Consider the following 227,788-nt stretch of genomic DNA (forward strand, 5'->3'; position numbering starts at 1 on the left):
CGATCATGCAGCCGCCAAGCGCCCTGACTGCCGATGGTGCCCCCGGCCCGATCAAATCGATGCAGCGGCTCGCTGCCATGTAACAGCCTTTGCGGATTGAGGACGGTGAGGGTGATGCTGACGGGGAGAACATGTGTACTCATGCACGTACCGTGATGCGGATGGGGGGAGGTGTGGGGGCTTTGCGGTCAGCAATGAAGCTGGTCCAGCCCAGGTGGGTACCATGCTCGGCTCTGAGGCTGAAGGGCGGTGCTTCCTCGGCGCGCATGCGCAACTGCAGGTCATACGCCCCGACATCGCGTAGCAAAAAATCCACCAGCCGGGCCAGGCGGTGGTAGTTGTCGCCGCTGGGGAGAAATGCGCGGAACTGCTGCTGATCCAGGCCCGCGATCACAATGGTGAATTTGCTGCTGCGTGACTGGGCGCTGCCGCCCACCAGGAAGTTGTCGTTGAGCGCGCAGTTGCGCGTGCCCAGCCCGTTGCGTTGCGACTGCGGAATCAACACGGTGCGTTTCTCGAACTCGCGGATGCTGACTTGTTGCAGGTCGAAACAGTGCGCGATCATCCCTGCCACCATGCCGGGTGAGCGGCTGCGGCTGGCGATCATGCCGACAAAGCTCAGCAACCGGCTCCAGGGCAGCGGGGTGGCGCCACGCAGCGCTGCATCTTCCAGGCCGATCATGGCGAAGATGTAACGGGAGAAACCGTCTGTCGCGCCCGGCTGGAAGCGCCGGTAGTAGCGGTACTTGCGCCAGCCCTGGTGCAGCAGGGTATGCAGGCGATGGTTGAAGAAGTCGAGGAATGCTGGGCGCAGACCAATGCCCTGTGCGTGCTCGTAAGCAATATCGTCAAGGTAGTAGCTGGGCAGGGGGGAATCGGTGCCATGCAGACCGAGAAACGTCGCCTGGACCCGGTAGCGGTCATCGCCTATGCGATCTGCACGCAGCACGTCGGCGACAGGGAACGCGAGACGTGGCGTTACGTTCAATCGCAATCGCCGGCGCGTTTCGCGAGAGGGCGGTCGCTGCTCCAGATCATCGCCGTGCAGTTGATGCAGCAGTTCCAGCAGCTGGAAGTACGAGTACTGATGGGCCTCATTCAACACAATGTCCGCCGCAGGACGAACGTGCTGTTTGTCTGATTCATCGTCCACGTGAAGTTCTCAAGTCGTGAGGGTTCAAGAGACTTGCCCCTTGCATGCTAATTTTTTGTAGGAATAGTTACCGCAATAAGCTCACTAGTTAAACAAGGTGCGAGGGCAATTTTTCCTAACTAAAGAAAAACCATGCATTGAGGGAGCGCTCTCGGTCGAGCACAGAAGTGTAAGGAGATGTTTGCTTATTGCCGCTGGATCTCAATTGCGCGGGAGGCGGTATTATGTAATCCGCTTATGCTATTTAGACAACTCACCACGACCATCTTCAGCCATCAGTGAGTGACGCTTGCTCTTGACCGCAAGTGCCAACGCTTGATACATATCCATCCGTGCGAACTGTTCCACCGTACAAGCACCATTGTTCAGGCAAGCATCAGCTCTGATCGGTCGCGTCGGCCCAATGCGGCTTGCCTGATCAGCTCTGGCAACCATCGGCAATGCACTCTGGCGCAACAGGTCCTTGATTTGTAGTGGAGTGAGATCAGGGTTGATGGAAATCATCGCAGCGACCACGCCAGTGACTAGCGCTGCTGCATACGAGGTGCCGCAGCCTACGCCACGCCCGACCCACCCTACGGTTGGTTCAGGGGGATTCGGGCATGCGGCAGCACTGATGTCGATACGAGGGCCAACATTGGAGCTGCGACGAGGCACGGCGAAACGAGGGTCAGCAACATCCACAACCTGGCCACTTCGCTGATGCCCACCGACCACTCCATCGATCACTACATTTGGATGTCCCTGATTTGTACCTCGCACATGCGCGCACCACTGTTGAAAGCCGCCGCTATGGCTACGACTAGAGGGTGCGAGATCATCTATTCGTAACGTGTCGAATGCTTCAGCCCCGCAGGTCATGAGGATCGCCGCCCAGGCCGATACATTCAAAATTCGTTTGTTCATTTCTGCCACTTCCCTACCGCTGTCAGGAAGTGCCCGAAGTACCTTCTTCTGATTCGCTCAGGTCAGCTTCCTCTCTGACCCTGACCCTAAATCGCTTGGCTATGTCTGCCTACTGGCAAAAATGTCAGTTCCGCGCAAGCGGCTCCGCCAACGCGGCCGGTTCTGCGCGGTCGAGAAATATTCCCAGGGGTAGGTCCACCCACGTCCATTGTGCGCACCGTTATTGCTGCCCTGTACCAGATACCGGACTACCTGGGCATGTCGCTGGTCACATCAGCAGGCATTTTGGAAAGCTCGGGTGCGCTCAACAGGTCTACTGCGGACAGCAACGCATCGGGTTCGATGGGGCCTTCCAGGATCAGGGTGTGCTGGGTGTGATTGTCGATCAGGCGCAGGGTTGGTGTGGCGTTCAATCCGTTGTGCAAGGCTGCCGCTTGCTGAGCTGCCACGGTGAGGGCTGCCTGCTCGTCTGCCAGGCAGCGTTGCAGTGAAGGATTGGCCCCAGGGTAGGACGTGCCAGCAGCCAACCCCTGGCCCTTGCCCTGGGTATGCAAGTAGACCCACACCACTGCTCCCCAGAACCCCTCACGGCCTTTGAACTGGCCCACGCACTCAGCCAGCCGCGCTTCGCGACTGGCCGCAGGTTCGGGCTGCGGTAATGGCAGGTTATGCCAAGCCAGGTTGACGTGATCGTTGGTGACGATCCAGCGCTGCAGTTGCGGCAGGTAGACCCGGCAATGCGGGCATTCGAGGTCGGCGTAGAGGGCGATTGTGAAGCGTGCTTCGGGATTGCCATAGATCCCCGGTGGGCTGTCATTCGCAGCGGAGCGCAAGGGTAGCGGTAGCCACCAGCACAGCGCCAGACCCGCGATGGTGAGCCAACCGCAGGTCCATTTCAGGTTGTGTGCCGGTATCCGTTTGCGCATGGTGCCGCTCCTGGCAGTCCCAGGTAAAAGGGCTCGATACCGTGGGCCCGGTCGTCATCCTGGGCCTTGCGGATCGCCCTATCGGGACCGCTGTTGCCGTGTTGCTGCATGACGATATGACGGGTGTTTTTGTCCTCAGGTTCCGTCATTGTCAGGGCCAGTTAGAAACTCGGCAGCCTTTCGCGGGCTCGCCCACACAGATATAGCGTATTCACGCACCGCACGCGCAACCTGTGGGAGCGGGCGAGCCCGCGAAGGGCCGCAACGCGGCCCCAAATTGCTTTATGCCTTCTAAATGTGATCCTTCAATTATTCCCTGCGCTTGAAGACGAGTTCCATGTCATAAGGGGCCACTAATGACATGCACAAGCGTGACGTTTCTGACGGGACGCAACGGCGACCTGTTTGATAGGCGCTAGTGCCCATCCATTGGCAATGGCCATCAGTTTCTCATCAAGATTGTTCGGTGGATCTTCATCATAGTGGCTGGGAATGTATTCCGGGTGATTGTGATGGTGGTAGCTGATGTGGGAGCAGGCGAAAAACCGGACTCAGCTGTCACCCTGAGGCATTGGTGTGCCGTTGTTAAGTCTGGTGAGCAAGTTCTTCGTATTCGCAATGGTCGTGACATTTTGTGCCTGGCGCATCGCGAGCATTCGGCCCCATTGTGCCTGGCGCCTGGGTGGCAGGGTTTGTTGGTTTTACGTCCCGGGTTGCAAGTGCTCAGTGGAAGTGCCTGGGTGCTCCCGTTGTCGCAAATGAGTCTTTTCAAATTGCAGTTTTTTATCGATCAGGGGGGCGTGACTGGGGTGCGGCCTGCTCGAAGCGAGCCCTGGGCCGTGCTGAGCGAAGGTCGTAGCCAGGGAGGGGCGGCACCGGGCCTGGAATCCTGGTATCTCAGCCTTGCGTTGCAGGGTGATGTGGCCTATCGAGCTTTCGCCTGGCATTTGCGCAGTAGTGAGAGTTATCAACTGCTCGGTTTTTTGTTGGAGCAAGGTTCGGGTAGGGAAAAGCTTCAAGACCTTGCGGGTCGTTATGGCGTATCGGTCTCGCACTTCAGAAGGCTTTGCCGTCAAGCGCTGGGTGGTGCAGCCAAGTCCGAGTTGCGAGGGTGGCGTACGGCCCGGGCGCTTCTGAGCATGGCTGAAGGTGCTGCTTCCCTCACGGACGTTGCCTTGGAGTTTGGTTATGCCTCTTCCTCGCATTTTTCCAAAGAGATTCGAGAGCTGGTCGGGGTTGCGCCGAGTAGTTTGATCGATATAACCCGCCTTTCGAGCGAATGAACTCATGATGGTTAAAAGTATGTATCCGCGCGCGGTCATGCTAGCGCTCTGTTGTATGTTGCCGGCGGCTTTATCGGTTGCCTCTGTACATGCAGGAGAGGGCTATGTGGCTCGTCAAGAAGGCCTGCGTACGTTCTTCGATGCACTGTCAGCGTCTTTGGACAAGCCGGTCATTCTCAGCAAGGCAGCTGCTCGCCGCACCATCAGTGGCGATTTTTCGATGGTCGCACCGCAGCAGACTCTGGAGCGTGTTGTTCGGCAAATGGGGCTGATCTGGTACAGCGATGGTCAGACGCTGTACGTCTATGAGGCGGCCGAGGCGAAAAGCGCCGTTATCTCGCTGAATACCATCACTGTCCATAAGCTGGATGCCTTCCTGCGCAGCGCCGGTTTGCGCGATACCCGATACCCTCTGCGGCACGATGGCTTGCGGACCTTTTACGTTTCTGGCCCGCCGATCTATGTCGACTTGGTGGCACAGGCCGCGCAATTCATGGACAGCCAAAGTGCCGGCTTGCAGCTCGGACAGCAGCGCATTGGCGTTATTCATCTGCGCAATACCTTCGTTGCAGATCGCAAGTACGAGTTGCGCGAGCAAAGCATCACGGTACCCGGCATTGCGACGGCTATCGAGACTCTGCTCAAGGGTGAAAGCCGTGCTGCCGACGCCGTGATCCACAAGGACGCTGAAGGGCGTCCGGGCGGCATGCCGAGCTTTCCACTGGAGGGGCTGGGTGCCCCCGAAGCCGCATCTGGCGACAACACATCGCCGCGGATCATCGCTCGCGATCTGGCTGCAGGCAATATTCGCGTAGTGGCCTACCCCGATACCAATAGCCTGTTGGTCAAGGGGCTCCCGGAACAGGTGCATTTTATTGAGAATCTGGTAGCTGCGCTCGATGAACCAAAACGTCATGTCGAACTGTCCCTGTGGATCATCGATCTGCATAAGGACGATCTCAATGAGTTGGGAGTCGACTGGAGGGGTTCGTTCAAGGTCGGCTCGAAGGTGGCGGCATCGCTCAATGGCGGCTCGCTGAGTACACTGGATAGCTCTTCGTTCATGGCTGCCATTTCAGCGCTGGAAACCGACAATCGCGCACGGGTGGTTTCGCGGCCGGTGGTGCTGACTCAAGAAAACGTTCCGGCGATTTTCGACAATAACCGTACGTTTTATGCGCGACTGATCGGTGAGCGCAGTGTTCAACTTGAACACGTCACTTACGGCACCTTGGTCAGCGTCCTGCCACGGATTTCACCCTCCGGAGAAGTCGAGATGGCACTCAACATCGAGGACGGCAGTGTGGTCGAGTCGGCTGCGGGGCAGTCGTCAGGGGCCGACACGCTGCCGACCGTTGGCCGAACGCGTATCAGTACTGTTGCTCGCGTGCCACAGGGCAAAGGCTTGCTGGTCGGAGGCTTCACCCGTGACGAGAGTGGAGAGGTGATCAAGCGTATCCCGTTGCTGGGGCATATTCCTTATCTGGGGAGGGTGTTCAGTTATCGGCAGACCCGTCAAGCCAACACGGTCCGGGTGTTCCTGATTCAACCTAAAGAGCTCGATAGCCCGTTGGAACCAGGCGCTATGCAGATTGGTTCGCAAGTGATCGGCAATGTGGCCCGTGATCCGGCCGACCGCGCGGTGCTTCGCGTGCTGGAGCGCTGATATGGCAACTATTGGCCAAGTGCCGTTGCGCATGCAGATGTCGCGCCCGCTTCAGGGTAGCGAGCCTCAGGCAAAGGTCGCTGAAGCGCCAGACGACGATGCGACCCCGGCCGCCAGCGTCCAGCGATTTGTCGAGGACAGCGATGAGATGGCGGCTGCGCTGCGTTCGCAGTTTCGCCGTAGAGGCGATTTCGGCAGCAAGTTCGAAGGCTTGGCGGAAAGCTTCGAGCGGGTCCTGGATGAAGACGTGATTCCCAAGGCTCGGCAGATCCAGTCGCTGGCCAAGCTTGCCGAGCGTAGCATCGAATGGCTGCTGGCGCAGGCTCGGGCACTGTTCCCCGATGACAGCGATCTGGTGCTGGTACTGCGCGAACTGTTGCGTGAAAAAGTGATGGCTGAAGCGACTCGTCAGCGTCTGGAGACGTTACTGCAACAGGTGCTCGTTCAGTCGCCGCCCAAGCGTTTGAAGGCCGGTATCAATTCGGCCCTCAAAGCCAAGATGTTCAGCAAGGCGCTGGCGTTGCGAGCGGCCTTGCTGCGTGACACCTATCGTGCGTTCCTGGAGTTTGAAGGCGGTCCGGTCGAGTCCTATGAGGACTGGATAGCCATCTACGGCTACCGGCATCGAGGCTCGGTCCTGGAGTTCATCGAGGCTGCGTTACTGACGGACATCGATGCCCACGATCCCAGTTGCTCTCGCGACGAGTTTGGGCAGTTGCTAAGAAAACTGGGTGATCTCAAGCGTCTGCGTTCGGTCGATGTCGTGTTCATCCGGGGGGTGCTCGCAGAGGAGCAAGTTTGCCGGCATAACGCCAGCGAGCCGGACTGGTTGGTCTTCATGCTGGGGCTGTTGCAGTTTTCCGACGAGCTCGACCATTTGCTGTCAGGTCTTTTTGGCGAGCGATTGTTGCTAATCGCGCACCCTGAGCGCGCGCAACTGCTGCAACTGTTGCGACTGTTCTGCCTGGCGTTGCCGCTCGAGCTGTTTGGCGATGACCAGGCTCTAGAGCGGATCGCCGAGCAATTCACGCACCTGGCGGACCTGGTGTTCGCCCATGAAGCCATAGGGCGGCATGCCGCGTTGGTTGCTCGCTGCTCCTCCTAGTTTTCAAGGCCTGTACTTATCATGCTCGATAAATTCTTGCGCAATATCATTTCTCGACCCGAGCTGCTGATCCTGACGCTCATGGTGATGATCATCGCCATGCTGATCATTCCACTGCCGACGCCGCTGGTGGATTTTCTGATCGGTCTGAACATCGTCATTGCGATCCTGGTATTCATGGGCTCGTTCTACATCGAACGGATCCTCAGTTTTTCCACCTTTCCTGCGCTGTTATTGATCACCACATTGTTCCGGCTGGCGTTATCGATCAGTACCAGTCGGCTTATCCTGGTGCAGGCGGATGCGGGCGAGATCATCGCGTCTTTCGGCGAGTTTGTAATTGGCGACAGCCTGGTGGTGGGCTTCGTGATCTTCGCTATCGTCACCATTGTCCAGTTCATCGTCATTACCAAGGGGTCCGAGCGCGTAGCGGAAGTAGCCGCCCGGTTCTCCCTCGATGGCATGCCGGGTAAGCAAATGAGTATCGATGGCGACCTCAAGGCCGGTGTCATCGATGCCAAGGAGGCGCGTGAGCGGCGCAGCACGCTAGAGCGCGAAAGCCAGTTGTATGGATCCTTCGATGGCGCCATGAAGTTCATCAAGGGGGACGCGATCGCCGGGATCATCATCATTTTCGTCAACTTTCTCGGGGGATCGCAATCGGTGTCGGGCAGTTGGGCATGGACATGTCCGAGGCGCTGTCGACCTACACATTGCTGACAATCGGTGACGGCCTGGTGGCGCAGATTCCCGCGCTGCTGATCGCTATCGGAGCGGGTTTCATCGTGACCCGTGTCAACGGAGACGAGGCCAACCTGGGGCGCAACATGATGACCCAACTGCTGGGGCATCCCTTTGTGCTGGGTATTACCGCCGTGCTGGCCGTCGGTGTGGCGATGCTGCCAGGCTTCCCGGCCGCGGTGTTTCTGATCATCGCCAGTGCGTTAGTGGGGTTGCTGTTCTTTCGCCACCGGCAGGAGAAGAAAAACTCGGGTACTGCCTCCGTCACGCCATTGGCGAGTGAAGTGGGAGATGCAGAAAGTGAATTGGGCCTGATCGAGAACGTCGACAACATGGCCACCGAAACCGTCGCCCTGATGCTGCTGGTGCCAAGCGCCCGCGTCGACGAACTGCGCGCGGCTCAATTATGTGAGCGTTTTCGTAGTCAGTTCTTTATCGATTACGGCATACGGATCCCCGAACCCCGATTGCGCGGTGCTGACTCACTGCCGCCGGGGCAAGTCGCGGTGTTGATCAACGAAGTGCGTGCAGACCAGTTCGATATCCACTTCGATCTGCTACGTGTTGTCGATTACAAGCCGGAGCTCGAGCATCTTGGTCTGGACCTGACCACTGGTGTCGACAGCAATATGCAAACCAGCGTGTGGGTGCGCAGCGCCGAGCGCGAAAAACTGCAGAACCTGGGGCATCAGTTGCGTCCGGCTTACGATGAATTCTATCGCTGCCTGGTGACCCTGCTGGCTCGCAATATTTCGGAGTTTTTCGGCGTGCAGGAAAGCAAGGTCCTGCTCGACGAGATGGAAGCGCGCTACCCGGACCTGGTCAAAGAAGTCTATCGCCACGCCTCGGTGCAGAAAGTCGCGGAGCTGCTGCAGCGCCTGGTCGCCGAGCGCATCTCGGTGCGCAACATGAAACTGATTCTTGAAACGCTTGCTCACTGGGCCTTGCGCGAGAAGGACGTGATTGCTTTGGTCGAGCACGTGCGCGGCGGCCTGGCGCGCTACATCAGTAACAAATTTGCCAACGGCAACGACCTGCGAGTGTTGCTGCTCTCGCCGGAGTTCGAGGACGTGGTGCGCAAGGGCATCCGCCAGACCTCTGCCGGCAGCTTCATCAACCTGGAGCCTTCGGCCAGCGAAGACCTTATGGACCGGCTGGCGGTCGGGCTCGATAGCCTGCACATCCCTCAGAAAGACATGGTCATCCTGGCCTCGGTAGATGTGCGGCGCTACATCAAGAAACTGATTGAGGGCCGTTTTCGGGAGCTGGACGTGATTTCGTTTGGTGAGATTTCCGACAGCATTTCAGTACAAGTGATCAAGACCCTTTAGGAGTGTGCTTTGTGCAACAGCCAATGAGTCGGGCATCGCTGGAGCGCCGTGCTGCCCACCCGCTGCGTTTGAATGGTCCATTGCTTGAAGCGGCGCTGCACAATGTGGTTATCGGCGAAGTGTGCGAGGTGCGAAGCGACTGGCGTTACGCTGCGGTGAGCGCTCGAGCGCAAGTGATTGGCTTCAGCCCCGATGCGGTAGTGCTCAGCTTGTTGGGTGATGCGCGAGGGTTGTCCCGTGAGTCGCTGATTGTACCGACGGGTGCGTTGCTCAGCCTGCATTGCAGCGCTGCCATGCTCGGTAGCGTGATCGACCCTCAGGGGCGGATAGTCGAACGCTTGGCCCCCGGCGATGCCTTCGATGGTCGCGACTGTCCGGTGGATGCTGCTCCTCCAGCCTACAACCAGCGTCGTCCGGTGAGCCAGCCGATGGCCACCGGCGTACGGGCGATCGATGGCCTGCTCACGTGCGGCATAGGCCAACGTATCGGCATTTTTGCCGCCGCCGGATCAGGCAAGACTTCTCTGATGAACATGCTGATCGCCCACAGCGAAGCGGATGTATTCGTTATCGGGCTGATCGGTGAGCGGGGCCGGGAGGTCACCGAATTTGTCGAGACGTTGCGTCATTCGGATAAATGCACGCGGTGCGTGGTGGTCTACGCGACCTCGGACTTCTCCTCGATTGACCGCTGCAACGCAGCGTTACAGGCAACGGCAATCGCTGAGTATTTCCGTGATCAAGGCCGGCAGGTGGTGCTGATGCTTGACTCCATGAGCCGTTATGCCCGCGCCCGCCGCGACCTCGCGCTGGCGGCGGGGGAAGCACCCGCGCGGCGCGGTTATCCCGCTTCGGTGTTCGACTCCCTGCCGCGTTTGCTGGAACGTCCGGGCGTGACCGCCAACGGGAGCATTACCGCGTTCTACACCGTATTGATGGAAAGCGACGATGAAACTGACCCCATTGCCGAGGAGATTCGCTCCATCCTCGACGGGCATATCTACCTGAGTCGCAAGTTGGCCGCCAGCGGTCATTTCCCGGCAATCGATGTGCTCCGTAGCGCCAGCCGGGTGGCGCATCAGGTCACCGGACCCGATGTTCAGCATCTGGCGGCCAGTACACGCAAGGTGTTGGCTCGTCTCGAGGCGCTGCAGGTATTGCTCGATCTGGGGGAGTACCGACACGGGGAAAATGCGGCTAACGATCAGGCCATGGCCTGTCGCGAAGCCTTGATGGCGTGGCTTTGTCAGGATTTGAAGGAGGGATGTGCACCTCAGGTCACGCTGGAGAGCCTGCATGGTCTCCTTGGCTGATGTCCGGCGCCTGCAGGCGTTCAGTGATCGTCGGCAGCATGAGTGTGAGCGAGGGCTTGATAAGGCCGTGCGCGCATTGGCTCCACTTGAGCGTGAGTTGCAGCAGATCGAGCAGCAGGCACTTGGGCTCAGTGAGCTCTTGATAAGTCAGCGTCCCCAGAATCAGCGCTTGAGCCATTCGCAGTTGCTGGCGCTGTTGCGGCGTCAGGCTGTCATTCGGCGGCAGATCGGTAACCTGGCCCTGGAACGCATCCGCGTGATGGAGCAGCACCAGGGGGTGGCTCAAGAGGTCGAGCGCTTGCAAGGGCGTCGCAAGACTCTACAGAGGAAGCATTTGAAGTACCGGAGTCTGGAGCAACGTTTGCTGGGCGAGCGTCGTTCACGTCGGTTGCGCGAGGAAGAAAATGACATTGATGAACTGTTGGTGATTTGGAAATGAGCATAGTGAGACCCCCAGCAGCGCAACTCCGTCCGGTAAGGGATCTTTCGGCCAGCGATGAGCCCGGCCATAAAGATCAACCGCGAGTCTCTGACGACCGTTATGCAGTGGACGAATTGCCCCAGGGTGCGCTGATGTTGTTGGCGCAATTGCAACCATTGCGCGAGTTCCCGCTGCAGTTATCGCTGGCAGCGCTGCGCTTGGGGGCGGGCACTGAGTCCAGGTTGGCTAAAGTATCGGTGGATCAGCCGATGCATTTACCCATCAAGCAGCCTTCCGTGCCTTCATCGCCGGCATTGGTTAATGCTCGGTTGGCGCTGGCGGAGCGCTTGCCAATCACTGCGCAGGTGCTTGGTCAGGCGTCCGTTGCCAGTGCGCTCGCCACAGCCGATCAGGCTGCCGTCGATGTGTCGGCCGAGCAGAAAGCGCCATTGTCGTCTGCCCGCTTACCGCTCGCCATGCCGACGCAAGTGCCTGATCAGGCTGCTGCTGCCATTGCGTTGTGGGCATCCGATCAAGCTGTCGCCGATAGGCAGGTCAAACAGCAAACCCCTCAAGCATTTCCGGCGCAACCATTGCCCTTGCTGGAAAAGTCATCGTATTTGAACCAGGTCACGCGTGTGGCGGTGCCTGCCAAAGCGACCGCTGGACTGAACTCAGCGCCTGAAGTCAGCATTGCCAGGGAGGCCAGGAACTACCTTCAGGTGCCCTTCAGCAAAGGTGATGCTGTTGGTCTGATTACGGTCAGCAAGGCAGGGGCCGAACGCCCCGAGCAGTTGCTGCTCAATCCAAGCAGTGCCCTGGTTTTCAGCTGTTTGAGCGACAACCTGGCGCAGGCGCCGGATCCGCGCTGGCGTTTGACTGACCAGGAGGGGGGTGACTTGCGTCACGGTCATGACCAGGAGCGACCGGATGAGGAGGTCGAAGAGCTCAGCCGTCAAGCGCTTCGAGATAGAAGCGGGCGGGGAGAGCATCAAACGTGACATCCACTCTGTCCTTGCGCTGCGTTGCGTTAGTTGAGTCTGAGCGGCGCGAAGCGGTGGCCCGCTGGCAGCAAGAGGGGCACCCTGTGCGGTTGAGCCACCCGTCGCCAGAGACACCTTACATAGCCTTCTGGGCACAAGGTTGCCACGGTATCTGGCAAGGCATGATCGGGGCTCGCGAGTGGGTGCAAGCCGTGGCGCCGCAATGGTCGCAATGGCTGCATCAGGAGGGCGCGGGTCAGGAGATTCTGGAGCTGTTCGCGGCGGTGAGTCGGCCCATCGAAATTGCGCCTGACCTGCTGGACTACCAGCGCCTGTTCGATTTCAGGCTCATTCAGGGAGAGGCGCTGCAAGGGGCTTGTCTGCCCTGTATTGCAACACCCCAGAGCGACTTGTGGGTCATGGAAGGGCCGAGCCAGCGCAAGGAACCGTCGCGCCCACTACAGGCTTGGTTGCAGGCAGTGCCGCAAATTCTACGAATCGTGCTCGGCAACAGCGAACTGGCTCGATTGCCATCTCGGCAACTGGCGAGGGGCGATGTGCTGGTCATCGCCCAGCAAACCCGACAACTCTTTATGGCCGATCGGTGTATCGGCCAGTTCACCTTCGTCAAGCAAGGTCTGCATATGAAACTCTCTCCCCCGGATACCCCATCGCCGAGCGCTCCCTGCGTGCTATCTGAACTGCCGGTCAAACTTGAATTCGTGCTGGGCGAACTCACCCTGAGCATGGCTACGCTCAACGAGTTCATCGAGCGCCAGGTGCTGCCCCTGGAGGCTACGGCCGTGAGCCACGTCGAAGTTCGTGTCGGCGGCAACTGTATCGCAGTAGGTGAGCTGGTCCAGCTTGGCGATCGCTTGGGTGTCGAACTGCGTGAGGTAGGGCGGGGCATCGGTAATGAATGACATTTCAATGATCGGGCTGTTGGCAGTGGCTTCATTGCTGCCATTCCTGATCGCTGCGGGCACCTGCTACATCAAGTTCTCGATTGTCTTCGTTATCGTGCGTAATGCTCTGGGCCTGCAGCAGGTGCCATCGAACATGACCCTCAACGCCGTTGCGCTGTTGCTGGCGATGTTCGTCATGAGTCCCGTGGTGCAGCAGGGCTATGACTATTACAAGGAAAATCGTGTGGAATTCACCCGCATCGATGCGGTGGTCGACTTCCTCGATAACGGTCTGGGCGGCTATCGCGAATATCTGGCCAGGTACACCGACCCGGACCTGGCACAGTTCTTCGAGCGGGCGCAGATTGCCCGCGAGGACCCGAGGGCCGTCGATGGCGAGCTCGATGAAGAGCTGGAGCCCTCGTTGTTCGCGCTGCTGCCTGCCTATGCACTGAGCGAAATCAAAGCTGCCTTCAAGATCGGTTTCTACCTGTATCTGCCTTTCGTCATTGTCGACCTGGTGGTCTCCAGTATCTTGCTTGCCCTGGGCATGATGATGATGAGCCCGGTGATCATCTCCGTGCCCATCAAGCTGGTGCTGTTCGTTGCGCTCGATGGCTGGTCCCTGCTTTCTACCGGACTGGTTGGGCAATACCTGTCCCTGGCTCAATGAGATGCCGCGATGAATGACCTGGTGTTTGCCGGCAACAAAACCTTGTACCTGATATTGATCTTGGTGGCCTGGCCGATCATCGTCGCTACGTTGGTGGGATTGCTGATCGGTCTGTTTCAGACCGTGACCCAGCTTCAGGAGCAAACCTTGCCCTTCGGCTTCAAACTGCTGGCGGTGTCGATCTGTCTGTTTCTGCTTTCTGGCTGGTACGGCGAGACGCTGCTGGGTTTCAGCCGGGAAGTCATGCGTCTGGCGCTGAAGTGAATCTGGATGAACGTAAGCCTTTTTTTTGACCTGCATGGCTGGCTGGCCGGTGCGGTGATTTGCTTCGCTCGCCTGGCACCGGTGTTTTTCATGTTGCCGTTTCTCAACAGCCGCGTGCTCACCGGAGCACCACGAAACGCCGTGATTGTGCTGGTTGGCATGGCGCTCTGGCCTTATACCGCCGGCACGTTGCCCCGCCTGGACTCGCTTGGCTTCTACGGGTTGTTGTTGCGGGAGGCCGGAGTGGGGGTAATTCTCGGCTGCCTGTTGTCTTGGCCGTTCTGGGTGTTGCACGCCATGGGCAACCTGATCGATAACCAGCGCGGCGCGATGCTCAGTAGCACAGTCGATCCGGCCAACGGCGACGACACCTCGGAGCTGGCCAATTTTCTCCAGCTGTTCGCGGCAGTGATCTACCTGGAAGGTGGGGGCATGAGGTTGCTGGTGGAAACCCTGAGCCGCAGCTACCAACTTTGCTCGCCGGTATTCGGGTGCGAACTGCAGATCCAGCCGTTGCTCGGGCTTCTCGATCCGTTGATCAGCAAAACGCTGATTATCAGTGCACCGGTGGTGGCGACCTTGTTGCTGACCGAGGCGCTGCTCGGCCTACTGGCGCGTTTTGCGCCGCAAATGAACGCGTTTTCAGTGTCGCTCACGGTCAAGGGAGCCATCGCGTTACTGGTGTTGATTCAGTATCTGGGTGTTCACCTGCCGGACGAAATACTGCGCATGGCCACCCAGCCGGATCAGCTTGCGCAGTGGTTCGTACTGCCGCAGGCCCACTGAATATGTCCAGCGCCTCGAAAACCGAAAAGCCCACCGCCAAGAAGCGTCGCGACGCGGCGAAAAAGGGCCAGACCTTCAAGGCCAAGGATCTCTCCAGTTCCTGCCTGATGCTGTGCGCGATCATCTATCTGACGAGCAACGGTAGCTTGCTGGAGGTGATGGAGGTTTATCGACGCATCATCGCTTCGGGCTTCGCCGCCGATCAGCAGCGTTATGCTGCCGAGCTAGGGGGGCTGTTGCTCCAGGTCGTGGCCCCGCTGATCGTTGTGTGCTTTCTCGCCAGCGCCTTGCCCACGTTGTTGCAGACAGGCCTGGCCATTGCCAGCGAGGCCCTGAAGCTGAACTTCGGAGCACTCAACCCGGTAAACGGTTTCAAAAAGCTGTTCAGTCTCAGAACACTGAAGGACGCGGTTAAAGCCCTGTTGTATCTGGGTAGTTTCGTGATCGCATTCTGGATGGTCTGGCTGACTCAGCGGCATTTACTGTTTGCGCAACTCTATGCCCAACCGGGTGACCTGTTTCCGATCTGGACTCATTTGTTGCAGGTGCTGGTGCTGGCTTTTCTGGGCTGCATAGTGCTGGTGGTCATGCTCGATGCGCTGTGTGAATACTGGCTGTACATCAAGGATCTGAAAATGGACAAGCAGTCGGTCAAGCGCGAGCACAAGGAGCAGGAAGGCAATCCGGAAATCAAGGGGCGGCGGCGCGAGCTGCATCTGGAGCTGTTATCGGAACAGGTCAAATCCGACATTCGTGGTTCGCGAGTAATTGTCGCCAATCCCACGCACATCGCCGTAGGGATTTACTTTCGGCCAGAAGTCTCAGTAATGCCATTTATCTCACTGATGGAAACCAACCAGCGGGCCTTGGCCGTGCGCAAGTACGCGTCTGAAGTAGGCGTGCCGGTGATCAGTGACATTGCCCTGGCCAGGCGCATCTTCAAGACCCATCAGCGCTACACCTTTATCCAGATGCAGGAAATCGAAAGCGTTCTGCGACTGCTGGTCTGGCTCGAGCAGGTCGAGCAGGCCTGATGGCCTGCCTGCGAAACCGCTTGCAGGTCTGAGCGACTCACGAACACCACGATGAGCGTTTTGTGACGGCGCCCGTTGCCTTCAGCTGGCCCAATAGCCTGGTCAGCACCGCTGAAGAAACATTCAGGAGTAAGTAGTCATGAGCAGTCGAAAACACACGGAGCAGGAAGAGGACCGGATTGCCGAGCAGGTGATGCAGGCCGTCCTTGATGGTGCATCGCTCAAGGACCTGCACGGCGTTAGTACCGAGCAGATGGATAGCCTTTACGCTTTTGCCTATGAGTTCTATGAGCAGGGGCGTCTGGACGATGCGGAAAAATTTTTCCATTTCCTCTGTATCTACGACTTCTATAACGCGCAGTACTGGATGGGTTTGGCGGCGGTGCATCAGCTCAAGCAGAACTATCAGAAAGCGGTTGATCTGTATGCCGTGGCTTTTGCCCAGGGTAAGCATGATTACCGCCCAATGCTCTACACCGGCCAATGCCAGCTTGCGCTAGGAAAGGCCGGCAAGGCCAAGGTGTGTTTTGAGTACGTCATCGAGCGCGTGCAGGAGCCGGGTCTGCGGGAGCGGGCTCAGGCTTACCTGAATGCTTTAAGCAATGTCGACGCTGACCATTCGGAGGAATAGTTGTAATGGATATCAGGGCTTTGTACTCACGCATATCCCCGGAAACGCTGGCCCGTCAGGCCGGCAAGGAACGCTATGCCGACGCGGCGAGTAAAGCGGCCAACACCAAGGCCTATCAGCGCGCTGCCGATACGGCACTGGCCAACCTGCAAGGTGTGAGTTACGCCGCCCAGTCGCAGGGTGGTCATGCTGCGGGGCTGGGTAGGCCGCTTCTGGCTGTGCCAGCGCAAGGTGCCAGGAGCGCGAACAAGGGTTCTGAAGACACGTTCACCTTGCTGATGGCCTCGCTCATCAACTTGCTGGGTGACGTGAGCATGGACTCGCTCAAGTCACGCATGGACATCCTGAGGTCGGCAGCAAAGGCCAGCGCTGAGGGGCATAAGGCGTTGTCAGATCGTTATCTGAGCGCGCTGGCGGAGTTTGAAGCGGCTGTGGCCGCTGCCGGCAGCTCCGAGGAAGCGCTCGCGAAGGCCAAGGCTAACTTCGACAGCGCCCAACGGGCGCTGGCCGATGCTGAGTCGGCTCTGGGGCGAACCGAGCCGGGCACGCCCGAGCATGCCAAAGCGCTGGCCGAGCGCGATCTGGCGCAAGGCAGGCTGACCGGCGCCCAACAACAACTGGGCAAGGCCAATACGGACTATCAGGCCGCAGTCACGGTGGCGGGTGAGGCTGGCAAAAAGGCTGAGGCTCAGGCCAGGTTGGTGGAGAGCTCGGGGCTGGGCGACAAGCCGGTACTCGATGGCGTCAAGAAACAGCTGAACGCCGCTGCGACCATGGTGCTGCTAATGACACGGTATGCAGAATTGATGGGCAAGAGCGCCGAAAACAAGATTGAAGGGGAGCAGGAGCTGTTCCGCAGTATGCAGGCGGCGCGTCAGGCGTTCATGGAGAAGAAGTCTGAAGAGTACCTGGAGCAAGTGCGTAAAGCCGAAGCTGCCAGCAAAGCGATGGGGTGTATCGGCAAGATTCTGGGCGCAGTGCTGACCGTGGTCAGTGTCGTCGGGGCTGCCTTCACGGGCGGAGCCAGTCTGGCGCTGGCAGCTGTTGGTGTGGCATTGATGGGCGCGGACATGCTGGTCAAGCAGTTGACAGGGGTGTCGTTCATGGAGAAGGCCATGAAGCCTCTGATGGATAACATACTCAACCCGATGATTCAGGCCATCGGTAAGGGGATTGCGGATCTTCTGAAGAAGGCCGGCATTGATGGGGCCTCGGCCGAGATGGCCGGGATGATCATGGGCGCGATCGTTGGCGCCGTGGCGATGGTCGCAGTACTGGCGGTTGTCGCGGTCGTTGGCAAAGCCGCTGCGGGGCGGGTCGCCAGTGCGATGGGCAATATGTTCGGCAAATTGGCCAACGAGATGGCGCCACAAATGCTCAAGCAGGCCGCAAGGGCGGTCAGCAATGGTTTTTCCAGTGTCATGACCAAGGCCCGTGCCAGCATAGGTCTCAAGTCGGATGCGGTGTCACTGGATCTCTATGCATCGCGCCTGGCGGCTTCGCTGGCGGTGGTGGAGGCGGGCGGTACCGCCGCCCAGTCCGCGTTGCAAATCAAGTCTGGTATTCACCAGCGTAACGCGTCGCATCACCTGGCCGAATTCGAGTTCGCCAAGGTTATCTCCGAGGCGATGAAAAACTACCTGAACGACATGGTTCAACTCTTCGATCAGTCCATCAAGGCCAAGGATAACGCCATCAAGCAAGCCTTCAGCATCCAGGACAGTATGAATAGCAGCAGCCTGAGCATGGCACGCAACATTTAGTTCAACAGGGTTAGCACTCATGGAATTATCAATTAATAGTCGTTCGCCATCGGTAGTCAGCTCTCAGGCTGCAGAGGTGGCAGGTAAGGTCGTCGATCAAAGGCAGCCGTTGTCGATCAGCAGTATCGGTGGACGGCTCGATGCGCAGGTGTTGATGTCTCGGCACACGCAGGCTGTCGAAGCAATGACGCCCCAACAGTTGAACCAGCTTCTGGATACCTCAGGGTTGAGCGAGCGTGAAAGCCAGGCGATGGTGGGCCTGTTTCTGGCTACTGTCGTCCAGCAGGAGAAAGACGGGGCTGAGGGCGCGGTGAGAGATCCGGTGGCGGACCTGTTGTCATTCGATCCTGCCGCGTGGGAAAAACATATCGGTGTGTTGATTGCGTCGATTGTCGCGGTCAATATTGCCCGCAAATCAAGCGCTGAAATGAGCGGTAAGTTCGTCCAGATGGCCTACGAGGCCGCCATTGCACAAGGCGTTGCAATCATGGCCGGTGGCGAGGCTGCGATGTGGGCTGCGGTCAGTGGTGCTGTCGTTGCCGCCACCATGTCCGCCACAGGTGCCGCGTTGACCTTGCGCGGGCAGAGCCAGAAGCATACTGATATCAAGACCAACCAGATGGATGCGGTGAAGTTGGATGCGCAGGCCCAGCAGATGCGCGTTGACTTGGACCTTGACCCGAGCAAACGGGCAGCACTTGAGTCGAACATTCGTGAGGCGGTTGCCCAGGCTGCGGACGCGCGCATGAAAAGTGCCCTGCAGGCGAAAACCTACGAGCGCAACCTGACTGTTGGCGGTGCCATCAATGCCATGGCGATGACCATCAGCTCCGGGTTGTCTGCCATCCTGCGTCTGCAAGAGTATTCAGAGCGTCAGCGTGAAGTGCTGCACCAGTCCGAGCAGGGTCTGAACAAGGCGGTCAGTGATGTCGCCAACCAGAGTGTCAATGAATATACAGCGCTGCTCAGCAAGATACTCGACGCCATTCAGCAGTTGGTCGACAGCCGTGGCTCTACCATGAACAGCTTCGCCTCTGCGCGCGCCTGACCAGGAGTTGAGCCATGCCTATTATTAGCAGTTCCCACCCCACCCATGCGGCGCGTAATGATCAGCCGACGAATGATCTACGAACAAATGAACAAGTTGGCAGTGATGCGTTCGAGCATCGTCCGCTCCCGTCGACGGCTGAGCGCTTGACACAGTCGCTGGTGTCCCGGTTAGCCGGCCTGAATCCCCACCTCAATGATATAAGTGTTGCAGTGAAGGCATTTCGTCTGCCTCCTGTTGCCGGCCCGGTTGATCCTGCGGCCGGGGAAGAGGCTATGCGTGATTACTTCAACGAACGGCATGCAGAGAGCCTCAAGGCGGAGCAAGCCTTACAAGCGCTGCTCGGAAAAGTGGGCGCCAGTAAGGTTCAAGGGCATTTGCTGGAGGCCGAGTTGCGCAAGTGGGTTTCCCTTGCCCAGCCTGCCAGCCCCAACATCCAACAGTGGCAGGATGAAACGCTCAAGAAACTGAGTGATTTGCCGCACGCGCCAGAAGCTGTGGGCGATGCCTTGAACACGTCCAGTGGCAATGCCGATTTTTTCGAGCAATTGTTGGCAATGATCGGTTTTATCAAGGGTGAATACCTGGCGATCTACGAGGCGCTGCTGACCAAATATTCGGCCTTCTACAAGGAATTCAACGAAACCATCATGGCGAAGATGGGGGACTGGATAAAAGGCAAGTCAGACGGAAAAGAAGTCGAAATAAGTGGAGAATTGCACGATGCGTTAGAAGCATTGCGTCGTAAGTATCAGCAAGCCCCGGATGGCGTCCTCTATCCCATTTCCGATGAAGGATCTGCCACTCAGGAGGAGGCACGAAAGTGGGCCAAGGCCATGGGGCTGCCTGAGTCATGTGTGCAGCCTGACGGCAAGGGTGGCTATCGGGTGATGATGGACTTATCACCGCTGGATGCAATGATTGCAGCAGCCCCCAAGGGTACGGTGACGTGGGACACCGCGAAGTTTCAAGCCTGGCAAACCGGCTTTAACAGCCAGGAAGGTGATTTGAAGAACCAGTTGCAGTTATTCACGACCAAGTACGGTAACGCCAACGCCTACCACGAAAATTTCAACAAGATTCTCTCCTCGCAATTGAGCCAGTATGCAGAAATGCTCAAGGCGATCGCGAGCGGAATTGGCTAACGTCGTCGTTTTGGGAAATGAAGGAAAATCAGTTGCCTTTGAGGTGGTGGGCATGCACGGGCAGTCCGAAATGACGCACATGATCCAGCTTGAAATAGAAGCCATCATTATCGCGATTCTCGCCAATAGGCTCGTGGTCGATGTGGAGGTCGTTACCCTAAACTCCCGTTTGGTGGAGGATCTTGGAGCGGATTCGTTGAATTTTCTGGATATCGCTCTGGATATCAACGACCTCCTGGAGATTGAACTGCCTCCAGAGGGTTTGGCGTGCATTCGTAAGGTGGAGGATCTTTATCGCCTGGTGCATCAGGCAATCGCTCAGGCATCCGTCTGAGCGCTCTTTCTAACGTACGCGCCGGTGACGGCGCGTCGTTCATTTTCTGCCAGATATCCCAAGTAGATTCTGTACGGCCACTACGCAATCAGAAATGGACGGTTCACAGGGGTAATGCGGATTAGTCTCCATTTAGTTGTAGGGAAGTCGCAGATCTCGTGGGAATCCCTTCCCCTATAGTTGATCGCTCAAACCGGAGTGCGGGTTTACGGAGCCGTGGCTTCGGTCTATCCATCGCAGTAGGGAGGGACGAATTGCGTTATGGAACGAGGCACTCATAAGCCGTCAAGCCGGTCGTTTGTTTTTGGCCGATGGAGATTGCAGGGGGATGGACTGCTTTTGCATGACGGTAAAGGACTACATCTTCCACCCAAAGAGTTGCATGTACTTCGGCTGTTGTTGGGGGCGGCGGGCTCGTTGGTTTCCAAGGCCTGGCTGCTGGACCAGGTGTGGTCCAACTGCGACGTGGCCGAAGAGTCACTTACCCGCTGCATTTATGCGCTGCGCAAGTTGCTGGGGCGTGAAAATGACTATATCAAAACGGTTTATGGCAAGGGTTATCGTTTTGCAGGGGTGGTCGTCGAACGCGCGATCATGCCGTCATCACCGTTATCAGTGCCCTCGTTATTGGTCTTGCCGGTGGTGCGGGATGACGGGTGCGGCCTGGAAATGCAGCGCGAAGTGGTCCACCGACTGGCTGCCGCGTTCGGTGAAAGTCTTTGTGTGATGCCGGCGGGGCTGACAGCTAACGCACACGCTTCAGATGATTGCCTGTCGATCGTTGAGCGAATGATGCCTGATTATTATCTGAGTGTTCATTGTATCGCGCCGGCGGGCTGTTGGGCGTTGGCGGTCGAGTTGGTTCGTGGTCGCAATCATGCGCTGCTGTACAGTGAAACGCTGGTGCCCAGCGATGGGCGGGAAGAAGCCTTGCAGCGCCTGGTTTCTCTGGTGGCGCAGCGCCTGCCGGGTTTGCGTCCGACGACATCGCAGTGCGGCTCTTATCCCCTGGCACAGTCCTACCTCAGTGGTTTGCTCGGGTTGCAGGCCTATACGGCAAAGAGCCTGGGGGAGGCGTTGCGCGAGTTTCTCCATTGCCTGCATCTGGATGCCAGTTACGCGCCACCCTGGTGTGGCTTGGCTGATACCTATCTGGCCATGGCCGGTCTTGGGCTGATGGCGCCCGGCGAGGCGTTGGCCCACGCACAGCAGGCTGTGACTGAGGCGCTTGCGCTGGAGTCCGGGAATTCGCTGGCGATCATACGACTTGCGCTGCTGACCAGTTTGCAAGGGGCACCCGAAGCGGCTGAAGCATTGTTTCGTCCCGCGCTTATGGGGGGGGATCGTGCCAGCACTTACTACCACTATGCCTGGCATCAATGGTGTTCGGGGCAGTCGGAGCAAGCGTTGCAGAGTATCGAAGTATCCCTTGCTGAAGCCCCAGGCTCGGTCGCTGCACAGCTGTTGCGGGCCCGCATTGCCCTCGGCCTGGAGCCACGGCGTGGGCTAACTGCAATACGGTCGGCCATTGACGTACTCGGAATCGGACATGAGGGGGTCGATGCCATGTACGCACTGATTCTCGATGTGTGTGGGGATTCTATGGCCGCTCTGGAGGTAGTTGAGCGCGCTGGGTTATCGCAGGGGCACAGAGGAGAGGTGGGGTTGGTAGCCTGTTATGTGCTCGCGGCGTTCGATCCGCTCGAGGCTCGTCGACACTATGAGTGCTGGCGTGCGGCCTCGAACTATCCGCTGGCGTGTCCCGTGCAACTGCCGGTGCTGCGCCGGCTCGAGGGGGATTTTCAGGCCGCACCTCTTTGGTCTGGGAAGAAGCGTAAGGCTTGTCCTAGATTGCTGTCCCAATTGGGTGATCCGCGCTTGCAAGGATCATGTCCCAAAAACTGGTGTAACTCATCATGGCTTTGGCTACCGAGTCTGCCGGTTGGTTGATGACGGCCGACAGCTTGGCGTGGGGATGGCTGGGTCGCGGCCGGTGCGCACCCCGATGTAAATCCAAAACGTGCATCCGCCTCTGGCTGGATTCTGATCGTTTGTATGGCGTTTTCCTCATGGTTTGATCAGGATTGTCTGCCCGTCACTCCCTATCATTGATTGCACGTCTAAGCGTTAGGCGCTTCTCTATAGGCCGGGTGGTTAACAGCATGCAGGACTCCACTGCAACGCAATGCGTCCTGAGGGTTTTCAATGGCCCGTTGCAGGGTTGCGAATTTGATCTGGCGCAGGAGCGTACACTTTTTGTCGTGGGTTCCGAGGCAAAGTTTTGCTCGATCGAGCATCCGCTGAGTGTTCCGGAAGATGCGATCTACATTCCGCTGGAGTGCGGGGGTCGAAACTTCGAAGTCTTACTTGGCGATACTGAGCGCTCGGGGCGTGTCCTGCGTATCTTGGCCGACGAAGGTGTGGTTGAGCGCCTCATTCCATTCCAGTCACTGGAGAATGTAGCGGAGTTGCTAATCGCCGTGCGCCCGTTTGATGAGGCGTGGCGGAGCGAGTTGTTGGTACAAGGGCCGACGGTGCTTGCAGAGCCTGAGCCGGCTCGGGTGCCCAGCACCGTCTCGCGGCGAGTGGCTGTTGGAGCGGTGCTGGCGATAATGGCTGGTTTGGCAATGTTCGGTTGGTACGCTTCGCGCCCCACGCCTGTGTCGAGTGTTGAGGCGCTTATTGCCGGGGGCAACAACAGCATGGTCGTAGTCTATGGGCGCGACCAGGCGATCTACGTCTTCGCCGGCTCCGAGCGCGATGCCGGGTGGGGAAGGCAGGTATTGGTACGCAATGGGTACTCGGCAACGCAGGTGATGACCATCTATGACGAGCGTCGGCGTCTGGAGAGCCTGGTGTCCAGTATCGCGCCGCAACTCGCCTATCACCGTATGGACCTCAGTGATCCGGTTAATCCGCGGTTGTTGATCAGTCGTCAACGCAGCCTGCTGACACCCGATTTGCAGAGCCGTCTGGAGAGTGCTCTGGGCGCAGTTGCGCCCTACGCTCACGAAATAGAGATCGTACAGGCTGACGACGACGAACTCATACACCTGGCCGAACACGGCTTGCAACGCCTGGCCCTGCGCTTTACTCGGCATGCGCAGGCTGACGGCGTGACCTTTACGGTCGAGGGCGCCCTTGAGGACGCGGAGTTGCAAGCCCTGGGTGACTTTGTCGCGGAATTCGGTCGGCAGTGGGGTGAGCGATACGTGCATTTCGCATTCAAGCTCGAAGATGACTGGCTCAAGGGCAAGTCGTTCCGGTATGGCCCGCAGGGCTACATCAAGATGACGCCGTCATCCTGGTACTTCCCTAAATCCCTTTGATAATGACAGGTGATATATGAGTGTTTCAAATCCCATCAAGTTTCCTGATGACTTCCTGGGCCGGCAGGCTCAAGGCTTCGAGGACGGCGCAACCGATCTCAAGACCAAACTCGATGAGGCACTGGCCGCTTTGCATGCCGATGCGTCGGACCCCACGCTATTGGCGGCTTACCAGGCTGCATTCTCTTCCTACAACGTTTTCCGTAACGTTGCGACCAATACGGTAAAGGGCTTCAAGGAGATTGATACGGCGATAGTTTCCGCCGCGCGTTAAGTCTTGTTGTTCCTCTCGGCTGGCAGTTGTTTCGTGCGGCTGCCGGGTACTTTTCTGTGAGTGTTCCTATGTCTGTTTCTTCTTTGGGTTCAGTGAGCCTGAGTTCGCTTCGGATCGTTGAGTTGGCGCACCCCGAGCCTGGCTCGGTGATGTCCCTGGAGGGGCGTTTGATCGAGAGTTTCGCCAGCTCCGCTGTGGGCACCGAGCGTGATCATGCAAGGATCAATGCCATGCTGAAGCGCCCGGATATTACCAACCCGGAAGTCTTGAGCGAATTGCAGCTGCTCACTGCGCAGTACAACATCGATGTCTCTATGCTCAACGTGCTGGTCCGTAAAGCGGTGTCCACGGCCGAAACCTTGTTACGTTCGTCATGAAGTTATATGGCTGTCTGGTGCTGCTGTGTCTGATGCTGGTTGGCTGTCGCCAGCCGAGTTTGCTTGAAGGCCTTGACCAGCAGCAGGTCAATGAAGTGATTTCTGTGCTGCAGCGCAATAACATTACTGCGGCCAAGGTAAATAACGGTAAGACCGGATACTCGGTGCATATCGCGCGAGCGGATTTCGCGGCGGCGGTCGACCTGCTGGCCCTGTATTCACTGCCCTCCAAGCCGCGTGTCGAAATCGCTCAGATGTTTCCTGCCGACTCCCTGGTCGCTTCGCCGCGGGCCGAGAAGGCGCGTTTGTACAGTGCGCTGGAGCAGCGCCTGGAGCAGTCGTTGGCCACCCTGGAGGGTGTGGTTTCGGCGCGGGTACATGTGAGTTACGAGCTGGATGCTGGGGAAAGCGGTCGCAAGGTTGCGCCGATACACCTCTCGGCGTTGGTGATATATGAGCGTGACAGCGAGCCACAGCGACTGGTCAACGATATCAAGCGTTTTCTCAAGAACAGTTTCTCGGGCATGGACTACGAGCACATTTCGGTGGTTCTGTCCAAGCGGGCTTCAGTTCAGCATGCCGCCCCTTTTGTGGAGCCTCGCGCCTCCGGGTTTCCCTGGCTCTATGGCATTTTCGTGTTAGGCATTCTGGCTGCGGTAGCGTACTGGGTCGTGCTGTATCGGAAGCCGAAAGAGATCGAACATGCCCCGCCGAACTGAAGCGCTGCGCGCCATCCTGCAGCAGCCGCTGGACTATCTGCATCCGCAGCGGGGTGTTGTGCCAGCGCTGTTTGGCGAGCCGGCAACCCGGGCGTTGCTCAACCAATCATTACTAAGGAGGTTGGCACTCAGTTGTCCCGATCCGCAGCAGCTCAAGCGCAATCCATGGACTGATTGCTGGATCGCGAATTGGCAGCAGTTGCCCGTAGTCTCCCGCCTCATGGGGGCGCACCTGATGTGGCCGCGGCTGGCTCGCGGGGCGCGGATGCGTGAGCTCAATGCGCCGACAAGGGCTTTCGCCCGTATCGATCTGGGCAATCGGCCAATGGTCGCGGTCAGCGAAGCGGATGGGCTTGAGCAGTCGCTCAGTGCCCTGGGGCTAGCGGCCTTGACAGCTTGGCATCAACACATCCCGGAGGCGCTCATGCAGCGCCTGTTCTTGCAGTTCTCGCCACCCGTTGTCGAGTTTCAGCAAACTTTGCCGCTACTGGCGCCGAATCCATCACTTTTTATCCTGGCGGTACAACATGCTCGCATCCATCAGAACGCTTGAGGATATTCCGTCGACGGATGCCCTCCTGCTAAGGCATGAAGAGCGCACGGCTGCGCGCAATCGCCGGTTGTTGATGCAACAAGCCCGCGAGCGCGCCAAGTCCTGTATGGAAGAAGCGCAACAACAGGCAGACAGTGTCCGCGCGAACGCCTTCCAGGATGGTTATTCCCAGGGGGTGCTACAAGCTGCTGCTGACGTGAGCGGGCTTCTGCTGCGGTCGCGGCTGATGGCGAGCGCGCTGCAAGCTGAACTGGCACAGGCCGCCCGGTCTTTGCTGGGGGATTTGCTGATGGATGAACAACTGCTCGATGCGCTGCTGCAGCGCTGGCAGGATGGCTGGGTAGGTCAAGGCCGAGAGCCGCTGCAGATTATCCTGCCGCTGCGGTGCAAGGCCCAACAGCCGGCGTTGAAAAGCAAGTTGACGGGCTTGGGAATCGAGCGTGTGGATATCCGTTTCCATGCCCAGGAACGTTACCTGTTTCGCCTGGCGGATCAAGTGGTCGAGCTCGATATCGGCGCCACTCAGGAGCGCCTGTCGCCGCGTCTGATCGCCCAACTCAAGCAGTTACCGGAGAGCGTGCGCGAGCTGGATGAAGCGTCCAGGCGCGTTCTCGTCAGTTGGGCTGCCGACCTGAACAAAGGGGGCGATGCCCCTAACCCTGTTTCTGAATCGGAGAACAGTGATGAACATTGACAGCTATTCGCTCGCGGGTCCCGGCCACGCCTTGCCCCGAGGCACAGAGGCGATTGTACCCCTGGACCAGCGCATGGGGCTTCAGGGCGGGGAAACCCGTTCTGATCCGGATCCTGACTTTGCTCAGTTCTACGATGAGTTCATGAAGTGGATAGCCTCCACGACACCCTCGCCGGGCAGCATTCAGGGTTACTTGAAACAATACGCGAATGCCAGTGGCGAGCTGCCCTATAAAACGACGCAGAAGCAAATGGATGCGTTGACGCAGGTGATGGTGCGCATGAAAGAGCAGGGCTTGGAAGAAAGTGATACTCACAAGGAGATAAGAGTTGCGCTGGTATCGGTTTCATCGGCCAATATGTTCGTCAAGGAGTTTATGCAGGAGGTGTTCAAGCCGTCTGAGGACGAAGATAGCCGCGAAAATATCAGTTGGTAATTGTGTGTTCGTGTTTTAAATGGGCGAGAAGCCGTTTAGGGGTTCGCCGTAAAAGTTCCATAAATGCAAAGAACGTCTGACCACCTGATCCGGGCCGCGAGCGCTTCCTTGCCGAGATAGCTCAGATCGTACCCTGGACAGACCTGCTGGAGTTGATCAAGCCTTTCTATCCCAAGGCCGGTGGCGGTAGAAAGCCTTACCCACTCGAGACCATGCTGCGCATTCACCTGCTGCAGAGCACAAGATTGAGTACTGCAAAGCGCAGGCACGCGCCAAGGCTGAGCATCCGCTTAGGGTCATCAACCGCCAGTTTGATCACTTGAACGTACGCTTTCGGGAGCTGATGAAAAACACGGCCCAGTTGGCCACGCTATTTGCCCTGTCGAACCTGTGGATGGCTTGAAACCGACTGATGGGTTTGGGTGAGTTGTGCGCCTAACACGGAAAACCGGGCGCGAAATTTGCTACGCCTGTATTTCTATTGTCGTTCTAGTGTAGTGGCGCGCCATGTTTGGAATGCTGCTTTAATGGGACAAAAGACGCCCAGCCTTTATGCTGGGTTAGTAGAAATAAACTAGGGCTTGGGAAGAGAATGAGCGGAATATGCAAGAGGGAATTACCTGTGGTCCATACCCTATGCTTACACGGGATGTTTAAAGATTTTTCGGTTGTGTAGAAGTGGAGTGACTCGCAAGTCCTTGCTAGCTACCACGCGTGGCTTGGGGTGGGTGGCATGTGTATAACGAACAAAAAACTAAGAGGTTTGTGCGGGGGGGGGATGGTTTTTTATATAAAGTTAATGGTGGGTGGGTGATGTGTGATTTAAATGACGTGTATAGCCCTGTGCGGGTTGAAGTAGAGCGCGAAATCAGTAAGCTGTTGGATGTTCTAAAAGAACAACATCAGTTGAACAATGTTCATTTCGATGATCTCAGTGACGTTGCTCTACGCTTGGAGAGTGGGGATTTTTTTTGTTTGAAGTATGAGTGTGGCGTAGAGAAGCTGGTGCTTTTTTTCAAAATAGACTTGCAGGTTCCTTTTACTGATAAAGAGTTGAGCGAGTTTGCTGAGCTGTCTTGTTATTCCGAAATAAATTTAAATGGTGATCTACTGTCTGTTGAAGATAATGCTCTGGCGTATTACAAAATTATGAGTTCAACAGATATTTGTGGTGGCTTGTTGGAGGTGGTGTTCGTAGCCCTGTTGAAGGGGTATATGAGTTTAAGTTCTTGTCTAGAGCGTCGTTAGAGTTGAATTAAAGTCGGGGGTGATGTCTGTGTATGGTATTAATGGGTCTGCAATTGTTCTGTGTGCGCTCTCCGCTAAAAGCTTCGAGGCGGAAGACAGCGGCGTTCTAAAAAATTCTACCTTGATAACACCAGCTCAAGCCAAAGAGTTGAGTGAGGTGGTGGGTAGGTTGAATTTACATACTTCAAATTTTGGTGAGGAAAAGCATTCATTTTTACAGCCTGCTTCGTTCGCCAGCGTATCGTCGTCTAAAAGTATGTCGGAAATAGTTGGGCGTGGTAAGGTTCGTGTGGAGGCGAACGTTTTTGACCAAGACCCCTATAAAACAACGGCGAATACAAATAGGGCTATTGAAGTGGCCATTGGTAAGAAGTTGGCAACCAGTGATAAACTTAACGCAATAGCCAAGAGTATCAGGTTGAGTACGGGTGCGCCTATGCGGTTCGGAGATTTTACACCTGAACAGCAAGATAAGATTCGGCATGAAAGTAAGAACATTGGTGGTGCAAAGGAGCTAATTGCTGATAAAGACAATTTGGACGCCCACGTGCTAGCGACGCTTATAAAAGCTGAGGATGAGATATATAATGTGCCAGGGATGGAAAGGCGGCAGTGTATGTTTAATCATGTGCGAGCCCCGGATAATCCAATTTTTCCTTGGAATTGGCATCGATTTGATTTGGAAATTTGGAAGGTCAATAATCCCATTCAGTATCCGGCTGATGTAGCCAACTTGATAGCGGATAGATGGAATGAATTGGTTTTTACAAAAATCGATGAACCAGATTATTTCCAAGACGCATTCGGAATTGTTGATCATCGTGACGGGATCCTGCATATTTTACAGGGTATGGAGCCGTCCGCGCGCAAGGCGTTGTTTGAAACTATGAATATTAGTTGGAGTACAGAAGTATTCACTAATGATGAGGCCAATGCCAGAGACAGTAATCCCCTAGGAAGTCAGTTTCGTCAGCATACTACGGGGGGGTTGTCCAATGTGGTCAGATGGTCAGATACTGAGGATAAAAGTGTTAACCAATGGGTGCTTGACGCAATCGCACACGGCAAACCTGTCCTCTCTGGGCCTAGCGGGCATACCCTACGATATTTGAATCACTACGCCATGTGTCGTGAGATGTTGAACTATGACAAGCACACTGATACACGGCAGCTTCCAACACTTGAAGAGGCTCGGCTGGTGATGTTGGGCAATCTACTCCCTCCGAAGAATCATCACTCTTACCATGAGATTATGCTCGCTTCTGTCGGTGTCTTTGATGGTGAACAGGCACTTGGATATAGCAATAAATTAAACTACGATGATCTGAATTCAACCGCCATCGGTAGTGAGGTTTTAACCAGTGTATTAGGGCGTGCCGTCTAGTTAAGGAGGCAGCTGGCGTGATCCGGGATCATGCCAGTCCCCAGCTCATAAAATAGGATTTTTTCTGTCGGTGAAGATTTCAGTCGTTCCTTTGGTCGTCTGAGCTTTCGCTGTCTGTGTCAAGCGAAAAGCAGGTGACTACCGGTGCTCCATAAGACTGAAGTAATTCTTGGTGTAGTATAAAGCTGTCTCTGATTTTAATGCCTTTTCCAGCGCTTCATGCGAGTCGCTACTGTGCAACGCATGCATTGCCAAGTGTTGAACTTCGTTTTTGAATGCCATTCCAATACGGTCGGAACTACGCCATAATGCAAATTTTTTATTGGTTGGGTCAAAGACGCCACCGTTGGTACTGGTGTGTTCAACTTCTTTGCATACGGCGCAGGGAACAAATCTGCCTGCCATGTTTACAATTATGTGTTGTCCCGTTTGTAAGCCTAATTTAGAAATGGCTTGATCGTAAATGATGTCCGCAGACTTGGCCAAGTATTCTTCTATATTCTGTTCTGCATGCATTGTCTCAGTTACACCCTCCGGTAGGTAGGACTTTAATTCCATTTTATGGGGAGGGGGATGAATCATGATATAAGTAGAGGTGCCGGAGCGTTTAATGTCTTCTAAGGCATTGAAAATTGTTAAGAAGCCGGCTTTACATTGTAGTGCGATGGTTGACTTGTTCAAGTTGGTGCCAGGTCGGATTCCTCTGGAGTGCATAATTTCCGTATGAGCCTTACTGATTGTCTTGAATACGGAGTCGAGTGAGGCGAACGTTTCCATCAGTTTTCTATGGTGTCTGGAACGTCTGGCGCTTATCACGTTATCCCAGTCTTCTCTTTGATGGGTTTGAACGCGTTCGCGGGAAGATTGAAATACGTCGCTGTCTGTCAAGGCAATGCGGAGAGCCGCTTCAATCTTGTCTGAATGGAAATTGGATGAGAGATGTAGTAAGTTGCAGAATACACTTGCCTGAACTTCAAGTGGATTGCTGTTTAGCTTTAGGTTCATTGCGGTGTTCACGGCGAGTGATAGTTGTCGCAATGCTTGGCTTAAACGGTCATATCCTTGATATTTTTTGGGGGGAGGTGGGGAAATTTTTTGGCGGATTAGATTGTTTGCCATCGTGTGGTTTATATAGAAGGCTGGACGACTGTCAATGATGTTGTGGTGTTTTAGGTTTTGGCTAATTTCTCCTTTGTTTCCGAATACAAGTAATGTGGTGATGTCATTCAGGTCGGTTTTTTCTTGATCCGACACCCTTGTGGTATTGCCGAATACGCTGATAGAGGTCTTGTTTCTTGTTGTCGCTTCTGTCTGCGAGGGAGAGCATTGAGTGGTAATTGTATTGGGCACGCATTCCAATGGTAGACTCCAATATTGTTGTGTGGATATAGTTGTCTAGTGAGGGCTGTGAGTTTAGGGGCTGTTTGTGGTAGGCCTAGGTTGCTTCGATAGTCAAGTGCTTAGGCACAGTTATCGTTTTTTGAGCGCGTGCGGCCCGTCTGATAAATGTACTGGAATGAGGGCTGATAACTATCATTTTTCGCTCATTGTTAACGTGTCTTGAACTAGGCTCTGTACGAAAAGAGGTTTGCATTCGATATTGGTCGGAATAGCGGCGTAGCCTTTGTCGCCAAGCAGCCATTTACAACGTTTGCACTGGCGGCCACGTTGGCTCGATGGAATGAGCCCAAGCGTTGTATGGCCGGGTTGGAGAGGAGGACTACACGTTGGCATGGTTCCATCGTGTGGAGCCCCCGCTGTGGGAGCGGGGGCGGCCATCCGTTTTACCTCCTAAGAATCCAACGCGGTGGGTGGCACAGGCTGCGCTAAGGGCCGCGGATGAGCCCGCTCCCAGTTTGCCGAGCTATTTCAGAAAGTTCAGGTCCAGTGGGTAATCCAGAATGACCCGGGTCTGGTCCAGGTCATTGGCGATTGCCCCGTAATCGCCGCCCGTGCGCATCGACGCATGCAGCAGCCGCACGGACAGGTTTTTCGCAGGCCCCGACTGCACCACGTATTTCACCCACAAGTCCCGTTCCCATTGCGATCCGTCACGGACCGCCTGGAACCGTGAATAAGCTCCGCCGGCATCGCGGCCATCAATATCGCTACCGCGTATGTAGCGTGCCGTGAAGCTCAGCCCAGGGACGCCAAAGACGGCAGCGTCCAGGTCGTAACGTGCACTCCACGCTCTTTCGTTGGGGCTGTTGAAGTCGCTGCCCTGGGAAGCCGCATCCAGTTCGATGTCGAAACTGTTCCATACATAGTCGAAAGGCTGGTCGCCATCGATGTGGGTATAGGCAACTTCGAACTTGTGCCCGCCCCGTGCGTAGCCCACCCGGGCACTCCAGGCATCGTTGCGTATTTCGCCAAGCAGCGAGGTGCCGGTGTCGCGCGTGCGGTAGTAGTTGGCGCCGGTATTGAATACGCCACCCACCTTCAACGGCACCCGGTATTCGATGGATGCAAATTGCTGGTTCCAGATATTGTCCAGTTCGGACCCGAACAGCTTGACCTTCACGTTGTCGAGGCCGGTGTAGATACCGCCGTAATAACTGACAAAGTCACTGTCGGCCTGGCGGCCACCGTACGCGGTACCCAGCTTGCCGCCGTGATTGGTGGCTGCCCGGTCGCTGCTGGAGGTGAAGCGCCCTGCATTGAGGGCCAGCCCGGCGAAGGTATGATCGGTGACGTTCCAGCCTCGCAGCGTTTGCGGCAGCAGGCGGATATCACCGTATTTGAGTACGGGTGAATCAGGGAACAGGTCGCCATAGGCCAGTTCAGTGCTGCCAACCCGCATCTTTATCGCGCCACCGGCCTTGGCGTACTCATGCTTGGGGTCGCCCTGGTTGTCGCGCGCGACGATGCCGCCATTGCCGACACCGTCGCCAACCCGGCCCTTGCCACCGTCGAGCTTTATTGCGCCCATGTAATGCAAGTCGAGGCCGAACCCTACCCGCCCTTGGGTATAGCCGGAATTGAACTTGGCCAGCGCACCTTGCGCCCATTCCTGGCGATAACTTTGCCGCTCACCGGCCGGGTTGAGGTAGCTGCCGTTGCGGTTGTCGGCGTTCCAGTAGAAGTTTCGCAAGCCTACCGTGGTGGTACTGTCTTCAATGAAACCATGGTCCGATTCCGCCGCGCAGGCAATCGAGCCAAACAGACAGGCACTCGCGCCTGCCATCCCCAAGGTGAAAGTTGTAAGCGACATGAAGACTTCCTTATTGCCAGATTCAAGAACGGCAGCGTGAAGATTTATTGTTATTGCCCCTGCGTCTGCGGCGGGCAGCCGGGGGCCTGATCGCTGACTTGCAGGTGCGGCAAGTTGCGCTCTTTATTGTTGTATTGCTCGGTAGGCCGGGTTGCCCAAGGCAACCCGGAGCACATCGGGTTTTGCCTCAGGCAGTCATGCCGGCAAAGAAGCGCGAGGCATTTTCGTCCAGGGTTGCAATGTCGTAGCCACCTTCCTGGACCACCACGCAAGGCAGGCCCAGCGCCTTGATCCGCTGCCCAAGCAGGCGGAACCCTTCATGGCTGACGTGTACCTTGGACTGCGGGTCGTTTTCGTAGATGTCAAAGCCCAGCGACAGCACCAGTACGTCCGGAGCGAAGGCGCGCAGCGCGGTTGCCGCCTGGTCCATGCAGGCAAAGAAATCCGCTTCGCTGGCGCCGTGTGCCATGGGCAGGTTCAGGTTGAAGCCAGCCCCTGCACCAGCGCCGGTCTCATCATCGAAGCCGGCGACCACCGGGTAGAAGTTGGTCGGGTCGCCATGGATCGACACGTACAACACATCGTCCCGCTCATAGAAGATTTCCTGGATGCCTTGGCCGTGGTGCATGTCGGTGTCGAGCACGGCCACTTTGCCGAACTTGCCACGCAGCACCTGGGCGGCGATTGCGGCGTTGTTCAGGAAGCAGAACCCACCTGCGGCTTCGGCGCGGGCATGATGCCCTGGTGGCCGGCACAGGGCATAAGCAGCCTGGTCGCCTTCGATCACCGCATGTGCCGCGGCCACCGCGCTTTGCGCAGACCAGTAGGCGGCCTGCCAGGTGTGCTCGCCGATCGGGCAGCTGCCATCGGCCAGGTAGCGGGCGGTCTTGCCGAGGATGCCGCGCAAGGGGTTGCCTTCGCGGATATAGATGTTGGACATCACCTCATCGCCCCAGTCTTCCGGCACTTCGTGCCACTGCTGGTAGGCGCTGCCCAGGTAGTCCAGGTACGCCTGGCCATGCACGGCCGCCAGCGGGGCCAGGCCGTGGTCGGCGGGTTCGAACAGCGGGTAGCCGAGCTTTTCGACTACTGCCAGTAGCGGGTCGATGCGTGCCGGCACTTCCTGCGGTTGGCGCATCTGCCCACGCGACAGGTAGGAGCGGGGGTGGTGCAGGCGTTGGGCAGGATGGAAAAACGTTTTCATGGATCACCTCTTGGTAACGCGTGCGGTCAATAACCCAGTTCGGGGTCGACCAGATTGTTCAGTTCCAGCCCGGCACTCAGGCGCGACACGTTGTCGGCCACTTGCCGGGCGATGCACAGGTCGGACGCGGCCGACGCCATGTGCGGTGTCACCCACACGCCGGGCGTGTGCCACAGCGGCGAATCGGCGGGCAATGGCTCCTGTTCGAACACATCGAGCAAGGCGCCGCGCAACTGCCCGCTGGCCAGCGCCTGGCGCAGGTCGTCCGGGTTAAGGTGCTGGCCACGGCCACAGTTGATCAGGGCGCTGCCTTCGGCCATGTGCTGGAAAACGGCATGGTTCAGCAGGCCATGCGTGCTGGTGGTGAGGGGCAGCAGGTTGACCAGCACGTCCAGCCCGGCGAGGAACCCTTGCAGCGAAGCCGCGCCTTCGAAGGTGGTTACGCCATCGATCTGGCGCGGGGTGCGGGCCCAGCCGCGCACGTCATAACCCGCCGCCGCCAGCCGCTGCGCCACCGGTGCGCCAATCGCGCCCAGGCCCATCACACCCACCCGAAAAGCCCCGGCCTTGCGCTGCACCGGGCGCTGCCAGTGCTGGCTGGCATTGCCGGCGATCACCCGGTCGAAGCCCCGGTGAAAGTGCAGCACGCCCCAATGCACGTACTCGCTCATGCCCTGGGTGTGATCAGGGTCGACCACCCGGCACACGGGCAGCGACGCATCGCGTGAGCTGTCCTGGGCGAGGTGATCGATCCCCGAGCCGATCGAGTGCACCAGGCGCAGGTTCGGCAAGCGGCCAAGGCTACCTTCGGGCGGGAACCAGCACACGGCCACTTCGGCATGCCTTGCGCCGGCATCTTCCGGGCGCAACACGTTCAGCTGCGGAGCGTGCTCGGCGAACAGCGCGGCCAGCCAGTCAGTCAGCGCCGGGTTCTGGCAAAGCAATACGAGGCTGGCCATGTCAGCAGCACCACTCGCTGCGCTGCGCGTCGATCAGGCTGAGCGCGGCCTGCCAAGCCATGTCGATGATGCCGTCGATGCCATCGCGCCCGAACTGTGCGGCGGTGTGCCGGCACACTTCCTCACTGGGGATGTTCAACGCTACGCCGGCAGACATCGCCTGTATTTGAGCCTGGCAGGCGCGCTCCAGGAAATAGATCTCGTGGAACGCTGCCGCCACGCTGTTGCCTGCGGCCAGCAGCCCATGGTTGCGCAGGATCATCGCCTTGTGCGTACCAAGGTCGGCGACCAGCCGTTCGCGCTCCTCCAGTGACAGCGCGATGCCTTCGTAGGTGTGATACGCCAGGTTGCCGTAAAACTTCAACGCGTGCTGGGTCAGCGGCAGCAGGCCGTCACGTTGTGCTGCCACCGCCATGCCCGCTGCCGTGTGAGTGTGGATGATGCAGTGCAGGTCCGGGCGCGCCTCGTGGATCGCCGAGTGGATGACGAAGCCGGCCGCATTGACCTTGCCGCCGCTGAAATGGCTGTCGACCACGTTGCCGTCCAGGTCGATCAGCACCAGGTCGCTGGCGCGCATCTTCTCGAACGCCACGCCGTAGCGGTTGATCAGAAAGTGCCGGTCGGGGCCCGGTACACGCAGGGTGATGTGCGTATCGATCAGGTCGGTCATGCGGTAGTAGGCGATCAGGCGGTACAGCGCAGCCAGCTCGCAGCGCGATTGCCATTCGGTTTCTGACATGTTGTAAGGCTTGCTCATCAGGCGATTCCTTGCGAAGTGGAGAGGGCGGCCGGCCTGGCGCTGGCGTTGCGCAGGTGCGAGAGCCCCAGCACGCCGGCCAGCGACATCAAGGCCAGCACGCTGAAGAACAGTGCCAGCGGCACCCATTGCCCGGCGAACTGGCCGGCAACGAAGGTACCCAGCATCGGCGTAAGGCCACCGGTCAGGCCGCTGCCCAGCTGGTAGGCGATCGAAATGCCCGAGTAACGCACCCGGGCCGGGAAGGCTTCGGCCATGTAGCCGGCAATCACGGCATACAGCGCCGAGAGCATGACCACGGCCAGGGCGATGCCAGCGGTCATGTAGATCACATTGCCGGTTTGTACCAGCAGGAACATGGGGTACGGCACCACCATGCACAGCGCAGCTACCCATGTCAGGAAACGCCCTTCGCCCAGGCGCTCGGCGAGCATGGCCGAACAGGGTTGCGAGAGAAACTGCAGGATGGTGACCACGAACAGGCAATCCAGGATGGTGGTCTTGGCGATGCCCTGATACTGGGTAACGTAAGTGATCATGAAAGTGTTGGTGAAGAAGAACCCGCCGGAGCCGATGGTCACCGCCAGGGCTGCAAAGACGATGTTGCGCCAGTGGTTACGCAGCACTTCGCGCACCGGGTTGTCGCTGGTCTGGTCGCTGTCCTTGACCTCGGCAAACTCTGGCGACTCCGGCACGCCGAAGCGGATCAGCAGGCCAACGATCATCAGCAGCCCGCTCATCAGGAACGGAATGCGCCAGCCCCAGCTCATCAGGTCCTCCGTCTCCATTGCCGTGATGAAGCGGAAGGCGATCAGCGCCAGCAGCAGGCCCGCCGGGCTGCCCCACTGGGCGAACGAGGCGAAGAACACCTTGCGGCCCTTGGGCGCATGCTCGCTGGCCATCAGCACCGCGCCGCCCCATTCGCCACCGACTGAAATACCCTGCAGCAGGCGCAGGAAGATCAGGCCGATGGGGGCCCAGATACCGGCCTGTGCGTAGGTCGGCAGCAGGCCGATGCAAGTGGTGGCCACGCCCATCAGCACAATCGTGACCAGCAGCATTTTCTTGCGCCCCAGGCGGTCGCCCAGGTGGCCGAACACCATGCCAGCGAACGGCCGGGCGATAAAGCCCACGGCAAAGCTGCCGAACGCGGCCATGGTGCTGAGCATCGGGTTTTCGCTGGGGAAGAACAGCTGCCCGAGCACCAGGGCTGCGGCGAAGGCGTAGATGTAGAAATCATAGAATTCGATGGTGGTGCCAATAAAGGCAGCCGCCGCGGCACGACGCGGGGTGGGGGTATTGCTCTTCATCTGAGGCTCCTGGGCGTCATTGTTATAGGCAGGAGAAGGAGAGCCCTGCACGGGCAGGACAAAGGCACTCTGGTGGTGCGTTGCTAGATGTTGAGCCAAGTCCTATGCTAGGAAAAGCTTCTAATTTAAATACTCAAGTATAAGATCAACAAATAATGACCCCGACGACAACGACCCTGGCAAGAGACCCCGAAGCCAAGCGTTTCCTCAACGACCGCCTCGACTGGAACCTGTTGCGGACCTTTCTGGTAATCGGCCAGGAGGGCAGCATCAGCCGGGCTGCGGCACGTCTGCACCTGAGCCAGCCGGCCGTCAGCCAGGCGCTGCGGCGTCTGGAGGAGCAACTGGACAGTGCCCTGGTGGTACGTCGCGGGCCACGCATCAACCTGTCAAAGGCGGGGGAGGAAGTGATGCAGATCGCTGCCGAGCTGTATGGCACGGTTTCGCGCCTGGGGCCTGCGCTGGACAGCCCGGCCGAGACAGTGACGGGCAAGATCCGCCTGCTGAGCATCAGCCGCATCCAGTCCCGCGCCTACGATGACTTTCTTGCGCAATTTCACAGTGACTACCCCCAGGTGGAGCTGGAGATCGATGTGCTGCGCAGTTCGGATGTGGCCAGTGGCTTGTTGCAGAAGACCGCCTCGTTCGGCCTGAGCCTGTGCCGCACGCCCCAGCCCCGCCTGGAGCAACGGGTGCTGCTTGAACAGCGCTACGCGTTTTTTTGCGGCAAGCGCCATCGCTTGTTTGGTCGCAAGAACCTTACTGTTGCGGATCTGCAGGGCGAGAACTTCGTGAGCTTCACCAGTGACCAGATGGGCGGCAACCTGTCACCGTTGACAGTGTTTCGCGATCAGCAGGGGTTTACCGGGCGTATTGTGGCATCGTCACCGAGCCTGGATGAGATCCTGCGGCTGGTGGGGGCGGGCTATGGCATCGGCTGCCTGCCGGAGCATATCGTCGCGGCGGATGTACAGGCCAATGAGCTGTGGCGTCTGCCGCCGTGGGAAGGGGTGATCGATGTGAACGTGTATCTGCTGTGGAACCGCGAACAGAAGTTTACCCAAGCCGAGTCGATCTTTCTGGAGCGGTTCCAGCAGATGCTCATGACCACAGACCCGGCGGAGCGCTTTTGACCGGCTTGCCAGTGCGTGATCAGGCCCAGAGACCAAACACTACCAACGCCGCCACGCCAAGCCCGACCGCAATCGAGCACCCACCCAGCGACAGCGCCGCCCGGCCTTGCCGGTACCAGCCGTCATGGCCCAGTTGCCGTGCCGGCGCCAACAGGCTGCGCCAGCGCAGTTCCGTTTCGTGAAACGCGTGCAGGTTTGCCGTATCCGCATCCAGCCAGCGACGAAAGTCGATCCGTTCGCAAGCTGTCACCTGGGGGCTTTGCAAGCGCACATACCATTGCCCGGCCACACTCGACAGTACATCACGACGCGAGCGACCGGCCTGCAGCGCCTGGTCCATGTTCCGCTCGATGCTCGCCAGGGGCAGGTCGAGGCGGGCGGCGATGGTGGCGAAGTCCAGTTGGTCGAGGCGGTTGAGCAGGAATACTTGCTGCACGCGCCGGGGCAGCCGCTTCAGAGCATGCAGCAGGGCGTGGTCGGCATCGTGTTCGGCAACAGGCGTTGGGTGTTCAAGCGGCAGTAGCAGACGGGTCATGAACAGCTCCTTGCTTGAAGGGGGAGGGGTGGGGGGCATCTTCCTTGATGCGAGACCAGCGTAGGCGAAACGAGATTGATTCTCAAGTGCTGATTCCGCAAAGTTTTGTAATGAGCGTTCACGCCCTGAAACACCTTTGCTATCATGCGCGCCATCACGATCTTCATTAGCCTGAAGAGCCAAAAAAAGACCCGGCAAAAAGCCGGGTCAAAAACCGTGATTAGCCTGATGAGGAGATAATCTGAGAGCGACCTAAGCTCCAGGTTATCCAGCAGATCTCGCGATCAGCTGAGTGCAATAATAATCGTTATCATTTGCCAGTCAAATGAATTTTCGCTAATTCGGTAAAAAAGTTTTACCGATGCGCTTCCTTGTCCCGGCAATCGGGGCTTCTGCCGTTCCCGGCCATCACGTTTTCTCCCTTCTTTTGTTACTCAGAAATCCGGATCTGCGGCACGCTTGTGCTCGAGCAGGGCGCGGGCCATGTCCATCATGTGCATCAACGCGTAGGTCAGCTCGCGCTGGCTGCCGTGCTGGTGGCTGGCGGTTTCCTGCGCCGTGGCGGCGGCGCAGCGCAGCAGGGCGATGGCGTGTTCCTGGGCCTGGTCGCCCGTGACGCTGTCGTGCAGGGTCCAGATCTTGTTGTCCAGGGTAGGGCGCTGTGGCTTGGGGTTGAGGTAATAGTCGAGGGCGCGGCGGGCGGCTTCGCTATCGAGATCTGTTTCGTCGTTTTTCGGTGGTTTCATCCTGATACCTGCTAGAGCCAGTAGGGGAAGGGGTCCGACCGATAATAATACCTAGGGTATTTTCATGCCCTTTGATAAATAATACTGAATGTTTATTGAGCGGTTAAAGGCAGTCCGTATCGTGCCAGCGATGAATATGGATAAATGGATTGCCCTCGTCCGTGACCGGATGGAGGAGCTTGGGCTCACTCAAGAGCAGCTTGCCGAGCGCGTTGGCGTGTCTCAAGGCAGCGTAGGGCACTGGGTGAACAAGCGGCGTCAGCCGAAGATAGAGTCGATGAACCGCACGTTCGTCGAGATTGGCATGCCTCACTACAACGTCAGCCTGCAGCTGCGCATTCAGGGGCAGGTTGGCGAGGAGCGTGGCGTTTATCAGATGGATGACGCCGATGACGATCTCGACCTCATGCAATACATCGTGTGTTTCCGCTACCCAGTGTTGGCCTGGAGCGAGCTAGGTGTTGAAGAGCGTGAGGAGCCGGGTGTGTTCGAGCAGACGGACTACCTGGCCCAGGGCAAGGCTTTCTGGCTGACGGTTGAAAATGACGCGATGAGCGCTGTCAGTGGTCGCAGTGTGCCACAGGGCATGCGGATGCTGGTCGACCCGGGTGTGGAGGCTGAGGCTGGGCGGTTGGTCATCGCTCGTCAGCCGGGCAAACCGGCGATTTTCCGCGAGCTGGCCGAGGAAGGTGGGCAGCGTTATTTGAAGGCACTGAACGGCAACTACCCGGCGCTATTATGCGAAGAAGGTTGCGAGATCCTGGGAGTAGTCGTGCGGGTGCATGGGGCCTTCTAGATTGCCGGGGCTGCTGTGCAGCCCATCGCCGGCAAGCCGGGCTCCCACAAGTACGGTGCCGACCTCAAGCATTGCGCTGGCCCTGTGGGAGCGGGTTCACCCGCGAAGAATCCAACGCGGTGTATGGCACCGGCTTTGCCGGTGTTCGCGGCTAAAGCCGCTCCCACAGGTACAGCGTTGCGCTGAAGTTGGCGCATCACTTGTGGGAGCGGGCGCGCCCGCGAATGCCCCAGCCCGGTAAATGGCACCGGTGCATGGGGGCCTTCTGGATTGCCGGGGCTGCTGTGCAGCCCATCGCCGGCAAGCCGGGCTCCCACAAGTACGGTGCCGACCTCAAGCATTGCGCTGGCCCTGTGGGAGCGGGTTCACCCGCGAAGAATCCAACGCGGTGTATGGCACCGGCTTTGCCGGTGTTCGCGGCTAAAGCCGCTCCCACAGGTACAGCGTTGCGCTGAAGTTGGCGCATCACTTGTGGGAGCGGGCGCGCCCGCGAATGCCCCAGCCCGGTAAATGGCACCGGTGCATGGGGGCCTTCTGGATTGCCGGGGCTGCTGTGCAGCCCATCGCCGGCAAGCCGGGCTCCCACAAGTACGGTGCCGACCTCCAGCTTTGCGCTGGCCCTGTGGGAGCGGGTTCACCCGCGAAGAATCCAACGCGGTGTATGGCACCGGCTTTGCCGGTGTTCGCGGCTAAAGCCGCTCCCACAGGTACAGCGTTGCGCTGAAGTTGGCGCATCACTTGTGGGAGCGGGCGCGCCCGCGAATGCCCCAGCCCGGTAAATGGCACCGGTGCATGGGGGCCTTCTGGATTGCCGGGGCTGCTGTGCAGCCCATCGCCGGCAAGCCGGGCTCCCACAAGTACGGTGCCGACCTCAAGCATTGCGCTGGCCCTGTGGGAGCGGGTTCACCCGCGAAGAATCCAACGCGGTGTATGGCACCGGCTTTGCCGGTGTTCGCGGCTAAAGCCGCTCCCACAGGTACAGCGTTGCGCTCAAGTTGGCGCATCACTTGTGGGAGCGGGCGCGCCCGCGAATGCCCCAGCCCGGTAAATGGCACCGGTGCATGAGGGCCTTCTGGATTGCCGGGGCTGCTGTGCAGCCCATCGCCGGCAAGCCGGGCTCCCACAAGTACGGTGCCGACCTCAAGCTTTGCGCTGGCCCTGTGGGAGCGGGTTCACCCGCGAAGAATCCAACGCGGTGTATGGCACCGGCTTTGCCGGTGTTCGCGGGCATGCCCGCTCCCACAGTGATCGCTGAGCAAGGCAGTTGCCCCGCTTTCCTCATTCAGCCAGTTCGACCAACACAGTCCCTTCGCTGACCATATCGCCTTCCTGGCAGAACAACGCCTTCACGGTCCCACCCTGCGGCGCACGAATGCTGTGTTCCATCTTCATGGCCTCAAGCACCACCAGTGCAGTACCGGCTTCAACCACCTGCCCCGGCTCTACCAGCACCCGCACAATGCTGCCGTTCATGGGCGCGCCCAGGCCGCCTTGATGGCCATGGCTGGCCTCGGCTTCGGCAATCGGGTCGAAGGCCTGAATGGCGTGCATCTCGCCATCCCAGTGCAGGTACAGGGTGCCACCGCGGCGGATTGCCAAATGCTGGCGGCGCACACCTGACTGATCGTGCACCAGTTGCTCACCCGCTAGCTGCCAGGTGGACGCAGCGCTGCGCTCCAGGGCAACCGCCTGGTCCTGCCCGGCGCTTACCAGATGCAGGCTGCTGCGTGCCGGCAGGCCCAAGCGCAGGCCGTTGCGTGCACCCCACGGTGAACTGCGGTCGTCATCGCGCTGATGCCCGGGCTGGCCCTGCTGCCAGGCTTCGGCTGCCGCTTCCCAGAAGCCCGCCGGCAGCGCATGGGGCGCCGGTAGCAACACATCCTGGTGGCGCGGAATGAAGCCGGTGTCCAGCTCTGCCGCCGCAAACGCCGGGTGGGCGAGAATGCGGCGCAGGAAGGCAATGTTGGTCTTTACTCCGCCAATGGCGAACTCGTCGAGCATGGCCAGCAAGCGCAGGCGTGCCTGTTCGCGGTTTTCACCCCAGGCAATCAGCTTGCCCAGCATCGGGTCGTAGAACGGCGACACCACGTCGCCTTCGCTGACCCCGCTGTCCACCCGCCGGCCTTCGCCTGGCGCCGACTCACGGTACAGCGCCAGCGTGCCGGTGGCAGGCAAAAACTCGTTGGCCGGGTCTTCGGCATACAGCCGCACTTCGATGGCATGGCCAATCAGCGGCACCTGTTCCTGGGTGATCGGCAGTTGCTCGCCGCAGGCCACGCGAATCTGCCAGGCCACCAGGTCCAGGCCGGTGATGGCCTCGGTGACCGGGTGTTCCACTTGCAGGCGGGTGTTCATCTCCATGAAGAAGAACTCGCCACGGGCATCGAGCAGGAACTCCACGGTGCCGGCACCCACATAGCCGATCGCTTGGGCCGCACGCACCGCCGCTTCGCCCATGGCCCGGCGCAGTTCGGGCGACAGGCCGGGGGCAGGGGCTTCTTCGACCACTTTCTGGTGGCGGCGCTGAATCGAGCAGTCGCGCTCGTTGAGGTACAGGCAGTTGCCGCGCTGGTCGGCAAACACTTGAATTTCGACGTGACGCGGCTTGAGCACATACTTTTCCACCAGCATGCGCGCATCGCCGAACGACGACTGCGCTTCACGCTGGGCCGAGGCCAGGGCGTCGGCCAGCTGGCTTTCTTCCTCGACCACTTTCATGCCCTTGCCGCCGCCGCCAGCGCTGGCCTTGAGCAGCACCGGGTAGCCGATGCGCTCGGCGGCGGCGCGGAAGGTGTCCAGGTCCTGGGCTTCGCCGTGATAGCCCGGCACCAGCGGCACGCCAGCGGCGTCCATCAGCGCCTTGGCCGCCGACTTGCTGCCCATGGCGTCGATGGCGCTGGCCGGTGGGCCGAGGAAGATCAACCCGGCCTGCTCGATCGCACGGGCGAAACCTGCGTTCTCGGACAGAAAACCATAGCCCGGGTGAATAGCCTGGGCACCGCTGGCCTTGGCAGCGGCCAGCAGCTTGTCGACCAGCAGGTAGCTTTCGGCGGCCTTGGTGCCGCCCAGGTCAACGCGGATATCCGCTTCGCGGCTGTGCCGGGCGTCGCGGTCGGTTGCGCTGTGCACGGCGACAGTGGTCAGGCCCATGGCCTTGGCGGTGCGCATTATCCGGCAGGCGATTTCGCCACGGTTGGCGACCAGCAGGGTGGTCAAAGCGGGGCGGCTCATGGGCGCGGTTCCTTCTTGTCTTCGGTTTGCCAGGCGGGGCGGCGTTTTTCCAGGAAGGCGCGCAGGCCCTCCTGGCCTTCGGCGCTGACGCGGATGCGGGCAATGGTGTTCTCGCAGTAGCGCCGCAGCGCCGGGCTGAGTTCGCCGTCGTCCACTTCGCGCAGCAAGTCCTTGGTGGCGCGCAACGCTTGCGGGCTGTTCTGCAGCAGGTTGTTCACCCACGCTTCCACTTGGGCGTCCAGCTCACTGGCCGGGTACACCTCTGCCAGCAGCCCCAGCTCGCGGGCCCGTATGCCGCTGAAACGCTCGGCAGTGAGGGCATAGCGGCGCGCGGCACGTTCGCCAATGGCTTTGACCACAAACGGGCTGATGACCGCCGGGGCCAGACCAATCCGTACTTCCGACAGGCAGAGCTGAGCGTCTTCGGTGCCGATGGCCATGTCGCAGCAGCTGATCAGGCCCAGTGCGCCGCCAAAGGCTGCACCTTGTACCACGGCCAGGGTAGGCGCCTTGAGGCGGTGCAGGGCGTACATCAGTTCGCCCAGTTCGTGGGCGTCATCCAGGTTGGTGTTGAAGTCCAGCTGCGCCGACTGCTGCATCCAGGCCAGGTCGGCACCGGCGCTGAAGTGCCGGCCACGGCCGCGCAGCAGCACAAAGCGCAGGCTGGCGTCTTCGGCCAGGCGGTCGATGGCCACGATCAGCTCGCGGATCATCTGCGCGTTGAAGGCGTTGTTCTTGTCCTCGCGGCTCAGCCACAGGGTGGCGAAGCCGCGTGGGTCGCGGATCACTTCAAGGGTGCTGAAATCGCTCATGGGTCACATCCGGAAAATGCCGAAGCGGCTCTGTTCGATCGGTGCGTTCAGCGCGGCAGACAACGCCAGGCCAAGTACATCGCGGGTTTGTGCCGGGTCGATGACGCCGTCGTCCCACAGGCGGGCGCTGGAATAGTAGGGGTGGCCCTGGTGCTCGTACTGGTCGAGGATCGGTTGCTTGAGCCGGGCCTCGTCCTCGGCGCTGAAGGGCTGGCCGCTGCGCTCGCTTTGCTCGCGCTTGACCTGCGCCAGCACGCCAGCGGCCTGTTCGGCGCCCATCACGCCAATGCGTGCGTTGGGCCACATCCACAAAAAGCGCGGGTCGTAGGCACGGCCGCACATGCCGTAGTTGCCGGCACCAAAGCTGCCACCGATGATCACCGTGAACTTTGGCACCTGGGCGCAGGCCACGGCGGTGACCAGCTTGGCGCCGTGCTTGGCAATGCCGCCTTCTTCGTACTTCTTGCCCACCATGAAGCCGGTGATGTTCTGCAGGAACAGCAGCGGGATACCCCGCTGGCAGGCCAGCTCGATGAAGTGCGCGCCTTTTTGCGCGGCTTCGGCAAAGAGGATGCCGTTGTTGGCCAAGATCGCCACCGGGTAGCCATGCAGGTGGGCGAAGCCGCACACCAGGGTGGTGCCGAACAGGGCCTTGAATTCATCGAACACCGAGCCATCGACCAGCCGCGCAATGACCTCGCGCACGTCGAACGGTTGCTTGGCATCCGCCGGTACCACGCCATACAACTCGTCGGCGGCATACAGTGGCGCCACCGGGGCCAGGCGCTGCAGCTTGCCCAGCTTGTGCCAGTTGAGGTTGGCCACACTGCGCCGGGCGATGGCCAGGGCGTGCTCGTCATTGTCGGCATAATGGTCCGCTACGCCGCTGGTGCGGCAATGCACATCGGCGCCACCCAGGTCTTCGGCGCTGACCACTTCACCTGTGGCGGCTTTTACCAGCGGAGGGCCGGCGAGGAAGATGGTCGCCTGCTGGCGCACCATGATCGCTTCGTCGGCCATGGCCGGTACGTAGGCGCCGCCAGCCGTACACGAGCCCATCACCACGGCAATCTGCGGGATGCCCTGCGCGCTCATGTTGGCCTGGTTGAAAAAGATCCGCCCGAAATGCTCGCGGTCAGGGAACACTTCGTCCTGGCGCGGCAGGTTGGCGCCGCCCGAATCCACCAGGTAGATGCACGGCAGGCGGTTCTGCTGGGCGATGGTTTGCGCACGCAGGTGCTTCTTGACCGTCAGTGGGTAGTACGAACCGCCTTTGACCGTGGCGTCGTTGGCCACGATCATGCATTCCACGCCTTCGACGCGGCCGATGCCGGCGATCACGCCAGCGGCGGGCACGTCTTCGCCGTAGACCTCATGGGCAGCCAGCTGGCCGATTTCGAGGAATGGCGAGCCCGGGTCCAGCAGGCGGTCGATGCGCTCGCGCGGCAGCAGCTTGCCACGCGAGGTGTGCCGTTCCTGGGCTTTGGGCCCGCCGCCCTGGGCCACCTGGGCGAGCAGGCCACGCAGGGCCTGGACCTGTTCGAGCATGGCCGCGCTGTTGCCGGCGAACTCCGCCGAACGCGGGTTGATCTGGGTGTGCAAGGTAGCCATGTGCGCCCGTCCTTTATGCTCAGCGGGTTTCGTTGAACAGCTCGCGGCCAATCAGCATCCGGCGGATTTCGCTGGTGCCGGCACCGATTTCGTACAGCTTGGCATCGCGCAGCAGGCGGCCCGCCGGGAATTCGTTGATGTAGCCGTTGCCACCGAGAATCTGGATCGCCTCCAGGGCCATTTGCGTGGCGCGTTCGGCGGTGTACAGGATGACCCCGGCAGCATCCTTGCGCGTGGTCTCGCCACGGTCGCAGGCCTGGGCCACGGCGTACAGGTAGGCGCGGCTGGCGTTCAGTTGGGTGTACATGTCGGCGATCTTGCCCTGGATCAGCTGGAACTCACCGATGCTCTGGCCGAACTGCTTGCGGTCATGAATGTACGGCACCACCAGGTCCATGCAGCTTTGCATGATGCCGGTCGGGCCACCGGACAGCACCACGCGCTCGTAGTCCAGGCCGCTCATCAGCACGCGCACGCCGCCGTTGAGCTGGCCGAGTATGTTTTCTGCCGGTACTTCCACGTCGTCGAAGAACAGCTCGCAGGTGTTGGACCCGCGCATGCCCAGCTTGTCGAACTTGTTGCTGCGGCTGAAACCTTTCCAGTCACGCTCAACGATGAACGCGGTAATGCCGTGCGCACCCTTGTCCAGGTCGGTCTTGGCGTAGATCACGTAGGTGTTGGCGTCGGGGCCGTTGGTGATCCAGGTCTTGCTACCGTTCAGCACGTAGTGGTCGCCGCGCTGTTCGGCGCGCAGTTTCATCGATACCACGTCGGAGCCGGCGTTGGGCTCGCTCATGGCCAGCGCGCCGATATGCTCGCCGCTGATCAGCTTGGGCAGGTACTTGAGCTTCTGTTCATGGGTGCCGTTGCGGTTGATCTGGTTGACGCACAGGTTGGAGTGCGCGCCATAGGACAGTGCCACCGAGGCCGACCCGCGGCTGATTTCTTCCATCGACACCACGTGGGCCAGGTAGCCCAGGCCGGCGCCGCCGTATTCTTCCGACACTGTGATGCCCAGCAGGCCCATGTCGCCGAACTTGCGCCACATGTCGGCGGGGAACAGGTTGTCGTGGTCGATTTGCGCGGCGCGGGGTGCCAGCTCGGCGGCCACGAACGTGCGCACCTGGTCGCGGAGCATGTCGATGGTTTCGCCCAAGGCGAAGTTCAGGGAGGGGTAATGCATGCTAGGGCACCTTCTTGTTCTTGAAATGGGGTTGCACCGTGGCTCAAGGGCTTTGCGCCGACCCTGTGGGAGCGGGTTTACCCGCGAATGCGTCAGCAGGGTCACCGTCATTGCCTGACTGATCGCATTCGCGGGTGAACCCGCTCCCACAGGGTCGGTGCCGTGCCGATGAACCCGGTATCGTTCATCACCTTTACGTTAACGTAAACCTGCATGGGGTCACTGTCAATCCACTCATCACCTTTACGTAAACGTAAATCTGCGCCAGAGTATTCCCGCTTGCTTCAGTCGTGCCCAGAACAACCACAAGAAGGGACACCCATGAGTCAACCGAGCTATACCCGCGGTCGCCAGGACCAACCCTTGCTGACCCAGACCATCGGCCAGGCCTTCGATGCCACGGTGGCCCGCTGTGCCGATGGCGAGGCGCTGGTGTCGCGCCATCAGGGCCTGCGCTACAGTTGGCGGCAGTTGGCCGAACAGGTCGAAGTGCATGCCCGCGCGCTTATGGCCCTGGGCGTGAACACCGGCGACCGTGTCGGCATCTGGTCGCCCAACTGCGCCCAGTGGTGCATTTTGCAGCTGGCCAGTGCCAAGGTCGGCGCCATCCTGGTCAACATCAACCCGGCCTATCGCGTGGGTGAGCTGGAATACGTGTTGCGCCAGTCCGGCTGCCGCTGGCTGGTGTGTGCCGATGCCTTCAAGACGTCTGACTACCACGCCATGGTCCAGGAACTGGTGCCAGAATTGGCCTGCGCCACGCCGGGTGAACTGGCCAGTGAACGCCTGCCGGACTTGCGCGGCGTGATCAGCCTGGCCGCCAACCCGCCTGCCGGCTTCCTGCCCTGGCACGCATTGGCCGAGCGGGCAGGGCAGACCTCGACCGATGCCTGCACTGCCCGCCAGCAAAGCCTGCAATTCGACCAGCCGGTGAACATCCAGTACACCTCCGGCACCACCGGGGCGCCCAAGGGGGCCACGCTCAGCCACTACAACATTCTCAATAATGGCTTCATGGTCGGCGAGAGCCTGGGCCTGACCGCACATGACCGCATGGTGATCCCGGTGCCGCTGTACCACTGTTTCGGCATGGTCATGGCCAACCTCGGCTGCATCACCCATGGCAGCACCATGATCTACCCCAACGACGCCTTCGACGCCGAGCTCACCCTGCGCGCCGTGGCCGAGGAGCGTGCCAGCATCCTGTACGGCGTGCCGACCATGTTCATTGCAATGCTCGACCACCCGGCCCGCCAAGGTATGGACCTGTCGACCCTGCGCAGCGGCATCATGGCCGGTGCCACCTGCCCGATCGAGGTGATGCGCCGGGTCATCGACCAGATGCACATGGCTGAAGTGCAGATCGCCTACGGCATGACCGAAACCAGCCCGGTATCGCTGCAGACTGGCCCGGACGACGACCTGGAGCTGCGCGTCACCACCGTTGGCCGCACCCAGCCGCAGCTGGAAAACAAACTGGTGGACGCCGACGGCTGCATCGTCGCGCGCGGTCAGATTGGCGAGTTGTGCACCCGCGGCTACAGCGTGATGCTGGGTTACTGGGACAACCCCCAAGCCACGGCAGATGCCATCGACCCGGCCGGGTGGATGCATTCGGGCGACCTGGCGGTGATGGACGAGCACGGCCACGTGCGCATCGTCGGGCGCAACAAGGACATGATCATTCGCGGTGGCGAGAACATTTACCCACGTGAGCTGGAGGAGTTCTTCTATACCCACCCGGCGGTGGCCGATGCGCAGGTGATCGGCATTCCGTGCAGCCGTTACGGCGAAGAGATTGTGGCCTGGATCAAGCTGCACCCAGGGCACAGCGCCACGGTCGAGGAACTGCAGGGCTGGTGCAAGGCACGTATTGCGCACTTCAAGGTGCCGCGGCATATCCGCTTTGTTGACGAATACCCTATGACAGTGACGGGTAAGGTACAGAAGTACCGTATGCGGGAGATCAGTGTGGCGGAGATCTCGGCGGTATCTGCGGGTTGATGTGTTGGGTCAACCGGCCCTTTCGCGGGTAAACCCGCTCCTACAGGGCCCGTGCCGACCTATGATACGGCGCGGTACCTGTGGGAGCGGGCAAGCCCGCGAAAGGGCCGAAATGGTCAACGCTGATTCAACGCCTTGTAGAGTTCGCCGGCAACCTCGGCAATGTTTAGGTAATCACGCCGCAAACGAACGCTATATCGGGCTTCCAGCTGCATCAACGCAAATTCGCATTTGTCGCAGTCCAGGTGTGCCAGCAAGGTACCTGGCCCTGCATCGACCACCCCTGCATCCTGAAGCATGTCGATCACTTGTCGCTCATATTCCTCACGCTGTCGACGGGTTGCGGTATCCACGATGAAGGAGGCTCCTGGCTTGATATCGAGAGCCTCAATCTTCAGCACAACCCATCGGCACCGCTACTGGCAAAAATATCAGGTGGCGTGGTCTACCCTTAAGCCTTTACCGCCTTATTCTTGCGGAATGATTGCTAGGTGCGGAAACATTGTCCATCTCGGGACGAGTTTCTGGGTAATACGTCACCGGGCCAGCGTCCAGATACTTTTCAGCGGTCAGTACCATGTGCATAACAGGACGAGACTCAAGCGCGCCCTTTTTCAGATTGAGACGCTCCGTGAAAGCAATGACGGTTTTTCCCGTAATATTGGCGAATTGTTGAGCAAACGAGATTTCGGGGAAACCGGGGCCGTTAGTGCTAGCACTGGCACCTCCGTAGCAATTGGCCAAAAGAATGGGGCCATCCAGGAATTCGATGTTACGTTGATAGAGACGCTTTGCAAGTTTGTGCGGATTTAGGCCTCCAAGCCGCTGACCGTTTCCATGTCCCCATATCCACGTCATGTTGTTTTTAGTGCTTTTTTCGGTCTGACCGGAAAAGACAATCACGTCACTGAAAGGCGTTGCTGGAGCTTTGCCAAAAGTGACAAAGTTTGAAGTTGCTTCAAGTTTGTGTGGGATGAATTTTCCAATGCCGCGCCCGGACGGATCTTCGAAGTTCACCGGATTTCCCGATACGAACGCATAGGAATTGATTCCTCCAAAATCGAATGGGCTGAATCGGTCAGCACTGTTAAACCTCATCAGCGCGGGGTTGTAGGTACGATGTCCGTTGCCAAGCTGATATGAGGCTGTTCCTGCGTCGTATCGCTCTCCTTTGAAAGCCACCGGCAATTCGTTCTTGGGCGCGGTGTATCCATAGGCAGTAAATTGCAACGGCCCGGTGCGGGCTGGGCCTGAATACCAGGCAGCTGTGCGCTGAGAGTCAATTGCGACTAGCGCTAGGCCCTCCCTATCAAGATCAGCAGTCTTAAAGGCTAATGCGTTTCGCTGGTGTTGCATCACGCTGACTTTACGCAATGCGCTTATCGACGTTACACAAGACCAGCCCTGATAAAAGTACCAGTTCATCACGTTCCCGACCCTTATGAGGAAGGTGGCGGTTCACAGCAGCGGGTTTGGGGCTACATGACGATGGTAGCCCCGGCATACTGACAATGCGACTGACAAAAATATCAGGTCTGTGGTCTACCCTTAAGCCTTCACCGGTGGCTCCTGGCTCGGCGGGTCGCCCACCGTTGGCGGCATGGTTGGCTTGATCGGCAGCTCGTCCGGCTCTTCTTCCGGCACGGGCGGCGGCAAGCTGGGGTCGTCGATGTTGGGATCGGGGGTTTCCGGTGGAATGGGAATGTTCATGGCCTGACCTCGCGTGGGTGGAATGAAGAGGTGCTGCAGGCTCTGACCGCTGGCAGCTGCCGTTCGCTCAATTTTTTTGAACCCCGCGCCTGTACCCGGCTCTGAACCCTTACCGCCACCAGCCTGAGGGAGCAAGGTCGATGTCACGTAACGAGCCCTTTGAAAGTGTGCCCATGGCGAATGATCACCCCGAGCAGGCCATCAGCCTGTCCCAGGCGCTGCTGGCGCCGCGTATCGTGATCGAAGACACCGAACCCGTGCTCGAAGCCGGCACCTTTGCCGCCAAGGCCATAAGCGGCCAGCCGGTGGCGGTCAGCAGCAAGGTCTACAGCGATGGCCACGACCGCCTGGCGGTGATGCTCAACTGGCGCCAGGCGCACAGCCGGCGCTGGCATTGCGTGCCGATGCAATCGGCGGGCAACGACCTGTGGCTGGCCGAGTTCACCCCCACCGAACTTGGCCCGCACCTGTTCAGCATCGAGGCCTGGGTCGACCCGTTCGCCACCTATAGCCATGATTTGGAGAAAAAGTACAACGCCGGTGTCGAGGTGAAACTGGAACTGGAAGAGGGCCGCTTGATGCTGGGCAAAGGCATCGAGCTGTGCAGCGGTGCCGTGCGCGATGAGCTCGAAGCGCTGCAGCAGCGCCTGGCGGAACTGGATACCGACGGGCAGGTGGCACTGTTGCTGGGCCCGGACGTTGCGCACCTGATGAGCGAAGCGGGGCACCGCAGTTACCTGGCCCGCAGCCGCGAGTTCCCCGTCGATGTCGACCGCCCGGCCGCGCAGTTCGCCAGTTGGTACGAGCTGTTCCCGCGCTCGATCACCGACGACCCACAGCGCCACGGCACCTTCAACGATGTGCACCAACGCCTGCCGATGATCCGTGACATGGGCTTCGATGTGCTGTACTTCCCGCCCATCCACCCCATCGGCACGCAGCACCGCAAGGGCCGCAACAACGCCCTCAAGGCCGAGCCCGGCGACCCTGGCAGCCCCTATGCCATCGGCAGTGCCGAAGGCGGCCATGACGCCATCCATCCGCAGCTGGGCACGCGGGAAGACTTCCGTCGGCTGGTTGCCGCCGCCGCCGAGCATGGCCTGGAAATCGCCCTGGATTTCGCTATCCAGTGCTCGCAGGACCACCCTTGGCTCAAAGAGCACCCCGGCTGGTTCAGCTGGCGCCCGGACGGCACCATTCGCTACGCCGAGAACCCGCCGAAAAAGTACCAGGACATTGTCAACGTCGATTTCTACGCCCCGGATGCCGTCCCGTCGCTGTGGCTGGCGCTGCGCGACGTGGTGGTCGGCTGGGTAGAGGAGGGCGTGAAAACCTTCCGCGTCGACAACCCGCACACCAAACCACTGCCGTTCTGGCAATGGCTGATTGCCAATGTGCGCAGCCAGCACCCCGACGTCATCTTCCTTGCCGAAGCGTTCACCCGGCCGGCGATGATGGCGCGTCTGGGCAAGGTTGGCTACGCGCAAAGCTATACCTACTTCACCTGGCGCAACCAGAAGCAGGAACTGCGCGAGTATTTCGAGCAGCTTAACCAGCCGCCGTGGAGCCAGTGCTACCGGCCCAACTTCTTTGTCAACACGCCGGATATCAACCCGTTCTTCCTGCACACTTCCGGTCGTGCCGGGTTCCTCATTCGCGCCGCGCTGGCCACCATGGGCTCCGGCCTGTGGGGCATGTACTCCGGCTTCGAGCTGTGCGAAAGCGCGCCGCTGCCGGGCAAGGAGGAATACCTGGATTCGGAGAAATACCAGATTCGCCCGCGCGATTTCACCCAGCCCGGCAACATCATTGCCGAGATCGCCCAGCTCAACCGCATTCGCCGGCAGAACCGCGCCTTGCAAACGCACCTGGGCGTGGCGTTTTTCAACTGCTGGAACGACAACATCCTGTACTTCGCCAAGCGCACGCCCGAGCGTGACAATTTCATCCTGGTGGCGATCAGCCTGGACCCGCACAACGCCCAGGAGGCGCATTTCGAGCTGCCGCTGTGGGAGCTGGGGCTGGACGACGACGCCGACACTCAAGGCGAAGACTTGATGAACGGCCACCGCTGGACCTGGCATGGCAAGACCCAATGGATGCGTATTGAGCCCTGGCATCAGCCATTCGGAATCTGGCGCATCGAAAAAGCCCGTTAACAAGGCTCAGACTGGGCCCCCTGTAGGAGCGGGTTTACCCGCGAACACCGGCGAAGCCGGTGCCATGCACCGCGGCGTCATCTTCGCGGGTAAACCCGCTCCCACAGGGATCGAGCCAGCTCGGATGTCTGTGCATGCAATTGAAAGGAGTCACCCATGGCCAAGCGTTCACGCCCGGCAGCCTTCATCGATGACCCGCTGTGGTACAAGGACGCCGTCATCTACCAGTTGCACATCAAGTCGTTCTTCGACGCGAACAACGACGGCATCGGTGATTTCGCCGGCCTGATCAGCAAGCTGGACTACATTGCCGAACTGGGCGTCAACACCCTGTGGCTGCTGCCTTTCTACCCTTCGCCACGGCGCGACGACGGCTATGACATTGCCGAATACAAGGCCGTGCACCCCGACTATGGCAGCATGGCCGATGCCCGCCGCTTCATCAGCGAGGCACACAAGCGTGGCTTGCGGGTGATCACCGAACTGGTGATCAACCACACCAGCGATCAGCACCCGTGGTTCCAGCGTGCGCGCCACGCCAAGCGCGGCAGCAAGACGCGCGACTTCTATGTGTGGTCGGACGACGACCAGAAATACGACGGCACGCGGATCATCTTCCTCGACACCGAAAAGTCCAACTGGACCTGGGACCCGGTCGCCGGCCAGTATTTCTGGCACCGCTTCTACTCGCACCAGCCAGACCTCAACTTCGACAATCCGCTGGTGCTCAAGGCGGTGATCGGGGTGATGCGCTTCTGGCTGGATCTGGGTGTCGATGGCCTGCGCCTGGACGCGATCCCTTACCTGATCGAGCGTGACGGCACCAACAACGAGAACCTCGCCGAAACCCACGATGTGCTCAAGGCCATCCGCGCTGAAATCGACGCCAACTACCCCGACCGCATGTTGCTGGCCGAGGCCAACCAGTGGCCCGAAGACACCCGCCCGTACTTCGGCGAAGGTGATGGCGACGAGTGCCACATGGCCTTCCACTTTCCGTTGATGCCGCGCATGTACATGGCCCTGGCCATGGAGGACCGCTTCCCGATCACCGACATCCTGCGCCAGACGCCGGAAATTCCGGCCAACTGCCAATGGGCAATCTTTCTGCGCAACCACGATGAGCTGACCCTGGAAATGGTCACCGACCGCGAGCGCGACTACCTGTGGAACTACTACGCCGAAGACCGCCGTGCGCGCATCAACCTGGGCATTCGGCGGCGCCTGGCACCGCTGCTGCAGCGTGACCGCCGGCGCATAGAGCTGCTGACCAGCCTGCTGCTGTCGATGCCGGGCACGCCAACCCTGTACTACGGTGACGAGCTGGGCATGGGCGACAACATCTATCTGGGCGACCGGGATGGTGTGCGTACTCCCATGCAATGGTCGCCCGACCGCAACGGCGGTTTTTCCCGCGCCGACCCTCAGCGCCTGGTGCTGCCGCCGATCATGGACCCGCTATACGGCTACCAGACCGTCAACGTAGAAGCGCAGAGCCACGACCCGCACTCATTGCTGAACTGGACCCGGCGTATGCTGGCCGTGCGCAAGCAGCAGAAGGCCTTTGGCCGCGGCAGCCTGCGAACCCTTACGCCCAGCAACCGGCGCATCCTCGCGTACATCCGCGAGTACACCGATGCCGATGGCAACACCGAGGTCATCCTGTGCGTGGCCAACGTATCCCGCGCCGCCCAGGCTGCCGAACTGGAATTGTCACAATACGCCGACAAAGTACCGGTGGAGATGCTCGGCGGCAGCGCCTTCCCGCCCATCGGGCAACTGCCGTTCCTGCTGACCCTGCCACCCTATGCCTTTTACTGGTTCCTGCTGGCCTCCCACGACCGCATGCCCAGCTGGCACATCCAGGCCACCGAGGGGTTACCCGAATTGACTACACTGGTATTGCGCAAGCGCATGGAAGAACTGCTGGAAGCACCCGCCCGCGACACCCTGCAAACCACCATCCTGCCGCAGTACCTGCCCAAGCGGCGCTGGTTCGCCGGCAAGGAAGGGCCTATAGACGAGGTGCGCCTGCGCTACGGCGTGCGCTTCGCTACCGCCACCACGCCCGTGCTGCTCAGCGAAATCGAAGTGCTCAGCGGGGGTGTGGCCAACCACTACCAGCTACCGTTTGGCCTGCTGCCCGAAGACCAGATCAACACAGCGCTGCCGCAGCAGCTGGCCTTGTCGCGGGTGCGCCGTGCCCATCAGGTAGGCCTGATTACCGATGCCTTCGTGCTCGAACCGTTTATCCGCGCGGTACTGCACGGCTGCCAGAATGGCCTGCGCCTGCCCTGTGGCAGTGGCGCTGGCGAGCTGCGTTTCGAGTGCACCGGCCTGCTGGCGGCCCTTGGGTTGAACGATGAAAGCGCAGTGCGCTACCTCAGTGCCGAGCAGTCCAACAGCTCGGTGGTGATCGGCGACAGCGTGGTGCTCAAGCTGATCCGCCGGGTCAACCCGGGCATTCATCCAGAACTGGAAATGAGTGCCTACCTGACCGCCGCCGGCTTTGCCAATATTTCGCCATTGCTGGCCTGGGTCAGTCGGGTGGACGAGCAGAATGCCCCCCACCTGCTGATGATCGCCCAGGGCTACCTGAGCAACCAGGGCGATGCCTGGGCCTGGACCCAGAACACCCTGGAGCGGGCCATCCGCGACCAGATGGCGCCGGCTGGCGGCGATGCCGAGGTACACACCGATGCCTTGGAGGAGCTCACCGGCTTTGCCGCCTTGCTCGGCCAACGCCTGGGCGAGATGCACCTGCTGCTGGCCGCGCCGACCGACGATCAGGCCTTCCGCCCACGCCCCAGCGATGCTGACGACAGCCAGCGCTGGGGTACGCAGATCAGCGCCGAACTGAACCACGCCCTTGACCTGCTGGCCCAGCACCGTGACGCCCTCGACCCCGACAGCCAGGCCCTGGTCGACGACCTGCAACAGCAGCGCGATGGCCTGGCCCAGCACATCGCCAACCTGGCGGAGCAGGCCGAGGGTGGCCTGCTGATGCGGGTGCACGGCGACCTGCACCTGGGCCAGGTGCTGGTAGTGCAGGGCGATGCCTACCTGATCGATTTCGAGGGCGAACCATCCCGTCCACTGCAAGAGCGCCGGGCAAAACACAGCCCGTACAAGGATGTCAGCGGCGTGTTGCGCTCCTTCGACTATGCTGCTGCGATGATCCTGCGCAGCGCGTCTGCGGTCGACCTTTCCGGCCCGGCGCAGCAGGCTCGTCAGCGGGTCGCCCGGCAGTACCTGCATCAGTCGCGCCACGCCTTTGTCGAAGCCTATGGCCTGGCCACCGCCGCCATGCCCCATGCCTGGAAAATGGCCGAGGGCGAGCGCGCCGCACTGGAACTGTTCTGCCTGGAAAAAGCCGCCTACGAGATCACATATGAAGCCGAAAACCGTCCGAGCTGGCTGGCCGTGCCTTTGCATGGCTTGCATGGACTGATCAGTACCTGGGGAGAGTCATAGATGAATGCAACCACGCGTGAAAACGGCGGCCTTCGGCAACGGGACCTGGACGCCCTGGCCCGCGCCGAACACGCCGATCCTTTTGCAGTACTTGGCCCCCATGGCGACGGCAAGGGCGGTGTGTTTATCCGCGCCTTTCTGCCCAATGCGCTGAATGCACGGGTGCTGGCGCGCGATGATGGGCGCGTGCTGGCCGAAATGGTGCAAGGTGCAGTGCCGGGGTTGTTCACCGCGCACCTTGATGATGCACAAGCCTATCTGCTGCAAATCGGCTGGGCCGGTGGCGAGCAAGTCACCGAAGACCCTTACAGCTTTGGCCCGCAACTGGGCGACATGGACTTGCACCTGTTCGCCGAAGGCAACCACCGCGACTTGTCCGGGCGCTTCGGGGCCCAGCCGATCCAGGTGGATGGCATCGACGGCGTGTGTTTCTCGGTATGGGCGCCGAATGCCCGGCGGGTATCGGTGGTGGGTGATTTCAACAACTGGGACGGCCGCCGCCACCCCATGCGCCTGCGCCACGGCGCCGGGGTGTGGGAGCTGTTCGTGCCGCGCCTGGGCGTGGGCGAAACCTACAAGTTCGAGGTGCTGGGCAAGGACGGGATACTGCCACTCAAGGCAGACCCGCTGGCCCGCGCTACCGAATTGCCGCCGAGCACCGCGTCCAAGGTGGCCGGTGAGCTCAGCCATGCGTGGCAGGACCACGACTGGATGGCACAGCGGGCCCAGCGCCATGCCTACAATGCGCCCTTGTCGATCTACGAACTGCACCCAGGGTCATGGCGCTGCGAACTGGACGAGGCAGGTGAAGTCGGCCGCTACTACAACTGGCGCGAACTGGCCGAGCGGCTGGTGCCCTATGTGCAGGAGCTGGGCTTTACCCATATCGAATTGCTGCCGATCATGGAGCACCCGTTCGGCGGCTCCTGGGGCTACCAGCCACTGTCGATGTTCGCGCCCACCTCGCGTTACGGCACTGCCGAGGACTTTGCCGCGTTCATCGATGCCTGCCACCAAGGCGGCATTGGCGTGCTGCTGGATTGGGTGCCGGCGCATTTCCCCACTGACGAACACGGCCTGGCGCGTTTCGACGGCACCGCGCTGTACGAATACGACAACCCCCTGGAGGGCTACCACCAGGACTGGAACACGCTGATCTACAACCTTGGCCGCAACGAAGTGCGCGGCTTCATGATGGCCTCGGCGCTGCACTGGCTGAAGCACTTCCACATCGACGGCCTGCGCGTGGATGCGGTGGCCTCGATGCTGTACCGCGACTATTCGCGCAAGGCCGGCGAATGGGTGCCCAACCGCTACGGCGGGCGCGAGAACCTGGAGGCTATCGACTTCATTCGCCACCTCAACGGCGTGGCTGCCGTCGAGGCCCCCGGTGCATTGATCATCGCCGAGGAGTCCACCGCCTGGCCCGGCGTCAGCCAGCCGACCCAGCAGGGCGGCCTGGGCTTTGCCTACAAGTGGAACATGGGCTGGATGCACGACACCCTGCATTACATCCAGAACGACCCGGTGCACCGCACCCACCACCACAACGAGATGAGCTTCGGGCTGATCTACGCCTATTCCGAGCATTTCATCCTGCCCATCTCCCATGACGAAGTGGTGCATGGCAAACACTCGCTGATCGACAAGATGCCCGGCGACCGCTGGCAGAAGTTTGCCAACCTGCGCGCCTACCTCACCTTCATGTGGGCGCACCCTGGCAAGAAGTTGCTGTTCATGGGCTGCGAGTTCGGCCAGTGGCGTGAGTGGGACCATGACAGCGAATTGGACTGGTACCTGTTGCAGTACCCCGAGCACCAAGGCGTGCAGCGCCTGGTGGGCGACCTCAACCGTCTGTACCGCGAAGAGCCGGCGCTGCACGAGCAGGATTGCCAGCCGCAGGGCTTCCAGTGGCTGATTGGCGACGACGCGCAGAACAGCGTGTACGCCTGGCTGCGCTGGAGCAGCAGCGGCGAGCCGGTGCTGGTGGTAGCCAACTTCACCCCGGTACCGCGTGAGGGCTACCGTATTGGCGTGCCGTTTGGCGAGCGCTGGCAAGAGCTGCTGAACAGCGATGCCGAGCTGTACGCTGGGTCCAACGTGGGCAACCTGGGGGCAGTGGCCAGTGAGGCAGTGGCCAGCCATGGGCAGCCATTGTCGCTGGCGCTAAATTTGCCGCCGCTTGGCGTTTTGATAATGAAACCGGCCTGACGTTTTGCCTGCACTGGCCTCTTCGCGGGCATGCCCGCTCCCACAGGGATTGCACAATGTTCAGTCCCTGTGCTGTCGCTGTGGGAGCGGGCGCGCCCGCGAAAGGGCCGGGCCTGCCTACCACCTCATCCGCACCCCAAGGCTGCCAATCAGCCCGTTCAGGTCATTGTCATCCACATCGCTGCTGTAGTCGGCGCTGACAAACAAGGCCACAGAAGGCGTCACCCGCGCCACCAGCCCCAAGCCCAATTCCACCGTGGTGGAGTAACGCGAGCTGGAGATCTTGTCGACCTGGTCCAGCTTCACTTCGTCGGCATTGCTGAAGTCGTACCATACGTTGGTCCGCACATAGGGCTCGATGGGCATGCCGTGCACTTCGTAGCGCCCGGACAATCTGGCACCGACCCGGCCGCTCCAGCTCGGCTGGCTGTCGAAGGCTTGCAGGGTTTCTTCTTGCACCTGGTTGCCGGGGAAGAAGCCCTGGTATTTCTGCTAGTTGTGCTTCTGGGATCGCGAATGAGATCTTGCTTCTCATCATTCCTGATCTCATCTGTAGAGGGGCAGAACCATGTCAGCATGCAGACGTTTTTTTTACCTACAGGGGCGGCTAGCGGTATCAACTGATCCAGTCGGAAACTGGGCAAGTCGTATCTTGCGACATGGGCCCATTGCTTTGTCTTGTCGTACGGAAGGCCCGCAAGAAATCTCGACGAGCTTGTATAAAACTGACGTGCCCGGATCGGTGCTTGGGGATCAACATCTGCACACGATTGCCTATTCTCCGTACGGGCACCGACCCGTGTCTATACAAATACAACTGGGCTTTAACGGCGAACGCAAAGACCCTGTCATCGCGAGCTACTTGCTTGGGAATGGAAAAAGAGTCTACAGCCCAATGCTCATGCGCTTTCTTAGCCCTGACGACTGGAGCCCATTTGCGCAAGGCGGGCTGAATTGCTATGCCTACTGCCAGGGTGACCCCGTCAACAAGTCCGATCCGACAGGCAGGGCACCTTATTGGCGTCCGAAAATCAGCGCCTTGGTTAAGGACCTCAAGAGCGCGGAAAGTTTCATGAACGGCCTGCGCCTGCCAGAGAATGGAGGTTTACGGGTGAAGGGTTTTATCATGAATAGTAAGGGAACTGACGGAACTGCGTTTACACTGAAGCTCGTGGGCGATGACTATGCAGTGAAGACACATCCAGAAGTCGGTGTGCCCACTGACTTGACAGGCTATCGTCATCCTGGAACCAATACGTTCTTCTATGTGGGTAAAACTGGCACGCCTCCAAGGCGGTCAACGCCCTCTACTGGGTCAACAGCATCGTCCTCATTGGCCGCAGTCGCACCTCCATCCCAGATAACTCAGTCTGAGCTAGCGACTCTGTCGTCGGCTGCCGAGTCTCATCGGGATCTTTTGAATTCGGGCTTCCAATATGCAAATTGGACAATGTTCAACGATCCCGACATCTATGTCTACGTTGGATCTATCAGGCAGGACGCGGCGCTGGGTAATGTCTAGACACCTGTGGACACGGCCTGTCGCTTAACATTGCTAAACATGTTCAAACTTCGATTGATGGGCGGGCAAACCAGGTTGTCAGGCGCATGAGCGCGCCTGACAATTTAAGCAGCCGTTTTACCACCGCATCCGCACACCAAGGCTGCCAATCAATCCGTTCAGGTCATTGTCATCCACATCACTGCTGTAATCGGCGCTGACAAACAAGGCCACAGAAGGCGTCACCCGCGCTACCAGCCCCAAGCCCAATTCCACCGTGGTGGAGTAACGCGAGCTGGAGATCTTGTCGACCTGGTCCAGCTTCACTTCGTCGGCATTGCTGAAGTCGTACCATACGTTGGTCCGCACATAGGGCTCGATGGGCATGCCGTGCACTTCGTAGCGCCCGGACAATCTGGCACCGACCCGGCCGCTCCAGCTCGGCTGGCTGTCGAAGGCTTGCAGGGTTTCTTCTTGCACCTGGTTGCCGGGGAAGAACTGCTGGTTGATCAACTGGGCCTGGGGTTCGATCACCCAGTTGCCGCCCAGGCGGATCGGGTAGCCGCCTTCCACCGAGAAGGTCATCGCATGGCCGCTGTCGTCCAGGCGCTGGCCGTTTTCGCCACGGCCCAGTACATCGATCCGCGAACCCATGGCCACGGCATCAAGGTGCCAGCCCTGTTCATGGGTCATGCTCCAGTACACGCCCAGGCTTTCCCCGCTCAGGTTCACCGCATTGCGCTGCTTGTCGCCCAGCAGCGGGCGCATGCCGTTGAAGGTGCTCTGCAGGTTGTTGTGCCCCACGAAAACCCCAGCGCGGTGCACATTGCCCGCTGCAGTTTCACGCACGAACAGGTCCGGGCCGATCACCAGTTGCTGGCTGGGTGCCTCCAGCTGGTCTGGGGGTTGTGCACCATTGCGCGCGGTGGTCGGGAAAAACTGTGCCCACTGGCTGGCGATCATGTCCGGCGCCGCCTGCCCGTGGCGGGCGCTCATCGTTTGCGAAAACGCAGTGAGGGTGCCGATGCTCAAGCCACTGGCGCTCACCGGGTCAAGCGACATCTGCGGCATCGCGGGCTGTTGCAGAAAGCCAGGCGAGGTGGGGTCACCTTGCAGTTCGTACGCGAAAGTTTCCACCGGGGTTGCCAGAAGCAGCGACGTGGAAACCGCGTAGAAAATGCTGTCGAAGCGCAAGGGTTTCGAGGTGCTTTTCATGGCGGATCTCCTTTGTTTTTGTGGGGTACAGCCGAGGACCTGGCCTGTTGTCACGAGCTGTACGGCAAAAACAGTGGGCGACCCAAACCAGCACGCCAGCCTTCGCAAGCGCGCACGAAGGCGCGAGCTAGAGGCTCGGCGCGAGATCTTTACTGCTTGATATTGTTCAGCTAAGGAGAGGACACCGCTTGCGTCAAGAAAGCGTGAAGGAAGTGTTCACGTTGCATGGTGATGCTTAAGCCGTTGTTTTGAAGAGTAAAACAGTGGGGTATAGCGGGGTTCGCTATTTGCCGTGCCACGGCTATGAAGAATGATTGCTAAAGCCGCACTTCCACCGCCAACGGCAGGTGATCTGACAGGTGCGACCAAGGTTTGTGCCCCAGAATCCGCGGCCCGTGGCTTTCGGCATTACGCAGGTAGATGCGGTCCAGGCGCAGCAGCGGCAGGCGGGCAGGGTAGGTGCGGGCGAGGTGGCCATGGTGGCGCTCGAAAGCTTCGTGCAGGTCGCGTCGCAGGCCGAGGGTGCGGTTGCCGCGGCTTTTCCAGTCGTTGAAATCCCCTGCGATGATCACCGGGGCATCGGCAGGCAGGGAGTCGAGCAATTTGCGAAGCAGCAGCAGTTGCTGTTGCCGGTGGCTCTCCAGCAACGACAGGTGCACGCAGACCGCATGAACCGGGCCTTGCCCCGGCACATCCAGAACGCAGTGCAACAGGCCACGGCGCTCGGGGCCGGTGATCGACACGTCAAGGTTGCGGTGCTCGATGATCGGGTATTTGGACAGCAGCGCATTGCCGTGGTGGCCGTCGGGATACACCGCGTTGCGGCCGTAGGCAAAATCGCTCCACATGCTGTCGGCGAGGAATTCGTACTGCGAGGTCTGCGGCCAGCCGGGGTAACGCGCGGCGTGACGGTCGTGGCTGCCGAGCACTTCCTGGAGGAAGACGATATCGGCCTGGGTGCTGCGCACCGCCTCGCGCAGTTCCGGCAGAATGAAGCGCCGGTTGAAGGCGGTGAAGCCCTTGTGGGTGTTCACCGTCAGTACCCGCAGCCGCTTCACGGCCGGGGCCTGGTTGACGCTGGCGAAACCATTACTGCCGGCTTCGTGGCTCACAATTCCTCCTCGATCGCAGGTGCATGTGTGTCGCCTGTTCCGGCCCTATCGCCGGCAAGCCAGCTCCCACAGGTTTGGTGCAGGCCATCAGGCGGTGCGGAGCCTGTGGGAGCTGGCTTGCCGGCGATAGGGCCGATACAGGCCACCGATACACAGTCGGACAGGCGCGGCCACCCCCGGTTCACTCCTCTTCGTGCTGCAACACCATCAGCAGCATCGACCGCCCCTTTACCTCGAACGTGCTGTCGAACTGCAGATGTTGCCCCTTGCGCAACTCTGGCCGGTCGGTATCGATCAGGCAGCTCCAGTAATCACCTTCAGGTACCGCCGGCAACTTGAATGGCACAACATCATGATGGGCATTGACGATCAGCAGCACCGTCGCCTCGGAACCTGGCCGGGCGATGCCGCTGACCTGCGCGCGGCCATCGATCAGCATGCCCAGGCAGCGCCCGTGCGGGTCCTCCCACTGTTCCACGCTCATCTCGTTACCATCCGGTGCCAGCCAGGTCACGTCCTTGACCCCGATCGCCTCATTGTAATCGCCCACCAGAAAGCGCGAGCGGCGCAGCACCGGGTAGGCCAGGCGCAGGCGGGTCAGGCGTTTGACGAAGGCCAGCAGCTCTTTGCCCTCCTGGTCGAGGTCCCAGTTCACCCAGCCGATTTCGCTGTCCTGGCAGTAGGCGTTGTTGTTGCCGTGCTGGGTGCGGCTGAACTCGTCGCCGGCGACGATCATCGGCGTGCCCTGGGCCAGCAGCAGGGTGGCGAAGTAGTTGCGCATCTGGCGCATGCGCAACGCATTGATGTCCGGATCCTCGGTCGGCCCCTCGGCACCGCAGTTCCATGACAGGTTGTTGTCGGTGCCGTCCTGGTTGTTCTCGTCGTTGTCTTCGTTGTGCTTGTGGTTGTACGACACCAGGTCGCGCAGGGTGAAGCCATCGTGGGCGGTGATGAAGTTGACCGAAGAATACGGCCGGCGCCCGCGGTTGTTGAACATGTCGCCCGATGCAGTCAAGCGTGCGGCGAAGTCGGCCAGCTGGCCTTCGTCGCCTTTCCAGAAGGCGCGTGCGGTATCGCGGAAGCGGTCGTTCCATTCGGCCCAGCCGGGGGCGAAGTTGCCCACTTGGTAGCCACCGGGCCCGCAGTCCCAAGGTTCGGCAATCAGCTTGACCTGGCTCAGCATGGGGTCCTGGCGGCAAGCGACGAGGAAGCCGTGGCGCTCGTTGTACCCTTCGTGGTAGCGGCCAAGAATGGTCGCCAGGTCGAAGCGAAAGCCGTCCACGTGCATTTCGCCGGCCCAGTACCGCAGCGAGTCGGTGACCAGCTGCAGCACGCAGGGGTGGCTCAGGTCCAAGGTGTTGCCGGTGCCGGAATCGTTGATGTAGAAACGCTTGTCGTCCGGCATCAAGCGGTAGTACGAGGCGTTGTCGATGCCGCGCATCGACAGGGTCGGGCCACGCTCGTTGCCTTCGGCGGTGTGGTTGTAGACCACGTCGAGGATCACCTCCAGCCCGGCGTCGTGCAGGTGGGCGACCATTTCCTTGAACTCGGCAATCTTGCCGCTGGCCAGGTAGCGCGGGTGCGGGGCGAAAAAGGCGATGCTGTTGTAACCCCAGTAGTTGTTCAGGCCTTTGTCCAGCAGGTGCTGGTCGTTGACGAAGGCGTGAATCGGCAGCAGCTCGATGCTGGAGACGCCCAGCTCCTTGATGTGCTTGAGCAGCTCGTCGTTGGCCAGGCCGGCAAAGGTGCCGCGCAGTTTTTCCGGCACTGCCGGGTGGCGCATGCTGATGCCGCGGGTGTGCGCTTCATAGATGATGGTGCGTTCCCAGGGGACCGACACGCGCTGGTCGCGGCCCCAGGTGAAGGCCGGGTCGATCACCTTGCATTTGGGCACGAAGGGCGCGCTGTCGCGCTCATCGAATGACAGGTCGCCGTCGGGGTGGCCGATGGTGTAGCCGAACAGCGCCTCTGACCACTCCAGGCTGCCGACCAGTTGCTTGGCATAGGGGTCGATCAGCAGTTTGTTGGGGTTGAAGCGGTGACCGTTTTCCGGCTCGTAGGGGCCGTACACGCGGTAGCCGTAGACCAGCCCCGGGTGCGCGTCGGGCAGGTAGCCGTGGTAGATCTCGTCGGTGTATTCGGGCAGCTCTATGCGCTCGAGTTCCTGCTCGCCGGTGGAGTCGAACAGGCACAGCTCGACCTTGGTGGCGTTGGCCGAGAACAAGGCGAAGTTGACCCCAAGGCCATCCCAGGTGGCGCCGAGGGGGAAGGGCATGCCTTCGCGGATGCGCGATGGTGCGACTGAGCGGGTTTTCTTTGGGGTGCGGGGACTCATGACGATCCTCAAATGGCCGTGATGGAAGGGGAATTGTGCTGTCCTGCATTGGCCCCTTCGCGGGTAAACCCGCTCCCACAGGTACTGCACTGCTTTGAGCACTTGTGATGAACCTGTGGGAGCGGGTTTACCCGCGAAGAGGCCGGGACAGGCTTACCCGGCAGTAGGCTTTTTCACCGCCCGAGGCTTTTTCGCCGCAGCGGGTTTAACCCCGGGCAGGGCAGCTACCTTCGGCTCGGCAGGCGCCTTGGGCTCAGCGGCTGCCTTAGGCTTGGCCGGCGCCCGCTTGCGTGGCTCTGCCTTGGGGGCCAAGGCCTCAGCCTCGGCCAGCTTGCGGGCCATATCCCAGTGGCGTTCTTCCTCCCCTACGGGCTTACCTTCAGATTCCCAGATCTGGTAGGCAAATTCGCGAATACGCTTTTCATCGACACTCATCATGACGCTCCTGATGCTCAAGATTGTTGTATCAACACGTTGACCGGAAACTCCGCCAGCACGGTGCTCAACATCAACTCCTTGGAAGAGCTGACCGCCGTGCAGGCGAAAAGTCCCGTCGAGTTGGCAGGCGACAAGGCAAACGGCAGAACCAGCCGGGTGTCGTCCCAGTTCTGTGCCGGGATCAACGGTGTAACAGCACCACCGAGCAGGCCGCTGGCCAGGCGCGGGGCGACGACGACGGCATGCTCGCCTTCACCCAGGCGGGCAAAGGCAATCACCTTGTCTGCATGCCGGCCCTGCACGGTCAGTGGCAGGTAGGCGCCACGGCGGAACAGCTCGGCGTGGGCCTGGCGGCAGTCCAGCACCCGGGCGATCAAGGCCTGCTTGATGCGGCCATCGCGCCAGTGCGCCAGCAGCTCGGCTACCGGCGTGGCGTCGTCCAGGGTGCGACGCCTCAAAGCGTAGTCCACGGGGCGGCGGTTGTCCGGGTCGACCAGGCTGAAGTCCCAGTACTCGTTGCCCTGGTACAGGTCGGGCACACCGGGTGTGGTCATGCGCAGCAGGGTCTGGACCAGGCTGTTGAGGGCGCCGGGGCAGGCCAGCAATTGCGCGGCATCTGCCACGGATTTGCGCAGCTGCTGGTTTTCGCTGTCCAGCAGCAGGCCATTGATGTAGCGGGCACAGGCACCTTCGTAGGCCTCGTTCGGCGCGCTCCAGCTGCTGCGCAACTTGGCTTCGCGCAGCGCCTTCTGCTGCCACTGGCGGATACGCTCGGCGTACTGGCGCAGGGCGTTGTCGTCGTGCAGGTCGAGCGCAAGCGGCCAACTGCCAAGCAGGGTTTGCAGCAGCATCAGCTCGTCGCCGGGGCTAGGTGCCAGGCCATCGTCCAGCTGTGCGCGCAGCGGCTCTGCCAGTTCACGCCAATGTTCCACTCGGCTGGCCAGCCACGGGCCGCGTTCACTGAGCACGGCCAGGCGTGCACGGGTATCTTCGCCGCGCTTGTGATCATGGGTGGCGGTGGCCAGCAGGTTGTCGGGGAAGTCGCGCAGGCGCCGCTGGGCTTCGTTATGGAAGTGCATGGGCGGGGCGCTGAAGTGCTCGGCCTCGAAGCCCACGTCGTTGCGCGACAGCAGCCGGGCACTGCGGTAGAAGGCGGTGTCTTCCACGGCTTTGGCGGCGCTGGGCGCGGTCAGTTGCTGGAAGCGCACGCAGGCGTGGCGCAGTTGCTTGCGGGGGCGGCCCGGTGGCAACTGCCGCCAGGCTTGCCCACCCAGCCATTGTTCAAGGTGGTCCAGTAACGGCCAATCGGCTTCGCCGAGGTCGTGTCGGGCACCGGCCAGCGCCTGCTGGAAAAACCCTTCGTCCTCAGCGGGGCGCCCGCAGGCGTTGAAGTAGGTGCGGTACACCGGGTAATGCGCCACCAGTGCCTGCAACGCCCGGCGTATCGCGCCCAGGGTCAGGTCGCGGGTCATCAGGTCGTTGCGCGCAACCTGCAGCAGCGCCTGGGCTACCGATTCGCAGTCACCGGCCAGGCTGGCATTGAGCACAAGATGCCGCGCCAGGCGCACTTCTTCAGGGAAGTCCGGCCGTTCGGTGACGTTCGCCCAAAGCTCGGTCAGCGGCGTTTCGCCGGCTGGGTCATGCTGCAGCAGCGAGACCTGGTTCATGAATTCGTAGCCGGTCGTGCCGTCGGTAAGCCAGTCGCGGTGCAGGTGCTCGCCTGCGCCGAGGATTTTTTCCACGTAGATCGGGAAATGCTCCACGGCCGCCTGCAAAGGCCGCTGCGCCAACAGGCCATCGACCCGACGGCGCAGCTTGCGGCAGTAACCACGCGGGTCGGCCAGGCCGTCGATATGGTCGATGCGCAGGCCGTCCACCAGGCCGCGTTCGATCAGCTCGAACAGCTTGGCGTGGGTGGCCTCGAACACCACGGCGCGCTCCACCCTCAGGCCACCCAGCTCGTTGATGTCGAAGAAGCGCCGCCAGTTGATGTCGTCGGCAGCGGTGCGCCAACTGGCCAGGCGGTAGGTCTGGCGCTCCAGCAGCAGGTGCAGGCGCTTGAGGCCATTTTCGGCGCGGCTGTCGAATGCCACCAGCGCCGATTCCAGGTCGGCACCTTCGCGCACCAGGCGTGCCAGTTCGGTGTGCAGCGGCAGGGCATCGACCAGCGGGGTGGTCGATTCGGCCAATGCCGTGAAGTGCTCGGCCAGCGTCTTGAGCGCCGGCTCCGGGCTGAGGGCGAGAATCCAGCCATATTCCACCGGGCAAACCGGGAAGCGGTGATCGTAATGGGCGATTTGCAGCGTGCCGTGCTGCTTGTCGAATTCAAGCGGTATCTCGCCATTCTTCAGCGCCACGCCATAGTCGCTGCCAAGAAACGGCAGCAGCAGTTGCCCGGCCAGCAGCGGGTCGCTGGAGTGCCACTGGATGTCGAAGAACTCGGCATACGGGCTGCGCCGGCCCCAGGCCAGCAGGCTTTGCCACCAGGGGTTATCGGCCCCGCCCACGGCCATGTGGTTGGACACGGTGTCGAGAATCAGCCCCATGCCGTGCTGGCGCAGGGCGGCGACCAGCCGCTCCAGTGCCGCCTCGCCGCCCAGTTCGGGGTTGACGCAGGTGGGGTCGACCACATCGTAGCCGTGGCGGGAGCCGGCGCGGGCCTTGAGGATGGGCGAGGCATACAGGTGGCTGATGCCCAGCTGGGCGAAGTACGGCACCAGCGGTACGGCGTGATCGAGGGTGAAGTCACAGTGAAACTGCAGGCGCAGGGTGGCAGTCAGCGGCTTCATCGGTCACGCTCCCAGGCCTGTTCGCGGGCCCGGGCCAGCAGCTCCAGGCGCCGTGCGGCATCTTCGTCATCGAGCAGTTCTGCCACCGGGCGGGTGAAGCGCCGCCTCCAGTTGGGGTGCCCGGCGGTGGTGCCCGGCAGGTTGGGTTGCTCGTCGCAGCCCAGCAGGTCTTCGAGCGGTATCAGCACCAAGGGCGCACGGGTGTGGCCAACGAAGCGGATGGCCGCATCGATCACTGCGTCGTTGTCCTTCAGTTCACCGTAGTTGGTCTCCAAGGTACGGCGCAGGCCGTCGTGTTCTATCTGGCGGCCCTGGCGCCAGTGCAGTTCGGTGGCAGCGTCTATCAGTTGCAAGCGGTGGCTCCAGTCGATGTCGCGGTTTTCCAGCCAGCCGGCGAGCGGCGCCAGGTCGTGGGTGCCGGTGGTGGCCAGGGCGTTGTCCGGCCAGTCCAGAATCGGCTTGAACTGGCCTGGCTGGGTTTGCTCGAACGGCAGCACGCGCATGCCCAGCACGGCCTTCTCGGCCAGTGTTTCGCGCAGGCCGTCGGGCACCGTGCCCAGGTCTTCGCCAAGGATGACCGCCTGGTGGCGCACCGACTCCAGCGCCAGCAGGCGCAACAGGTCGTCCACCGGGTAATTGAGGTAAGCGCCTTCGCTGGGCTTGGCCCCCTGCGGGATCAACCACAGCCGGCGCAGGCCCATCACATGGTCGATGCGCAGGCCGCCGGCATGGGCCAGGTTGGCTCGCAGCATCTCGATGAATGCGCGGTAGCCATTACGCTTGAGGCCCTCGGGCGAGAAGGCGCAAATGCCCCAATCCTGCCCGGCGCGGTTGAGGATGTCGGGCGGCGCACCCACGTTCAGGCCGGCCAGCAGTTCATCCTGGCGGCTCCACGCCTGGCTGCCGGCACCGTCGGCACCCACCGCCAGGTCGGCGATCAGGCCCACTGCCATGCCGTTGCCGCGGGCCGCCTCTTGGGCACGTTGCAGGCCGCGTTCGGTCAGCCATTGGCAAAAGGCGCGGAACTCGACCTTGGCCGGGTAGGCAGTGGCGAACGCCTCCACTTCCGGGTGGTAGGGGTCGTGCCAGGCCTTGGGCCAGTTGCGCCAGTCGGCGCCCAGGCCGCGCTCCACAGCCTGTGCTTGCAACACCTCGAAGCGGCAGTGGTGCTCCAGCGCCTGGCCGCCGGCTGCGCGGAAGCTGTCGAAATCCTTGCGCAGCGGGTGGTCGCCATGGCTGAACCCCTGGTACAGCGCTTCAAGCAGGCGCAGGCGGGCGCTGGCGGCACGTGGCCAGTCGACCAGTGGCCGTTGCTCCAGCTCTTCCAGTTGTTGCTCCAGCCCGCAGGCTTCGATGGCCATGCGCACCTCCCGTTCGCCCAGCAGGGCGGCGGGGCTGGCGTACAGGGTGTTGAGCAGCAGGCGGCTGGAAGGTGAGTAGGGGCTGTAGTGCTCCTGGTCGATGGCCGACAGTGCGTGGATCGGGCTGATGGCCAAGGCATCGGCACCGCGCTCGGCGGCCGAGCGGGCCAACTGCTCCAGCGCCAGGCAGTCGCCGTAGCCGCCGTCGCCTGGGCGGCGCAGGCTGTACAGCTGCACCGCCAGGCCCCAGCAGCGTGGTGGAGGCTGCACGTTGTCTGCAAGGCTGTGGCAGCGTGGCGGGGCCACGGCCACGGTGAAGCGGCGGCTGTCTATTTCCACCTGGTGGTAACCAATGGGCAGGTCACCGGGCAGGCGTGCCTGCTGGTCCAGGGTGAGGGCAAGCGAAGTTTGGTCTTCCAGTGTGCAGTGGGCGACGCTGGCGGCGCTGAAGTAGCGTGCCAGGGCCAGTGGCTGGCCTTGGTCGGCGGTCAGCAATGGCGGCAGGTGTTCGCTGTCTTCGGCGGCTTCCACCGCGCGCAGGCTGGCGGCAATGGCCGTGTCATCGCTGGCCGGGTGGCCAAGGCCTGCGAGCAGGTTGCGCAGCACCTCGTCGCTGACGCGCTGTGGCCGGGCATTGGCGTCGATCCAGTCGCGGCTCAACCCGACGCGGTTTGCCAAGCGGTGCAGGGCGGTTTCGCTCATGGGCGCTCCTGGGCAGGGGGAAGCAGGCTGACCACGCAGCTGTACGCGGCCAGTTGGCTATCAGGGTGTTGGGTGTCGCTGGTGTCGAACAGCCGGGTGGCGGCAGCGGGCAGTTCGACCGCCTGCGCAGTGGGCGCCAGGTTCAGGTCGATGCGCAGGGTATTGCCATTGCCCAGCCGCCAGCGAGCGGTCAGCGCTTTGTCGCCGTGCACCTCGGCGCCCAGTGAGCGGCTACCGGGCAGGTGCGGAATGACGTGGCGGCGGCGCAGCGCCAGCAGTTGTTGATAAAGGCCGTGCCAGCCGGCGATAACCTCCTTGTTTTGCGGGCGTGAAGACTCGAAGGTCTGCTGGGCGTTGGGGTCGGGAATGTGCTCGCGCTGTTCGGGGTCGGCGAACGCGGTGAAGTGGGCGAACTCACCACGGCGGCCTTCGCGCACCGCGTCGGCCAATTCGTCATGGAAGTCGGTAAAGAACAGGAACGGCCGACAACTGCCGTCGTCGTCGCCCATGAACAGCAGCGGAATCATGGGGGCCAGCAGCAGTAGGCCGGTGGCCGCACGCAGGGCTGGCGGCGGGCACAGGCGGGTCAGGCGTTCGCCAAGCGCGCGGTTGCCGACCTGGTCGTGGTTCTGCAAGAACAACACAAAGGCGCTGGGTTCCAGGTGCCCGCTGGGTTCACCGCGGGGCGTGCCGTGGCGGTTTGCCTGGCCCTGGAACACGAAGCCTTCAGAAAGGCAGCGTGCCAGCTGGTCGATGGGGCGTTTTTGGTAGTCGGCGTAGTAGCCTTCGGTTTCGCCGGTCAGCAGCACATGCAGGGCATTGTGGCCGTCGTCGTTCCACTGGGCGTCGAAGCCCTGTTCCAGCAGGCCAGCCTGGTTGTGCTCGTTCTCCAACACCAGCCACACATGCCGGCCCGGCTCTACGGCGGCACGCACCCGCTGGGCCAGCTCGATCAGGAAATCGGGCTGATCGATGGCATGCACGGCATCCAGGCGCAGGCCGTCGCAGCGGTAGTCGCACAGCCACATCAGGGCGTTCTGGATGAAGTACTCGCGCACTTGCGGGCGGCGGAAATCGATGGCCGCGCCCCATGGCGTCTGCCGGTCTTCGCGGAAGAACGGGCTGGCGTACTGGTGCAGGTAATTGCCGTCGGGGCCAAAGTGGTTGTACACCACATCCACTAGCACCATCAGCCCTTGGCCGTGGGCCTGGTCGACCAGTGCGCACAACTGCTCGGGGCTGCCGTAGGTGTTTTGTGGTGCGTAGGGCAGCACGCCGTCGTAGCCCCAGTTGCGCTCGCCTGGGAACTGCCCCAGCGGCATCAGCTCGACGGCACTGATGCCTAGCTCGGCCAGGCGCGGCAGCTGCCGGGCAACCCCGGCGTAGCCATCGAGCAAACCGACATGCAGCTCCTGGATCACCGCTTCGTGCCAGGGCCGGCCTTGCCAAGGGTGTTGCCACTGGTAACCGGCCACATCCACCACCTGGCTTGGCCCCTTTATGCCTTGGGGCTGATAGCGGGAAGCCGGGTCCGCCACCTGGAGTTCACCGTCGATACGGTAATGATAAAGGTCCCCAGCCTTGCACGGGGCAACGCCAGTGAACCAGCCATCCTCATCGGGCAGCAGCGCAACGGGCGGCTGCTGCTCCAGTTCCACGCTCACGCTGCGCGCATCCGGCGCCCAGAGGGCGAAGCGCGCCGACGTGGCGTCCATCAAGTGTGCGCCATGCCTGTGCATCTTCTGACCCTCGCTCAGTAGTGGCTCAGTTGTGCCTGTTTGACCAGGTCCTCGTACAGGCGGGCGTAGGGTTCAACCGCCTGGCACCAGTTGAACGGCTGGGTCATCGACAGGCAGCGCATGGCGTTCAGCAAGTCCTTCTTGCCGTACACATAGAAGGCACGGCTGAGCGCCTCGCGGTAGCTCTCGACCGTCGACTCGTTGAACAGGAAGCCCGTGACGCCGCACTCGATGGTGTCGGCCAGGCCGCCGGTGTTGCGCGCTACCGGCAGCGAGCCGAAGCGTTGCGCGTACATCTGGCTGAGGCCGCAGGGCTCGTAGCGCGACGGCATCAGCAAGAAGTCGCTGCCGGCGAACATGCGCCGGGCGTCGGTTTCGTTGAAGCCGATGCGCACGCCAATGCGCCCGGGGTGGCGCAGCGCAAGCTCGCGCATGGCCTGTTCTTCTTCCGGCTCGCCACGGCCGATGATCGCAATCTGCCCGCCTTGTTCGACGATGTAGTCGGCCACGCCCAAGGTCAGGTCCAGGCCCTTCTGGTACACCAGGCGTGACACCACGGCAAACAACGGGCCTTCGCTGGCTTCCAGGCCGAACAGCTCGCGCACTTCATGGGTGTTGCGCGCCTTGCCTTCCCAGTCGTTGATGCTGAAGTTGTGCTGCAGGTGCTTGTCGGTGGCCGAGTCCCAGCTTTCGTCGATGCCGTTGGGGATGCCGCCGAGCAGGCCTTGCTGGGCTTTGCTGGCGAGAAAACCGTCCAGGCCGCAGCCGAATTCCGGGGTGGTGATTTCCCGGGCATAGGTGGCGCTGACCGTGGTGATATGGCTGGAGTAAGCCAGGCCAGCCTTGAGGAACGACAGCTTGCCGTAGAACTCCATGCCTTCCTGCTGCATGGCGTGGTCGGGAATCGCCAGCTCCGGGCTGCAACCACGGCTGTACACACCCTGGTAAGCCAGGTTGTGGATGGTGAACAGCGTAGGCGTGTTCAGCCCGCGCCAATGCATGTAGGCGGGCGCCAGGCCAGCGGGCCAGTCATGCGCGTGAACCACTTCCGGTTTCCAGTGGATCTTGCCTTCGCCAGCCGCGATTTCGGCAGCCGCCAGGCCCAGGCGGGCGAAGCGGATGTGGTTGTCGGGCCAGTCACGGCCGTTGTTGGCGCCATAGGGGGTGCCGTCGCGCTGGTACAGCTCGGGGCAGATCAGTACATAGATGACCAGGCCGTCGGCCATGTCCATGCGCCCGATCTTGCAGGGCGGCAGGGCCGCGTGGCCGCCCAGTTCGCCCACGATGTGGATCGGGTTGTCGCTTTCCATTACCTGGCGGTAACCAGGGATCAGCACCCGTACATCATGCAAGTGTGCCAGGGCACGGGGCAGGGCGGCGGACACGTCGCCCAGGCCGCCGGTCTTTACCAGGTCTGCAATCTCCGAAGTGACGAAAAGAATCTTGCGCATGTTCGGGTTGTGCTGGCGCTGGGCGCCGGGTGCCTTGCCTGTCGTGGCGAAATCCGGGGTGAGCGGCTCGCGGTTGTCCGGTTTGAATGAATCTACGTGAGGCTCGACAGCGGCACTGATCATACTTCTCTCCGTCCCTATGCTTGGCCGGGTGCTGGCACCCGTGAAGATATTACGTGTTGGTTCTCTCTAATTCGAAACTGCTTAGTGCGTTCCATGCCCCAGGGTCGTGCGCGCAGGCACAGCGCGATCGGCATTCCGGCCGAAGGCGATTGGACTGTTTGGGGTGTGCGGGCTCAGGATCGGGAATAGCCCGATGCGTCTGGCCTGCTTATGTTGATGACCCGCCGGGTTTCCTGAAAGTTCGACTTTTTTGGGTCACTCTTCCACTGAGCAATTGGCGGGCCGAAAACTGAGTGTAGGAGAGAAAGTGATAAAAAGGTGACCCACTGGTCACTATTGTTATGTGCGCAATAGACGCAAACGTTGGCGTTTGTGACCGGATGTGAAATGGTTTGGGCGAAGGTGGTGCGGGGTGTTTGGAGGGTGGGCCAAAATGTGGCTTGCCACCCGCAACGCACCTTTATGGTGCGCAACAAAAATTGAATGGGTGGCTTTATAAGCGGCGAGTGGGAGCCGGGCAGCCCCCACAAAGAGGAAGAAAAACTAGAGGCTTGGAGCCTTGTCGCCAGCGCGCTGTTGCGCCAGCAGCAGGTTCAACTGGGCGACCTGTTGGCGCAGTTGGTCACGTTCGTCCTTCAGTTTACGCAGCTCATCACGGCGCACGGAGACATAGAGGGTCTGGGTTGGGGTTGCAGGCATCAAGGTACCCATGAGCACACCTCGCGGTTTTGGCTGGTGACAAGTCAAAGCGTAGACGCTTCACGCGGGGCGCATTCTGAATTCTTTTGCAGTTCGTGGGAACTTTTTTGTTTATCGTGGTCTTGCCGTTCGTCGCTGAACCCTCGGGCGGCATGCTGGACTAATCTGAAACGCTGGACTGTGTTGTCATCCATTTCGTAAGGGAGCATCGGCTCATGCAATTGGGAATCGTCGGGCTGGGCCGCATGGGCGGCAATATCGCAAGGCGCCTGATGCGCGCCGGCCACCGCACCGTGGTGCACGACCGCAACCGTGAGGCCATTACCGGGCTGGAGGGCGAGGGCGCCCAAGGCGCGCACGACCTCGGTGCGCTGGTACAAAAGCTCAAAGCCCCGCGCGCAGTATGGGTAATGCTGCCGGCAGGTGAGCCCACCGAGCAGACCATCGCGCAGTTGGCCGACCTGCTGGAACCGGGCGATGCGATCATCGACGGCGGCAATACCTTCTACAAGGACGACATGCGCCGCGCTGCCGAGCTGGCAAAACGCGGCCTGCATTACCTGGACGTCGGCACTTCTGGCGGCGTATGGGGCCTGGACCGTGGCTACTGCATGATGATCGGCGGCGAAAAGGACGTGTTCGAGCGCCTGGAGCCACTGTTCAAGGCGCTGGCCCCGGGCGTGGGTGACATCCCGCGTACTCATGGCCGCAGCGGCGAGCACCAGCGCGCCGAGCATGGCTATATACACGCCGGCCCGCCCGGGGCCGGGCACTACGTGAAAATGGTGCATAACGGTATCGAGTACGGCCTGATGCAGGCCTATGCCGAAGGCTTCGACCTGCTGCGCAGCAAAGGCGGCAACGAGCTGCCGCAAGACCAGCGCTTTGACCTGAACGTGGCCGAGATCGCCGAAGTGTGGCGGCGTGGCAGCGTGGTGACCTCATGGCTGCTCGACCTCACCGCCGATGCCTTGGTGGCCGACCCGCAGCTGTCGCAGTTCAGTGGCTCGGTATCTGACAGTGGCGAAGGCCGCTGGACCATCGATGCCGCCGTCGAGCAGGCGGTGCCGGTGCCGGTGCTGTCCAGCGCACTGTTTGCGCGCTTCCGCTCGCGCCAGCAGCAGGGCACGTATGGTGACAAGATCCTTTCGGCCATGCGCCTGGGCTTCGGTGGCCACGTCGAGAAGAAAGGCGAATGACCAAACAGACCATTCCAGCCGCTCCTCCCTGTACCCTGTTCCTGTTTGGCGCCAATGGCGACCTGGTCAAGCGCCTGCTGATGCCGGCGCTGTACAACCTCAGCCGCGACGGTTTGCTGGACCGCAACCTGCGCATTGTCGGCGTCGACCACAACCCGGCCAGCGCCGAGGATTTCGCCGCGCGCCTGCATGCGTTCATGCTCGAGCGTGACAAAGGCGGCGAGGGCGGCGCCAAGTGCCTGGACGAAAAGCTTTGGGCACGCCTGGCCAAGCGCCTGGATTACCAGACGGGCGATTTCCTCGACCCGGCCACTTACCAGGCCCTCGCCAAGCGCATCGACAAAACCAGCCACGGCAATGCCATCTTCTACCTGGCCACCTCGCCGCGCTTCTTCCCCGAGGTGGCGCAGCGCCTGGGGCAGGCCGGCTTGCTCGACGAGTCTGGCGGCGGCTTTCGCCGCGTGGTGGTCGAAAAGCCATTTGGCACCGACCTGGCCAGCGCCGAGGCGCTCAACGCCTGCCTGTTGAAAGTGATGGGCGAACGGCAGATCTACCGCATCGACCATTACCTGGGCAAAGAGACGGTGCAGAACATTCTGGTCAGCCGCTTCTCCAACGGCCTGTTCGAATCGTTCTGGAACAACCACTACATCGACCACGTGCAGATCACCGCTGCGGAAACGGTCGGCGTCGAAACCCGTGGTGCGTTCTACGACAGCACCGGAGCCCTGCGCGACATGGTCCCCAACCACCTGTTCCAGTTGCTGGCAATGGTGGCGATGGAGCCGCCGGCCGCGTTCGGCGCTGACGCGGTGCGCGGCGAAAAGGCCAAGGTGGTCGGTGCTATTCGCCCATGGTCGACAAAAATGGCCCTGAAGAACTCGGTGCGTGGCCAGTACAGTGCCGGCAAGCAGGGGCGCAAGCAGCTGCCCGGCTACCGCCAGGAGGCCAACGTGGCGCCTGACAGCCAGACCGAAACCTACGTGGCGCTGAAGGTGATGATCGACAACTGGCGTTGGGCCGGCGTGCCGTTCTACTTGCGTACCGGCAAGCGCATGAGCGTGCGTGACACCGAAATTGCCATCTGCTTCAAGCCTGCTCCCTATGCGCAGTTCCGCGAGTCAGAGCTGGAGCGGCCCAAGCCCAACTACCTGAAAATCCAGATTCAGCCCAACGAAGGCATGTGGTTCGACCTGCAGGCCAAACGGCCCGGCCCGGAGCTGGTGATGGAGAACGTCGAGATGGGCTTTGCCTACAAGGACTTCTTCAAGATGACCCCGGCGACCGGCTACGAGACGCTGATCTACGACTGCCTGACCGGTGACCAGACCCTGTTCCAGCGGGCTGACAACATCGAGAACGGCTGGCGGGCGGTGCAGCCGTTTCTCGATGCCTGGGCGCAGGCCAGCGAGGTGCATGAGTACCCGGCCGGTGAAGACGGGCCGGAAGCCGGCAATGAATTGCTGACCCGCGACAAGCGCGAGTGGCACCGCTTGGGGTGAGACTTTTGTAAAGCCTGTGCCGGCCTTTTCGCGGCTAAAGCCGCTCCCACAGGAATACCACTTCCCTCAGGCCCGATGTGATACCTGTGGGAGCGGGTTCACCCGCGAAGAGGCCGGCACTGGCGATCACATCAAGGAGACTTAATGCCCGCCCATATCGAAGATTACGCTCTGCTGGGCAACTGCCACAGCGCCGCCCTGGTCAGTCGCGATGGCTCGCTTGACTGGCTGTGCCTGCCCCGTTTCGACGCCCCCGCCGTATTCGCCGCACTGCTGGGCAACGAAGAAAACGGCCGCTGGCGCGTGGCCCCCTGCGACCCGGTCGAGCACAGCAGCCGCCAATACCTGAACGACACCCTCGTGCTGGAAACCACCTGGGTCACTGCCACCGGCCGTGCCCGGGTGCTCGACTTCATGCCACTGGGCGACGTCAATTCGGTGGTGCGGATCGTCGAGGGTCTCAGTGGCGAAACCAATTTTGAGATGGACCTGGTCATGCGCTTCGACTACGGTCGCAGTGTGCCATGGGTGGAACGGCTCGCCCCACTGACCCTCAGCGCCGTTGCCGGCCCTGACCGGCTGATCCTGTGCAGCACCGTCCCCCCGCATGCACTCGACCACCATACCGTCGCGCGCTTTCGTGTTGGCACGGGCGAGCGTCAAATCTTCAGCCTGCGTCACCAACCCTCGCACCTGCCAGTGCAGCCCGACTGCGATATCGACCAGGCTTTTGCCCAAACGGTCGAGCAATGGCAGGCCTTCGCAGCCCGCTGCCCGCAGGTAGGCCCCTATACCCCGCTGGTGCGCCGCTCGTTGCTCACCCTCAAGGCCATGACCTACGCCCCCACCGGCGGCATCGTCGCCGCCGTCACCACCTCGCTGCCCGAGCGTGTGGGGGGGGAGCGTAACTGGGACTACCGCTTCTGCTGGCTGCGCGACGCCACCATGACCCTGCTGGCGTTCATGAACCTCGGCTACTTCGACGAGGCCCAGGCCTGGCGCGAATGGCTGCTGCGCTCGGTAGCCGGCAACCCCGAACAAATGCAGATCATGTATGGCCTGGCGGGCGAGCGCGACCTGCAGGAATACACCTTGCCATGGCTGGCCGGTTACGAGCATTCGCAACCCGTGCGGGTAGGCAATGCCGCGTCGCAGCAGATGCAGCTGGATATCTATGGCGAACTGGCCGATGCCATGTCCCAGGCGATCAAGGGCGGCTTGCCGCGCCACCCGCGCAGCGCCGCCATCTCCCGCCTGATCATGCCTTACGTCGAACGCATCTGGCGCGAGCCGGACGAAGGCATCTGGGAGGTGCGCGGCGGCCGGCAGCAGTTCGTGCATTCCAAGGTCATGGCCTGGGTCGCCTTCGACCGTGCTGCGGGGTTGGCCGACACCACTGAAGAAGGCCGCGAGCGCGGGGACCATTACCGCCAGGTGGCCGACGAAATCCACCGCGAAGTCTGCGAGCAAGGCCTGGACCCCAGCGGCCAGTTTTTCGTCCAGGCCTATGGCTCGACCGAAATGGACGCCAGCCTGTTACAAATTGCCCTGACCGGCTTCCTGCCGGCGGATGACCCACGCTTTTTACGCACGCTGGAGCAGGTCGAACAGCGCCTGCTGAAGAACGGCCTGCTGATGCGCTACGACAGTGACAGCTGCAGCGACGGCCTGACGCCGGGGGAGGGCACCTTCCTGGTGTGTTCGTTCTGGCTGGCAGACGTTTATGTTTTGCTGGGCCGCCAGGCTGAAGCCGAAGCGCTGTACCAGCACCTGACCGGCCTGAGCAACGACCTCGGCCTGCTGGCCGAGCAATACGACCCGGCCGGCCAGCGCATGCTCGGCAACTTCCCCCAGGCGTTCAGCCATATCGGCATCATCAACACCGCACTCAATCTTCATCGCGCACAGTGCCCGGTGCGTGATCGGGCGAGGTGCGGGTAGCGGATGAACGTAGCAACTGCCCTGCTCAATATCTAGAATCGCGTGAGATCCCTGTGGGAGCGGGTTTACCCGCGAAGAATACAACGCGCAGCATGGCACCGGCTTCGCCGGTGTTCGCGGGTGAACCCGCTCCCACATAGTGCGCGTTAGGCTTGGTACGGCGGGTATCAGTACCGCCCGCGTTTGGTTGGCCATTCAGGCTGATTACGATATCTGGCAGGCGCGCCATCGCCATCAGCCTGTAATCACACGGTTGTTTCAGGCCGCCTGATATAAAAGTGTGAAACGAGCGGAGTAGACTAGGCCAAACCCCTTCGGCACGGAGCATACATGGGCATTCGCGGTACTGACCGGCAGATCGACAATATCGAGTTCAATGTCAGCGACATCGCAAGCAGCAAAGCCTTCTATGGCAGCGTGTTCGGCTGGGCATTCACCGACTATGGGCCTGCCTATACCGAGTTCAGTGACGGCCGGCTGACCGGTGGCTTCACCACCGGCGAGCCAGTCCGCCCCGGTGGGCCATTGGTCATCCTGTATGCCGACGACCTCGATGCCACACAGCAGCGGCTCGAGGCGGCAGGGGCGACAATCAGCCGGGCGACCTTTGCCTTCCCTGGCGGGCGGCGCTTCCATTTCATCGACCCGGATGGTTATGAGCTGGCGGTGTGGACGGCGCAAGCCTGATGGCCAACCACAAGATCGAAATCCGCCGACGCAATATCGAGAAAATCTTGCAGGCGGCGGAAAAGGTGTTCGCCGAGAAAGGCTACGGCGCCACGTCCATGGGTGATATCGCCGAGCAGGCCGAATTGCCGCGCTCCAACCTGCATTACTACTTCAGCACCAAGGACGAGCTGTTCCGTGCGGTGCTGCAGGACCTGCTGGATGTGTGGAAGCAGGACGCACTGTGCTTCGAGAACTTCGACGACCCGCGCGTGGTGCTGACCAGCTACATCAGGGCCAAGATGGGCCACTCGCGCTCGCGGCCGCTGGGCTCGAAGATCTGGGCCGAAGAGATGCTGCACGGGGCGCCGGTGCTTGGGGTGAACCTGGATGACAGCCTGGTGCCCTGGGCGAAATTGAAGGAAGCCAAGATCCGCCGTTGGGTGGAGGAGGGGCGTATTCTGCCGGTAGAGCCATCGGCGTTGCTGTACATGATCTGGGCGTCTACCCAGCACTATGCCGACTTTGGTTACCAGGTGCAGTTGCTCAACGGCGGCGAGATGCTGTCGGACATGGCGTTCGAGAGTGCGGTGCAAACGGTGACCAGCGTGATCTTGCGGGGGATCGGGCTGGAGCCTTGAACCGAGGTTCCAGCCTGACGCGGTCCATTGTAGGAGCGGCCTTGTGCCGCGATGGGGCGCGAAGCGGCCCCGGCAATCTCGGCGGCGAAGCTGAAACCCTGGGGCCGCTTCGCGCCCCATCGCGGCACAAGGCCGCTCCTACACCGATCGCGTTGCTGGTTCAGGCAGTGTTCTACCTCAACTGGCCTCGCGGTAGGGGTTACGCGGGTCCTGCGTCCAGTTCAGGTACGGCTTGCCGGTATCCTGCGCCTGCATCTCGATGCAGTCTTCGACCGGGCAGGTGATCTGGCACAGGTTGCAGCCCACGCATTCCTCTTCGATCACGCTGTAGGCATGCGTGCCGTCTGCCTTCAGGGTGCTGGCAATGGCCTGGTGCGAGGTGTCCTCACAGGCGATGTGGCAGCGCCCACAGCCAATGCAGGCCTCCTGATCGATGTGCGCCACCGATTTGTAGTTGATGTCCAGGTACTTCCAGTCGGTGGTATGCCCCACCGCCTGCCCACGGAACGCCTCGACAGTGTGATGACCATGCTGGTCCATCCAGCGCGCCAGGCCGTCCTTCATGTCCTCGACAATACGAAAGCCATGCAGCATCGCCGCCGTGCACACCTGAACGGCGCCACTGCCCAGGGCCATGAACTCCGCCGCGTCACGCCAGTTGCCGATGCCGCCAATGCCGCATATTGGCAAGCCACGTGTCTCCGGATCGCGGGCAATTTCCGCCACCATGTTCAGGGCAATCGGCTTCACTGCCGAGCCGCAATAACCGCCGTGGGTGCTCTGGTCACCGACGATGGGGTGGGCGACCATGCGGTCCAGGTCGACGCTGGTGATGGAGTTGATGGTGTTGATCAACGACACCGCATCGGCCCCGCCACGGTGGGCGGCGCGGGCCGACTGACGGATGTCGGTGATGTTGGGCGTAAGCTTCACGATCACCGGCAGCGAGCAGTAGGTCTTGCACCAGCGGGTAACCAGCTCCACGTACTCAGGCACCTGGCCGACCGCCGCACCCATGCCCCGTTCCGGCATGCCGTGCGGGCAGCCGAAGTTCAGCTCGATGCCATCGGCACCGGTGGCCTCCACCAGCGGCAGGATGAACTTCCACGAGTCCTCGACGCACGGCACCATCAGCGACACGATCAATGCGCGGTCGGGCCAGTCCTTTTTCACCTGGGTGATTTCGCGCAGGTTGATTTCCAGCGAACGGTCGGTAATCAGCTCGATGTTGTTGATGCCCTGCACCAGGCGGTTGGCGCCGTAGTGCGCCGAATAGCGCGACGACACGTTGACCGCCGCCGGGTCCTCGCCCAGGGTTTTCCAGACCACGCCGCCCCAGCCCGCCTCAAAGGCGCGGACCACGTTGTAGGCCTTGTCGGTTGGCGGTGCGGAAGCCAGCCAGAACGGGTTGGGTGCCTTGATGCCGGCAAACACGATAGACAAGTCGGCCATTTACGCTGCCTCCACGTTGAGCATGAGTTGGGCATGGATGGCTTCGGCGGCCAGTTTGCCGTGCTGCACGGCCTGAACGGTAAGGTCCTGGCCCAGGGCGGTGCAGTCGCCGCCGGCATACACGCCCGGCAGGCTGGTCTGCAGGGTTTGGTCAACGCGAATGCGCTCACCCTCGCGAGCCAGTTGCGCAGCCACCGGGTCGACCAGGCAGGCATCGTCGAAGCGCTGGCCGATGGCCTTGAAGATGGCATCGGCTTGCAGCTCAAAGGTTTCGCCGGTGTCGCGCAGGCGGCCGTCCGCCAGTTCGGTGCGGGCAAAGCGCATGCCACGCACCTTGCCGGCGTCATCCAGCAGCACGGCGTCGGGGCGCGCCCAGGTGTGCAGGCGCACCTGGTTAGCCTTGGCAATGTCCTGCTCGTGGCCGGTGGCGCCCATGTCGGCGTGGCCACGGCGGTACACCAGGTTGACGTCGCGGGCCCCCAGGCGGCTCATCTGCACGGCCATGTCGATGGCGGTGTTACCAGCACCGATCACCAGGCAGCGGTCGGCCAGCGGCAGCTGGCTCAGGTCATCGGCCTGGCGCAACTCGCGGATGTATTCGGTGGCGGCGAGCACGCCAGGGGCTTCTTCATCGGGCAGGCCCAGCTGGCGCACGGCGTTCAGACCGAGGCCGAGGAACACCGCGTCGTACTGATCGCGCAGTTCGCCCAGGCTGAGGTTGCCGCCCAGGCGCTGGCCATGGCGTACTTCGATGCCGCCAATGCCCAGCAGGAACTCCACTTCACGCTGGGCGTAGTCGTCGACCAGCTTGTAGCGGGCGATGCCGTATTCGTTGAGGCCGCCGGCCTTGTCACAGGCTTCGAACACCACCACGTCATGCCCGTGCATGGCCAGGCGATGGGCGCAGGACAGCCCGGCGGGGCCGGCGCCGACCACGGCGATGCGCTTGCCGGTAGCCGGTGAGCGCTTGAACGGGTGCTCGGTGAAGTGGGCGTTGTCCAGGGCGTAGCGCTGCAACTGGCCGATCAATACCGGCGCACATTCCTGCGCATTGTTGCGCACGCAGGCTTGCTGGCAGAGGATTTCGGTGGGGCAGACGCGTGCGCAGCTGCCACCCAGAATGTTGGCCGAGAGAATGCGCTCGGCGGCGCCTTGCAGGTTTTCGTCGCTGATGCGGTGGATGAAGGACGGGATGTCGATGTCGCTGGGGCACGCGTTGACGCAGGGGGCGTCGTAGCAATACAGGCAGCGCGCGCTTTCGACGGCGGCCTGGCGGGCGGTGAGGGGTGGGGCCAGGTCGCTGAAGCGCTCGGCCAACTGGTCGGCACCGGCCCGGGGGCGCGGCAAGTGGTTCAGGGCGTCGATCACGGTTGTAGCCTCTCTATTTTTTATGGGTGCAGGCGACAGCTGTTTGGGTGGTTTCTGGGGCCGCTGCGCGGCCCATCGCGACACAAGGCCGCTCCTACAAGGGACCGCGCACTCCTGTAGGAGCGGCCTTGTGTCGCGATGGGCTGCGCAGCAGCCCCAATGGCCTTAGCGCTGAACGGGCGTCGGGCGCTGCTGTTCGGCGCGTCGCCCCAGCACCTCATACACCGACGGATACGCCGGCCGTTCCACATACCGCCCCGCACCGGCCTCGGCGCGCAGGTCGCCATCGGCCCAGAGCACCTTGCCCTGGCTGATGGTGTGGCTGGGGACCCCGCGTACAGTGCGCCCTTCGAAGATGTTGAAGTCCACCCGCTGGTGGTGGGTCTGGGCCGAGATGGTGCGGGTGCCCTGCGGGTCCCACAGCACCAAGTCGGCGTCGGCACCCACGCGGATGGCGCCCTTGCGCGGGAACAGGTTGAAGATTTTCGCCGTGTTGGTAGAGGTGAGCGCAACGAACTCGTGCATCGACAGGCGCCCGCTGTTAACCCCAGCATCCCACAGCACCGCCATGCGGTCTTCGATGCCGGCGGTGCCGTTGGGGATGCGGCTGAAGTCGTCGCGGCCCATGGCTTTCTGCTCGGCGCAGAAGCAGCAGTGGTCGGTGGCCGTGGTATGCAGGTTGCCCGATTGCAGGCCGCGCCACAGCGCCTCCTGGTGTTCACGCGGGCGAAACGGCGGGCTCATCACGTAGCCGGCGGCAGTGGCCCAGTCCGGGTCACGGTAGACGCTGTCGTCCAGCAGCAGGTGGCCAGGCAACACTTCGCCGTAAACCGGCTGGCCCTTGGCCCGTGCATAGGTGATTTCATCCAGCGCTTCACGGCTGGAAATGTGCACCACATACAGCGGCGTACCAATGGTTTCGGCAATGCGGATGGCGCGGCTGGCCGCTTCACCTTCCACTTGCGAAGGGCGCGACAGGGGGTGCGCCTCTGGCCCGGTCAGGCCCTGGGCCAGCAGTTTTTTCTGCAGGTGGTACACCAGTTCGCCGTTCTCGGCATGCACGGTGGGTACTGCACCCAGTTGCAGGCAGCGCTCGAAGCTGGCCACCAGGGTGTCGTCGGCGGCCATGATCGCGTTCTTGTAGGCCATGAAGTGCTTGAAGCTGTTTACCCCATGCTTGGCCACCAGTTCGCCCATCTCTTCAGCCACCTGCTCGCTCCACCAGGTGATGGCCACATGGAAGCCGTAGTCGCTGGCGCTCTTCTGCGCCCAGCCGCGCCACGTGTGGAAGGCCTCCAGCAATGACTGCTGCGGGTTGGGGATGACGAAGTCGATGATGGACGTGGTGCCGCCGGCCAGGCCCGCAGCGGTGCCGCTGAAGAAATCCTCGCTGGCCACCGTGCCCATGAACGGCAACTGCATGTGGGTATGTGGGTCGATGCCGCCGGGCATCAGGTACTGGCCGCTGCCGTCGAGGATTTCGCAGTCGGTGGGCGGTTCGAGGTTTTGCCCGATGGCACGGATCAGGCCATCGGCACACAGGACATCGGCGGGGTAACTCTCTTCGTGGGTGACCACGGTGGCGCCACGGATCAACAGGGACATGCCGTTTTCCTCGCAGGCTGACCGGTCTGGGCCGGTTCTTGGAATTGTTTCGGGTGCAGGGCAGGCAGGGCGGTTAATCCTGTCAGGCCTGACAAGATTCGAGGCTAGATGCTGATCTGGAATTCATCAAGAAAATTTTCCTATAAATTTTGTGGTTTTTAACCATCTGATATTTAAGGATTAATTTTTAATGACCCGCTGACTTCGGGCCTTTCAGGGGTTGTTGACTGACTTGACAAGATGGAATTCTGGTCAAGATTTCTAAGCACAAATACGCGTGTGTACTCCGGCCATCGAATTAGCCCGATGAGCAAACAACTAAAAGAAAATCTGGAGAAGGGCCCATGCAACAGAGCAGATCGGAAGTGGTCGAGCAGGATGGCCTGTTCGAGTTGTCCGAGGGCAGCGATGTCCTCGACAGCCCGCGCTACAACCACGACATCGCACCGACCAAGGTGCACCAGCGCACCTGGAACAAATGGCACATCACCGCCTTGTGGGTGGGCATGTCCATCTGCGTACCCACCTACACCCTGGGCGGTGTGCTCACCGCCTACTTCGGCCTCAGTGTTGGCGAAGCGCTGCTGGCGATCCTGCTGGCCAACGTGATCGTGCTGATCCCGCTTACCCTCAACGCCTTCCCCGGCACCAAGTACGGCATCCCGTTCCCGGTGCTGCTGCGCTCGTCGTTCGGCATCCTCGGCTCCAACGTACCGTGCCTGATCCGCGCCGTGGTTGCCTGTGGCTGGTTTGGTATCCAGACCATGTTCGGCGGGCTGGCCATTCACCTGTTCCTTGGCTCGGTGTTCGATGGCTGGAAGGCCTTGGCCGGCACGGGCGAGGTGATTGGTTTCATGATCTTCTGGTGCCTGAACCTGTGGGTGGTGCTACGCGGCGCCGAGTCGATCAAGTGGCTGGAAACGCTCTCGGCACCGCTGCTGGTGGCGGTGGGCGTCGGCCTGCTGTTCTGGGCCCTGCCGCACATGTCGATGACCGAACTGCTGGCGCAACCACCGAAGCGCCCGGAGGGGGCGAGTGTGGTCAGTTACTTCTGCGCCGGGCTCACTGCCATGGTCGGGTTCTGGGCCACCTTGTCGCTGAACATTCCCGACTTCAGCCGCTACGCCCGCAGCCAGAAGGACCAGATTCTCGGGCAGATCTTCGGCCTGCCGCTGACCATGTTCCTGTTCGCTTCGCTGGGTGTGGTGCTGACCGCCGCCTCGGCGTCGCTGGTGGGCGAGACGGTGTCCGACCCGGTCAGCCTGATCGGCAGGATCCACAGCCCGTTCTGGGTGGCCTTGGCCATGGCGTTGATCGTGATTGCCACACTGTCGACCAACACGGCGGCGAACATCGTGTCGCCGACCAACGACTTTCAGAACATCGCCCCGCGCCTGATCGGGCGCAGCCGCGCGGTATGGCTTACCGGCTTTATCGGCCTGGTGCTGATGGGCCATGAGCTGCTGAAGAAGCTGGGCCTGATCGTCTCCGACCTGAGCCTGGAGAGCGTGTATTCCAACTGGCTGCTGGGCTATTCCAGCCTGCTCGGGCCGATTGCCGGGATCATGGTGGTGGACTACTTCCTGATCCGTCGGCAGCAGCTGGACCTGGCCGGGTTGTACCGCGACGACGTGTACCCGGCGTGGAACTGGCCCGGGTTTGCTGCCTTTGCCTTGCCGGTGGCGCTGACGGTAATGGCGATTGGCAACAGCAGTTTCAGCTGGTTCTACGACTACGGCTGGTTTACCGGCTCGCTGCTGGGCGGCGCGCTGTACTACGTCTTCGCCAGTTTGGTTGTGGGCGCGGGTTCACCCGCGAAGCGGCCCGCACCGACAACAAAAAAAGCCTGAAGGAGAAACCCGTGACCCCAGTCAAAGAGATCCTCAAGACCACCGCCCGGCATGTCGACAGCAACCGCCTGTGGCAATCGCTGATGGACCTGGCGCGGCTCGGTGCCACCGCCAAGGGCGGCGTCTGCCGCCTGGCCCTGACCGACCTCGACCGCCAGGCCCGCGACCTGTTCGTGCAGTGGTGCGAGGCTGCCGGTTGTACGGTCAGCATCGACGCCGTCGGCAACATCTTCGCCCGCCGCCCGGGGCGTAACCCCAAGCTGCCCCCGGTAATGACCGGCAGCCATATCGACACCCAGCCCACGGGCGGCAAGTTCGATGGTTGCTTCGGGGTGATGGCCGGGCTGGAGGTGATCCGTACGCTGAACGACCTGGGCGTGGAAACCGAAGCACCGCTGGAAGTGGTGGTGTGGACCAACGAAGAAGGCTCACGCTTTGCACCGTGCATGATGGGTTCAGGGGTGTTCGCCGGCAAGTTCACCCTGGAGGAAACCCTGGCCAAGCGTGATGCCCAGGGTGTCAGCGTGGGCGAAGCCTTGAACGCTATCGGCTATGCCGGCACCCGCGCGGTGCTGGGCCACCCGGTCGGGGCCTATTTCGAGGCCCATATCGAACAGGGCCCGATCCTTGAGGACCAGGCCAAGACCATCGGCGTGGTGCTCGGGGCGCTGGGGCAGAAGTGGTTCGACCTGACCTTGCGCGGCGTTGAAGCCCACGCGGGGCCGACACCCATGCACCTGCGCAAGGACGCCTTGGTCGGCGCTGCCGCCGTGGTGGAGGCGGTCAACCGTACCGCCCTCGGCCACCAGCCCCATGCCTGTGGCACTGTGGGTTGCCTGCAGGCGTATCCAGGCTCGCGTAACGTGATCCCGGGTGAGGTGCGCATGACCCTGGACTTCCGCCACCTGGAGGGCGAGCAACTGAATGCGATGATCGCCGAGGTGCGCGGGGTGATCGAGGCAACCTGTGCCAAGCATGGCTTGAGCCACGAACTGGTGCCTACGGCCGACTTCCCGGCGTTGTACTTCGACAAAGGCTGTGTCGATGCCGTGCGCGCCTCGGCGCAGGCGCTGGGGTTGCCGCACATGGACATTGTCAGTGGCGCTGGGCATGACGCGATCTTCCTGGCCGAACTAGGGCCAGCGGGGATGATTTTCGTGCCCTGCGAGAACGGCATCAGCCACAACGAAATCGAGAACGCCACGCCCGATGACCTGGCGGCGGGCTGCGCAGTATTGCTGCGGGCGATGCTGGAGGCGTCGGAGGCGATTGCCAGCGGGCGGTTGGCGGCCTAGCACCTCGGGCATCAGGCGACCGCGCTTTTTGTAGGAGCGGCCTTGTGTCGCGATCGGGCTGCGCAGCAGCCCCAGGGTTTGGAAGTAAACGCTGATATCGCTGGGGCTGCTGTGCAGCCCGATCGCGACACAAGGCCGCTCCTACAGGGACCGCGCTGCTGGTGCTGGTTGTGTGAGGCCTTCCATAAACGCCGCAATCTGCCGCTCACCACGCAGATGCACAACCGGCACCTGCGGCCCGATTGCCTGGCGGTTGGCTTCGATACCTGGCCGATAGCCCCGGTCGAACGTCCACACAAAACTCAGGAAGGTCAGAAACGCCCGGTCCAGCCGCTCGGTACACCCGGCCGGCAGGTCTGGCCGTGGCTTGTTCAGCACACTGCGCAGGATGACCCGCTTCAGGCATGTCAGCCGTGGTGTATCCAGCCAGATAACCAGGTCGGCCCGTGGTAAGCGCAGGTCGAAGGTGCGGCGGCTGTAGTTGCCCTCGCATACCCACGCTTGCCCGCTAACCGCACTGCGTACTCGGCTGCGAAAGGTCTCGGCATCCGGCTCTACCCAGCCGGCCTCCCAGAACAACGTGTCGAGGTGTACCACCGACGCCCCCAGGCGGGCGCCGATCTGCCGGGCCAGGGTCGATTTGCCACTGCCGGCGTTGCCCAGAATCACGATGCGTTGCATGGCCAAGTCCTTTTGAAAAAACCGGCCATGTTAATTCATCCGGTCAGCTCAAGACAGCCATCCCGGCCAAGGTGATAGCGCTGCAGGTCCTGCGCCAGGGTCAAGTGCCCGTTATAGTGGGCGAGGGCTTCGTCACGCACATTGTCGATATTCGGGCTGCGCCTTGGGTCGCTCTGGTAGCGGGCGCTGAAATGCGTCAGCACCAGGTTGTGCACGCCCGCCGCTTCGGCAAAGCGCGCCACCGCCGCCGCAGTACTGTGGCCGAAGGTGACCCCGGTACGTTCGACCACTGCCTGGGTAAACGTGGCTTCGTGCACCAGCACATCCGCGCCTTGGGCAGCGTCGGCCAGCAGCTCGGGGGTATCGTTGTCACCACACACGATCACCCGCCGCGGTGGCCGGGAAGGGCGCAGGTAGTCGTTGCCCTTCAGCAACTGCTCGCCATGCTGCACCGTCAAACCCTTGGCCAGCTCGCCCCACAGCGGGCCACGCGGTATGCCTTCGGCTTCCAGGCGGGGGATGTCCAGGCGCGGTTCGGGGTTGAGTTCGGTGAACACGAACCCGACGCTCGGCACGCGGTGTGACAGCTGAACGGTCGTCACCTGCAGAGTATCGTTGCGCCATTCGACCAACTCTTCCACGGCCAGCAGGCGCAGTTCGAACGGCAGGAAGGTGTCGCTGGCTACCAGGCCCTGGCGTACCCAGTCATGCAGCGCGGCGGGCAGGATCAGTTCCAGCGGCTGCGTACGCCCGCTCATGCCGGCACTGGCCAGCAGGCCGGGCAGGCCGAAGCAATGATCGCCGTGCACGTGGGTGATGAAAATGGCGCGCAGGTCGCGGATCGACAGCGGTGTGCGCAGCAGCTGGTGCTGGGTGCCTTCGCCGCAGTCGACCAGGTACCAGCCGCTGCCACTGGCTTCGATCACCGCCGTGGCGCTGACATTGCGTGCCTTGGTGGGCACCCCGGCGCAGGTGCCGAGGAACAACAGGTCCATGCTCAGGCTCCTTGTTTCAGCCCAACAGCGTCTGGCCGGTGACAGGGTCATCGAACATGTTGACCAGGATCTTGCCCTGGTGATGGAAAACACACAGGGCAAGAGAACGAACGCGGGGTGCTAATGGTGGCTTGCTAGTCAACGGCTCGCTCCTTCGAGGTATGACGGGCGCACACCTTATCCGCATTGCTGCCTGCCGTCGACGGCCTGCTAGTCTCCCTGCCGCCAGATGAGCTTGCTGGTGTCATAACCTTGCTCCCGGGCGATGGTCAGCAGCTGCTCGCGCTGCTGGTCGGTGACCGCAGGCGTGCGTGAAAGCAGCCACAGGTACTCGCGGTTGGGGTGGCCCACCAGCGCCACCCGGTAATCCTTGTCGTGATACAGCACCCAGTACTCGCCCTTGGTCAGGCCCGGTGCCAGGCGGCTGAACCAGTTGTCGAAGCGCACCCACAGCTTGTCGGTGCTGCCCGGCTGCTGGGCCTCGGCGATGCCCTTGGCTTCGTTCCACTGGCCGTCCTTTTCCTTGCAGCGGTTGGTTACGTCGATCCGGCCATCCGGGCGCAGGCCATAGTTCGCCTCGGACTGCACGCAGTTGCGCTGGAAGAACATCGGCAGCCGGCCCAGTTCATACCAGGTGCCCTGGTAGCGTTGCAGGTCGACCTGCTGGGTGCGCGGCGGTGCCGGTTGATCGTTGCCGGCGCAGCCGAGCAGCGCCAGGGTCATACAGGAAAGCAGCAGCGTAGTGCGCAGCGCCATGGTTGACCTCCTTGGAGCGGATAGGGGCTTCCTGTGTTTCGATGCCTGGGCGGGGCAAAAGTTGTATGGGATTACACCACGTCGAAAGAACCGGTCTGCACCTGGCCTGCGCGCACGTAGCGGCTGATGATCACGCCCTTGGGCGAGACTTGCGACTGCTGCAAGGTAAAGGCCGCTGCTGCTGCGTCATGACCGAACAGGCGTTTGCCGTGGCCGAGCAGCAGCGGGTGGATCAGCAGTTGCAGTTCATCGACCAGGTCTGCCGCCAGCAGTTGCTGCACCAGTTCGGCGCTGCCCTGGGTCAGCAGGTTGGCGCCGTCCTGTTGCTTCAGCGTGCGTACTGCTGCGGCGATGTCCACGCCCAGGGCGTGGCTGTTGTGCCAGTCGAGGGTGGCAGGGGTGTGGGTGGCCACATGCTTGGGCACGCTGTTGAACAGGTTGGCGATGGAAAAGTCTTCGGCGTTGTTTTTGATGTTTGGCCAATAGCCGGCAAAAATGTCGTAGGTGCGCCGGCCCAGCAGCAGCTCAAAGGGCTGGCTGAACAATGCCTGCATGGCCTGGCCGAAGACTTCCTCGGCGTAGGGCACGATCCAGCCGCCGTAGGCGAAACCGCCGCTGGTGTCTTCCTGCGGGCCGCCGGGGGCTTGCATCACGCCGTCGAGGCTGATGAAGGCGGCTACGATGAGTTTGCGCATGGGGACTCTCCTGTTGGCAGCCAGGGTGGCTGTTGGCATGGGATAGTCGAACGGCAGCGGGCAGGATCGACAGCGTGAACCTGTGCCGGCCCTTTCGCGGGTGAACCCGCTCCCACAGGGTCACCACAGGTTCCCAATGCTGTGCAGTACCTGTGGGAGCGGGTTCACCCGCGAAAGGGCCGGCACAGGTTTACATCACAGCCAGTAAGTCACCGCCCACCATCCCAGCCCGCCCATCACGACGGTATAGGGCAAGGCCATCCACACCATTCGCCCATACGACAGCCGGATCAGCGGCGCAATCGCCGAGGTCAGCAGGAACAGGAACGCTGCCTGCCCGTTTGGCGTTGCCACGCTGGGCAGGTTGGTGCCGGTGTTGATCGCCACCGCCAACGTTTCGAAATGCTCGCGGCTCATGCCGCCATTGAGAAACGCCTGCTTCACCTCGGTGATATAGATGGTGGCGACAAACACGTTGTCGCTGATTGCCGACAGCAAACCGTTGGCCAGGTAGAGCATGCCCGGTTGCTGCTCGGCCGGCAGCGTCAGCACCCAGTTGATCAATGGGCTGAACAGCTGCTGCTGATGTATCACCGCGACCACTGCGAAGAACACCACCAGCAACGAGGTGAACGGCATGGCGTCCTGGAAGGCGCGGCCCAGCCGGTGTTCATCGGTGATACCGGTAAACGCCGTGATCAGCACGATCACCATCAGGCCGATCAGGCCAACCTCGGCCACATGCAGCCCCAGGCAGACGATCAGGATCAGCGCCGCGAGCCCTTGTACCCAAAGCGCGATGCGCTGGGCCTGGGTACGTGCGGCATCGTCTTCGGCCGCATAGGCGGCCAGCACCTGACGCACCGGCTCGGGCATCAACGTGCCGTAGCCGAACAGGCGCAGTTTTTCCAGCAGCACGCAGGTCAGCAGGCCGGCACCCAGCACTGGCAGCGACACAGGTGCCACCTTGAAGAAGAAGTCGGCGAAATGCCAACCCATCTCGTGGCCGATCAGCAGGTTCTGTGGCTCGCCCACCAAGGTGCACACGCCACCCAGGGCGGTACCCACCGCGCCGTGCATCAGCAGGCTACGCAGGAAGTCGCGGAACTGGTCGAGGTCTTCGCGGTGCAGGTGGGCGATCTGCTGGTCGCTGTCCAGCGCGCTTTCCTCGCGCGGGTTGGCGCCGGACGCGACGCGGTGGTACACCGCGTAAAAGCCGACCGCAGCGCTGATGATCACCGCCGTCACGGTCAGTGCATCGAGAAACGCCGACAGAAACGCCGACAACGCGCAGAACAGCAACGCCAGAATGGCCTTCGAGCGCACCCCGAGCAAAATGCGCGAGAACAGGAACAGCAGCAGCTCCTTCATGAAATGGATGCCGGCGACCATGAACATCAGCAGCAGGATCACCGGGAAGTTGTGTTGCAGTTCCTCGTACAGCGCCTGTGGCGTGGTCATCTGCAACAGCAGGGCTTCGATCAGCAACAGGCCACCGGGCATCAGTGGGTAGCACTTCAGCGCCATGCCCAGGGTGAAGATGAACTCGAGCACCAGCGCCCAGCCGGCTGCAACCGGGCCAACGGTAACCAGCAGCAGCGGGTTCAGCACCAGGAACAGGCAGATGACCGCCTTGTACCAAAGCGGCGACTGGCCCAGAAAACCGTGGGCGAGGGCGCCGGTCAGGGAGCGTGACATGAATATGTATCCTTATGATTCGGCGATGGCGCACGGTGCCGGATTAGCGCTTCTTAGGCAAGGCGTGCAGTCCCGTTTTTGGCACAAGTACGGCCATCGGGCTGGGTTACCATCCACGCCATGAATCCTTCACCCGCAGGAGTGCCGCCCGTGACCGAGTACAGTGCGTTCAAGGTTGAACTGACCGACAACATCGCCCACGTTCAGATCAACCGCCCGGAAAAGGTCAACGCGATGAACGCGGCCTTCTGGGAAGAAATCATCACTATCTTCCGGTGGATCGACGACACCGACGCCGTGCGCGCGGTGGTGATCAGCGGTGCCGGCAAGCATTTTTCCGCGGGCATCGACCTGATGATGCTGGCTTCGCTGGCCGGGCAAATGGGCAAGGACGTGGGCCGCAATGCGCGCCTTCTGCGTAGCACCATCCAGCGCCTGCAAGCCTCGTTCACCGCCGTGGACAAATGCCGCAAGCCAGTGCTAGCGGCCGTGCAGGGCTACTGCATAGGCGGCGCCATCGACCTTATCTCGGCGTGCGACATGCGCTACTGCAGCAGCGACGCGCAGTTCTCGATCAAGGAAATCGACATGGGCATGGCCGCCGACGTCGGCACACTGCAACGTTTGCCACGTATCATTGGCGACGGCATCATGCGTGAGCTGGCCTTCACCGGGCGCAACGTTGCGGCCGACGAGGCCCTGCGCATCGGCCTGGTCAACCGGGTCTATGATGATCAGGCCGCACTGCTGGACGGTGTTTTTGCCATCGCCCGCGAGATTGCTGCAAAATCGCCGATCGCCGTGGCCGGCACCAAGGAAATGCTCAGCTACATGCGTGACCATCGCATCGACGATGGCCTGGACTACATCGCCACCTGGAACGCCGCGATGCTGCAGTCCGAAGACCTGCGCGTGGCCGTGGCGGCGCACATGAGCAAACAGAAACCGACGTTCGCCGACTGATCGGGCCGGGGGACGCGCAGTCAAGGAACCCCCGATATGTCAGCACGCTGGACTACTGCAGTACTCGACCCGCAGATCACCGGGGGCGTGGCCGTGGCCCGCAGCCCGGAAGGGTTTCTGGTGGACGACAACGGCGCGCTGTTCCCCCGCGACTGGCTCAAACGCCAGGACCTCGACGTGTTATGCGAGCACGGCATCGGCCATTTTGACGGCCAGCCAGTGTTCCTGCTGGAGCTGCGCAGCGCCACCGACGTGCCCGGTTGCCACTGGCGTGGCCTGCGGGCATTCATGCTCGAAGGCGACTTCGACATCTACACAGTACTGGGTTATGCCGCGCAGATCGGCACCTGGGCCCGCGAGCACCGTTTCTGCGGCAGCTGTGGCCAGGCGATGACGCAAATTCGCTGGGAGCGGGCGATGTACTGCCAGCCGTGCGACCTGCGCAGCTACCCCCGTATTTCGCCGAGCATGATCGTGCTGGTGACCCGTGGTGATGAAATCTTGCTGGCGCGTTCGCCGCGCTTTGTCACCGGTGTGTACAGCACACTGGCGGGCTTCGCCGAGCCCGGCGAGTCGGCTGAAGACTGCCTGGTGCGCGAAGTGCGTGAAGAGGTGGCGGTGGAAGTGCGGAACATCCAGTACGTCGGCAGCCAGTGCTGGCCGTTCCCGCATTCGATGATGCTGGGCTTCCACGCCGAATATGCCGGCGGCGAGATAGTCATGCAGCCGGACGAGATCGAGGATGCCCAGTGGTTCAGCGTCCACGACCTGCCACCGTTGCCGGCCGGGCGGTCGATTGCCCGGTACCTGATCGATCTTTATGTGGCCAGGCGCTTAGGCTTGCCCGAACCAGTGCTGCCACGCTAGGCGTACGGTCAACGCCAGCACCACGGTGATGAACACCGGGCGGATGAATTTGCTGCCGCCACTGATCGCCGTGCGTGCGCCGAAGAAGGCGCCGACCATTACCGACAGGCCCATGCACAGGCCGACGACGTAATCCACCTGCCCGGAAATGATGAACACCGTCAGCGCCGCGATGTTGCTGACGAAGTTCATGCTGCGCGCCACGCCGCTGGCGCGGACCAGGTCGATGGGGTACAGCAGCAGGGTGCTGACCGTCCAGAACGCCCCGGTGCCCGGGCCGGCCACGCCGTCGTAGAAGCCCAGGGTGAAGCCTTGCGGCACTTGCCACTTCTTCTTGATCGGCGCATCGGCATCCAGCGGCGCCTTGGGTGTGCCGCCGAACAGCAGGTAGATGCCACAGGCGAAAACGATCACCGGCAGCATCTTGTTCAACCACTCGGCTGGCATGTAGTGGGCGATGACCGCACCGAGCAATGCCCCGGTCAAGGTGGCGAACAATGCCGGGCGCCACTGCGCCGGGTGGAACAGTTTGCGCTTGTAGTAGGTGAAACCTGCGGTGGCCGAACCGAAGGTGGAACTGAGCTTGTTGGTGCCCAGGACCAGGTGCGGTGGCATGCCGGCGGTGAGCAGGGCCGGAGTGGTGAGCAGGCCCCCGCCACCGGCGATGGCATCGATGAAACCGGCGACGAAGGCGACCAGCGCCAGGATCAGCAGGGTTAAGGGTTCTACGGTGAGTTCGAAGGGCATGGGGGTCTTGGCAGGCAGGGAGGCAAGGGGCGGCAAAGGGCCGCACTAGAAGGGTGACATGGTAATCCTGGGAGGGGTGTGTTGCCAGTCCCGGCCTCTTCGCGGGCTCGCCCGCTCCCACAGGTTCAGCGTAAGACCTGAGGGCAGCGCTGTACCTGTGGGAGCGGGTTTACCCGCGAAAGGGCCGTTACAGGTGATCACATCAGCTACGGATAAACGCCAGCAAATCCGCATTGATCACATCGGCATGGGTAGTCGGCATGCCATGCGGGTAGCCTTTGTAGGTTTTCAGCGTCCCATTGGGCAGCAGCTTGGCCGACAGCACCCCGGAGTTTTCATACGGCACGATCTGGTCATCGTCCCCATGCATCACCAGTACCGGCTGGTTTATGCCCTTGAGGTCTTCGGTGAAATCGGTCTGGGAAAACGCCACGATGCCATCGTAATGGGCCTTGGCGCTGCCGATCATGCCCTGGCGCCACCAGTTGGCGATGATACCTTCGCGGGCTTCGGCACCGGGGCGGTTGTAGCCGTAGAACGGCCCGGCCGGTACATCCCGGTAAAACTGCGCGCGGTTACTGGCGACCTGGGCCTGGAAGTCGTCGAACACCGCCTTGGGCAGGCCACCAGGATTGCCGGGCGTTTGCACCATCAGTGGCGGCACTGCGGCGATCAGCACTGCCTTGGCCACCTTGTCTTGAGGGTAACGGGCCATGTAGCGCACCACCTCGCCACCACCGGTGGAGTGGCCGACATGCACGGCACCCTGGATACCCAGGTGGGCAACCACGGCTGCCACATCATCGGCGTAGTGGTCCATGTCGTGGCCATCCCACACCTGGCTGGAGCGGCCATGACCACGGCGGTCGTGGGCTACCACGCGGTAGCCCTGGGCGAGGAAGAACAGCATCTGGGTATCCCAGTCATCTGCGCTCAGCGGCCAGCCGTGGTGGAAGTGAATGACCGGCGCGTCGCGTGGGCCCCAGTCCTTGTAGAAAATCTGCACGCCGTCCTGCGTGGTTACATGGCTCATGATCGTGTCTCCTGTATGCAGGAACCGAAGGGAGCTATTGAGAATAGGGCAGATTTCGGCGAAGCAAGCGCCGGCCGTCTTCAGAGTGTGTCGCGCATTCTGTACCAGGCCTTGGCGGCGGCTTCCAGCGGTGCTGCGAGCAGATCCCCGCCGGGGAAGCGTCCATTGTCGATGCCTTGGTACAGCGCCAACAGGTCGTCATCGCCAAGAATGGCATCGCTGACCGCCCGCGCCGCGGCCAGGGTCGGCAGTACGCCGTGGCCGGAGAACCCCTGCAGCCAATAGCGCTGGCCTTCGCGGCCGACGTCCGGGGTGCGCCGCAGGCTGCAATCGATATGGCCGCCCCAGGCATAGTCGATGGCCACACCGGCCAGTTGCGGGAAAACCCGCTCCAGATACGGACGGGTGGCGCTGGCGACGTCCTTGGGAATACCGCCCAGGTAAGTGCAACCGCCGCCGAACAGCAGGCGGTGATCCGGGGTGAGGCGGAAGTAGTCCGGCACGAACTGGTTGTCGATCACGCAACTGTTACGCGGCAGCAGAGACTGGGCGAAGTCGGCGTCCAGTGGCGCGGTGGCTACCTGATAGGAACCGACCGGCAACAGGCGCCGCGACAGGCCGCGGTCGAGGCGGTCGATGTAGGCGTTGCAGGCCAGCACCAACACCTGGCAGCGCACTTCGCCGTTGTCCGTACGGGCAACATAGCCGTTGCCGGCTTGTTGATAGCTGAGTACCCGGCTCTGTTCGTAGATATGCGCACCACCCGCTTCGAGGGTGCTGGCCAGGCCTTGGGCCAGCTTCAGCGGATTGAGGTGGGCGCCTTTGGCGTCATACAGCGCAGCCTGGTAGCGCGGGCTGTCGATCCATTGTGGCAGCTCGTCGCGGCCGATCAGGCGCAGGGCGTCGTAGCCCCATTTGTGTTCGGCATCTTGCAGGGCTTCTTCAAGCATTTTCACCCGCCGCGGCAGTACGGCGGTCCAGAGGCTGCCCAGCCGGTAGTCGATATCGAAACCATGGCGCCCGGGCAGCTCGCGCATTTCGTCGGCGGCCCAGCACATGCTTGCCCACAGGCGCTGGGCACGTTCCAGGCCCAGAGCCTTTTCCAGTGGTGGCATGTCGCAGGACCAGCCCAGCAGTGCCTGGCCACCGTTGCGCCCGGAGGCAGCCCAGGCCACACGGCTGGCCTCCAACAGTGTTACGCGCTTGCCGGCCTGGGTCAGGCGCAGGGCGGTGTGCAGGCCGCTGAAACCGGCACCGATGATAAGCACATCAGTGTCGTGTGAGCCTTGCAGGGTAGGGCGTAACGGGATGTTGGCGGGGTAGGTCTGGGCGTAGTAGCTGGCGACGTGCTGGGCGGAGTGTTTGAACATCCAGAAGCCTCGTGAAAATTATTGTGATTATTTTCATGAAAACTTAGCAGGTTAATTTCATGTCGCCAATGTGTGGGGCGCGTTTTGTGGTTTTCCTGGTTGAGGTGGGCTGGCTGTACCGGCCTGTTCGCTACAAAGGCTAGGTTGTCGCTTTTTTCCGGGGCTGCCGCGGCTTGCTTGCTGCCGACTTGCTTCCGGTCGCTTTGCTTTTTCCACTGCCACCGCGACGCTTCTTCTTCCAGGGCGGCGCTGCCCCGGCTGCCGGCCCGCTGATGGTCATGCGCATGCCGCTGCAACGCTCGACCAGCTTGCCCATCCACGCCGACTGCCGGGCGACGAACTCTTCCAGGCTCATCTCGCCGCTTTGCACCATGTCCAGCGCCTGCTCCCAGATCGCCGTGGTGCCAGGGTCGGCGATGGCCCGGGGTACCGCATCGATCAGGCTGAAGGCCGCAGGCGTGGCCGCCAGCGCTTTGCCGTTTTTTACGAGATAGCCGCGGTCGAGCAGGCCCTGGATGATGCTGGCGCGGGTGGCTTCGGTGCCGATGCCGGTGGTTTCTTTCAGCTTCTGCTTCAGGCGCGGGTCGTCCACCAGCTTGGCCACGTTTTTCATGGCCTTGATCAGGTCGCCTTCAGTGAACGGCTTGGGCGGCTGGGTCCACAGGTCTTTCAGTTGCAGGCCTTGCACGTTGCAGTCCTGGCCTTCGCGCAGCGCTGGCAGCACCTGGGCGGGTGGTGCTTCGCGGCCTTTGGCCGGGGTCAGCGCTTCGGGCAGGGCGCGGCGCCAGCCCGGTTCGACGATTTGCTTGCCCACCGCGCGCAGGGCATGGCCGGCGCAGTCGAAGTCGGCCTGGGTGCGGTCGTATTCATGATTGGGCAGGAACTGCGCCAGGTAGCGGGCGCGGATCAGGGTGTACACCGCCTTGTGCTTGGCCGGCAGGCGCGACGGGTCGCTGGCGGCGGCAGTAGGGATGATGCCGTGGTGGGCGCTGACCTTGGCGTCGTTCCACGCCCGCGAGCGGCGCTGCGGCTCCAGGTGGGGCTGCAGCGGTGCGAGGCTGGCATCGGCCCGTTGCAGGGCGGCGAGAATGCCCGGTGCTTCGGCGTGCTGGCTCAGCGGCAGGTAGCCGCAATCGCTGCGCGGATAGGTGATCAGCTTGTGGGTCTCGTACAGGGCCTGAGCGATGTCGAGGGTTTCCTGGGCGCCGAGGCCGAACTTTTTCGAGCACAGCTCCTGCAGGGTGCCGAGGTCGAAGGGCAGGGGCGCGGCCTCACGCACGCGCTCGGTGGTTACCTTTACGGCGCGGGCCGTGCCGGCATTACCGATGGCGGTGGCAGCCTGTTGCGCCAACCCCTGATTCAGGCAGCGACCCTGGTCGTCGCAGGCATCTTCGGGCGCACGCCACTGGGCGTTGAAACATTGGCCTGCGTGTTCAAGCTGTACGTCGATGGCCCAGAACGGCACTGGCACGAAGTCGGCGATGCTGCGGTCGCGGTCGACCACCAGGCGCAAGGTAGGTGTTTGCACCCGGCCCACCGGCAGCACGCCCTGGTAGCCGGATTGGCGGCCAAGCAGGGTGAACAGCCGGCTCATATTCATGCCGATGAGCCAGTCGGCGCGGGAGCGGCCCAGCGCCGAGTGGTACAGGTTGAAGGTTTCGTGGCCTGGTAGCAGACGTGCCAGGGCCTTGCGGATGGAGGTGTCATCCAGTGCCGACAGCCAAAGGCGCTGCACCGGGCCGCGGTAGCGGCAATGCTCGACCAGCTCGCGGGCGATCATTTCGCCTTCGCGGTCGGCGTCGGTGGCAATTACCAGCTCCCGGGCTTCGCCCAGCAGGCGCTTTACCGCCTTGAACTGGCTGGCGGTCTTGGGCTTGACCAGCATCTTCCACTTTTCCGGAATGATCGGCAGGTCGGCCAGGTTCCAGCGCTTGTAGCGCTCGTCGTAGCTGTCGGGCGGGGCGGTTTCCAGCAGATGGCCGATGCACCAGGTTACGCAGACGTCAGTGCCTTGCCAGCAGCCGTCGCCCTTGCGCGTGGCGCCGAGCACTTTGGCGATGTCTTTTGCCTGTGAGGGTTTTTCGCAGAGGAACAGGCGCATGGCCGGGAACGCTTCATCGGGGGTGATGGGCACTAGGATGCGCAAGCGGGGGCGCGGAGGCAAGTTTTATCTGGATGGATGTACAGGTTTTTGTCAGGGGAAGTGTGTTGAGCCTGTACCGGCCCTTTCGCGGGTAAACCCGCTCCCACAGGGGCTGCACTTTTTTCAGAATGTGCGCCCCCTGTGGGAGGTGATGGATCAGACGCGCGAGTCGCGCACCATGTCCACGTGCGGGATGCCGGCTTCGAGGAATTCCTCGCTGACTACGCGAAAGCCCAGTCGCTCGTAGAACGGCGTGGCGTGCACCTGGGCGCTGAGCGTCTGCTGCTTCAGGTCGCGGTTCTGTGCTTCGACGATGACCGCATTGACCAGCGCATCGCCAACCTTCAGCCCGCGCCAGTCCTTGAGCACCGAGATGCGGCCGATGGTGCCGTCGGCCAGCAGGCGCGCGGTACCGATCGGATAGTCGCCTTCCAGGGCCAGGAAGTGCAGGGCGTCCTGATCTTCCGAATCGAACTCCAGCTCTGGTGGAATATGTTGCTCGGCGACGAATACCGCTTCACGGATACGGCGGATGTCGGCGTTGTCTTTGTGCCAGTCGGCGAGGCGAACGCTGATTTTATTCATTGGCGAATCCCAGGCTTCCTTGTTTGACCAGCTGCTGTACAAGCATAAGGCCATCTTCATCCTGCAGCCACTCGGCCAGGTTGTCGATGTGCAAGGCATCGGCCGCGCACACCAGCTTCAGCAGTTCGCGCAGTTTGCCTGGCAGTGGGCAGCTGCGGCCGCTGGCGAACAGCAGCAGGTCGTCTTCGAACTCCGACCAGGCCATGCGCGCGCTCGGGTTGCGGATCAGGATGGCGCCTTGCTCCAGGGCGTCGACCAGCTCTTGCTCGCTCAGCTCTTCGCCAACGATCTGCTCGGGGTAGCGCGGCTCGGTCATGAACTGGCCGAACCAGGTCAGCAGCAGGTCCTTGTCGCCCATGTGCTTCTCGAGCAGGGCCTTGAGGCGGTCGAGGGCGTCGTGCTGGATCTGGTGCGGGTCGCTGACCGGCTGGGCGTCGGCGTCACTGTAGCGCTCTTCGTCGGGCAGGAACTGGCCCAGGAAGTCGGTGAAGTGGGTCAGCACTTCGGCGGCGCTTGGCGCGCGGAAGCCCACCGAGTAGGTCAGGCAGTCGTCCACGGCCACGCCGTAGTGAGCCAGGCGTGGTGGCAGGTAGAGCATGTCACCTGGCTCCAGGGTCCACTCTTCGCTCTGCTCGAATTCGGCAAGGATGCGCAGGTCGGCGTGCTCCAGCAGCGGGCTGTCGCTGCTGCACATCTGGCCGATCTTCCAGTTACGCTGGCCGTGGCCTTGCAGCAGGAACACGTCGTAATTGTCGAAGTGCGGACCAACGCTGCCACCGGGGGCGGCGAAGCTGATCATCACATCGTCGATACGCCAGCTGGGCAGGAAGCGGAAGTTTTCCAGCAGCTCGGCCACTTCCGGGACGAACTGGTCCACGGCTTGTACCAGCAGGGTCCAGTCCTTTTCCGGCAGCTCGGCGAAGGTGTCTTCGTTGAACGGGCCGCGGCGCAGCTCCCACGGGTGGGCGCCGTGCTCGAGCACGATACGCGATTCGACTTCCTCTTCCAGGGCCAGGCCAGCCAGTTCGTCGGGGTCGATCGGGCTGATAAAGTCCGGGAAGGCCTGGCGCACCAGCAGGGGCTTCTTCTGCCAGTAGTCGCGCATGAATTCGCGGGCCGAGATGCCGCCGAGCAGCTGCAGTGGAGTATCAGGATTCATGTTCAACCTATTGAAAAAACGTAATTTTCGTAGGGGAATAAAAACGCCCGGCCAGGCCGGGCGTTGTACGCGACGGTCAGCTTAGATGCGTTTGGCCTGGGCTGCCGCGTTACCGATGTAGGTAGCGGGGGTCAGCTGCTTGAGCTCGGCCTTGGCTTCGGCTGGCATGTCGAGCCCGTCGATGAAGGTGAGCAGCGCGTCCGGGGTGATGCCCTTGCCACGGGTCAGCTCTTTGAGCTTCTCGTAGGGGTTTTCGATGTTGAAGCGGCGCATCACGGTCTGGATCGGCTCGGCCAGCACTTCCCAGCAGGCGTCCAGGTCGGCGGCGATGCGGGCTTCGTTGACTTCCAGCTTGCCGATGCCTTTCAGGCTGGCTTCGTAGGCAATGACGCTGTGGGCGAAGCCCACGCCCAGGTTGCGCAGCACGGTGGAGTCGGTGAGGTCGCGCTGCCAGCGCGAGATCGGCAGCTTGCTGGCCAGGTGCTGGAACAGCGCATTGGCGATACCCAGGTTGCCTTCGGAGTTTTCGAAGTCGATCGGGTTGACCTTGTGCGGCATGGTCGACGAGCCGATTTCGCCGGCAACGGTCTTCTGCTTGAAGTAGCCCAGGGAGATGTAGCCCCACACATCACGGTCGAAGTCGATCAGGATGGTGTTGAAGCGGGCGATGGCGTCGAACAGCTCGGCGATGTAGTCGTGCGGCTCGATCTGGGTGGTGTACGGGTTGAACTGCAGGCCCAGCTCGTCTTCGATGAAGGCGCGGGCGTTCTCTTCCCAGTCGATCTGCGAGTAGGCCGACAGGTGGGCGTTGTAGTTGCCCACGGCGCCGTTGATCTTGCCCAGCAGCGGTACGGCAGCGACCTGGGCGATCTGGCGCTCCAGGCGGTACACGACGTTGGCCAGCTCTTTACCCAGGGTAGTCGGCGAAGCCGGTTGGCCGTGGGTGCGCGACAGCATCGGCACGGCGGCGTGGGTGTGGGCCAGGGCGCGGATGGCGTCGGCGATCTGGCGCATCAGCGGCAGCAGCACGTCGTCACGGCCGGCGCGCAGCATCAGGGCGTGGGACAGGTTGTTGATGTCCTCGCTGGTGCAGGCGAAGTGGATGAACTCGCTGACCTTGGCCAGCTCAGGCAGCGTGGCAGCCTGCTCCTTGAGGAGGTATTCGATCGCCTTGACGTCGTGGTTGGTGGTGCGCTCGATTTCCTTGACGCGCTCGGCGTGCTCAAGTTTGAAATCGGTGGCCAGGTTGTCCAGCAGGGCGTTGGCTTCGGCGGTGAACGCCGGCACTTCGCCGATCTGCGGGTGGGCGGCCAGGCGCTGCAGCCAGCGCACTTCGACCAGGGCGCGGAAACGGATCAGGCCGAATTCGCTGAAAATGGGGCGCAAGGCCTGGGTTTTGCCGGCATAACGGCCGTCTACAGGGGAAACCGCAGTGAGCGAAGAGAGCTGCATGGGGTGTTCTCGGACAGTCAGGCTTTTGGAGGGCGCATATCATACATGAAAAATGCGCCGAGGTCGGGTGGCTGACCAAAGGTCGGGCCAATTTGGATCTGGTGGCAGACCCTGTGGGAGCGGGCATGCCCGCGAACACCGGCGTAGCCGGTGCCATACACCGAGTCGCGTGCTTCGCGGGCACGCCCGCTCCCACAAAGGGCAGCTCAGCCCGTCAGTTGGGGCTGCGCATCATGTCGTACAGTTCGTTCAGCAGCTTGCGCCGGCTGAACACCAGCTGCCAGCGGTGACCGCCCAGCTGGCGCCACAGGCGTGCGGCGCGGATGCCGGCCAGCAGCAGGGCGCGAATTTTCGAGGCGTTGCTGGGCTGCTGCAGAAAGCGCATGTCGCCATGCACCTGAATACGCTGGCGCAGGGTGCTCAGGGTGTCCTGGTACAAGGCGCCACTGGAAGCAATGACGTTTTCATGAGCCAGGCCAAAATGGTCGGCCTGGGACTGGATTTGTGGCAGGCGGTTGCCGATGGTGTCGAGCAGGTCGCCACGCTTGTTCAGCTGGCGCTCCAGCCCCAGCATTGACAGGGCGTAGCGCAGTGGCTCGCGCTGCAGGCTATTGGGGTCGCGCTCCAGGGCGCCGATCAGCGCGCGGTAGCCGTCGCGCAGGTTCAGGTCGTCACCGCCGAACACCTCCAGGGTGTCCTTGGGGTCACGTACCAGCAGGCTGCCCAGCATGCAACCGATGTTGGCCTCACTGGCCTGGCCGGTGCGGGCGATACGGTCCACCAACACAGCGGCCTGAAACACACCGCCCAACGCAATCAGCTGCTCCTGCAGGTTGCTCATGCGCGCGGGCTCCACGGCTCGGCGGCTTCGATCACGCCGCCGCCCAGGCACACTTCACCGTCGTAGAACACCACCGACTGGCCTGGGGTAACGGCGCGCTGCGGTTCGTCGAACACCGCGCGGTAGCCGCTGGCAGTCAGCTCCAGGGTGCACTGCTGGTCGCTCTGGCGGTAGCGTACCTTGGCGGTGAGCTGACGCGGGCTGCTGAGGTCGATGGGGTTGACCCAGAAGATTTCCGAGGCGAGCAGGGCGCGGGAGAACAGCCAAGGGTGTTCGTTACCCTGGCCGACCACCAGCACATTGCGGGTCAGGTCCTTGTGCAGCACGTACCACGGCTCGTCACCGGCATCCTTCAGGCCACCGATGCCCAGGCCCTGGCGCTGGCCGATGGTGTGGTACATCAGGCCATGGTGGCGGCCGATCACTTCACCTTCGGTGGTTTCGATGTTGCCCGGTTGGGCAGGCAGGTACTGTTTGAGGAAGTCGCTGAAGCGGCGTTCGCCAATGAAGCAGATGCCGGTGGAGTCTTTTTTCTTGGCGGTGGCCAGGCCGTGTTTTTCGGCAATGGCGCGCACTGCCGGTTTTTCCAGCTCGCCGACCGGGAACAGGGTACGGGCGATTTCCTTGCCGCCGACGGCGTGCAGGAAGTAGCTCTGGTCCTTGTTCGGGTCCAGGCCCTTGAGCAGTTCGGTGAGCGCGCCCGTGTCGCGGCGGCGCACGTAGTGGCCGGTGGCGATCAGGTCGGCACCCAGCGACAGGGCGTAGTCGAGGAACGCCTTGAACTTGATTTCGCGGTTGCAGAGGATGTCCGGGTTGGGCGTGCGGCCGGCCTTGTATTCTTCAAGGAAGTGCTCGAACACGTTGTCCCAGTATTCGGCAGCGAAGTTGGCGGTGTGCAGCTTGATGCCGATGCGGTCGCACACGGCCTGGGCGTCGGCCAGGTCTTCACGGGCGGTGCAGTATTCGGTGCCGTCGTCTTCTTCCCAGTTCTTCATGAACAGCCCTTCCACCTGGTAGCCCTGCTCGATGAGCAGAAGGGCGGAGACGGAAGAGTCCACGCCGCCGGACATGCCGACGATGACGCGGGTCTTGGCGGGGTCTTTGAGTGCTGGGCTGGTCATGGTTACCGGTGTGTATCAAGGGAAAAACGTCGATTCTATCAAACCCGTGGCGACGCGTCAGTCGCGGAGCAGGGTAAGGCTGTGCAAGGGGCCTTTGAGGTAGTCGTCGAGGCAACGTGGCACCAGCTCGCTGCGCCAGCGGGTGGGGTCGGCCAGCAGCTCGTCGCGGGTAAGCCACACGGCGCGGACGATGTCGCTGTCCAGCGCCAGGTCAGCGTGATGGCGTACCGGGCGGGCGGCAAAGCAGATGCGCTGGTAGGTTACGCCGTTGCTGGGGGCGGTGTACAGGTAGATGCCGACCACGCCGGTGAGCTCGACTTCCCAGGCGGTTTCTTCCAGGGTTTCGCGCAGGGCGGCCTGGGGCAGGGTCTCAAAGGGTTCGAGGTGGCCGGCGGGTTGGTTGAAGACGTGCTGGTTGGCTTTGAACTCTTCGACGAAGAGGAACTTGCCTTCGTGCTCGACGATGGTGGCGACGGTGATGTGGGGTTGCCAGGTCATGAGCATTTCCTATGGTTGGCACGGGCCCTGTAGGAGCGGCCTTGTGCCGCGAAAGGGCTGCGAAGCGGCCCCAGGTAATCAGCTTCGCAGCAAAAAACGCCGGGGCCGCTTTGCGGCCCTTTCGCGGCACAAGGCCGCTCCTACAGGGGCCGTGCAAGCTCTTTCAGAAAGCAAAAACCCCGGTGCGTGGCCGGGGTTTTTGCTGTTACTTCAAGCGAACCTTACAGGGCAGCAATGGCGCTGTTCAGGGTCTGGCTTGGGCGCATCACCTTGGCGGTCAGCTCGGCATCGGGGGCGTAGTAGCCACCGATGTCGGCCGGCTTGCCCTGAACGGCGTTGAGCTCGGCGACGATGGTCTCCTCGTTCTCGGTCAGGGTTTTTGCCAGTGGGGCGAAGCGCGCCTGCAGGGCAGCGTCGTCAGCCTGGGCAGCCAGGGCCTGGGCCCAGTACAGGGTCAGGTAGAAGTGGCTGCCGCGGTTATCGATACCGCCAACTTTGCGCGAAGGCGACTTGTTGGTGTCGAGGAACTTGCCAGTGGCCTGGTCCAGGGTGTTGGCCAGCACTTTGGCGCGCGGGTTGTCGTAGGTGTTGCCCAGGTGCTCCAGGGAAGCGGCCAGGGCCAGGAATTCACCCAGCGAGTCCCAACGCAGGAAGTTCTCTTCAACCAGCTGCTGCACGTGCTTGGGCGCCGAACCGCCGGCGCCGGTCTCGAACAGGCCACCGCCGTTCATCAGCGGCACGATCGACAGCATCTTGGCGCTGGTGCCCAGCTCCATGATCGGGAACAGGTCGGTCAGGTAGTCGCGCAGCACGTTGCCGGTCACCGAGATGGTGTCCTTGCCTTCGCGGATGCGGGCCAGGGAGAACTTGATGGCGTCGACCGGGGCCAGAACACGGATGTCCAGGCCAGTGGTGTCGTGATCCTTCAGGTACTGCTGCACCTTCTCGATCATCACGCCGTCGTGGGCGCGGGCCGGGTCCAGCCAGAACACCGCAGGGGTGTTGCTCAGGCGGGCGCGGTTGACGGCCAGCTTGACCCAGTCCTGGATCGGCGCGTCTTTGGTCTGGCACATGCGGAAGATGTCACCGGCTTCGACGTTCTGCTCCAGCACGACGTTGCCCTTGCCATCGACCACGCGCACGACGCCGTCGGCCTTGATCTGGAAGGTCTTGTCATGGGAGCCGTACTCTTCGGCTTTCTGCGCCATCAGGCCAACGTTCGGCACGCTGCCCATGGTGGTCGGGTCGAAGGCGCCGTGCTGCTTGCAGTCTTCGATGGTGGCCTGGTAGATACCGGCGTAGCAACGGTCCGGGATCACGGCCTTGGCGTCTTGCAGTTCACCGGCGGTGTTCCACATCTTGCCCGAGTCGCGGATCATCGCCGGCATCGAGGCGTCGACGATGACGTCGCTCGGCACGTGCAGGTTGGTGATGCCTTTGTCGGAGTTGACCATGGCCAGGGCCGGACGCTGGGCGTACAGGGCCTGGATGTCAGCTTCGATCTCGGCCTGCTTGTCGGCTGGCAGGTCCTTGATACGGGCGTACAGGTCGCCGATACCGTTGTTGGCGTTGAAGCCGACCTCAGCCAGGGCTGCGGCGTGCTTGGCCAGCACGTCGTTGTAGAACTCTTCGACGATGACGCCGAACATGATCGGGTCGGAAACCTTCATCATGGTGGCTTTCAGGTGCACCGACAGCAGCACGCCAGCGGCCTTGGCATCGGCGATCTGCTCGGCGATGAAGGCTTTCAGTGCCTTGCGGCTCATGGTGGCGCAGTCGATGATTTCGGCGGCCTTGACGGCGGTTTTTTCTTTCAGGACGGTGGTGGTGCCGTCTTTGCCGACCAGCTCGATGCGCAGGCTGTCGTCAGCTTCGATCAGTGCGGCTTTTTCGCTGCCGTAGAAGTCGCCCTGGGTCATGTGGGCAACGTGCGACTTGGAGTCGGCGGCCCAGGCGCCCATCTTGTGCGGGTGCTTGCGGGCATAGTTCTTCACCGACAGCGGCGCGCGGCGGTCGGAGTTGCCTTCGCGCAGCACCGGGTTCACGGCGGAGCCCTTGATGCGGTCGTAGCGGGCACGGGACTCTTTCTCGTCCGCGGTGGCCGGCTCGTCGGCGTAATCAGGGATGTTGAAGCCCTTGCCTTGCAGTTCCTTGATCGCGGCCTTGAGCTGCGGTACCGAGGCGCTGATGTTCGGCAGCTTGATGATGTTGGCTTCAGGGGTGGTGGCCAGCTGGCCCAGTTCCGCCAGGTGATCGCCTACTTGCTTCTCTGCGCCCAGTTGCTCCGGGAAGGCGGCAAGGATACGGCCGGCCAGGGAGATGTCGCGAGTTTCGACGGCGATGTCAGCCGAAGCGGTGAAGGCTTCGACGATCGGCAGCAGCGAGTAGGTGGCGAGGGCGGGGGCTTCGTCGGTGAAGGTATAGATGATCTTGGAACGGGTGGGCATGCGGGTTAACTCTCTGTGTGCTGAGCGTGCTCGAGTCTCGTGGTGCGCAGGGTAGGCGCATCGCCCTGGCAGCGCCATGAGCGGAAAGTCGAGAGGCTGCGAGCGGTGATGGTGGATGCATCAGTCGAGCGTCAATGCTGAGCTGCGGTAACAACCCAGGCTTTTCGGCCATTCATGGCCAAGGGCGGTCCGCATTTTCCTGGGATTCGCCCCGATGACCCTACGGTCGCGGCGGAGTATACCAAACCATTCGGGCTAATCAGCAAGGCCAAGTGATATCGGCCCATTTATAAGACCAAAGACGTAGCGGCAATGTGGCGGGTTGTCGCATGCCTTGCAGGTCGGCAGATGTGGTTTAGGCTCAGTGGATCGCACGATGTCCAATCACACCCGACAGCGGAGTAGTGCAAGCATGGGATACCAGAAAATCAAGGTTCCGACCGACGGCACCAAGATCACCGTCAATGCAGACCATTCGCTCAACGTTCCTGACAACCCCATCATTCCTTATATCGAAGGCGACGGGATTGGCGTAGATGTCTCGCCGGTCATGATCAAAGTGGTGGATGCCGCCGTGCAGAAAGCCTACGGCGGCAAGCGCAAGATCGCCTGGATGGAGGTGTACGCCGGCGAAAAAGCCACCCAGGTGTACGACCAGGACACCTGGTTGCCGCAGGAAACCCTCGACGCCGTACGTGATTACGTGGTGTCGATCAAGGGCCCGCTGACCACCCCGGTAGGGGGTGGCATTCGTTCGCTCAACGTGGCGCTGCGCCAGCAACTGGACCTGTACGTGTGCCTGCGCCCGGTGCTGTGGTTCCAGGGCGTGCCGAGCCCGGTGAAAAAGCCCGGTGACGTCGACATGGTGATCTTCCGCGAGAACTCCGAGGACATTTATGCCGGTATCGAGTGGAAGGCCGGTTCGCCTGAGGCGAACAAGGTGATCAAGTTCCTGAAGGAGGAAATGGGCGTCACCAAGATCCGCTTCGACCAGGACTGCGGCATCGGCGTCAAGCCGGTATCGCGCGAGGGCACCAAGCGCCTGGTACGCAAGGCCCTGCAATACGTGGTGGACAACGACCGCGAGTCGCTGACCCTGGTGCACAAAGGCAACATCATGAAGTTCACCGAGGGTGCCTTCAAGGACTGGGGTTACGAAGTGGCCCGGGACGAGTTTGGTGCCGAACTGCTCGATGGCGGCCCGTGGATGAAGTTCAAGAACCCGAAAAGCGGCCGCGAAGTCATCGTCAAGGACGCCATTGCCGACGCCATGCTGCAGCAGATTTTGCTGCGCCCGGCCGAATATGACGTGATCGCCACCCTCAACCTCAACGGTGACTACCTGTCCGATGCGCTGGCAGCGGAAGTGGGGGGTATCGGCATCGCGCCGGGCGCCAACCTGTCCGACACCGTGGCCATGTTCGAGGCTACCCACGGCACCGCACCCAAGTATGCCGGGCAGGACAAGGTAAACCCGGGCTCGGTGATCCTCTCGGCAGAGATGATGTTGCGGCACATGGGCTGGGCCGAGGCCGCCGACCTGATCATCAAGGGCACCAACGGTGCGATCGGGGCCAAGACTGTCACCTACGACTTCGAGCGCCTGATGGACGGCGCCACGCTGGTGAGCAGTTCAGGTTTTGGCGATGAAATGATCAAGCACATGTAAGGCAGTGCAAAACCGGCCGCTTCCCGTAAAGAAGCGGCCGGTTGTTTCGTAATACCGGCACAGCGCAGGCATTCAGGCTTTGGCAGTTTCGCTCTGCGGCTCGCCCAGGGTTCTGTCGGCCTCTGCCGCGGCCACCGCAGCGTCCTTGATCTCGACGGCGTGCAAACCTTTGGGACCCTGTACGATGTCGAATACTACGGACTGGCCTGCCTTGAGGGTCTTGTATCCGTCCATCCGGATGGCCGAATAATGGGCGAACAGGTCATCGGATTTACCTTCCTCATTGATGAATCCATAGCCCTTGGCATTGTTGAACCACTTGACTTTACCGCTTGCCATCCCTATGTCCCTCTGCAAAGGACTCCATCACTGGAGTATCATCCACTTCATCCGCATACGAACCTTGCGAAAAATCTGGTTGACTGCGCGGATCTTTATCGACCACGGTGGGTTCTTATTGGTTGTAACACCGTTTTGCCGATAGTCAAGGTCGCCCGGCGCCTGCGCCGGCTGCGGCCTGTGCCGTCAACCCACAACCTTAACCTGACGCTCATGATGAAATTCTTTCCATGCATGCACCTAGTGAGATTCGACTAACATTCAATCAGGATCGCCCGCAATCGAATGAGGACGACGGCTCGGGTCTTGCAGTCCAGGAAGCCAAGCCGATCCTGCAGGCGCCACCGATGTACAAGGTGGTTTTGTTCAACGATGACTACACGCCAATGGATTTCGTCGTCGAAGTGCTCGAGACGTTCTTCAGTCTGAACCGCGAGCTGGCGACCAAGATCATGCTGACCGTCCATACAGAAGGGCGGGCAGTGTGCGGATTGTTTACCCGTGACATCGCCGAAACAAAGGCTATGCAGGTCAACCAATACGCCAGGGAAAGCCAGCATCCGCTACTCTGTGAAATCGAGAAGGACGGTTAATCGCCGACCACTTGGGTATGAGGTGAAGCTATGTTAAACCGCGAGCTCGAAGTCACCCTCAATCTGGCCTTCAAGGAGGCCCGTTCGAAACGTCATGAGTTCATGACCGTCGAACATCTGCTGCTGGCACTCCTTGACAATGAGGCTGCCGCGACCGTTCTGCGCGCCTGTGGCGCCAATCTCGACAAGCTCAAGCATGACCTGCAAGAGTTCATCGATTCCACCACCCCGTTGATTCCTGTCAACGATGAAGACCGTGAAACCCAGCCTACCCTGGGCTTCCAGCGGGTGCTGCAGCGTGCCGTGTTCCACGTGCAAAGCTCTGGCAAGCGTGAAGTGACCGGCGCCAACGTGCTGGTGGCGATCTTCAGCGAACAGGAAAGCCAGGCCGTGTTCCTGCTCAAGCAGCAGAGCGTGGCCCGCATCGACGTGGTCAACTACATCGCCCATGGCATCTCCAAGGTCCCTGGCCATGGTTCGCACGCCGACAGCGACCAGGAAATGCAGGACGAAGAGGGCGGCGAAACGTCCTCGTCGAGCAACCCGCTGGACGCTTATGCCAGCAACCTGAACGAGCTGGCCCGTGCCGGCCGTATCGACCCGCTGGTAGGCCGCGAGCAGGAAGTTGAGCGCGTGGCGCAAATCCTTGCCCGTCGGCGCAAGAACAACCCGCTGCTGGTGGGTGAGGCGGGCGTGGGCAAGACGGCCATCGCCGAAGGCCTGGCCAAGCGCATTGTCGATGGCCAGGTGCCCGACCTGCTGGCGCAGAGCGTGGTGTATTCCCTCGACCTTGGCGCACTGCTGGCCGGTACCAAGTACCGCGGCGACTTCGAGAAGCGCTTCAAGGCGCTGCTCGGTGAGCTGCGCAAGCGCCCGCAGGCGATCCTGTTCATCGACGAAATCCATACCATCATCGGTGCCGGTGCGGCCTCGGGCGGGGTGATGGATGCCTCCAACCTGCTCAAGCCGTTGCTGTCGTCGGGTGAAATCCGTTGCATTGGCTCGACCACCTTCCAGGAGTTTCGCGGCATCTTCGAGAAGGATCGTGCCCTGGCACGGCGCTTCCAGAAGGTGGATGTCAGCGAGCCGTCGGTCGAAGACACCGTGGGTATCCTGCGCGGTCTTAAAGGCCGCTTCGAGAGCCACCACAACATCGAGTACAGCGACGAAGCCCTGCGCGCCGCCGCCGAACTGGCCTCGCGCTACATCAATGACCGGCACATGCCGGACAAGGCCATCGACGTGATCGACGAAGCCGGTGCCTACCAGCGCCTGCAGCCGGAGGCCAACCGCGTCAAGCGCATCGACGTGCCGCAGGTCGAGGACATCGTTGCCAAGATTGCGCGCATTCCGCCGAAGCATGTCAGCAGTTCCGACAAGGAGCTGCTGCGTAACCTCGAGCGTGACCTGAAACTGACCGTATTCGGCCAGGACCAGGCGATTGATTCGCTGTCTACCGCCATCAAGCTGTCCCGCGCCGGCCTCAAGGCGCCAGACAAGCCTGTCGGTTCGTTCCTGTTCGCCGGCCCTACCGGCGTCGGCAAGACCGAAGCGGCGCGGCAGCTGGCCAAGGCGCTGGGCGTGGAGCTGGTGCGTTTCGACATGTCCGAGTACATGGAGCGCCACACCGTGTCGCGCCTGATCGGTGCGCCTCCTGGTTACGTTGGCTTTGACCAGGGTGGTTTGCTGACCGAGGCGATCACCAAGCAACCGCATTGCGTATTGCTGCTCGATGAAATCGAGAAGGCCCACCCGGAAGTCTTCAACCTGCTGCTGCAGGTGATGGACCACGGTACCCTGACCGACAACAACGGGCGCAAGGCCGACTTCCGTAACGTGATCCTGATCATGACCACCAACGCTGGCGCGGAAACCGCGGCACGGGCCTCGATCGGCTTCACCCATCAGGACCATGCGTCCGATGCCATGGAAGTCATCCGCAAGAGCTTCACGCCAGAGTTCCGCAACCGCCTGGACACCATCATCCAGTTCGGCCGCCTGAGCCACGAGACGATCAAAAGCATCGTCGACAAGTTCCTTATCGAACTGCAGGCCCAGCTGGAAGACAAGCGTGTGCTGCTGGAAGTCAGCGATGACGCCCGCGGCTGGCTGGCGGCGTCGGGCTACGACGTGCAGATGGGTGCGCGGCCGATGGCGCGGCTGATCCAGGACAAGATCAAGCGGCCATTGGCCGAGGAGATCCTGTTTGGCGAGCTGGCCGAGCATGGCGGTGTGGTGCACATCGACCTGCGCGATGGCGAACTGGTGTTCGACTTCGAGACCACGGCTGAGGTTGCGTGATAGTGGGGCCGCTTTGCGGCCCATCGCGACGCAAGGCCGCTCCTACAAGGGTTATGCGATTCCCTGTAGGAGCGGCCTTGCGTCGCGATGGGCTGCAAAGCAGCCCCCTGCAATTTCACAGGCACAAAAAAGCCCGGCACATGGCCGGGCTTTTTCATGGCTGGAGCTTAGCGCGCACGGTAAGTGATGCGGCCCTTGCTCAGGTCGTACGGCGTCAGCTCGACGCGGACCTTGTCGCCAGTGAGAATACGGATGTAGTTTTTGCGCATCTTTCCGGAGATGTGCGCGGTTACGACGTGCCCGTTTTCCAACTCCACGCGGAACATGGTGTTGGGCAGGGTGTCGACGACAGTACCTTCCATTTCGAAGCTGTCTTCTTTCGACATGCAGTTGAGCCCTCGGATCCAGTGTTAGCCCGACGCATATCCGCACCGGGCAAAAAAGTGGCGCCGATTATGCCGGAAATCTGCGTGTCAAGCCAATGCTTTCAGTTGAGGGTGACCCAGCGCTGGTTTATCAGCAACTCGATGGGCCGATACTGCGTCTTGTAGTTCATTTTCTTGCAGTTCTTGATCCAGTAGCCCAGGTAAACCGCCTCCAGGTCCTGGCGCACGGCCTCGGTGATCTGCCAGAGGATGGCGAAGCGGCCAAGGCTGCGTCGCTCCTCGTCCGGCTCGTAGAAGGTGTACACCGCCGACAGGCCATTGGGCAGCAGGTCGCACACTGCCACCGCCAGCAACCGGCCTTCCAGGCGGAACTCGTAGAACCAGCAGAACGGCAGGTCGCGCACCAGAAAGGTAGAAAACTGGTCGCGGCTGGGCGGGTACATGTCACCGTCGGCGTGGCGCGTTTCGATATAGCGCCGGTACAACTCGAAGTACTCCTCCTTGAACGTCGGGCGCGCGGCGCTCACGGTCAGGTCGGCATTGCGCTTGAGAATGCGCCGTTGCTGGCGGTTGGGAATGAAGCGCGCCGCCGGGATGCGCGCCGGCACACAGGCGTTGCAGTTCTGGCAGTGGGGGCGGTACAGGTGGTCGCCACTGCGCCGAAAGCCCATTTCCGACAGGTCGGCGTACACATTCACGTCCATCGGCTGGCTGGGGTCGAGGAACAGCGTGGTCGCCTGCTCGTCAGGCAGGTAGCTGCAGGAGTGGGGCTGAGTGGCATAAAACTTCAACCGCGCCAACTCTGTCATGATCAACCCCTTCGGTGAGACTTTGTTTTAAGTGTAAGCCAGCTATGGCAACTCGCCTAGGCAACCCACGTTGCGCTATTGGGCTGGTCGAGGTGGCGGGCCAGGTAACCGGCGAACTCGGCGCGGCTGATGGCATTGGCGCCCAGGCTGTGCAGGTGGTTGGTGGGCATCTGGCAGTCGATCAGCACGAAACCGGCCTCGCGCAGGTGGTTGACCAAGGTCACGAAGCCGACCTTGGAGGCGTTGTCGGCGCGGCTGAACATCGATTCACCGAAGAACAGCTGGCCCATGGCCAGGCCGTACAGGCCGCCCACCAGCTCGCCGTCCTGGCGTACCTCCACCGAATGCGCGATGCCACGCCGGTGCAGTTCGCAGTAGGCGTTGCGCATGGTGTCGGTGATCCAGGTGCCGTCGGCGTAGTCGCGTGGTGCGGCGCAGGCCGCGATGACGGCGGCAAAGTCGGTGTCGAAGCTGACCTGGTAGCGGCCTTGGCGCATCAGCTTGGCCAGCGAGCGCGAAACGTGCAGTTGGTCGGGCAGCAGCACCGTACGTGGGTCGGGTGACCACCACAGGATCGGCTGGCCGTCCTGGTACCACGGGAAACAGCCATGGCGGTAGGCCTGCACCAGGCGCTCGGGGCTCAGGTCGCCGCCAGCGGCCAACAGGCCGTTGGGGTCGTGCAGGGCCTTTTCCAGGGGTGGGAAGGTCAGCGAGTCGCGGGTCAGCCAGGTGAGCATGGTCTATCGTGCGGTGGGGGAGGGGAGAGGGCAGCATGGCGCGGGTGAAAAGCAGGGTCAATCTCTTTGGGGGCCTCAAGGCCAGCGTTGCAATCTGTAGGAGCAGCCTTGTGCTGCGAAGAGGCCGGTACTGCCACAGCAGATTCATGGCCTTACCGGCCTCTTCGCAGCACAAGGCTGCTCCCACAGAGAGGCAGTGCAGTTTCGGCAATTCTGGGCAATTTCCTGCACATTCATGAAAACGCAGGCACCATCCGCTACATTTGCGGTCACACCTGTGCAAAAACACAGCATAAGCCTTTGTCACAAAAGAAAATGCATGCTCAAATTGCAGCTATGTGAAAGTCGCCCCCGGGCAAACCCCCATGCGGCGCGCCGCCATGGCGGCTGGCGGGCAGTAATGTTAAAAGTAGTGGTTCATTGGCCGCTCAGCCGGCCGATCACTATTGGACGCGCACCACGCGCAGGAATAGACGCGTTTTGAAGAAATCCACCGCAACCCCAGCTCCCTTGCCTGTGCCCCTGTGGCGGCAGCAGCTGCATTACCGCCTCAAGGAAGGTGCGTTGATCGCGATCGGCGCCCTGTGCCTGTACCTGTGGATGGCGCTGCTGACCTACGACACCTCCGACCCAGGCTTCAGCCACACCAGCAACGTCGACCAGGTGCAGAACGCCGCCGGGCGAGCCGGTGCCTACTTCGCCGACATCCTGTTCATGGTGCTGGGTTACTTCGCCTACATCTTCCCGCTGTTGCTGGCGGTCAAGACCTGGCAGATCTTCCGCGAGCGCCATCAGCCCTGGGACTGGAGCGGCTGGCTGTTCTCCTGGCGTTTGATCGGCCTGGTGTTCCTGGTGTTGTCCGGTGCAGCGCTGGCGCATATTCACTTCCATCCGCCGGCGAGCATGCCGTTTTCTGCGGGTGGCGCGCTGGGCGAAAGCCTTGGCGAGCTGGCGCGCAACCTGCTGAACGTGCAGGGCAGCACGCTGATGTTTATTGCCCTGTTCCTGTTCGGCCTGACCGTGTTCACCGATTTGTCGTGGTTCAAGGTGATGGACCTGACCGGCAAGATCACCCTCGACCTGTTCGAGTTGGTGCAGGGCGCCGCCAACCGCTGGTGGGAGGCGCGCAACGAGCGCAAACGCCTGGAGGCGCAGCTGCGTGAGGACGAGCCGGTGTTCAAGGCGCCGCCGACGGCGGCCGACAAGCGCGAGCCTGCCAAGCCGGCGTTGCGCGAGCGTATCTTCAAGCGTGAAGAAGCGCCCGCCCAGCCTGTTGTGCAACGCGAACCGACCCTTGCCCGTGAGCCGGTGGTGCCGCGCGAGCCGGTAGTGGCGCGTGAAGCCGTGGTGCCCCGCGAGCAGCCTGCGGGCCCGACCATCGTGCCACCGGCAGCGGCCAAGGCGCCTGAGCCGAGCAAGCGCGTGATGAAAGAGAAGCAGGCGCCGCTGTTCGTCGACAGCGCCATCGAAGGCACCCTGCCGTCGATCTCGATTCTCGACCCGGCCGAGCAGAAAAAGATCGAGTACTCGCCAGAATCCCTGGCCAGTGTCGGCCAGTTGCTGGAAATCAAGCTCAAGGAATTCGGCGTTGAAGTGGCGGTGGACTCGATCCACCCAGGCCCAGTGATTACCCGTTATGAAATCCAGCCGGCCGCTGGCGTGAAGGTCAGCCGCATCGCCAACCTGGCCAAGGACCTGGCGCGTTCGCTGGCCGTGACCAGCGTGCGAGTGGTTGAGGTAATCCCTGGCAAGACCACCGTGGGTATCGAGATCCCCAACGAAAACCGGCAGATGGTGCGCTTCTCCGAAGTGCTGGCCACGCCGCAGTTCGAGGAGCAGAAATCGCCGGTCACCCTGGCCCTGGGCCACGACATCGGCGGCAAGCCGGTGATCACCGACCTGGCCAAGATGCCACACCTGCTGGTGGCCGGTACCACCGGCTCCGGTAAGTCGGTGGGTGTGAACGCGATGATCCTGTCGATCCTGTTCAAGTCTGGCCCGGAAGACGCGCGGTTGATCATGATCGACCCGAAAATGCTCGAACTGTCGATCTACGAAGGCATTCCGCATTTGCTGTGCCCGGTGGTTACCGACATGAAGGACGCTGCCAACGCCCTGCGCTGGAGCGTGGCCGAGATGGAGCGGCGCTACAAGCTGATGGCGGCCATGGGGGTGCGTAACCTTGGCGGCTTCAACCGCAAGATCAAGGATGCCGAGGAAGCCGGCGAGGTCATCCATGACCCGCTGTTCCGCCGCGAGAGCATGGACGACGTGCCGCCTGCGCTGAAAACCCTGCCCACCATCGTGGTGGTGGTCGACGAATTCGCCGACATGATGATGATCGTCGGCAAGAAGGTCGAAGAGCTGATTGCCCGTATCGCCCAGAAAGCGCGGGCGGCCGGTATCCACCTGATTCTTGCCACCCAGCGCCCGTCGGTGGACGTGATCACCGGCCTGATCAAGGCCAACATCCCGACCCGCATGGCGTTCCAGGTGTCCAGCAAGATCGACTCGCGCACCATCATCGACCAAGGTGGCGCCGAGCAGCTGCTGGGCCACGGTGACATGCTGTACATGCCGCCGGGTACCAGCCTGCCGATCCGTGTGCACGGTGCGTTCGTCTCCGACGACGAAGTGCACCGCGTGGTTGAAGCGTGGAAGCTGCGCGGCGCGCCGGACTACAACGACGACATCCTCAACGGCGTGGAAGAGGCCGGCAGCGGCTTTGAAGGCGGCGGCGGTGGTGGCGATGGCGATGATTCGGAAAGCGACGCCCTGTATGATGAGGCCGTGCAATTTGTGCTGGAAAGCCGCCGTGCGTCGATCTCGGCCGTGCAACGCAAGCTCAAGATCGGCTACAACCGCGCCGCCCGCATGATCGAAGCCATGGAAATGGCTGGCGTGGTCACCCCGATGAACAGCAACGGCTCGCGGGAAGTGATTGCCCCGGGCGGCCCGCGCGACTGATGAACACCTTGCCGGGCGCCAACGTTGGCGCCCGGCCTTTTCAATGCTCAATGAGGATTACCATGCGCGCGATTCGCATGCTGTTGGTTTCTGCCCTTGCTCTGGGCAGCGTTTCGGTTTTTGCCGGTGAGCAAGATGTACAACGCCTGACCCAGCTGCTGGAAAAGTCGCAGACCATCGAGGCCAATTTCTCTCAATTGACCTTGGGTGCCGACGGCACCAGCCTGCAGGAGACTGCTGGCCAGATGATCGTCAAGCGCCCGGGCCTGTTCTACTGGCACACCAATGCGCCACAGGAGCAGGTGGTGGTGTCTGATGGCAAGATGGTTACCCTGTGGGACCCGGACCTGGAACAGGCCACCGTCAAAAAGCTCGACGTGCGCCTGAACCAGACCCCGGCACTGCTACTGTCCGGTGACGTGTCGAAGATCAGCCAGAGCTTCGACATTGCCTCCAAGGAGCAGGGCGAAGTCATGGACTTCACCCTCAAGCCGAAGACCAAGGACACCCTGTTCGACTCGCTGCGCGTGTCGTTCCGCAAAGGCCTGATCAATGACATGCAGCTGATCGACAGCGTCGGCCAGCGCACCAACATCCTGTTCAATGGCGTCAAGGCCAACCAGGCGGTGCCGGACAGCAAGTTCAAGTTCGACATCCCCAAAGGTGCTGACGTGATCAAGGAGTAACCGGAGCTCGTCATGGACCTGTTTCGAAGCGAACCCGTTGCCCAGCCCCTGGCCGCCCGCCTGCGCCCGTCCAACCTGGACGAATACGTCGGCCAGGAGCACCTGCTGGCGCGCGGCAAACCGCTGCGTGAGGCGTTGGAGCAGGGTGCGCTGCACTCGATGATCTTCTGGGGGCCGCCTGGGGTGGGCAAAACCACCCTGGCGCGGCTGCTGGCGCAGTTCTGCGATGCGCACTTCGAGACGGTGTCGGCGGTGCTGGCCGGGGTCAAAGAGATTCGCCAGGCGGTCGAGGTGGCCAAGCAGCAGGCCGGCCAGTATGGCCGGCGCACCATCCTGTTCGTCGACGAAGTGCACCGCTTCAACAAGTCGCAGCAGGACGCCTTTTTGCCCTATGTGGAAGACGGCACCCTGCTGTTCATCGGCGCCACCACCGAGAACCCGTCGTTCGAGCTGAACAACGCGCTGCTGTCGCGGGCGCGGGTGTATGTGCTCAAGAGCCTGGACGAGGCGGCCCTGCGCAAGCTGGTCAACCGTGCGCTCACCGAAGAGCGTGGCCTGGGCAAGCGCAACCTGCGGGTGGGCGACGACGCTTTCAAAATGCTGATGGCCGCCGCCGACGGTGATGGCCGGCGCATGCTCAACTTCCTTGAGAACGCCTCGGACCTGGCGGAAGACGGCAGCGAAATCGACGTCGAGATGCTGCAGAGCCTGCTGGGTGACAGCCGTCGCCGCTTCGACAAGGGCGGCGAGGCGTTCTACGACCAGATTTCCGCGCTGCACAAGTCGGTGCGCGGCTCCAACCCCGATGGCGCCCTGTACTGGTTTGCCCGCATGCTCGACGGCGGCTGCGACCCGCTGTACATCGCCCGCCGCGTGGTGCGCATGGCCAGCGAGGACATCGGCAACGCCGACCCGCGCGCGCTTAGCCTGTGCCTGGCGGCCTGGGACGTGCAGGAGCGCCTTGGCAGCCCCGAGGGCGAACTGGCGGTGGCCCAGGCCATTACCTACCTGGCCTGTGCGCCGAAGAGCAACGCGGTGTACATGGGCTTCAAGACCGCCCTGCGCGAAGCGGCCGAGCATGGCTCGCTGGAAGTGCCGTTGCACCTGCGCAACGCCCCAACCAAGCTGATGAAACAACTGGGCTATGGCGACGAGTACCGTTATGCCCACGATGAACCCGATGCCTACGCCGCCGGTGAAGATTACTTCCCCGATGAGCTGGAGCCACGCCAGTACTACCAGCCGGTGCCCCGTGGCCTGGAGCTGAAGATTGGCGAGAAGCTGCGCCACCTGGCCGACCTGGACCGCAACAGCCCCCGGCAGCGGAGAAAACCGTGATTGCACTCATTGCCGCGGTGAGCGCGGGCGGTATCGCCGGCACCTTGTTGCGCTTTGCTACCGCCAACTGGGTGGCGGCCCACTGGCCACGGCACTTCTATGCCGGTACGCTGGCGGTCAACCTGGTTGGCTGCCTGCTGATAGGCCTGCTGTATGGCTTGTTCTTGCACAAGCCGCTCGCGCCGGTCGAGCTGCGCGCTGGCCTGATTGTCGGCTTCCTCGGAGGCCTTACAACCTTTTCCTCTTTCTCGCTCGATACCGTGCGCCTGATGGAAAGCGGGCAAGTGCCCCTTGCCTTGGGCTATACCAGTATCAGCGTGGTGGGCGGGCTGCTCGCAACCTGGGCCGGCCTGTCCCTGACCCGATTCTGAACCAACACCTACCTATAACGAGAGAACGATATGCTCGATTCCAAACTGTTACGCGGCCAACTTCAGGAAGTGGCGCAACGCCTGGCCTCCCGTGGCTTTAGCCTGGATGTCGCGCGCATCGAATCACTGGAAGAGCGCCGCAAGGCGGTGCAGACCCGCACCGAGCAGCTGCAGGCTGAGCGTAACGCCCGTTCCAAGTCCATCGGCCAGGCCAAGGCCAAGGGCGAAGACATCGCGCCACTGATGGCCGACGTCGAGCGCATGGCTAACGAGCTGGCTGCCGGCAAGACCGAACTGGACGGCATTCAAGCCGAACTGGACGGTATCCTGCTGACCATCCCCAACCTGCCGGACGCCAGCGTACCGGTTGGTGCCAGCGAAGACGACAACGTCGAAGTGCGCCGTTGGGGTACGCCGACCGCCTTTGACTTCGAAATCAAGGACCACGTCGCCCTCGGCGAAGTCAGCGGTGGCCTGGACTTCGAGGCCGCAGCGAAGCTGTCTGGCGCCCGCTTTGCCGTGCTGCGTGGCCCGATTGCCCGCCTGCACCGCGCCCTGGCGCAGTTCATGATCAACCTGCACACCGGCGAGCACGGCTACGAGGAGCATTACACCCCGTACCTGGTGCAGGCGCCTGCCTTGCAGGGCACTGGCCAGCTGCCGAAGTTCGAGGAAGACCTGTTCAAGATCACCCGCGAAGGTGAAGCTGACTTCTACCTGATCCCGACTGCCGAAGTGTCGCTGACCAACCTGGTAGCGGGTGAAATCCTCGACGCCAAGCAGCTGCCACTGAAACTGGTTGCCCACACCCCGTGCTTCCGGAGTGAAGCCGGCGCTTCTGGCCGTGACACCCGCGGCATGATCCGCCAGCACCAGTTCGACAAGGTCGAGATGGTGCAGGTGGTAGAGCCGGCCAAGTCGATGGAAGCCCTGGAAGGCCTGACCGCCAACGCCGAGCGCGTGCTGCAGCTGCTGGAGCTGCCGTACCGCGTGCTGGCCCTGTGCACCGGCGACATGGGCTTTGGCGCCGTGAAAACCTACGACCTGGAAGTGTGGGTACCGAGCCAGGACAAGTACCGCGAAATCAGCTCGTGCTCCAACTGTGGCGACTTCCAGGCGCGCCGCATGCAGGCCCGCTGGCGCAACCCGGAAACCGGCAAGCCAGAGCTGGTGCACACCCTCAACGGCTCCGGCCTGGCCGTAGGCCGTACCCTGGTTGCCGTGCTGGAAAACTACCAGCAGGCCGACGGTTCTATCCGTGTACCAGACGTGCTGAAGCCGTACATGGGCGGCGTCGAGGTCATCCGCTAAATGGATTACCTGCCGCTGTTCCACAAGCTGCAGGGCGGCCGCGTGCTGGTCGTCGGTGGCGGTGAGATCGCCTTGCGCAAGGCGCGCCTGCTGGCGGATGCCGGTAGCGAGCTGCGCGTGGTGGCGCCGGACGTCGACGGCCAGTTGGCTGCGTTGGCCCGGGAAGGTGGCGGTGAGGTGCTGGTGCGTGGCTATCAGGCAGCCGACCTGGTCGGTTGCCGGCTGGTGATCGCGGCTACCGACGACCCTGGGCTGAACGCCCAGGTGTCGGCCGATGCGCAGGCCCTCAGCCTGCCGGTCAACGTGGTGGATGCACCGGCCCTGTGCACGGTGATCTTCCCGGCGATCGTCGACCGTTCACCGCTGGTGATTGCGGTATCCAGTGGCGGTGACGCCCCGGTGCTGGCGCGTTTGATCCGCGCCAAGCTGGAGGCCTGGATCCCGTCGGCCTATGGTGAGCTGGCCGGGCTGGCTGCGCGTTTCAGGCACAAGGTCAAAACCTTGTACCCGGACGTCAACCAGCGTCGCGGCTTCTGGGAAACCGTGTTCCAGGGCCCGATTGCCGAGCGCCAGCTGGCCGGGCAGGGCGCCGAAGCCGAACGCCTGTTGCAGGCGATGGTAGACGGCGCGCCGGTGCAGCAGGGTGGTGAGGTGTACCTGGTAGGTGCGGGCCCGGGCGACCCGGACTTGCTCACCTTCCGGGCCTTGCGCCTGATGCAGCAGGCCGATGTGGTGCTGTACGACCGCCTGGTGGCGCCTGCCATTATCGAGATGTGCCGGCGTGATGCCGAGCGCATCTACGTGGGCAAGCGCCGTGCTGACCATTCTGTGCCCCAGGACCAGATCAACCGCCTGCTGGTCGACCTGGCCAAGCAGGGCAAACGCGTGTTGCGCCTGAAGGGTGGCGATCCGTTCATCTTCGGCCGGGGTGGCGAAGAGATCGAAGAGCTGGCCGAGCATGGCATCCCGTTCCAGGTAGTGCCGGGCATTACTGCGGCCAGCGGCTGTTCCGCTTATGGCGGTATACCGCTGACTCACCGCGACTACGCCCAGTCGGTGCGCTTCGTCACCGGCCACCTGAAGGATGGCACCAGCAACCTGCCGTGGAATGACCTGGTGGCGCCGGCGCAGACCTTGGTGTTCTACATGGGCTTGGTCGGTTTGCCGACCATCTGTGCCGAGCTGATTCGCCATGGGCGGGCGGCGAGTACCCCGGCGGCGCTGGTGCAGCAGGGGACTACGCGTAACCAGCGGGTGTTTACCGGTACGCTGGCGGATTTGCCGGAGCTGGTGGCCCAGCATGAAGTGCATGCACCGACCCTGGTGATTGTGGGGGAAGTGGTGCAGTTGCGTGACAAGCTGGCCTGGTTTGAAGGGGCGCAGAACAGCTGACATTGTTGGGGCCGCTTTGCGGCCCATCGCGACGCAAGGCCGCTCCTACAGGGGGGCGCGTAGACCCTGAGGCTTGCGCGGTCCCCTGTAGGAGCGGCCTTGTGTCGCGATGGGCTGCAAAGCAGCCCCGACTTTCTCAAGCCTGCCAAATCCCCTTGCCCGACAACCGTTCCCGGTCGTGCGCCCCGTTGAAATCCTGCAACGGCCCCTTAGGCACGATCCCGGTCGGGTTAATGGTCTTGTGGCTCATGTAATAGTGCTTCTGGATATGCTCCATATCCACCGTGCCCTCCACTCCAGGCCACTGGTACAGCTCACGCAGCCAGTTTGACAGGTTGTGGTAATCACTCAGGCGGCGCAGGTTGCACTTGAAGTGCCCGTGGTACACCGCATCGAAGCGCACCAGCGTGGTAAACAGGCGTACATCGGCCTCGGTCAGGTACTCACCGGCCAGGTAGCGATTGCGGCTTAGCAAGTCTTCCAGGTAATCCAACTCGTTGAACACATCGTCGAACGCCGCCTCGTAGGCGTCTTGCGTGGTAGCAAAGCCTGCGCGGTACACGCCATTGTTCACCGCCGGGTAAATGCGCTCGTTCAATGCCTCGATGGTCGGCCGCAGTGCCTCGGGGTAGAGGTCCAGCGTATTGCCGGTCAGCTCGTTGAACGCGCTGTTGAAGATACGGATGATCTCCGACGACTCGTTGTTCACGATGCGTTTCTCTTGCTTGTCCCACAACACAGGCACGGTCACGCGGCCCGTGTAATGCGGGTCATCCTGGGTATAGCGCTGGTGCAGGTACTGCAGGGCGTCTAGGTGGTCACCGCTCGAGCCTTGCTGTTGGTCGAAGGTCCAGCCATTGTCCTGCATCAGCCAGCTGACCACCGACACATCGATCAATGGCTCAAGGCCTTTGAGGGCGCGCAAGATCAGGGTGCGGTGGGCCCATGGGCAGGCCAGTGAGACGTACAGGTGGTAACGGCCGGCCTCGGGGGCGGGCAGTTGATTGCGGCGTTGGGCGTTTTCGCGTTTGAACGTGCCGTCCTTGCCGTTTTCATACCACTGGTCGTGCCAGCGGCCGTCGATCAAAAGGCCCATGGTGAGCTCCTGAAACAAAGTTGTTTGTCGTTGGAGCCCAGTCTAGGCCAAATCGTTCGAACAAATAGCGCAAAGATCGGGGTGCTATTATCGGCTAAATCGATATATTGCGCGTATCCCAATAGCCTTGCGCTGTCGCGAACGCCTGCTCGCGGTCTTGCCCCAGGCCACGCAGGGCCAGGGCCATGGTCGCGATCAGGGCTTTTTCGCCATAACTGTCTTCCACTTCACCGCGCCAGAACGCCAGCAAGTGCTCGGCCTGCAGGCTGGCCGGTTTGACATGGCGGCGCTCGCTCAGCGCTGGCCACTCTTCGTCCCACGCTTCGCCCGCCGTGGTGCCGTAGAGGTGGCTGATGACATCGGGGTTGACCTCGATCTCGCCGCCATCGCCCTTGATCACCACGGCATGGTCGCCCAGCAGGCGGCTGGCCTCACGGTGCACAGCCTGGTAACCGGGGTGGAAGATGCTTTGCAGGCCACAGCGGGCGCCCAGCGGGTTGAGCACCCGTGCCAGCGAGTGGATGGGCGAGCGCAGGCCCAAGGTGTTGCGCAGGTCGATCATGCGCTGCAACTGCGGCGCCCAGTCGTGCAGCGGGAAGAACGCCAGGTGGTGTTGGTCCAGTGCGTTGCCAACCGCAGCCCAGTCGCGGCACAGCGGGATCTGCAACAGGTCGAGCAACTGCTCGCTGTACATCCGCCCGGCGGTGTGTGCGCCGCCCCCGTGCATCAGGATGCGCACGCCATTGCCGGCCATGCACTTGGCCGCCAGCAGGTACCAGGGCAGGTGGCGCTTTTTGCCGGCGTAAGTAGGCCAGTCCAGGTCCACCGCAATGCTCGGCGCCTGCAGGTGAGCGCGCAGGGCCTCGGTGAAGCCGGCCAGCTCTTCGGCGCTTTCTTCCTTGTGGCGCAGCAGCATGAGGAAGGCCCCCAGCTGGGTGTCTTCGACCTTGCCTTCCAGCAGCAGGGTCATGGCCGCGCGGGCCTCTTCACGGGTCAGGCCGCGCGCGCCGCGCTTGCCTTTGCCTAAAATACGCACGAATTCGGCGAACGGGTGTTCGGCCGGGGTTTCAAGCGTTAGCGGGCGAGCTTCTTTCAAGAGGGGCTGGGTCATATGCAGTTGGTCGGCTTGGGCAGGCCCGCCAGCTTGGCGGCAAGTTTGGCGGGGGTGCCATTGAACAGGCGGTTCAGGTGCGGGCTGTTGCCCTTTTCCGGGCCCAGCTTCAGGGCCGTGTATTTGATCAGCGGGCGCGTGGCCGGGGACAGCTGGTATTCCTGGTAGAACTGGCGCAGCAGTTCGAGGATTTCCCAATGGTCCGCCGTCAACGGGATACCCTCGCGCTCGGCCAAAGCCTCGGCGGCGGCGCGGGACCAGTCTTGCAGGTCGACCAGAAAGCCGTCCTTGTCCAGGGCGATCGCCTGATCGCCAACGTTGAGCGTACTCATAGCCAGCTGTTGACCTTGTCGTAATGCAGCGACAGTTCGACGAACCCGGCGTAGTCCACGGCCTTGGCCAGGTCGTTGCCGACCGCGCGGGCTTGCACATCCTCGTCCAGGGCGAACAGGCGCTGGGCCAGGCCGGCAGCTTGCAGCTGGTGGTGTGGCTCGCTGCCGCTGCGCAGGGCATACACCGCATCGCCGCACAGCAGCAATGCGTCGTCGGTGCCGAGCAGGCGCAGGCAGCTGGCCAGGCGCTCGTCGCCAAACGGGGAGTGGGCAATTACATGCAGGGTTGTCATCAGAGCGTTACCACCTGGTCGAAACGGGCGATCAGCGCGGTCAGTGCCGCGTCATCGAGCACTTGCACCGGCAGCGCCAGGGCATCGGCTGCCAGGCCGCGGCGGTTGAGGCTGTGGCTACAGGCGAACAGTTCCTCGACACCGAACATCGGCAGCGCCTGCAGGTTGGCGGCCAGGTTCTTCTGTTGCACGGCGGTGGGTTGCTGGCCGGGAGCGAGCTGGAACACCCCGTCGTCCAGGAACAGCATGCCCAGCGGCAGGTCGAAGGCCCCGCCGGCCAGGGCAATGTCCAGCGCTTCGCGGGCCGATGGGCCATTCCACGGGGCCTGACGGCTGATGATCAACAAGGATTTGGCCATTTCAGTCGCCTCCGAAGCAGACAAGGCGGTCGGCAACCTGCGCCGCTTCATGCAGCTGGCCAAGCCCCGACAGTTCCCAAGGTTTGGGCAGGTTCACCGCCGGGCGCTGGTAACGGTTGGCTTCGGCCTCGTCGAGCACGCCACGGCGCAGGGCGGCGGCGATGCACACCACCGCATCCAGCTGGTGGGTCTGGATAAAGGTACGCCATTGGCCTGCCACGTCCAGTTCGTCCTGGGGCGCGACCACGTTGGCCGAGGCACTGTGCACCCCGTCCTGATAAAAGAACAGCCGGGCAATCTCATGCCCGCCGGCCAGCACTGCCTCGGCGTAGCGCAAGGCGCGCCGCGAGGAGGGCGCATGGGCCGGGGAGAACACCGCGATAGCGAATTTCATGGCTAACTCATGCAAAGGAATGCCGCCATGATAAAGCAAAAAAGCCCGCGCCCGCTTGTGCAAGCGGCGCGGGCTTTCTATGTATCCGTGTGTCCTACGCGACCCCTGTAGGAGCGGCCTTGTGTCGCGATGGGCTGCAAAGCAGCCCTCATGGCCCTGTCAGAAGGACACAAGACTCAACCCTGCTCCTTGCTCTCCGGCAAGAACCAGTTCAGCACCAGCGCACAGATCCCCCCGGTAGCCACACCCGATTCCAGCACATTGCGAATCGCCGCCGGCATATGCGCCAGAAACTCCGGCACCTGCGCCACGCCCAGGCCCAGCGCCAACGACACGGCAATGATCAGCAGCGCACGGCGGTCCAGCCGGGTGCTGGCCAGAATGTTGATCCCCGAAGCCGCAACCGCCCCGAACATCACCATGGCCGCGCCACCCAGCACCGGCTCCGGCACCGCCTGGATCACCCCGGCAACGCTCGGGAACAGCCCCAGCACCACCAGCATCACGGCAATCCACATACCAATGTGACGGCTGGCAATGCCGGTCAGCTGAATCACCCCGTTGTTCTGGGCAAAGATCGAGCTGGGGAAGGTGTTGAACACACCGGCCAGCAGCGAGTTGGCACCGTTGACCAGCACGCCACCCTTGATCCGCTGCATCCACACCGGCCCTTCGACCGGCTGGCGCGAAACCTTGCTGGTGGCGGTAACGTCACCGATGGCTTCCAGCGAAGTCACCAGGTAGATCACCAACATCGGAATGAACAGCGCCCACGAGAAGCCCAGGCCGAAGTGCAGCGGCGTCGGCACCTGGAACAGCGCGGCTTCGTGCATGCCGGTAAAGTCCAGGCGGCCCATGTAGCCGGCCAGTGCATAGCCAACCGCCAGGGCAATGACGATGGCGCAGCTGCGCATCCACACTACCGGCACGCGGTTGAGGATCACGATGATCGCCAGCACCACGCCCGACAGCAGCAGGTTATCGCCGTTGGCAAAGGTGCCATTGGCCATGGCACCGAAGCCGCCGCCCATGCTGATCAGGCCGACCTTGATCAAGGTCAGGCCGATCATCAGCACCACGATACCGGTCACCAGCGGGGTGATCAGGCGTTTGACGAACGGCAGGATGCGCGACACGCCCATCTCCACGAACGAGCCCGCAATCACCACGCCGAAGATGGCTGCCATCACACCCTCTACCGGCGTGCCTTGCTTGACCATCAGCGCGCCGCCCGCAATCAGCGGGCCGACAAAGTTGAAACTGGTGCCCTGCACAATCAGCAGCCCGGCGCCGAATGGGCCAAAGCGCTTGCACTGGACGAAGGTGGCGATACCCGAGATCACCAGCGACATGGAAACGATCAGGTTGGTATCACGCGCAGAAACGCCCAGCGCCTGGCAGATCAGCAGGCCAGGGGTAACGATCGGCACGATGATCGCCAGCAGGTGCTGCAGGGCAGCCAGCAGGCCGATCAGCAGCCGTGGCTTGTCCTCCAGGCCAAGCACCAGTTCATTGGCAGGCGCCGCTGCGCCTGGGCTGTGTTCGTGTGAGCTCATTGCTGAAAGCTGCCCCGGAAGAAAAAAGGAGCGCATTCTACGGGGTGAAGAGGGATTGCGGTAGAGAAAAGCACGATGGCGGCATGATCGGCGAGCATTTGCCCAATTACCTGACTTTAGAGTCAGTGAGTGAGTTAGAAACCCACGTGGTTGCAGACTGTTTTGGGGCAGCTGTTACAATTTGTGTTTTTTGGGAAGGAATCCATGCGTCTAGCCATCATTCTTGCAGTGTTGCTCATCGTTGCCGTGTTCCCTTGGGCGCTTGCGGTGTATGGTGCAACCATCCTCGCCTACTACCTGTGGTATGTGATTAGTGGCCTATTTGCGACAGGTTTTCTGATTTTCGCTTATTGGTATTCGCACAAAACCAGCGAACGCATAAATCGCCGCCGTGCCAGGCAGGCCAAGCAAGAAAACAACTAACTACACTCGCGGGTAAAACCGCTCCCAGAGTAATCGCGCTAGCTTTCAGGTGTTGTGCAGTACAGTTGTCCCCCATAGGGACTGCATATGTCTGTAGCCTGCGCGATCACCTGTGGGAGCGGGCGTGCCCGCGAAGAAACCAACGCGGTGGATGGCACCGGCTTCGCCGGTGTTCGCGGCTAAAGCCGCTCCCACAGTGATCGCGCTAGCTTTCAGGTGTTGTGCAAGACAGTTGTCACCACAGGTACTGCATATGCCTGAAGCCTGCACCCAATCCCTTTTCCAACGCCCACAAAAAAGCCCGCCGAAGCGGGCTTTCTCACACAGCAATCAATCAGTCATCGCGACCCATGATGCCAAACAGCTGCAGCAGGCTGACAAACAGGTTGTAGATCGACACATACAAGCTGATGGTCGCCATGATGTAGTTCCGCTCGCCACCATGAATGATCGCGCTGGTCTGGAACAGGATGCAGACCGACGAGAACAACACGAAGCCAGCGCTGATCGCCAGTTGCAGGCCGCTGATCTGGAAGAAGAAGCTGGCAACGACAGCACCCAACAGCACGAAGAAACCAGCAGTGATGAAGCCACTGAGGAAGCTCATGTCCTTGCGGGTGATCAGCACATAGGCCGACAGGCCACCAAACACCAGGGCAGTCATGGCAAACGCCGAGCTGACCACTTCAGCGCCACCGGCCATGCCCAGGTAGCGGTTCAGGATAGGGCCGAGAATGAAGCCCATGAAGCCGGTGAGGGCGAAGGTGGACACCAGGCCCCAAGCCGAATCACGCAGCTTGTTGGTGAGGAAGAACAGCCCGTAGAAGCCGATCAATACCACAAATATGTTCGGGTAGCCGACGCGCATCTGCTGGGCCACGAAGGCCATGACACCGCTGAAGGCGAGGGTAAGCGCCAGCAAGCTGTACGTGTTGCGCAGGACTTTGCTGATCTCCTGCTGCTCGACCTGCTGGCCGTGGTGGACGGCGTAATCCTGTTCGCGCATGGCGACACTCCTTGGTAAAACCTGTGGTTTCAGACGTTCAGATGCTAGGAGTCTATCAGAGCTCCTGCAACCCGCGACACAGAGAGTTTGACAGCGTGTTTCATTACGGTATTATGGCGGCCGCAAAACGAGCTGGAAGCGTGGCCGAGTGGTTTAAGGCAACGGTCTTGAAAACCGTCGATGGGCAACTATCCTAGAGTTCTTATCTAAGGTAGTCCCCAAATGCAAACTTCAGGATAGCCAAGCGATTGCATCGGGAAATTGGCAGAGTGGTTGAATGCACCGGTCTTGAAAACCGGCGAACGTGAGAGCGTTCCCAGGGTTCGAATCCCTGGTTTCCCGCCAAACACAGACAAATCAAGGGCTAGAGAGATCTAAGCCCTTTTTTTGTGCCTGCAGTATCTGTGCTACCCATGCAAAGCATGGCTGCTCCCCCAAGCATGCAGGTCAAATAGCTGCGAGCAGATGCAAGCTACTGCATGCTTCTATGTCCGAGAGACGAGTCGAAAACCCAACTGCATACTTGCCGAACCCTGTATTAACGCAGAGCACAACCGCTAGCGATTGCGCAGTCCACGAGAAAATCCTGGGCGATGTCATCCAACGCCCAGTCCAAATTCTTCCCTTCATACATCAAGGTGCCGGGCGAGAGGGGTCAGTTCTGCCCTTGAAGCAGCGCAAGATCCTCAGACTCAAACCGAATATCTACGCCTGCAATCTTGCCCTCCCGCCGAAGCATGCTGGCCAACCGCGAGTGAGGCTCCTGGTCAACGATCGACCGGCAGGCCTGCAGAAACGAATCAGGCGCGTGTCCATGATTCCTTTCAGGTGCTCCAGTATCCTTGACGAGATCGAACCCTTTTTGGATGAGCAGTTGAAGGTCTGAGCCGGATGCGGCCCTGATTTCCTTCTCGAACTCCCGGGGGGTGACAGACCTCAAGAACTGCTTCTCGCTGATACCCCAGTCGTTCCCCTTCATCAGATCCTGGAGAAGTCCGAGTACGGTAAAGCGATCCAAGGAGACCGATCGCGCACTCTCTATTTCGTCCTGGATCAGGGGGTGAAGTTGATCAAAGGAGTGATCGTTGAAGTGAAGCCAATCCTCCGTGACGCCATCCGGATGATCTGCTTGAAATTGGGCCCTCCATTTTTCAATGAAAGCGAGGCCAAGTTGCTGGTCGCCTGTCAACTGATCGATCGAAGGTATCAGATTAGAAAGCCTCTTCATGTCCAGCAGTCCCGCGCTGGGGAGCATGTGCTCCAGTTCGATGATCAGATCCTGCTCTGAAAGCTGAGGGTGCCAGGAGAGATGCTCCTCAAAGGTGATAGCCTTGTTGCGGGCCTCAAGCCGGTCACTTTTACGTAAATAATCGGTCACGAAATGCTGGATATTCGTGCTGTCCACGATCCCAGAGTCGAGGTAAGCCAGGATCATGGCCTCCAGTTCGTCGGTGCTGCTGATGCCTACCCGTGTCATCAAGCGGTGCCAACGCTCTTGGTTTTGCTGTTGCTTGCTGAGCGGTGTGTTTTGCTTTCCCCTAAGGGAGACGAGCGTGGATGTCCGGTGCGCCTGATAGTCGAGGACGAATTCCTTACTCGGGGCGTCCTCTACTGCTTCATAGTGAATCCCGCCGAGTAAGCTTATTGATGGCAGTACGCGCTTGAGCAGCAGCGGAGCAATCGCAGGATCCTGGCCCAGCAATTGATTGGCCACTTTGATGATTTTTCGGATGACCCGGATGTTGGTGATCCGTAATGGTAGAAGAGCGGCCCTCATTGGCTCAGGCCACGAGCAGGACGTCAGCTTGTGGGCGATGTCGAAAGCTTCGGTGGGGGACGTCTCTAGCTTGATCTCCTGATCGACCACCTTCTCACGAATTTGACCCCAAATTTCCTGATCCTTCAGCTTGTCGCTGTTCAGTATCAAGAGGATGCGGCAGTCGTGCTTCTGAACACATTCATCGATGAATCCGAGAATCTCATCGATGGTTAATTTGGCGTGTTTGCGCTCGATGTCATCGATGACGATGAAGCGGCCCTTCAGCATGTAGGGCACCGCCAAGAGAGAAAGCTCGTCCAGTACCGAGAAGCTTGAATTGACGCTTTTGAGCACCTTTTTTACCGCTGTGACTCCAGTTTTGACTGAATCAAGGTAGCTTTTGTCGAGCTTGTCCGTGAGTCCTTCGGCGATCTTTAGCTTCAATTCAGCGATCGTGCTCACGCCGAAGAGGGACGCTGATACGGCTTCTTTCGCCTGTTTGTCCCCGGTTGCCTCGCGAACCTGCTTCCAGAGCTCCGTTTTCCCGGTGCCCCACTTTCCGGAAAGGGCAATCACCTTGTTCTCTTTTTCATCGATGAGGCCCAGGAGGGCGTGCTTGCAGTGCGCGAGGGTCATGGAAGTCCTTGTCTGTAGCTCATGCAATAGCTCAATGCTGGAGCTGTAGGTAAAGACCGCATGTATAAGGCAGTGCGGTTGAAGGCGCAATGGGGCGGTAGAGCCAGGGACTCTCCACAGGCGGGATGTTACAGCCGCCTTCTGGCCCACGACTTCTTGGTCAACCTCATCATTGCGATATGTCGTCGACTTCAAGCAGGCGCTTTAGATCAAGGGTTGCAGCCAATCTCCCCATCTTGCCATCATCCCTGACGATGCAGCGACGGTCCTGCGTGCGTTCTCCGGCAGTCTTTAGGTCGGGCAGCAAGCGTCTCTGATCAGACCTTGATTGCGAATTGGATAAGGAAAACAGGTTTGAACGTATTTAGTGTGCTAACCAGCCCTACATTTCCGTGGCAGTTGTCTGAGGACATCTATAACAGCAAAACCAGCAGAGATTGGCCGTATTGCCAAAATCATAACGGCGAGCTCAAGTCCTTTGCGTTGTGCCCTATTTGTCAAAATCCTGATTTGCTGGTCAATCGTTAAGTTCCATCCACGAAGTCCAAAACACTGTATGCGCGCCATGCGGGCTACTCTGTGTCTGGACTGGCTGACCATGATCAGGAAGCCTACCTGGATTGCCCGCTCCATAACCCCGAGCGGTTTGATAGCAAGCTTCGACGTCAGGCGGGTAGCAAGCGCAATGATGAAATTCGGCTACTGCTTCTGCACCATTTAGACCTTGTGATCACCCAGTTAGAAGGCGCGATGGGTATCAAGCTTACCGATCAAGCTGTGGAGTCCATGCTCTTGGATTTCATTAAGAGGGCAGGGTGGGAGTACAAGGCTATCAGTCTATACAATTTGCATCTAGGTTTCGCCTACATGACCGAGGCCAAAGACTTGTTTGGCTGTAGGGTGACTGACACTAACATGGCACTCCAGATTAAGTCTAAATCTGAGGGATTCGAAACCACGAGCAACGGTTTGATCTTTCGCAGGAGAGATGTCAAGGGTACAAAGCTCCGGCTTTATTTCAACAATCATCAAATCGATAACGGTCACCCTGCCAAGGAATCGGTGAACGTGGAAATAGTCGAGCTGAAGGGTGCTACCCTCAAGCCCAAAACCATTTTCACCAAAACCATCAGTTTTTCAGGGACTCTGTTTTTTAACATGCTGATGCGCTGGGAACGTCTACGTGTGATCGCGAGTGATCACCTGTAGTACATCGCCGATCGGCCTGTTCAGCACTGCGATGAGTTCTGGCATTCCGATCGGCTCCTCATCAAGGTTTTCTCTGAGATACTCGGCGTGGGTTGCATGCGCTGCTCGCTCGATTGCGTGATACGCCAGGCTGTTGATCAGCTTCAATGTGCCTTCTTCATCGTAGAGCCCCAGTGCGTTTGCAAGGGAGATTACCGGGGAGACTATGGTGCGCAGGCGATCAAGGTCTTGGGCGACAGTTAGGATTATATTGTCACGGGCATTGCGGGTCATGTATTCATACGGAAATTTCATCTGAGCGCTCTCGTATCCTATTTCGAAATTTCGTTACGCCTTATGGAAGGCCCGACGATTCGGCGGTTGTCCCGGTTTCGTTGCTCTTCATGTCTTTATTTTGCAGGTGGAGCTTTGCTTGATGCAACGGGGTCGTTGTCATAGGTGATGGGTGTGCAGCCCAGTTAACAGCTCGTGGTGATCAGGTAGGTCGTAGGTGATTGCGGCAGGTTGTCAGCACTCTCGTGGGTGCGTTAACGCTCTGAGCACTATGCACGGATTCATCACCAGATCGATTTTTTGTCTTGCGTGACGCTGATTACATACACGGTATCGCTTATGTTCTGCATGACCGTTGTGGGGATCTGCATGATCCCGTTTTGACCTTCCCCCGGGCTGGATACTCAGCTGTTAAGGTACATCGCGCTCCCGGGCACTGCGGTGATCAAGTTCTACCTCATGTACCGCTATCGCGCATGTAAGTAGCAAAATCGAACGAAAAATGAGCGGCATGGAAAAGCCAAGAAAAGCTGTGTACGCTGGATCTAAATGCTTTAATGTAAAGATCAATTTTCACACTGAACTGAGGAAGCACGCATGTCCCGTCTGGTCGAATACCGTCAGTTAGAGCAAAAATTGGCCGCCCAGCTGGCGGAATTGGAAGCCTTGAAAGGTAGCAGTGAGCTCCAGAGCGAGATCGAGTTTGAAACCAAGCTTTGTGGTCTGCTAGGCGAGTATGGCTATAGCCTGCGCGACATCATCAATATTTTGGATCCTCAGGCAAACCGCCGAAGCGCTCCAGTGGTTGCAGAGAAAGCACCTCGCCGTGAGCGGCAAGTCAAGCAGTATAAAAACCCAAATAACGGTGAAATCATCGAAACAAAAGGCGGCAACCATAAGCTTCTTAAAGAGTGGAAAGCCGAATACGGCGCTGACACAGTAGAGAGCTGGCTGACCAAGTAATTCGGGTTCGCTGCTAGGGCCTCCGATCAGGAGGCCTCGTCCGGGGGATACTACCAATCGTTCTCTTTGCGCAGTTAAGCCTGACTCGACTCAGCCGGCGCGGCTTGCAGCTTGAGGGTCTCTCAACACATCATCTGTCCAGGCTAGCATCACGCTGACTACGAGCGTGAACATGGCGTAGCCTATCACCGACACAACACCGTCCACGCTCATGCCCTCCAAGTCGCGGTACCACCATGCTAGCAAGAAGCCAATCATCGCTCCTAATGCGGCACGGAAAGCCATCAGGAGACTGCCGCCGATATTGACAAAAAACCTATGCAACTCACGTGATTTGCCGATGAGCTCAAACGAGCGATAGGTTGATCTCCAGGTAAAAATGCTGACTGCGGCGAATGCGAATAGCAGCCATAGGTAATACTTCATCAGCGGTGGTGCCGCTAGGAGCGTGTTGACCAGTGCATTTACTTCCTCTGCGGTGGTGCAGGTCAGTACTGGAAGAGCGCCAATAAAGAATGCATACGAGATTTCCCTGGTCGTACGTAGCCAGAAGTTGAAATTCACCTTTTCTTTCATTACCTTTCGCCTAGCCGTCTCTATCTATATTTCAAATCAAGCAAAACATGCCGAAAATACTATTTCGTAACAAATTGTTCTGCCGCAGCGATATCAAAAGCTCCGGATTTTTCACGGCTTAAGTATCGAAAAATCGTATTTTATCAAGGCTTTGCTTCATCATGAAGAGGGTCGCCTGGAAGGTAGGGATGGGGGCTGGTCGAATGTCTACTATTTCGAAAAAATCATGTGATTGCTAGGTCGCTCAGGAAATGCCGCAATGTGCTCACGCGCAGCTTGACTCATCCATAACACGTCAAAATGGCAAAGCTTATGAAAGCCAAGGCTAGGTGAGGGCAGTAGATGATCGGCTTCGCCTGTTCGATTGGCTGCCATGTAATCATCCCTGTATCGAGTCAAGCACAGCTTCGATGTGGGTGAGATACCCACGCCCACCAATTTGATCTTCAAGCCAAAAAAAGGTTGATGGTGACCGGCGAGCTGGTTAATTTATCTCAGTGTCAATCACGAGAATCCGTATGGACGATCAATCATCAATCGCGCACGTAGACGGTCAGGCAGCTTCTGATAGTGATGCTGCTTCAATCATCATCGAGGCGCTTCGCATTGAGTTTAAAAGGCTCCAGCGAGAGGTGTGCGACTGCAGTGATGAGCGTGAGGTAGAGGACGCCCGAATCACAAGGCGTGCATATGAGGCAATCGACAATGCTATTGATTGCACCCTCGGCACAGGCAAGTCGTTTGCCTATCGGAAGATCATTACCTCCATTCAGCAAGCGCGACTGGTTCTGGACGCCCTTGATCATGTCTGCGAAACAGTAGGCTTATCGCCCGCTCTACAGCGCCAAGTACGCGTCTGGAATGACGTTCTCGCCTACAACATGGCGGAGCTTGCTGCACTCTTCATCCTCTTTGCCTATTCTCGGCATGTCGCCCTGAGCATTCCTTTGCACGCTGACGGCCCAGAGCTCTGCGTCTACAAGCACCGCCTTCGCTAACCCCACCTCTCGAATTTGTCCTTTTTCCTTTTTTCGAACGGGGAGCTTTGCTCGTGCCTGAAAAAAAACGTCGTGTCCGTTTCAAGCGCCCGCGTCAGGGTAAAGAGAACAATGCCGTTGTTCCGACCGCAGCCTCTCCTGAAACTCAGGGTCGTGAAAAGCGGTGGCTCACTCACCTGTTTGACCTTTTGAAGATAGGCGTTGGTTTGGCCAATCTGGTTCTGGGGTTGCTAAAACACTGACAGCGTTCGCCCTCATCTACGATGGGGGCGCTTGTCCTTTGGTCATCTACTGCCTGACGGTCAATTCACGTCCAGGACAGTCAACTTCAGAGGGTGAAGTAGATGAGAGCCCGCGATCTGCGCGATGGCGATGCATCTCACGATTTGTCAGGTCGATCGTTATCAACCGCTGGATGCGGTTGCCCATTTTCTATCTGGTTCTTTCATGCTCTCATTCAGCATACTGCTAAATTACGTCGTAATACTCACCAATCCTGCATGTTGGGCTTGCCATTGGGGTTGCAGCTGGGCGGAGCAGGGTAGCTTTGCCCCAGCACCCTCCTTGAGTGCGCGGGCTTGGTTATCTAGGGCTTGATGGGATGATCACGGGCGATGTCACTTACCCCTTCGATCTCATCCAAGGACATCACCATGTCCTTGTAGCTGTGGAGCCCTGGAACAGGGTACCGCTCGGTTGGCTCTAAGGTCTGTTGAAACGCATTTCCCGCGTGTTTCCTCAGGTTCATGTAAACGGTCAGCAGCAATCCAATCCGTGTGTTAGCCTTTTCTAGCAACGATTGATAGTTGTTATGGTCTACCGTTCCATGGCTTTCCGCGCAGGCTTCGCTATGCAGGTGACGAATGAGGGCTTGGTCGAAACGTCCAGAAATCGTTTTTCTGGCCGGCGAATCTCTCCGTAAACATCAGAGCCCTGGAGAGATTCTGCCGGCAGTACAGTCAATGAAGAAGGGTTGAAGGGTTGATAGGCCTTGTCGAATCAACCCAGAGTTTTCGAGCAGGTTGTCTGGCGCCTCTCGTAACCTCGTCGATACGTTAGAGAAGGGTTGCATCTCACAAGCGGTAGCTACTGGCCTCGATCCCTAGCGAACAGTATTCTCATGCGCATACTGACCATAAAGATGGAACCAGGGTCGTACCCTCGACTCACCGCGCACGACGCTCGTCACGCGTGATCACTGATGAACCCGTTCCGGACATTACTCGATGCTGCTTTTTGACCTTCTCAAACTGTGGGAACCTGCCTTCACTCCCGGTCGTACTAAGGTTCACTTGGCCCGATACAACGGCGAAGAACGCCCCCTCGACGTGTTCCTGGAAGGCCGCTTTGATCAATGGCAATCATGGCAATCCCAACGGAATTTCGAGAAGGAGTATGTCGTTTCACTTATCCAGGCTGGGCGCCCTACTCGCTGGCTTTTTGCAGGCCTGTTCCGCAGGAGGGGGCGTCTCGATTACACCGCGCCGCGAAATCACCACATCTACGACCTGGAGCGTATCGAAGGTGCCGAAGAATGGGTCGGTCGCCTCTATCTCAAGAGCACGTACAAGCAGCGCAACTCATACCCACTAGGAACCACCCTGGTGAATGACCTTGTCGTCTCGGAGCTACTTTCCAAACGCCTCACCATAGGTGATTTCCCAGGCTTCAAGTCAGTCAACTTGACCAAGGAGCATCTGGATATCGTCATACGTCAGAACATTCCAACCTGGCGCGCAGCATTGTCGAATGTTAAGGGCGTCTATCTGATCACAGACAGTGAGACCGGCAAACTGTATGTCGGCAAAGCCGACGGCGAAAGCGGCATTTGGGGGCGCTGGTGCACATACGCGGCGACCGCACACGGTGGCAATGTTGCCCTGAAAAAGGAGTTTGGCATCGACGCCCTCCCCGGGCGGCAGCAGCACCTTAGATTCTCTATTCTGGAGATCGCTGATATCCATGCCATGCCAGGAGAGATTGATGCGCGAGAAAGCCACTGGAAGCAGATCCTGCTAAGCCGAGAATTTGGCTACAACCTGAACTGAGAGCACTGCAGGCAGCGTTTCCTGGATTGGTCTCCGGCACTTACGCATGCACATGCGTCATGAGCGAGTGGCTCATGGCGACCAACCACTAGGAGTGTCACCCATGGTCATCTGCAAAGGTCAATTGCGCGGCGCATTCAAGGGCTTCAAGAATACGGAAACTGTGTTTGAGTTCTACGGTGGTAGGAAGTGGAAACAAGCTGTCTATCAGTACGAATATTTCTACGCCTACATGCCTCAAGCCAAGGTCGTTCAGGAGGGTGGTGCCTACATGCTCAAGGTACAAGGCATGAGCAGCAGCGTTGCTGTCAGGCCAGCCTGAAACACCTTCATTTGCATTTCGGGGCGTCATGTTGAGCGCCCCTGAAGCCAGCTTCGCGGTAGCATATTCCGCCGCATGATGGACTGCGCACGGACACTAGGGAGTAAGCAGCTCCGTCTCCTCAAGCTCTACGCCCAGCCCGAAGCGCGCACCGATTGTTGCCGCCACTTGGCGATGTACGGTAGTGGATTGATGAAAATGGATTTCTGTTTGGTAAGCGGGCCATTGACCTGCCTGACGAATCAGAAACACCAGCTCGGCTTTCACGGTTTCGATATCAAGACAATCCCCTCAACCGCATCGAGTTGGCACCAGATGTCCATCGTCGCAGCAGTAAAATGTCGACGCCAAGCATAGCCGTGGTATCCGTTTTTGCCGTTGGCGGCCCATCCGATCCGTAGGCGATTGCTCATCGATTGCTTGGTGATCCCGACGTATACAGGGTGTGAATGCCCCTCCACGCTAATCACATAAAGCTTCGGAAATCGAGATGTTGCCAGCCCGGAAAACCTCGTCGTGTTCTCTGGGCATTTGATGGCAAAGGTTGAGGCATCAAAGGTAAGCGCGTAACGTCCTACGTAGGTCATTTCCATAGACGCTCCTCATTAAAGCGGCTGCTTGCAAAACGGCAATGTTGCGGGAGCCAATGAAATGTACCACCGCCCACCAGTTGTCTGCACAGCAGCACCAGTTATCTCCGCTGTAGGCTGGCGGCACTTACTTACGCACGCATGACCTTGTTCCAATCAATCTCATGGCCAGCAGCTTCCAGTTCCCGACCCAGAGCTTGCTTCCAGCCATCTTTATCCATCGACTCCCAAACCACACCAGCAAAGTCACTCGGAATTTCCACAGAGCCTCGCTTGAGAGCGCAGACTTTGGCACGGCCCAGGCGACCCAGGAAATAGCCCAACTCCAGCAGCACATTTTGGCGAGCGCGGGGTTCTGGTGCTCCCCCCTTAACGCAACCTTCATCGTCCGGGGTGAGCAGCACTACTGCAAACCCGACATCACCGTGTGCCTCGACCTTTTCGATAACTGTTCGGCCCTGATTCGCTTGCTCATGCAAAATGATGGACTGGAAACCGAGTCGTTCGAGAAAGCGAGCTACGGTTTCGCGGGCGCCTTCGTCATGGCCATGCACGATGAACACCTTGCGGGACGGCTCGTGAGCGTTCTTCTGCGCGCCATTCGCGGTATGGGTTAGCGGGGCATGCTCATGGTCAGACAGATCTTCCCTCAGCGTCCGCTGCGCCTCGCCCAACAGAGAGATGGACTGGGCAATATTGTCCGTCGTCCCTTGGACATAGTGGTGCCTGCGGGGATAATTATCGGTATAAAAGCCTGGGGAGAAGTGCAGCTGAGCTGCAGAAGAAAAACGGTAGTAGGTAGCAGTGTTTAGGCCGAAACACCTATCCAAAGTATCTTCAATTGACGTCGACAATGCTACGAGCCTTGGTGAGTCACCGTCATCGTTGAGTAGGGATACGTCAAAGTCTTGGAGATCATTGATACGCTCTTGCAAGCGCTCAATTCCTCTCTCCATCAGTGCGGGAGTCAGTTGGAGCTTTGGGGCGACATTGTTGGCGCCAGGCGAGGATTTATTGCGTGCCATCAAACAATTCCTGTGCGTGAATAGGTGAGCAAAAAGAGTGAACGCCATCTGGGGATTTTCCCCGCGCTCATACCCTTAACCACTGCGGGAGGGCTTGCGGTTGTGGGCTGAGACTTCGGGCTATTTCACTAAGGCCAATGGCGCTGCTGGTACCTTCAGCATGAAGCGCTCCACGATCAGGGCATCTGTGAGCCCAGAGTTCTTGAGGATTGTTCTCCAGCTCGCATGATCAAGCAGATCCACCGCCCGTTGTACCAGTGTTGGCGCTTCTATCTCGATCTGGTCGTCAAGCTCTTCCCGCTTGGTGAAACCGTTGCGGCTGAGGTAGGTGAAGCCTGACCGAGCTTGATCCTGAGTGATCAGATTGAGGGTCTGCGCACGATAGATGATCGCCTTGAAACTGACTTTCCACCGCAGCTTGAGAGCCCCTAGTGCCGACCAGTTGAGGTACTGGCCGCGCATTGATGGAAACTCACCACCGAAGCTCGCCCGTGGCATGAGCAGCGCGCTAGCAAATTGATTTGCCTGAGCCTCGGTTGTCCGGCAACCCGTTTCAATACCCTGATGCATCACCAGATGGCCAAGCTCATGGGCTATGTCGAATCGATGCCGGCAAGGATTTTCCTTGGCGGTATTGCGCACGATCAGAGGGCGCTTGTTGAACAATGAAAACGCATCGATACGATCATCTGCATCAGCAAGACTCACCACCAAGACACCCGCTTTTTCCGCCAGCCGGGTAACGTTGGCAATCGGGCCGATGCCGATCGACAGCTCTCGCCGAAAACCCTCAGCAGCTCTTTCAATTACGTCATCACTGGTAAGCGGCAATTCGAAAGCACTGAATCCCACTGGAGGGAAGTCCACCTCCTCTTCAAGCTCGTTGACCAGTAACTCGAAGAGCTCCACCTGGGATGCAATGCTCTTCTTGATTGTCTGGGTCGACGATCGCAAGCTGCGAAAATGGCACTGTTCCAGTTCTACAGAACCTCGGCGCGGACTCGACAGAAAATCTTCCGTCACTCCCAGGGCTTTGGTCAGCACCTGGATCTGAGCGGGATTCGGAATGGAATTGATTTCTAGTTTATGAGCGTACTGTCGGCTCACCCCGAGCAATTCGCCCAACTCAGCAAGCGACAAGCCAGCAGCGCACCGAGCCAGTCTCAGCTTGTCAGGTGAAAACTCAGCTTCAAAAGCAAGCTGTTGTGTTCTGTCATCCATCTACGGGTTCATCATCGTCAGTGGTCTTTTTATCAATGTCTTTACGCTTGCGCTGCACTTTCGCCTCAGGCACGTCAACCGGAGCATGCTGCTCAGTCGCTCTGACCGATAGCATCGAGTACTCGTCATGCTTCCACAGGCAAATCACGTTGTGATTCACGTCAAAGCCGACGATCGCCACCTCAACCTTCGGGAATTCCGGGTCGTTGTTGCTGGAGACGTAGACGCGCCAGGTGCAAATTTCCGGCGACTTTTCAAATAGTGAAAGCTGATGCTGCTCAAGGGGGTTCGGCTTGATCCGGTAAGCCTTTTTGATGTCGAGTGGGTTATCCGTGACGATCTGCAGCAGTACATTGTTCAATGAGACAGTGAAATCCAGCGTCGCGTTACGCAACTGCAGCCAGGGCATCGACTTGTCGGCTGCCAGCACCTGGCAAAGCCCTTGCTGCCTGCCGAACAGCATCGTGCCTCGGGTGTAATTCGTGTCATAAGGGCTGCTGGAGTCTTCCAGAGCGCTGTATGCCACATCAGCGACTTCTTGGCAGAAGCGAGCTACATACTCAGGCAGAAGCCTGGGCTCGAAATGACTCGGATGTTGTGTCACATGCATCAGGCCGCCTCTCCAAAAAGTCTGCAAATCGAGAAAAGTGTCAACTCGAATTCTATGCAGATTTAAGGATATGTCAACCGAGCAGCAAGCAGAAGGACTTCATTCACGAGGGTATTCGGATAGCTTGATACGGAAGCTGGGTAGACTGAGCGGCGTCTTTGCTACGAACATGAGCCCCATACACCGAACATCTTCCCCCCAGGGTTCCAGCTTGATGAGGGCCGTCTCGATCGCACCCGGGTGGATCACCGGTCATCAGAACCGGATGTTCTGCACCAAGAGCACTTTCCGGCTGCACGCCTAGGAGCTGACAGGTGTTCCTGTACATCATGGGTTCGGGTGTCATCAGTCCGACTTCAGAGCTCGGCGTATAGCCATCTAGCCCCCGGAGCAGGTGTCTCACGGTTGCACAGTACGGCTATGACCGGTTCGAGCTGATCCCGATCTTCATCCCTCGACGCCTGATTACTCCGAGAGCCGCCAGGGCATCTTCAAAGGGCTGAATAGACTGCAGCCCAATCTCCAAAACACTCTGAATCGCCGTCTGCTTCTGAAATGACAGCATAATCTCGAAAGCAGCGTTGCCTTCTATGAATCCATCATGGAAGGTTATAAGCGCACGCGGGTCGCTCGGGATGGTCAGGGATGACCATGCCGGTCATCGGCGCTGAAACGAAACTTGTACTGACTCACGCCTAAGGTAGCCTGTTGTTAGGTTGTGCCCCGGGTCAAGCCTCTCGAAAGAGGGCATTGACCCAAGTGATAAAGTTAACTGAAATTATTCAATAGGTTTTTTTCTACCTGGCGGGCGTCGATTGCTAACCCGAAGATGGCTGTGAATGACGTATGCGCGCTTTGCAAGAATGAGCACGAACTTCAAGATAGCCACCTGCTGCCAAAGCATTTCTATAGATACATAGAGCTCCAAAAGAAAAAAGGAACGCAAACCCAGCTCAAAACAGATGACAACCGCCTTAGCCCCTCGGACGGCAGGTGACACAGTATCTGCTTACGAAAGCGGACGTGTGTCTGTCGACCCCGAGGAGGTGCTCAATCGACCTGGGTACCTCAAGGCAAGGGCAGCTGCCGCTGACATTGTGAATGGCGTTCGCGCAGACCACCGGGTAATTGACGAAGCGGCACTGCATGAACTGGTGGACTTGATGGTGAGGCACTTGCTCAGGTCATTGCAGCGGGGCAAGACATTTGAGGAAGCAGAAGCTGTGTTGTGTGAGGTGATGCGCGAAAGCATTCGCCAGTTCAATGACGTCCAGGATGGCGCAGAAGCTGAGGTAGTGAGTGGTGAATGAGTTGTTGGAACACGTGTTTTACGGGCCAGGGCATATGCTACCGGGATCTGGCCTTGATGATGAGCTGTTGTTGGCCGCGGCGCGAGAAGAATTCAACGGTCAGCAGTATCGGGTGGTGCGAGAGTGGCTGATTCTGGACGTCATGGTGAGTGAGGATTTTGAACGGCTCGTGAGCGCAAGAGGGCTGCAGCCGGCCATCCTTTTCTCCCAGCGAGTGATTTTCGACAGCACGGGCATAAAACAGGGCGGTGTCTTGCTCAGCGGCTTCATGCGGCATTTCGAAGACTGCTTTTTTAAGGCGGAGGAGATGGTGTATGTGCTGGGTGGGCGCGGTGCCCGCAAGCACATATCCATGCCGGCCCTCAAAGAACTGTCGAAAGCGTGCAAAGCAGTCCGGCAGCTCCCGATCTAGTTCGGCTGGTGGCATTTTGATGGCAGTCGCTGCTGGAAGGAAATGTAGGAGGCACTAATGGGCAAAGGGCAGACTCAGGATTCCACCAGCATAGTTTTGGTGCGCACCGCCAAGTGAGCGGGTGGAAGAGCAATTTCGAACTATGAAGGGAGACCATGATCAAGTAGCTGGCCACGTTGTTATGCGGCCTCACAATACTAATTTTTTGATAGGATAGTGAAGTGAGGACATTGGCAAGCTCGGCCCAGTGAAATTACCGTAGTCTCTTATGTTCAATCGAAAACGTCAAAAGAAGAACATTGGATGGTTTATATCCATCCATTTGGATTTTTTAATTAAATAGGAACACTCGCTTGAGTGGTTGTGCTGAATGGTTGTTCGCGCTTTTAGATGGCGGGGCGTGTAAGCGATGCTGCTACAGGGTTCTGGACGAATAAGTTGAAGCTTTCGCTCGGGGGAATCTGAGAGCAAAAGAAAGCCCGCCGAGGCGGGCAACAAGGAGCTTCTATCAAACGCAGAGGTGATCCACGCTACCCTGTCGGGTGTGAAAAAATGGTGAAGCGAAGGCGGTCAGTGCATCGCATGCATCAGTGCACGTTAACGGTAGCAACGATCTAGAACTGCTCGGCAGAAAGGACTGAACAAGCTCAGGCTTCCTCTTGTGTGCGATTTGCTTTTGCCCGGTTGACCTTCCAAGGCAACGCTGGCTGAGTCCGTACTTTCTTGTGCTTACCCTTGGCAAACATATACGTTTGTAGCTCCTGGAAATGACGGCTTCGGCCAGACAACTCGTAGGTGATGAGAAACACCATCAATGGCTTGTCCGCCTTCTGCCATTGTGTGCCAATACGCTCCAGCGTTAGCGCGATATCATCAGTCCTGCTGTAACCTATGAAAATCTGGAATACCGCGTTTTCGGCGCGTTCGAGCAGCTTGGAAATCTCGTTGATATCAGTGTGCGCGCGCTTCCACTCCCACTCGACGTACGAAAGCGTGTCGCCCTCGGGGTAGCGCAGCACGGCATCGGTGCGTCCACCTTGCTCGAACAGTGCCCTAGCCCCGAGAAGCGTAGCGCACTGGCGTACCACCAAGCCCAAGTGGATTGTCCAGTCCGCCCGGCCCGCAAGATCATTAGCCTCGGTTACCGGAAAATCTCGGTACCATAGGCAGTTAAACAGCGTTATGAAATCCCGTTCGACTCTCTTCACAAGTGTCCTTGTCGATATGATTGGCCTGAGAGATGTAGCGGCGGGAGCTCGTGAAAGTTGAGTGCGTGTCAGAATGTTTGTGAACGTCCTGTCAGCTGGCTTCGCATTTGACCTTGGCGGAAAGGGAGGGCAGGGCATGGGCCTGCCTTCCGAGAGTTATGCGGCCTACTGCTCGATCAGGCATTGACGCTCATATCATTGGGTTCTTGAGAGATAGCATGAAGCGAAGCTCCTGATCAGCCAGCCTCACTCGCTCGTCGTAGGAGAATAGGCCATCAAAAAACGACCCTACTACGACATAGTGCTGGTCGATCACATCGTTGGTTGCCTTCTCAGGAGTAAGGCTTTCGATACCCCCCTTGATTGCCCATTCCATGGCGTGTCGCACAAGCGCAAGCTGATAGCGCAAAAACAGTGGGTTGCCTCTCAAAAAGCGTCGGATGCGAGCGGGAGGGTGGCCTTCTTTGATCAGAAGGTCTTGGGCAAAGCGAGTGGCCGCAAAATAGGCCAGTGACAGCCTTTCGGCATTTGTGCAAGTAGGTTGCTTGAGGTGTTTCAAATTATCAGGGCCCAAATGGTGCTTGACCGCCTGGGTGGTTTCTTGCAAGCGACTGAGATTCTTCTCGTGATTGAGCTCATCGCGTTTGAGATTTTCCTGCGCGGCGGGTAAGTCCGCTTCGAGCTGCTGGAGTAAAGGCCCATCTGGATCGTTGGAGGCAAGCTCGGTCGCCAGCGCCCTGTAGTAGCGGGTGTGATCCTTGCAAACCAGGCTCAGCGACCCGTGCTCTAGCTTCTCCATCTCGTGGCGCAGAGCTTCGGACAAAGAGATTGCGCCTAGGATTCGTCCAGGCGTTTTGGCCAGCTTAGCCAGCGAGCCCTGTATTGTTTTCTTCCAATGTTCCCCCTTGGCCATCTCAAGGAAAGCAACGTCCAAAATCACAAATTTGGCTTTTGGGTCTTCTGCGATCACCCGTTCAAGCCCACCTCTCCTGAAGTAATTCTGGTCAAGCGCGTACACGTTCGCCATGTCCTGCTCCCTCGTCGTGAAGGGCTGGCCAACCCGGGGGCTGGGGCAGCCGTTTGGGTTGATGACGCGAGCATAGCGTCAGACCGCTTCGAAAGGAAATGCAGGCTGACGAGTGACGAAAACCCCTCATTTAAGAGGAAAGGCGCATTGGCTGTTTACTGGCAGAGTCTTGGCTTTGAAGGCTCGAATCGAGCGATGCTGGTCTAGAAAAAAGGGCAAGAACAGGGGGCCAAGGCTCCGTTTTCTGATGGGCCTTTCTACGTACGGTGTAGCGGTGGTGGTGCGGTTCGCTAGCCGGATACCTTTTCCCCAATGGCGGGACTGTGTCAGACAACCGGAACCCATGATTTTTGCTAGGGTTGGCAAGTGCGCAGCCGGATGCATGCTTGATGGGCATCCGGTGATGTCTGCAGGTGCCCCGGAATCATTGGGCTAGTAGGATTTTTGGGTGTTTTGATTTCAAGGGTATTCGGAGGCTTTGGGGGAGGGTACCTTGGATAAGATTTCGAATCTCTACGCTTCCGCCATATTCAAAGCCCTGATTATTCAGGGCTTTTTGCGTTTTTGGGGCCTGTAAAACGGGCTTCTGGAGCGGGTCAATTCAAAGGAGTGAGTGAATGTCCATTATGCCTTTTGCACGTCTGGTTGCAGCGCTTGGCGTTGCCGTGAGCCTTACAGCCATTGCTGTAGACAGGGTGCCTGAACCCAACGAAGCGAATTGCTCGGGTGAAACCTATGAGCAAATCCTGGCGAGCCTCTCCAAGGAGTGGGACCGCAATGAGTTCATCGCCAACTGCAAGAGCTTCCATGCTGCCAAAAAGATGACCAACTGGAAGTTCGAAAAGAGCCCACCTGACAGCTTCTGAGCCCAGCCAAAGCCCCGGCAGAGATGCTGGGGTTTTTTGCATTAGATTGGGGCGTTCGCGCTGCCTCAATGGCATACGAGGCCAGTGCCGATGACACCTCGATTGGCATAGGGGGCTGTGCGTTCCTCGGAGCGCACGGAAGATGGTTTCAACCGCATTTACTTCGAAAAAACCCTCACATAACTGAGCGCGGCTCGCCTCAGGCCGGCCTTGCAGGCAACTTTGCGTGATGTGGGTTGGTGAGACGCACTGAACGGTATCTGCCGATAGTTGGAGGAGAGCTAGCGCCGCTCCCCCCGTGTAGGCGCAGTCTTGAACAAAGACGCTGATCAGCGCTTTGCCGCAGATACCAATCACTGCTTCAGGTCAGTGCTGTGATTGCGGTTGCAGGCTGTAAGTTGGAGCTGAAGTGGCAAGGCTGGCAGGCCTTGACGACAAGGCTGCGATCGCCGCTATCAAGGCGAGGCCGCCAATGAAGCATGCGACCGGAATCCAATCGCTGCCGTTGGACATCAGTGCGTAGCACAGACTTGGCGAGAAGCCGGCAACGATGAAGCTCAGCTGAGTCGCCAGACCGACACCGGTGTAGCGCACGCGGATGCTGAACATCTCGGCGTAAAACGATGGCCACAGCGCATTGGGGGCGCTGTAAAGCACAGATTTGAGTACAACAGTGCTGAAGATGATCAGGCCGATGCTTCCGGTGGTGATTGACCACAGGAAGAAGAACACCCCCGCACTACAAGCGAATGCGCCAACCGTGAAAATTGTCTTGCGCCCGATTCGGTCTCCCAGCAAGCCGAACAAAGGCTGACAGACCAAAGCTACTGCCTGACTCGCTGCAATCGCAGTAAGCATGGATGGGCGATCGATCCCTTGGTTGTTGGTGGCCCAGGACAGCCCGAAAATCATCACAAGGGAGGAAACTGAACAGATCAATGCGCAGCAAAATACCGTATAGAAAGCGCGACGTTCGTTGCGCATGAGTTCCACGACAGGCGGAAGGTCGTTTGCGGGTTGGCTTGCCTTGAACTCGGGGCTTTCTTCCACGCCCCGACGGATGATCCAAGTGATCACGACCATTACTGCACTGAGCAAGAACGGAATGCGCCACCCCCAGCCTAGAAGCTGCTCTTCACTCAACATCGAGAGAGGGATGAACACTGAGGTGGCGAGGATAGACCCCATCGAGGCGCCATTGATCAACCAGCTGGTGTAGAACCCCTTACTCTTACCCGGAGCATGCTCCATCGTCAGCAAGCTTGCCCCCACCTGCTCGCCACCTGCAGAGAACCCTTGGAGCAATCGACAGAACACCAACAGAGCGGGTGCCCACGCGCCGACAGTTGCATAGGTGGGCAGAAGGCCAATGGTAAACGTCGCTAAACCCATCAATAGCAGCGTCATCATCAGCACTTGTTTGCGGCCCCATTTATCACCCAGGTGCCCGCAAACCAATGCGCCGATTGGGCGCGCTATGTAGCCAACGCCGAAGGTGGCAAGCGCAGCAAGCGTTCCCGCCATAGGGTCGTTGGAGGGGAAGAACAGGGTGCTGAAAACCAGGGCCGCGGCTGAGCCGTAAATGAAGAAGTCGTAATACTCGACAACGCTACCCAGGAAGCTGCCGAAGGCAGCCCTGCGGGCCATGCGCCGTTGGTTCGTGGCATCTGAATGCATGGTGAGACCTTTATTGTAATTGTCTTTTTCAGGAGAACTCAGCGACTGCCAAATGGCGCGAGCTGGCTGCCGCCGCAGACATGGATGACTTCGGCAGTTACGAATGCGGCGTCCTCAGATGCCAGATATGAAGTTGTTCCAGCGATGTCTTCTGGCTTGGCCAGGCGCTTGAGCGGTGTATTGCTGATTGATCCCTGCGCCATACGCTCGAAGCTCTCTGCATCACGCCCATCCAGTGTGAATGCGGAGGGTAAAAGGCCTGGCGCGATGGCATTCACTGTGACGTTGTGTGCGGCTAGTTCTCTGGCCATCGATCGTGTCAGGCCTACCAAACCAGCCTTGCATGCCACATAAGCTGGAGGGCCGCCCGCGACCCAGCACCGCGAAACCATGTTGATCACTCGACCACTGGCCTGGCGCTGCCAGTAAGGTGCGACGTGCTGGCAGATCAGGGCTGGAGCGCGAAGGTTCACGGCCATCATGTGATCCCATTTCGCCACGTCGAAGTCGTAGATAGAGCCTCGGTGATTGACCGCAGCGTTGTTGACCACGACGTCGATGCGACCGAACCGCTGCCCCACCTGCTCGACCATTTCACTGATCGATGAGGGGATGCCGAGATCAGCCTGGACTGCCACCGCACTTTGGCCGGGCGCCAGTTGAAGCTGCTGGAGAAAGGCCTGAGTTGTGTCCAGGTCGATATCAACTGCGGCAATGTGCAACCCGTCTCTGGCCAAACGAACGCAGATTGCGCGCCCCAGTTCTCCAGCGGCGCCGGTGACGAGTGCAACGCGGCGGGTTTCATGTGTTGTATTCATTGGCACGGTACCTCAAAGCTTGTATCGGAAGCGACGGTGGTCATTTTCATGTAGCGACGCACGAGATCCCGGTTCCGGGACAGCTTCGTTACGTCCGGATGGCTCGAGTCAAAATCCTCAATCGAGATCCAATCGTCGAAACCGTTTTTTTGGAGCGTTTTCAGCATGGATTGAAGTGGCAGCACCCCCTCATCTGGCGGACACCATTCCCAGCTCCAGCCCTCGCCCGGGGCCTGCGGGACATACGCGACATTTTTAACCTGTACGTGAGCGAGGTGATCGCCCATCAGGTCGAGGGATAACTGCACGTCCTCTCGGCCCTCGATTGCGAGGTTGCCAAGGTCGTAAATGATGCCTAGCTGCTGCGTGGGATAGTGCTCAGCGACGCGCATCGCAAGCGAAGGGCTTGAGCAGATGGTTCGCTGGTGGACTTCAAGGGCGAGCTGAATGCCTGATTGTTCGGCCAGCGGGACGATGTCATCCAGGAAGCGGCGCATTCTGGAGTAGCCCACGGCGTAACGCTGATGCTGGTAGCCAGGCGCCCAGAGTCGAAGCCGTGCTTGACCCGCTTGAGCTGCAAGGTCGATCAGGAGGCGAGCATTTTCAATGTCGCCGACCTCCAGGTAAGGACTAAGCCCGAAGATCTCGAGACCATGCGCCTGGCAGTGCCGGTAGATACGATCGACTGCCTGGGGGGTAGGCGCCACGGTGCAGCGATTATTGCTTCGCGCGTCCCATGGGCGTCTGCTTTCCAGGCCATCGATACTCGCCACCCGCCATTCCACGCCTTGGTAGCCTTCTCGCGCCAAGTGCTGCACGAGATGCTCTGGGGAAAGGGAGGGTAGCGAAGCGCTAGAGACGCCTAGGCGCGGCGTTTTTTGTTGTGTCATTGATCGGCACCTTAATCACACCCCGAGTTGGTGGGGTGGGTCGATGCTAAATCAAACTGTTGGTTCATTAAATTGATATAAAAGCCACCGTTGATTAACCTGTAGGTTGATCAAAGGAGTCGTTGCATGAAGCCATCCCCCATCAGCCTTCGTCACTTCAAGGTGTTCCTCGCTGTCGTCAGCTCTGGCAGCCTTGTGACGGCTTCCAAACTTCTTCACATCACGTTGTCGGCAGTATCCAAGAGCGTCAAGGAGCTTGAGCAGGAACTGGATGCCCAGTTGCTGGTGCGTGGGCGAAAAGGGATACAACTGACGCAAGCGGGGGAAGCGTTCAGCAAGCACGCTTCTCAGGCCATGGCCAGCTTCAGGCTGGCCATGGAGGACGTAAAAGACGCGCCCCAAGCGCCTCAGGTTCTGAAAGTTGGTGCATTACCGACTGCTGCTGGTTACATGCTTGCACCTGTCGTAGAGCAGATGCGTCAGCGATACCCGCACATTCAGGTGCAAGTCGCTTCCGGTATTTACGATTACCTGGTGGGCAAGCTGCGCACGCGTGAGCTTGATTTGATCGTTGGGCGCCTGATCGGACGGGACATGGTGGGTGTAGTGTTCGAGGCACTCTACGAAGAAGATCTGGTGCTTGTGGTGCGCAGCGGCCATCCGCTTGCCCAGCATCGGCATCTTGAGCTGGATGATCTGCGCCCCTACACGCTCGTCGTATCGCCGCATGGAACCTTGGTGCGGATCAGCGTAGACAACTTTCTACTCTCCAAGGGCGGGCTAGAGGGGTTTCAAATACAGGAATCGCTGAGTGAGACGTTCTCGCGGGTATACGTGCAGGATTACGATGGGGTCTGGTTTGTTCAGCGGGGGGTGGTTGACCTTGATATGCGCATGGGGCTGGTTAAACAACTGCCCTTCAGCAGCACGTTGCTTCGCGCACCGATCGGATTAACATCTCCGACAGACCGGCCCCTATCAGAGGCGGCCACCGTTTTTGCCGAACTGCTGAGGCAATGGTGCGCACAAACACAATCGCAGAATTGAGCGAGTAGGCGGGCTTCTCGAAAATGGCGCCACTGGGCTGCATTAGTCACCGTCGTTGATGAGCACCGGTTCAGTGGATAGCAATAGACCTGACAGATTCTGAGCCCCGCCAAAGCCCCGGCAGAGATGCTGGGGCTTTTTTGCAATGGGTTGGGGAAGTAGGCGCTTTCCGAGCCAATGTCGGATGCCAGGCAAATCAGCGCATCATGCCCAGCTCGGCATCATCCATCAGCGCCTTGGCCAGTGCACTCAGGTAATGCGCCGCCCAGATCATCATCGGTTTCTCTTCCATCAATCCGATAATGGTCAGCTCCCGCACGTACCCCATCAACTCCGAAGATTGCTCCCGGGCGCTTTTGCAGGGAATTCCGGCTTCGATGCGAAACAGTGGATGGGTCTGGTTTTCACCCTGGTAGAACGTGGTCTTGCCTACAGTGGTTTGTTCGTTCGATTCGTCAGTAGTCATGGGTCCATCTCCCTGATCGGCTCAGTGCTGCATTCGCGGCTCGTTCGGCGTCTGTGCCTGAATCAATGCGGACTCAAGTAACGAGCGCAGGGACTCAAGTTCATGGGTCGTCGCCATCATCAGCACCGCTGCAGGTGACTTGGGCTGCATCAGCATCGCTTGTTGCGAAATCGCTAGCGCGCAGACGGCATATTCCGCGGCTTGGATGAGAGTGTCTTCGAGGGAGTGGAGGGTGTGGGGTGGGTCGGGGACCATCTTTAACATTCCTATATCTCCAAATAGGCTGCACCGATCCCGCTGTCAAACAGGTTAGGTGGCAGCTGTGCGTGGGTTGACAGACCGGCGGATATAGGAAGTTCCGGCGCACGCAAGCGTGCCCCACGCGCAGCCGCCATGAGGGCGCCGCAGAACCTATATACCGTTACGGCCTGTCAAAGCCGTGTCGCTGATGAGCGGCGACCGACCCAGACTAGAGCCCCTACAGGGCACCCGCAACGGAAAATAGGCGGCAACAGTATCTTTGGGAAATGCCCTACAAGAAAGCGAAAAATTCTGATTTTTCGACACAGATAGACATCATCTTGGGTGGGGATAGCAAGAAATCGTGCATTGTTCTATGGGCGCGCGGCCAAGGCTGTGATAATGGCGGCAATGACAAGGGCCATACCATGCTGACCATCTCCAATAACGTGCATCTGCCGGATGCCGAAATCGAACTGACCTATATCCGCGCGCAAGGCGCAGGTGGGCAGAATGTCAACAAGGTGTCCAGCGCCGTACACCTGCGCTTCAACATCCCGGCCTCATCGTTGCCCGAGTTCTACAAGGAGCGGCTGCTGGCGCTGCGTGACAGTCGCATCACCGGCGACGGCGTGTTGATCATCAAGGCCCAGCAATACCGCACCCAAGAGCAGAACCGTGCTGACGCACTGGCGCGTCTTGGCGAGTTGATCATCGCTGCCGGCAAGACAGAGAAGAAACGCCGCCCCACCAAGCCGACCCTTGGCTCGAAAACCCGCCGCCTCGAAGGCAAAGCCAGGCGGAGCACTGTCAAGGCCGGTCGGGGCAAGGTGGATTTCTAGTACTGGTGTCGGACCGTCGCTGGCAAGTCTGAGCATCTGATGATGCCAGCGCGGCCAGTCCACCCCAATCAGCGCATCATGCCCAACTCGGCATCCTCCATCAGTGCCTTGGCCAACGCACTCAGGTAATGCGCCGCCCAGATCTCTCTTCCATGGCCCCGATAATCGTAAGCGTTTTGGGAAGTCACATTGCGACGGGCTAGCTGCAACCCTTTTAGGGGTGAGACCCCCGACCATCCCGACGGGCCTGCCTTCCTGGAGCGCCCGCCAGAACTCCGGCGCACTACGGACTGAACGCTTACTCACAGCCGGACTCCAAATTTGACCGGTTGGAGGAAATATCATGCAGCGAAAAACCGAAGGACTTGAAGAGCAGGGGCCGAGCGGTGTGCCCTTTATCAACGACCCTGAAAAGCCCAGCTCACCGCCGCTCAATGATGCCGACGCCACAGATGCCGCTGAAGCCGAGGAAGACATCCAGGACGACGCAGAGTCAATATAGACCGGAGGAGCAGCGCTATGGACAACTACCACCTGAGCCCAGCCGCTGATGGCTGGGAACTCAAAAAAGCCGGCGCTGAACGTGCGTCTAAGCGAGCGGCCACGAAGCAGGAGCTGGTCGGCTCGCTGGCGGATTTTTTTGACGGCAAAACGGCATCGGTGAAGATTCACAAGGCTGACGGTACCTTCGAAGAAGAGCGCACCTATCCACGTTCCGCCGATCCGAGACGTTCAAAAGGGTGACGCCTATCACTGCAGCCGAGCTTGGTATCGCTATCAGCCAGCCGACTGGCCACGGGCTTTACAAGTGGCTGCTCGCGAGCTTTTTGATCGGGAAGAGGATTCGTTCCTCTGTCGCGTTTGAAGCGTACCGAAATCTGGTTGATCGCCATGGGTTGGATACGCCTGAAAAATTGGCTGGCTGCTCCCATCGGGATCTCGTCAGGCTCCTGGGCCAGGCAGGTTATGCGCGGTACGACGAATCCACTGCAACCCGATTGCATGAGCTAGGTGTTGGCCTGGCTGCCGAGCTGGAATCTCGAACGAATGCGGTAGAGAGCGGGTCAATGAAGTCAGCTGATTTTGACGCGTGGCTGCTCAGCTTCAAGGGCATAGGGCCGAAGACATTGGAAATCTTCAAGCGTGAAGCTGTTCTGGGAGAAAAGTAATGCGTGTAGTCGGATGGCTTCTTACCGCGCTTGGCAGCGTTGGACTTTTGGTGGCTATGGGGCTGCTGGCCTTGTCCATGATGGGTAGCCTTACAAACCCTGAGCAACAGTTAATGGTGCCCCTGTGCATTGGTGCTTTCGCCGGCATATTAATCTTGGCGGGAACACATCTCCGGTCTCGAAGTAAGCCACTCCTCCCAATTCTTCTTGCATCCTGACAGTTATCGCTTCAACGTTGCCAGGGCGATATGCCCCTTGGGTCAGCTCAATAACAGGTCTCACGACGAGACACTGGACGACGGTGCGACCATGAACATTCAAGTGCGACAGTCGCGCACGGGCAACACCCAATTGTTCATCGGGGTGTATGCCGGAACCGGTATGGCACTTCATGAAGAAGCTTTCCTCTCGCGCCCAGGTGAATCGATGACTCGGGCCCTGGCGTGGGGTGTGGGACGCGCCCGATGCCTTGCAACCAATCAGCAGCCTGTTGAACGGCAGGTGGCCTAAGCTTCCGGTTGAAGAAGTGGTGGCGACCTAATGGCCGCCACCCAGGTGATTCCACTCGCTATATGCCGACTTCAGCACTTGGGGAAGGCGAGGAAGCTCACGTCTGATTTCGCTCAACGCTTCAGGGCTTCGAATCCACTCCGTCAACCACGCGATCAGCATCGGTCGAGTAGTGGGGCAGGGCGCTACCTGCTGTTCAAGCTCGTCGGCGATCTGGGCAAGGAGCTCCAAGTAGGCATCAAGCTCTGCAATCTGATTTGCCATGGGCAACCACCTGTTTCACTTTCTGATGGGAAATTGCACCACTTCCGTCTGTACCAATTTCAGCCAGGGCACGTCCTCTGCCTGTCCCCCACACCATCGCCCGCGTAACGGTCTCGCCACCTTGCCTCCTATTTCCATCTCCATCTAGACAGCCTAGCCCGTTTCGTTTGTTCCAGGGCTTTCAATCATCTCGGGACATTTCACGGCCAGTCCACCACCAGTTCGGGCGGAGGCGGAGTACGACTGTGCAAGTCGCAATAGCCAGGAAGGTGCTAGCGGTGCTTGCCTAGTAGGACGGGGATAGCAGACCGATCTTGCTAAATGGCCTGTTGCTTCCATGCTTGAGGCGTAATCCCTTCGGATCTCATAAACGTCCGACAGAAATGCGGCTGGTCGTAGAAGCCGCACTCCAGGGCAATCTCGGCGAGCATCATCGACGATGCTTCCAGCAGTTCCTTGCTCTTCCTGAGCCGTTGCTCACGCAACCATTGCTGCGCAGAGACCTGTGTGGATTCTTTGAACATTCGCGAGAAATGACTACGTGACAGACCGCATGCTTCAGCAAGTGCGGTGACAGATATACCGGTATCCAGATGATCCAGCATCATCTGCTTGGCCGTTGTGACTTGCCAGGGTTTGAGCCGCCCCGTCGACTGAATCGCGACGGTGGCTATAACGATGCCGTTAGCACTGTTCATGGGGATCAATTCATCCTGAAAAATCTGAAGATGGTTGATCCGGGCAGCACGGATCGCTGAAACCTCTCCCGACGCCTCAGTACACTCCGTCTCGATTCGCTAGCCCGGATCAGTTCGTGCCAGCCCCGCTTTTGATCCGAAACCAAGGCTGGGCTGATGAGGCCTTAGATCGATGCGGCCACGGGCGCCAAGGTGGGGCCGTGCTGAACGCGCTCAGGTGCTTTGTGCACCATGGTGTACGCGTAGTCGACGCCCATGCCGTAGGCGCCAGAGTGCTCCTTGACCAGTGTCATCACGGCATCATAGGTGTCGCGATTTTTCCAGTCGCGCTGCCACTCCAGGAGCACCTGCTGCCAAGTCACGGGCACAACGCCTGCCTGGATCATGCGCTGCATCGCGTAGTCGTGGGCCTCTTTGGTCGTACCGCCGGAGGCATCGGCAACCATGTAGATCTCATAGCCTGCATCGTGCATGGCGGATAGTGCGAAGGTGGTGTTGCAGACCTCTGTCCACAAGCCCGAGACAATGATCTTGTTTCGACCATTCTTTTTCAGCGCGTCACGAACCTTCTGGTCGTCCCAAGAGTTCATGGACGTGCGCTCGAGCAACGGAGCATCCGGGAAAACCGCGAGCAGTTCGGGGTAGGTATGCCCGGAGAAACTCTCGGTTTCGACCGTGGTGAAGACGGTCGGCACATTGAAGATCTTGGCTGCTTTGGCCAAACCTACGGTGTTGTTCTTCAGCGTCTGCCGGTCAATGCTCTGTACGCCAAAAGCCATTTGCGGTTGCTGATCAATGAAGATCAGTTGGCTGTTGAGCGGGGTCAGGACTTCAGTGTGTGGATTGCTCATTGTTCTTCCCTTTTGCTGAACGGTAGCGAGAGTTTTTCGGCGGGTCGCCGCCGAGTGCCATCACAAGATAGCGAAACACTCACCGAAGCGGTGGCGCAATTTTGCGCCCTTGGAATCGCATTAATGCACCACAGAAGGCGTTCAATCCGGTGCTAGGATCTCGGCCAGTCGGATCACGTCGATCCATTTTTCGCCGAGGAGAAACCAATGGCCGCTTCACGACCTTTCAACGACGACACCGCTTACTGGGGCGTTTCATGGGAAGAGGCCTATGGCTATCCGCAAGCGCGGCGAGTTGGGAACGAGATTTTCATCTCGGGACAGTTCAACCATGACGAAGAGGGGAATCTGGTAGCACCCGCGCCACTGGATGCTGACGGTCGTCCGAGCGATTTCTCGTCGATGGGCGAACAGATGCGGGTGTCCTACGACAACATTGCCAAGTTGTTGGCCTTGTATGGCGCCACGATGCAGGACGTCGTTGAAGAGACGCTGTATGTATTGGACATGGATGCAGCCTTTGCCGTTGTCGGCAAGGTGCGCAAGGCGGCGTATGGCACCGAGCGCCCGCAGGCGGCCAGCAATATCATCGGCGTATCGCGGCTCGCTCAGCGTCCACAACTGATCGAGATTGTGTGCCGTGCGGTGATCGGTGCCCAGGCCAAGTGACCTGCGCTCCGGGTTTCAGCTATGAAGCCGGGATGGCCTGCTGACCTTCGACCAGCGGTTTGAGGTCGGCCACGGCAGCCGCACAAAATGTCATGAATGCCTTCACCCGCCAGGACTTCCTGATGTCCTGGTGGGTAAGCAGCCAAAGCTCGTCCTGAAGCTCTTGCACCACTGGGCCTGCCCGAACCAACCCAGGGGTCATATCGCCCAGCATGCAGGGGAGGAAACCAAAACCGAGGCCTGCCGCAATTGCAGCGCTAGCTGCTGCGACCGAATCGGTGCGATAAGAGATTTGCTCCGGAGGCACCCGACATTCGACGTAGCTTGTTGCCTTCAAACCGCACAGGCCTCCCGAGTAGGACACCCACGACTGACCCTCAGCGAAGGGATCGGCAATTGCCGCCTGCTTGACGCTGCCATATGGCGCCCAGGCGATGTTGGCGAGCTTGCGACCCACAAGGGCATCTGCCGGTTTCTTGGTCGCGCGCACCGCGATGTCCGACTCGTCTCTCGCCAGGCTCAACGTCTGGTTGCCGACCAGCACTTCAATCGTGATCCCCTCATTGGCGGCTTTGAAGTCCGCGATGATCGGCGTAAGAAAGTACAGCAGCAGCGAGTCGCTGGTGGTAATTCGCAGTTTTCCCAGGGGGCCCTGACCGGCACGAGAAACCCTGCGCGTGACACTGACAATGTCAAGTTCGACTCGCTCCGCTAGTGAGCGCAGCTCTGCGCCTTCAGCGGTTAGCAAATACCCCGCCTTGCGGTGATCGAACAGCGCAACCCCCAGCGTCTTCTCAACCTGTGCAACCCGGCGCGAGACGGTGGAGACATTGATGCCGAGCTTCTTGGCGGTGGCGGCGCGATTGCTACAGTCGCTCAGCGTTTTGATGATCCGCAAGTCGTCCCAAGACAGCTGGCTGACAGCTTCGCCGACATCCCACTTCGGGCCATTGACATTTGCAGGGACGGGCTGGGCACTTCGAGGTGACGGCTTCACGAAAATCATTCCGGGTAGGGAGGGCTGATGATACGAGAAGGGGCTTAGCCAACCAAGGTGTAGCTTGGGGCCCGCTTCAATAGCCTCCCTACACAAATCATCAGCAGGTTGACTGAGGCACCGCCTAAGACCTGAGCCAGGTTGGGTGCTTCGGCAGCCTCGGTAATCGAGGCTTTCGATCCTCTCGAATGGCCGGGCGCAGATTGGAGCGCAGGCTCGATTGAAAACCCCTCTCACACGTACAATCAAAAGAATCACACGAGATGCTTGACCAGGGAGAACGATCGTTCTACTCTGGCTACATGGATAAGCCAATGACCGATACACGTGAAAAAATTCTGGCTACTGCCGAAAAGCTGATTTACGAAAATGGGATTCATGCCACTGGCATGGATCTCCTGGTAAAGACTTCTGGCGTAGCGCGTAAAAGTATTTATCGCTATTTTGCGAATAAAGACGATGTCGCAGCAGCGGCATTGAATGCACGCGATGTACGCTGGATGCAGTGGTTCAAAGGTGAATGCGAAAAATCGCATACTCCGCAAGAGCGCATTCTTAGCATTTTTGATGTCTTAAAGTCCTGGTTTGAGTCTGAAGGTTTTCGCGGCTGTGCTTTTATTAACACTGCCGGAGAAGTGGGCGATGCAGATGACCCTATTCGGCAAATCGCAAAGCTGCATAAACAAAAGCTACTTGACTACACGCTAGAGCTTACTAAAGATTTAGGCGTCAAAGATCCGATTGTTTTGGCTAAGCAGTTTTTCGTGCTTATAGAGGGCACTATAACCGTGGCCCGGGTAATGGGTGATTTCACCGCCCTGGATAGTGCTAAAGAAATCGCTAACATTTTGCTCAAAGAAGTACCGCGCACAAGCGCTTAACGTTCCAGAACCGCTAATCCCACTGAACGATCCAAATGATTGGAGGCACCCTCATGCCCAACGAACAAGTTCGTCCGCCACTTCCTCCGTTCACTCGCGAATCGGCCATTGAAAAAGTCCGACTCGCTGAGGATGGTTGGAATACCCGCGAGCCCGAAAAAATCGCGCTCGCCTACACGCTGGACACCCAATGGCGAAACCGCGCCGAGTTTGCGACCAATCGCGAAGAAGCCCAGGGTTTCCTCACTCGTAAATGGAAGAAGGAGCTGGACTACCGTCTGATCAAAGAGCTTTGGGCCTTCACCGACAACCGCATCGCCGTCCGTTATGCCTACGAGTGGCACGACGATTCGGGCAACTGGTTCCGCTCCTACGGCAACGAAAACTGGGAGTTTGAGGCAGATGGCTTGATGCATCGCCGCTTCGCCTGCATCAACGACATGCCCATCAAGGAAAGCGAGCGCAAGTTCCACTGGCCACTTGGGCGCCGTCCGGATGATCACCCAGGTCTGACTGAACTGGGTCTGTAATCGCTACACCTGCTCCAATATTGTAATAAGCCATTAGTGCAAGAATATTATTCCTGATGCTAAGGGTGGTTTTCAGTCGCTCTCTTTTAATTCGTTTCACGTCTTTGAATATCGCTTCAGGCGGGCCTGGCTTCATTGGTCTGATTTAACGTCCTGCAATAAAATTTGTTTATCCACTTAATTTGGAGGCATCACCATGTCCAACGCACAAGTTCGCCCGCCACTTCCTCCTTTTACTCGCGAATCGGCGATTGAAAAAGTCCGGCTCGCTGAAGATGGCTGGAATACCCGCGAGCCTGAAAAAATTGCGCTCGCCTATACCCTGGACACCCAATGGCGTAACCGCGCCGAGTTTGCAAACAATCGCGAAGAAGCCCAAGGTTTCCTAACTCGTAAATGGAAGAAGGAGCTGGACTACCGTCTAATCAAAGAACTCTGGGCATTCACCGACAACCGCATCGCCGTCCGTTACGCCTACGAGTGGCACGACGATTCAGGCAACTGGTTCCGCTCCTATGGCAACGAAAACTGGGAGTTTGAAGCAGATGGTCTGATGCACCGCCGCTTTGCCTGCATCAACGATATGCCTATCAAGGAAAGCGAGCGCAAGTTTCACTGGCCACTGGGTCGCCGGCCAGATGATCACCCAGGTTTGACTGAACTGGGTCTCTGAGCCATGCAGAACCTGATCCTTCACAGCGGAAGGATCAGGTTTGTTGCTTCCCCACGGTGTCGACATGGTAGTCGCGCCGAAACCCACCGCAAGTGCCGTCTCCCTTCCCTGAGCGCCGAGCCGCGCCATCAGCCCGCGTGGCTATCTCACCCATCAAGACCGCTGGACACTTCTTTAGCCAGCTCGATGAAAACCCCCACCGCTGCACTCAGATAGGCTTCCTTTCGCCGTAAAAGAACGGCAGTTCGCTGCAAACGTTCTGGCTCCAGGGTGATGGCCACTAGGTCGTCATGAGCCAACGCAATTCTGGCAGGCAGCAACGTCGAAAGATGCGTTCGTCGAACGATCTCAATCACTGCCCCAAGAGCATTGACCTCCATTTGCACCTGAGGGCGAATCGCGTGTTTGCGGCAGTAGCGGTCGATTTGGTCACGAGTGGCAAACTCTGTACTGAGCAGAACCAGAGACTCAACACTCAGGCCTTTCGATGTAATTGCCCGCTCCTCGGCCAAACGGTGTTTTCGGTTCACCACTAGAGCGAGCGTTTCGTTCAGCAAGGGGATGGCTTCAATGTCCGGTGTATTTATTTCATCGAACGCGATCCCTACGTCCAGTTCTCCTGCCAAAAGCAATTCCTCGATGCGCTCTTGGGAGATCTCTTTCAGGTTGACGGTGATTTTGGGATGCCTGGAGTGAAATGCCTCGATCAGCGGCCCCACCAGATAGGTCGTGAATGTCGGCGTTACGGCAATGCGTAATGAGCCACGGCTGAGGTCGCTCACGTCATGGATAGCGTTCTTAGCTTCCCGCAACTCCTGATACGCACGGCGTGCATAGAGAAGGTAGACATCGCCTGCGTCTGTCAGCCGCGTTGTGCGCCCTGAGCGGTCGAACAATTGGGCTCCAAGACTTTCTTCCAACTGCCTTACTTGCTGCGAAAGGGCCGGCTGAGAGACATGCAGAGCCGCTGCAGCTTTCGTGAAACTGAGATGTTCAGCAACCGCCAGGAAATACTGGATGTGTCGAGCGAGCATAAGTTGATCCATAAGATTATCTGATCTACTGCATAATAAATGAGACTTTTACCTTATGTCATGTGTTGCTTAATCTTTGTCTCACACCCAGCGACATTGAGACAGCAACCATGAAAGCGATCATCGACGGTTTTCTGAAATTCCAGCAAAACGCCTTTCCTGAGCGGGTCAAACTGTTCAAGGACTTGGCCAACCAGCAGAGCCCGAAGGCGCTGTTCATCTCCTGCTCAGACAGCCGACTGGTGCCTGAACTGGTCACTCAGCGCGAGCCAGGCGATCTGTTTGTAATTCGTAACGCCGGCAACATCGTGCCGTCGTATGGCCCGGAGCCTGGCGGCGTTTCGGCCTCGGTCGAATACGCGGTGGCCGGACTCAACGTCGCAGACATCGTGATCTGCGGTCACTCGGACTGCGGAGCGATGACCGCTATCGCAACCTGCAAGTGCCTGGATCACATGCCTGCTGTAGCCGGTTGGTTGCGTTACGCCGACTCGGCCAAGGTGGTTAACGAAGCCCGTCAGCACCTCGATAAGCCCAGCAAAGTCGCTTCCATGGTGCGCGAAAACGTCATCGCACAACTGGCCAACATTCAGACCCACCCATCCGTTCGCCTGGCGCTCGAAGAAGGTCGCGTCACGCTGCATGGCTGGATCTATGACATCGAAACCGGGCGTATCGATGCCTTTGATGGCAGCACCGGCACCTTCGTGTCTCTCGCCGAAAACCCTGAAGTTCACGCCGTATCCCAACAAGCCAGGCACGTTGCCTGAAACCTATACCTGCACCTTTACCTACCCAGGAGATTCACCATGATCCAGACTCAAGCTACTCGCACCGCTCGCCAGGAACTGACCGAAATCATCATCCTGGCCAAGGCCCGCAAGGATCTTTCCTTCGCCGAAATCGTTGATGGCACCGGCCTGTCCGAAGCCTTCGTCACTGCAGCCCTGCTTGGCCAGCACCCACTGCCTGAAAGCGCCGCCAAGGTCGTAGGTGAAAAGCTCGACCTCGATGCTGATCAAGTCACTCTGCTGCAATCGATGCCAATTCGTGGCAGCTTCTTCGACGGCGTACCGAGCGATCCGACCATCTACCGCTTCTACGAGATGATGTCGGTGTATGGCACCACCCTCAAAGCGCTGGTTCACGAGAAGTTCGGTGACGGCATTATCAGCGCCATCAACTTCAAGCTGGATATCAAGAAAGTCGAAGACCCGGACGGTGGTCACCGTGCTGTGATCACCCTGGACGGCAAGTACCTGCCTACCAAGCCTTTCTGATGCCACTCAGCCCGGCGTCAGAACTGCGCCGGGCTACCCCCAACCCTTTACTCCGACCGAGCGCCGTATGAGTGCGCTGGCCTCCTTACGCCCCCAATACAGGTGATTGCTATGAAGCTGTTACTCGTTTTGTTCATCGGCTGCCTTGGTTCTGTCGCTATGGCCGACGACCAGGTTACTCAGACTGCGCAGCTTACGGTGGAGCCCTATCGCTACGCTCAGCACCTCGATATCGCGCACGTTGTGGCTGTTACCCCGGTACCTAATGTCTGCGATGTGGTGCCAATGCAGCTGACTTACGACGATTCCAAAGGCGATCGTCACATCATGGAGTACCGCGTTATAGGGAATGGTTGTTCCAACAACTAACCCACGACCCAACGACTACCGGCCCATCGCCAAGGAACTTGAACCATGAAGTTGTCACGCACACTCACCGCCGGCCTTCTTGCCATTGCCGTTAACAGTGCATTCGCTGCGGGTGGCCCTGGTGTCGAAACCACCACCCAGGCCTTTCTTCAAGCCCTGGAAGCAGGCGGTGGTAAACCGCTGGAAACCCTCTCGCCGAAAAACGCCCGCGCCGCGCTGAGCGGTGCCCAGGCCAGCGTGAAGGTAGATCTCGCGGGTATCCAGATCGAGCGTCGGAGCATCGAGGTAGAGGGCAGAAGCCTGGATATTCGGGTTATACGTCCAGAAGGGGCAGAGGGCGACTTGCCTGTGTTCATGTTCTTCCATGGCGGGGGTTGGGTGCTTGGTGATTATCCCACCCATGAACGCCTGATCCACGACCTGGTAGTAGGGTCTGGTGCGGCAGCGGTTTACGTCGACTACCCGCCGTCGCCGGAAGCGAAGTTCCCCACAGCGATCAATCAAGCTTACGGCGCCACACGCTGGGTTGCCGAACACGGTAAGCAGATTGGTGTCGATGGAAGCCGTCTCGCGGTTGTGGGAAATAGTGTCGGTGGGAACATGGCCGCTGTGGTTGCGATCAAGGCCAAAGAGGCCGGCACCCCCAAACTGCGTTTCCAGGCGCTCTTGTGGCCGGTGACGGATGCAGACTTCAGCAGCGGCTCTTACAACCGCTTCGCCGAAGGTCACTTCCTTACTCGTGGCATGATGAAATGGTTCTGGGACAACTACACCACCGATCCGCAACAGCGAAGCGACATCCACGCCTCACCACTGCGCGCTACCTTGGAGCAGCTGCAAGGCCTACCACCAGCTTTGGTACAGACTGCCGAAATGGATGTACTGCGGGACGAGGGTGAAGCTTACGCCCGTAAGCTCAATGCGGCAGGCGTGCCGGTTACTGCCGTTCGATACAACGGCATGATTCACGACTACGGCTTACTCAATGTACTCGCCCAGGTTCCCAGCGTCCGTGATGCGATGAGTCAAGCCGCTCAGGCGATCAAGCAGCACCTGGAGTAATCGCAAAAATCAGTCGAAGACAGCCCTAGGCATTGATAGCCTCAATGGGCGGCTTGGCCTGCAAGGTCGCTGCCCCGGCTTCTAGCAATTGGGTCTTGGCTGATGCGGGTCTGCCGGGTGTCTCCACAGGCGACTTCGTCTCAGGAGCAGAGCAAGCCCACAGAAGACTACCGGCCAGGGGAAGGGTTATGAATCTGATGAGTTGTGGCATGAGAGTGGCTCTAGTTAGTGTCCTCAAAGGACAGCCTGGGCCAGCAGAACGGACAATTCAGAAGACAAACGGCCTGGGTCGATGACGAATTCCATACAAAAGAAAGCCCGCTGCTAGGCGGGCTAATGGGAGCTTCTATCACACATAGGGATAGGGCGAGTGTTGCCTAGGTGTCGTGAAAATTGGGTGAAAGAAAAGTCCCGCCAATGTCATCACCGGGATTCCCTCAATGCAGGGCCAGTCATATGTACGTGAGTCTGCGAGAGAGATATGCGACGGTTCACTTCGTTGAATCTTGAGTTCACAAAGGGCAAGCGGAGCGCGCCGGCCCAATGGGCCAGAGGCGTGAGCATGGAAGCCCGGTAGGGCCACCCCAGGGCGACGCCAGGGGTCGGTTCACGACAGCCTTCCTAAGACTGGGCAGGCCCAGTTGAACTCTCGGCGCGGGGTGATCATCTCGGTGGATCGATGATTCACTTAGCGGAATCGTTGACCAGTGTGGATGACGTAAAGGCGTACCTCGAGCGCCGTGTCCTGGTGCTCTACGCCGGAGCTATGGCGGAAACTCTTCCCCAGGGCCAAGTCCCGGAAAGGGGAGTGGACAGGGATAGGGCAGCCAAGATTATTCGTGGGTCTTTAGGTGCAGAACAAGACTATGCCAAGGCTCGAGAAGCGATTCATCTGTTACGCAGCATCCTGCATCCAGGTGTCCCCGATGCAGATGTTGTTGATGAACAACTGAAAGCACTGGATGAGCGCCTCTGGAGTCGGGCGTTGATGTTGGTCGAAGAGTATGAGGACACTATCGTTGGATTGGCCTGTGGGTTCACGCAGCATTTAGAAGCGCAACCGCGAGGTATGTACAGCGCTGTCTATGACAAAGAGCTTCTTGACGGGCTGTCTGGATTGCAGGCGTTGCCTTTGTTGCGGCCTTGAGCTTCCCCTCTATGAAAGACAACGGGAACGTGGCGCATGTGGTAATCGTTTGGCCCCGCCTGCTGATCCACCAGCGAGATCTTGCTCATTGGTGGATCAGCTCTACCCCCTAGTTATCCACCAAGGTACGCATCACGCACTCGTGGGTTAGCCAACAGATCCGCGCCACTTCCCTGCATCACGATCCGGCCATTTTCCAGCACATACCCTCGGTCAGCCAGGCGTAAAGCTTGGTTCGCGTTCTGCTCAACCAGGAAAACGGTAACCCCATCGTCCCGCAACTGCTCAACGATCTGGAAGATCTGTTGGATGATGATCGGGGCCAGGCCCAGCGAAGGCTCATCCAGCAACAGCAATTTGGGTTTGCTCATCAGCGCTCGACCGATGGCGAGCATCTGCTGCTCACCACCAGACATGGTTCCAGAACGTTGGCTGAAGCGCTCACGAAGACGCGGGAATAGCTCGAGGACTTTCTCTAGCTGGGCGTTAAAATCAGCCTTGTCAGTGAAGAATCCGCCCATGGCCAGGTTCTCTTCTACAGTAAGCCGAGAAAACACTCGGCGACCTTCCGGCACCACGGCAATGCTCTTGCGCATGATCTCGCTAGAGTGGCTGGTGGTCAGTTCCTCACCTTCATAGCGGATGCTGCCTTTCGTGGCCTTGGGGGCGCCGCAGAGGGTCATCAGCAGTGTCGACTTCCCAGCTCCGTTTGCGCCGATGAGCGTGACAATCTCACCCCGATTCACCTCAATGCTCACATCGTACAGCGCCTGAATCTTGCCGTAGTGGGTCGAGACATTCTCAAAATGCAACATGATCAGGCTTCTCCCAGGTAGGCTTTGATGACGTCAGGATTGACCTTGATTTGCTCTGCCGTGCCATCAGCCAAAGGAGTGCCTTGGTTCACCACGTAGATGTGATCAGAGATGCTCATCACCAGGTGCATGTCGTGTTCAATGAGCATGACGGTTACTCCTTCTTCAGCTCGCAAAACGCCGATCAACGCTTTCAGGTCTTCCGTTTCTTTTGGGTTCAATCCGGCAGCGGGCTCATCCAGCATAAGGAGGCGAGGCTTGGTCATCATGCAACGAGCGATCTCGAGTCTGCGTTGCTGACCGTAGGCGAGGGTGCCCGCTGGTCTGTTGGCGACATCCAGGAGGTCTGTGCGCTTCAACCAGCTTGCGGCGAAGTCCATCGCTTCAGCTTCTTTTCTCCGGAAATCAGGCGTTTTGAACAGGCCTGAGAAAAAGTTCGTGTTCAGGTGCCGGTGCTGGGCGATGAGCAGGTTTTCAATCGCGGTCATTTCTTTGAAGAGGCGGACGTTCTGGAAAGTCCGGACTATCCCCTTGGATGCGATGGCATGGCCAGGCAACCCTTGAATCGGTTCGCCTCCCAGACTGACGGATCCAGAGGTCGGCTTATAGAAGCCGGTGAGGCAATTGAAGACCGTAGTTTTGCCGGCGCCGTTGGGCCCTATCAGGGACACGACCTTTTTTTCCGGTACAGTGAGCGACACGTTATTGACCGCCAGCAGACCACCGAAGCGCATCGAGAGGCCACTAACCTGCAAAATAGGATTACTCATCGCGCTTCTCCGCGATTGCTCGATTGGATGAAGTTGGTGGGCTCTGTGCCAGCTTTGAGCGGGTCGGTGTTACGTGATCCCAAGGTCATGTGAGGGCGTTGCATTGGAAGCAGACCTTGCGGGCGCCAGATCATCATCAGCACCATCAGTGCGCCAAACATAAGCATCCGGTAGTCACTGAACTCACGCATGAGTTCGGGCAGGAGGATCATCACGACTGCCGCCAAGATCACGCCCAGCTGGGAGCCCATCCCACCCAGGACGACAATGGCCAGGATGATGGCCGACTCGATGAAGGTGAACGACTCGGGCGTTACCAGGCCTTGGCGTGCAGCGAAGAAGCTGCCGGCGAATCCTGCGAAGCAAGCACCAAGCGTGAAAGCAGATAGCTTGATGACTGTCGGGTTGAGGCCTAGCGCCCTGCAGGCGATCTCATCTTCTCTCAAAGCCTCCCAGGCACGCCCAATTGGCATGCGCAACAGGCGGTTGATGATGAACAGTGCCAGCAGCACAAGGAGAAGGGCAACCAGGTAGAGGAACACCACCTTGCTGACGGAGTTGTACGGCAGGCCAAAAAACTCATGGAAGGTTTGCATACCTTCTGCAGCACGACGCTCGAAGGTCAGGCCGAAGAAGGTGGGTTTCTCAATGTTGCTAATACCGTTTGGGCCACCCGTGATATCTGTCAAATTACGCAGGAAGATGCGAATGATCTCGCCGAACCCCAGTGTGACGATGGCCAGGTAATCGCCCCTCAAGCGAAGGACAGGGAAGCCCAGCAGGAAGCCAAACGTAGCAGCCATCAGGCCGGCAATCGGAAGGCAGATCCAGAAGCTCAAGCCATAGTAGTGGGACAGGAGCGCGTAGCTGTAGGCGCCTACGGCGTAGAAGCCGACGTAGCCGAGGTCGAGCAGGCCGGCAAGGCCAACCACGATGTTCAGGCCCAGGCCCAACAGCACGTAGATCAAGATGAGGGTTGCGATATCGACAGCCCCCCGGGTGCCGAAGAACGGCCAGGCTAATGCCGCCAAGATCAAGCCCAGAATGATCCAGCGCTGAGTTTTCGGAAGGGTCAGGAAATTAGTGACGTTTGGGGAGATAAGCTGCGAGTTGGAGCGGCCCGCGAACATTGCTTGCCACTGCCCGTTGAAGAGGACTCTCAGGAACATGAGTGCCGAACAGATCGCGATTACCGCGAGCGTTGTCGAGCCTTGACCTTGGACTTCTAACCGAATACCGACAATGGATAGTTTCAAGCCGAGAACCGGAAATGCGACCGCCCATACCAGCAAGGCGCTGAAAATTGCTTGCCTGAAATGCTTGCTCATACCTTCTCAACCTCTGGGCGGCCAAGGATGCCGGTGGGGCGGAACAGAAGAACCATGACCAAGAGGCCGAAGGCGACGACGTCTTTGTATTGGTCTCCGAAGATGTTTGCGCCAAAAGCTTCAGCAACTCCGAGAACAAGGCCACCGAGCATCGCTCCAGGGATACTCCCGATACCACCCAGGACGGCTGCAGTGAACGCCTTTAGTCCGACGAGGAAGCCGGCATTGGGGTTAATCACGCCGTACTGCATGCTCAACAGCACCGCTGCTACGGCGGCGAGGGCGGCACCGATGACAAAGGTCAGGGCGATGATATTGTTGGTGTTGATCCCCAGCAGGTTGGCCATCTTGATGTCTTCAGCGCAGGCGCGGCAGGCGCGGCCTAGTCTAGAGCGAGAAATGAACAGTGTGAGGACTGTCATGGCGATCAGAGTTACGGCGAAAACAAGGATCTGCATGTATGACAAAATGATCTCTGTAGATTCAGTTGATCCGAACGAGAATGAGCCAGGTATTAAATTGGGGATCGATTTGTCTTTCGAGTCTTGGGATAGCAGAACCGTGTTCTGTAAGAAGATTGACATGCCAATTGCGGAGATGAGAGGGATCAATCGATTGCTATTGCGCAGAGGCCTGTAGGCTATTCGTTCGATGCTATAGCCATAAGCACTGGTGACGCAGATCGTCGCGATGAAGGCGACGGTCATCAGGATCGGAAGGGAGTGGATGCCCATCATTGCTAGGCCCGCCAGGGCTATGAAGGCAACGTAGGAGCCGATCATGTACACCTCGCCGTGGGCGAAGTTGATCATGCCAATGATGCCGTAAACCATGGTGTAACCAATCGCGATAAGTGCGTAGGTACTACCCACAGACAGCCCATTGATCAATTGCTGTATGTAGTAAAACAATTCGCTCATCACTGACTCCTGCCCGATTGCACATAATGCATCAGGCAAAGTTGAAGAAGGTGAAAGATCCCTGCCCAAGATTAGGGCAGGGAAGATGAGGCAGCGCCTATTGTGTGGCCAGAGTTTTAGTGCCGTCGGCGTGCCAGTCATAAACTACAAAGCTGAAGTTCTTCAGATCACCTTTTTCATCAAATTGCAGCGTTCCGATTGGGGTGTTGAAACTTTCACCTCGGATTGTCGCAGCAACCTTCTCTACATCAGTGCTGGCGGCATCACTGATACTTTTCGCCAGTACTTGTACCGCTGCATATGCAGGAAGTACAAAGATACCGCTTGGATCCGCTTTCGCATCTTTGAAAGCTTGTACAAGAGACTGGTTTGCGGGGTCTTCATCGAAGGCTTTTGGAAGGGTTACTGAAAGCCCTTCTGCCGCCGAGCCGGCAATGGCAGTGAGCTCTTTATTCCCAGCCGCTTCAGTACTCATAAATTTAGCATTGACTCCTCGCTCACGTGATTGCCGCAGAATCAAGCCAAGCTCTGGGTGGTAGCCGCCAAAGTAAACCAAGTCAATGTTTTGTCGTTTAATCTTAGAGATTATAGCCGAGTAGTCTTTGTCGCCGGCATTGATACCTTCGAACATAGCGACGGACTGACCCTGTAGTTCCAGGTTGCGCTTGACCTCCGATGCGATGCCTTCGCCATATTGTTGTTTATCATGAATGATGGCGATTGACTTCGGTTTGATGTGCTCAAGAATATATTTTGATGCTATTGGCGCTTGTGCGTTGTCCAGGCCTATTGTTCTGAACAACAACTTATAGCCTCGATTGGTGATCTCAGGATTGGTCGACGCGGCAGTTATCATCAGGACGCCTTCATCCTCGTAAATGTCGGACGCCGGTTGAGTTGAGCTAGAGCAGACATGGCCTACAACAAATTTGATCCCATCATTAACTACCTTGTTAGCGACCGCGACGGCTTGCTTAGGATCGCATGCATCATCATAAGGTACAGCTACCAGTGTTTTGCCAGCAAATTGGCCAGACTTATTCAGTTGTTCAATCGCCATTTTGGCGCCGACAGATTGCATTTCTCCGAACTGGGCCAACTGGCCGGTAGCGGGCCCAACGATTGCAATCTTGATGGTGTCGCCGGCAAAGATCGTTGTGGCTGATGCACTGAGAAGGGCTCCTACAATCACATTGCGCACAATATGATGTTTACATTTATTAGTGCTATTTTTCATTACCATCTCCGATGTTTATTGTGTTTTTCGGGCAGCAGGTTCGCATAGCAAGATTTTATTATTTTTTCGGAATCCTTAGGCCTACAATAAGCATTTTCCGAGCAGAGCGTCTACCCTGTTTCTCTTAGGGTGTTAGCGTCAGGGCCGCCTCGTGACAAACAAGGCCAAAATTAAAAAAGGGCAACATAGAAACATTGCCCCGCTTAAATTTGTTCAGTAGTTTACCGATTGGTTGCTAGCTACCAACTCTGGAGGGCGTGCCAGCCTCCTTTTATAGAGCAGTGTTAGCATCACAAACCAGAAGGGCACCAGTGCTAAGCCTTTGGCGGTGTCGGGCGACAGCGCGAGAATAAAGATAATGGCCGCAAAAAATACCAGGCACAGGTAGGCCATTGGTACGCCGCCCGGTAATTTAAATGTGGATTTAGAATGCAGGCTTGGTTCTTTCGATCGATATTTTATATAAGCGAACAAAATCATTGCCCATACGAAAATGAATAAAATCGCGGAGATGGTCGAAAGGATGGTGAAAACTTGCATCACAGAAGGCGATACAAATAGTAAGCACAACCCCGCCGCCATGACTGAGCATGAAAAAATAAGGCTGCGCACCGGTACAGAAGTCTTAGATAGCCTGTTAAAGAAGCTTGAGCTCTGTCCTGCATTTGACATTCCATACAGCATGCGGCTGGTTGCAAAAACTCCGCTATTTGCTGCTGACATCGTTGAGGTAATAACTACCAGATTGATGATCGCCGCTGCAGCTGGAAGCCCGGCCATAATAAACAGCTCTACAAATGGGCTTTTATCACCAGAAATCTCCCCCCAAGATGAAACCGAAATGATAGTGCTCAAGGAAAGAACGTAGAAAATTAGTACTCGCACAGGTACAGCGTTGATTGCTTTAGGAAGTGTTTTTGTGGGATCTTTCGCTTCGGCTGCAGTAGTCCCAATTAGCTCAATGCCGCCAAAAGAAAATATGGCCATTTGGAAGCCGGCTAGAAAACCAGCCAGGCCGTATGGGAAAACTGCGTTTTCCTCAATCAAATGCCCAAGAGAAGCTTGAATGCCAGTTTGAGAAATGTAAGAGGTTGCTATCATAATTACGCCAGTGGCAATTAACGACACGATAGCTACGACTTTTATCAATGCAAACCAAAATTCCATCTCGCCGAACATTCGAACTGCTACGAGATTTAGCGACAATATAAGTGCCAGTACGGAAAATGCAGGGATCCAAGCAGGTAGTTCAGGGAACCAAAGTTTGAGATATCCACCGACGATTGTGCAATCTGCGATTGCGCCAACCACCCAGGTCATCCAATACGACCAGCCGATAAAGTATCCGGCCCAAGGGCCGATGTAGTGGGTGCAAAAATCCGTGAAAGATTTAAAGCTGAGGTTTGAGAGTAGTAGCTCCCCCATTGCGCGCATTACGAAGTAAAGAAAAAATCCAATTATTGCGTAAGTTAGAATGATAGATGTGCCGGAAACGCTGATAGTTTTCCCTGCGCCCATGAAAAGGCCTGTACCTATCGCGCCTCCAATGGACATAAGTTGAATGTGGCGGTTGGTTAGCCCGCGATTTAAACTGTGTTCTTTTTGTTGGACTATAACAGACATAGGAAATCTCTATATAATCATTGTGTAAATGACTTCTTGTCCTGTTCGAATCTACACGACCCACAGGCCTTGCAGACTGTTTGCTGCAGGGCGCGTGCACGAGGTGGCCTGATCAGACAAAAAATGTCATTTTCAATGTAAAACCAGTCATGGCTGGTCAGCTCAGGAGGAGGCAGTTGGTTTCGATCTGCCCCCTATCCATCGAGTGGAGATCAGGGAGTAGGTCGCATTACACCCAAATCATCACGTTTCAGTGGATATTTCTGAGTTGGGAGGGGAGCACCAGGTGCTGTTAGCACAGTCTCGCCGTACTTCCAGTTAGCCGGGGCGATGGCAACATATCGAGCGTACCCCCCAGCACCTCCCAGCGGTTTGGCGAATCCGATAGAGATAAGAGCTCCAGCCTCCGGAACTTTATCAAGGTTCGTCACGCCCTCAGCCTGCGCAAAGTTGTTGTGCATGAGCCAAGCTTCGCCTTCAGCGTTGGGTGTTGTGTCAGTGTCGAGTGGCTCGTGACCGTGCATGAGTATCTTTCTGTCCATGTGCAGAAATTTTAACGCGGAGAGGCTTACCCCTGGAAACGGCGGTTTGCGATATCGTTCAAGGTCGTCCCACTTTTTGTACCAGTCGGAACGCACCATGACTACGGAGCCAGCGGGAATCCGGCCATGTTGTTTTTCCCAAGCATCAACGTCAGAAACCTGGAGGTGGTAGCCAGGGTCTTTTGCGACCTGAGGTGCGATGTTGATCACAACAAGAGGTCGAACGCTCATGGTCGGGGGGAGGTCGCTAATGGTAGCGCCGTATTGGTTCCAATGCGAAGGCGGATCCAGTTGTGTGCCGTACTGATCGGTGGGGAGTACGTAGGCGCTGGCTACAAAGCCGTTTTTTTCATAGGTGAATGCTTCACCTTTATTAGCCATTCCAGGCACGTCTGATGCTGCAGATGCTGCCTTGAATGTAGCATTACCGAAGCCCGGCCACACGGCCATGTGAGGCTCAAAAGCATGAGTCAAATCAATGTACTTAGCGGGCTTTATTACTTGGTCGTATGCTTTCCATAACATAAGGTCGTCTGAAGCGACCGTGATCATGCTTGATCCCAAACCCATGCAGACTGTAATAATTTTTAGAAACGCATGGCTCATGCTTACTCCTCCTAACTTATTAGTAATTACGTATCTAGGCAGAAGAGCTTTGTTGCACAACTTTTTTATTTTTAGTTGAAGGCAGCGCAGTCGCTGCCTTTAACTATTGCGGTCTTACAGAGAGACGCGACGGTAGTCGGCCAGCAGCCTGCAGATGGTGGCATTGAAGCGACCAGCATCTGCACCGTCGATGACTCGGTGATCCCAGCTCAAGCTCAGAGGGAGCTCCAGACGCGGCGTGACTTCGCCGTTACGGATGGCCACGCGTTCAACCATGCGGCCAAGGCCCAAGATGGCCACTTCCGGCGCATTGATGATCGGGGTGAAGTAGCTACCGCCGATGCCGCCCAGCGATGAGATGGTAAAGGTGCCACCCTTCATATCATCGGAGGTCAGCTTGGCTGCACGAGCCTTCTCGGACAGCTCCGACATTTGCGTAGCAATCTGTCGGATGCTCAGACGGTCAACACCTCGAATCACCGGTACAACGAGACCGCCAGACGTATCGACTGCGAACCCGATATTGTAATACTTCTTCAGTACCACCTCATCGCTATCCAGGCTCGAGTTGAAGATTGGATGCTGCTTGAGAGCCACCACAACTGCCTTCATCACCAGAGCCAGCAGCGTCAGTTTCGGCTTCACCCCGGCGTTGTTCTCGGAAACACGGAACTGCTCCAGCTCAGTGATATCTGCTTCGGCATGGTTGGTCACATGGGGGATGGTGACCCAGTTACGATGCAGGCTCGCGCCGCTTATTTTCTTGATCCGCGACAGCTTCTCGCGCTCGATCTCGCCGAACTGTGCGAAGTCGACATCTGGCCACGGCGCCAGATCCAGACCTGACCCGGACGAGTGAGACTGGCCTGGTTTCTGGCTGGCCAAGGTTCTGACGTAGCCGTGAACATCTTCCTTCGAGATACGCTTTTTCGGGCCGGTGCCGATGATGTTGAACAGATCGATGCCGAGCTCCCGAGCCAGTTTCCTGACCGAAGGAGAGGCGTATGGGAAGCTGCCCGCTCCGGCATTGAGGTTGGCTGGCGTCGGCGCCGGGTGAATAGCCACCGCTGGCTGCACAGGCTTTGGCTGTTTTTGGGCAGCCTGAGGGGTAGGCGTGCTTGCAGCCTCAATCACTGGGGATACGGCCTCAACGGGGACAGAGGCCTCAGCCGGTGCTGCACTCTCCTGACCGGCCTGAATTGCACCGATCACCATGCCTTCACTAACGCGATCACCCACGGTGATTTTCAGCTCGGTGACCAGGCCATCGTGGGAGGAGGGGATCTCCATCGATGCTTTATCAGTCTCCACAACCAGCAGGGGTTGGCCAGCGCTGATCTTCTCGCCAACCTTCACAACGATTTCAATAACCTCGACGTCCTTGAAGTCGCCGATGTTAGGGATCTTAATTTCTTCCGCTTTGCTCATGAGGCACTCCACGTAAACTATTTTTTGTTAGCAAGACCAGGAGGCTGATGCGCTGGCAGAAATGTTGTATTCATCAATCGCTTGCTGGCATACCTCGCGGGCGATCTTCCCTTCGTCTGCGAGTGCGGTAAGGGCCGCCAGGACGATGTGAGGAGCATTCACTTCGAAGAAGTCGCGGAGGGCCTCGCGAGTGTCGCTGCGTCCGAACCCATCAGTGCCCAGGACAACGAACGGAGCCTTGACGTGCGGAGCGATCAGGCTCGGCAGAGCACGGACGTAGTCGGTGGCAGCGATGATAGGGGAACTCTCGGGCAGGGACTCTTCGACGTGGCTTACGCGCTTCGGCTGAGTTGGGTTGAGCTTGTTCCAGCGTTGGATTTCGCGGGCTTCTTTGGTGAGCTCCGAGAAGCTGGTGACACTCCACACCTCAACAGCAATGTTCCACTTCGTCTCGAGGATCTCGGCGGCGGCAATGACTTCGCGGAGGATGGTGCCCGAGCCCAGCAGTCTGACCGATGCGACCTGGCCAGTACCTACCGACTTCGAGTACAGGTACATGCCGCGAAGCACATGGTTATGGGCGGTAGCCGGCAGATTTGGTTGGGCATAGTTCTCGTTCATCAAGGTGATGTAGTAGAACTCGTCGACACCATTTTCCAGCATCTGCTTCATGCCGTGATCCATGATGACTGCCAGTTCACCTGCAAAAGCAGGGTCATATGCACGGCAATTCGGAATCATTGCGGCGATCACATGGCTGCTGCCATCCTGGTGTTGCAGACCTTCACCACCCAGGGTTGTCCGGCCAGCCGTAGCGCCCAACAAGAAGCCACGTGCGCGTTGATCTGCAGCTGCCCAGATGAGGTCGCCTACACGCTGGAAACCGAACATCGAGTAGTAGATGTAGAACGGCAGCATTGGGACGCCGTGCACGGAGTAACTCGTAGCTGCGCTCACCCACGAGCTGATAGCGCCGGCCTCGCTGATGCCTTCCTCCAGAATCTGACCGTCGACCGCCTCACGGTAGGAGAGAAGGGAGTCGATGTCCTCAGGTTCATAGTGTTGGCCAACGCTGGAGTAAATGCCGATTTGCTTGAACAGGCTTGCCATACCGAAGGTGCGTGCCTCGTCGGCTACGATTGGCACGAGTCGACGAGCGAATTCTTTGTTCTTGAGCAGGCCAGACAACATCCGCACGAATGCCATCGTGGTGGACATTTCTTTGTCGTTCGCTTCCAGCGCGAATGCGCCGTAGCTTCCGAGCTCTGGTACAGCAACAGCCGTAGCCTGGGTGTTCCTGGAAGGCGTGTAACCGCCCAGTGAGTCCCGACGAGCACGCAGGTACTTCATTTCCGGGCTGTCTTCAGAGGGCTTGTAGTAGGCCAGTTGTTCAACTTCAGCGTCGCTGATCGGAAGATTCGCACGGTTGCGAATACCGATGAGGTCTTCGTAGTTGAGCTTCTTCTGTTGGTGGGTGGTCATCTTGCCTTGGCCGGCTTCACCCATACCGTAGCCTTTCTTGGTCTGAGCCAAGATGACGGTTGGTTGGCCTTTATGCTTCGCAGCAGTAGCGTAGGCAGAATAGATCTTGACCATGTCGTGACCGCCACGCTTCAAGCGGTCGATTTGCTCGTCGGTGAGGCCTTGAGCCAGGTGCTTGAGCTCCTCGTTCTGACCGAAGAAATGCTCACGGTTGTACTGGCCGTCCTTCGCTGCGAAGGTTTGCAGCTGGCCATCAACGGTCTTGTCGAACGCTTTGATAATGGCGCCATCTGTATCTCGGGCGAACAGACCATCCCAGTCGGAACCCCAGAGCAGCTTGATGACATTCCAGCCAGCACCTTTAAACAGTGCCTCGAGCTCATCAACAATCCGGCCATTGCCGCGTACCGGGCCATCCAGGCGCTGGAGGTTGCAGTTCACTACCCAGATCAGGTTGTCCAAGCCCTCGCGGGCGGCGAGCGTGAGCGCGGACATGCTTTCCGGCTCATCCATTTCACCATCGCCAAATACACCCCAAACGGTGCGGCCTTCGGTGTTCAGCAACTGACGGTGCTGCAGGTACCGCATGAAGCGGGCTTGGTAGATGGAGGTGATCGGGCCGATACCCATGGAGCCGGTTGGGAACTGCCAGAAATCATCCATGAGCCAGGGGTGTGGGTAGCTGGACAAGCCCTTTGCGCCGGTTTTGCGGGCTGTAATCTCTTGGCGATAGTGATCAAGGTCGGTATCGTTCAGTCGGCCTTCCAGGAATGCGCGAGCGTAGACGCCCGGGGCCGAGTGAGGTTGATAGAAGACCAGATCGCCGCCGTGGCTGTCATCGGCTGCATGGAAGAAGTGGTTGAAGCCGACTTCGAAGAGATCTGCCGCGCTCGCATAGCTGGAGATGTGGCCGCCCAGTTCACCGTATGCCTTGTTGGCACGAACAACCATTGTCAAGGCGTTCCAGCGCATGATGGACGCCAGGCGCTCTTCAGTTGCAAGGTCTCCTGGGTACGCCGGCTGGTTTGTAACATCAATCGTATTGATGTAGGGCGTGTTGAGTCTGGATTTCCAGCCGATATGCGGATGCTGCATGATTTTGGCCAAGGCATCCATGATCTCCTTGGCGCTGTCGATGCCTTCACTCTGGATGACGGCCAACAATGACTCGCACCACTCTTTGAGCTGAAGATCATCCGTAGTGGCGGCAATGATGGACAGTGACAGGCCTGACGGAAGGAGAGTACCCATTTTAAAACCCTTTGTTCTTATAATCACAAGTTATTAGTATGTGCGAACAATCAAACATCTTCGGTTAAACGTCTGTAACGCTGCCCATGTTGGACGCCTTCCACACACCCTGTGCTTGAAAGCGCGTTCTGTATGAAGCCTTCCAGGCAGAAAGGTGTTTCCAGCTGCAGCTGAAGAATGCAAGTGTCAGCACGATAGAAGTCGCAGGAACGAACTTCACTGTGGCTCTGCATAATTTCCTTGAAGCGTTTTGCGGATTTGTCCGAGTTGCGGCGGAGCATAACTTGGATGTAGGTATTCATAGAGCACCTTCGACACCGGTTAGTATTGTCGATGTTCAGCGTTTTTTTCTGGCGGCCAAGGCGATTATTATCAGCAACAAAAGCACGATAAAGGTTCGCATTTCTTCGAGGCCGGCCATGAAAATACCTCTTCTACCAAATGTGCTTCTTAAGCAATCCACCCAGCGCTTCAATGCCATTGACAATAGCCGCATCGGTGCTGGTGGAATAACTTACGCGAGCATGGTTGGCTTTCTGATCCACGGAGAAAAAAGTCGCACCCGGTACGTAAGCTACTTGCGCTTCGGGGAGAGCGTGATTAAGCATGAAGTCGGCTGCGTCAAAGCCATTCGGGAAGGTCAGCCAGGTGAACATGCCGCCCGCAGGTTTGGTGTATTGAACCTCGCTCGGGAAGAAGTCATTAATTGCCTTAAGCATGACGTTCTTCTTGCGGAGGTAGGTCTTTCTGATCTCGTCGATATGAGCGTCTACGTCATATTTGTCGAGGTACAGAGACACCGCTTTCATGTTCAAGGTGCTGCACTGAGTATCTGCAGCCAGCTTGAGCAGGGTCAGTTTTTGGACAAGCTCGTCCGACGCGATGATCCAGCCCAAGCGCAGGCCTGGGGCCAGAATTTTCGAGAAGCTGCCCAGGTAGATGACGCGGTTCTCAGTATCAAAGGACTTGATCGCTGGGAGGTGCTCGCCTTCGTAACGAATTTCGCGGTACGGAGTGTCTTCCAGAATGATGAGGTCATGGGCGTTGGCCAACTCGACCAGCCGCTTTCGGCGTTCCAGGCTCAAGGTCACGCCAGTTGGGTTCTGGAAGTCAGGGATGACGTAGATGAACTTGATGCCCTTGGTGGTCTTGAGCTTTTCCTCCAGAGCCTCGACGTCCATTCCATTCTCATCCATCGGCACTGGAACGTACTGCGGCTGATAGGGGTTGAAAGCGATCAGCGCGCCCAGGAAGGTGGGGTCTTCCGCGACGATTTTATTGCCCGGATCAATCAGCAGTTTGGCGACAAGGTCGAGGCCCTGCTGTCCACCCTGGAGCACCAGGACGTTGTCAGCACTGCAGGTAACACCCTGTGCCGCCATGCGCTGGGCGATTTGCTCGCGGAGGCGAATCAGGCCGTTCGACTCGGTGTATTGGAGCGCTGCCCGACCGTTCTGGAGAATGGCCTCGGCATAAACGTCATTCAGCTGCTCCAATGGAAAAAGCGAAGCGTCCGGATAACCGCCGCCGAACGAGATGATTTTTGGATCAGCTCCAAGCTTCAAAAGTTGGCGGATAGCGGAAGGCTTCACGCCCGACATACGAGTTGCGAAAATGTTTTCCATTGGAGTCACTTGATGTTGAGTGCTTTAGATCTGATGGGGCAACGACCAACCTACCGACAGTGGCCCCACCGCCGTGCTAGACGAGATCAGTTCGACTTTTGGCGAACGATGTCGAGGGCAACGTCTTCAATCATGTCTTCCTGGCCACCGATCAGCTTGCGACGCCCGATCTCAACCAAGATTGCACGCGGATCCAGACCGTACTTGTCAGCAGCCTTTTCGGCGTGCCGCAGGAAGCTGGAGTACACACCTGCGTAGCCGAGGGTCAGCGTTTCTCGGTCAACCCGTACAGGGCGGTCTTGAATCGGACGAACTAGGTCGTCTGCTGCGTCTTGGAGTTTGAAGAGATCGCAGTTGTGTTCCCAACCGTAGTGGTTGGCTACAGCTATGAAGGCTTCCATTGGGCAGTTACCAGCGCCGGCACCCATCCCAGCCAAGGACGCGTCCACGCGAGTGGCGCCGGCCTCAATTGCCGCCACGGTGTTGGCCACAGACAACGACAAGTTTTCATGGGCGTGAACACCGCGCTCGGTGCTGCTGTTCAGGGCTTGGCTGACTGCAGTGAAGCGTTCGGAGGCGCCTTTGACTGTAAGGCCACCTGCTGAGTCGGCGAGGTACACACAGGCCGCACCATAGCTCTCCATTTTCTTGGCCTGGATGGCCAGCGCTTCGGGAGAGGCTGCGGATGACATCATCAAGAAGCCCGAAACGTACATCCCCATCTCTTTAGCGGCAGCAATGTGCTGGGCCGAGACATCGGCTTCAGTGCAGTGAGTGGCGATACGAATCGACTGGATGCCGGCGTCGCGAGCTCGTTTGATGTCATCGATGGTGCCGATGCCAGGCAGCAATACCGTGGTTAACACAGCTCGCTTACAGACCTTGGCGGCTTCTGCGATGTACGCGACATCGGTGTGGCGGCTAAAGCCGTAGGTCAGGCTGGAGCCATTCAGGCCGTCACCGTGTCCTACTTCGATCCCGTCAACACCGGCCTCGTCCAACGCGGCAGCGATATCCCGGATGTGGCCAAGGTCGTACTGCTGACGTACAGCGTGCATGCCGTCACGGAGAGTTACGTCGAGAATAAAGAGCTTAGTCATTGCTACCACCCCAACCGCGAATCGCTACGATATTTTCGGCAGCCTTCAGTGCTGCAGAGGTCATGATGTCCAGGTTGCCTGCGTAAGCCGGCAGATAGTGGGCGGCGCCTTCAACTTCGAGGAAGACGGATACCTGGAGGCCCACGAAAGGAGCCTGGGGCGCGGGTAATCGCAGCGGGGATTCTTCGGTGAATTCCTGAAACTGGACGTCCTGCTTGAGGCGGTACCCAGGTACGAACGTCTGAACTTCTTTGACCATTCGCTCCACGGATTCGCGGATAGCCTCTTTGTTCGTGGAGCGGCACAGGCAGTGGACTGTGTCACGCATGATCAGAGGAGGCTCTGCAGGGTTCAGGATGATGGTCGCTTTCCCCCGCTTAGCCCGGCCTACGCTTTCGATAGCGTGAGTGGTCGTTTCGGTAAATTCATCAACATTGGCGCGGGTACCCGGGCCTGCCGACTTCGAGGCAATCGAAGCGATGATTTCAGCGTATTCCACTACTGCGACATCACTGACTGCGGCAACGATTGGGATGGTGGCCTGCCCACCGCAGGTGACCATGTTGAGATTGTAACTGTCCTGATTCTCTTTCATGTTCACAGTCGGAATCACGAAAGGGCCTACCGCTGCCGGGGTAAGGTCGATCAGTTGGATGTCTTTGCCCTTAAGCACTTCATCATGGTGTCTATGAGCACCGGCAGAGGTGGCGTCGAATACGACCTTAACACCTTCAAATTCCGGAAGACGCAGCAGGCCTTCGATACCTTCATGTGTAATACCCAGACCATGCTTGTGGGCGCGTTGCAAACCGTCAGACTCAGGATCAACCCCCGCCATCGCGACTATCTCGAGCAGTCGCGAATTACGCTTGATTTTGATCATCAAATCGGTACCGATGTTACCCGATCCAATAATCGCCGCTTTTACTTTTGGCATTATTGTTCTCGCACTAAAAGGGAGGCGTAGTCGAAGGTTACGTCTCGTAACCACGGGGGCATTCCGCTTGGGGCGGGATACCTGCGGCCATCCTAGTGCTGGGTTGAGCGGGTCGTTTGCGACGGATGGCCATTTTTTTCATGAAACTGCCGGTGTCGCGTTTTTTTCTTTCGGACGGACAGAGGTATGCGTAAATCTCCTTACGTATGCCAGGGTAGGCACGAGAAATGCTTGCATTCGATAGAAATCAGAAAACGTTACCTTTCCATCAGGTGCCAAAATGCTGACACAACGCCTGCAGATCCCGGATGACCCATCCCACCACCTTCTGAAGCCATGGAAGAGCTATTCAGATTTTTACCTGGGTTCTAATTATTCGAAATTCCCTCAGGAACACAGGGTTTCCGCCGGCCTCTTGAATTTCCGAATGATTCATGTAGAGCAGGGTGCTCACAATTTCGCTGACCCAAGCGTTCGAGAAACCATCCTTGCCCTGCCGGTTAAGGCGAGTTCGAATTGCATGTGGGGTTGGCAAATCGATGGGGTTTGGCGGGAGCAGAGGTCAGAGGCTGGACGAATGTTGGTGGTACCTTCTGACACACAGAGCCATTGGGAGGTTGATGGAGAGCGCACCATTCTGGTGCTAGCGTTGCCTAACGACACCATCAAGGGGTTACTTGGAGTCAACTGCCCAGCTCGAATTAGCGAAGCGTTCAGACGCCTCGCTGAGGATACATGGCACGATGCTTTCCTAGAACTGATGATGACTAGACTTTGGGAATGCTGCTCGGGCAACGATCCAGCCAATGCCCTGCTTGGCGACGGCCTGCTTATGTCAATTCTTTCCAGTATGCTCAAAAGAGCGGGCACCGACTTGCATGCCAACACGGCTGTTGTCCTGCCGCAGTGGCGAATCAAGAGGGTAGAGCAGTTCGTCGAGGCCAACCTCAACGGAGAAATCTCCATTGAGGATTTGTCGGCAGCCGCTGGGCTGAGTCGCCGCCATTTTTCTAGGAGCTTTCACCAGCAACTAGGGCTCACCCCGCACCGGTGGTTGATGAAGGTGCGGACTGACAAGGCAAAGGCCATGCTAATCGGATCAAACCTTTCGCTTTGTGAAATAGCTGAGGCTTGCGGGTTTGCTAGCCAAAGCCATTTTGCAACCATGTTTAAGCAGCAGACGAACACTACGCCCTCTAGGTGGCGCCAGTCTTACAGACAAAACTAAATACGTAGAGCCTGAGGTGATGGAAATGAATGCTGCGCAAGCTATATTTTCTCGGATCAAAGATGTAACTGCGCCTGTCCAAGACGTATACACGCATGATGAAGTTGATATTGCAATCCTACGCGTTCTTTCTGAGGATGCCAGGATGTCTCAGCGTCAGGTAGCTGCCGCGCTGGGGATCTCAGCTCCCACCGTTAGTGAGCGTATGGCACGCCTAGAGAGGGCTGGCGTCATTAAAGGGTATGCCGCCCAAATAAATTGGGCAGCTCTCGGATATTCTCAAGTGGTGTACCTGACGATATCTGCCTCCAGAGATCATGATATCGCTGAAGTCATGAGGGGGATATGGGCGTTGCCCGAGGCTCAAGAAGTAACACTGATTTCTGGGGATGTCGACCTATTGGTGCAGCTGAGGGTTCGCGATCACTCGCATCTGAGGGAGTTATTGATGGATCAGATTTGGCAGATAACTGGCTTGCAAGGGACTTCAACCCAGATCGCTATCGCAGATATGCCTGCCAAGAACTTCTCGATGGGGATGCTCTCTCAATTGGAGCAAAGACTAACTAAGTCTGGTAAGTTGAGTGGGGGTTGATATGGCCGGATTTCCACTTTTCTACAAAACTCAAGATGTGCGTGTGCATGGCCTTTGCGGCTGGTGATAGCAATGTAGCGGATTTTGATGCAAGCCCTATGTTTCGCACAACTGGTGGCTTTAGTGGGTAACTACGGATCTCCGCTTTTCGGTTTTGAAGCGCGAGTTCAGGCATGATTGAAACACCAAGGCCTTTCTCTACCATCGCTAAGATTACGTTATCGTCTACGGCCTTGATCGTCGAGTGCATGGACGAAGGGGCTTTCTTGAGGATGTCGCGAATTTCTTTTGAGTTGCTTTCGTGCTGTCCAATAAACTCTTGACTAGCAAGTTCCTCAAGCGAAACGTGACAGGGATTGATTGGAGTAAAGGATCCGTTAGTCACGCATACCATTTGGTCGCTGTACAGAGGCACTACGTTGAAGTGACCCGCTGCTGGTGTTGTGACAAATCCTAGATCAGCGTCCCCCAAGCTCAGAGCGCTTAGCACGTCGTCATAGCTTCCCTGATTAACGTGAACGGTCACCAAGGGGTAACTAGCCCTGAAAGTGCTCACCAGCTCAGGTATCCAGGCCACGCTCACTGAGCTGAATGCCGCAATTTTCAAGGTGCCTGTCGATAAACCCTTGAGTTCAGTCGCGTGCTCTATAAGCTTTTTGTGGGCTCGAATTGCTTCCTTTGCCAGAGGGATAAGCGCCTCGCCTTGAGGCGTCAAGTTGGTGCCGGCACGGCCCCTGGTCATCAATGCAAAGCCGAGCTGAGCTTCGAAATTCGCTAGCGCGTGGCTTACAGCGGATGGGGACAAATGCAGGAAGTCTGCAGCCGCTGCCAAGCTGCCTCGTTCGACAATGGCTATGAATACTTCATAAGACGCTAAGGCCATAAGATACCTGTGACACATAGGTGAAAAATATTAATCTGAAAGACAACGCTATTCGCTTTTTCATCGCGCCAAATTTTGCTAGGGTGCCTGACGCAACGTGTAATTGGCGTTGGAAGCGGTAACAAGTATAAGATTCCGCACTTTAACTTGCATATTTTCTGCCTCAATAATATGTTTTAAGATAAAGGCTCGGACTGAGAGATGATAAATCCAAACGAAAAGGCGACGCTGCGTCGCTCGCAAGGCTTTGCTGCCGCAGGTGCATTTGGTTTGCTGCTCGCTGGCACTAATATGACTACGCCACTTCTTCCTCTCTATAATAGTGATCTTGGCTTTACTCCATTGTTGATGTCGATGACTTTTGTTTGCTATGTCTCGGTATTGATTGGAGTTTTGATAGTTTTTTCTAATCCATCCGCCGCTAAATATGCCCCGCAGCTAATATGTACATCGCTGGTCGTGGCTGCCGTGTCGGATTTCTTACTATCGCAAGCGAATGAAGCTTGTATTTTGCTGGGCAGGGGAGTGGCAGGTGTTGCAGGTGGTATTGGCACCGGTGCCGCAGCAGCGCTGGTGGTCACGGCACTGGGAGCGAAGGGGCGTTCGATATCTGCGACAGGGAACTTAGTGGGTGCTGTAGTAGGTACGTCTTTCGGACAAGCCTGCGTGATGATTCTTTCAGCTGATGCCATGCGTGTCACCTTTATAATTCATGGTTCCGCTTGTATGGTTGCTCTCGCGGTTCTTCTGCCGATCCTGTATCGCAGGCGCGAGATCAACAGGTTCTACCTTAAGCAGGTACATATTGATTCACCCTCGGCGGAGATGGCCATACTGCGCTTACCGCTTGCCGTTGGGTGTATAGCCTGGATAGCCATCAGCATTGTCATCGTCTCGTTGCCTACGCTATTTTCAATCATCGGTCTGGACAGCGCTAAGATCGGCGGAGTGATTGCATTGCTGGTGGCGTGCGCTATGGGGCAGCTCTCCAGCCCATGGTTGGCTAAACATGCACCTCGGATTTCAGGAGTGATGGCAATGGCTGTTGGCGCCGGCCTACTCCTCGTCGGTGCCGAAGTACATAGTTCAGCAGTTGTATTGTTTGGCTTAGGCATTCTGGGTGGTGGAGCTGGTGTTGCTTACAGAATTGGGTTGCTGGTAATAACTAAGGGATGTTGCCCATCATTGCAAAGTTCCAGGTCTTCTATCTATTCGGCGGTCACGTATGGTGCTGCTGCAGTAGTAATCCTGCTGGCCGGCGTCGCAGGTAACGTATTTGGGATTTCACATGTAGTCACCGCTCTTTTCAGCGTCCTTGTCTGTATCAAGCTTGCATTGTCTGCCTGGGCACCGAGGTTGAAAGACAGCATGGAGTAACGTTGTCCGTCTCGTCGTGTGGGCCACATTGTGTATCTTGCACTGTGAGTCGAATTGCATGAGTCTGACGATTTCAGGCGATTTGCCCACCTTTCGTCAACCCGCATTCGATGCTCCTTCCCAATAGATGTATCGATACGGCCTTGTCGATGAAACTATGGCCGTTTTGTGAAATGTGATTGCAGTTTTCTCCTTTACACCTGGTGGCGAAAGGGGCTGCAATGATGCGGCATTAGCCACCTAGGCTACTTTGAATCATAAGAATAAAAAGGATGATTTATGGCAGCGCCGAAAGACCTGGATGTGTCGACGTTTCTAGATGATCAGCCCACATCGGGTAGGCAGTGGGGTGTCTTCATACTTTGTATGGTTGTACTAGCCATCGATGGTTTTGACACAACCTCGATTGGGTTCATTGCTCCTGCACTGATTGATAGCTGGGATATCTCGAAGCAGAGTCTCGGGCCTGTAATGATGAGCGGTTTGCTTGGTGTAGCTGTAGGTTGCATTATCGCGGGGCCTCTCGCTGACCGTTATGGCCGGCGCCTCGTCATAGTTATTTCAATGCTAATTGTGGGGGTGTGGAGTATTGCCTGCGCCTTCTCGACCGATATCGTAATGCTAAGTGCATTTCGATTCCTCACTGGGCTTGGCCTTGGAGCATCTATGCCCAACGCTGCTACTCTGGTCTCCGAATTTGCTCCCAAGCGACGCAGATCCCAGATGGTCGCAAGTATCTATTCAGGTTTCGCCGTTGGAGCGGCACTTGGAGGTTTCGGAAGTGATGCATTAATAAGCAACTTTGGGTGGGGATCAGTATTCATTGTTGGTGGCGTAATCCCATTGGTTTTCTGCCTGGTATTAATCAGGTATCTTCCTGAGTCTACAGCGTTCCTGCTAAGCAAGGGCGAAGCGTATAAGCCCAGGTTGGTTGAGGCAATTAACAGGCTTCGACCTGGCTTAGCTACGCATGGTTGCAGGATTTATACTTCGGAAGATGTTCTGGCCGGGAGCGGAAGTGTTGAAGCGCTATTTTCCCCAAAATATCTTTTGGGGACTATGGCTATATGGCTGATGCTATTTGTTGGCCTGATCAACTTATACTTGCTTTCCAGTTGGCTGCCGCTCTTAGTTAAAGGCGCTGGAATGACACTAGGTGAGGCTGCTTTGATCGGAGCTATCTTTCAAGCCGGAGGGATATTCGGCAACCTAGCCATCGGTTTGAAGATGGATCGATGGGGACATCACAAGATCGTCGCACTTACAATTCTAGGTGGTGCTATTACTGCCGCAGTGATTGGGTTAAATACACCATCGATGAGGCTATTGATTCCACTCGGTTTTGTGCTGGGTTACTTCGTCAATAGTGCCAATGGCGGTGCTTACGCATTAGCTGCTCAGTTCTATCCTGCTCAGTTTAGGGCCACCGGTGTCAGCTGGGCTACAGGGATAGGCCGTCTGGGCTCTATTACAGGAGCAGGGATTGGTGCAACGATGCTTGCCCTAGGCTGGGGTTTCAGGGAGTTGTTCTTGTTCTTGAGCATTCCGGCTAGCGTTGGGATTCTCGCTCTGGTTATCAAGTACCGTAGTTCACGCAATGCTTCCGCACATGGCAGCGATTCCGCAGCCCAGCTGGGGTAGCAGGCATCGCCTGATGCTGATCGTGATTGTTTGGGCCATTGCTGTTATGGCTTGATACTCAATCTAGAGGGCGGCTCACTTGACTTTGCATAACTACCAAGTTTTTGTGTCAATCGTTGAGCACGGCACGCTCGTGGGCGCTGCTCACCGCCTAAATTTATCGCCATCGGCCATTAGCCACGCTCTTGCCTCGCTTGAGGCTAATCTTGGTTTCTCATTGTTTTTGAGGACGAAGTTAGGAATCAGGATTACAAAAAGCGGCGAGGAAATGCTTGTGGCAGCAAGGAGTGTGCTGGCAGCCCACAATCGTTTGCTTCAACAAGCTGCTCAGCTAGAAGGTCTTGAGGTAGGTTCTGTAACAATAGGTGCCCTGAGCAGCATCTGCGCTGCATGGATACCCGGTATCGTTCATGGCTTCAGAAGCCTCTATCCGAATATAGAGATCTCAGTAGAACAGGGCGGCCTGGACGATGTGAGGACTTGGATTGCCGAGGGTAAGGTGGATATAGGATTTATTACTTATCCGGCTCCGCCTGGCCTTGACTCCGATGATTTATATTGTGATCCGCTCATATGCATTACGCCTAGAGGCTTTAAGTCAGAAGGGGGCGCCTCAATGTCAGTGAGTGATCTGCGAGATGTGTCATTGATAAGCCAGCGCGGTGACTATGCTAGAGATATTGCTCGGCTCTTGGAGCAGCATAAGATAGTCATCAAATCCCAGATGCACGCGATAGATGCTGCCTCCATCATCGCAATGGTAGAGAGTGGTCTGGGAGTTGCTGTCCTTCCAGCCTTGTCGTTGGCAAGATACAAGTACGATCTTGATGAGTTTCAGTTTGATCCGCCTGCTTGCAGAAAGATAATACTGGCGAGTTTAGGTAGGGAAGGGTTGAGCCCTGCTGCGAGTAAAATGCGTTCATATATATTATCGAGCGCCGAAAATTTCTGAGAGCTTAGCCACCGAAAGGTGGCATTTTTTTACCTGTGGTGATGAAAAAAACTGCATCTGGCTCCGAAAAAATTCATGGATTGTCATGGCCTATCGGCTATGGAATATTTTGAATAGAACAGGTGATTTCTATCAGTAATCCGTAGATGAGGTGCGTTATGCAAGAGCGATCCATGATTCAAGAAAACGTTAATTTTGAAGCGAGCGGTGTGCAATTCGGCTCACTCAGAGTACCTCACTCTGTTAACCGGTCTGCTTATGGGCACATCGCAATTCCCATAGCTGTTATAAAGAATGGTGATGGCCCTACAGTCCTCCTGACAGGCGGGGTACATGGTGATGAGTATGAAGGGCCTGTCGCTCTTTCAAAGCTTGTGCGTCGGATCAATGTCGCGGATGTAAGCGGGCGTATAATCGTTATACCTGCGTTGAATTACCCTGCATTCCTGGCCGCTACTCGGGTCTCTCCTATTGATGGGATTAACCTTAATCGTACTTTTCCTGGGAAACGCGACGGCACAGTGACCGAAATGATCGCACATTACGTTACGAGTCGTTTGCTTCCCATCTCTGACTACCTGTTCGATTTCCATGCGGGGGGAAGTTCGCTTCAGTATCTACCAGGTGTCTTGGCGCCATTTGCCCATCAAGAGCGCGATCCAGAGCGAGCAGCGCAATTGCTGAACGCTTTTGCTCCGAAGCGAATTTATTATTATGACAGTGATAGCGCGCTGAGTGGCGAAGATCGTGTGCTGGGTAACTACGCAAAGAAAGCAGATGTCGCATTCTTGTGCGGAGAGTTCGGCGGCGGATCCTCTGTGAATTTAGAAGGTCTTCAAACCGTGGAGCAAGGCTTGCTCGGATATCTTCGAGAGGTTGGCGTCTTACGTTCTGAGCTCGTCAGCAATGGAGAAACTTGCGGAGCACAGTCATTCTCGCTGGACGGACAGGGGTTGATGGCGTTTTCCCCGAAAACAGGATTTTTTGAGCCGGCGTTCCAGCTCGGTGAGACCATTCAGCCTGGTGGGATGGCAGGTGCAATTTATGACTTGGACAATCCGTGGGAGGATCCGGTCATTGTCAATTTTGAGAGGGGAGGTGTTGCTGTTTGCATTCGGACTTATTCGATGGTTCAGCCTGGTGATTGTTTAGGGCATCTGGCAATTCCGATTAGCTGAACCAAGCTTCAGGTCTTGTTTGGTCAATAAAAATAAAAATGCATGTTGGGCTTCTTAATAAAATTTACTCCTGCCCCTGATGCTAAGACTAATGGCTGATGCAGTGGTAAAGGCTGTGTCGGTCTGGAGATGCTTTTATGTACGGTGCAATTGTATATCGGTTGCGAGATCGAGGTGCAAGCCTTGATGTGTTTAAGCTGTATTTCTGGGCGATCATGATAGTGATCGTGGCTGAGCTATGTGGGCCAATTAAGATACCGGTAGGCTCAGGAAACATTGTGCTGCTCCCGTACCTTTGGGCAACCCTTTTAGCCCTTGCCGTTGGCCTGATGGGTACAAGGTTGAATCGGCTAGTTGCGATTGATATTGCAGCGCAGTGCAAGGCTGCGTTGATATTTCAAACTGCTATTCTTGTTTTCATAGCTAAACTCGGCCTACTTGTGGGTGAGTCCGTCCCGGTGATCATCAACGCAGGTTGGGCGATCATCTTCCAGGAGCTGGGACATTTCGTAGGTACCATTCTCCTAGGCCTGCCTGTTGCACTCCTGCTTGGCATCAAAAGAGAAGCTGTCGGTGCCACATTCTCTGTTGGTCGAGAACCCAGCCTGGCAATCATCAGTGAAAAATATGGCATGAACTCTCCTGAGGGTAGGGGAGTGATGGGTGAGTATCTCACTAATACCCTGCTGGGTACGTTGTTCATGACCTTTGCGGCTGGCCTCGTTACGAGCCTGGGCGTTTTTGATCCAAAGTCCCTCGCCATGGGGGCCGGAATCGGATCTGGAACCATGATGGCAGCGGCTGCCGGTGCCATCGCGGCACAGCAAACACCTGAAGTCGCGAAAGAAGTGATGGCGATTGCGGCTGCGGCCAACCTCATGACAACCACAATCGGCACATACTTCACTCTCTTCATCTCACTGCCGCTCGCGAATTGGGCTTATAGAACATTCGAGCCAATAATCGGACGTGTGTCTTCTGCGTCCATTCCTTCCGATGGTGATTTCAGCTTGTCTGAAGGCGAGCGCTCACTGACCTGGTCAGGGAAATTTTTCGCTTGGACTGGCATTACGATGTTGGCTCTTTTGGCAAACTACGTGGCCTTTGCCAGTATCCCAGCGATCCTCTACTTAGGCTTAGCATTGCTAATTGCAATCGCGTTTGTTGGCGAGTTTTTATTCATCATCACAAGGCGAAAAATTCCAGTAGTGTGTTGGGTCTCGATTGTGGCAATGTTTCTTACATCTCCAGCCAATCCGTTTGCTGAGGAAGTCAAGCTGGTAGCGAGCAGCGTAAACATCATCACGTTGATAACCCCCATCCTGGCTTTTGTTGGTTTGTCTATCGCCAAGGATCTTAGGGCCCTAAAGCAACTTGGGTGGAGACTTGTATTGGTGTCTCTTTTGGCCACCTTTGGTACATTTATCGGCGCTACCTTGGTGGCAGAGCTTTTCCATTGAAAGTAACTAAGTGGTTCTAAGTCTATTTTTCAATACGTTCAGTATTGCTTAGCTAATTTCAAGGAAATGCCGTCATGTTCTTCACATTTAGATCAATGGTTGCACTAGGCTTTTTGTCGGTGTCTGGTTTGGGGTATGCTGATTTTCTCAAAGATAGTAAGGCTCAGCTCGGTTATAAAAATTACTACTACAATAACGATAACCGAGACGGGGAAGCATCTCCGTCAAAAATTGCTGAGTGGGCACATGGTTTAACACTTGATTATCAGTCTGGTTATACACAAGGCAACGTGGGTTTCGGGTTTGATGCCTTGGGTATGGTTGGGATGAAGCTGGATAGCGGGAAAGGGCGTCATCTAGGAAGTAGCATGATTCCTACTGACACTGATGGGCGGGGGGTTGATGAGTGGAGTCGCTTTGGTGTTACTGGCAAAGCAAAGGTTGGCGAAACCAGCTTACTCTATGGAACGTTGCGACCCTCCCTTCCTGTCATTTTGACTAATGACGCACGCGTATTGACGCAGACATACCAGGGCGGTCAAGTCGTGATTAAGGATTTACCCCAGTTCACATTCACTGGCGGTCGCATAAGCCGTGCTACTGCTCGTGCCTCTACTGATCGCACCGGACTCGCTATCACCGGTGGTACCCAAGAGAGCGACGGGTTCACGTTCTCAGGTGTTGACTGGACGCCGCAGAAAAGTCTTAAACTTCAATACTACTTTGGGCACCTGGACGATTACTACACGCAGCACTTCCTTGGCGCTGTTCATCAGTGGGATTTAGGAGGCGGGCAGTTTTTAAAGACCGATCTCCGCTACTTTGATACGAGCTCTTCAGGACGAAACAGTCAAGGCGATGCTGGCTATCGTATCAGCGGTTATACAAGCAATGGCGATGGTGAAATTGACAACAAGACTTGGAGTGCAATGGGAGTGTATGGCATCTCAGGTCATTCGCTCACGGCAGGGTACCAGGTGGTGTCGGGGGGCAGTAACTTCCCTCAGGTAGCCCAGGGTAGCTTGCCCGGCAAAGGATCGGTTGGTAGTACGCTCTACCTGTTCACTGACAGGCTTATCCAGAGCTTCAACAGAGCGGGGGAGAGGACGTACTTTGGCCAGTATGCGTATGATTTTTCCGCGTTAGGTGTGCCAGGTCTCAAGGCATCGCTGACATACCTTAAGGGCGACGATATCAAAACGGATAGCGGCATTGACCTTCGAGAGTGGGAGCGGGATCTCATCGTTGATTACGCTGTTCAGTCCGGTTTTCTCAAGGGACTGGGGGTGGCCTGGCTTAACGGAAAATCGCATAGCGAAGCATCAAGAAACCAGGATCAAAACAGACTGATCCTGAGCTATACGATCCCCCTACTATGAAATTGTAAGTGCAGTGCTGAAGCTAGGTATTGGGTCAGTAAGCAAGGCGCGGTGGATGATGAGTGATCTCGGCTCATCTTGCCGTGCCGCGCTTATCCCGAGGTTGTTGCGCTTTTGCACCTTGTTCATGGGCGCAACGCCCGAGAATGCTCCGCTTGTGCCTTGGCGCCGCCATCTCTTCAAGCACCGTAACCTAGGACTCACAGACGCTACGGAAGACCCTGCGCGCGCTCAGGTCACCCGCGACCGATGTGTTGGAAGAGACAGGCTGGCATCACCACATTTGTGATATCCACTTTGCCAATGCGTTGGCGGGGGGATCAATCTGCAGTCCGAGGATGGTCGCTATATAAGGGTCAACACTGGTGAGTCATTGTTCATTCAATCATGGTTCAGGCACACCGAAACCACCGTTCCCCCTGATCTAAAGCTCGAGGTGTTCGCACCCGGGAAGATGCGCCCGTTGCTTGCCACTCTCCTAGCAACTGCCGACTGTCGAAAGACGCGAGCTGGCCGGCTTCGGTAGGAACTCATAGGGTAGGGCCTATCAGATAAAGACAGTTTGTGTGTGTCCAGCCGTATCTAGCTTCGAAGGCTTCGCGCTTCGAGAACACACTATTGACCGCTCGATAATTCTCAGAAGAGTGGCAGCCCTTTACGATGGCTCACGCATCCTAGATGCAACCCAAATGGACAAACGTTATGAATAATGGAGCGCCCCAATGCTCAACTTCAACGCGCACCTAGGTTTTCAGTTCACTGAGCTTCCTTTTCTCCAGCGCTTCGCTGCAGCCACCCTAGTAGGCTTCAAAGCGGTAGAGTTTCCTTCCCCTTATGCCTACGACGCTTCGGTGCTAGGCGATCTGCTTCAAAAGCACAAATTGAAGCTTGTTCAGTTCGCAGCCCCCGCTGGTGAGACGAAGGGCCTTGCAGCCGTTCCGGGGAAAGAAGACGAGTTTCGTCATGGCCTGAAGGTAGCAGTGCAGTACGCCAAAGCGCTCGGTTGCGCCAACGTGCACCTGATGTCAGGCGTCAGTGGGGATGGCCAGGCAAACACTGTCTTCAGAGAAAACCTGGATTACGGGGTCAAGTACCTGCTCGATCATGGTCTTGTTCCGTTGTTGGAGGTTATCTGCACAGAAGCTGCGCCAGGTTACTTCTTCTCGGATTTCCACAAGGCGCAGGACGCTCTTGAGCGTTTCCCAGACCTTCGTCTGATTCTGGATCTCTACCATGCTCAGATCCTGACGCAGGATGCGATAGGCATGCTTCGGGCCTATCATCATCGAACTGAGCATGTACAGATTGCAGACTGGCCTGGACGACATGAACCAGGTACCGGGAGTATGGATTTTTTGAGCCTGTTCAACATGTTGCAACAGCTTGACTATAGCGGCTGGGTGGGGTGCGAGTACCATCCTTCTGGTGTGACTACGGACACGCTTGGATGGATGAGTCGATTCAAGAGCGATCTGTGACCGCCTTCGCGGAGCTTGAAAAGCTACCTACCAGGAATTGAACATTGCGCTACGACCTTACCAGCCTTGACCTTTTCATCACTGTTGCCCAGGAGCGGAACCTCACTCGTGCCGGTCGAATCAAGCATGTCGCAGTTTCGGCCATCAGCAAAAGGATCACTGAGCTCGAGGCGCAGATCGGCTCCCCGCTACTGCTGCGTAATGCTAGAGGGGTAGAGCTGACCCCAGCAGGTCAATCCCTGTTGTTTTACGCCAGGCAACTCAAGCAAACCATGGCCCAGCTCGACACCGAATTGAGTGGGTATGCAAGCGGAGTCAAAGGACACATTCGAATCCACGCGATCACTTCCGCGTTGTCCCAATTTTTGCCTCAGGACGTTGATGGTTTTGCCCAGCTCTACCCACAGATCAAGTTTGATATCGAGGAGCGAGTTGGCTCTGCTGTGATTCGAGCGGTAGCTGATGGCCGAGCTGACCTTGGGATCATCGCAGCACAAACGGCCTCAGAGGGGCTTGAGGCGCTGACCTACAGGCATGATGAGTTGACCTTGGTGGTCCCCAGTGGTCATGAGCTAGCCACGCGTAAGGTCATCAGATTCAAGGAGGTGCTGGAGCATGAATTCGTTGGCCCTCACCTTGAAAGCTCGATGCACACCTTGCTGACAGCGGAGGCCGCGAAGCTGGGTATGAGCCTCAAGTTACGTATTCGGATTAGCAGCTTCGACTGCATGTGCAGGATGGTGTCTGCCGGGCTGGGTATCGCTGTGCTGCCTCGAAGTGTCATCAACCAGTATCTGCGCAGCCACAAGCTCAAGGCTGTGACCCTGGATGAGCCATGGGCACACCGCACGCTGTTACTGGTGGTCAGAAAGTACGAAGCCGCATCCCCCACGCTCAAAACGTTCATCGATCACCTTAAGCTACCAGAGTAGAGCAGTCCGGCAGCGTTCTCGTTTGGAGAACGCTGTTGTGGTAATTGACCAATTTTCATCCCCGCAGACTGCTCTTAGTATCGGCTCAACCGCCTAAGGCATGGCTCCGCGCATGCCTGCTAGCACTATAAGAAGCCGAGCGAAATGAGCATGACCGAGACTGCCTGCGACCTCTTTACTCCCCTGACAATCAACGATGATTCGTTCACGATTGTCGATCTGGGCAAGATGCTTGATCTCAGCCAGCTGGCAAAGCTGCCGTATTCCATTCGTATCCTGCTGGAGAACGTTGCACGCTGCTCTCCAGAAGCCTTGCCGTCAGTGTTGGCGAGAGCTACCGGGCAGGGCCCGGACTGCGAAGTACCTTTCCAGCCCAACCGCCTGATGTTCCATGACACCACCTGCCTGCCTGCTTTGGCCGACTTCGCCGGCATGCGGGATGTTGTCGCCGAGCTGGGTGGCGATCCACAGGCGATGAACCCGCTGATCCCCGCTGTACTGACTATCGACCACTCGGTAATCGTCGAGCGCTACGCCGAGGCGAACGCGGTCGAGCAGAACCTGGACATCGACTTCCGCCGCAACAGCGAGCGCTACCGTTTCATCAAATGGGCTCAGAAGAGCCTGGACAACTTTGGTGTGATCCCACCGGGTACCGGCATCATTCACCAGATGAACATGGAGGCGTTGGCCCAGGTCGTTTGGGAAAGTCGCGCAGCGAACGGGGAGCGCCTGCTCCACCCTGACGACATGGTCGCCACCGACAGCCACACGCCGATGATCAATGCCATTGGTGTGCTGGGCTGGGGCGTTGGTGGGCTGGAAGGGCAGGCCGCCATGGTGGGTGAACCGGTACCGATCAGCTTCCCGAAAGTGATTGGTATCCGCGTGACCAATGCCATGCGCCCAGGTGTAACAGCCACCGATTTGTCCCTGCATGTGGCAGAAATTCTGCGTAAGCGCTCGGTCGTGGGCAAGTTCGTGGAGTTCACTGGGCCAGGCCTCTCCACGCTAAGCTGGGCAGCACGTGGCACAGTCTCCAACATGGCGCCCGAGTACGGGGCGACGGTTGTGTTCTTCCCGTTCGACAACGAGACGTTGGCCTACCTGGAGCTCAGCGGTCGTTCGGCCAAGTTGCGCGAGCAAGTCATCGCCTACATGAGCGCCCAGCCGCTGTGGCGCCGCGACGAGCTGGCCGAGCCGGAATTCGACGAGCTCATCGAGCTTGATCTGGCGTGCATCGAGCCGAGTGTTGCAGGCCCGCACCAACCGCACCAACGTCAGCCACTTTCCAAGGCCGCAGCGTCGTTCCAGGATGAAGTGCTGGGCGGCGGCAAGCTGATCACAGCTCCGCAAGAGCAGTGCTTCTTCGAGCCTTCTTTTGGTGAGTCGATCACTCACGGCGCTGTGGTGATGTCGGCTATTACCAGCTGTACCAACACCGCAAACCCGGCGCAGATGATCCAGGCGGGTTTGCTGGCCCGTAAGGCCCGGAGCCTGGGCCTTCAGCGTAAGCCGTGGGTCAAGACGTCGCTCTCGCCTGGCTCGCAGGTGGTCGCAGACTACTTGGCTGAAGCCAACCTGCTGGAAGACTTTTCTGCATTGGGCTTCGATCTGGCGGGCTTCGGTTGCATGACCTGCATCGGCAACTCGGGGAAGCTCGAAGAGCACGTTGAGCATTTCGCCGATCAGGGCCTCAAAGGCGTGGTCGTGTTGTCCGGCAACCGAAATTTCGAAGGCCGGGTGAACCCTAAAGTACCGGCAGGCTATCTGGCATCCCCGGCGTTGTGCGTTGCCTACGCCATCGCCGGTACCATCGATATCGACCTGACTTCGCAGCCGCTTGCCACGGATGCTGGGGGCCAGCCGGTATTCTTGCAGGATCTGATGCCAAGCGATGCTGACATTGCCGATGAGGTCGCCAAGGTGGTCAAGCCGGAGTTCTTCCAGCATCGCCTGGCAACTGTCTGGGAGGGTACGCACCATTGGCAGGCGCTTTCTGCCGAGGGTAGTGTCCAGTTTCCCTGGAGGCCCGAGTCTACCTACCTGCGTCGTCCGCAATACCTGGCGGATATCCAGGCGGAGCCTAAAGCGTCCCTGGCTATCAATGGTGCTCGGACGTTGATGGTGCTTGGCGATAACGTCACTACTGACCACATCTCGCCAGCAGGCGCGATCCCTGCCAATAGCTTGGCGGGCCAGTGGTTGCTCGAACGTGGTGAGGATCCACAGGACCTCAACCAGTATTCCACGCGTCGCAGTAACCATGAAGTGATGCTGCGTGGTGCCTTCACCAACAAATCAGTGAAGAACCGTCTCCTTGGTGATCAGCAGCCAGGGCTGGGCGCCTGGGCGTGGAATGCTGACCACAGCGAATGCTTACCGCTGTACGAGGCTGCCAAAAGCTATGCCCTGCAAAAGACACCGATGGTGGTTTTTGCAGGTATCAACTACGGCGCTGGCTCCAGCCGTGACTGGGCCGCGAAGGCACAGGCCCTGCTTGGGGTGAAGGCGGTGGTTGCGCAAAGCATCGAGCGTATTCACCGCAGCAATCTGATCGGCATGGGCGTACTGCCTCTGGTCTTCAAACCTGGCCAAAGCGTTGACGACCTTCGTATGGATGGCAGCGAGCAGTTCGATTTCCTGGGCCTTGATGAGCTGGCTGTAGGCGAGAACCTGATCAAGTTGATCGTTCATCGCGCCGATGGCCGTCGTGATGAAGCCGAGGTTATTGCGCGTGTGGATTCGCAGCAGGAAGTGCGCTACCTGGCCAACGGTGGTGTGCTCCCGTTCGTGATCCGCAAGGTTGTTGCCCGCACTCGGGCTTGATGTTTAAAGGCCCCATGCGGGGGCCTACTTGGCCAAAACAATAAGAAGGACTCGTCCATGGATCGCGAACAATCCAACGTTGTTGCGCCTGACCTCGCGAGCGTCACGCACGCAGGGTTATGCCGTCGCACGCTGATCAAGCACTTAGGTACAGCCACCGGCCTCGGTATCCTGGGCTCATTGCTACCTGCAGGGTTGGTCAGCGCCGCGAGTGCCATGTCTTCAAACAATTCTGCAAGCGGGAGTAATACCCCAATGTTCGCTTATGTCGGATCGCGCACAACCCGGGAGCGCAATGCCCGTGGTGATGGCATCACGGTCTATCGGTTGAATCAAGACGCCGGCACGCTGGAGCAGGTGCAGTTGGTCGACGACTTGGTGAATCCCTCGTTTCTTGCCCTCAATCGCGCCGGTGATCGCCTCTACACTGTTCATGGCGACCGCAGTGAGGTCAGTGCCTTCAGCGTCGACAAGGCAAGTGGGAAGCTGACATTCCTCAACCGCCAAAGCTGTGAAGGAAAGAATCCGGTGCATTTGGCGCTGGATCCGAGCGAGCGGTTCCTGGTGGTTTCCAACCATATTACCGGCACCTTGGCAGTGCTCAATGTGGAAGAAAATGGCGCCTTGGGCGGTATCAATCAATTGCTCAAGCTTGAAGGCCCCACTGGCCCTCATCGGGTTGAGCAGCCATTCGCCAAGCCGCATTTCAACCCGTTTGATGCAACAGGGAACTACGTTCTGGTACCGGATAAAGGCCTGGATCGAGTGTTCAGCTTCCGCTTTGACAACGGCAAGCTGCACCCTGCCGACCAGCCATTCGCTGTTGCCCGCGAGGGTTCTGGCCCGCGTCATATCGCAATGCACCCCAAAGCCGGTTTCGCTTATGTGATCAACGAGCTGGACTCAACCGTTACCAGCTACCGTTTCGACTCGCGCAGTGGTGCCCTGCAACCGTTCCAGGTGTTGCCGTCGCTGCCGGCGAGCTATACCGGCAACAGCCGCGCGTCCGAGATCGAAGTGGACCGCAGCGGGCGTTTCCTCTATGCCTCCAATCGCGGTTACGACAGCATCGCTGTGTTCAAGATTGATCAGGGAAGTGGCCTGCTGAGCCCTGTCGACTTCGTGCCTAGCGAAGGGAAAACGCCGCGTTTCTTCAGCCTGACGCCAAATCAGCGTTTCCTGTTTGCACTCAATGAGGACAGCGACAGCATCGTGTCATTTGCTGTCGATCCGCAGACCGGTGGTTTGAGCAAGACAGATTTTTCGATTTCGACCGGCAGCCCGGTCTGCATGATCTTTTCCGCCTGATACCTGCTGCAACGATAACAATTAAAGGGCGAGCTACGGTTCGCCCTAGATGAGGTCTCTATGAACAACAACAAAACTGTCGATGAGCAGGCTGTCGTTCGCAAGGTTACCTTGCGGATCATCCCGTTCATGTTCTTGCTGTACATCGTCTCCTACCTGGACCGCGCCAATATCGGTTATGCCGCGCTGGAGATGAACAAGGAACTCGCCCTGACCAGCGAGGCGTTCGGTTTCATTTCCGGGATCTTCTTCATCGGCTATTTCCTGTTCGAAGTGCCGAGCAACGTGATGCTCAACAAATACGGTGCGCGGGTCTGGATAGCCCGGATCCTGGTGACCTGGGGCCTGATTGCTGCCGCTACCGCCTTCGCCCAGACCGCCAACCAGCTTTACGTGCTGCGCTTTTTCCTGGGCGTGGCCGAGGCGGGCTTCTTTCCGGGCGTGATCGTCTACCTGACCTACTGGTTCCGCTCGAAGGAGCTGGCCACGACCGTCGCGCTGTTCACGGCGGCAATCCCGGTCAGCTACATCATTGGCGCGCCGCTTTCGACCTGGATCATGGACAACATCAAGTGGCTGGACTGGAGCGGCTGGCGTTGGATGCTGTTCCTCGAAGGCGTCCCGGCCGTGTTCCTTGGCATAGCCTGCTTCTTGTTCCTGACTGACAAACCGGAGCAGGCCAAATGGCTTACCCAGCAGGAGAAAGACTGGCTGCTCGCCGAGCTCGAGCGTGATCGCCAGAGCCGCAAGAACGTCAAGCGACTGGGTGTGTTCAAGACAATGGTCAACAAGAAGGTGCTGTACCTGGCCTTCATCTATTTCGTGTACCAGTGCGGCAGCCTGGGTGTGGGTTACTGGATGCCGCAGATCATCAAAGGCTTCTCCAGCGAGCTCACGCACACGCAAATCGGTTTGATCGCAATGCTGCCCTATATCGTTGCGACGGTAGCGATGGTTATTTGGTCGCGAAGCTCTGATCGACGAAACGAGCGCAAGATGCATTCTGCGATCCCCCTTGCAGTGGCGGCCTTGGGCCTGGTGGGGGCGGGCATGTTGTCCAGTCCTGTGGCCTCGATGGCGATGATCTGTGTGGCATTGTCGGGTCTCTACAGCTTCAAATCCCCGTTCTGGGCACTGCCCACCCTGTTCCTTGATCGTGCTACCGCAGCGGTATCCATCGCAGTAATCAACTCCATCGGCAACCTGGGTGGTTTCGTTGGCCCATCAATGATTGGCGTGGTTAAAGGCAACAGCCAGAGCGCCGCTACCGGCCTGCTGTTCCTCAGCGCACTGCTGCTCATCGCGTTCCTGATGACTGCACTGATGCGTGTGACCAACAAAGAGCCCGATCAGCCAGTAGCCGCTTCAGCCCACTGACCTGCTGACAGAGTCGCTCTTACAGGGCATTCCAATCTTTGTAAGGGCGGTTCCAGACCGCGTAGCAATCCCCGTAACGAATAATTTCTTCCTGGCCCGTTCCGGGTCGGGCAGCGTCATGCCAAAAAATGGAATCGCCAGATGCACAACAACAAAAACATCCTGCGCACCCTGATCACTCTGTCCCCGTGCCTGGTCGTCGGTACCGCCGGTGCAGAAGGTTTTGCCGAGGACAGCAAGGCAAGCCTGCAACTGCAAAACTACTACTTCAATCGCGATTTTCGCGAGGGTGCCGGCCAGTCCAAACGGGAAGAATGGGCCCAGGGATTCCTCTTCGATTTCCGCTCTGGTTACACCCCAGGCACTGTGGGCTTTGGCCTTGATGCGTTGGGAATGCTGGGTATCAAGCTGGATTCAAGCCCTGACCGATCCGGTTCCGGCCTGCTGCCGGTGCATGACGATGGGCGCGCTGCCGATGAGTTCAGTCGTCTCGGCCTGACCGCCAAGGTGAAGGTTTCCGAAAGCGAGCTCAGGTACGGAACACTCACCCCCAAGCTGCCGACCGTGCAGGCCAATACCGGGCGGATACTGCCGCAGACCTTCGAAGGTGGCTTGCTGACCAGTAACGAAATCGAGGGCTTCACGCTGACGGGTGCACGCTTCAATCGCGTGACTGATCGTGACTCGACCGACGCTCAGAAAATCACCCTGAACAACAAGAACCGCAGGTTTACCGGTGCTGTGGAAGGTGATGATTACTGGGTGGGCGGATTTGATTACGCGGTTAACAAAGGGCTGACACTTAGCTACCAGTACGCCGAACTGCAGGACGTGTACCGACAAAACTTTTTGGGTATCAATCACACGTGGAGCATTGGCCCCGGTAAGCTCAAAAGCGATTTGCGCTACATGCTGAGCGACGACGCTGGCAACGCGAATGCTGGCGCCATCGACAGTGGTGCGCTCAGTGGGTTGTTCACTTATAGCCTGGGCGGCCATGCATTTGGCCTCGGGCTACAGAAAATGAACGGTGACACTTCGATGCCATTTCTCAATGGCACGGATCCGTACCTCACCAACTATATCCAGATCAACGATTTTGCCGAGCCTGGCGAACGCTCCTGGCAGCTGCGTTACGACTACAACTTTGCCGCCATCGGCATCCCTGGGCTGACGTTCATGAGTCGCTATGTCAAAGGCGATCACGCTGATGCAGCTACCCATGCCGGGGAAGGCCGTGAGTGGGAGCGCAATACTGATATTGCATACGTATTCCAGTCCGGTGCATTGAAAAATGTTGGTATCCGTTGGCGCAATGCGGCCTACCGCGCGAACCTTGCGCGTGGCGCGGATGAGAATCGCTTGATCGTTTCGTATACCTTGCCAATCTGGTAAACCCCTTTCAGGAGATCCCTATGACCACCATCACCCCCGCGGTACTCGATGACTTGGCCCCAGGTGGCGTCATGCACGCTGCGATCAACTTTGGTAACCCCGTGCTCGCTCAGCGTGGCCCGAATGGCGAGCCACAAGGCGTATCCGTTGCACTTGCCAAAGCCCTTGCGCAAGAACTGGGTGTGAAGCTGGAAATGCGCACTTTCGATGCCGCAGGCAAAGTCTTTGCCGCGTTGGACGAGGGGGTATGGAGCCTGGCGTTTCTGGCTATCGAGCCGGTGCGTGAGGCGCAGATCTCGTTCAGCGAACCCTACGTCATTATTGAAGGCACGTACCTCGTTGAGCGCGACTCCCCATTCCAGTCGGTGGCTGATCTGGACCAAGCCGGGCTGAAGCTGGCAGTGGGCAAGGGGGCTGCCTACGATCTGTTTCTGACCCGTACCCTGAAGAACGCCGAGCTTGAACGCGCGGACACGTCCGCAGGGGCGGTTGATCTGTTCCTTGAACAAAAACTCGATGCGGCTGCGGGCGTGCGCCAACCCTTGCAGAAGGTAGCTGATCTCGACCCGCGCTATCGGGTGCTGGATGACGCCTTCACCTCAATCCGCCAGGCAATGGCGGTGCCACGTGGACGGGATGCGGGCGCGGCATACGTAAGGGCATTCGTTGAGCGAAAAAAAGCTGAAGGTTTCATTCATGCGGCTCTGGCTCAGAGCGGCCAGGCGGACGTGACCGTCGCACCTTGAATCGTGCCAGGAAAGCGATAGTCTCGGGCTGAAATGGGGTGAGGCTTGGGATAGTGGCTGTTGGTCGGGGCCATGGGGGCTGCTGTGCAGCCCATCGCAGGCAAGCCAGCTCCTACAGGTAGTGCACAGCTTTCGATGCTGGCGCATCAACCTGTAGGAGCGGCCTTGTGCCGCGAAAGGGCCGCAAAGCGGCCCCCGGATTTTGGCGTTACATCAACGGGTGCTGGGGCTGCTTTGCAGCCCTTTCGCGGCACATGGCCGCTCCTACAAAGGTCCGCGTAAGGCAACAGACTGTGTAAGCCGGAAGATCACTTTATCAGCGGCACACCGCTCAGCTTCTGCAACTCGTCAAAGTCGATATCTGCACATATCTCGACCACTTTCAGCCCTTCAGGCGTCACTTCCAGTACGGCCAGGTCGGTGTAGATGCGGCTAACGCACGCAATGCCGGTCAGCGGGTAGGTGCACTCGGGCACCAGCTTGCTTTCGCCGGTCTTGGTCAGGTGGTCCATCATCACGAACACCTGGCGGGCGCCGGTGGCCAGGTCCATCGCGCCGCCTACGGCCGGGATCGAGCCTTCGGCGCCGGTGTGCCAGTTGGCCAGGTCGCCCTTGACCGACACCTGGAAGGCGCCCAGTACGGCGATGTCCAGGTGGCCGCCACGCATCATCGAGAACGAGTCGGCATGGTGGAAGAAGGCACCACCGGTCAGCAGGGTGACGTGCTGTTTGCCGGCGTTGATCAGGTCATCGTCTTCCTCGCCCGGCGCTGGGCTTGGGCCCATGCCCAGCAGGCCGTTCTCGCTGTGCAGGAACACTTCCTTGTCGCCCAGGTAGTTGGCTACCAGGGTCGGTGCGCCAATGCCCAGGTTTACGTACGCGCCTTCCTGGATGTCTGCGGCCACGCGCTGGGCCATCTCGGTGCGGGAGAGCTTTTTGGTGATGGTCATGGCAGGCCTCAGACAGCTTTGGCGATCGAAGAAGCGGCAGCGCCGGTAACGGCAACCACGCGCTGTACGAAGATACCCGGGGTGATGATGTGTTCCGGGTCCAGTTCACCGAGTTCGACAACCTGGTCGACCTGGGCGATGGCGGTCTTGGCGGCCATGGCCATGATCGGGCCGAAGTTGCGCGCGGCCTTGCGGTAGGTCAGGTTGCCCCAACGGTCACCCTTGTGCGCCTTGATCAGCGCAAAGTCGGCGTGCAGCGGCATTTCCAGCACGTACATGCGGCCGTCGATTTCACGGGTTTCCTTGCCTTCGGCCAGCAGGGTGCCGTAGCCGGTCGGCGAGAAGAACGCACCAATGCCCGAACCCGCTGCGCGGATGCGCTCGGCCAGGTTGCCTTGCGGCACCACTTCCAGCTCGATCTTGCCGGCGCGGTACAGTTCGTCGAACACGTAGGAGTCGGACTGGCGCGGGAACGAGCACACCACCTTGCGCACGCTGCCCGCCATGAGCAGGGCGGCCAGGCCGATTTCGCCGTTGCCGGCGTTGTTGCTGATAATGGTCAGGTCGCGGGCACCGGTTGCGATCAGGCCATCGATCAGCTCGGACGGCATGCCGGCTGTGCCGAAGCCACCGACCATGATGGTCGAACCGTCGGTGATCCCTTCCACCGCGCTGGCGATGGACTCGTACGTTTTATTGATCAAGGCGAGCTCCTGGTTGTTCCTGGAGTATGGTTGTCGGGCTGGCCGGCGCTTTTAAGCGATGAGGCCTGTCAGCGCTTGAAATTGTTTGCTGACTTTCGCTATAGCGTGCCGCAAGATAGGGCAACAGTAGAGGGGGTTTAGCGGAATTTGTGCGATTATCGAACTGTTGTGCGATGTGCGAGCAGTTCTGGCGGCTATTTGTCACATTCCGGATAAGGGCCTGATTTCATCTGGTTTGCGCCTCGGTGGTGCATTCAGGGCCTGCCCATGACCTTTCTTGCACAAGTGCTGTGCATTCAATGACTTGAATTCCCCATTAATCACCGCTCCCGCCGTTGGCGTGCGACTTGCTATCAGATTGCCATCCGATGTCGCGTATGGTGAAGATAATGTCGCTTTCCAGTGGTTCCATGGAGTTGTCATCGAGTGAAAAGGGCTGGCTGCCCTGGCTGGGTAAAACCGGAAAGCTCAGGATGGGCTGGGCATGTCACCTTAACCGGGCGAATTACCCGCAGATCGAGCAAACTTTCGAAGCCATTGCCCAGACCCGCGTGCGGTTGTTGCATGATTGGGCGTGCGAGCACTGGGAGCACTTGGCGGAACTAGCGGAACAACTCGCGCAAGGGTTCGCTCAACCCGACAGCACGCTGCTGCGGGACAAGCTGGCGCAGGCCGAAGACTTTTCCGAGTTGTTTGTCGTCGATGCTGCCGGCAGCATCATCGCCTCCACCTGGCCACAACGTGGTACGCCGCGTATCGAGCACACTACAGCGCTGGCCCAAGGCCTGAAGGCGCCGTTCCTCCATGGCCCCTACAGCGACCCGCTGACCCTGCGCATTGGCCCGTCGTCCTCACGCTTCCACGATGAAGTAACGCTGATGTTCTACCAGCCGGTGAAGGCCGGTGGCAAAGTGCTCGGCTGCCTGTGCGGCCGGGTGCCCAACGATGTGCTGGGTGACCTGATCCAGCGCGAGGCCGGGCATATTTTCGCCGAGTCGGGCGACAACTACCTGTTCATGGCGCAGTCGCGCTTCGACCCGGCGATCCAGCCCGGCACGGCGCTGTCGCGCTCGCGCTTCGAGGACGGCACCTTTACCCATGGCGAAAACCTCAAAAGTGGTGTGCACACGCCCTGGACCACCGTGCAGGTCCAGCGCCATACCGAGCTGGAACTGCGCTTCACCGACCCCTCCACGCGCGAACTGCACCCAGGGGTGAGGGAAACCATCAGGCGTGGTGCCAACCTGTTCGTGACCTACCCGGGTTACTCGGACTACCGCCACGTGCCGGTGGTCGGCAAGGGCGTGACGTTCCAGTTGCCGGGCTCGCCCGACCGCTGGGGCATGATGTGCGAGGCGGACCTGGAGGAGGTCTACCGACGCCGCTCGCTGAGCTATGGGTTGATGAAACCCTATGTGGCGACCATGGCCGGGTTGTTCGGCTGCAACTACCTGGTGCAGCACTATGCCGGCCTGCCGCAAGGGCTGAACGACGTGATTCTGGCCGTGAGCATGCTCGGCGCCACGCTGGTGTTCGGCGTGTTCGGGCCCAAGCGCCTGGCAGCCAGGTTGAATGGCATGAGCGGCGTACTGCGCACCATTGCCGAGGGTGAAGGCAACCTGCGTCAGCGCCTGGACACCAGCACCCTGGGCAACGATGAGAGCGGCGACATGGCGCGCTGGATCAACAGCTTCATCGACCGCCTGGACGCGGTAGTGGGGCAGGTTGTGAAGGCCAGCCGCACGGTCGGCAGCACCAACCAGATGATGCTCGGGCGCAGCCAGGAGGCGAGTGTGAGCTCTGCCGATGTGGCGGACGCCGTGCACCACATGATGATCATCATGGAGGAGCAGCTTGGTGAACTGCAGCAGGCCTCGGTCAGCGCCGAGCAGATGAAGCAGGCGATGGACGAGGTGGTCAGCCGTGCCCGCGAGCAGTTTCTGGCGGTGCAGGCAGGCACCCAGTCGATTCGCGATGTGGTGGCGCGCTCGTCCTCCAGTGTGCAGCGGCTCGACAGCCGCATGGTCGAAATCGACAACATCACCGGGTTGATCAGCGACATCACCAACCAGACCAACCTGCTGGCGCTCAATGCTGCCATCGAGGCGGCGCGTGCCGGCGAACATGGCCGCGGCTTTGCGGTGGTGGCCGACGAGGTGCGCAGCCTGGCCGCGCGAACCGCGCGGGCCGCTGAAGACATCCGCCACATGGTCGAGAGCCTTCAGGGCGAAACCCGCCAGGCCGTCAGCTTCATGGAGCAGGGCGTACAGGACGTCGACAACAGCCTGCGCCTTGCCGAAGACGCCTCGTCCGAGAACGTCCAACTGCACCAGGCCGTGGAAGGCATGTTCGCGATCATCCAGCAGCTCAACCGGCGTAGCGTGGAATACGGCAAGACCATCGACCAGGTCAACCAGTCCTCCAGCGAGATGCGCCAGACGGCGGTGGTGCTGCAGAGCAGCGCGCAGAAGGTGCGGGTGGATGCCGGCAAGTTGCAGAAGCTGGTGGGGCAGTTCGAGGTCAGTGGCGAGGGGAAGGGGGCCGCTGCAGCTTGAGCAAAAGACTGCATCCGCGAAAGGGTTCGTGCATGCATACAAGGCATGCCTTGCCCTCTGGCATTGCATCATGCACGCCAGCTTCAGGCATCATGTACCCAGCCCCATCCACTAAAGCTGAACCCGCAGATGCCTGACTCCATCAAACCCAACCGTGCCATCTATGACCTGGACATGCTCCGCACCGTGGTCATGGTGGCCGACTGCGGCAGTTTCACCACCGCTGCCGCGCGCCTGCACTCCACCCAGTCCACGGTCAGCCAGAAGGTGCGCCGGCTGGAGGAAATGGTCGGCCAGCAGTTGCTCGACCGCAGCAACCGCGAGGTGCACCCGACCGATGCCGGGGAAACCCTGCTGGGGTATGCGCGGCACTTGCTGGCGGTGAGCAGCCAGCTGACCGAGGCCATGTCGGGTGGGGTGACGGTGACCGTGCGCATCGGCCTGCCGGACGATTTTGTCGCGGGCAAGACGATGCAGGCGCTGGCGGCGTTCAACCGGCTTAACCCGACGGTGAAGCTGGAAATTACCGGTGGGCTTAGCCGGGACTTGATGAGCACCTATGACCGTGGCGAACTGGACCTGGTGCTGATCAAGCAGCGGCGCCATAGCCGGGAGGCCAATGCGTGCGAGCCGGAGCGCATCGAATGGATCGACAGTGCGCAGTACCCGTGTTTTGCCCAAGACCCTATTCCGCTGGTGACCTTTCCGCCGCGGGGGTTGTACCGGGATGACATGATCGGTGCAGTCGAGGCAATGGGGCGCAGTTGGCGGATCGCTTTTACCAGTTCGAGCCTGGCGGGGATTCAGGAAGCGGTGGCGAACGGGTTGGGGGTTAGCCTGTTGCCGTCGCGGGTGGTGACGGGTGGGCATCGAGTGCTCGGGGCGGAGCAGGGGTTCAAGCCCATCAAGGTGTTTGAGGCGGCGATTTTTCATCGGCCTACGGCGGACCCTATGGTCATGGCGCTGGCTGAAATTCTGATCGGGATCTTGCGGGCTGAGGCCGAGTGAGCCTGCGCAGCCCATTGGCTGCGCCTTCGCTCAGCGTACAAAGCTCGAAACCGTGCCGCGTACCCTGTGGGAGCGGGTTTACCCGCGAAGAAGACAACGCGGTGTATGGCACCGGCGCTGCCGGTGTTCGCGGGTGAACCCGCTCCCACAGGGGCCGAGCAGGGCTGAGATCTGAACTTCGCCTGCGGTTAACGCCGCAGTTCGGTAGCAAACTGCGCAGCTTTCAACTGCAACTGCGCAGGCCTGCCCCAGAACGCGCCATGGCGCACAATCACCCGTTCATGAATGGCCGCAGCCACCGCCGCAGCAGCATTGGGCGCCTTGAGCAGAACAAAGCTCGCCTCGTTACCAACCTTCAAACCATAGTCCTGCTTGCCTATCACCCCGGCACTGGCTTCGGTCGCCATTTCCAGCGCAACCCGCAGCTCTTCATCGGTATTGAAGCCCGAGCGGTAGCTGACCAGCATGGCCCGCTGCAGCATGTCGCCATTGCCGTAGGGCCACCAGGCGTCCTGGATGTTGTCGTTGCCGGTAAATACCCGCACGCCGCCGTTACGCAGGCGCAGTACGGGTGGGAACGCATGTTCGCCGGGGGCGTTGGTCATGATGGAGATGCCTGCGCCGGCCAGCACTTCGGCCGTGCGGTCGACAACAGCATCGGATACGTCGCCCAGGCCATAGGCGTGGCTGACCGCCACCAGGCCTTGCATGCCCAGTGCCTGGGTGCGTGCCGCAATGCGCTCGAGCTGGGCGATGCAGATATCGCCCGGCTCGTGCAGGTGAATGTCGACCTTCACGCCATGCCGTTCGGCGATGCCGAAGACAATGTCCAGCTGGGCGTCGGCGTCGCCGTCCAGGGTGGTCGGGTCGATGCCGCCGACTACCTGCACGCCTTCGCGGATGGCCGCTTCCATCACCTCAGCCGTACCGGGGCAGGTCACCACACCGGCCTGGGGGAAGGCCACCAGCTCGATGTCGAGCAGGTCTTTCCACTTGTCCCGGGCTTGGAGCATGGCGTGCAGGTTGGTCAGGCCGGTGGTGGCGTCTACGTCCACGTGGCAGCGCATCGCCAGGGTGCCGAACGAGGCGGCTTGGCGCATCAGCGCATCGGCGCGCTCGACGATGGGTGGGGCACTGGCCAGTTCGCGTTTTTCCACGGCCAGGCGCTCGCGCAGGGTGGCCACGGGTTGGTGCGGTCGCCAGCGGTCGCCGACAAAGCTCTTGTCCAGGTGGATGTGGCCATCGACAAAGCCTGGCAGCACCAGCAGGCCTTCGAGGTCGATGGTTTCACGGGCTGGGGTGCTGGCGCGTTGCGGGCCGATGTGGGTGATGCGGCCGTTGGTTACGGCAATGTGCAGGGGCAGGCCATCGGCGTCGATGGCGTTGATGAACTCACGGTCGTTCATGATCGGACCTTTTTTACTGAGGCTTGGGTGACGTACCACGGTAGGGGGGATGCGGGTATGTCTCCAATTAATTATCAGGATCGGGTGCAGTGCATTTCTGGATGCAGGCAAAGGGCGGCGGCCAGCATTAAAAAGCCCACTGATATGGATGCCGATAATTAACTTTCAAAGCCTACGATCTCGGCCCACGATTGCCCACCAGACCCGCCCAGTCGCCCGCTACGGCGCCTTCCAGGGCAGGTCGCCACACACAATAAAAACAAATGCCGTGTCGGGGTCCCCATGACGCAAGATTCCAAGCTGCTGCGTGCCGCGCTGATTTTCATCGCCTGTACTTCCTTCATCGTCTGTGGCGTACAACCCATCTTCATGGGGCTGGTCACGGAGCAACTGAGCCTGTCACTCGATCAGCAGGGCTGGGTGGTGTCGGTCGAGATGATCGGCATGACCCTGGGCACCTTGCTTTGCCCGGTGCTGATGAAGCGCCATGGCGGGCGCAGCCTGTGCCTGATCGTGGGCGCCCTGTGCGTGGCCTTGAGCATCGCGACCGCCTTTGCCACCACCAACACCCTGCTGCTGATCGTGCGCCTGGCGGCCGGCACCTGTGCGGGGCTGGTGTATGCCTATGCGGTGTCCACGCTGGGCCGCTTGCCCAACCAGGACCGTTCGTTCGGGTTGATGCTGTTGCTGCAAACGCCAGAGTACTCGCTGTTTTCCGCAGCGTTGCCGCTGCTGGCCGCGCAGAGTGGCACGGTAACCGCCTTGTGCGCGTTTGGCCTGTGGTACTTGCTGATCTGCGGCGCCAGCCTGGTGCTGCCGCGTCGCCCCGCGGCGTTGCTGGCCAGCGGCGAAGCCTCGCCTGCCCAGGGTGGTTCGGCGCGCACGGGGCGTACTGCGTTGGTGGGCATGCTGTTCATGCAGATCGCCATCTACTGCGTATGGGGCTTCATTGACCAGTTGGCGCGAGACCAAGGCATCAGCGGCGTCGATATCGGCTGGGCGTTCGGCCTGTCGGCCCTTGGTGGTTTGCCGGGTGCGGGGCTGCCTAGCCTGTTGGGTGCGCGGGTCAATCGCCAGTTGATGATCGCCGTGGGGCTGGTGGCGGTGTTCATTTCCATCGCCATGCTCACGGGCCATACCCGCACGCCAATGCAGCTGTTCGTGGCGTTGTTGCTGATCAACTTTGGCTGGGTGCTGTCGTTGTCTTACTACATGGCGCTGATCACCACCAACGACCCGACCGGCAAGCTCACACCGCTGGTCAGCATCACGTTGATGGGGGCTGCAGCGGTGACGCCGGCACTGATTGCCATGCTGGTGGAGGGCTCCAACCAGCAGCTGATTTTCCTGTTGGGTACCGGGGCGTTGGTGATTGCCTTTGCGGTCACTTGCCTTGGGGCAGGTCGCAGGGGGATGTCCAGCAAGGCTGCTTACTGAACATACCCTTGGTGGCAGCTATTGCCGGCCCAGGCTTCAGCCCCCGGCAATCGGCTCCGCCAAGCCTTTTACGCCGGGGTTGAGCGCGAACACGCCGCCGGCCAGTGGCTGGTCGCTCAGGTCGATGCCTTGTGGGCGAATCGACGTCACGAACAGCGTATCCAGCTGCGGGCCGCCGAATGCGCACATGGTCGGTTTCTTTACCGGTAGCGGCAGGGCGCGGTCCAGTTTCCCTTCGGGGGTAAAGCGCAGTACCTGGCCGGCATCGATCGCGCAAATCCAGTAGCAACCTTCGGCATCTACCGCAGCCCCGTCCGGTCGGCCGGGGTGCTGGTTCATGTCGACGAATATTCGGCGGTTGTGCGGTGTGCCGCTGTCGATGTCGTAGTCGAAGGCCCAGATCAGCTGAACGCTGGGGTGCGAGTCGGAGACATACAGTGTTTTGCCGTCCGGGCTGAACGCCATGCCGTTGGGCACGATCAGCTTGTCCAGTCGTGCTTGCATTGGCTTTACCGTTGCGTCCGCCGTCGCGTCATATCGGTAAAGCGCACCCACCGGTTCGGCGCCCATATTTGTTTGCATCGTACCGGCCCAGAAGCGCCCCTGGCGGTCGCAACGGCCGTCATTGAAACGCATGCCGGGCCTCGCGTGTTCGACGCTGGCGCGCTTGTCGGCAACCAGGCGACCGTCAGCCTGGGGGGTGAGGTGGAAGACCCCGCTCTCCATGGCCCCAAGCCAGTGGCCTTGCTGGCTACGGACGATGCAGCCGAGCATTTCGTCTGCGGCCCAGTGTCGGGTCTGGCCATCTGGTTGCCAGCGGTGCAGGCGGCCTGCCGGTATATCCACCCAGTACAAGGCATTTTCCTGCGGGTGCCAGACCGGGCTTTCGCCTGTGGCATTGCGTGCATCGGTAATCAGTTCGGCTGTCATGGAAGAATTGCGCACTCCATCAGGGGTTTAGTCGCCAAAAGGGCCGGCAGCGGTGAAGGCGCCACCTTGCAGGTGGGCTGTCGGGTCATCTGTAACAGGCTTTGGCTGCTGCTCCAGGGCCGGGCGGAAGCGCTCGGCACTGTCCTTCGGATTAAAGTCCAGGTGTGCGGCGTGGCGGTTGCTCCACCAGAGGTCGCGGTTGGCCGAGACACCGTACACCACGGTATGGCCGACGTTTTCGGCAAGCAATGCGCGCTCTACCAGATGTGCCAGGTCGCCGTAGCTCAGCCAGGTGGACAGCATGCGCACATTGCGTGGTTCGGGGAACGAAGAGCCGATGCGCAGGCTGACGGTTTCGATGCCGTAGCGGTGGAAGTAGAACGTGGCCAGGTCTTCGCCGTAGGCCTTCGACAGCCCGTAGTAGCAGTCTGGTCGGCGCGGCGAATGCGCATCTACCTGTTCGCCTTGAGGGTAAAAGCCGGTGACATGGTTCGAGCTGGCGAACACCACGCGCTTGATGCCGTGCTTTCGGGCGGCCTCATAGATGTGGAAGGTACCGACGATGTTGGCTTGCAGAATCTCTTCGAAGGCACGCTCGGTGGAGATGCCGCCCAGGTGCACGATGGCGTCCACATCCTGGGCCAGGGCCAATACGCCGGCCTTGTCGGCCAGGTCGCAGTTGATGACTTGCTCATGCTCGCCTGCAGCCGCTGCCATGGGGCTGATGTCTGATACGCGCACGATGTTGGCGTGTGCTTGCAGTGCTTCGCGAAGCACTTGCCCGAGCCCGCCGGCGGCGCCGGTGAGCAGCAGGCGGTTGAGGGGTTTGCGGTTGGTCGTGGTCATTGTTGGATGCCTTTTGCTGAAACTGCATGAGGGTGCCGTGGTGCAACGACACCGGCATGGTCGGGCGGTTGCCCTTACAGGAAGTTGTACTGGATACCCAGGCGCCAACGGGCCTGGCGATCGTCCGTATAGCTGTTGACCTTGATGTCACCCACTTCCATGAAGGGCGCCCACTGTTTGTTGAGCTTGTACTTGATGATCAGGTTCTGCTCGTAGTCGCGCTTCTTGTTGTCGTAGCGGATGTAGTCGGTGGTGAAGTGGATGTACTGGTATTCGAATGCCCACGGGCCGCTGGGGGTATAGCCGAGCCAGCCTTCAAGGCGGGTGGTGTTCTGGTTGTCCTTGGCGCGGTCCGCCTTGCTGTGGTCGATCTGGTCGCGGTCGAGGCTGCGTGCGTCGTGGCGTACGCGCGTGGCGACGTACCAGGTGTCGCTGAGCTTGTAGTTGTACTTCAGGCCGAACTTGTAGGTGGTTGCGTCCTTGGAGCTGTCCATCTGGAAGGCGGGGGTCCAGGTCGACTTGGGGCTCATCTTGTAGTTGTAGTCCACGGTGAACTCATGGCCGTTGTTGACCATGTTGTCGTAGGCGACGTCTTCGCGGTCGCCGGCAGTCTTGTATTTGATTTCTGCGGCAAACCCCAGGCCGCTGTCCTTGCGGTAGCTCAGCTTTATCCGGTCGGAGTGAATGCTGTCGTCTTCGGTGTACCCATGCCGGTAGTTGATGCTGGCGGAGTCCGCGCAGGCGTAGAACGACAGGCCGAGGGTGCTGGCGGCGATAAGGCGGCGAAGTGTGTTGTTCATGCGATCTCTTTTTTTGTTTTTGTTGAGGACGTGATGAGGCGTGTGAGCAAGGTGGGTGAGGTGGTGAGCGCTCCGTGATTTTTAAAATAAGTTATCGTACGACTGTGGGGCTGTCCACGAATTATTGAAATGTTGTCTGATCACATTGGCGGAAGGCTCTAATACGGTAGTTATGGCTTTGCATGTGCTTTGTGACGGGGATCACAGGGCGGGGTTTAGCAGGCTATTCACGACTATTTCGTCGGCTTGAAGAGGTGCTTTCCAAATGTTGTATGATGACGTAGGATTGCCTCCAGAGCGTGACTCACCCGCCACAAATCCAATAAGAAGGCTCAGACGTCCATGATCATTACTGCAGTAAACGTCCAGGTGTTTTCCTACCCCACGCGCCGCGCTGTAGACAGCGCCGGCCATGCCCATCCGGGCGACGTGACCCAGGCCAAGATGGCCTTGCTACGCATCAAGACTGAGTGCGGCAACGAAGGCTTCGCCTTCGGCGCTCCCGAGCTGATCCGCCCGTATGTGCTGGATGGCTTCGTGCGCAAGGTGCTGGTCGGCGCCAATGCCTTCGACCGCGAAAAAATCTGGCACGACCTCGCCCACTGGCAGCGCGGCAGCGCAAGCCAGCTCACCGACCGCGCCCTGGCCCTGGTCGAACAGGCCCTGTGGGACTGGGCCGGGCGCAAGCTCAAGGTGCCGGTGCACAAGCTCATCGGTGGCTACCGCGACAAGGTCCCGGCTTACGGTTCGACCATGTGCGGTGACGAGCTGCCGGGCGGCCTGTCGACCCCTGAAGAGTACGGCCGCTTCGCCGAGACCCTGGTCAAGCGCGGCTACAAGGCGATCAAGCTGCACACCTGGATGCCGCCGGTGTCGTTCGCCCCGAGCGTGAGCATGGACATCAAGGCCTGCGCCGCCGTACGTGAAGCGGTCGGCCCGGACATCGCGCTGATGATCGACGGCTATCACTGGTACAGCCGCACCGAAGCGCTGACCGTCGGCCGTGCCCTGGAGAAGCTGAATTTCGCCTGGTTCGAAGAGCCGATGATGGAAGACTCGGCCGAGTCCTACGCGTGGCTGGCCGGCCAGTTGGACATCCCCGTGCTGGGCCCGGAAAGCCTCGGTGGCAAACACCTGAGCCGCGCCAGTTGGGTCAAGAACGATGTCTGTGACATCCTGCGTGCCGGCGTTGCCGGGGTCGGCGGTATCGCCCCGTGCCTGAAGGTCGCGCACATGGCCGAAGCGTTTGGCATGGATTGCGAGATCCACGGCAACGGCGCGGCCAACCTGGCGGTGGTCGGCGCGATCAAGAACTGCACCTGGTACGAGCGCGGCCTGCTGCACCCGTTCCTCAACTATGACGAAGTACCGGCCTACCTCAAGCGCCTGGTCGACCCGATGGATGAAGACGGCTTCGTGCACCTCTCCGACCTGCCTGGCCTGGGGGAGGAGATCGACTTCGACTACGTCGAGACCAACACGCTGCAGAGCTTCTGATTCGTGCATGGCGGCACGCCTCGGTGCGTGCCGCCCGAGAGTCCAATAACTATAAAAAGGCTATCTCACATGAGCGTTCTCCCCAAATTCTGGGCGGGGGTCCTGGCCGCATCGCTGGCGATGACGTCGGTACCTGCCGCTTTCGCCAAGACCCCCGCCGACCAGTTGATCGTCGGCATGAGCATGATCAACCTGCTGTCGCTCGACCCGGCCGCCGCCACCGGCCTGGATGTGTCCGAGGTCAATGCCAACCTCTACGACATGCTGCTGGTGCAGGACGTCAAGCAGCCGGACCAACTGGTACCGGCCCTGGCGCAAAGCTGGCAGGTCAGCGACGACCGCAAGACCCTGACCTTCACGCTGCGCCCCGGCGTGACCTTCCAGTCGGGCAACCCGCTGACTGCCGAAGACGTCGCCTGGTCGTTGCAGCGCGTGCTCAAGCTCAATCTGGCCCTGGCCTCGACATGGAAGGCTTACGGCTTCACCGCCGGCAACGCCGCCCAGTACCTGCGCGCCGCCGACGAGCACACCTTTGTCCTCGAGCTGCCGCGGCCAACCGACCCGATGTTGGTGCTCAACACCCTGGCGACCTCGCCCAGCGCCTTTATCCTCGACCGCAAAGTGGTCCAGCAACACCAGAAGGGCGACGACATGGGCGGCGCCTGGCTGACCACCCACGCCGCCGGCAGCGGCCCGTTCATCCTCAATGACTGGCGCGCCAACGATGTGATCCTGATGAGCCGCTACGACGGTTACTGGGGTGGCCCGGCCAAGCTCAAGCGCATCGTCATGCGCAACATGACCGAGTCGCAGTCGCTGCGCCTGATGGTCGAGCGCGGTGACCTGGACCTGGCCAAGGGCATGTCCGCACCCGACATCGAGGCCCTGGAGAAGTCCGACAAGGTGCGCACCCAGACCGTGCAGCGCGGGACACTCTACTACGTTGCCCTTAGCGTCAAGAACAAGCCCTACGATGACGCTCGCGTGCGCCGCGCGGTGCGTTCGCTGATCGACTATCAAGGCATCAACCAGACCGTCATGCCGCACTACGGCCAGCTCAACCAGCGCCCATTGCCGCTCGGCCTGCCGGCACGGCTGGACGATCCGGGCTACACCCTGAACGTCGCCGAGGCGAAAAAACTGCTGACCGAAGCCGGTTACCCGAATGGCTTCAAAACCACCATCCGCGTGCTCACCGAGCCGCCATTCATCAATATCGCCTCCAGCCTGCAGGCGACCCTGGCCCAGGCCGGCATCCAGGCGACCATCGTCACCGGCACCGGCAACCAGATCTACGGCGCCATGCGCGAACGCAGCTTCGACATCCTGGTCGGCCGCGGCGGTGGCGGGGCCGAGCGTCATCCGCATTCGAGCCTGCGGACCCTGGTGTACAACCCGGACAACCGCGACGAAGCCAAGCTAAGCAACTTCCAGGGCTGGCGCACGTCGTTCTACAGCCCCGAGCTGAACGCGCTGATCGAGCAGGCCGAAGTCGAGCCTGACAAGACCAGGCAACTGGCCCAGTACCAGCAGATCCAGAAGACCCTGGACGCGCAGGTCGGGGCGATCCTGCCGGTGTCGCAGATGACCGACACCGTGGTGGTCTACCACGATGTTCAGGATTACCAGACCCACAGTGCGGCCACCACCCGCTACAAAGACGTCTACAAGTCGCGATGAGCGGGAGCGGGGCGTGCGCGCCCCGAACGCCTCGGTGTTGGCTGAACGCATTTTCAGGAGCCTGTTATGTTAGTTTCGACTGCCTCTGTGCTGGGCACGCGCGTGTCTGGCACTGCCCGACGGGCCAGCACGGTCCTGGTGACCCTGCTCGGTCTGTTGGCGCTGACCTTCTTCATTGGTCGGGTGATGCCGCTGGACCCGGTGCTGGCCGTGGTCGGGCCGGACGCCGACAGCTCCACCTACGATCAGGTGTACCGGGCGATGGGCCTGGACCAGCCGATCTGGGTGCAGTTCGGGCTGTACCTCAACGACCTGCTCCACGGTGATTTCGGCAACGCCCTGCTGACCGGCCACCCGGTGCTGGAAGACATCAAGCGGGTGTTCCCGGCGACCATCGAGTTGGCCACCCTGGCAATTCTCTTCGGCATCGTCATCGGCTTGCCACTGGGCGTGGTCGCGGCCAGTAACCAGGGCCGCCTTGGCGACCATGTGGCACGGGTGATCACCCTGTTCGGTTACTCCACGCCGATCTTCTGGGTCGGCATGATGGGCCTGCTGGTGTTCTACGCCTGGCTCGGCTGGGCCGGCGGGGCAGGGCGCATCGACCTCGCCTACGACGGCATGGTGCCGGACATCACCGGCCTGCTGCTGATCGACACGGCCCTGGCCGGGGATTGGGAAGCCTTCACCAGCGCGCTGCGGCACATCGTCCTGCCGGGGCTGATCCTGGGCCTCAACTCGGTCGCCTACATCAGCCGCATGACCCGCAGCTTCATGCTCGAACAGCTGTCCCAGGAATACATCATCACCGCCCGGGTCAAGGGCCTGTCGCGCCGCCAGGTGGTCTGGGGCCATGCGTTTCGCAACATCCTCGTGCAGCTGCTGACGGTGGTCGCTTTGGCCTACGGCTCGCTGCTCGAAGGCGCGGTACTGATCGAAACGGTGTTTGCCTGGCCCGGTTTCGGTCAGTACCTGACCAGCAGCCTGATGCTCGGTGACATGAACGCGGTGATGGGCTGTGTGCTGGTGATCGGGCTGATCTTCGTGGCCCTGAACCTGATCAGCGACGCCCTGTACAAGGTGTTCGACCCAAGGACCCGTTAAGCCCCGCGCGGCCAGCGCGAACACAGTGCATGACTATAAAAACAAGGACAGCCACATGAAAACTGTACTTCCGATCCTGCGCCTGAGCCTGCTGGGTGCGATGCTGGCACTGGGGCCGATGGCCGCCGTGCAGGCCAAGACCCCCGCCGACCAGTTGATCGTCGGCATGAGCATGGTCAACCTGTTTTCCATCGACCCGGCCAACGCCCCGGGCCTGGATGCCTCCGGGGTCAACGCCAACCTGTATGACACGCTGGTCAAGCGCGACCAGGGCAACCCGGAAAAACACCTGCCACAGTTGGCCGAACGCTGGGAGATCAGCGAAGACGGCAAGCAGGTCACCTTCCACCTGCGCAGCGACGTCAAGTTCCATTCCGGCAACCCGCTGACCGCCGAAGACGTGGCCTGGTCGCTGTACCGCGTGATGAAACTCAACTTCGGCCTGGCCACCACCTGGAAGGCCTACGGCTACAGCGTCGACAACATTCAGGGGCTGATCCGCGCCACTGACCCGCACACCCTGGTGGTCGAGCTGCCGCAGCCCGCCGACCCGCTGCTGCTGATCGACTCGCTGGCGATCTCGCCCAGCGCGGTCATCGTCGACCGCCAGGAAGCCTTGAAGCACGAGAAGGACGGCGACCTGGGCGCCGCCTGGCTGGTCACCAACGAGGCCGGCAGCGGCCCGTTCACCCTGACCAAGTGGAGCGCCAACGACGCCTTGGTGATGACCCGCTTCGACGGCTACTGGGCGGGCCCTGCAAAAATGAAGCGGGTGCTGGTGCGGCACATGACCGAGTCGCAATCACTACGGCTGATGCTCGAGCGCGGTGACCTCGACCTGGTCTACGGCATGGCCGCGCCAGACATCAAGGCCATCGAGCGCTCGCCCAAGCTGCAGGTGCAACCGCTGCAGCGCGGCACCATGTACTACGTGGCGATGAGCATGAAGCAGCCCGAATTCGCCAACCAGAAAGTCCGCGAAGCGGTGCGCAACCTGATCGACTACAAAGGCATCGACGAGCAGGTCATGCCGCACTACGGCATGCTCAACCAGCAGCCGATGCAGCTTGGCCTCGACGCCCGCCTGCCGGACCCAGGCTACAAGATGGATGTCGCCAAGGCCAAGGCGTTGCTCGCCGAAGCCGGCTACCCGCAAGGCTTCGCCACCACCATCCGGACCTTGTCCGAGCCGCCGTTCATCGACATCGCCGCGCGCATGCAGTCGACGCTCGCCGAAGGCGGGATCAAGGCCAGCATCGTCACCGGCACCGGCAACCAGGTGTATGGCGCGATGCGCGCGCGCAACTTCGAAATGATCGTGGCGCGCGGTGCCGAGCGCTACCCGCACCCGTACTTCAGCCTGCGCACCTTTGTCTACAACCCGGACAACAGCGACAGCGCGGGCCTGCCCAACTTCCAGGGCTGGCGCGCGTCGTTCTTCGATCAACAGCTCAATGCGCTGATCGACCAGGCGGGCATCGAGCGTGACGCCGCCAAGCGCGTGAGCCTGTACCACCAGGCCCAGCAGCGCTACGACCAGCAGGTCGGGCCGATCATGATGCTCTCGCAGATGACCGACACCGCGGTGAGCGCGGTGGACGTCAAGGGCTTTACCGGCGATGACGCCGAGGCGACCCGTTACCTGGGCGTCTACAAGCAACGCTGAACCTGTCCGGGGGCGCCTGTGGGCGCTCCGGGCGGCCATGATTTCACACCGAGAACATGCCGATGATTGCCAACATGTCTTCTACCCAAGCAAGCGCCAAGCCGCAGGCCGACACCACGCCGGCTTCCAGCCTCGACGCCTTTTACAAAAGCAGCCTGCGGGTGCTGCGCCACCTGTTGCGCAACCCCATGACCCTGGCCGGGCTGCTGGTGGCCGTGCTGCTGATCGTGGTCGCCACCTTTGCCCCGTGGATCGCCACCCATGACCCGGTGGTGCAGAACCTCGCCAACGCCCTGCAGGCCCCTGGTGCCGCGCACTGGTTCGGCACCGACGAATACGGCCGCGACATCTTCAGCCGGTTGGTCTACGGCTCACGCATCACCCTCTACATCATTACCCTGGTGACCGTTATCGTCGGACCGATCGGGCTGTTCATCGGCACTGTGTCGGGCTACTACGGTGGCATCGTCGACACGGTGTTCATGCGCATCACCGACATCTTCATCTCGTTCCCCAGCCTGGTCCTGGCACTGGCGTTCATCGCTGCCCTTGGCCCTGGCCTGGAGCATGCCGTGGTCGCCATCGCGCTGACCTCGTGGCCACCGATCGCACGGCTGGCAAGGGCTGAAACCCTGTCGCTGCGCAAGGCTGACTTCGTTGTCGCGGTCGAGCTGCAGGGCGCCTCGTCGACGCGCATCATCCTGCGTCACATCGTGCCGATGTGCCTGTCGTCGGTGATCATCCGCCTGACCATGAACATGGCCGGGATCATCCTCACCGCTGCGGCGCTGGGCTTCCTCGGCCTTGGCGCACAGGCGCCGCTGCCGGAGTGGGGCGCGATGATCTCCACCGGTCGACGCTACATGCTCGAATGCTGGTGGCTGGTGGCGGTACCGGGTGCGGCGATCATGCTGGTGAGCCTGGCGTTCAACCTGCTGGGCGATGGCCTGCGGGACATTCTCGACCCGCGTAGCGAGTAACTGGAGGCTTTATGTCGTCGCTCAAACTCAACGTCGAAGCGCTCAACGTACGCTTCGTCAACGGCAAGACAGAAATGCACGCGGTGCGCGATGTGTCGTTCACCCTTGGCCGGGAAAAACTGGCCATCGTCGGCGAGTCCGGCTCGGGCAAGTCGACGGTCGGGCGCAGCTTGCTCAAGCTGCACCCCGGCAGCACGCAGATCACCGCCAAGGCCCTGCAGTTCGGCGATGTCGACCTGCTCAGCGCCAGCGAAAAGGCCATGCAGAAGATCCGTGGCCAGCGCATCTCGATGATCATGCAAGACCCCAAGTACTCGCTCAACCCGGTGGTCAAGGTTGGCGACCAGATCGCCGAGGCGTACCTGGCGCACCACAAGGCCAGCCGCAGCGAGGCACGCGAGCGGGTCATGCTGATGCTGGAAAAGGTCCATATCCGCGACCCGAAACGCGTCTACAACCTGTACCCGCATGAAGTCAGCGGCGGCATGGGCCAGCGCATCATGATCGCCATGATGGTCATCACCAACCCGGAGGTGATCATCGCCGACGAGCCGACCTCGGCACTCGACGTGTCGGTGCGCCAGCAGGTGCTCAACGTGCTCGAAGAGCTGGTGGTCGAGCAGCAGATGGGGCTGATCTTCGTCAGCCACGACCTCAACCTGGTGCGCAACTACTGTGACCGGGTGTTGGTGATGTACGCCGGGCGGGTGGTCGAGTCGCTCGCCGCGTGCGACCTGCAGTATGCCGAACACCCTTATACCCGTGGCCTGCTGGCGGCCTTGCCGAGCATGGACAACCGCCGCCCGCGCTTGCCGGTACTGCAACGCGACCCGCTCTGGCTCACCTGCTGAGGTAACTGACATGTCCATGATCCAAGCACAATCGCTGAACCTGAGCTTCGGCGTTGGCGCCACCCTCAACCAGGTGCTGCACGACGTCGACCTGACCGTCGAGGACGGCGAGTCGTTCGGCCTGGTCGGTGAGTCGGGCTCCGGCAAGACCACCGTGCTGCGCTGCCTGGCCGGCCAGTACCGGCACTGGAGCGGGGCGCTGAGCATTGCCGGCGGTGCGTTGCAGCACAAGCTGCCCAAGGAGCACTTTCGCAAGGTGCAGATGGTCTTCCAGGACCCCTACGGCTCGTTGCACCCGCGGCACACCATCGACACCGCCTTGCGCGAGCCGCTGACCATTCACGGCATGGCTGATCGCGACGACCGGATCAACGACATTCTGGTCAAGGTCGGCCTCAATGACAGCTTCCGCTACCGCTATCCGCACCAGTTGTCGGGCGGGCAGCGCCAGCGTGTGGCGATTGCCCGCGCGCTGATCCTCGAGCCGCGTGTGTTACTGCTGGATGAGCCCACTTCGGCGCTGGATGTCTCGGTGCAGGCGGAGATCCTCAACCTGCTGGCAGACCTGCGCCAGCGCGAGAAGCTCACCTACCTGATGGTGACCCACGACCTGGGGGTGGTCAGCCACCTGTGCGACAAGGTCGCGGTGATGCAGCAAGGGCGCATCGTCGAGCGCCTCGACAGCCAAGCGTTGAGCCAGGACCTCGCCCGTCATGACTACACCCGCATGCTGGTCCAGGCCAGCCGCGACTTCAGCGCCGAATCGCCGCGCGCCGCCTCTGCCTGAACCCCTCCCAAGCCTTGCGCCTGAGCCTGCGGGGCAGGGCGCACAGGGCTGCCGATCAAGGAATCCACCATGCCTCATTGCATTATCGATTGCCCGGCCAGCTTGGCTGAGCGGGTTGGCGAGCAGACGCTGCTGGCCGCCGTGCACGACGCCATCGATGCCAGCGGGCTGTTCAAGCCCGGCGACATCAAGGCGCGGCTGAACACCTTCAGCCATTGCCGCTGCGGCGCCGGGCAGGATGATTTCGTGCATGTCGCGCTGTACCTGTTCGCCGGGCGCAGCGCCGAGCAGCGGCGCAGCCTCGCCTCGGCGGGGGTGGCGGCGCTGGTCGGCCTGCTGCCCGAGGTCGAGGCACTATCAATGGATGTGAGGGAAATGGCCCGGGAGACCTTCGTCAACCGCAGCCAGTACCTCGAGCAAGCCGCGTTGACGGCCTGAGCCACGCGGCTGGGCCGCTCAAGCGTGGCGTTATCAATGGCAAAAACAAGGAAGATAAAAACCATGCCGTATGCACACCCTGCTGTCGCTGCACGCAAACACCCACTGGCGGGTGCACTGCTGAGTGCCCTGGCCATGGGCTGCAGCCTGCCGCTCTGGGCGCTGGACGCGCCCGCCAAACTCCAGGTGCCGACGCTGGCCTACGATGAGCAACAGATCATCCTGGTCTGGGAGAAGCCGGCCGACCACGCCGAGATCGTCGATTACCATGTCTATGGCAATGGCAAGCTGCTCGGTGGCAGCAACGCCAACAACGACCAGGTCTCACCGGCCAAGCCTTACATAGACCACTTCTACCAGCAGGACACGCAGAACTTCCATCACCGCATCGCCATTCACAGCTTCACTGCCCAAGGGCTTGCGCCCGATACTGAATACCGCTTCACCGTGCGTTCGGTCGATCGCAACGGCAAGGAGTCGGCCGACAGCCCTGTGGTGGTGCAGCGAACCACGGCCGTCCCGGCACTGTTTGACGTGCAGCAGTACGGTGCCAAGGGTGATGGCAAGGCGCTCGACACGGCCGCCATCCAGCGTGCCATCGACGCTTGCAGCAAGGGCTGCAAGGTGCTGCTGCCTGCCGGCACGTACAAGAGCGGGGCGCTCTACCTCAAGAGCAACATGACCCTGGAAATCGCCGAGGGCGCTACCCTGTTGGGCTCCGAGCGTGCCGAGGACTACCCGCGCGAAGGCTATATCCAGTACCCGTATTCCACCACCGTGCGCCCGGCCTCGCTGATCAACGCGTTGCCGCGCGACCCGCAGGCGCATCAGGCCTTCGAGAACATCCGCATCGTTGGCAAGGGCACGATCGACGGCAATGGCTGGAAGCGTAACCCGGATGTGCTCGACGAGCGCGGGCAAGCCTTGCCCTTCTACCTGCCCAGCGACAACACCCGCTACATGCACGACGGCGTGCTGGCCAAGGCGCAAGTAGAGCGGGCGGTTGCCGAGGGCATGAATGTCAAGGACGCCTACGGCCAGATGCGCTCGTCGCTGATTACCCTGCGCAATGTGACTAACGTGTTCTATGGCGGCTTCACGGTGGTCAACCCGGCCTATCACGGCATCATGAACCTGGAAACGCAGAATGTGGTGCTGGCTAACACTACGCACCGTACCTACGACGCCAACAACGGCGACGGTATCGAGTTTGCCAACAGCCGCGGCGCGCTGGTGTTCAACAACTTCTTCGACACCGGTGACGACTGCGTCAACTTCGCCGCTGGCACCGGTGCGGGTGCGGTCCACCAAAAGCCGCAGGAAGATGCCTGGATCTTCAACAACTATTTCCGCAAAGGCCATGGAATGATCGTGGCGGGCAGCCACACCGGCGCGTGGATTCAGAACATCCTGGCCGAGGACAACGTCTCGGATGGCACCGATGCCGGGCTGCGCATGAAAAGCACCAACTTCATGGGCGGTGGCGCACGCCACGTGACCTTCCGTGATTCAGCCATTCGCAATACCGCAAAACAGGCCTTCATCTTCACCCTGGATTACAACGACCCGAATGCCAAGCTCGACTACAAGCGCTCGACGGTGGCGGGGCAGTTTCGGGATATCACGGTCAGCGACGTGAGCGTGGAAAACGCCAGCACCGCTGCCATCGAGGTGAAGGGCGATAGCAGCCATGGCGCCTGGCATCAGGGGCTGGTGTTCGAGCGTGTACGTTTCAGCGGGCCGGCCCCGGTCAAGATCGATGGCCTGAAAGATTCGCGCTTCGTCGGGCTTCGCTTCACCCACACCGGGGGCGCCAACCCTTGGCAAGTACAGGGCAGCCAAGGGCTGGCCTTCACGGATGTGGAGCCTGCGCCTTAGCTTCAGGCCTCGCTGTAAAAAGCCTGTAGCCGTTGCGCCTCACGCAGGCGCGTACGGCTGTTGCTCAGGTGCAGGTACATGGCAGCGCGCGCCGCATCAACCTGGCGGCTGGCGATGGCATCGTAGATCTGCTGATGTTCGGCGTTGATACCGGCCAGGTAGGTGCTGCGGTTGCTTTGGCCGGTGTAGGCAGAGTTCATGCGCGTGCGGGGGATCATCTTGGTGCCCAGATGCTTCATGATATCGATCAGGTACTGGTTGCCTGCGGCCTTGGCAATTTTCAGGTGGAACTGGAAATCGGCGTTTGTCGTGCTGCCGGATTTTTCCGGGCCCTGCATCAAGGCTTCAAGTGCTTGATGCAGTTCTTCCAGCGCTTGCGGCGTGGCCCGTTCGGCGGCCATGCCGGCGGCTTGCACTTCAAGGCTGAGGCGGTATTCCAGCAGGTCGAGCACATCGGACAACAGGCTGATGGTTGCGGGCCCCACGTTGAAGCTCTCCGGCGCCGGCATGTCCAGCACGAAGGTGCCCACACCGTGGCGGGTCTCGACCAGGCCCGCTGCCTGCATGCGCGACAACGCTTCGCGTACTACCGAGCGGCTGACACCTTCGGTTTCGATCAGTGTGGCTTCGGTCGGCAGCTTGTCACCCCGCTTGAGCGTGCCCTCGCGCATGCGTTCGGCAAAGCGCTCGACCAGTGCTTCGGCCAGGCGGCGGGGCTGTTGAGGGGGGCTGGCGGCAGGGTTCGGCATTGCTGTGCTCTTGTGTTGGCAGCAGCCAGTATAGTGCGTTTTGGCCCTGGGCAGCGGGTATACTCCGGGATCTTCCGCTTAGCAAAGGTTCGCCCAATGGCTTCTGCCCCCCCGGAAAAACGCCTGAATCTCGCCCAGCAACTGGTGCATGACCTGTCGCAGCAGATTCGCTCGGGTGAATTGCCAGCGGGTAGCAAATTGCCCACCGAAGAAGCTGTGACCAAAGCGCGAGGCGTAAGCCGTACCGTGGTGCGTGAAGCCATTTCTCGGTTGCAGGCCGAAGGCCTGGTCGAAACCCGCCGTGGTATCGGCACCTTCGTTGTAGACGCCATCCCGGCAGGTGACTTCCAGAGTACCAGCCCTGGAATGGGCGATGCTTACAACGAGGTGGCGATCATCGAGCTGCGGCTTTGCCTGGAGGTCGAGGCGGCTGCCATTGCTGCCCAGCGTGCTACCGCAGGGCAACTGGCTGCCATGCGGGCGGCGCTGGATGAGGCCGTTGATACGCAGTCAGCGCCCTGCATGCGAACCGACTTCGAGTTTCACCTGCGCATAGCCCGATGCACGGGCAACAGCTTTTTCATCGACACCATGACCCATCTCGGGCGTACCTTGTTGGCTGCGGCCCAGCAAGCCGTGCCCGGGGGCGATGCCCAGCAGCGGGCACTGGAGGCGCTGGAGCGCGAGCAAGTGCATGCCGCGATCACCCGCAAGGATGCCGGTGCTGCCCGTGCTGCCATGCGGCTGCACCTGGTCAACTGCCTGACACGCGCCCAGCGAAGCATCACCCAAGACGAACGGGGTGCCGAGCCGTAGGTGGCAGCACGGTGCACCGCCACACCGTATCCCCGGCGCTGGCCCATTGCCGTGCCTTGTCGTGTGTTCAGCTCCCCCGCGTTTATCGTGTCAGCCCAGCCGAAAAAGCCGCGCAATGGCTCAATGTCTGTGGCAGTGTTGGGCATCTGGCCAGCCCCACAGGGACCGACATGCAAACTCGCAAAACCGGTGTTCGCGCCCAACAGGCCGACCGCACCCGGGACAACATTCTCAAGGCTGCGGTGAAGGTCTTCAGCAAGGAAGGCTTCACCGGTGGGCGCATCGAGCAGATCTCCACGCTGGCCAAGTCCAACGACCGGATGATCTATTACTACTTTGGCAGCAAGGAAAAGCTGTTCATCAGCGTGCTGGAGCACATCTATGCCAGCTTCAACCAGGCCGAAGCCAAGCTGCGCATCGACCTCGGCGACCCGGAACAGGCCCTGCGTGAGCTGGTGGCTTTCATCTGGGACTACTACGTGCGCCACCCCGAATTCGTCACCATCCTCGCCACCGAAAACCTTCACCAGGGCCAGCACGCGCGCAAGTCGCAGAACCTCAAGGCGCTGTCCGGCGAAGCGGTGGGCGTGCTGCGGCCGATCATTGAAGCAGGCCAGGCCAAGGGCCTGTTCCGCGACGACATCGACATCACCCACGCCTACCTGATGATTGCCTCGCTCTGCTATTTCTATAATTCCAACCGGCATACCCTCAGCTCGTTTCTGGCCGTAGACCTGGCCGACAAGCAGGCCAAGGCCGACTGGCTGGTGTTTATCAGCGACCTTGCCCTGCGCGGCCTGCGCCGCTGAAACTCAGTGGTTGCCGGGGTTGGCGCGCACCTGCGCGGCCTTTGCCGCCAGCCCTTGCCAGGCCGGCTTGTCGGCAGCGAAGCGCTGGCGCAGGTAAGCTGCCAGGTCGGCGACCTGGCGGTCCGACAGGCTGTCCTTGAAGCCGGGCATGTAGCCCAGGTCACGGGTGGCCGGGGTGGCAATGCCGTGCAGCACCACGCGCAGCAGGTTGTCCGGCAGGGCGCTGTGGACGTTGCTGTTGACCGCCATCGACGGGCTAACGCCAAACAGCTTCGGCCCCAGCCCATCGCTGTGGCAGGCTATGCATGCGCCTTTGAATACCCGCTCGCCGTTGCTCAGCGAAACCTGCGTGTCCACCAGGGGCGCGGCCTTGGCGGCCACTGCCTGCGGCTCGCCGTCGAGTGAACCGAGGTAGTGGGCAATGGCACGCACGTCACTCTTTGGCAGCGTGGCCAGTTCGCTGACCACCGGGCCCATGGGGCCGGCCGCCACACCGTGCTTTTCGGAGAAGCCGGTGCTCAGGTAGTTGAACAGTTCGTCTTCGCTCCACGGCGTGGATGATTTGCCCAGCGCATTCAGGGCCGGGGCTTCCCAGCCATCGACCATGCCGCCGGCCAGGTAGCTGCTGCCGCCTTTTTCCGCGCCCATCAGGTTGCGCGGCGAGTGGCAGGCGGTGCAGTGGCCCAGGCCGTCGACCAGGTAGGCGCCGCGGTTCCACTGGGCACTGCGCTGCGGGACGGGCTGGTATTCGCCGCGTTGCAGAAACAGCGCATTCCAGCCGGCCATCAGTGGCCGCTGGTTGAACGGGAAGCGCATCTGGTTGGTGGGTGCTTGCTGGCGTACCGGGGTTTGCGACATCAGGTAGGCATACAGGGCCTGCATGTCGGCGTCGTTGATGTTGCGAAACGAGGTATAGGGAAACGCCGGGTACAGGTGCCGACCGTCGCGGCTGATGCCTTCGCGCATGGCCCGCTCGAAGGCGCCGAACGACCAGCGGCCGATGCCGGTTTCCGGGTCGGGCGTGATGTTGGTGCTGTACAGCGTGCCAAACGGTGTGTCCATCGCCAGCCCGCCTGCGTTGACCTTGCCGCCGCTGACCGTATGGCACACGGCGCAGTCACCGGCCGCCGCCACCTGGCGCCCACGCTCGAGCATCGCGGCGCTCCAGCTGCCGGCGCCTGGCGGGGTGACCGGGGCGATTTCGGCGCGCCAGGGCAGGGCTGTGGCGAGTACACCCAATGCAGCGCCGAATACCCCGGCCAGCGAGCCGAACCACCACTTCGAACGCTTGGATGTCGGCTGCGCTGGCGCTTCAGGGCCCTGACCTTCGCCATCGAGGGCGGCACGTACCCGTTCTGCCGTGATCGGCAGCTCGCGAAAGCGAATGCCGGTCGCGTCGAAAATGGCATTGGCGATGGCCGCCGCGCTCGGTACCGAGGCCGACTCGCCGCTGCCCATCGGCGCTTCGTGCTGACGCGGCAGCATCATCACGTCGATGGCCGGCAGTTCGGGGAAGGTCAGGATCGGGTAGCCGCCCCATTCCTTGCTGGCCACGGTCGACTCTTCGAAGCTGACCTGTTCCTTGAGCACCCGGCTGGTGGACTGGATGACGTTACCGTGGATCTGGTGGCGTACGCCCTCGGGGTTGACCATCATCCCGGCATCGTGGCCGATCACCACGCGGGTGACGGCCACTTCACCGGTGCGCCGGTCCACCGCGACGTCGGCCACCCATGCCGCCCAGGCCGCGCCGAAACCGGGGAACTTGCTGTGGATGTAGCGTGCATAGGCAAAGCCCCTGCCGCGTAGCACATCGCCTTCGGCCTGCGCCTGCATGGGCCGGGTATGCGGCTGCCATTCGGCGCGTTCGGCAGTGGCCTTGACCAGGTCGATGGCGCGCGGGTCGGACAGGTGCCTGAGGCGGTATTCGACCGGGTCGACGCCGGCGGCAAAGGCCAGCTCATCGATGTACGACTCATGGGCGAAGCTGTTGGGCATGGCCGACACACCACGCATCCACGAGGCACGTACCAGTGGCGTCATGTCGTTGATGGTGACGCGCATGTGTTCGTAGTCATAGGGCGGTATCGAAGTGCGGTCGCCCATCTCGAACAGGGCCGGCACCGGCTCCACGGCGCCGGTCAGCAGCAGGGCCAGGGTAGGTGCGCCATTGGACGGGTAGCTGGTCTGGAAGTCGTAGGCGGCCACGCTGCCGTCGGCGTTCAGGCCACCGTCGATTTCCATCAGCTGCGCGGTGCCCTTGGGCTCCCACACATGCTCCTGCTCGCGGGTCAGCTGCACCCGCACAGGGCGCTGTACCGCGCGCGATAGCAGCACCGCATCGGCGCACACGTCATCGGCACAGTTGCGGCCGTAGCAACCGGCGGCCTCCATGCGAATGATCTCGATGCGCTCCTCTGTGCACTCCAGCAGCCAGGCGAGGTCGGCGCGCAGCAGGTGCGGGTTCTGCGTGCCGGACCACACGCGGATTGGCCCATCGGTGAAATCGGCCAGCGCGCACGATGGGCCGATCGATGCGTGCAGCTGGTACGGCCACAGGTAGCTGCGGCTCAGGCGCTGGGTGGCATTGGCGATGCCGCCGTCGACATCGCCCTGGTCCAGCACAGTGCGCTGTACCCGCGGGTTGTCGCGGATGGCCTGGGCGACATCGCTGAGGTCGGGCAGCTTGCCTGTGAATGGCTTCCAGCTGATTTTCAGCGCCTGGGCCGCGCGGATCGCTTGTTCTTCGCGCTCGGCCACCACGCCGACAAAGTCGCGGATGACGACCACGGCCACCACGCCGGGCAAATGGGCGATGGACGATTCATCTACCGCCAGCAGGCTGTTGCCGACGAAGTCGCCGCTGTCATGACCGGCGTAGGGCGGGCGGATCACCCGGCCGTGAAGCATGTCGGGCAGGCGCATGTCATGCACATAGGTCAACTCGCCGGTGGCCTTGCCGGGGATGTCTACCCGTGCAGCGCTGCGGCCGACCAGGCGGTAGTCGTCGATGGCCTTGAGCGGGGCATCGTCGGCAATGGGCAGCTGGTGGTTTTCGCCCTGGACCAGTTCGGCAAAACTCAGCGTGCTGCCGTTGCTGGCGATGATCGCGCCGTCTTCGATGCGCAGCACTTCGGGCGCGCAGCCAAGGCGTTGCGCGGCCTGTTGCAACAGATGGCGACGCGCGGTGGCGGCTGCCTTGCGCAGGGGCACGGCGGAAATCTGCAGGGTGGCGCTGGCGATGGTCGCGCCCTGGTTGGGGGCTCGCTCGGTATCGCCCAGCACCATGTGTACCTGGTCCATGCGCAGGTCCAGCTCTTCGGCGACGATTTG

Annotated in this window: 205 protein-coding genes, 1 tRNA gene and 6 pseudogenes (2 of these 212 only partly in view); 110 read left to right on the forward strand and 102 right to left on the reverse strand. The window is 59.6% G+C overall.

Going from position 1 to position 227,788, the window contains the following annotated elements; translation table 11 throughout:
- From N805_RS02115 to N805_RS02125, 4 genes are all read right to left on the reverse strand, one after another.
- Positions 1-143: the 5' end (the start) of an FHA domain-containing protein gene (locus tag N805_RS02115; protein ID WP_019470585.1), read on the reverse strand. The gene continues 430 nt to the left of window position 1, outside the view; only the first 143 of its 573 coding nucleotides appear in the window; its start codon is at positions 141-143; its stop codon lies off the left edge, out of view.
- Positions 140-1,108, reverse strand: a complete 969-nt coding sequence (gene tssG / locus N805_RS02120) for a type VI secretion system baseplate subunit TssG (protein ID WP_046811345.1) — start codon at positions 1,106-1,108, stop codon at positions 140-142. The genes N805_RS02115 and tssG overlap by 4 nt, the downstream gene beginning before the upstream one ends.
- Before the next feature lie 285 nt (positions 1,109-1,393).
- Positions 1,394-2,059: a S8/S53 family peptidase gene (locus N805_RS29510; protein WP_230685697.1), complete on the reverse strand. Its 666-nt coding sequence runs from the start codon at positions 2,057-2,059 to the stop codon at positions 1,394-1,396.
- A 248-nt stretch (positions 2,060-2,307) separates the two neighbouring features.
- Positions 2,308-2,985 carry a DsbA family protein gene (locus N805_RS02125; protein ID WP_019470587.1) on the reverse strand — a complete coding sequence of 226 codons (678 nt, stop codon included), beginning with the start codon at positions 2,983-2,985 and terminating at the stop codon, positions 2,308-2,310.
- Between the two features lie 758 nt (positions 2,986-3,743).
- Between N805_RS02125 and N805_RS02130 the strand changes: the two genes are divergently transcribed.
- The 29 genes and pseudogenes from N805_RS02130 to N805_RS02260 all read left to right on the forward strand — a co-directional run bounded on the left by N805_RS02130 (position 3,744) and on the right by N805_RS02260 (position 29,425).
- Positions 3,744-4,268 (forward strand): helix-turn-helix domain-containing protein, encoded by a 525-nt coding sequence (locus tag N805_RS02130; protein WP_019470588.1) that lies wholly within the window; start codon positions 3,744-3,746, stop codon positions 4,266-4,268.
- 106 nt (positions 4,269-4,374) lie between these two features.
- On the forward strand, positions 4,375-5,934 hold the full coding sequence (sctC, locus tag N805_RS02135) for a type III secretion system outer membrane ring subunit SctC (protein WP_028613352.1): 1,560 nt from the start codon (positions 4,375-4,377) through the stop codon (positions 5,932-5,934).
- A gap of 1 nt (position 5,935) precedes the next feature.
- Positions 5,936-7,039 (forward strand): type III secretion system gatekeeper subunit SctW, encoded by a 1,104-nt coding sequence (gene sctW, locus N805_RS02140; protein ID WP_019473674.1) that lies wholly within the window; start codon positions 5,936-5,938, stop codon positions 7,037-7,039.
- A 21-nt stretch (positions 7,040-7,060) separates the two neighbouring features.
- Positions 7,061-9,111 (forward strand): annotated as a pseudogene (locus N805_RS02145) (EscV/YscV/HrcV family type III secretion system export apparatus protein).
- Positions 9,112-9,134: 23 nt separating this feature from the next.
- Positions 9,135-10,424 (forward strand): type III secretion system ATPase SctN, encoded by a 1,290-nt coding sequence (gene sctN / locus N805_RS02150; RefSeq protein WP_019473672.1) that lies wholly within the window; start codon positions 9,135-9,137, stop codon positions 10,422-10,424.
- Positions 10,408-10,863, forward strand: coding sequence for a hypothetical protein (locus N805_RS02155; protein WP_019473671.1), 456 nt, complete (start codon positions 10,408-10,410; stop codon positions 10,861-10,863). The genes sctN and N805_RS02155 overlap by 17 nt, the downstream gene beginning before the upstream one ends.
- A gap of 107 nt (positions 10,864-10,970) precedes the next feature.
- Positions 10,971-11,846 (forward strand): hypothetical protein, encoded by an 876-nt coding sequence (locus N805_RS02160; RefSeq protein ID WP_019473670.1) that lies wholly within the window; start codon positions 10,971-10,973, stop codon positions 11,844-11,846.
- Between the two features lie 194 nt (positions 11,847-12,040).
- On the forward strand, positions 12,041-12,751 hold the full coding sequence (locus tag N805_RS02165) for a FliM/FliN family flagellar motor switch protein (RefSeq protein ID WP_230685698.1): 711 nt from the start codon (positions 12,041-12,043) through the stop codon (positions 12,749-12,751).
- On the forward strand, positions 12,744-13,406 hold the full coding sequence (locus tag N805_RS02170) for an EscR/YscR/HrcR family type III secretion system export apparatus protein (protein ID WP_026034683.1): 663 nt from the start codon (positions 12,744-12,746) through the stop codon (positions 13,404-13,406). The genes N805_RS02165 and N805_RS02170 overlap by 8 nt, the downstream gene beginning before the upstream one ends.
- 9 nt (positions 13,407-13,415) lie before the next feature.
- Positions 13,416-13,670, forward strand: a complete 255-nt coding sequence (locus tag N805_RS02175) for an EscS/YscS/HrcS family type III secretion system export apparatus protein (RefSeq protein WP_016711568.1) — start codon at positions 13,416-13,418, stop codon at positions 13,668-13,670.
- Between the two features lie 6 nt (positions 13,671-13,676).
- Positions 13,677-14,456, forward strand: coding sequence for a type III secretion system export apparatus subunit SctT (gene sctT / locus N805_RS02180; RefSeq protein WP_019473667.1), 780 nt, complete (start codon positions 13,677-13,679; stop codon positions 14,454-14,456).
- A 2-nt stretch (positions 14,457-14,458) separates the two neighbouring features.
- Entirely contained in the window at positions 14,459-15,490 is a 1,032-nt protein-coding gene (locus N805_RS02185; RefSeq protein ID WP_019473666.1) for an EscU/YscU/HrcU family type III secretion system export apparatus switch protein, read from the forward strand.
- 139 nt (positions 15,491-15,629) lie between these two features.
- Complete coding sequence (gene sicA, locus N805_RS02190) at positions 15,630-16,121, forward strand: type III secretion system translocator chaperone SicA (protein ID WP_019473665.1); 492 nt, start codon at positions 15,630-15,632, stop codon at positions 16,119-16,121.
- Positions 16,122-16,126: 5 nt separating this feature from the next.
- On the forward strand, positions 16,127-17,884 hold the full coding sequence (gene sctE, locus N805_RS02195) for a type III secretion system translocon subunit SctE (RefSeq protein WP_019473664.1): 1,758 nt from the start codon (positions 16,127-16,129) through the stop codon (positions 17,882-17,884).
- Between the two features lie 19 nt (positions 17,885-17,903).
- Positions 17,904-18,932, forward strand: a complete 1,029-nt coding sequence (locus tag N805_RS02200; RefSeq protein ID WP_026034682.1) for an IpaC/SipC family type III secretion system effector — start codon at positions 17,904-17,906, stop codon at positions 18,930-18,932.
- Positions 18,933-18,946: 14 nt separating this feature from the next.
- Positions 18,947-20,077 carry an IpaD/SipD/SspD family type III secretion system needle tip protein gene (locus N805_RS02205; RefSeq protein WP_019473662.1) on the forward strand — a complete coding sequence of 377 codons (1,131 nt, stop codon included), beginning with the start codon at positions 18,947-18,949 and terminating at the stop codon, positions 20,075-20,077.
- A complete protein-coding gene (locus N805_RS02210) occupies positions 20,070-20,411 on the forward strand; it encodes an acyl carrier protein (RefSeq protein WP_230685699.1) in 342 nt (113 codons plus the stop codon). Before N805_RS02205 ends, N805_RS02210 begins: the two co-directional genes overlap by 8 nt.
- Before the next feature lie 339 nt (positions 20,412-20,750).
- Positions 20,751-22,361, forward strand: a complete 1,611-nt coding sequence (locus tag N805_RS02215) for a winged helix-turn-helix domain-containing protein (protein WP_230685700.1) — start codon at positions 20,751-20,753, stop codon at positions 22,359-22,361.
- 212 nt (positions 22,362-22,573) lie between these two features.
- A complete protein-coding gene (locus N805_RS02220) occupies positions 22,574-23,740 on the forward strand; it encodes a PrgH/EprH family type III secretion apparatus protein (RefSeq protein ID WP_019473659.1) in 1,167 nt (388 codons plus the stop codon).
- 16 nt (positions 23,741-23,756) lie between these two features.
- Positions 23,757-24,014, forward strand: a complete 258-nt coding sequence (locus N805_RS02225; protein WP_019473658.1) for an EscF/YscF/HrpA family type III secretion system needle major subunit — start codon at positions 23,757-23,759, stop codon at positions 24,012-24,014.
- Positions 24,015-24,082: 68 nt separating this feature from the next.
- Positions 24,083-24,391: a type III secretion system inner rod subunit SctI gene (gene sctI / locus N805_RS02230; RefSeq protein WP_026034681.1), complete on the forward strand. Its 309-nt coding sequence runs from the start codon at positions 24,083-24,085 to the stop codon at positions 24,389-24,391.
- Positions 24,388-25,110 (forward strand): EscJ/YscJ/HrcJ family type III secretion inner membrane ring protein, encoded by a 723-nt coding sequence (locus N805_RS02235; protein ID WP_019473656.1) that lies wholly within the window; start codon positions 24,388-24,390, stop codon positions 25,108-25,110. The genes sctI and N805_RS02235 overlap by 4 nt, the downstream gene beginning before the upstream one ends.
- Positions 25,094-25,663, forward strand: coding sequence for a hypothetical protein (locus N805_RS02240; protein ID WP_019473655.1), 570 nt, complete (start codon positions 25,094-25,096; stop codon positions 25,661-25,663). Before N805_RS02235 ends, N805_RS02240 begins: the two co-directional genes overlap by 17 nt.
- Positions 25,638-26,357: an oxygen-regulated invasion protein OrgB gene (locus tag N805_RS02245; RefSeq protein ID WP_177313773.1), complete on the forward strand. Its 720-nt coding sequence runs from the start codon at positions 25,638-25,640 to the stop codon at positions 26,355-26,357. Before N805_RS02240 ends, N805_RS02245 begins: the two co-directional genes overlap by 26 nt.
- A complete protein-coding gene (locus N805_RS02250) occupies positions 26,347-26,793 on the forward strand; it encodes a hypothetical protein (protein ID WP_019473653.1) in 447 nt (148 codons plus the stop codon). Before N805_RS02245 ends, N805_RS02250 begins: the two co-directional genes overlap by 11 nt.
- Before the next feature lie 95 nt (positions 26,794-26,888).
- Positions 26,889-27,029, forward strand: a pseudogene (locus N805_RS30865) (IS5/IS1182 family transposase); the annotation flags it as partial.
- Positions 27,026-27,196, forward strand: a pseudogene (locus N805_RS30400) (IS5/IS1182 family transposase); the annotation flags it as partial. The pseudogenes N805_RS30865 and N805_RS30400, both read left to right, overlap by 4 nt.
- A 332-nt stretch (positions 27,197-27,528) precedes the next feature.
- Positions 27,529-28,041, forward strand: coding sequence for a hypothetical protein (locus N805_RS02255; RefSeq protein WP_155412658.1), 513 nt, complete (start codon positions 27,529-27,531; stop codon positions 28,039-28,041).
- Positions 28,042-28,063: 22 nt separating this feature from the next.
- On the forward strand, positions 28,064-29,425 hold the full coding sequence (locus N805_RS02260) for a hypothetical protein (RefSeq protein ID WP_230685701.1): 1,362 nt from the start codon (positions 28,064-28,066) through the stop codon (positions 29,423-29,425).
- 138 nt (positions 29,426-29,563) lie between these two features.
- Here the strand turns inward: N805_RS02260 and N805_RS30405 are convergent, their stop codons facing one another.
- The 6 genes from N805_RS30405 to N805_RS02290 all read right to left on the reverse strand — a co-directional run bounded on the left by N805_RS30405 (position 29,564) and on the right by N805_RS02290 (position 36,866).
- Positions 29,564-30,775, reverse strand: coding sequence for a hypothetical protein (locus N805_RS30405; RefSeq protein ID WP_155412659.1), 1,212 nt, complete (start codon positions 30,773-30,775; stop codon positions 29,564-29,566).
- A gap of 514 nt (positions 30,776-31,289) precedes the next feature.
- Positions 31,290-32,636 (reverse strand): OprD family porin, encoded by a 1,347-nt coding sequence (locus N805_RS02270; RefSeq protein ID WP_026034680.1) that lies wholly within the window; start codon positions 32,634-32,636, stop codon positions 31,290-31,292.
- Positions 32,637-32,823: 187 nt separating this feature from the next.
- Positions 32,824-33,840 (reverse strand): histone deacetylase family protein, encoded by a 1,017-nt coding sequence (locus N805_RS02275; RefSeq protein ID WP_019473648.1) that lies wholly within the window; start codon positions 33,838-33,840, stop codon positions 32,824-32,826.
- 26 nt (positions 33,841-33,866) lie between these two features.
- A complete protein-coding gene (locus tag N805_RS02280; RefSeq protein WP_019473647.1) occupies positions 33,867-34,799 on the reverse strand; it encodes a 2-hydroxyacid dehydrogenase in 933 nt (310 codons plus the stop codon).
- A 1-nt stretch (position 34,800) separates the two neighbouring features.
- Positions 34,801-35,556, reverse strand: a complete 756-nt coding sequence (locus tag N805_RS02285) for a class II aldolase/adducin family protein (protein WP_019473646.1) — start codon at positions 35,554-35,556, stop codon at positions 34,801-34,803.
- Positions 35,556-36,866 carry an MFS transporter gene (locus N805_RS02290; protein ID WP_019473645.1) on the reverse strand — a complete coding sequence of 437 codons (1,311 nt, stop codon included), beginning with the start codon at positions 36,864-36,866 and terminating at the stop codon, positions 35,556-35,558. The genes N805_RS02285 and N805_RS02290 overlap by 1 nt, the downstream gene beginning before the upstream one ends.
- 155 nt (positions 36,867-37,021) lie before the next feature.
- Between N805_RS02290 and N805_RS02295 the strand changes: the two genes are divergently transcribed.
- Positions 37,022-37,999: a LysR family transcriptional regulator gene (locus N805_RS02295; protein ID WP_019473644.1), complete on the forward strand. Its 978-nt coding sequence runs from the start codon at positions 37,022-37,024 to the stop codon at positions 37,997-37,999.
- 19 nt (positions 38,000-38,018) lie between these two features.
- Here the strand turns inward: N805_RS02295 and N805_RS02300 are convergent, their stop codons facing one another.
- Together N805_RS02300 and N805_RS02305 are read right to left on the reverse strand one after the other, a co-directional pair.
- Complete coding sequence (locus tag N805_RS02300) at positions 38,019-38,534, reverse strand: DUF4880 domain-containing protein (protein ID WP_019473643.1); 516 nt, start codon at positions 38,532-38,534, stop codon at positions 38,019-38,021.
- A gap of 434 nt (positions 38,535-38,968) precedes the next feature.
- Positions 38,969-39,280 carry a DUF6124 family protein gene (locus tag N805_RS02305; protein ID WP_019473641.1) on the reverse strand — a complete coding sequence of 104 codons (312 nt, stop codon included), beginning with the start codon at positions 39,278-39,280 and terminating at the stop codon, positions 38,969-38,971.
- Between the two features lie 88 nt (positions 39,281-39,368).
- On the opposite strand from N805_RS02305, the gene N805_RS02310 reads away from it, so the two are divergent.
- The gene (locus tag N805_RS02310; protein WP_033692800.1) at positions 39,369-40,076 is read left to right on the forward strand and encodes a LexA family transcriptional regulator; all 708 of its coding nucleotides are present in this window, start codon (positions 39,369-39,371) and stop codon (positions 40,074-40,076) included.
- A 1,278-nt stretch (positions 40,077-41,354) separates the two neighbouring features.
- Here N805_RS02310 and N805_RS02315 read toward each other — a convergent pair.
- Genes N805_RS02315 through N805_RS02330 form a run of 4 tightly spaced genes read right to left on the reverse strand, consistent with a single transcriptional unit; the run spans position 41,355 to position 46,913 of the window.
- On the reverse strand, positions 41,355-43,307 hold the full coding sequence (locus N805_RS02315) for an acetyl/propionyl/methylcrotonyl-CoA carboxylase subunit alpha (protein ID WP_019470119.1): 1,953 nt from the start codon (positions 43,305-43,307) through the stop codon (positions 41,355-41,357).
- Positions 43,304-44,119, reverse strand: coding sequence for a gamma-carboxygeranoyl-CoA hydratase (locus tag N805_RS02320; RefSeq protein ID WP_019470120.1), 816 nt, complete (start codon positions 44,117-44,119; stop codon positions 43,304-43,306). The genes N805_RS02315 and N805_RS02320 overlap by 4 nt, the downstream gene beginning before the upstream one ends.
- A 3-nt stretch (positions 44,120-44,122) precedes the next feature.
- Positions 44,123-45,730, reverse strand: a complete 1,608-nt coding sequence (locus N805_RS02325) for a carboxyl transferase domain-containing protein (protein WP_016498805.1) — start codon at positions 45,728-45,730, stop codon at positions 44,123-44,125.
- A 19-nt stretch (positions 45,731-45,749) separates the two neighbouring features.
- The gene (locus tag N805_RS02330; protein ID WP_019470121.1) at positions 45,750-46,913 is read right to left on the reverse strand and encodes an isovaleryl-CoA dehydrogenase; all 1,164 of its coding nucleotides are present in this window, start codon (positions 46,911-46,913) and stop codon (positions 45,750-45,752) included.
- A 321-nt stretch (positions 46,914-47,234) separates the two neighbouring features.
- Between N805_RS02330 and N805_RS02335 the strand changes: the two genes are divergently transcribed.
- Positions 47,235-48,917, forward strand: a complete 1,683-nt coding sequence (locus tag N805_RS02335) for an AMP-binding protein (protein ID WP_019470122.1) — start codon at positions 47,235-47,237, stop codon at positions 48,915-48,917.
- A gap of 116 nt (positions 48,918-49,033) precedes the next feature.
- Here the strand turns inward: N805_RS02335 and N805_RS02340 are convergent, their stop codons facing one another.
- The 3 genes from N805_RS02340 to N805_RS30660 form a co-directional block, all read right to left on the reverse strand.
- Positions 49,034-49,270, reverse strand: a complete 237-nt coding sequence (locus N805_RS02340; RefSeq protein WP_155412660.1) for a hypothetical protein — start codon at positions 49,268-49,270, stop codon at positions 49,034-49,036.
- Between the two features lie 106 nt (positions 49,271-49,376).
- Positions 49,377-50,342, reverse strand: coding sequence for an RHS repeat-associated core domain-containing protein (locus tag N805_RS29545; RefSeq protein WP_080956770.1), 966 nt, complete (start codon positions 50,340-50,342; stop codon positions 49,377-49,379).
- A gap of 123 nt (positions 50,343-50,465) precedes the next feature.
- Entirely contained in the window at positions 50,466-50,627 is a 162-nt protein-coding gene (locus tag N805_RS30660; RefSeq protein WP_012273262.1) for a hypothetical protein, read from the reverse strand.
- Positions 50,628-50,767: 140 nt separating this feature from the next.
- On the opposite strand from N805_RS30660, the gene N805_RS02350 reads away from it, so the two are divergent.
- From N805_RS02350 to glgB, 3 genes are all read left to right on the forward strand, one after another.
- Positions 50,768-52,786: an alpha-1,4-glucan--maltose-1-phosphate maltosyltransferase gene (locus N805_RS02350; RefSeq protein ID WP_019470125.1), complete on the forward strand. Its 2,019-nt coding sequence runs from the start codon at positions 50,768-50,770 to the stop codon at positions 52,784-52,786.
- A gap of 156 nt (positions 52,787-52,942) precedes the next feature.
- Positions 52,943-56,260, forward strand: a complete 3,318-nt coding sequence (treS, locus tag N805_RS02355; RefSeq protein WP_019470126.1) for a maltose alpha-D-glucosyltransferase — start codon at positions 52,943-52,945, stop codon at positions 56,258-56,260.
- Positions 56,261-58,471, forward strand: a complete 2,211-nt coding sequence (gene glgB, locus N805_RS02360; RefSeq protein ID WP_019470127.1) for a 1,4-alpha-glucan branching protein GlgB — start codon at positions 56,261-56,263, stop codon at positions 58,469-58,471.
- A gap of 117 nt (positions 58,472-58,588) precedes the next feature.
- On the opposite strand, the pseudogene N805_RS02365 reads toward glgB, so the two are convergent.
- Positions 58,589-58,954, reverse strand: a pseudogene (locus tag N805_RS02365) (autotransporter domain-containing protein); the annotation flags it as partial.
- 232 nt (positions 58,955-59,186) lie between these two features.
- On the opposite strand from N805_RS02365, the gene N805_RS31215 reads away from it, so the two are divergent.
- Complete coding sequence (locus N805_RS31215) at positions 59,187-59,993, forward strand: RHS repeat-associated core domain-containing protein (protein WP_230685702.1); 807 nt, start codon at positions 59,187-59,189, stop codon at positions 59,991-59,993.
- Between the two features lie 117 nt (positions 59,994-60,110).
- Here the strand turns inward: N805_RS31215 and N805_RS02370 are convergent, their stop codons facing one another.
- From N805_RS02370 to N805_RS30665, 9 genes are all read right to left on the reverse strand, one after another.
- Positions 60,111-61,187, reverse strand: a complete 1,077-nt coding sequence (locus tag N805_RS02370) for an autotransporter outer membrane beta-barrel domain-containing protein (protein ID WP_019470129.1) — start codon at positions 61,185-61,187, stop codon at positions 60,111-60,113.
- Positions 61,188-61,504: 317 nt separating this feature from the next.
- Complete coding sequence (locus N805_RS02375; protein ID WP_019470130.1) at positions 61,505-62,299, reverse strand: endonuclease/exonuclease/phosphatase family protein; 795 nt, start codon at positions 62,297-62,299, stop codon at positions 61,505-61,507.
- 181 nt (positions 62,300-62,480) lie between these two features.
- Positions 62,481-64,634, reverse strand: coding sequence for a glycogen debranching protein GlgX (gene glgX / locus N805_RS02380; RefSeq protein WP_019470131.1), 2,154 nt, complete (start codon positions 64,632-64,634; stop codon positions 62,481-62,483).
- Positions 64,635-64,787: 153 nt separating this feature from the next.
- Positions 64,788-65,072 carry a DUF2934 domain-containing protein gene (locus N805_RS02385; RefSeq protein ID WP_019470132.1) on the reverse strand — a complete coding sequence of 95 codons (285 nt, stop codon included), beginning with the start codon at positions 65,070-65,072 and terminating at the stop codon, positions 64,788-64,790.
- Between the two features lie 14 nt (positions 65,073-65,086).
- A complete protein-coding gene (locus N805_RS02390) occupies positions 65,087-67,861 on the reverse strand; it encodes a malto-oligosyltrehalose synthase (RefSeq protein WP_019470133.1) in 2,775 nt (924 codons plus the stop codon).
- Positions 67,858-69,924 (reverse strand): 4-alpha-glucanotransferase, encoded by a 2,067-nt coding sequence (gene malQ / locus N805_RS02395; protein WP_019470134.1) that lies wholly within the window; start codon positions 69,922-69,924, stop codon positions 67,858-67,860. Before malQ ends, N805_RS02390 begins: the two co-directional genes overlap by 4 nt.
- Positions 69,921-71,663: a malto-oligosyltrehalose trehalohydrolase gene (gene treZ / locus N805_RS02400; RefSeq protein ID WP_019470135.1), complete on the reverse strand. Its 1,743-nt coding sequence runs from the start codon at positions 71,661-71,663 to the stop codon at positions 69,921-69,923. Before treZ ends, malQ begins: the two co-directional genes overlap by 4 nt.
- Before the next feature lie 14 nt (positions 71,664-71,677).
- Entirely contained in the window at positions 71,678-73,237 is a 1,560-nt protein-coding gene (gene glgA / locus N805_RS02405) for a glycogen synthase GlgA (RefSeq protein WP_019470136.1), read from the reverse strand.
- Positions 73,238-73,780: 543 nt separating this feature from the next.
- A complete protein-coding gene (locus N805_RS30665) occupies positions 73,781-73,948 on the reverse strand; it encodes a DUF6026 family protein (protein ID WP_019470137.1) in 168 nt (55 codons plus the stop codon).
- Between the two features lie 203 nt (positions 73,949-74,151).
- Between N805_RS30665 and gnd the strand changes: the two genes are divergently transcribed.
- The 6 genes and pseudogenes from gnd (at position 74,152) to N805_RS02430 (ending at position 79,885) form a co-directional block, all read left to right on the forward strand.
- Entirely contained in the window at positions 74,152-75,135 is a 984-nt protein-coding gene (gnd, locus tag N805_RS02410; protein ID WP_016488154.1) for a phosphogluconate dehydrogenase (NAD(+)-dependent, decarboxylating), read from the forward strand.
- Positions 75,132-76,637, forward strand: coding sequence for a glucose-6-phosphate dehydrogenase (gene zwf / locus N805_RS02415; protein WP_019470138.1), 1,506 nt, complete (start codon positions 75,132-75,134; stop codon positions 76,635-76,637). Before gnd ends, zwf begins: the two co-directional genes overlap by 4 nt.
- A 144-nt stretch (positions 76,638-76,781) precedes the next feature.
- On the forward strand, positions 76,782-78,578 hold the full coding sequence (locus N805_RS02420; protein WP_019470139.1) for a glycoside hydrolase family 15 protein: 1,797 nt from the start codon (positions 76,782-76,784) through the stop codon (positions 78,576-78,578).
- Between the two features lie 145 nt (positions 78,579-78,723).
- A pseudogene (locus N805_RS30870) lies at positions 78,724-78,849 on the forward strand (addiction module antidote protein, HigA family); the annotation flags it as partial.
- A gap of 59 nt (positions 78,850-78,908) precedes the next feature.
- On the forward strand, positions 78,909-79,265 hold the full coding sequence (locus N805_RS02425) for a VOC family protein (RefSeq protein ID WP_019470140.1): 357 nt from the start codon (positions 78,909-78,911) through the stop codon (positions 79,263-79,265).
- A complete protein-coding gene (locus N805_RS02430) occupies positions 79,265-79,885 on the forward strand; it encodes a TetR/AcrR family transcriptional regulator (protein ID WP_026034333.1) in 621 nt (206 codons plus the stop codon). The genes N805_RS02425 and N805_RS02430 overlap by 1 nt, the downstream gene beginning before the upstream one ends.
- Before the next feature lie 177 nt (positions 79,886-80,062).
- On the opposite strand, the gene preA is transcribed toward N805_RS02430, so the two are convergent.
- The 3 genes from preA to hydA form a co-directional block, all read right to left on the reverse strand.
- Positions 80,063-81,337, reverse strand: a complete 1,275-nt coding sequence (gene preA, locus N805_RS02435; protein ID WP_019470142.1) for an NAD-dependent dihydropyrimidine dehydrogenase subunit PreA — start codon at positions 81,335-81,337, stop codon at positions 80,063-80,065.
- The gene (locus N805_RS02440) at positions 81,338-82,705 is read right to left on the reverse strand and encodes an NAD(P)-dependent oxidoreductase (RefSeq protein WP_019470143.1); all 1,368 of its coding nucleotides are present in this window, start codon (positions 82,703-82,705) and stop codon (positions 81,338-81,340) included. It abuts the gene before it with no gap.
- A gap of 165 nt (positions 82,706-82,870) precedes the next feature.
- Positions 82,871-84,310, reverse strand: coding sequence for a dihydropyrimidinase (gene hydA / locus N805_RS02445; RefSeq protein WP_028613351.1), 1,440 nt, complete (start codon positions 84,308-84,310; stop codon positions 82,871-82,873).
- 344 nt (positions 84,311-84,654) lie between these two features.
- Here hydA and N805_RS02450 point away from each other — a divergent pair, with 344 nt between their 5' ends.
- On the forward strand, positions 84,655-86,160 hold the full coding sequence (locus tag N805_RS02450) for an NCS1 family nucleobase:cation symporter-1 (RefSeq protein ID WP_028613350.1): 1,506 nt from the start codon (positions 84,655-84,657) through the stop codon (positions 86,158-86,160).
- 11 nt (positions 86,161-86,171) lie between these two features.
- Entirely contained in the window at positions 86,172-87,455 is a 1,284-nt protein-coding gene (locus tag N805_RS02455; protein WP_028613349.1) for a Zn-dependent hydrolase, read from the forward strand.
- Positions 87,456-87,596: 141 nt separating this feature from the next.
- On the opposite strand, the gene N805_RS02460 is transcribed toward N805_RS02455, so the two are convergent.
- The 5 genes from N805_RS02460 to nhaB all read right to left on the reverse strand — a co-directional run bounded on the left by N805_RS02460 (position 87,597) and on the right by nhaB (position 92,280).
- Positions 87,597-88,136 carry an ATPase AAA gene (locus N805_RS02460; RefSeq protein ID WP_028613348.1) on the reverse strand — a complete coding sequence of 180 codons (540 nt, stop codon included), beginning with the start codon at positions 88,134-88,136 and terminating at the stop codon, positions 87,597-87,599.
- Positions 88,137-88,171: 35 nt separating this feature from the next.
- Positions 88,172-89,131 carry a ribonuclease Z gene (locus N805_RS02465; protein ID WP_028613347.1) on the reverse strand — a complete coding sequence of 320 codons (960 nt, stop codon included), beginning with the start codon at positions 89,129-89,131 and terminating at the stop codon, positions 88,172-88,174.
- A gap of 210 nt (positions 89,132-89,341) precedes the next feature.
- Positions 89,342-89,887 (reverse strand): lipocalin family protein, encoded by a 546-nt coding sequence (locus N805_RS02470; protein WP_028613346.1) that lies wholly within the window; start codon positions 89,885-89,887, stop codon positions 89,342-89,344.
- 71 nt (positions 89,888-89,958) lie between these two features.
- Positions 89,959-90,582 carry a dihydrofolate reductase family protein gene (locus N805_RS02475; protein ID WP_028613345.1) on the reverse strand — a complete coding sequence of 208 codons (624 nt, stop codon included), beginning with the start codon at positions 90,580-90,582 and terminating at the stop codon, positions 89,959-89,961.
- 195 nt (positions 90,583-90,777) lie between these two features.
- Positions 90,778-92,280, reverse strand: a complete 1,503-nt coding sequence (nhaB, locus tag N805_RS02480) for a sodium/proton antiporter NhaB (protein WP_028613344.1) — start codon at positions 92,278-92,280, stop codon at positions 90,778-90,780.
- 150 nt (positions 92,281-92,430) lie between these two features.
- Here nhaB and N805_RS02485 point away from each other — a divergent pair, with 150 nt between their 5' ends.
- Together N805_RS02485 and nudC are read left to right on the forward strand one after the other, a co-directional pair.
- Entirely contained in the window at positions 92,431-93,243 is an 813-nt protein-coding gene (locus N805_RS02485; RefSeq protein WP_028613343.1) for a crotonase/enoyl-CoA hydratase family protein, read from the forward strand.
- 36 nt (positions 93,244-93,279) lie between these two features.
- Entirely contained in the window at positions 93,280-94,110 is an 831-nt protein-coding gene (gene nudC / locus N805_RS02490; RefSeq protein ID WP_028613342.1) for an NAD(+) diphosphatase, read from the forward strand.
- Here nudC and N805_RS02495 read toward each other — a convergent pair.
- The 11 genes from N805_RS02495 to N805_RS02545 form a co-directional block, all read right to left on the reverse strand.
- A complete protein-coding gene (locus N805_RS02495) occupies positions 94,078-94,857 on the reverse strand; it encodes a TSUP family transporter (RefSeq protein ID WP_016498840.1) in 780 nt (259 codons plus the stop codon). The two genes, nudC and N805_RS02495, sit on opposite strands and share 33 nt — an antisense overlap.
- A gap of 202 nt (positions 94,858-95,059) precedes the next feature.
- Positions 95,060-95,890 (reverse strand): alpha/beta fold hydrolase, encoded by an 831-nt coding sequence (locus N805_RS02500; protein WP_028613341.1) that lies wholly within the window; start codon positions 95,888-95,890, stop codon positions 95,060-95,062.
- Between the two features lie 80 nt (positions 95,891-95,970).
- Positions 95,971-97,260, reverse strand: coding sequence for an NAD(P)/FAD-dependent oxidoreductase (locus N805_RS02505; protein ID WP_028613340.1), 1,290 nt, complete (start codon positions 97,258-97,260; stop codon positions 95,971-95,973).
- Positions 97,261-97,399: 139 nt separating this feature from the next.
- A complete protein-coding gene (locus tag N805_RS02510; RefSeq protein WP_028613339.1) occupies positions 97,400-99,361 on the reverse strand; it encodes a DNA topoisomerase III in 1,962 nt (653 codons plus the stop codon).
- A 198-nt stretch (positions 99,362-99,559) separates the two neighbouring features.
- On the reverse strand, positions 99,560-99,988 hold the full coding sequence (locus N805_RS02515; RefSeq protein ID WP_028613338.1) for a GNAT family N-acetyltransferase: 429 nt from the start codon (positions 99,986-99,988) through the stop codon (positions 99,560-99,562).
- On the reverse strand, positions 99,981-101,147 hold the full coding sequence (locus N805_RS02520; RefSeq protein ID WP_028613337.1) for a cupin domain-containing protein: 1,167 nt from the start codon (positions 101,145-101,147) through the stop codon (positions 99,981-99,983). Before N805_RS02520 ends, N805_RS02515 begins: the two co-directional genes overlap by 8 nt.
- Positions 101,148-101,228: 81 nt before the next feature.
- Complete coding sequence (gene purB / locus N805_RS02525) at positions 101,229-102,599, reverse strand: adenylosuccinate lyase (RefSeq protein ID WP_028613336.1); 1,371 nt, start codon at positions 102,597-102,599, stop codon at positions 101,229-101,231.
- A 214-nt stretch (positions 102,600-102,813) separates the two neighbouring features.
- Positions 102,814-103,440, reverse strand: a complete 627-nt coding sequence (gene hflD, locus N805_RS02530; RefSeq protein ID WP_028613335.1) for a high frequency lysogenization protein HflD — start codon at positions 103,438-103,440, stop codon at positions 102,814-102,816.
- Positions 103,437-104,561: a tRNA 2-thiouridine(34) synthase MnmA gene (gene mnmA, locus N805_RS02535; protein ID WP_028613334.1), complete on the reverse strand. Its 1,125-nt coding sequence runs from the start codon at positions 104,559-104,561 to the stop codon at positions 103,437-103,439. Before mnmA ends, hflD begins: the two co-directional genes overlap by 4 nt.
- A gap of 57 nt (positions 104,562-104,618) precedes the next feature.
- Positions 104,619-105,059, reverse strand: coding sequence for an NUDIX hydrolase (locus N805_RS02540; protein ID WP_028613333.1), 441 nt, complete (start codon positions 105,057-105,059; stop codon positions 104,619-104,621).
- 221 nt (positions 105,060-105,280) lie between these two features.
- Positions 105,281-107,506 (reverse strand): NADP-dependent isocitrate dehydrogenase, encoded by a 2,226-nt coding sequence (locus N805_RS02545; RefSeq protein ID WP_028613332.1) that lies wholly within the window; start codon positions 107,504-107,506, stop codon positions 105,281-105,283.
- A 412-nt stretch (positions 107,507-107,918) separates the two neighbouring features.
- On the opposite strand from N805_RS02545, the gene icd reads away from it, so the two are divergent.
- Entirely contained in the window at positions 107,919-109,175 is a 1,257-nt protein-coding gene (gene icd / locus N805_RS02550; protein WP_028613331.1) for an NADP-dependent isocitrate dehydrogenase, read from the forward strand.
- 72 nt (positions 109,176-109,247) lie between these two features.
- On the opposite strand, the gene cspD is transcribed toward icd, so the two are convergent.
- The gene (gene cspD, locus N805_RS02555) at positions 109,248-109,514 is read right to left on the reverse strand and encodes a cold shock domain-containing protein CspD (protein WP_028613330.1); all 267 of its coding nucleotides are present in this window, start codon (positions 109,512-109,514) and stop codon (positions 109,248-109,250) included.
- 230 nt (positions 109,515-109,744) lie between these two features.
- On the opposite strand from cspD, the gene clpS reads away from it, so the two are divergent.
- Both clpS and clpA read left to right on the forward strand, forming a co-directional pair.
- On the forward strand, positions 109,745-110,107 hold the full coding sequence (gene clpS / locus N805_RS02560; RefSeq protein ID WP_003251220.1) for an ATP-dependent Clp protease adapter ClpS: 363 nt from the start codon (positions 109,745-109,747) through the stop codon (positions 110,105-110,107).
- A 30-nt stretch (positions 110,108-110,137) separates the two neighbouring features.
- Positions 110,138-112,408 carry an ATP-dependent Clp protease ATP-binding subunit ClpA gene (gene clpA / locus N805_RS02565; protein ID WP_016488123.1) on the forward strand — a complete coding sequence of 757 codons (2,271 nt, stop codon included), beginning with the start codon at positions 110,138-110,140 and terminating at the stop codon, positions 112,406-112,408.
- Between the two features lie 167 nt (positions 112,409-112,575).
- Here the strand turns inward: clpA and infA are convergent, their stop codons facing one another.
- From infA to aat, 3 genes are all read right to left on the reverse strand, one after another.
- Positions 112,576-112,794 carry a translation initiation factor IF-1 gene (gene infA / locus N805_RS02570; RefSeq protein WP_002553999.1) on the reverse strand — a complete coding sequence of 73 codons (219 nt, stop codon included), beginning with the start codon at positions 112,792-112,794 and terminating at the stop codon, positions 112,576-112,578.
- Positions 112,795-112,895: 101 nt separating this feature from the next.
- The gene (locus tag N805_RS02575) at positions 112,896-113,603 is read right to left on the reverse strand and encodes an arginyltransferase (protein ID WP_028613329.1); all 708 of its coding nucleotides are present in this window, start codon (positions 113,601-113,603) and stop codon (positions 112,896-112,898) included.
- Between the two features lie 56 nt (positions 113,604-113,659).
- Positions 113,660-114,340 carry a leucyl/phenylalanyl-tRNA--protein transferase gene (aat, locus tag N805_RS02580; protein WP_028613328.1) on the reverse strand — a complete coding sequence of 227 codons (681 nt, stop codon included), beginning with the start codon at positions 114,338-114,340 and terminating at the stop codon, positions 113,660-113,662.
- A gap of 420 nt (positions 114,341-114,760) precedes the next feature.
- Here aat and N805_RS02585 point away from each other — a divergent pair, with 420 nt between their 5' ends.
- The 6 genes from N805_RS02585 to cysG all read left to right on the forward strand — a co-directional run bounded on the left by N805_RS02585 (position 114,761) and on the right by cysG (position 122,405).
- A complete protein-coding gene (locus N805_RS02585) occupies positions 114,761-117,307 on the forward strand; it encodes a DNA translocase FtsK (RefSeq protein ID WP_419198327.1) in 2,547 nt (848 codons plus the stop codon).
- 62 nt (positions 117,308-117,369) lie between these two features.
- Positions 117,370-117,993 (forward strand): outer membrane lipoprotein chaperone LolA, encoded by a 624-nt coding sequence (gene lolA / locus N805_RS02590; RefSeq protein WP_028613326.1) that lies wholly within the window; start codon positions 117,370-117,372, stop codon positions 117,991-117,993.
- A gap of 12 nt (positions 117,994-118,005) precedes the next feature.
- The gene (locus N805_RS02595; protein ID WP_028613325.1) at positions 118,006-119,331 is read left to right on the forward strand and encodes a replication-associated recombination protein A; all 1,326 of its coding nucleotides are present in this window, start codon (positions 118,006-118,008) and stop codon (positions 119,329-119,331) included.
- A complete protein-coding gene (crcB, locus tag N805_RS02600; protein WP_016711494.1) occupies positions 119,328-119,702 on the forward strand; it encodes a fluoride efflux transporter CrcB in 375 nt (124 codons plus the stop codon). The genes N805_RS02595 and crcB overlap by 4 nt, the downstream gene beginning before the upstream one ends.
- A gap of 30 nt (positions 119,703-119,732) precedes the next feature.
- A complete protein-coding gene (gene serS / locus N805_RS02605; RefSeq protein ID WP_016488116.1) occupies positions 119,733-121,013 on the forward strand; it encodes a serine--tRNA ligase in 1,281 nt (426 codons plus the stop codon).
- Positions 121,014-122,405, forward strand: coding sequence for a siroheme synthase CysG (gene cysG / locus N805_RS02610; RefSeq protein ID WP_028613324.1), 1,392 nt, complete (start codon positions 121,014-121,016; stop codon positions 122,403-122,405). It begins immediately after the preceding gene.
- A gap of 136 nt (positions 122,406-122,541) precedes the next feature.
- On the opposite strand, the gene N805_RS02615 is transcribed toward cysG, so the two are convergent.
- The 7 genes from N805_RS02615 to N805_RS02645 all read right to left on the reverse strand — a co-directional run bounded on the left by N805_RS02615 (position 122,542) and on the right by N805_RS02645 (position 127,546).
- Positions 122,542-123,501 carry a glutathione S-transferase family protein gene (locus N805_RS02615; RefSeq protein WP_019473858.1) on the reverse strand — a complete coding sequence of 320 codons (960 nt, stop codon included), beginning with the start codon at positions 123,499-123,501 and terminating at the stop codon, positions 122,542-122,544.
- 94 nt (positions 123,502-123,595) lie between these two features.
- Entirely contained in the window at positions 123,596-124,597 is a 1,002-nt protein-coding gene (locus tag N805_RS02620) for a glycosyl transferase family protein (RefSeq protein ID WP_026034699.1), read from the reverse strand.
- 11 nt (positions 124,598-124,608) lie between these two features.
- Complete coding sequence (locus N805_RS02625; protein ID WP_016488112.1) at positions 124,609-124,944, reverse strand: TusE/DsrC/DsvC family sulfur relay protein; 336 nt, start codon at positions 124,942-124,944, stop codon at positions 124,609-124,611.
- Positions 124,941-125,237, reverse strand: coding sequence for a sulfurtransferase complex subunit TusB (tusB, locus tag N805_RS02630; RefSeq protein WP_028613323.1), 297 nt, complete (start codon positions 125,235-125,237; stop codon positions 124,941-124,943). Before tusB ends, N805_RS02625 begins: the two co-directional genes overlap by 4 nt.
- Positions 125,237-125,596 (reverse strand): sulfurtransferase complex subunit TusC, encoded by a 360-nt coding sequence (gene tusC / locus N805_RS02635; RefSeq protein ID WP_028613322.1) that lies wholly within the window; start codon positions 125,594-125,596, stop codon positions 125,237-125,239. The genes tusB and tusC overlap by 1 nt, the downstream gene beginning before the upstream one ends.
- Position 125,597: 1 nt before the next feature.
- Positions 125,598-125,990, reverse strand: coding sequence for a sulfurtransferase complex subunit TusD (tusD, locus tag N805_RS02640; RefSeq protein WP_016488109.1), 393 nt, complete (start codon positions 125,988-125,990; stop codon positions 125,598-125,600).
- Positions 125,991-126,166: 176 nt separating this feature from the next.
- Positions 126,167-127,546, reverse strand: coding sequence for a nucleobase:cation symporter-2 family protein (locus N805_RS02645; protein ID WP_028613321.1), 1,380 nt, complete (start codon positions 127,544-127,546; stop codon positions 126,167-126,169).
- Positions 127,547-127,750: 204 nt separating this feature from the next.
- Here N805_RS02645 and N805_RS02650 point away from each other — a divergent pair, with 204 nt between their 5' ends.
- Positions 127,751-127,969, forward strand: a complete 219-nt coding sequence (locus N805_RS02650) for a hypothetical protein (RefSeq protein WP_019474007.1) — start codon at positions 127,751-127,753, stop codon at positions 127,967-127,969.
- 334 nt (positions 127,970-128,303) lie between these two features.
- On the opposite strand, the gene N805_RS02655 is transcribed toward N805_RS02650, so the two are convergent.
- Complete coding sequence (locus N805_RS02655) at positions 128,304-128,975, reverse strand: Bax inhibitor-1/YccA family protein (RefSeq protein ID WP_019471940.1); 672 nt, start codon at positions 128,973-128,975, stop codon at positions 128,304-128,306.
- A gap of 255 nt (positions 128,976-129,230) precedes the next feature.
- On the opposite strand from N805_RS02655, the gene N805_RS02660 reads away from it, so the two are divergent.
- Positions 129,231-129,320 (forward strand) — tRNA-Ser (locus N805_RS02660).
- A 310-nt stretch (positions 129,321-129,630) separates the two neighbouring features.
- Here the strand turns inward: N805_RS02660 and N805_RS02665 are convergent.
- Positions 129,631-131,370: a hypothetical protein gene (locus tag N805_RS02665; protein WP_019471941.1), complete on the reverse strand. Its 1,740-nt coding sequence runs from the start codon at positions 131,368-131,370 to the stop codon at positions 129,631-129,633.
- Between the two features lie 579 nt (positions 131,371-131,949).
- Here N805_RS02665 and N805_RS02670 point away from each other — a divergent pair.
- Positions 131,950-132,579 (forward strand): hypothetical protein, encoded by a 630-nt coding sequence (locus N805_RS02670; RefSeq protein WP_019471942.1) that lies wholly within the window; start codon positions 131,950-131,952, stop codon positions 132,577-132,579.
- Here the strand turns inward: N805_RS02670 and N805_RS02675 are convergent.
- Entirely contained in the window at positions 132,550-132,873 is a 324-nt protein-coding gene (locus tag N805_RS02675; RefSeq protein ID WP_019471943.1) for a hypothetical protein, read from the reverse strand. The two genes, N805_RS02670 and N805_RS02675, sit on opposite strands and share 30 nt — an antisense overlap.
- Positions 132,874-133,449: 576 nt before the next feature.
- Here N805_RS02675 and N805_RS02680 point away from each other — a divergent pair.
- Positions 133,450-133,815, forward strand: a complete 366-nt coding sequence (locus N805_RS02680; protein ID WP_019471944.1) for a histone-like nucleoid-structuring protein, MvaT/MvaU family — start codon at positions 133,450-133,452, stop codon at positions 133,813-133,815.
- A gap of 90 nt (positions 133,816-133,905) precedes the next feature.
- Here the strand turns inward: N805_RS02680 and N805_RS02685 are convergent, their stop codons facing one another.
- Complete coding sequence (locus tag N805_RS02685; protein WP_019471945.1) at positions 133,906-134,391, reverse strand: hypothetical protein; 486 nt, start codon at positions 134,389-134,391, stop codon at positions 133,906-133,908.
- A 518-nt stretch (positions 134,392-134,909) separates the two neighbouring features.
- Between N805_RS02685 and N805_RS02690 the strand changes: the two genes are divergently transcribed.
- From N805_RS02690 to N805_RS02705, 4 genes are all read left to right on the forward strand, one after another.
- Positions 134,910-135,389: a hypothetical protein gene (locus N805_RS02690; protein WP_019471946.1), complete on the forward strand. Its 480-nt coding sequence runs from the start codon at positions 134,910-134,912 to the stop codon at positions 135,387-135,389.
- A gap of 53 nt (positions 135,390-135,442) precedes the next feature.
- Positions 135,443-135,631, forward strand: coding sequence for a hypothetical protein (locus N805_RS30410; protein ID WP_155412662.1), 189 nt, complete (start codon positions 135,443-135,445; stop codon positions 135,629-135,631).
- A gap of 984 nt (positions 135,632-136,615) precedes the next feature.
- On the forward strand, positions 136,616-137,437 hold the full coding sequence (locus N805_RS02700) for a hypothetical protein (RefSeq protein WP_019471948.1): 822 nt from the start codon (positions 136,616-136,618) through the stop codon (positions 137,435-137,437).
- A gap of 103 nt (positions 137,438-137,540) precedes the next feature.
- The gene (locus N805_RS02705) at positions 137,541-137,759 is read left to right on the forward strand and encodes a hypothetical protein (protein ID WP_019471949.1); all 219 of its coding nucleotides are present in this window, start codon (positions 137,541-137,543) and stop codon (positions 137,757-137,759) included.
- A 263-nt stretch (positions 137,760-138,022) separates the two neighbouring features.
- Here the strand turns inward: N805_RS02705 and N805_RS02710 are convergent, their stop codons facing one another.
- The 4 genes from N805_RS02710 to N805_RS02725 form a co-directional block, all read right to left on the reverse strand.
- Positions 138,023-138,352: a hypothetical protein gene (locus N805_RS02710; RefSeq protein ID WP_019471950.1), complete on the reverse strand. Its 330-nt coding sequence runs from the start codon at positions 138,350-138,352 to the stop codon at positions 138,023-138,025.
- Between the two features lie 128 nt (positions 138,353-138,480).
- Entirely contained in the window at positions 138,481-139,374 is an 894-nt protein-coding gene (locus N805_RS02715) for a TIR domain-containing protein (protein ID WP_019471951.1), read from the reverse strand.
- Positions 139,375-139,494: 120 nt separating this feature from the next.
- Complete coding sequence (locus tag N805_RS02720) at positions 139,495-140,595, reverse strand: XRE family transcriptional regulator (RefSeq protein WP_019471952.1); 1,101 nt, start codon at positions 140,593-140,595, stop codon at positions 139,495-139,497.
- Positions 140,588-141,205 carry a hypothetical protein gene (locus tag N805_RS02725; RefSeq protein ID WP_019471953.1) on the reverse strand — a complete coding sequence of 206 codons (618 nt, stop codon included), beginning with the start codon at positions 141,203-141,205 and terminating at the stop codon, positions 140,588-140,590. The genes N805_RS02720 and N805_RS02725 overlap by 8 nt, the downstream gene beginning before the upstream one ends.
- A gap of 1,025 nt (positions 141,206-142,230) precedes the next feature.
- Here N805_RS02725 and N805_RS02730 point away from each other — a divergent pair.
- Positions 142,231-142,515, forward strand: a complete 285-nt coding sequence (locus N805_RS02730) for a hypothetical protein (protein ID WP_155412663.1) — start codon at positions 142,231-142,233, stop codon at positions 142,513-142,515.
- On the forward strand, positions 142,508-142,927 hold the full coding sequence (locus N805_RS02735) for a DUF6957 family protein (RefSeq protein ID WP_155412664.1): 420 nt from the start codon (positions 142,508-142,510) through the stop codon (positions 142,925-142,927). Before N805_RS02730 ends, N805_RS02735 begins: the two co-directional genes overlap by 8 nt.
- A gap of 647 nt (positions 142,928-143,574) precedes the next feature.
- Here the strand turns inward: N805_RS02735 and N805_RS02740 are convergent.
- A complete protein-coding gene (locus N805_RS02740; RefSeq protein WP_019471957.1) occupies positions 143,575-144,135 on the reverse strand; it encodes a hypothetical protein in 561 nt (186 codons plus the stop codon).
- Positions 144,136-144,325: 190 nt separating this feature from the next.
- Positions 144,326-145,162 carry a hypothetical protein gene (locus N805_RS02745; RefSeq protein WP_019471958.1) on the reverse strand — a complete coding sequence of 279 codons (837 nt, stop codon included), beginning with the start codon at positions 145,160-145,162 and terminating at the stop codon, positions 144,326-144,328.
- A 617-nt stretch (positions 145,163-145,779) separates the two neighbouring features.
- Here N805_RS02745 and trbK point away from each other — a divergent pair.
- Positions 145,780-146,028 carry an entry exclusion lipoprotein TrbK gene (gene trbK, locus N805_RS02750; protein ID WP_019471959.1) on the forward strand — a complete coding sequence of 83 codons (249 nt, stop codon included), beginning with the start codon at positions 145,780-145,782 and terminating at the stop codon, positions 146,026-146,028.
- A gap of 366 nt (positions 146,029-146,394) precedes the next feature.
- On the opposite strand, the gene N805_RS02755 is transcribed toward trbK, so the two are convergent.
- Genes N805_RS02755 through N805_RS29570 form a run of 3 tightly spaced genes read right to left on the reverse strand, consistent with a single transcriptional unit; the run spans position 146,395 to position 149,413 of the window.
- Positions 146,395-147,705: an MFS transporter gene (locus tag N805_RS02755; RefSeq protein WP_019471960.1), complete on the reverse strand. Its 1,311-nt coding sequence runs from the start codon at positions 147,703-147,705 to the stop codon at positions 146,395-146,397.
- Between the two features lie 38 nt (positions 147,706-147,743).
- A complete protein-coding gene (locus tag N805_RS02760) occupies positions 147,744-148,523 on the reverse strand; it encodes an SDR family NAD(P)-dependent oxidoreductase (RefSeq protein ID WP_019471961.1) in 780 nt (259 codons plus the stop codon).
- Complete coding sequence (locus tag N805_RS29570) at positions 148,520-149,413, reverse strand: sugar phosphate isomerase/epimerase family protein (RefSeq protein ID WP_026034507.1); 894 nt, start codon at positions 149,411-149,413, stop codon at positions 148,520-148,522. The genes N805_RS02760 and N805_RS29570 overlap by 4 nt, the downstream gene beginning before the upstream one ends.
- Positions 149,414-149,539: 126 nt before the next feature.
- On the opposite strand from N805_RS29570, the gene N805_RS02775 reads away from it, so the two are divergent.
- Positions 149,540-150,460: a LysR substrate-binding domain-containing protein gene (locus N805_RS02775; protein ID WP_019471964.1), complete on the forward strand. Its 921-nt coding sequence runs from the start codon at positions 149,540-149,542 to the stop codon at positions 150,458-150,460.
- Positions 150,461-150,656: 196 nt separating this feature from the next.
- Here the strand turns inward: N805_RS02775 and N805_RS02780 are convergent, their stop codons facing one another.
- Complete coding sequence (locus N805_RS02780) at positions 150,657-150,926, reverse strand: DUF3077 domain-containing protein (protein WP_019471965.1); 270 nt, start codon at positions 150,924-150,926, stop codon at positions 150,657-150,659.
- A gap of 21 nt (positions 150,927-150,947) precedes the next feature.
- A complete protein-coding gene (locus N805_RS02785) occupies positions 150,948-151,190 on the reverse strand; it encodes a hypothetical protein (protein WP_016488005.1) in 243 nt (80 codons plus the stop codon).
- Positions 151,191-151,594: 404 nt separating this feature from the next.
- Between N805_RS02785 and arfB the strand changes: the two genes are divergently transcribed.
- A complete protein-coding gene (arfB, locus tag N805_RS02790) occupies positions 151,595-152,008 on the forward strand; it encodes an alternative ribosome rescue aminoacyl-tRNA hydrolase ArfB (RefSeq protein ID WP_026034508.1) in 414 nt (137 codons plus the stop codon).
- A gap of 68 nt (positions 152,009-152,076) precedes the next feature.
- Here arfB and N805_RS30670 read toward each other — a convergent pair.
- A pseudogene (locus N805_RS30670) lies at positions 152,077-152,151 on the reverse strand (hypothetical protein); the annotation flags it as partial.
- A gap of 200 nt (positions 152,152-152,351) precedes the next feature.
- On the opposite strand from N805_RS30670, the gene N805_RS30675 reads away from it, so the two are divergent.
- The 4 genes from N805_RS30675 to N805_RS30880 all read left to right on the forward strand — a co-directional run bounded on the left by N805_RS30675 (position 152,352) and on the right by N805_RS30880 (position 153,687).
- On the forward strand, positions 152,352-152,510 hold the full coding sequence (locus N805_RS30675; protein WP_019471967.1) for a hypothetical protein: 159 nt from the start codon (positions 152,352-152,354) through the stop codon (positions 152,508-152,510).
- Positions 152,511-152,527: 17 nt separating this feature from the next.
- Complete coding sequence (locus tag N805_RS02795; RefSeq protein ID WP_019471968.1) at positions 152,528-152,752, forward strand: DUF2188 domain-containing protein; 225 nt, start codon at positions 152,528-152,530, stop codon at positions 152,750-152,752.
- Positions 152,749-153,177, forward strand: coding sequence for a hypothetical protein (locus tag N805_RS02800; RefSeq protein ID WP_019471969.1), 429 nt, complete (start codon positions 152,749-152,751; stop codon positions 153,175-153,177). The genes N805_RS02795 and N805_RS02800 overlap by 4 nt, the downstream gene beginning before the upstream one ends.
- Before the next feature lie 309 nt (positions 153,178-153,486).
- Positions 153,487-153,687, forward strand: a complete 201-nt coding sequence (locus N805_RS30880) for a hypothetical protein (protein ID WP_371113223.1) — start codon at positions 153,487-153,489, stop codon at positions 153,685-153,687.
- Positions 153,688-153,714: 27 nt separating this feature from the next.
- Here N805_RS30880 and N805_RS02805 read toward each other — a convergent pair whose 3' ends face one another.
- The 3 genes from N805_RS02805 to N805_RS02815 form a co-directional block, all read right to left on the reverse strand.
- Complete coding sequence (locus tag N805_RS02805; RefSeq protein WP_019471971.1) at positions 153,715-153,951, reverse strand: hypothetical protein; 237 nt, start codon at positions 153,949-153,951, stop codon at positions 153,715-153,717.
- Positions 153,952-154,268: 317 nt separating this feature from the next.
- Complete coding sequence (locus N805_RS02810) at positions 154,269-154,649, reverse strand: helix-turn-helix domain-containing protein (RefSeq protein ID WP_019471972.1); 381 nt, start codon at positions 154,647-154,649, stop codon at positions 154,269-154,271.
- 164 nt (positions 154,650-154,813) lie between these two features.
- Positions 154,814-155,500, reverse strand: coding sequence for a hydrolase (locus N805_RS02815; protein WP_019471973.1), 687 nt, complete (start codon positions 155,498-155,500; stop codon positions 154,814-154,816).
- 207 nt (positions 155,501-155,707) lie between these two features.
- Here N805_RS02815 and N805_RS02820 point away from each other — a divergent pair, with 207 nt between their 5' ends.
- Positions 155,708-156,169 carry a RidA family protein gene (locus N805_RS02820; protein WP_019471974.1) on the forward strand — a complete coding sequence of 154 codons (462 nt, stop codon included), beginning with the start codon at positions 155,708-155,710 and terminating at the stop codon, positions 156,167-156,169.
- 19 nt (positions 156,170-156,188) lie between these two features.
- Here N805_RS02820 and N805_RS02825 read toward each other — a convergent pair whose 3' ends face one another.
- Positions 156,189-157,175, reverse strand: coding sequence for a LysR family transcriptional regulator (locus tag N805_RS02825; protein WP_019471975.1), 987 nt, complete (start codon positions 157,173-157,175; stop codon positions 156,189-156,191).
- A 293-nt stretch (positions 157,176-157,468) separates the two neighbouring features.
- Between N805_RS02825 and N805_RS02830 the strand changes: the two genes are divergently transcribed.
- The 3 genes from N805_RS02830 to N805_RS02840 all read left to right on the forward strand — a co-directional run bounded on the left by N805_RS02830 (position 157,469) and on the right by N805_RS02840 (position 159,250).
- Complete coding sequence (locus N805_RS02830; RefSeq protein ID WP_026034511.1) at positions 157,469-158,047, forward strand: TetR/AcrR family transcriptional regulator; 579 nt, start codon at positions 157,469-157,471, stop codon at positions 158,045-158,047.
- Between the two features lie 53 nt (positions 158,048-158,100).
- Positions 158,101-158,577: a DUF1348 family protein gene (locus tag N805_RS02835; RefSeq protein WP_019471977.1), complete on the forward strand. Its 477-nt coding sequence runs from the start codon at positions 158,101-158,103 to the stop codon at positions 158,575-158,577.
- A 196-nt stretch (positions 158,578-158,773) separates the two neighbouring features.
- A complete protein-coding gene (locus tag N805_RS02840) occupies positions 158,774-159,250 on the forward strand; it encodes a DUF1348 family protein (RefSeq protein WP_019471978.1) in 477 nt (158 codons plus the stop codon).
- 146 nt (positions 159,251-159,396) lie between these two features.
- Here the strand turns inward: N805_RS02840 and cynR are convergent, their stop codons facing one another.
- A complete protein-coding gene (gene cynR, locus N805_RS02845; RefSeq protein ID WP_019471979.1) occupies positions 159,397-160,284 on the reverse strand; it encodes a transcriptional regulator CynR in 888 nt (295 codons plus the stop codon).
- A 110-nt stretch (positions 160,285-160,394) separates the two neighbouring features.
- Between cynR and N805_RS02850 the strand changes: the two genes are divergently transcribed.
- From N805_RS02850 to N805_RS02870, 5 genes are all read left to right on the forward strand, one after another.
- Positions 160,395-161,054: a carbonic anhydrase gene (locus tag N805_RS02850; RefSeq protein WP_019471980.1), complete on the forward strand. Its 660-nt coding sequence runs from the start codon at positions 160,395-160,397 to the stop codon at positions 161,052-161,054.
- Between the two features lie 39 nt (positions 161,055-161,093).
- Entirely contained in the window at positions 161,094-161,564 is a 471-nt protein-coding gene (gene cynS / locus N805_RS02855; protein WP_019471981.1) for a cyanase, read from the forward strand.
- A 111-nt stretch (positions 161,565-161,675) separates the two neighbouring features.
- On the forward strand, positions 161,676-161,933 hold the full coding sequence (locus N805_RS02860) for a DUF2790 domain-containing protein (protein WP_019471982.1): 258 nt from the start codon (positions 161,676-161,678) through the stop codon (positions 161,931-161,933).
- Positions 161,934-161,978: 45 nt separating this feature from the next.
- The gene (locus N805_RS02865) at positions 161,979-162,995 is read left to right on the forward strand and encodes an alpha/beta hydrolase (protein WP_019471983.1); all 1,017 of its coding nucleotides are present in this window, start codon (positions 161,979-161,981) and stop codon (positions 162,993-162,995) included.
- A 679-nt stretch (positions 162,996-163,674) separates the two neighbouring features.
- On the forward strand, positions 163,675-164,142 hold the full coding sequence (locus N805_RS02870) for a hypothetical protein (protein WP_019471984.1): 468 nt from the start codon (positions 163,675-163,677) through the stop codon (positions 164,140-164,142).
- A 113-nt stretch (positions 164,143-164,255) separates the two neighbouring features.
- Here the strand turns inward: N805_RS02870 and N805_RS02875 are convergent, their stop codons facing one another.
- The 13 genes from N805_RS02875 to N805_RS02935 form a co-directional block, all read right to left on the reverse strand.
- Positions 164,256-164,957, reverse strand: a complete 702-nt coding sequence (locus N805_RS02875) for an ABC transporter ATP-binding protein (RefSeq protein WP_019471985.1) — start codon at positions 164,955-164,957, stop codon at positions 164,256-164,258.
- A gap of 2 nt (positions 164,958-164,959) precedes the next feature.
- The gene (gene livG, locus N805_RS02880) at positions 164,960-165,727 is read right to left on the reverse strand and encodes a high-affinity branched-chain amino acid ABC transporter ATP-binding protein LivG (protein ID WP_019471986.1); all 768 of its coding nucleotides are present in this window, start codon (positions 165,725-165,727) and stop codon (positions 164,960-164,962) included.
- The gene (locus tag N805_RS02885) at positions 165,724-167,055 is read right to left on the reverse strand and encodes a high-affinity branched-chain amino acid ABC transporter permease LivM (RefSeq protein WP_019471987.1); all 1,332 of its coding nucleotides are present in this window, start codon (positions 167,053-167,055) and stop codon (positions 165,724-165,726) included. Before N805_RS02885 ends, livG begins: the two co-directional genes overlap by 4 nt.
- Positions 167,052-167,975, reverse strand: coding sequence for a high-affinity branched-chain amino acid ABC transporter permease LivH (gene livH / locus N805_RS02890; protein WP_019471988.1), 924 nt, complete (start codon positions 167,973-167,975; stop codon positions 167,052-167,054). The genes N805_RS02885 and livH overlap by 4 nt, the downstream gene beginning before the upstream one ends.
- 97 nt (positions 167,976-168,072) lie before the next feature.
- Positions 168,073-169,212, reverse strand: a complete 1,140-nt coding sequence (locus N805_RS02895; RefSeq protein WP_026034513.1) for a high-affinity branched-chain amino acid ABC transporter substrate-binding protein — start codon at positions 169,210-169,212, stop codon at positions 168,073-168,075.
- A 213-nt stretch (positions 169,213-169,425) separates the two neighbouring features.
- The gene (locus tag N805_RS02900; RefSeq protein WP_019471990.1) at positions 169,426-170,835 is read right to left on the reverse strand and encodes an amino acid permease; all 1,410 of its coding nucleotides are present in this window, start codon (positions 170,833-170,835) and stop codon (positions 169,426-169,428) included.
- 212 nt (positions 170,836-171,047) lie between these two features.
- Complete coding sequence (locus N805_RS02905; RefSeq protein WP_019471991.1) at positions 171,048-171,983, reverse strand: cyclase family protein; 936 nt, start codon at positions 171,981-171,983, stop codon at positions 171,048-171,050.
- 114 nt (positions 171,984-172,097) lie between these two features.
- Positions 172,098-173,411, reverse strand: a complete 1,314-nt coding sequence (locus N805_RS02910) for a 2-oxo acid dehydrogenase subunit E2 (protein WP_019471992.1) — start codon at positions 173,409-173,411, stop codon at positions 172,098-172,100.
- A gap of 27 nt (positions 173,412-173,438) precedes the next feature.
- Complete coding sequence (mdeB, locus tag N805_RS02915) at positions 173,439-176,144, reverse strand: alpha-ketoglutarate dehydrogenase (protein ID WP_080956772.1); 2,706 nt, start codon at positions 176,142-176,144, stop codon at positions 173,439-173,441.
- A gap of 50 nt (positions 176,145-176,194) precedes the next feature.
- Positions 176,195-176,446, reverse strand: coding sequence for a hypothetical protein (locus N805_RS02920; RefSeq protein WP_019471994.1), 252 nt, complete (start codon positions 176,444-176,446; stop codon positions 176,195-176,197).
- 132 nt (positions 176,447-176,578) lie between these two features.
- Positions 176,579-177,769, reverse strand: a complete 1,191-nt coding sequence (locus tag N805_RS02925; RefSeq protein WP_028613318.1) for a PLP-dependent aminotransferase family protein — start codon at positions 177,767-177,769, stop codon at positions 176,579-176,581.
- A gap of 86 nt (positions 177,770-177,855) precedes the next feature.
- Positions 177,856-178,869, reverse strand: a complete 1,014-nt coding sequence (dmpG, locus tag N805_RS02930) for a 4-hydroxy-2-oxovalerate aldolase (protein WP_019471996.1) — start codon at positions 178,867-178,869, stop codon at positions 177,856-177,858.
- Positions 178,862-179,806, reverse strand: a complete 945-nt coding sequence (locus N805_RS02935) for an acetaldehyde dehydrogenase (acetylating) (protein ID WP_019471997.1) — start codon at positions 179,804-179,806, stop codon at positions 178,862-178,864. Before N805_RS02935 ends, dmpG begins: the two co-directional genes overlap by 8 nt.
- A gap of 280 nt (positions 179,807-180,086) precedes the next feature.
- On the opposite strand from N805_RS02935, the gene N805_RS29365 reads away from it, so the two are divergent.
- Together N805_RS29365 and N805_RS02945 are read left to right on the forward strand one after the other, a co-directional pair.
- The gene (locus tag N805_RS29365; RefSeq protein ID WP_019471998.1) at positions 180,087-181,034 is read left to right on the forward strand and encodes an AraC family transcriptional regulator; all 948 of its coding nucleotides are present in this window, start codon (positions 180,087-180,089) and stop codon (positions 181,032-181,034) included.
- Positions 181,035-181,059: 25 nt separating this feature from the next.
- A complete protein-coding gene (locus tag N805_RS02945) occupies positions 181,060-181,629 on the forward strand; it encodes an Lrp/AsnC family transcriptional regulator (protein ID WP_155412666.1) in 570 nt (189 codons plus the stop codon).
- On the opposite strand, the gene N805_RS02950 is transcribed toward N805_RS02945, so the two are convergent.
- Positions 181,601-182,512 carry a LysR family transcriptional regulator gene (locus N805_RS02950; RefSeq protein WP_019472000.1) on the reverse strand — a complete coding sequence of 304 codons (912 nt, stop codon included), beginning with the start codon at positions 182,510-182,512 and terminating at the stop codon, positions 181,601-181,603. The two genes, N805_RS02945 and N805_RS02950, sit on opposite strands and share 29 nt — an antisense overlap.
- 201 nt (positions 182,513-182,713) lie before the next feature.
- Here N805_RS02950 and N805_RS29585 point away from each other — a divergent pair, with 201 nt between their 5' ends.
- From N805_RS29585 to N805_RS03015, 13 genes are all read left to right on the forward strand, one after another.
- Positions 182,714-183,889, forward strand: coding sequence for an MFS transporter (locus N805_RS29585; RefSeq protein ID WP_080956774.1), 1,176 nt, complete (start codon positions 182,714-182,716; stop codon positions 183,887-183,889).
- A gap of 279 nt (positions 183,890-184,168) precedes the next feature.
- Positions 184,169-185,530: an MFS transporter gene (locus N805_RS02960; RefSeq protein ID WP_019472002.1), complete on the forward strand. Its 1,362-nt coding sequence runs from the start codon at positions 184,169-184,171 to the stop codon at positions 185,528-185,530.
- A 79-nt stretch (positions 185,531-185,609) separates the two neighbouring features.
- Positions 185,610-186,482 carry a LysR family transcriptional regulator gene (locus tag N805_RS02965; protein WP_033692397.1) on the forward strand — a complete coding sequence of 291 codons (873 nt, stop codon included), beginning with the start codon at positions 185,610-185,612 and terminating at the stop codon, positions 186,480-186,482.
- A 173-nt stretch (positions 186,483-186,655) separates the two neighbouring features.
- Positions 186,656-187,660 carry a succinylglutamate desuccinylase/aspartoacylase family protein gene (locus N805_RS02970; RefSeq protein ID WP_050551688.1) on the forward strand — a complete coding sequence of 335 codons (1,005 nt, stop codon included), beginning with the start codon at positions 186,656-186,658 and terminating at the stop codon, positions 187,658-187,660.
- A gap of 137 nt (positions 187,661-187,797) precedes the next feature.
- Entirely contained in the window at positions 187,798-189,120 is a 1,323-nt protein-coding gene (locus tag N805_RS02975) for a DUF3100 domain-containing protein (RefSeq protein ID WP_019472005.1), read from the forward strand.
- Between the two features lie 74 nt (positions 189,121-189,194).
- The gene (locus tag N805_RS02980; RefSeq protein ID WP_019472006.1) at positions 189,195-190,499 is read left to right on the forward strand and encodes an OprD family outer membrane porin; all 1,305 of its coding nucleotides are present in this window, start codon (positions 189,195-189,197) and stop codon (positions 190,497-190,499) included.
- Between the two features lie 722 nt (positions 190,500-191,221).
- Positions 191,222-191,977 carry a hydroxypyruvate isomerase family protein gene (locus tag N805_RS02985; RefSeq protein ID WP_019472007.1) on the forward strand — a complete coding sequence of 252 codons (756 nt, stop codon included), beginning with the start codon at positions 191,222-191,224 and terminating at the stop codon, positions 191,975-191,977.
- Between the two features lie 44 nt (positions 191,978-192,021).
- Positions 192,022-192,909, forward strand: coding sequence for a LysR substrate-binding domain-containing protein (locus N805_RS02990; RefSeq protein ID WP_019472008.1), 888 nt, complete (start codon positions 192,022-192,024; stop codon positions 192,907-192,909).
- A gap of 150 nt (positions 192,910-193,059) precedes the next feature.
- The gene (gene acnA / locus N805_RS02995; RefSeq protein ID WP_026034518.1) at positions 193,060-195,738 is read left to right on the forward strand and encodes an aconitate hydratase AcnA; all 2,679 of its coding nucleotides are present in this window, start codon (positions 193,060-193,062) and stop codon (positions 195,736-195,738) included.
- A 255-nt stretch (positions 195,739-195,993) separates the two neighbouring features.
- On the forward strand, positions 195,994-197,046 hold the full coding sequence (locus N805_RS03000; RefSeq protein WP_019472010.1) for a lactonase family protein: 1,053 nt from the start codon (positions 195,994-195,996) through the stop codon (positions 197,044-197,046).
- Positions 197,047-197,106: 60 nt separating this feature from the next.
- Positions 197,107-198,423, forward strand: coding sequence for an MFS transporter (locus N805_RS03005; RefSeq protein ID WP_019472011.1), 1,317 nt, complete (start codon positions 197,107-197,109; stop codon positions 198,421-198,423).
- A gap of 141 nt (positions 198,424-198,564) precedes the next feature.
- Entirely contained in the window at positions 198,565-199,818 is a 1,254-nt protein-coding gene (locus tag N805_RS03010) for an OprD family porin (protein ID WP_019472012.1), read from the forward strand.
- A gap of 20 nt (positions 199,819-199,838) precedes the next feature.
- Positions 199,839-200,564, forward strand: coding sequence for a transporter substrate-binding domain-containing protein (locus tag N805_RS03015; protein WP_019472013.1), 726 nt, complete (start codon positions 199,839-199,841; stop codon positions 200,562-200,564).
- Between the two features lie 308 nt (positions 200,565-200,872).
- Here N805_RS03015 and N805_RS03020 read toward each other — a convergent pair whose 3' ends face one another.
- Entirely contained in the window at positions 200,873-201,514 is a 642-nt protein-coding gene (locus N805_RS03020) for a 3-oxoacid CoA-transferase subunit B (RefSeq protein ID WP_003251131.1), read from the reverse strand.
- Between the two features lie 8 nt (positions 201,515-201,522).
- Complete coding sequence (locus N805_RS03025) at positions 201,523-202,218, reverse strand: 3-oxoacid CoA-transferase subunit A (RefSeq protein WP_010954768.1); 696 nt, start codon at positions 202,216-202,218, stop codon at positions 201,523-201,525.
- A gap of 1,904 nt (positions 202,219-204,122) precedes the next feature.
- On the opposite strand from N805_RS03025, the gene N805_RS31220 reads away from it, so the two are divergent.
- Entirely contained in the window at positions 204,123-204,773 is a 651-nt protein-coding gene (locus N805_RS31220) for a methyl-accepting chemotaxis protein (protein ID WP_371113225.1), read from the forward strand.
- Between the two features lie 129 nt (positions 204,774-204,902).
- Complete coding sequence (locus N805_RS03035) at positions 204,903-205,781, forward strand: LysR substrate-binding domain-containing protein (RefSeq protein WP_019472015.1); 879 nt, start codon at positions 204,903-204,905, stop codon at positions 205,779-205,781.
- A gap of 188 nt (positions 205,782-205,969) precedes the next feature.
- Here the strand turns inward: N805_RS03035 and N805_RS03040 are convergent, their stop codons facing one another.
- Positions 205,970-207,187 carry an amidohydrolase family protein gene (locus N805_RS03040; RefSeq protein WP_019472016.1) on the reverse strand — a complete coding sequence of 406 codons (1,218 nt, stop codon included), beginning with the start codon at positions 207,185-207,187 and terminating at the stop codon, positions 205,970-205,972.
- Between the two features lie 282 nt (positions 207,188-207,469).
- On the opposite strand from N805_RS03040, the gene N805_RS03045 reads away from it, so the two are divergent.
- Entirely contained in the window at positions 207,470-208,624 is a 1,155-nt protein-coding gene (locus N805_RS03045) for an MFS transporter (protein WP_019472017.1), read from the forward strand.
- Positions 208,625-208,660: 36 nt separating this feature from the next.
- Here the strand turns inward: N805_RS03045 and N805_RS03050 are convergent, their stop codons facing one another.
- From N805_RS03050 to N805_RS03060, 3 genes are all read right to left on the reverse strand, one after another.
- Positions 208,661-209,554 carry an SMP-30/gluconolactonase/LRE family protein gene (locus N805_RS03050; protein WP_019472018.1) on the reverse strand — a complete coding sequence of 298 codons (894 nt, stop codon included), beginning with the start codon at positions 209,552-209,554 and terminating at the stop codon, positions 208,661-208,663.
- A 27-nt stretch (positions 209,555-209,581) separates the two neighbouring features.
- Positions 209,582-210,400 (reverse strand): NAD-dependent epimerase/dehydratase family protein, encoded by an 819-nt coding sequence (locus N805_RS03055; RefSeq protein WP_019472019.1) that lies wholly within the window; start codon positions 210,398-210,400, stop codon positions 209,582-209,584.
- A 74-nt stretch (positions 210,401-210,474) separates the two neighbouring features.
- On the reverse strand, positions 210,475-211,200 hold the full coding sequence (locus N805_RS03060) for an oligogalacturonate-specific porin KdgM family protein (protein WP_019472020.1): 726 nt from the start codon (positions 211,198-211,200) through the stop codon (positions 210,475-210,477).
- Positions 211,201-211,542: 342 nt separating this feature from the next.
- On the opposite strand from N805_RS03060, the gene N805_RS03065 reads away from it, so the two are divergent.
- The 9 genes from N805_RS03065 to N805_RS03105 all read left to right on the forward strand — a co-directional run bounded on the left by N805_RS03065 (position 211,543) and on the right by N805_RS03105 (position 222,081).
- Entirely contained in the window at positions 211,543-212,697 is a 1,155-nt protein-coding gene (locus N805_RS03065) for a mandelate racemase family protein (protein WP_019472021.1), read from the forward strand.
- A 69-nt stretch (positions 212,698-212,766) separates the two neighbouring features.
- Positions 212,767-214,377 carry an ABC transporter substrate-binding protein gene (locus N805_RS03070; protein ID WP_019472022.1) on the forward strand — a complete coding sequence of 537 codons (1,611 nt, stop codon included), beginning with the start codon at positions 212,767-212,769 and terminating at the stop codon, positions 214,375-214,377.
- Between the two features lie 66 nt (positions 214,378-214,443).
- Positions 214,444-215,481, forward strand: a complete 1,038-nt coding sequence (locus N805_RS03075; RefSeq protein ID WP_019472023.1) for an ABC transporter permease — start codon at positions 214,444-214,446, stop codon at positions 215,479-215,481.
- Positions 215,482-215,536: 55 nt separating this feature from the next.
- Positions 215,537-217,147: an ABC transporter substrate-binding protein gene (locus N805_RS03080; protein ID WP_019472024.1), complete on the forward strand. Its 1,611-nt coding sequence runs from the start codon at positions 215,537-215,539 to the stop codon at positions 217,145-217,147.
- A gap of 62 nt (positions 217,148-217,209) precedes the next feature.
- Positions 217,210-218,127, forward strand: a complete 918-nt coding sequence (locus N805_RS03085) for an ABC transporter permease (protein WP_023047280.1) — start codon at positions 217,210-217,212, stop codon at positions 218,125-218,127.
- An 11-nt stretch (positions 218,128-218,138) separates the two neighbouring features.
- Positions 218,139-218,978, forward strand: coding sequence for an ABC transporter ATP-binding protein (locus N805_RS03090; RefSeq protein ID WP_026034521.1), 840 nt, complete (start codon positions 218,139-218,141; stop codon positions 218,976-218,978).
- A 10-nt stretch (positions 218,979-218,988) separates the two neighbouring features.
- On the forward strand, positions 218,989-219,765 hold the full coding sequence (locus N805_RS03095; RefSeq protein WP_028613317.1) for an ABC transporter ATP-binding protein: 777 nt from the start codon (positions 218,989-218,991) through the stop codon (positions 219,763-219,765).
- A gap of 69 nt (positions 219,766-219,834) precedes the next feature.
- Positions 219,835-220,203, forward strand: coding sequence for a 5-carboxymethyl-2-hydroxymuconate Delta-isomerase (locus N805_RS03100; protein ID WP_019474015.1), 369 nt, complete (start codon positions 219,835-219,837; stop codon positions 220,201-220,203).
- 63 nt (positions 220,204-220,266) lie between these two features.
- Positions 220,267-222,081, forward strand: a complete 1,815-nt coding sequence (locus tag N805_RS03105) for a glycosyl hydrolase family 28 protein (protein ID WP_028613316.1) — start codon at positions 220,267-220,269, stop codon at positions 222,079-222,081.
- 2 nt (positions 222,082-222,083) lie between these two features.
- Here N805_RS03105 and N805_RS03110 read toward each other — a convergent pair whose 3' ends face one another.
- The gene (locus tag N805_RS03110; RefSeq protein WP_019473722.1) at positions 222,084-222,830 is read right to left on the reverse strand and encodes a FadR/GntR family transcriptional regulator; all 747 of its coding nucleotides are present in this window, start codon (positions 222,828-222,830) and stop codon (positions 222,084-222,086) included.
- A gap of 96 nt (positions 222,831-222,926) precedes the next feature.
- Here N805_RS03110 and N805_RS03115 point away from each other — a divergent pair, with 96 nt between their 5' ends.
- Entirely contained in the window at positions 222,927-223,646 is a 720-nt protein-coding gene (locus N805_RS03115; RefSeq protein ID WP_019473721.1) for a FadR/GntR family transcriptional regulator, read from the forward strand.
- A gap of 170 nt (positions 223,647-223,816) precedes the next feature.
- Positions 223,817-224,455 carry a TetR family transcriptional regulator gene (locus N805_RS03120; RefSeq protein WP_016487984.1) on the forward strand — a complete coding sequence of 213 codons (639 nt, stop codon included), beginning with the start codon at positions 223,817-223,819 and terminating at the stop codon, positions 224,453-224,455.
- A gap of 3 nt (positions 224,456-224,458) precedes the next feature.
- On the opposite strand, the gene N805_RS03125 is transcribed toward N805_RS03120, so the two are convergent.
- Positions 224,459-227,788: the 3' portion of a molybdopterin cofactor-binding domain-containing protein gene (locus N805_RS03125; protein WP_019473720.1), read on the reverse strand. The gene runs 228 nt beyond the window's last position; only the last 3,330 of its 3,558 coding nucleotides appear in the window; the start codon falls outside the window, past its right edge; the stop codon is at positions 224,459-224,461.

The organism is Pseudomonas putida S13.1.2, assembly GCF_000498395.2.
GTDB lineage: Bacteria > Pseudomonadota > Gammaproteobacteria > Pseudomonadales > Pseudomonadaceae > Aquipseudomonas > Aquipseudomonas putida_Q.

Excerpts from the sequence above, each read along its gene's own strand:
- N805_RS02820 (WP_019471974.1), top strand. The coding sequence starts at position 155,708 with ATGGCCGCTTCACGACCTTTCAACGACGACACCGCTTACTGGGGCGTT.
- N805_RS02515 (WP_028613338.1), bottom strand. The coding sequence starts at position 99,988 with ATGAATAAAATCAGCGTTCGCCTCGCCGACTGGCACAAAGACAACGCC.
- N805_RS02300 (WP_019473643.1), bottom strand. The coding sequence starts at position 38,534 with ATGACCCGTCTGCTACTGCCGCTTGAACACCCAACGCCTGTTGCCGAA.
- N805_RS02450 (WP_028613350.1), top strand. The coding sequence starts at position 84,655 with ATGCAACAGAGCAGATCGGAAGTGGTCGAGCAGGATGGCCTGTTCGAG.
- N805_RS02615 (WP_019473858.1), bottom strand. The coding sequence starts at position 123,501 with ATGGGCCTTTTGATCGACGGCCGCTGGCACGACCAGTGGTATGAAAAC.
- glgB (WP_019470127.1), top strand. The coding sequence starts at position 56,261 with ATGAATGCAACCACGCGTGAAAACGGCGGCCTTCGGCAACGGGACCTG.
- cynR (WP_019471979.1), bottom strand. The coding sequence starts at position 160,284 with ATGCTCGCTCGACACATCCAGTATTTCCTGGCGGTTGCTGAACATCTC.
- N805_RS02500 (WP_028613341.1), bottom strand. The coding sequence starts at position 95,890 with ATGAGCCATGTAACCACGCAGGACGGCGTGCAGATTTTCTACAAGGAC.
- N805_RS02385 (WP_019470132.1), bottom strand. The coding sequence starts at position 65,072 with ATGATGAGTGTCGATGAAAAGCGTATTCGCGAATTTGCCTACCAGATC.
- N805_RS03120 (WP_016487984.1), top strand. The coding sequence starts at position 223,817 with ATGCAAACTCGCAAAACCGGTGTTCGCGCCCAACAGGCCGACCGCACC.
- infA (WP_002553999.1), bottom strand. The coding sequence starts at position 112,794 with ATGTCGAAAGAAGACAGCTTCGAAATGGAAGGTACTGTCGTCGACACC.
- N805_RS02225 (WP_019473658.1), top strand. The coding sequence starts at position 23,757 with ATGAGTGTTTCAAATCCCATCAAGTTTCCTGATGACTTCCTGGGCCGG.
- N805_RS03070 (WP_019472022.1), top strand. The coding sequence starts at position 212,767 with ATGAGCGTTCTCCCCAAATTCTGGGCGGGGGTCCTGGCCGCATCGCTG.
- N805_RS02175 (WP_016711568.1), top strand. The coding sequence starts at position 13,416 with ATGAATGACCTGGTGTTTGCCGGCAACAAAACCTTGTACCTGATATTG.
- N805_RS02980 (WP_019472006.1), top strand. The coding sequence starts at position 189,195 with ATGTTCTTCACATTTAGATCAATGGTTGCACTAGGCTTTTTGTCGGTG.
- N805_RS02650 (WP_019474007.1), top strand. The coding sequence starts at position 127,751 with ATGCGTCTAGCCATCATTCTTGCAGTGTTGCTCATCGTTGCCGTGTTC.
- N805_RS02465 (WP_028613347.1), bottom strand. The coding sequence starts at position 89,131 with ATGGACCTGTTGTTCCTCGGCACCTGCGCCGGGGTGCCCACCAAGGCA.
- N805_RS02900 (WP_019471990.1), bottom strand. The coding sequence starts at position 170,835 with ATGTCTGTTATAGTCCAACAAAAAGAACACAGTTTAAATCGCGGGCTA.
- N805_RS02295 (WP_019473644.1), top strand. The coding sequence starts at position 37,022 with ATGACCCCGACGACAACGACCCTGGCAAGAGACCCCGAAGCCAAGCGT.
- N805_RS02700 (WP_019471948.1), top strand. The coding sequence starts at position 136,616 with ATGCTGCTTTTTGACCTTCTCAAACTGTGGGAACCTGCCTTCACTCCC.
- arfB (WP_026034508.1), top strand. The coding sequence starts at position 151,595 with ATGCTGACCATCTCCAATAACGTGCATCTGCCGGATGCCGAAATCGAA.
- mnmA (WP_028613334.1), bottom strand. The coding sequence starts at position 104,561 with ATGACCAGCCCAGCACTCAAAGACCCCGCCAAGACCCGCGTCATCGTC.
- N805_RS02675 (WP_019471943.1), bottom strand. The coding sequence starts at position 132,873 with ATGAAATTTCCGTATGAATACATGACCCGCAATGCCCGTGACAATATA.
- N805_RS02310 (WP_033692800.1), top strand. The coding sequence starts at position 39,369 with ATGTTTATTGAGCGGTTAAAGGCAGTCCGTATCGTGCCAGCGATGAAT.
- N805_RS02805 (WP_019471971.1), bottom strand. The coding sequence starts at position 153,951 with ATGGCAAATCAGATTGCAGAGCTTGATGCCTACTTGGAGCTCCTTGCC.
- N805_RS02625 (WP_016488112.1), bottom strand. The coding sequence starts at position 124,944 with ATGAGTACGCTCAACGTTGGCGATCAGGCGATCGCCCTGGACAAGGAC.
- N805_RS30880 (WP_371113223.1), top strand. The coding sequence starts at position 153,487 with ATGAACATTCAAGTGCGACAGTCGCGCACGGGCAACACCCAATTGTTC.
- N805_RS03115 (WP_019473721.1), top strand. The coding sequence starts at position 222,927 with ATGGCTTCTGCCCCCCCGGAAAAACGCCTGAATCTCGCCCAGCAACTG.
- N805_RS02510 (WP_028613339.1), bottom strand. The coding sequence starts at position 99,361 with ATGCGCCTGTTCCTCTGCGAAAAACCCTCACAGGCAAAAGACATCGCC.
- N805_RS29545 (WP_080956770.1), bottom strand. The coding sequence starts at position 50,342 with ATGAACTGGTACTTTTATCAGGGCTGGTCTTGTGTAACGTCGATAAGC.
- N805_RS30675 (WP_019471967.1), top strand. The coding sequence starts at position 152,352 with ATGCAGCGAAAAACCGAAGGACTTGAAGAGCAGGGGCCGAGCGGTGTG.
- hydA (WP_028613351.1), bottom strand. The coding sequence starts at position 84,310 with ATGTCCCTGTTGATCCGTGGCGCCACCGTGGTCACCCACGAAGAGAGT.
- N805_RS30660 (WP_012273262.1), bottom strand. The coding sequence starts at position 50,627 with ATGAACATTCCCATTCCACCGGAAACCCCCGATCCCAACATCGACGAC.
- N805_RS02895 (WP_026034513.1), bottom strand. The coding sequence starts at position 169,212 with ATGAAAAATAGCACTAATAAATGTAAACATCATATTGTGCGCAATGTG.
- sctN (WP_019473672.1), top strand. The coding sequence starts at position 9,135 with ATGAGTCGGGCATCGCTGGAGCGCCGTGCTGCCCACCCGCTGCGTTTG.
- N805_RS02220 (WP_019473659.1), top strand. The coding sequence starts at position 22,574 with ATGCAGGACTCCACTGCAACGCAATGCGTCCTGAGGGTTTTCAATGGC.
- N805_RS29510 (WP_230685697.1), bottom strand. The coding sequence starts at position 2,059 with ATGAACAAACGAATTTTGAATGTATCGGCCTGGGCGGCGATCCTCATG.
- cysG (WP_028613324.1), top strand. The coding sequence starts at position 121,014 with ATGGATTACCTGCCGCTGTTCCACAAGCTGCAGGGCGGCCGCGTGCTG.
- N805_RS02685 (WP_019471945.1), bottom strand. The coding sequence starts at position 134,391 with ATGAAAGAAAAGGTGAATTTCAACTTCTGGCTACGTACGACCAGGGAA.
- N805_RS02250 (WP_019473653.1), top strand. The coding sequence starts at position 26,347 with ATGAACATTGACAGCTATTCGCTCGCGGGTCCCGGCCACGCCTTGCCC.
- N805_RS31220 (WP_371113225.1), top strand. The coding sequence starts at position 204,123 with ATGGACGAGGTGGTCAGCCGTGCCCGCGAGCAGTTTCTGGCGGTGCAG.
- N805_RS03060 (WP_019472020.1), bottom strand. The coding sequence starts at position 211,200 with ATGAACAACACACTTCGCCGCCTTATCGCCGCCAGCACCCTCGGCCTG.
- N805_RS02760 (WP_019471961.1), bottom strand. The coding sequence starts at position 148,523 with ATGAATACAACACATGAAACCCGCCGCGTTGCACTCGTCACCGGCGCC.
- N805_RS29365 (WP_019471998.1), top strand. The coding sequence starts at position 180,087 with ATGCTGACACAACGCCTGCAGATCCCGGATGACCCATCCCACCACCTT.
- N805_RS02960 (WP_019472002.1), top strand. The coding sequence starts at position 184,169 with ATGGCAGCGCCGAAAGACCTGGATGTGTCGACGTTTCTAGATGATCAG.
- N805_RS02690 (WP_019471946.1), top strand. The coding sequence starts at position 134,910 with ATGGACGATCAATCATCAATCGCGCACGTAGACGGTCAGGCAGCTTCT.
- N805_RS03010 (WP_019472012.1), top strand. The coding sequence starts at position 198,565 with ATGCACAACAACAAAAACATCCTGCGCACCCTGATCACTCTGTCCCCG.
- N805_RS02285 (WP_019473646.1), bottom strand. The coding sequence starts at position 35,556 with ATGAGCAAGCCTTACAACATGTCAGAAACCGAATGGCAATCGCGCTGC.
- N805_RS02420 (WP_019470139.1), top strand. The coding sequence starts at position 76,782 with ATGCCCGCCCATATCGAAGATTACGCTCTGCTGGGCAACTGCCACAGC.
- livH (WP_019471988.1), bottom strand. The coding sequence starts at position 167,975 with ATGAGCGAATTGTTTTACTACATACAGCAATTGATCAATGGGCTGTCT.
- N805_RS02655 (WP_019471940.1), bottom strand. The coding sequence starts at position 128,975 with ATGCGCGAACAGGATTACGCCGTCCACCACGGCCAGCAGGTCGAGCAG.
- N805_RS02540 (WP_028613333.1), bottom strand. The coding sequence starts at position 105,059 with ATGACCTGGCAACCCCACATCACCGTCGCCACCATCGTCGAGCACGAA.
- clpS (WP_003251220.1), top strand. The coding sequence starts at position 109,745 with ATGCATGCACCTAGTGAGATTCGACTAACATTCAATCAGGATCGCCCG.
- N805_RS30665 (WP_019470137.1), bottom strand. The coding sequence starts at position 73,948 with ATGGGTACCTTGATGCCTGCAACCCCAACCCAGACCCTCTATGTCTCC.
- N805_RS02240 (WP_019473655.1), top strand. The coding sequence starts at position 25,094 with ATGCCCCGCCGAACTGAAGCGCTGCGCGCCATCCTGCAGCAGCCGCTG.
- N805_RS02155 (WP_019473671.1), top strand. The coding sequence starts at position 10,408 with ATGGTCTCCTTGGCTGATGTCCGGCGCCTGCAGGCGTTCAGTGATCGT.
- N805_RS02520 (WP_028613337.1), bottom strand. The coding sequence starts at position 101,147 with ATGAATCCTGATACTCCACTGCAGCTGCTCGGCGGCATCTCGGCCCGC.
- N805_RS02680 (WP_019471944.1), top strand. The coding sequence starts at position 133,450 with ATGTCCCGTCTGGTCGAATACCGTCAGTTAGAGCAAAAATTGGCCGCC.
- N805_RS02825 (WP_019471975.1), bottom strand. The coding sequence starts at position 157,175 with ATGATTTTCGTGAAGCCGTCACCTCGAAGTGCCCAGCCCGTCCCTGCA.
- N805_RS03105 (WP_028613316.1), top strand. The coding sequence starts at position 220,267 with ATGCCGTATGCACACCCTGCTGTCGCTGCACGCAAACACCCACTGGCG.
- malQ (WP_019470134.1), bottom strand. The coding sequence starts at position 69,924 with ATGAGCGAAACCGCCCTGCACCGCTTGGCAAACCGCGTCGGGTTGAGC.
- aat (WP_028613328.1), bottom strand. The coding sequence starts at position 114,340 with ATGCTCACCTGGCTGACCCGCGACTCGCTGACCTTCCCACCCCTGGAA.
- N805_RS02710 (WP_019471950.1), bottom strand. The coding sequence starts at position 138,352 with ATGGAAATGACCTACGTAGGACGTTACGCGCTTACCTTTGATGCCTCA.
- N805_RS03005 (WP_019472011.1), top strand. The coding sequence starts at position 197,107 with ATGAACAACAACAAAACTGTCGATGAGCAGGCTGTCGTTCGCAAGGTT.
- N805_RS02840 (WP_019471978.1), top strand. The coding sequence starts at position 158,774 with ATGTCCAACGCACAAGTTCGCCCGCCACTTCCTCCTTTTACTCGCGAA.
- N805_RS02860 (WP_019471982.1), top strand. The coding sequence starts at position 161,676 with ATGAAGCTGTTACTCGTTTTGTTCATCGGCTGCCTTGGTTCTGTCGCT.
- N805_RS02725 (WP_019471953.1), bottom strand. The coding sequence starts at position 141,205 with ATGCATGTGACACAACATCCGAGTCATTTCGAGCCCAGGCTTCTGCCT.
- preA (WP_019470142.1), bottom strand. The coding sequence starts at position 81,337 with ATGGCCGACTTGTCTATCGTGTTTGCCGGCATCAAGGCACCCAACCCG.
- N805_RS02910 (WP_019471992.1), bottom strand. The coding sequence starts at position 173,411 with ATGAGCAAAGCGGAAGAAATTAAGATCCCTAACATCGGCGACTTCAAG.
- N805_RS02775 (WP_019471964.1), top strand. The coding sequence starts at position 149,540 with ATGAAGCCATCCCCCATCAGCCTTCGTCACTTCAAGGTGTTCCTCGCT.
- N805_RS02495 (WP_016498840.1), bottom strand. The coding sequence starts at position 94,857 with ATGCCCTTCGAACTCACCGTAGAACCCTTAACCCTGCTGATCCTGGCG.
- tusD (WP_016488109.1), bottom strand. The coding sequence starts at position 125,990 with ATGAAATTCGCTATCGCGGTGTTCTCCCCGGCCCATGCGCCCTCCTCG.
- N805_RS02335 (WP_019470122.1), top strand. The coding sequence starts at position 47,235 with ATGAGTCAACCGAGCTATACCCGCGGTCGCCAGGACCAACCCTTGCTG.
- N805_RS03035 (WP_019472015.1), top strand. The coding sequence starts at position 204,903 with ATGCCTGACTCCATCAAACCCAACCGTGCCATCTATGACCTGGACATG.
- N805_RS02705 (WP_019471949.1), top strand. The coding sequence starts at position 137,541 with ATGGTCATCTGCAAAGGTCAATTGCGCGGCGCATTCAAGGGCTTCAAG.
- N805_RS02275 (WP_019473648.1), bottom strand. The coding sequence starts at position 33,840 with ATGAAAACGTTTTTCCATCCTGCCCAACGCCTGCACCACCCCCGCTCC.
- N805_RS02330 (WP_019470121.1), bottom strand. The coding sequence starts at position 46,913 with ATGCATTACCCCTCCCTGAACTTCGCCTTGGGCGAAACCATCGACATG.
- N805_RS02595 (WP_028613325.1), top strand. The coding sequence starts at position 118,006 with ATGGACCTGTTTCGAAGCGAACCCGTTGCCCAGCCCCTGGCCGCCCGC.
- livG (WP_019471986.1), bottom strand. The coding sequence starts at position 165,727 with ATGAGTAATCCTATTTTGCAGGTTAGTGGCCTCTCGATGCGCTTCGGT.
- N805_RS02305 (WP_019473641.1), bottom strand. The coding sequence starts at position 39,280 with ATGAAACCACCGAAAAACGACGAAACAGATCTCGATAGCGAAGCCGCC.
- N805_RS02270 (WP_026034680.1), bottom strand. The coding sequence starts at position 32,636 with ATGTCGCTTACAACTTTCACCTTGGGGATGGCAGGCGCGAGTGCCTGT.
- N805_RS02745 (WP_019471958.1), bottom strand. The coding sequence starts at position 145,162 with ATGGCGAACGTGTACGCGCTTGACCAGAATTACTTCAGGAGAGGTGGG.
- N805_RS02430 (WP_026034333.1), top strand. The coding sequence starts at position 79,265 with ATGGCCAACCACAAGATCGAAATCCGCCGACGCAATATCGAGAAAATC.
- glgA (WP_019470136.1), bottom strand. The coding sequence starts at position 73,237 with ATGATCAGTGCCGCTGTCGAGCCTCACGTAGATTCATTCAAACCGGAC.
- N805_RS02810 (WP_019471972.1), bottom strand. The coding sequence starts at position 154,649 with ATGAACAGTGCTAACGGCATCGTTATAGCCACCGTCGCGATTCAGTCG.
- N805_RS02925 (WP_028613318.1), bottom strand. The coding sequence starts at position 177,769 with ATGGAAAACATTTTCGCAACTCGTATGTCGGGCGTGAAGCCTTCCGCT.
- nudC (WP_028613342.1), top strand. The coding sequence starts at position 93,280 with ATGTCAGCACGCTGGACTACTGCAGTACTCGACCCGCAGATCACCGGG.
- gnd (WP_016488154.1), top strand. The coding sequence starts at position 74,152 with ATGCAATTGGGAATCGTCGGGCTGGGCCGCATGGGCGGCAATATCGCA.
- N805_RS02205 (WP_019473662.1), top strand. The coding sequence starts at position 18,947 with ATGCCTATTATTAGCAGTTCCCACCCCACCCATGCGGCGCGTAATGAT.
- N805_RS02505 (WP_028613340.1), bottom strand. The coding sequence starts at position 97,260 with ATGTTCAAACACTCCGCCCAGCACGTCGCCAGCTACTACGCCCAGACC.
- N805_RS02245 (WP_177313773.1), top strand. The coding sequence starts at position 25,638 with ATGCTCGCATCCATCAGAACGCTTGAGGATATTCCGTCGACGGATGCC.
- mdeB (WP_080956772.1), bottom strand. The coding sequence starts at position 176,144 with ATGGGTACTCTCCTTCCGTCAGGCCTGTCACTGTCCATCATTGCCGCC.
- N805_RS02320 (WP_019470120.1), bottom strand. The coding sequence starts at position 44,119 with ATGAGCGATTTCAGCACCCTTGAAGTGATCCGCGACCCACGCGGCTTC.
- lolA (WP_028613326.1), top strand. The coding sequence starts at position 117,370 with ATGCGCGCGATTCGCATGCTGTTGGTTTCTGCCCTTGCTCTGGGCAGC.
- N805_RS02905 (WP_019471991.1), bottom strand. The coding sequence starts at position 171,983 with ATGAGCCATGCGTTTCTAAAAATTATTACAGTCTGCATGGGTTTGGGA.
- N805_RS02935 (WP_019471997.1), bottom strand. The coding sequence starts at position 179,806 with ATGCCAAAAGTAAAAGCGGCGATTATTGGATCGGGTAACATCGGTACC.
- N805_RS02785 (WP_016488005.1), bottom strand. The coding sequence starts at position 151,190 with ATGTTAAAGATGGTCCCCGACCCACCCCACACCCTCCACTCCCTCGAA.
- N805_RS02130 (WP_019470588.1), top strand. The coding sequence starts at position 3,744 with ATGAGTCTTTTCAAATTGCAGTTTTTTATCGATCAGGGGGGCGTGACT.
- N805_RS02835 (WP_019471977.1), top strand. The coding sequence starts at position 158,101 with ATGCCCAACGAACAAGTTCGTCCGCCACTTCCTCCGTTCACTCGCGAA.
- N805_RS02950 (WP_019472000.1), bottom strand. The coding sequence starts at position 182,512 with ATGGCCTTAGCGTCTTATGAAGTATTCATAGCCATTGTCGAACGAGGC.
- N805_RS02325 (WP_016498805.1), bottom strand. The coding sequence starts at position 45,730 with ATGGCTACCTTGCACACCCAGATCAACCCGCGTTCGGCGGAGTTCGCC.
- purB (WP_028613336.1), bottom strand. The coding sequence starts at position 102,599 with ATGCAGCTCTCTTCGCTCACTGCGGTTTCCCCTGTAGACGGCCGTTAT.
- N805_RS02470 (WP_028613346.1), bottom strand. The coding sequence starts at position 89,887 with ATGGCGCTGCGCACTACGCTGCTGCTTTCCTGTATGACCCTGGCGCTG.
- trbK (WP_019471959.1), top strand. The coding sequence starts at position 145,780 with ATGTCCATTATGCCTTTTGCACGTCTGGTTGCAGCGCTTGGCGTTGCC.
- N805_RS02885 (WP_019471987.1), bottom strand. The coding sequence starts at position 167,055 with ATGAGCAAGCATTTCAGGCAAGCAATTTTCAGCGCCTTGCTGGTATGG.
- N805_RS02755 (WP_019471960.1), bottom strand. The coding sequence starts at position 147,705 with ATGCATTCAGATGCCACGAACCAACGGCGCATGGCCCGCAGGGCTGCC.
- N805_RS02945 (WP_155412666.1), top strand. The coding sequence starts at position 181,060 with ATGAATGCTGCGCAAGCTATATTTTCTCGGATCAAAGATGTAACTGCG.
- N805_RS02260 (WP_230685701.1), top strand. The coding sequence starts at position 28,064 with ATGTCTGTGTATGGTATTAATGGGTCTGCAATTGTTCTGTGTGCGCTC.
- N805_RS02125 (WP_019470587.1), bottom strand. The coding sequence starts at position 2,985 with ATGCGCAAACGGATACCGGCACACAACCTGAAATGGACCTGCGGTTGG.
- N805_RS02815 (WP_019471973.1), bottom strand. The coding sequence starts at position 155,500 with ATGAGCAATCCACACACTGAAGTCCTGACCCCGCTCAACAGCCAACTG.
- N805_RS02720 (WP_019471952.1), bottom strand. The coding sequence starts at position 140,595 with ATGGATGACAGAACACAACAGCTTGCTTTTGAAGCTGAGTTTTCACCT.
- N805_RS03015 (WP_019472013.1), top strand. The coding sequence starts at position 199,839 with ATGACCACCATCACCCCCGCGGTACTCGATGACTTGGCCCCAGGTGGC.
- icd (WP_028613331.1), top strand. The coding sequence starts at position 107,919 with ATGGGATACCAGAAAATCAAGGTTCCGACCGACGGCACCAAGATCACC.
- treS (WP_019470126.1), top strand. The coding sequence starts at position 52,943 with ATGGCCAAGCGTTCACGCCCGGCAGCCTTCATCGATGACCCGCTGTGG.
- N805_RS03020 (WP_003251131.1), bottom strand. The coding sequence starts at position 201,514 with ATGACCATCACCAAAAAGCTCTCCCGCACCGAGATGGCCCAGCGCGTG.
- N805_RS02575 (WP_028613329.1), bottom strand. The coding sequence starts at position 113,603 with ATGACAGAGTTGGCGCGGTTGAAGTTTTATGCCACTCAGCCCCACTCC.
- N805_RS02645 (WP_028613321.1), bottom strand. The coding sequence starts at position 127,546 with ATGAGCTCACACGAACACAGCCCAGGCGCAGCGGCGCCTGCCAATGAA.
- hflD (WP_028613335.1), bottom strand. The coding sequence starts at position 103,440 with ATGAGCAACCTGCAGGAGCAGCTGATTGCGTTGGGCGGTGTGTTTCAG.
- N805_RS02715 (WP_019471951.1), bottom strand. The coding sequence starts at position 139,374 with ATGGCACGCAATAAATCCTCGCCTGGCGCCAACAATGTCGCCCCAAAG.
- N805_RS03085 (WP_023047280.1), top strand. The coding sequence starts at position 217,210 with ATGATTGCCAACATGTCTTCTACCCAAGCAAGCGCCAAGCCGCAGGCC.
- N805_RS02235 (WP_019473656.1), top strand. The coding sequence starts at position 24,388 with ATGAAGTTATATGGCTGTCTGGTGCTGCTGTGTCTGATGCTGGTTGGC.
- N805_RS02350 (WP_019470125.1), top strand. The coding sequence starts at position 50,768 with ATGTCACGTAACGAGCCCTTTGAAAGTGTGCCCATGGCGAATGATCAC.
- N805_RS03075 (WP_019472023.1), top strand. The coding sequence starts at position 214,444 with ATGTTAGTTTCGACTGCCTCTGTGCTGGGCACGCGCGTGTCTGGCACT.
- clpA (WP_016488123.1), top strand. The coding sequence starts at position 110,138 with ATGTTAAACCGCGAGCTCGAAGTCACCCTCAATCTGGCCTTCAAGGAG.
- N805_RS03100 (WP_019474015.1), top strand. The coding sequence starts at position 219,835 with ATGCCTCATTGCATTATCGATTGCCCGGCCAGCTTGGCTGAGCGGGTT.
- acnA (WP_026034518.1), top strand. The coding sequence starts at position 193,060 with ATGACCGAGACTGCCTGCGACCTCTTTACTCCCCTGACAATCAACGAT.
- N805_RS02425 (WP_019470140.1), top strand. The coding sequence starts at position 78,909 with ATGGGCATTCGCGGTACTGACCGGCAGATCGACAATATCGAGTTCAAT.
- sctE (WP_019473664.1), top strand. The coding sequence starts at position 16,127 with ATGGATATCAGGGCTTTGTACTCACGCATATCCCCGGAAACGCTGGCC.
- N805_RS02985 (WP_019472007.1), top strand. The coding sequence starts at position 191,222 with ATGCTCAACTTCAACGCGCACCTAGGTTTTCAGTTCACTGAGCTTCCT.
- N805_RS03000 (WP_019472010.1), top strand. The coding sequence starts at position 195,994 with ATGTTCGCTTATGTCGGATCGCGCACAACCCGGGAGCGCAATGCCCGT.
- N805_RS02280 (WP_019473647.1), bottom strand. The coding sequence starts at position 34,799 with ATGGCCAGCCTCGTATTGCTTTGCCAGAACCCGGCGCTGACTGACTGG.
- tusB (WP_028613323.1), bottom strand. The coding sequence starts at position 125,237 with ATGACAACCCTGCATGTAATTGCCCACTCCCCGTTTGGCGACGAGCGC.
- N805_RS03090 (WP_026034521.1), top strand. The coding sequence starts at position 218,139 with ATGTCGTCGCTCAAACTCAACGTCGAAGCGCTCAACGTACGCTTCGTC.
- N805_RS03080 (WP_019472024.1), top strand. The coding sequence starts at position 215,537 with ATGAAAACTGTACTTCCGATCCTGCGCCTGAGCCTGCTGGGTGCGATG.
- N805_RS02370 (WP_019470129.1), bottom strand. The coding sequence starts at position 61,187 with ATGAAAAGCACCTCGAAACCCTTGCGCTTCGACAGCATTTTCTACGCG.
- N805_RS02865 (WP_019471983.1), top strand. The coding sequence starts at position 161,979 with ATGAAGTTGTCACGCACACTCACCGCCGGCCTTCTTGCCATTGCCGTT.
- N805_RS02290 (WP_019473645.1), bottom strand. The coding sequence starts at position 36,866 with ATGAAGAGCAATACCCCCACCCCGCGTCGTGCCGCGGCGGCTGCCTTT.
- N805_RS02460 (WP_028613348.1), bottom strand. The coding sequence starts at position 88,136 with ATGCAACGCATCGTGATTCTGGGCAACGCCGGCAGTGGCAAATCGACC.
- N805_RS02390 (WP_019470133.1), bottom strand. The coding sequence starts at position 67,861 with ATGAAGCCGCTGACTGCCACCCTGCGCCTGCAGTTTCACTGTGACTTC.
- N805_RS03110 (WP_019473722.1), bottom strand. The coding sequence starts at position 222,830 with ATGCCGAACCCTGCCGCCAGCCCCCCTCAACAGCCCCGCCGCCTGGCC.
- N805_RS03045 (WP_019472017.1), top strand. The coding sequence starts at position 207,470 with ATGACGCAAGATTCCAAGCTGCTGCGTGCCGCGCTGATTTTCATCGCC.
- N805_RS02780 (WP_019471965.1), bottom strand. The coding sequence starts at position 150,926 with ATGACTACTGACGAATCGAACGAACAAACCACTGTAGGCAAGACCACG.
- treZ (WP_019470135.1), bottom strand. The coding sequence starts at position 71,663 with ATGCACAGGCATGGCGCACACTTGATGGACGCCACGTCGGCGCGCTTC.
- glgX (WP_019470131.1), bottom strand. The coding sequence starts at position 64,634 with ATGAGTCCCCGCACCCCAAAGAAAACCCGCTCAGTCGCACCATCGCGC.
- N805_RS02870 (WP_019471984.1), top strand. The coding sequence starts at position 163,675 with ATGATTCACTTAGCGGAATCGTTGACCAGTGTGGATGACGTAAAGGCG.
- N805_RS02850 (WP_019471980.1), top strand. The coding sequence starts at position 160,395 with ATGAAAGCGATCATCGACGGTTTTCTGAAATTCCAGCAAAACGCCTTT.
- N805_RS02315 (WP_019470119.1), bottom strand. The coding sequence starts at position 43,307 with ATGAGCCGCCCCGCTTTGACCACCCTGCTGGTCGCCAACCGTGGCGAA.
- serS (WP_016488116.1), top strand. The coding sequence starts at position 119,733 with ATGCTCGATTCCAAACTGTTACGCGGCCAACTTCAGGAAGTGGCGCAA.
- zwf (WP_019470138.1), top strand. The coding sequence starts at position 75,132 with ATGACCAAACAGACCATTCCAGCCGCTCCTCCCTGTACCCTGTTCCTG.
- cspD (WP_028613330.1), bottom strand. The coding sequence starts at position 109,514 with ATGGCAAGCGGTAAAGTCAAGTGGTTCAACAATGCCAAGGGCTATGGA.
- N805_RS02975 (WP_019472005.1), top strand. The coding sequence starts at position 187,798 with ATGTACGGTGCAATTGTATATCGGTTGCGAGATCGAGGTGCAAGCCTT.
- N805_RS29585 (WP_080956774.1), top strand. The coding sequence starts at position 182,714 with ATGATAAATCCAAACGAAAAGGCGACGCTGCGTCGCTCGCAAGGCTTT.
- N805_RS02795 (WP_019471968.1), top strand. The coding sequence starts at position 152,528 with ATGGACAACTACCACCTGAGCCCAGCCGCTGATGGCTGGGAACTCAAA.
- sctW (WP_019473674.1), top strand. The coding sequence starts at position 5,936 with ATGGCAACTATTGGCCAAGTGCCGTTGCGCATGCAGATGTCGCGCCCG.
- N805_RS03065 (WP_019472021.1), top strand. The coding sequence starts at position 211,543 with ATGATCATTACTGCAGTAAACGTCCAGGTGTTTTCCTACCCCACGCGC.
- sctT (WP_019473667.1), top strand. The coding sequence starts at position 13,677 with ATGAACGTAAGCCTTTTTTTTGACCTGCATGGCTGGCTGGCCGGTGCG.
- N805_RS02170 (WP_026034683.1), top strand. The coding sequence starts at position 12,744 with ATGAATGACATTTCAATGATCGGGCTGTTGGCAGTGGCTTCATTGCTG.
- N805_RS03095 (WP_028613317.1), top strand. The coding sequence starts at position 218,989 with ATGTCCATGATCCAAGCACAATCGCTGAACCTGAGCTTCGGCGTTGGC.
- N805_RS02920 (WP_019471994.1), bottom strand. The coding sequence starts at position 176,446 with ATGAATACCTACATCCAAGTTATGCTCCGCCGCAACTCGGACAAATCC.
- N805_RS02665 (WP_019471941.1), bottom strand. The coding sequence starts at position 131,370 with ATGACCCTCGCGCACTGCAAGCACGCCCTCCTGGGCCTCATCGATGAA.
- N805_RS03055 (WP_019472019.1), bottom strand. The coding sequence starts at position 210,400 with ATGACCACGACCAACCGCAAACCCCTCAACCGCCTGCTGCTCACCGGC.
- cynS (WP_019471981.1), top strand. The coding sequence starts at position 161,094 with ATGATCCAGACTCAAGCTACTCGCACCGCTCGCCAGGAACTGACCGAA.
- N805_RS02875 (WP_019471985.1), bottom strand. The coding sequence starts at position 164,957 with ATGTTGCATTTTGAGAATGTCTCGACCCACTACGGCAAGATTCAGGCG.
- N805_RS02970 (WP_050551688.1), top strand. The coding sequence starts at position 186,656 with ATGATTCAAGAAAACGTTAATTTTGAAGCGAGCGGTGTGCAATTCGGC.
- N805_RS02830 (WP_026034511.1), top strand. The coding sequence starts at position 157,469 with ATGGATAAGCCAATGACCGATACACGTGAAAAAATTCTGGCTACTGCC.
- tusC (WP_028613322.1), bottom strand. The coding sequence starts at position 125,596 with ATGGCCAAATCCTTGTTGATCATCAGCCGTCAGGCCCCGTGGAATGGC.
- N805_RS02185 (WP_019473666.1), top strand. The coding sequence starts at position 14,459 with ATGTCCAGCGCCTCGAAAACCGAAAAGCCCACCGCCAAGAAGCGTCGC.
- N805_RS02545 (WP_028613332.1), bottom strand. The coding sequence starts at position 107,506 with ATGCCCACCCGTTCCAAGATCATCTATACCTTCACCGACGAAGCCCCC.
- N805_RS29570 (WP_026034507.1), bottom strand. The coding sequence starts at position 149,413 with ATGACACAACAAAAAACGCCGCGCCTAGGCGTCTCTAGCGCTTCGCTA.
- N805_RS03050 (WP_019472018.1), bottom strand. The coding sequence starts at position 209,554 with ATGACAGCCGAACTGATTACCGATGCACGCAATGCCACAGGCGAAAGC.
- sicA (WP_019473665.1), top strand. The coding sequence starts at position 15,630 with ATGAGCAGTCGAAAACACACGGAGCAGGAAGAGGACCGGATTGCCGAG.
- N805_RS03040 (WP_019472016.1), bottom strand. The coding sequence starts at position 207,187 with ATGAACGACCGTGAGTTCATCAACGCCATCGACGCCGATGGCCTGCCC.
- N805_RS02475 (WP_028613345.1), bottom strand. The coding sequence starts at position 90,582 with ATGCGCAAACTCATCGTAGCCGCCTTCATCAGCCTCGACGGCGTGATG.
- N805_RS02200 (WP_026034682.1), top strand. The coding sequence starts at position 17,904 with ATGGAATTATCAATTAATAGTCGTTCGCCATCGGTAGTCAGCTCTCAG.
- nhaB (WP_028613344.1), bottom strand. The coding sequence starts at position 92,280 with ATGTCACGCTCCCTGACCGGCGCCCTCGCCCACGGTTTTCTGGGCCAG.
- sctI (WP_026034681.1), top strand. The coding sequence starts at position 24,083 with ATGTCTGTTTCTTCTTTGGGTTCAGTGAGCCTGAGTTCGCTTCGGATC.
- dmpG (WP_019471996.1), bottom strand. The coding sequence starts at position 178,869 with ATGACTAAGCTCTTTATTCTCGACGTAACTCTCCGTGACGGCATGCAC.